This is a genomic window from Paenarthrobacter sp. 4246 (assembly GCF_040546855.1).
In the GTDB taxonomy this organism is placed as follows: Bacteria; Actinomycetota; Actinomycetes; order Actinomycetales; family Micrococcaceae; genus Arthrobacter.
Genome location: NZ_JBEPOP010000001.1, coordinates 1 through 227,865, shown reverse-complemented (window position 1 = coordinate 227,865; position 227,865 = coordinate 1). Strand labels below are relative to the sequence as shown.

The 227,865-nt window shown below is 62.5% G+C and carries 219 protein-coding genes, 4 tRNA genes and 1 pseudogene (1 of these 224 only partly in view); 158 read left to right on the top strand and 66 right to left on the bottom strand.

Annotated elements, in window-relative coordinates; all coding sequences use genetic code 11:
• Window positions 1–153, top strand: partial view of a glycosyltransferase 87 family protein gene (locus ABIE35_RS01115; protein WP_354512053.1) — the end only. Its footprint begins 1,203 nt before the window's first position; only the last 153 of its 1,356 coding nucleotides appear in the window; its start codon lies beyond the left edge, outside the window; the stop codon is at window positions 151–153.
• A gap of 124 nt (window positions 154–277) precedes the next feature.
• On the opposite strand, the gene ABIE35_RS01110 is transcribed toward ABIE35_RS01115, so the two are convergent.
• The 3 genes from ABIE35_RS01110 to ABIE35_RS01100 are packed head-to-tail and all read right to left on the bottom strand — an operon-like array spanning window position 278 to window position 3,710.
• A complete protein-coding gene (locus ABIE35_RS01110; RefSeq protein WP_354512052.1) occupies window positions 278–1,804 on the bottom strand; it encodes an APC family permease in 1,527 nt (508 codons plus the stop codon).
• The gene (locus tag ABIE35_RS01105; protein WP_354512051.1) at window positions 1,801–3,006 is read right to left on the bottom strand and encodes a glutathionylspermidine synthase family protein; all 1,206 of its coding nucleotides are present in this window, start codon (window positions 3,004–3,006) and stop codon (window positions 1,801–1,803) included. Before ABIE35_RS01105 ends, ABIE35_RS01110 begins: the two co-directional genes overlap by 4 nt.
• 2 nt (window positions 3,007–3,008) lie before the next feature.
• Window positions 3,009–3,710, bottom strand: coding sequence for a Tat pathway signal protein (locus ABIE35_RS01100; RefSeq protein ID WP_354512050.1), 702 nt, complete (start codon window positions 3,708–3,710; stop codon window positions 3,009–3,011).
• A 152-nt stretch (window positions 3,711–3,862) separates the two neighbouring features.
• Here ABIE35_RS01100 and ABIE35_RS01095 point away from each other — a divergent pair, with 152 nt between their 5' ends.
• The 9 genes from ABIE35_RS01095 to ABIE35_RS01055 all read left to right on the top strand — a co-directional run bounded on the left by ABIE35_RS01095 (window position 3,863) and on the right by ABIE35_RS01055 (window position 12,863).
• Window positions 3,863–5,377, top strand: coding sequence for a sensor histidine kinase (locus ABIE35_RS01095; RefSeq protein ID WP_354512049.1), 1,515 nt, complete (start codon window positions 3,863–3,865; stop codon window positions 5,375–5,377).
• Window positions 5,374–6,048, top strand: coding sequence for a response regulator (locus ABIE35_RS01090; RefSeq protein WP_354512048.1), 675 nt, complete (start codon window positions 5,374–5,376; stop codon window positions 6,046–6,048). The genes ABIE35_RS01095 and ABIE35_RS01090 overlap by 4 nt, the downstream gene beginning before the upstream one ends.
• A 39-nt stretch (window positions 6,049–6,087) precedes the next feature.
• Entirely contained in the window at window positions 6,088–6,741 is a 654-nt protein-coding gene (locus ABIE35_RS01085) for an MOSC domain-containing protein (protein ID WP_354512047.1), read from the top strand.
• A gap of 390 nt (window positions 6,742–7,131) precedes the next feature.
• On the top strand, window positions 7,132–9,309 hold the full coding sequence (locus tag ABIE35_RS01080) for a DEAD/DEAH box helicase (RefSeq protein ID WP_354512046.1): 2,178 nt from the start codon (window positions 7,132–7,134) through the stop codon (window positions 9,307–9,309).
• Window positions 9,310–9,527: 218 nt separating this feature from the next.
• Window positions 9,528–10,082 (top strand): LysM peptidoglycan-binding domain-containing protein, encoded by a 555-nt coding sequence (locus tag ABIE35_RS01075; RefSeq protein ID WP_354512045.1) that lies wholly within the window; start codon window positions 9,528–9,530, stop codon window positions 10,080–10,082.
• 152 nt (window positions 10,083–10,234) lie between these two features.
• Window positions 10,235–10,306: transfer RNA gene (locus ABIE35_RS01070), tRNA-Thr, on the top strand.
• Between the two features lie 61 nt (window positions 10,307–10,367).
• A tRNA-Met gene (locus ABIE35_RS01065) sits at window positions 10,368–10,441 on the top strand.
• A 65-nt stretch (window positions 10,442–10,506) separates the two neighbouring features.
• On the top strand, window positions 10,507–11,163 hold the full coding sequence (locus tag ABIE35_RS01060; protein ID WP_354512044.1) for an SDR family oxidoreductase: 657 nt from the start codon (window positions 10,507–10,509) through the stop codon (window positions 11,161–11,163).
• Between the two features lie 128 nt (window positions 11,164–11,291).
• A complete protein-coding gene (locus ABIE35_RS01055; RefSeq protein WP_354512043.1) occupies window positions 11,292–12,863 on the top strand; it encodes a Na+/H+ antiporter in 1,572 nt (523 codons plus the stop codon).
• Between the two features lie 46 nt (window positions 12,864–12,909).
• Here ABIE35_RS01055 and ABIE35_RS01050 read toward each other — a convergent pair whose 3' ends face one another.
• Window positions 12,910–14,133, bottom strand: a complete 1,224-nt coding sequence (locus ABIE35_RS01050) for an ROK family protein (protein ID WP_354512042.1) — start codon at window positions 14,131–14,133, stop codon at window positions 12,910–12,912.
• A gap of 243 nt (window positions 14,134–14,376) precedes the next feature.
• On the opposite strand from ABIE35_RS01050, the gene ABIE35_RS01045 reads away from it, so the two are divergent.
• The 5 genes from ABIE35_RS01045 to ABIE35_RS01025 all read left to right on the top strand — a co-directional run bounded on the left by ABIE35_RS01045 (window position 14,377) and on the right by ABIE35_RS01025 (window position 20,286).
• Window positions 14,377–15,642 (top strand): ABC transporter substrate-binding protein, encoded by a 1,266-nt coding sequence (locus ABIE35_RS01045; protein ID WP_354512041.1) that lies wholly within the window; start codon window positions 14,377–14,379, stop codon window positions 15,640–15,642.
• 24 nt (window positions 15,643–15,666) lie between these two features.
• Window positions 15,667–16,611, top strand: coding sequence for a carbohydrate ABC transporter permease (locus tag ABIE35_RS01040; RefSeq protein WP_354512040.1), 945 nt, complete (start codon window positions 15,667–15,669; stop codon window positions 16,609–16,611).
• A complete protein-coding gene (locus ABIE35_RS01035) occupies window positions 16,611–17,471 on the top strand; it encodes a carbohydrate ABC transporter permease (RefSeq protein WP_354512039.1) in 861 nt (286 codons plus the stop codon). Before ABIE35_RS01040 ends, ABIE35_RS01035 begins: the two co-directional genes overlap by 1 nt.
• Window positions 17,472–17,547: 76 nt before the next feature.
• Window positions 17,548–19,302, top strand: coding sequence for a glycoside hydrolase family 13 protein (locus tag ABIE35_RS01030; RefSeq protein WP_354512038.1), 1,755 nt, complete (start codon window positions 17,548–17,550; stop codon window positions 19,300–19,302).
• A 24-nt stretch (window positions 19,303–19,326) separates the two neighbouring features.
• A complete protein-coding gene (locus ABIE35_RS01025) occupies window positions 19,327–20,286 on the top strand; it encodes an aldo/keto reductase (RefSeq protein WP_354512037.1) in 960 nt (319 codons plus the stop codon).
• A gap of 107 nt (window positions 20,287–20,393) precedes the next feature.
• On the opposite strand, the gene ABIE35_RS01020 is transcribed toward ABIE35_RS01025, so the two are convergent.
• Genes ABIE35_RS01020 through ABIE35_RS01005 form a run of 4 tightly spaced genes read right to left on the bottom strand, consistent with a single transcriptional unit; the run spans window position 20,394 to window position 24,208 of the window.
• The gene (locus ABIE35_RS01020) at window positions 20,394–21,323 is read right to left on the bottom strand and encodes a TauD/TfdA dioxygenase family protein (protein ID WP_354512036.1); all 930 of its coding nucleotides are present in this window, start codon (window positions 21,321–21,323) and stop codon (window positions 20,394–20,396) included.
• Between the two features lie 52 nt (window positions 21,324–21,375).
• Window positions 21,376–22,290: an ABC transporter permease gene (locus ABIE35_RS01015; protein WP_354512035.1), complete on the bottom strand. Its 915-nt coding sequence runs from the start codon at window positions 22,288–22,290 to the stop codon at window positions 21,376–21,378.
• The gene (locus ABIE35_RS01010; RefSeq protein ID WP_354512034.1) at window positions 22,290–23,180 is read right to left on the bottom strand and encodes an ABC transporter ATP-binding protein; all 891 of its coding nucleotides are present in this window, start codon (window positions 23,178–23,180) and stop codon (window positions 22,290–22,292) included. Before ABIE35_RS01010 ends, ABIE35_RS01015 begins: the two co-directional genes overlap by 1 nt.
• A 2-nt stretch (window positions 23,181–23,182) precedes the next feature.
• Window positions 23,183–24,208, bottom strand: coding sequence for an ABC transporter substrate-binding protein (locus tag ABIE35_RS01005; RefSeq protein WP_354512033.1), 1,026 nt, complete (start codon window positions 24,206–24,208; stop codon window positions 23,183–23,185).
• A gap of 378 nt (window positions 24,209–24,586) precedes the next feature.
• On the opposite strand from ABIE35_RS01005, the gene ABIE35_RS01000 reads away from it, so the two are divergent.
• The 7 genes from ABIE35_RS01000 to ABIE35_RS00970 all read left to right on the top strand — a co-directional run bounded on the left by ABIE35_RS01000 (window position 24,587) and on the right by ABIE35_RS00970 (window position 30,082).
• A complete protein-coding gene (locus ABIE35_RS01000; protein ID WP_354512032.1) occupies window positions 24,587–25,450 on the top strand; it encodes an HpcH/HpaI aldolase/citrate lyase family protein in 864 nt (287 codons plus the stop codon).
• A gap of 2 nt (window positions 25,451–25,452) precedes the next feature.
• A complete protein-coding gene (locus ABIE35_RS00995; RefSeq protein ID WP_354512031.1) occupies window positions 25,453–26,370 on the top strand; it encodes a DUF2797 domain-containing protein in 918 nt (305 codons plus the stop codon).
• Between the two features lie 130 nt (window positions 26,371–26,500).
• The gene (locus tag ABIE35_RS00990; RefSeq protein WP_261609365.1) at window positions 26,501–26,725 is read left to right on the top strand and encodes a DUF3188 domain-containing protein; all 225 of its coding nucleotides are present in this window, start codon (window positions 26,501–26,503) and stop codon (window positions 26,723–26,725) included.
• Window positions 26,726–26,781: 56 nt separating this feature from the next.
• Entirely contained in the window at window positions 26,782–27,231 is a 450-nt protein-coding gene (locus tag ABIE35_RS00985) for an FAS1-like dehydratase domain-containing protein (protein WP_354512030.1), read from the top strand.
• Window positions 27,232–27,233: 2 nt separating this feature from the next.
• A complete protein-coding gene (locus tag ABIE35_RS00980) occupies window positions 27,234–27,671 on the top strand; it encodes a MaoC family dehydratase (RefSeq protein ID WP_354512029.1) in 438 nt (145 codons plus the stop codon).
• Window positions 27,672–27,712: 41 nt separating this feature from the next.
• Window positions 27,713–29,005 carry an MFS transporter gene (locus ABIE35_RS00975; RefSeq protein WP_354512343.1) on the top strand — a complete coding sequence of 431 codons (1,293 nt, stop codon included), beginning with the start codon at window positions 27,713–27,715 and terminating at the stop codon, window positions 29,003–29,005.
• Window positions 29,006–29,014: 9 nt separating this feature from the next.
• Window positions 29,015–30,082: a UDP-N-acetylmuramate dehydrogenase gene (locus ABIE35_RS00970; RefSeq protein ID WP_354512028.1), complete on the top strand. Its 1,068-nt coding sequence runs from the start codon at window positions 29,015–29,017 to the stop codon at window positions 30,080–30,082.
• 94 nt (window positions 30,083–30,176) lie between these two features.
• On the opposite strand, the gene ABIE35_RS00965 is transcribed toward ABIE35_RS00970, so the two are convergent.
• A complete protein-coding gene (locus ABIE35_RS00965; RefSeq protein WP_354512027.1) occupies window positions 30,177–30,656 on the bottom strand; it encodes a hypothetical protein in 480 nt (159 codons plus the stop codon).
• Between the two features lie 85 nt (window positions 30,657–30,741).
• Here ABIE35_RS00965 and ABIE35_RS00960 point away from each other — a divergent pair, with 85 nt between their 5' ends.
• Window positions 30,742–31,875: a winged helix DNA-binding domain-containing protein gene (locus ABIE35_RS00960; RefSeq protein ID WP_354512025.1), complete on the top strand. Its 1,134-nt coding sequence runs from the start codon at window positions 30,742–30,744 to the stop codon at window positions 31,873–31,875.
• 125 nt (window positions 31,876–32,000) lie between these two features.
• Here the strand turns inward: ABIE35_RS00960 and asd are convergent, their stop codons facing one another.
• The 10 genes from asd to ABIE35_RS00910 form a co-directional block, all read right to left on the bottom strand.
• The gene (gene asd / locus ABIE35_RS00955) at window positions 32,001–33,143 is read right to left on the bottom strand and encodes an aspartate-semialdehyde dehydrogenase (RefSeq protein WP_354512023.1); all 1,143 of its coding nucleotides are present in this window, start codon (window positions 33,141–33,143) and stop codon (window positions 32,001–32,003) included.
• 94 nt (window positions 33,144–33,237) lie between these two features.
• On the bottom strand, window positions 33,238–33,474 hold the full coding sequence (locus ABIE35_RS00950; RefSeq protein ID WP_354512021.1) for an NF038396 family protein: 237 nt from the start codon (window positions 33,472–33,474) through the stop codon (window positions 33,238–33,240).
• A 2-nt stretch (window positions 33,475–33,476) separates the two neighbouring features.
• Entirely contained in the window at window positions 33,477–34,094 is a 618-nt protein-coding gene (locus tag ABIE35_RS00945) for a dihydrofolate reductase (protein WP_354512019.1), read from the bottom strand.
• Complete coding sequence (locus tag ABIE35_RS00940) at window positions 34,091–34,894, bottom strand: thymidylate synthase (RefSeq protein ID WP_354512017.1); 804 nt, start codon at window positions 34,892–34,894, stop codon at window positions 34,091–34,093. Before ABIE35_RS00940 ends, ABIE35_RS00945 begins: the two co-directional genes overlap by 4 nt.
• Window positions 34,891–35,283, bottom strand: coding sequence for a GntR family transcriptional regulator (locus tag ABIE35_RS00935; protein WP_354512015.1), 393 nt, complete (start codon window positions 35,281–35,283; stop codon window positions 34,891–34,893). The genes ABIE35_RS00940 and ABIE35_RS00935 overlap by 4 nt, the downstream gene beginning before the upstream one ends.
• The gene (locus ABIE35_RS00930; protein WP_354512013.1) at window positions 35,280–36,968 is read right to left on the bottom strand and encodes a hypothetical protein; all 1,689 of its coding nucleotides are present in this window, start codon (window positions 36,966–36,968) and stop codon (window positions 35,280–35,282) included. The genes ABIE35_RS00935 and ABIE35_RS00930 overlap by 4 nt, the downstream gene beginning before the upstream one ends.
• Before the next feature lie 69 nt (window positions 36,969–37,037).
• Window positions 37,038–38,006 carry an NUDIX hydrolase gene (locus tag ABIE35_RS00925; protein WP_354512011.1) on the bottom strand — a complete coding sequence of 323 codons (969 nt, stop codon included), beginning with the start codon at window positions 38,004–38,006 and terminating at the stop codon, window positions 37,038–37,040.
• Window positions 38,007–38,015: 9 nt separating this feature from the next.
• Window positions 38,016–40,265 carry an RNA degradosome polyphosphate kinase gene (locus ABIE35_RS00920; protein ID WP_354512009.1) on the bottom strand — a complete coding sequence of 750 codons (2,250 nt, stop codon included), beginning with the start codon at window positions 40,263–40,265 and terminating at the stop codon, window positions 38,016–38,018.
• Window positions 40,266–40,368: 103 nt separating this feature from the next.
• On the bottom strand, window positions 40,369–41,340 hold the full coding sequence (mshD, locus tag ABIE35_RS00915) for a mycothiol synthase (RefSeq protein ID WP_354512007.1): 972 nt from the start codon (window positions 41,338–41,340) through the stop codon (window positions 40,369–40,371).
• A gap of 257 nt (window positions 41,341–41,597) precedes the next feature.
• Window positions 41,598–42,296 carry a winged helix-turn-helix transcriptional regulator gene (locus tag ABIE35_RS00910; protein ID WP_018776718.1) on the bottom strand — a complete coding sequence of 233 codons (699 nt, stop codon included), beginning with the start codon at window positions 42,294–42,296 and terminating at the stop codon, window positions 41,598–41,600.
• A gap of 260 nt (window positions 42,297–42,556) precedes the next feature.
• Between ABIE35_RS00910 and ABIE35_RS00905 the strand changes: the two genes are divergently transcribed.
• The 7 genes from ABIE35_RS00905 to ABIE35_RS00875 all read left to right on the top strand — a co-directional run bounded on the left by ABIE35_RS00905 (window position 42,557) and on the right by ABIE35_RS00875 (window position 48,636).
• A complete protein-coding gene (locus ABIE35_RS00905) occupies window positions 42,557–43,291 on the top strand; it encodes a permease (RefSeq protein ID WP_354512005.1) in 735 nt (244 codons plus the stop codon).
• A gap of 166 nt (window positions 43,292–43,457) precedes the next feature.
• On the top strand, window positions 43,458–44,057 hold the full coding sequence (locus ABIE35_RS00900; RefSeq protein WP_207594258.1) for a nitrobindin family protein: 600 nt from the start codon (window positions 43,458–43,460) through the stop codon (window positions 44,055–44,057).
• Window positions 44,058–44,109: 52 nt separating this feature from the next.
• Window positions 44,110–44,832, top strand: a complete 723-nt coding sequence (locus tag ABIE35_RS00895) for a flavodoxin family protein (RefSeq protein WP_354512003.1) — start codon at window positions 44,110–44,112, stop codon at window positions 44,830–44,832.
• 55 nt (window positions 44,833–44,887) lie between these two features.
• Window positions 44,888–45,973, top strand: a complete 1,086-nt coding sequence (gene ygfZ / locus ABIE35_RS00890; protein ID WP_354512001.1) for a CAF17-like 4Fe-4S cluster assembly/insertion protein YgfZ — start codon at window positions 44,888–44,890, stop codon at window positions 45,971–45,973.
• The gene (locus ABIE35_RS00885; protein ID WP_354511999.1) at window positions 45,970–46,398 is read left to right on the top strand and encodes an ankyrin repeat domain-containing protein; all 429 of its coding nucleotides are present in this window, start codon (window positions 45,970–45,972) and stop codon (window positions 46,396–46,398) included. The genes ygfZ and ABIE35_RS00885 overlap by 4 nt, the downstream gene beginning before the upstream one ends.
• 110 nt (window positions 46,399–46,508) lie before the next feature.
• Complete coding sequence (locus tag ABIE35_RS00880) at window positions 46,509–47,138, top strand: PadR family transcriptional regulator (RefSeq protein ID WP_354511997.1); 630 nt, start codon at window positions 46,509–46,511, stop codon at window positions 47,136–47,138.
• Window positions 47,122–48,636 (top strand): DHA2 family efflux MFS transporter permease subunit, encoded by a 1,515-nt coding sequence (locus ABIE35_RS00875; RefSeq protein WP_354511996.1) that lies wholly within the window; start codon window positions 47,122–47,124, stop codon window positions 48,634–48,636. The genes ABIE35_RS00880 and ABIE35_RS00875 overlap by 17 nt, the downstream gene beginning before the upstream one ends.
• 70 nt (window positions 48,637–48,706) lie before the next feature.
• On the opposite strand, the gene ABIE35_RS00870 is transcribed toward ABIE35_RS00875, so the two are convergent.
• The 5 genes from ABIE35_RS00870 to ABIE35_RS00850 form a co-directional block, all read right to left on the bottom strand.
• Window positions 48,707–49,456 (bottom strand): GNAT family N-acetyltransferase, encoded by a 750-nt coding sequence (locus ABIE35_RS00870; RefSeq protein WP_354511994.1) that lies wholly within the window; start codon window positions 49,454–49,456, stop codon window positions 48,707–48,709.
• A 17-nt stretch (window positions 49,457–49,473) separates the two neighbouring features.
• Window positions 49,474–50,499, bottom strand: a complete 1,026-nt coding sequence (locus ABIE35_RS00865) for an ATP-dependent 6-phosphofructokinase (protein WP_089595818.1) — start codon at window positions 50,497–50,499, stop codon at window positions 49,474–49,476.
• A gap of 193 nt (window positions 50,500–50,692) precedes the next feature.
• Window positions 50,693–50,941 (bottom strand): PspC domain-containing protein, encoded by a 249-nt coding sequence (locus ABIE35_RS00860; protein WP_089595817.1) that lies wholly within the window; start codon window positions 50,939–50,941, stop codon window positions 50,693–50,695.
• A gap of 31 nt (window positions 50,942–50,972) precedes the next feature.
• Window positions 50,973–51,389, bottom strand: a complete 417-nt coding sequence (locus ABIE35_RS00855; RefSeq protein ID WP_354511991.1) for a hypothetical protein — start codon at window positions 51,387–51,389, stop codon at window positions 50,973–50,975.
• Window position 51,390: 1 nt separating this feature from the next.
• Entirely contained in the window at window positions 51,391–52,914 is a 1,524-nt protein-coding gene (locus tag ABIE35_RS00850) for a PspC domain-containing protein (RefSeq protein ID WP_354511990.1), read from the bottom strand.
• Window positions 52,915–53,038: 124 nt separating this feature from the next.
• On the opposite strand from ABIE35_RS00850, the gene ABIE35_RS00845 reads away from it, so the two are divergent.
• Together ABIE35_RS00845 and ABIE35_RS00840 are read left to right on the top strand one after the other, a co-directional pair.
• Entirely contained in the window at window positions 53,039–54,637 is a 1,599-nt protein-coding gene (locus ABIE35_RS00845) for an ATP-binding protein (protein WP_354511988.1), read from the top strand.
• Window positions 54,634–55,308 carry a LuxR C-terminal-related transcriptional regulator gene (locus ABIE35_RS00840; protein WP_089595814.1) on the top strand — a complete coding sequence of 225 codons (675 nt, stop codon included), beginning with the start codon at window positions 54,634–54,636 and terminating at the stop codon, window positions 55,306–55,308. Before ABIE35_RS00845 ends, ABIE35_RS00840 begins: the two co-directional genes overlap by 4 nt.
• A gap of 111 nt (window positions 55,309–55,419) precedes the next feature.
• On the opposite strand, the gene ABIE35_RS00835 is transcribed toward ABIE35_RS00840, so the two are convergent.
• The gene (locus tag ABIE35_RS00835) at window positions 55,420–56,649 is read right to left on the bottom strand and encodes a pyridoxal phosphate-dependent aminotransferase (RefSeq protein ID WP_311213692.1); all 1,230 of its coding nucleotides are present in this window, start codon (window positions 56,647–56,649) and stop codon (window positions 55,420–55,422) included.
• 252 nt (window positions 56,650–56,901) lie between these two features.
• On the opposite strand from ABIE35_RS00835, the gene ABIE35_RS00830 reads away from it, so the two are divergent.
• The 9 genes from ABIE35_RS00830 to rplL all read left to right on the top strand — a co-directional run bounded on the left by ABIE35_RS00830 (window position 56,902) and on the right by rplL (window position 63,432).
• Window positions 56,902–56,974 (top strand) — tRNA-Trp (locus tag ABIE35_RS00830).
• 80 nt (window positions 56,975–57,054) lie between these two features.
• Window positions 57,055–57,336: a preprotein translocase subunit SecE gene (gene secE, locus ABIE35_RS00825; protein WP_024817604.1), complete on the top strand. Its 282-nt coding sequence runs from the start codon at window positions 57,055–57,057 to the stop codon at window positions 57,334–57,336.
• A 114-nt stretch (window positions 57,337–57,450) separates the two neighbouring features.
• On the top strand, window positions 57,451–58,305 hold the full coding sequence (nusG, locus tag ABIE35_RS00820) for a transcription termination/antitermination protein NusG (protein WP_354511985.1): 855 nt from the start codon (window positions 57,451–57,453) through the stop codon (window positions 58,303–58,305).
• A 130-nt stretch (window positions 58,306–58,435) separates the two neighbouring features.
• The gene (gene rplK, locus ABIE35_RS00815; protein ID WP_011775609.1) at window positions 58,436–58,867 is read left to right on the top strand and encodes a 50S ribosomal protein L11; all 432 of its coding nucleotides are present in this window, start codon (window positions 58,436–58,438) and stop codon (window positions 58,865–58,867) included.
• Window positions 58,868–59,014: 147 nt separating this feature from the next.
• Complete coding sequence (gene rplA / locus ABIE35_RS00810; protein ID WP_090817733.1) at window positions 59,015–59,722, top strand: 50S ribosomal protein L1; 708 nt, start codon at window positions 59,015–59,017, stop codon at window positions 59,720–59,722.
• 108 nt (window positions 59,723–59,830) lie between these two features.
• Window positions 59,831–60,937 (top strand): GNAT family N-acetyltransferase, encoded by a 1,107-nt coding sequence (locus ABIE35_RS00805; RefSeq protein ID WP_354511983.1) that lies wholly within the window; start codon window positions 59,831–59,833, stop codon window positions 60,935–60,937.
• The gene (locus tag ABIE35_RS00800) at window positions 60,916–62,085 is read left to right on the top strand and encodes a GNAT family N-acetyltransferase (RefSeq protein ID WP_354511981.1); all 1,170 of its coding nucleotides are present in this window, start codon (window positions 60,916–60,918) and stop codon (window positions 62,083–62,085) included. The genes ABIE35_RS00805 and ABIE35_RS00800 overlap by 22 nt, the downstream gene beginning before the upstream one ends.
• Window positions 62,086–62,387: 302 nt before the next feature.
• Window positions 62,388–62,978, top strand: a complete 591-nt coding sequence (gene rplJ, locus ABIE35_RS00795) for a 50S ribosomal protein L10 (RefSeq protein WP_354511979.1) — start codon at window positions 62,388–62,390, stop codon at window positions 62,976–62,978.
• Window positions 62,979–63,054: 76 nt separating this feature from the next.
• Window positions 63,055–63,432 carry a 50S ribosomal protein L7/L12 gene (gene rplL / locus ABIE35_RS00790; RefSeq protein WP_011775604.1) on the top strand — a complete coding sequence of 126 codons (378 nt, stop codon included), beginning with the start codon at window positions 63,055–63,057 and terminating at the stop codon, window positions 63,430–63,432.
• A 124-nt stretch (window positions 63,433–63,556) separates the two neighbouring features.
• Here the strand turns inward: rplL and ABIE35_RS00785 are convergent, their stop codons facing one another.
• On the bottom strand, window positions 63,557–64,051 hold the full coding sequence (locus tag ABIE35_RS00785; protein ID WP_354511978.1) for an aminoacyl-tRNA deacylase: 495 nt from the start codon (window positions 64,049–64,051) through the stop codon (window positions 63,557–63,559).
• Window positions 64,052–64,086: 35 nt separating this feature from the next.
• Window positions 64,087–65,286 carry an acetyl-CoA C-acetyltransferase gene (locus ABIE35_RS00780; protein WP_354511976.1) on the bottom strand — a complete coding sequence of 400 codons (1,200 nt, stop codon included), beginning with the start codon at window positions 65,284–65,286 and terminating at the stop codon, window positions 64,087–64,089.
• A gap of 461 nt (window positions 65,287–65,747) precedes the next feature.
• Here ABIE35_RS00780 and rpoB point away from each other — a divergent pair, with 461 nt between their 5' ends.
• From rpoB to ABIE35_RS00740, 8 genes are all read left to right on the top strand, one after another.
• A complete protein-coding gene (gene rpoB / locus ABIE35_RS00775) occupies window positions 65,748–69,254 on the top strand; it encodes a DNA-directed RNA polymerase subunit beta (protein ID WP_043471397.1) in 3,507 nt (1,168 codons plus the stop codon).
• 103 nt (window positions 69,255–69,357) lie between these two features.
• Window positions 69,358–73,257: a DNA-directed RNA polymerase subunit beta' gene (locus tag ABIE35_RS00770; protein ID WP_207594242.1), complete on the top strand. Its 3,900-nt coding sequence runs from the start codon at window positions 69,358–69,360 to the stop codon at window positions 73,255–73,257.
• Window positions 73,258–73,669: 412 nt separating this feature from the next.
• On the top strand, window positions 73,670–74,044 hold the full coding sequence (gene rpsL / locus ABIE35_RS00765) for a 30S ribosomal protein S12 (RefSeq protein ID WP_009358312.1): 375 nt from the start codon (window positions 73,670–73,672) through the stop codon (window positions 74,042–74,044).
• A gap of 1 nt (window position 74,045) precedes the next feature.
• A complete protein-coding gene (gene rpsG / locus ABIE35_RS00760; RefSeq protein WP_003803829.1) occupies window positions 74,046–74,516 on the top strand; it encodes a 30S ribosomal protein S7 in 471 nt (156 codons plus the stop codon).
• A 69-nt stretch (window positions 74,517–74,585) separates the two neighbouring features.
• Complete coding sequence (gene fusA, locus ABIE35_RS00755) at window positions 74,586–76,700, top strand: elongation factor G (RefSeq protein ID WP_026539805.1); 2,115 nt, start codon at window positions 74,586–74,588, stop codon at window positions 76,698–76,700.
• A 231-nt stretch (window positions 76,701–76,931) separates the two neighbouring features.
• On the top strand, window positions 76,932–78,122 hold the full coding sequence (gene tuf / locus ABIE35_RS00750) for an elongation factor Tu (protein ID WP_011775598.1): 1,191 nt from the start codon (window positions 76,932–76,934) through the stop codon (window positions 78,120–78,122).
• Between the two features lie 155 nt (window positions 78,123–78,277).
• Window positions 78,278–82,675 carry a hypothetical protein gene (locus ABIE35_RS00745; RefSeq protein ID WP_354511973.1) on the top strand — a complete coding sequence of 1,466 codons (4,398 nt, stop codon included), beginning with the start codon at window positions 78,278–78,280 and terminating at the stop codon, window positions 82,673–82,675.
• A gap of 28 nt (window positions 82,676–82,703) precedes the next feature.
• Window positions 82,704–82,829, top strand: coding sequence for a hypothetical protein (locus tag ABIE35_RS00740; protein WP_268825391.1), 126 nt, complete (start codon window positions 82,704–82,706; stop codon window positions 82,827–82,829).
• Between the two features lie 36 nt (window positions 82,830–82,865).
• On the opposite strand, the gene ABIE35_RS00735 is transcribed toward ABIE35_RS00740, so the two are convergent.
• Entirely contained in the window at window positions 82,866–84,299 is a 1,434-nt protein-coding gene (locus ABIE35_RS00735; RefSeq protein ID WP_354511971.1) for a GH1 family beta-glucosidase, read from the bottom strand.
• A 394-nt stretch (window positions 84,300–84,693) separates the two neighbouring features.
• Between ABIE35_RS00735 and rpsJ the strand changes: the two genes are divergently transcribed.
• From rpsJ to map, 28 genes are all read left to right on the top strand, one after another.
• Window positions 84,694–85,002 carry a 30S ribosomal protein S10 gene (gene rpsJ, locus ABIE35_RS00730; RefSeq protein WP_003803825.1) on the top strand — a complete coding sequence of 103 codons (309 nt, stop codon included), beginning with the start codon at window positions 84,694–84,696 and terminating at the stop codon, window positions 85,000–85,002.
• A gap of 17 nt (window positions 85,003–85,019) precedes the next feature.
• On the top strand, window positions 85,020–85,670 hold the full coding sequence (gene rplC / locus ABIE35_RS00725; RefSeq protein WP_026539807.1) for a 50S ribosomal protein L3: 651 nt from the start codon (window positions 85,020–85,022) through the stop codon (window positions 85,668–85,670).
• 4 nt (window positions 85,671–85,674) lie between these two features.
• Window positions 85,675–86,292, top strand: a complete 618-nt coding sequence (rplD, locus tag ABIE35_RS00720; protein WP_089595800.1) for a 50S ribosomal protein L4 — start codon at window positions 85,675–85,677, stop codon at window positions 86,290–86,292.
• A complete protein-coding gene (gene rplW, locus ABIE35_RS00715) occupies window positions 86,289–86,594 on the top strand; it encodes a 50S ribosomal protein L23 (RefSeq protein ID WP_011775593.1) in 306 nt (101 codons plus the stop codon). The genes rplD and rplW overlap by 4 nt, the downstream gene beginning before the upstream one ends.
• A 29-nt stretch (window positions 86,595–86,623) precedes the next feature.
• A complete protein-coding gene (gene rplB / locus ABIE35_RS00710; protein WP_011775592.1) occupies window positions 86,624–87,463 on the top strand; it encodes a 50S ribosomal protein L2 in 840 nt (279 codons plus the stop codon).
• 12 nt (window positions 87,464–87,475) lie between these two features.
• Window positions 87,476–87,757 (top strand): 30S ribosomal protein S19, encoded by a 282-nt coding sequence (gene rpsS / locus ABIE35_RS00705; RefSeq protein WP_011775591.1) that lies wholly within the window; start codon window positions 87,476–87,478, stop codon window positions 87,755–87,757.
• 38 nt (window positions 87,758–87,795) lie between these two features.
• Entirely contained in the window at window positions 87,796–88,161 is a 366-nt protein-coding gene (rplV, locus tag ABIE35_RS00700; protein ID WP_011775590.1) for a 50S ribosomal protein L22, read from the top strand.
• A complete protein-coding gene (gene rpsC / locus ABIE35_RS00695; protein ID WP_011775589.1) occupies window positions 88,162–88,983 on the top strand; it encodes a 30S ribosomal protein S3 in 822 nt (273 codons plus the stop codon).
• Window positions 88,984–89,400, top strand: a complete 417-nt coding sequence (gene rplP / locus ABIE35_RS00690; protein ID WP_003803795.1) for a 50S ribosomal protein L16 — start codon at window positions 88,984–88,986, stop codon at window positions 89,398–89,400.
• 2 nt (window positions 89,401–89,402) lie between these two features.
• A complete protein-coding gene (gene rpmC / locus ABIE35_RS00685; RefSeq protein ID WP_014922387.1) occupies window positions 89,403–89,723 on the top strand; it encodes a 50S ribosomal protein L29 in 321 nt (106 codons plus the stop codon).
• Window positions 89,720–90,016: a 30S ribosomal protein S17 gene (gene rpsQ / locus ABIE35_RS00680; RefSeq protein ID WP_354511968.1), complete on the top strand. Its 297-nt coding sequence runs from the start codon at window positions 89,720–89,722 to the stop codon at window positions 90,014–90,016. The genes rpmC and rpsQ overlap by 4 nt, the downstream gene beginning before the upstream one ends.
• A gap of 353 nt (window positions 90,017–90,369) precedes the next feature.
• On the top strand, window positions 90,370–90,738 hold the full coding sequence (gene rplN, locus ABIE35_RS00675; RefSeq protein WP_003803789.1) for a 50S ribosomal protein L14: 369 nt from the start codon (window positions 90,370–90,372) through the stop codon (window positions 90,736–90,738).
• A gap of 3 nt (window positions 90,739–90,741) precedes the next feature.
• The gene (gene rplX / locus ABIE35_RS00670; protein ID WP_062073171.1) at window positions 90,742–91,101 is read left to right on the top strand and encodes a 50S ribosomal protein L24; all 360 of its coding nucleotides are present in this window, start codon (window positions 90,742–90,744) and stop codon (window positions 91,099–91,101) included.
• Window positions 91,101–91,679 (top strand): 50S ribosomal protein L5, encoded by a 579-nt coding sequence (gene rplE, locus ABIE35_RS00665; RefSeq protein ID WP_026546299.1) that lies wholly within the window; start codon window positions 91,101–91,103, stop codon window positions 91,677–91,679. The genes rplX and rplE overlap by 1 nt, the downstream gene beginning before the upstream one ends.
• A 78-nt stretch (window positions 91,680–91,757) precedes the next feature.
• Window positions 91,758–92,156, top strand: a complete 399-nt coding sequence (gene rpsH / locus ABIE35_RS00660) for a 30S ribosomal protein S8 (RefSeq protein WP_354511966.1) — start codon at window positions 91,758–91,760, stop codon at window positions 92,154–92,156.
• Between the two features lie 18 nt (window positions 92,157–92,174).
• The gene (gene rplF, locus ABIE35_RS00655) at window positions 92,175–92,711 is read left to right on the top strand and encodes a 50S ribosomal protein L6 (RefSeq protein ID WP_089595797.1); all 537 of its coding nucleotides are present in this window, start codon (window positions 92,175–92,177) and stop codon (window positions 92,709–92,711) included.
• A 3-nt stretch (window positions 92,712–92,714) separates the two neighbouring features.
• Window positions 92,715–93,098: a 50S ribosomal protein L18 gene (gene rplR, locus ABIE35_RS00650; protein WP_089595796.1), complete on the top strand. Its 384-nt coding sequence runs from the start codon at window positions 92,715–92,717 to the stop codon at window positions 93,096–93,098.
• Between the two features lie 29 nt (window positions 93,099–93,127).
• Window positions 93,128–93,799 (top strand): 30S ribosomal protein S5, encoded by a 672-nt coding sequence (rpsE, locus tag ABIE35_RS00645; RefSeq protein WP_198318248.1) that lies wholly within the window; start codon window positions 93,128–93,130, stop codon window positions 93,797–93,799.
• A gap of 2 nt (window positions 93,800–93,801) precedes the next feature.
• Complete coding sequence (rpmD, locus tag ABIE35_RS00640) at window positions 93,802–94,008, top strand: 50S ribosomal protein L30 (RefSeq protein ID WP_089595794.1); 207 nt, start codon at window positions 93,802–93,804, stop codon at window positions 94,006–94,008.
• Window positions 94,008–94,490: a 50S ribosomal protein L15 gene (rplO, locus tag ABIE35_RS00635; protein WP_207594235.1), complete on the top strand. Its 483-nt coding sequence runs from the start codon at window positions 94,008–94,010 to the stop codon at window positions 94,488–94,490. The genes rpmD and rplO overlap by 1 nt, the downstream gene beginning before the upstream one ends.
• Window positions 94,491–94,676: 186 nt before the next feature.
• The gene (gene secY / locus ABIE35_RS00630; protein WP_024817581.1) at window positions 94,677–95,987 is read left to right on the top strand and encodes a preprotein translocase subunit SecY; all 1,311 of its coding nucleotides are present in this window, start codon (window positions 94,677–94,679) and stop codon (window positions 95,985–95,987) included.
• Window positions 95,988–95,992: 5 nt separating this feature from the next.
• Entirely contained in the window at window positions 95,993–96,562 is a 570-nt protein-coding gene (locus tag ABIE35_RS00625; RefSeq protein ID WP_172324492.1) for an adenylate kinase, read from the top strand.
• A 113-nt stretch (window positions 96,563–96,675) separates the two neighbouring features.
• Entirely contained in the window at window positions 96,676–97,719 is a 1,044-nt protein-coding gene (locus ABIE35_RS00620; protein ID WP_354511965.1) for a 3-oxoacyl-ACP synthase III family protein, read from the top strand.
• A 5-nt stretch (window positions 97,720–97,724) separates the two neighbouring features.
• Window positions 97,725–98,528, top strand: coding sequence for a glycosyltransferase family 2 protein (locus tag ABIE35_RS00615; RefSeq protein ID WP_354512342.1), 804 nt, complete (start codon window positions 97,725–97,727; stop codon window positions 98,526–98,528).
• Window positions 98,525–99,709, top strand: coding sequence for a cytochrome P450 (locus ABIE35_RS00610; protein WP_354511963.1), 1,185 nt, complete (start codon window positions 98,525–98,527; stop codon window positions 99,707–99,709). The genes ABIE35_RS00615 and ABIE35_RS00610 overlap by 4 nt, the downstream gene beginning before the upstream one ends.
• A complete protein-coding gene (locus tag ABIE35_RS00605) occupies window positions 99,702–101,447 on the top strand; it encodes a class I adenylate-forming enzyme family protein (protein WP_354511961.1) in 1,746 nt (581 codons plus the stop codon). Before ABIE35_RS00610 ends, ABIE35_RS00605 begins: the two co-directional genes overlap by 8 nt.
• Complete coding sequence (locus ABIE35_RS00600; protein ID WP_354511959.1) at window positions 101,444–102,355, top strand: NAD-dependent epimerase/dehydratase family protein; 912 nt, start codon at window positions 101,444–101,446, stop codon at window positions 102,353–102,355. The genes ABIE35_RS00605 and ABIE35_RS00600 overlap by 4 nt, the downstream gene beginning before the upstream one ends.
• 33 nt (window positions 102,356–102,388) lie before the next feature.
• The gene (gene map, locus ABIE35_RS00595) at window positions 102,389–103,216 is read left to right on the top strand and encodes a type I methionyl aminopeptidase (RefSeq protein ID WP_354511957.1); all 828 of its coding nucleotides are present in this window, start codon (window positions 102,389–102,391) and stop codon (window positions 103,214–103,216) included.
• 100 nt (window positions 103,217–103,316) lie between these two features.
• Here the strand turns inward: map and ABIE35_RS00590 are convergent, their stop codons facing one another.
• The 3 genes from ABIE35_RS00590 to ABIE35_RS00580 all read right to left on the bottom strand — a co-directional run bounded on the left by ABIE35_RS00590 (window position 103,317) and on the right by ABIE35_RS00580 (window position 106,506).
• Window positions 103,317–104,663, bottom strand: a complete 1,347-nt coding sequence (locus ABIE35_RS00590; RefSeq protein WP_354511955.1) for an ABC transporter substrate-binding protein — start codon at window positions 104,661–104,663, stop codon at window positions 103,317–103,319.
• A gap of 62 nt (window positions 104,664–104,725) precedes the next feature.
• Window positions 104,726–105,658 (bottom strand): carbohydrate ABC transporter permease, encoded by a 933-nt coding sequence (locus ABIE35_RS00585; RefSeq protein ID WP_354511954.1) that lies wholly within the window; start codon window positions 105,656–105,658, stop codon window positions 104,726–104,728.
• The gene (locus tag ABIE35_RS00580; protein WP_354511952.1) at window positions 105,655–106,506 is read right to left on the bottom strand and encodes a carbohydrate ABC transporter permease; all 852 of its coding nucleotides are present in this window, start codon (window positions 106,504–106,506) and stop codon (window positions 105,655–105,657) included. The genes ABIE35_RS00585 and ABIE35_RS00580 overlap by 4 nt, the downstream gene beginning before the upstream one ends.
• Here ABIE35_RS00580 and ABIE35_RS00575 point away from each other — a divergent pair.
• From ABIE35_RS00575 to ABIE35_RS00535, 9 genes are all read left to right on the top strand, one after another.
• Window positions 106,490–106,624, top strand: coding sequence for a hypothetical protein (locus ABIE35_RS00575; RefSeq protein ID WP_354512359.1), 135 nt, complete (start codon window positions 106,490–106,492; stop codon window positions 106,622–106,624). The genes ABIE35_RS00580 and ABIE35_RS00575 overlap by 17 nt on opposite strands.
• 260 nt (window positions 106,625–106,884) lie before the next feature.
• Entirely contained in the window at window positions 106,885–107,835 is a 951-nt protein-coding gene (locus ABIE35_RS00570; protein ID WP_354511950.1) for a P1 family peptidase, read from the top strand.
• 193 nt (window positions 107,836–108,028) lie between these two features.
• Window positions 108,029–108,250: a translation initiation factor IF-1 gene (infA, locus tag ABIE35_RS00565; RefSeq protein ID WP_011775571.1), complete on the top strand. Its 222-nt coding sequence runs from the start codon at window positions 108,029–108,031 to the stop codon at window positions 108,248–108,250.
• Window positions 108,251–108,322: 72 nt separating this feature from the next.
• Window positions 108,323–108,436 (top strand): 50S ribosomal protein L36, encoded by a 114-nt coding sequence (gene rpmJ / locus ABIE35_RS00560; RefSeq protein ID WP_011775570.1) that lies wholly within the window; start codon window positions 108,323–108,325, stop codon window positions 108,434–108,436.
• 196 nt (window positions 108,437–108,632) lie between these two features.
• On the top strand, window positions 108,633–109,010 hold the full coding sequence (rpsM, locus tag ABIE35_RS00555; RefSeq protein ID WP_011775569.1) for a 30S ribosomal protein S13: 378 nt from the start codon (window positions 108,633–108,635) through the stop codon (window positions 109,008–109,010).
• A gap of 51 nt (window positions 109,011–109,061) precedes the next feature.
• Entirely contained in the window at window positions 109,062–109,463 is a 402-nt protein-coding gene (rpsK, locus tag ABIE35_RS00550; protein WP_014922380.1) for a 30S ribosomal protein S11, read from the top strand.
• A 149-nt stretch (window positions 109,464–109,612) separates the two neighbouring features.
• Entirely contained in the window at window positions 109,613–110,623 is a 1,011-nt protein-coding gene (locus ABIE35_RS00545) for a DNA-directed RNA polymerase subunit alpha (protein ID WP_011775567.1), read from the top strand.
• A 66-nt stretch (window positions 110,624–110,689) separates the two neighbouring features.
• A complete protein-coding gene (gene rplQ / locus ABIE35_RS00540; RefSeq protein WP_354511949.1) occupies window positions 110,690–111,265 on the top strand; it encodes a 50S ribosomal protein L17 in 576 nt (191 codons plus the stop codon).
• 32 nt (window positions 111,266–111,297) lie between these two features.
• A complete protein-coding gene (locus tag ABIE35_RS00535; protein ID WP_354511948.1) occupies window positions 111,298–112,188 on the top strand; it encodes a tRNA pseudouridine synthase A in 891 nt (296 codons plus the stop codon).
• Between the two features lie 135 nt (window positions 112,189–112,323).
• Here ABIE35_RS00535 and ABIE35_RS00530 read toward each other — a convergent pair whose 3' ends face one another.
• From ABIE35_RS00530 to ABIE35_RS00490, 9 genes are all read right to left on the bottom strand, one after another.
• Window positions 112,324–113,202, bottom strand: a complete 879-nt coding sequence (locus tag ABIE35_RS00530; protein WP_310205960.1) for a type II secretion system F family protein — start codon at window positions 113,200–113,202, stop codon at window positions 112,324–112,326.
• A gap of 10 nt (window positions 113,203–113,212) precedes the next feature.
• The gene (locus tag ABIE35_RS00525; protein WP_310205957.1) at window positions 113,213–114,154 is read right to left on the bottom strand and encodes a type II secretion system F family protein; all 942 of its coding nucleotides are present in this window, start codon (window positions 114,152–114,154) and stop codon (window positions 113,213–113,215) included.
• Window positions 114,155–114,156: 2 nt separating this feature from the next.
• Window positions 114,157–115,476 (bottom strand): TadA family conjugal transfer-associated ATPase, encoded by a 1,320-nt coding sequence (locus ABIE35_RS00520; RefSeq protein WP_354512341.1) that lies wholly within the window; start codon window positions 115,474–115,476, stop codon window positions 114,157–114,159.
• A 131-nt stretch (window positions 115,477–115,607) separates the two neighbouring features.
• Window positions 115,608–116,807: a CpaE/TadZ family protein gene (locus ABIE35_RS00515; RefSeq protein ID WP_310205953.1), complete on the bottom strand. Its 1,200-nt coding sequence runs from the start codon at window positions 116,805–116,807 to the stop codon at window positions 115,608–115,610.
• Entirely contained in the window at window positions 116,804–117,571 is a 768-nt protein-coding gene (gene cpaB, locus ABIE35_RS00510; RefSeq protein ID WP_354511945.1) for a Flp pilus assembly protein CpaB, read from the bottom strand. The genes ABIE35_RS00515 and cpaB (ABIE35_RS00510) overlap by 4 nt, the downstream gene beginning before the upstream one ends.
• 53 nt (window positions 117,572–117,624) lie before the next feature.
• Window positions 117,625–118,662: a pilus assembly protein TadG-related protein gene (locus ABIE35_RS00505; RefSeq protein ID WP_354511944.1), complete on the bottom strand. Its 1,038-nt coding sequence runs from the start codon at window positions 118,660–118,662 to the stop codon at window positions 117,625–117,627.
• Window positions 118,650–119,021, bottom strand: a complete 372-nt coding sequence (locus tag ABIE35_RS00500; RefSeq protein ID WP_310207050.1) for a TadE/TadG family type IV pilus assembly protein — start codon at window positions 119,019–119,021, stop codon at window positions 118,650–118,652. Before ABIE35_RS00500 ends, ABIE35_RS00505 begins: the two co-directional genes overlap by 13 nt.
• A gap of 140 nt (window positions 119,022–119,161) precedes the next feature.
• The gene (locus ABIE35_RS00495) at window positions 119,162–119,356 is read right to left on the bottom strand and encodes a Flp family type IVb pilin (protein ID WP_310205943.1); all 195 of its coding nucleotides are present in this window, start codon (window positions 119,354–119,356) and stop codon (window positions 119,162–119,164) included.
• Window positions 119,357–119,682: 326 nt separating this feature from the next.
• Window positions 119,683–120,327: a prepilin peptidase gene (locus ABIE35_RS00490; RefSeq protein WP_354511942.1), complete on the bottom strand. Its 645-nt coding sequence runs from the start codon at window positions 120,325–120,327 to the stop codon at window positions 119,683–119,685.
• A 287-nt stretch (window positions 120,328–120,614) separates the two neighbouring features.
• Here ABIE35_RS00490 and rplM point away from each other — a divergent pair, with 287 nt between their 5' ends.
• From rplM to glmM, 3 genes are all read left to right on the top strand, one after another.
• On the top strand, window positions 120,615–121,058 hold the full coding sequence (gene rplM / locus ABIE35_RS00485; RefSeq protein WP_011775554.1) for a 50S ribosomal protein L13: 444 nt from the start codon (window positions 120,615–120,617) through the stop codon (window positions 121,056–121,058).
• Between the two features lie 39 nt (window positions 121,059–121,097).
• Entirely contained in the window at window positions 121,098–121,604 is a 507-nt protein-coding gene (gene rpsI, locus ABIE35_RS00480; protein ID WP_089595774.1) for a 30S ribosomal protein S9, read from the top strand.
• Between the two features lie 155 nt (window positions 121,605–121,759).
• On the top strand, window positions 121,760–123,124 hold the full coding sequence (glmM, locus tag ABIE35_RS00475) for a phosphoglucosamine mutase (RefSeq protein WP_280623240.1): 1,365 nt from the start codon (window positions 121,760–121,762) through the stop codon (window positions 123,122–123,124).
• Between the two features lie 66 nt (window positions 123,125–123,190).
• Here glmM and ABIE35_RS00470 read toward each other — a convergent pair whose 3' ends face one another.
• Together ABIE35_RS00470 and coaA are read right to left on the bottom strand one after the other, a co-directional pair.
• A complete protein-coding gene (locus ABIE35_RS00470) occupies window positions 123,191–123,994 on the bottom strand; it encodes a M15 family metallopeptidase (RefSeq protein ID WP_354512340.1) in 804 nt (267 codons plus the stop codon).
• 67 nt (window positions 123,995–124,061) lie between these two features.
• Window positions 124,062–125,033, bottom strand: a complete 972-nt coding sequence (gene coaA / locus ABIE35_RS00465; RefSeq protein WP_011775550.1) for a type I pantothenate kinase — start codon at window positions 125,031–125,033, stop codon at window positions 124,062–124,064.
• A gap of 139 nt (window positions 125,034–125,172) precedes the next feature.
• Between coaA and glmS the strand changes: the two genes are divergently transcribed.
• From glmS to ABIE35_RS00425, 8 genes are all read left to right on the top strand, one after another.
• Window positions 125,173–127,056 carry a glutamine--fructose-6-phosphate transaminase (isomerizing) gene (gene glmS / locus ABIE35_RS00460; protein ID WP_354511939.1) on the top strand — a complete coding sequence of 628 codons (1,884 nt, stop codon included), beginning with the start codon at window positions 125,173–125,175 and terminating at the stop codon, window positions 127,054–127,056.
• A 4-nt stretch (window positions 127,057–127,060) separates the two neighbouring features.
• On the top strand, window positions 127,061–127,408 hold the full coding sequence (locus ABIE35_RS00455) for a holo-ACP synthase (protein ID WP_011775548.1): 348 nt from the start codon (window positions 127,061–127,063) through the stop codon (window positions 127,406–127,408).
• Window positions 127,409–127,425: 17 nt separating this feature from the next.
• On the top strand, window positions 127,426–129,003 hold the full coding sequence (locus ABIE35_RS00450; RefSeq protein ID WP_354511937.1) for an NAD(P)H-hydrate epimerase: 1,578 nt from the start codon (window positions 127,426–127,428) through the stop codon (window positions 129,001–129,003).
• 69 nt (window positions 129,004–129,072) lie between these two features.
• Window positions 129,073–131,352, top strand: a complete 2,280-nt coding sequence (gene glgX, locus ABIE35_RS00445; RefSeq protein ID WP_354511935.1) for a glycogen debranching protein GlgX — start codon at window positions 129,073–129,075, stop codon at window positions 131,350–131,352.
• On the top strand, window positions 131,349–133,661 hold the full coding sequence (treY, locus tag ABIE35_RS00440) for a malto-oligosyltrehalose synthase (protein ID WP_354511934.1): 2,313 nt from the start codon (window positions 131,349–131,351) through the stop codon (window positions 133,659–133,661). Before glgX ends, treY begins: the two co-directional genes overlap by 4 nt.
• Window positions 133,662–133,719: 58 nt before the next feature.
• Window positions 133,720–135,489, top strand: coding sequence for a malto-oligosyltrehalose trehalohydrolase (gene treZ, locus ABIE35_RS00435; RefSeq protein ID WP_354512339.1), 1,770 nt, complete (start codon window positions 133,720–133,722; stop codon window positions 135,487–135,489).
• 81 nt (window positions 135,490–135,570) lie between these two features.
• Complete coding sequence (gene mgrA, locus ABIE35_RS00430) at window positions 135,571–136,608, top strand: L-glyceraldehyde 3-phosphate reductase (RefSeq protein ID WP_354511932.1); 1,038 nt, start codon at window positions 135,571–135,573, stop codon at window positions 136,606–136,608.
• A 170-nt stretch (window positions 136,609–136,778) separates the two neighbouring features.
• Complete coding sequence (locus ABIE35_RS00425; RefSeq protein WP_354511931.1) at window positions 136,779–137,864, top strand: inositol-3-phosphate synthase; 1,086 nt, start codon at window positions 136,779–136,781, stop codon at window positions 137,862–137,864.
• Between the two features lie 191 nt (window positions 137,865–138,055).
• On the opposite strand, the gene ABIE35_RS00420 is transcribed toward ABIE35_RS00425, so the two are convergent.
• A complete protein-coding gene (locus ABIE35_RS00420; RefSeq protein ID WP_354511929.1) occupies window positions 138,056–139,744 on the bottom strand; it encodes a formate--tetrahydrofolate ligase in 1,689 nt (562 codons plus the stop codon).
• Window positions 139,745–139,847: 103 nt separating this feature from the next.
• Window positions 139,848–141,092 carry a D-inositol-3-phosphate glycosyltransferase gene (mshA, locus tag ABIE35_RS00415; protein ID WP_354511928.1) on the bottom strand — a complete coding sequence of 415 codons (1,245 nt, stop codon included), beginning with the start codon at window positions 141,090–141,092 and terminating at the stop codon, window positions 139,848–139,850.
• A 125-nt stretch (window positions 141,093–141,217) separates the two neighbouring features.
• Between mshA and ABIE35_RS00410 the strand changes: the two genes are divergently transcribed.
• A complete protein-coding gene (locus tag ABIE35_RS00410) occupies window positions 141,218–141,736 on the top strand; it encodes a GNAT family N-acetyltransferase (protein WP_354511927.1) in 519 nt (172 codons plus the stop codon).
• On the opposite strand, the gene ABIE35_RS00405 is transcribed toward ABIE35_RS00410, so the two are convergent.
• The gene (locus ABIE35_RS00405; RefSeq protein WP_354511925.1) at window positions 141,717–143,114 is read right to left on the bottom strand and encodes a 6-phospho-beta-glucosidase; all 1,398 of its coding nucleotides are present in this window, start codon (window positions 143,112–143,114) and stop codon (window positions 141,717–141,719) included. The genes ABIE35_RS00410 and ABIE35_RS00405 overlap by 20 nt on opposite strands.
• A gap of 65 nt (window positions 143,115–143,179) precedes the next feature.
• Between ABIE35_RS00405 and ABIE35_RS00400 the strand changes: the two genes are divergently transcribed.
• The 6 genes from ABIE35_RS00400 (at window position 143,180) to tsaD (ending at window position 148,528) form a co-directional block, all read left to right on the top strand.
• Complete coding sequence (locus ABIE35_RS00400) at window positions 143,180–144,274, top strand: carbohydrate kinase family protein (RefSeq protein ID WP_354511923.1); 1,095 nt, start codon at window positions 143,180–143,182, stop codon at window positions 144,272–144,274.
• Between the two features lie 95 nt (window positions 144,275–144,369).
• Window positions 144,370–145,623 (top strand): alanine racemase, encoded by a 1,254-nt coding sequence (gene alr, locus ABIE35_RS00395; RefSeq protein ID WP_354511921.1) that lies wholly within the window; start codon window positions 144,370–144,372, stop codon window positions 145,621–145,623.
• Window positions 145,620–146,204: a tRNA (adenosine(37)-N6)-threonylcarbamoyltransferase complex ATPase subunit type 1 TsaE gene (gene tsaE, locus ABIE35_RS00390; protein WP_354511920.1), complete on the top strand. Its 585-nt coding sequence runs from the start codon at window positions 145,620–145,622 to the stop codon at window positions 146,202–146,204. The genes alr and tsaE overlap by 4 nt, the downstream gene beginning before the upstream one ends.
• Window positions 146,204–146,875, top strand: coding sequence for a tRNA (adenosine(37)-N6)-threonylcarbamoyltransferase complex dimerization subunit type 1 TsaB (gene tsaB / locus ABIE35_RS00385; protein WP_354511918.1), 672 nt, complete (start codon window positions 146,204–146,206; stop codon window positions 146,873–146,875). Before tsaE ends, tsaB begins: the two co-directional genes overlap by 1 nt.
• A gap of 13 nt (window positions 146,876–146,888) precedes the next feature.
• Complete coding sequence (rimI, locus tag ABIE35_RS00380) at window positions 146,889–147,386, top strand: ribosomal protein S18-alanine N-acetyltransferase (RefSeq protein WP_354511916.1); 498 nt, start codon at window positions 146,889–146,891, stop codon at window positions 147,384–147,386.
• Complete coding sequence (gene tsaD / locus ABIE35_RS00375; protein ID WP_354511914.1) at window positions 147,383–148,528, top strand: tRNA (adenosine(37)-N6)-threonylcarbamoyltransferase complex transferase subunit TsaD; 1,146 nt, start codon at window positions 147,383–147,385, stop codon at window positions 148,526–148,528. Before rimI ends, tsaD begins: the two co-directional genes overlap by 4 nt.
• A gap of 29 nt (window positions 148,529–148,557) precedes the next feature.
• Here tsaD and ABIE35_RS00370 read toward each other — a convergent pair whose 3' ends face one another.
• Complete coding sequence (locus ABIE35_RS00370) at window positions 148,558–149,712, bottom strand: glutamate--cysteine ligase (protein WP_354511913.1); 1,155 nt, start codon at window positions 149,710–149,712, stop codon at window positions 148,558–148,560.
• Window positions 149,713–149,878: 166 nt separating this feature from the next.
• Between ABIE35_RS00370 and ABIE35_RS00365 the strand changes: the two genes are divergently transcribed.
• The 3 genes from ABIE35_RS00365 (at window position 149,879) to ABIE35_RS00355 (ending at window position 152,067) form a co-directional block, all read left to right on the top strand.
• The gene (locus tag ABIE35_RS00365) at window positions 149,879–151,030 is read left to right on the top strand and encodes a GTP-binding protein (RefSeq protein ID WP_354511912.1); all 1,152 of its coding nucleotides are present in this window, start codon (window positions 149,879–149,881) and stop codon (window positions 151,028–151,030) included.
• Window positions 151,031–151,067: 37 nt separating this feature from the next.
• A complete protein-coding gene (ykgO, locus tag ABIE35_RS00360) occupies window positions 151,068–151,190 on the top strand; it encodes a type B 50S ribosomal protein L36 (protein ID WP_011775528.1) in 123 nt (40 codons plus the stop codon).
• Window positions 151,191–151,254: 64 nt separating this feature from the next.
• On the top strand, window positions 151,255–152,067 hold the full coding sequence (locus tag ABIE35_RS00355) for a shikimate 5-dehydrogenase (protein WP_354511910.1): 813 nt from the start codon (window positions 151,255–151,257) through the stop codon (window positions 152,065–152,067).
• Window positions 152,068–152,071: 4 nt separating this feature from the next.
• On the opposite strand, the gene ABIE35_RS00350 is transcribed toward ABIE35_RS00355, so the two are convergent.
• Window positions 152,072–153,301: a THUMP-like domain-containing protein gene (locus ABIE35_RS00350; RefSeq protein WP_354511908.1), complete on the bottom strand. Its 1,230-nt coding sequence runs from the start codon at window positions 153,299–153,301 to the stop codon at window positions 152,072–152,074.
• Window positions 153,302–153,368: 67 nt separating this feature from the next.
• Between ABIE35_RS00350 and ABIE35_RS00345 the strand changes: the two genes are divergently transcribed.
• The 4 genes from ABIE35_RS00345 to ABIE35_RS00330 all read left to right on the top strand — a co-directional run bounded on the left by ABIE35_RS00345 (window position 153,369) and on the right by ABIE35_RS00330 (window position 156,513).
• The gene (locus ABIE35_RS00345; RefSeq protein WP_354511906.1) at window positions 153,369–153,731 is read left to right on the top strand and encodes a hypothetical protein; all 363 of its coding nucleotides are present in this window, start codon (window positions 153,369–153,371) and stop codon (window positions 153,729–153,731) included.
• Window positions 153,732–153,924: 193 nt separating this feature from the next.
• Window positions 153,925–154,221, top strand: coding sequence for a co-chaperone GroES (groES, locus tag ABIE35_RS00340; protein WP_011775524.1), 297 nt, complete (start codon window positions 153,925–153,927; stop codon window positions 154,219–154,221).
• Window positions 154,222–154,307: 86 nt separating this feature from the next.
• Window positions 154,308–155,921 carry a chaperonin GroEL gene (gene groL, locus ABIE35_RS00335; RefSeq protein ID WP_089595752.1) on the top strand — a complete coding sequence of 538 codons (1,614 nt, stop codon included), beginning with the start codon at window positions 154,308–154,310 and terminating at the stop codon, window positions 155,919–155,921.
• Window positions 155,922–156,105: 184 nt separating this feature from the next.
• A complete protein-coding gene (locus ABIE35_RS00330; protein WP_354511905.1) occupies window positions 156,106–156,513 on the top strand; it encodes a hypothetical protein in 408 nt (135 codons plus the stop codon).
• Window positions 156,514–156,627: 114 nt separating this feature from the next.
• On the opposite strand, the pseudogene ABIE35_RS00325 reads toward ABIE35_RS00330, so the two are convergent.
• A pseudogene (locus tag ABIE35_RS00325) lies at window positions 156,628–157,170 on the bottom strand (DUF389 domain-containing protein).
• 248 nt (window positions 157,171–157,418) lie between these two features.
• On the opposite strand from ABIE35_RS00325, the gene ABIE35_RS00320 reads away from it, so the two are divergent.
• The 5 genes from ABIE35_RS00320 (at window position 157,419) to ABIE35_RS00300 (ending at window position 165,647) form a co-directional block, all read left to right on the top strand.
• Window positions 157,419–157,637 (top strand): hypothetical protein, encoded by a 219-nt coding sequence (locus tag ABIE35_RS00320; protein ID WP_354511903.1) that lies wholly within the window; start codon window positions 157,419–157,421, stop codon window positions 157,635–157,637.
• Between the two features lie 194 nt (window positions 157,638–157,831).
• Window positions 157,832–159,889: an acyltransferase family protein gene (locus tag ABIE35_RS00315; RefSeq protein ID WP_354512338.1), complete on the top strand. Its 2,058-nt coding sequence runs from the start codon at window positions 157,832–157,834 to the stop codon at window positions 159,887–159,889.
• Window positions 159,889–161,967 (top strand): acyltransferase family protein, encoded by a 2,079-nt coding sequence (locus ABIE35_RS00310; RefSeq protein WP_502921347.1) that lies wholly within the window; start codon window positions 159,889–159,891, stop codon window positions 161,965–161,967. The genes ABIE35_RS00315 and ABIE35_RS00310 overlap by 1 nt, the downstream gene beginning before the upstream one ends.
• A gap of 170 nt (window positions 161,968–162,137) precedes the next feature.
• Complete coding sequence (gene guaB / locus ABIE35_RS00305; RefSeq protein WP_354511900.1) at window positions 162,138–163,649, top strand: IMP dehydrogenase; 1,512 nt, start codon at window positions 162,138–162,140, stop codon at window positions 163,647–163,649.
• A gap of 105 nt (window positions 163,650–163,754) precedes the next feature.
• Window positions 163,755–165,647 (top strand): ABC transporter ATP-binding protein, encoded by a 1,893-nt coding sequence (locus tag ABIE35_RS00300; RefSeq protein ID WP_354511899.1) that lies wholly within the window; start codon window positions 163,755–163,757, stop codon window positions 165,645–165,647.
• Window positions 165,648–165,650: 3 nt separating this feature from the next.
• On the opposite strand, the gene ABIE35_RS00295 is transcribed toward ABIE35_RS00300, so the two are convergent.
• Window positions 165,651–166,301 (bottom strand): hypothetical protein, encoded by a 651-nt coding sequence (locus tag ABIE35_RS00295; protein ID WP_354511897.1) that lies wholly within the window; start codon window positions 166,299–166,301, stop codon window positions 165,651–165,653.
• Between the two features lie 238 nt (window positions 166,302–166,539).
• Between ABIE35_RS00295 and ABIE35_RS00290 the strand changes: the two genes are divergently transcribed.
• From ABIE35_RS00290 to ABIE35_RS00260, 7 genes are all read left to right on the top strand, one after another.
• Complete coding sequence (locus ABIE35_RS00290) at window positions 166,540–167,676, top strand: GuaB3 family IMP dehydrogenase-related protein (protein ID WP_354511896.1); 1,137 nt, start codon at window positions 166,540–166,542, stop codon at window positions 167,674–167,676.
• A 172-nt stretch (window positions 167,677–167,848) separates the two neighbouring features.
• On the top strand, window positions 167,849–169,603 hold the full coding sequence (locus ABIE35_RS00285; protein ID WP_354511894.1) for a glycerol-3-phosphate dehydrogenase/oxidase: 1,755 nt from the start codon (window positions 167,849–167,851) through the stop codon (window positions 169,601–169,603).
• 48 nt (window positions 169,604–169,651) lie between these two features.
• Window positions 169,652–170,140, top strand: a complete 489-nt coding sequence (locus tag ABIE35_RS00280) for a PTS sugar transporter subunit IIA (RefSeq protein WP_089595745.1) — start codon at window positions 169,652–169,654, stop codon at window positions 170,138–170,140.
• A gap of 60 nt (window positions 170,141–170,200) precedes the next feature.
• Window positions 170,201–171,067 carry an SURF1 family protein gene (locus ABIE35_RS00275; protein ID WP_354511892.1) on the top strand — a complete coding sequence of 289 codons (867 nt, stop codon included), beginning with the start codon at window positions 170,201–170,203 and terminating at the stop codon, window positions 171,065–171,067.
• The gene (locus tag ABIE35_RS00270) at window positions 171,064–171,564 is read left to right on the top strand and encodes a DUF3817 domain-containing protein (protein WP_261609457.1); all 501 of its coding nucleotides are present in this window, start codon (window positions 171,064–171,066) and stop codon (window positions 171,562–171,564) included. Before ABIE35_RS00275 ends, ABIE35_RS00270 begins: the two co-directional genes overlap by 4 nt.
• A 132-nt stretch (window positions 171,565–171,696) precedes the next feature.
• Complete coding sequence (guaA, locus tag ABIE35_RS00265) at window positions 171,697–173,286, top strand: glutamine-hydrolyzing GMP synthase (protein WP_354511890.1); 1,590 nt, start codon at window positions 171,697–171,699, stop codon at window positions 173,284–173,286.
• A 164-nt stretch (window positions 173,287–173,450) separates the two neighbouring features.
• Window positions 173,451–177,614, top strand: a complete 4,164-nt coding sequence (locus ABIE35_RS00260) for an AAA family ATPase (RefSeq protein WP_354512337.1) — start codon at window positions 173,451–173,453, stop codon at window positions 177,612–177,614.
• A gap of 26 nt (window positions 177,615–177,640) precedes the next feature.
• Here ABIE35_RS00260 and cpaB (ABIE35_RS00255) read toward each other — a convergent pair whose 3' ends face one another.
• The 3 genes from cpaB (ABIE35_RS00255) to ABIE35_RS00245 all read right to left on the bottom strand — a co-directional run bounded on the left by cpaB (ABIE35_RS00255) (window position 177,641) and on the right by ABIE35_RS00245 (window position 179,586).
• On the bottom strand, window positions 177,641–178,444 hold the full coding sequence (gene cpaB, locus ABIE35_RS00255; protein WP_354511889.1) for a Flp pilus assembly protein CpaB: 804 nt from the start codon (window positions 178,442–178,444) through the stop codon (window positions 177,641–177,643).
• Between the two features lie 70 nt (window positions 178,445–178,514).
• Window positions 178,515–178,778 carry an FmdB family zinc ribbon protein gene (locus ABIE35_RS00250; protein WP_354511887.1) on the bottom strand — a complete coding sequence of 88 codons (264 nt, stop codon included), beginning with the start codon at window positions 178,776–178,778 and terminating at the stop codon, window positions 178,515–178,517.
• Window positions 178,779–178,935: 157 nt separating this feature from the next.
• Window positions 178,936–179,586: a 5-formyltetrahydrofolate cyclo-ligase gene (locus ABIE35_RS00245; protein WP_354511885.1), complete on the bottom strand. Its 651-nt coding sequence runs from the start codon at window positions 179,584–179,586 to the stop codon at window positions 178,936–178,938.
• A 98-nt stretch (window positions 179,587–179,684) separates the two neighbouring features.
• Between ABIE35_RS00245 and galU the strand changes: the two genes are divergently transcribed.
• The 11 genes from galU to ABIE35_RS00190 all read left to right on the top strand — a co-directional run bounded on the left by galU (window position 179,685) and on the right by ABIE35_RS00190 (window position 187,846).
• Window positions 179,685–180,620, top strand: coding sequence for a UTP--glucose-1-phosphate uridylyltransferase GalU (gene galU / locus ABIE35_RS00240; RefSeq protein ID WP_502921341.1), 936 nt, complete (start codon window positions 179,685–179,687; stop codon window positions 180,618–180,620).
• Between the two features lie 7 nt (window positions 180,621–180,627).
• Complete coding sequence (locus ABIE35_RS00235; RefSeq protein WP_354511882.1) at window positions 180,628–181,239, top strand: GNAT family N-acetyltransferase; 612 nt, start codon at window positions 180,628–180,630, stop codon at window positions 181,237–181,239.
• A 145-nt stretch (window positions 181,240–181,384) separates the two neighbouring features.
• Window positions 181,385–182,266, top strand: a complete 882-nt coding sequence (locus ABIE35_RS00230) for a hypothetical protein (RefSeq protein WP_354512336.1) — start codon at window positions 181,385–181,387, stop codon at window positions 182,264–182,266.
• A 6-nt stretch (window positions 182,267–182,272) separates the two neighbouring features.
• Window positions 182,273–183,073: an SDR family oxidoreductase gene (locus ABIE35_RS00225; protein WP_354511880.1), complete on the top strand. Its 801-nt coding sequence runs from the start codon at window positions 182,273–182,275 to the stop codon at window positions 183,071–183,073.
• A 37-nt stretch (window positions 183,074–183,110) separates the two neighbouring features.
• Window positions 183,111–183,183, top strand: a tRNA-Ala gene (locus ABIE35_RS00220).
• 454 nt (window positions 183,184–183,637) lie between these two features.
• The gene (locus ABIE35_RS00215) at window positions 183,638–184,180 is read left to right on the top strand and encodes a PadR family transcriptional regulator (RefSeq protein ID WP_089595737.1); all 543 of its coding nucleotides are present in this window, start codon (window positions 183,638–183,640) and stop codon (window positions 184,178–184,180) included.
• A 4-nt stretch (window positions 184,181–184,184) separates the two neighbouring features.
• Window positions 184,185–185,897, top strand: a complete 1,713-nt coding sequence (locus tag ABIE35_RS00210) for an ABC1 kinase family protein (RefSeq protein WP_354511878.1) — start codon at window positions 184,185–184,187, stop codon at window positions 185,895–185,897.
• A 41-nt stretch (window positions 185,898–185,938) separates the two neighbouring features.
• The gene (locus ABIE35_RS00205) at window positions 185,939–186,463 is read left to right on the top strand and encodes a universal stress protein (RefSeq protein ID WP_337339382.1); all 525 of its coding nucleotides are present in this window, start codon (window positions 185,939–185,941) and stop codon (window positions 186,461–186,463) included.
• On the top strand, window positions 186,450–186,893 hold the full coding sequence (locus ABIE35_RS00200) for a fluoride efflux transporter FluC (protein WP_354511876.1): 444 nt from the start codon (window positions 186,450–186,452) through the stop codon (window positions 186,891–186,893). The genes ABIE35_RS00205 and ABIE35_RS00200 overlap by 14 nt, the downstream gene beginning before the upstream one ends.
• Complete coding sequence (gene crcB / locus ABIE35_RS00195; protein ID WP_207594173.1) at window positions 186,890–187,261, top strand: fluoride efflux transporter CrcB; 372 nt, start codon at window positions 186,890–186,892, stop codon at window positions 187,259–187,261. The genes ABIE35_RS00200 and crcB overlap by 4 nt, the downstream gene beginning before the upstream one ends.
• Window positions 187,262–187,315: 54 nt before the next feature.
• Window positions 187,316–187,846: a ferritin gene (locus tag ABIE35_RS00190; RefSeq protein ID WP_207594172.1), complete on the top strand. Its 531-nt coding sequence runs from the start codon at window positions 187,316–187,318 to the stop codon at window positions 187,844–187,846.
• A 35-nt stretch (window positions 187,847–187,881) separates the two neighbouring features.
• On the opposite strand, the gene zapE is transcribed toward ABIE35_RS00190, so the two are convergent.
• The 4 genes from zapE to ABIE35_RS00170 form a co-directional block, all read right to left on the bottom strand.
• The gene (zapE, locus tag ABIE35_RS00185) at window positions 187,882–188,988 is read right to left on the bottom strand and encodes a cell division protein ZapE (protein ID WP_354511874.1); all 1,107 of its coding nucleotides are present in this window, start codon (window positions 188,986–188,988) and stop codon (window positions 187,882–187,884) included.
• A 62-nt stretch (window positions 188,989–189,050) separates the two neighbouring features.
• Window positions 189,051–190,046, bottom strand: coding sequence for a magnesium/cobalt transporter CorA (corA, locus tag ABIE35_RS00180; RefSeq protein WP_354511872.1), 996 nt, complete (start codon window positions 190,044–190,046; stop codon window positions 189,051–189,053).
• Between the two features lie 10 nt (window positions 190,047–190,056).
• Complete coding sequence (locus ABIE35_RS00175) at window positions 190,057–190,482, bottom strand: DUF1761 domain-containing protein (RefSeq protein WP_354511870.1); 426 nt, start codon at window positions 190,480–190,482, stop codon at window positions 190,057–190,059.
• A gap of 10 nt (window positions 190,483–190,492) precedes the next feature.
• Complete coding sequence (locus ABIE35_RS00170; protein ID WP_354512335.1) at window positions 190,493–191,017, bottom strand: Lrp/AsnC family transcriptional regulator; 525 nt, start codon at window positions 191,015–191,017, stop codon at window positions 190,493–190,495.
• Window positions 191,018–191,190: 173 nt separating this feature from the next.
• On the opposite strand from ABIE35_RS00170, the gene ABIE35_RS00165 reads away from it, so the two are divergent.
• Entirely contained in the window at window positions 191,191–192,426 is a 1,236-nt protein-coding gene (locus ABIE35_RS00165) for an MFS transporter (protein WP_354511869.1), read from the top strand.
• A gap of 19 nt (window positions 192,427–192,445) precedes the next feature.
• On the opposite strand, the gene ABIE35_RS00160 is transcribed toward ABIE35_RS00165, so the two are convergent.
• From ABIE35_RS00160 to ABIE35_RS00150, 3 genes are all read right to left on the bottom strand, one after another.
• Window positions 192,446–192,952 (bottom strand): Lrp/AsnC family transcriptional regulator, encoded by a 507-nt coding sequence (locus ABIE35_RS00160; protein WP_354511867.1) that lies wholly within the window; start codon window positions 192,950–192,952, stop codon window positions 192,446–192,448.
• A 62-nt stretch (window positions 192,953–193,014) separates the two neighbouring features.
• Complete coding sequence (locus ABIE35_RS00155; protein ID WP_354511865.1) at window positions 193,015–193,653, bottom strand: TMEM175 family protein; 639 nt, start codon at window positions 193,651–193,653, stop codon at window positions 193,015–193,017.
• Window positions 193,654–193,684: 31 nt separating this feature from the next.
• Window positions 193,685–194,881 carry an MFS transporter gene (locus tag ABIE35_RS00150; RefSeq protein WP_354512334.1) on the bottom strand — a complete coding sequence of 399 codons (1,197 nt, stop codon included), beginning with the start codon at window positions 194,879–194,881 and terminating at the stop codon, window positions 193,685–193,687.
• Between the two features lie 157 nt (window positions 194,882–195,038).
• On the opposite strand from ABIE35_RS00150, the gene ABIE35_RS00145 reads away from it, so the two are divergent.
• Window positions 195,039–196,013 carry a LysR family transcriptional regulator gene (locus ABIE35_RS00145; protein ID WP_354512333.1) on the top strand — a complete coding sequence of 325 codons (975 nt, stop codon included), beginning with the start codon at window positions 195,039–195,041 and terminating at the stop codon, window positions 196,011–196,013.
• Here the strand turns inward: ABIE35_RS00145 and ABIE35_RS00140 are convergent.
• Window positions 195,988–197,031 (bottom strand): nitronate monooxygenase, encoded by a 1,044-nt coding sequence (locus ABIE35_RS00140; protein ID WP_354511863.1) that lies wholly within the window; start codon window positions 197,029–197,031, stop codon window positions 195,988–195,990. The genes ABIE35_RS00145 and ABIE35_RS00140 overlap by 26 nt on opposite strands.
• Before the next feature lie 41 nt (window positions 197,032–197,072).
• On the opposite strand from ABIE35_RS00140, the gene ABIE35_RS00135 reads away from it, so the two are divergent.
• A complete protein-coding gene (locus ABIE35_RS00135) occupies window positions 197,073–198,011 on the top strand; it encodes an N-acetylglucosamine kinase (RefSeq protein ID WP_354511862.1) in 939 nt (312 codons plus the stop codon).
• A 61-nt stretch (window positions 198,012–198,072) separates the two neighbouring features.
• Here ABIE35_RS00135 and ABIE35_RS00130 read toward each other — a convergent pair whose 3' ends face one another.
• The gene (locus ABIE35_RS00130; RefSeq protein WP_354511860.1) at window positions 198,073–199,104 is read right to left on the bottom strand and encodes a pirin family protein; all 1,032 of its coding nucleotides are present in this window, start codon (window positions 199,102–199,104) and stop codon (window positions 198,073–198,075) included.
• A 50-nt stretch (window positions 199,105–199,154) separates the two neighbouring features.
• Between ABIE35_RS00130 and ABIE35_RS00125 the strand changes: the two genes are divergently transcribed.
• From ABIE35_RS00125 to ABIE35_RS00085, 9 genes are all read left to right on the top strand, one after another.
• Window positions 199,155–200,951 (top strand): glycoside hydrolase family 35 protein, encoded by a 1,797-nt coding sequence (locus tag ABIE35_RS00125; protein ID WP_354511858.1) that lies wholly within the window; start codon window positions 199,155–199,157, stop codon window positions 200,949–200,951.
• Between the two features lie 31 nt (window positions 200,952–200,982).
• Entirely contained in the window at window positions 200,983–201,435 is a 453-nt protein-coding gene (locus ABIE35_RS00120; RefSeq protein WP_354511856.1) for an NUDIX hydrolase, read from the top strand.
• Between the two features lie 217 nt (window positions 201,436–201,652).
• The gene (gene rsgA, locus ABIE35_RS00115; protein ID WP_354511854.1) at window positions 201,653–202,831 is read left to right on the top strand and encodes a ribosome small subunit-dependent GTPase A; all 1,179 of its coding nucleotides are present in this window, start codon (window positions 201,653–201,655) and stop codon (window positions 202,829–202,831) included.
• Between the two features lie 154 nt (window positions 202,832–202,985).
• Window positions 202,986–204,080 carry an ABC transporter ATP-binding protein gene (locus tag ABIE35_RS00110; RefSeq protein ID WP_354511852.1) on the top strand — a complete coding sequence of 365 codons (1,095 nt, stop codon included), beginning with the start codon at window positions 202,986–202,988 and terminating at the stop codon, window positions 204,078–204,080.
• The gene (locus tag ABIE35_RS00105; RefSeq protein ID WP_354511851.1) at window positions 204,080–204,820 is read left to right on the top strand and encodes an ABC transporter permease; all 741 of its coding nucleotides are present in this window, start codon (window positions 204,080–204,082) and stop codon (window positions 204,818–204,820) included. The genes ABIE35_RS00110 and ABIE35_RS00105 overlap by 1 nt, the downstream gene beginning before the upstream one ends.
• Window positions 204,817–205,560 carry an ABC transporter permease gene (locus ABIE35_RS00100; protein WP_354511849.1) on the top strand — a complete coding sequence of 248 codons (744 nt, stop codon included), beginning with the start codon at window positions 204,817–204,819 and terminating at the stop codon, window positions 205,558–205,560. The genes ABIE35_RS00105 and ABIE35_RS00100 overlap by 4 nt, the downstream gene beginning before the upstream one ends.
• Window positions 205,557–206,513 (top strand): ABC transporter substrate-binding protein, encoded by a 957-nt coding sequence (locus ABIE35_RS00095; RefSeq protein ID WP_089595713.1) that lies wholly within the window; start codon window positions 205,557–205,559, stop codon window positions 206,511–206,513. Before ABIE35_RS00100 ends, ABIE35_RS00095 begins: the two co-directional genes overlap by 4 nt.
• Before the next feature lie 121 nt (window positions 206,514–206,634).
• A complete protein-coding gene (locus ABIE35_RS00090; protein ID WP_354511846.1) occupies window positions 206,635–207,855 on the top strand; it encodes a pyridoxal phosphate-dependent aminotransferase in 1,221 nt (406 codons plus the stop codon).
• 54 nt (window positions 207,856–207,909) lie between these two features.
• Window positions 207,910–208,764 carry a polyphosphate kinase 2 family protein gene (locus ABIE35_RS00085; protein WP_354511845.1) on the top strand — a complete coding sequence of 285 codons (855 nt, stop codon included), beginning with the start codon at window positions 207,910–207,912 and terminating at the stop codon, window positions 208,762–208,764.
• Between the two features lie 42 nt (window positions 208,765–208,806).
• On the opposite strand, the gene ABIE35_RS00080 is transcribed toward ABIE35_RS00085, so the two are convergent.
• Both ABIE35_RS00080 and xseA read right to left on the bottom strand, forming a co-directional pair.
• A complete protein-coding gene (locus ABIE35_RS00080) occupies window positions 208,807–209,058 on the bottom strand; it encodes an exodeoxyribonuclease VII small subunit (protein ID WP_354511843.1) in 252 nt (83 codons plus the stop codon).
• 41 nt (window positions 209,059–209,099) lie between these two features.
• Window positions 209,100–210,377 (bottom strand): exodeoxyribonuclease VII large subunit, encoded by a 1,278-nt coding sequence (gene xseA, locus ABIE35_RS00075; protein WP_354511842.1) that lies wholly within the window; start codon window positions 210,375–210,377, stop codon window positions 209,100–209,102.
• 179 nt (window positions 210,378–210,556) lie between these two features.
• On the opposite strand from xseA, the gene ABIE35_RS00070 reads away from it, so the two are divergent.
• Both ABIE35_RS00070 and ABIE35_RS00065 read left to right on the top strand, forming a co-directional pair.
• Complete coding sequence (locus ABIE35_RS00070; protein WP_354511841.1) at window positions 210,557–211,420, top strand: hypothetical protein; 864 nt, start codon at window positions 210,557–210,559, stop codon at window positions 211,418–211,420.
• A 24-nt stretch (window positions 211,421–211,444) separates the two neighbouring features.
• Complete coding sequence (locus tag ABIE35_RS00065) at window positions 211,445–212,530, top strand: 4-hydroxy-3-methylbut-2-enyl diphosphate reductase (protein WP_089595708.1); 1,086 nt, start codon at window positions 211,445–211,447, stop codon at window positions 212,528–212,530.
• 85 nt (window positions 212,531–212,615) lie between these two features.
• Here the strand turns inward: ABIE35_RS00065 and ABIE35_RS00060 are convergent, their stop codons facing one another.
• Complete coding sequence (locus tag ABIE35_RS00060) at window positions 212,616–213,845, bottom strand: DNA recombination protein RmuC (RefSeq protein WP_354511839.1); 1,230 nt, start codon at window positions 213,843–213,845, stop codon at window positions 212,616–212,618.
• Window positions 213,846–213,955: 110 nt separating this feature from the next.
• Between ABIE35_RS00060 and ychF the strand changes: the two genes are divergently transcribed.
• The 5 genes from ychF (at window position 213,956) to ABIE35_RS00035 (ending at window position 220,749) form a co-directional block, all read left to right on the top strand.
• The gene (gene ychF, locus ABIE35_RS00055) at window positions 213,956–215,041 is read left to right on the top strand and encodes a redox-regulated ATPase YchF (RefSeq protein ID WP_354511837.1); all 1,086 of its coding nucleotides are present in this window, start codon (window positions 213,956–213,958) and stop codon (window positions 215,039–215,041) included.
• A gap of 317 nt (window positions 215,042–215,358) precedes the next feature.
• Window positions 215,359–217,041, top strand: a complete 1,683-nt coding sequence (locus ABIE35_RS00050; protein WP_354511835.1) for a peptide ABC transporter substrate-binding protein — start codon at window positions 215,359–215,361, stop codon at window positions 217,039–217,041.
• Between the two features lie 124 nt (window positions 217,042–217,165).
• Complete coding sequence (locus ABIE35_RS00045; protein ID WP_026539948.1) at window positions 217,166–218,095, top strand: ABC transporter permease; 930 nt, start codon at window positions 217,166–217,168, stop codon at window positions 218,093–218,095.
• Entirely contained in the window at window positions 218,085–219,029 is a 945-nt protein-coding gene (locus ABIE35_RS00040) for an ABC transporter permease (RefSeq protein ID WP_089595704.1), read from the top strand. The genes ABIE35_RS00045 and ABIE35_RS00040 overlap by 11 nt, the downstream gene beginning before the upstream one ends.
• Window positions 219,030–219,039: 10 nt before the next feature.
• Complete coding sequence (locus ABIE35_RS00035) at window positions 219,040–220,749, top strand: dipeptide ABC transporter ATP-binding protein (RefSeq protein ID WP_280623183.1); 1,710 nt, start codon at window positions 219,040–219,042, stop codon at window positions 220,747–220,749.
• 166 nt (window positions 220,750–220,915) lie between these two features.
• Here the strand turns inward: ABIE35_RS00035 and ABIE35_RS00030 are convergent, their stop codons facing one another.
• On the bottom strand, window positions 220,916–221,758 hold the full coding sequence (locus ABIE35_RS00030; RefSeq protein WP_354511833.1) for an SGNH/GDSL hydrolase family protein: 843 nt from the start codon (window positions 221,756–221,758) through the stop codon (window positions 220,916–220,918).
• Window positions 221,759–222,041: 283 nt separating this feature from the next.
• On the opposite strand from ABIE35_RS00030, the gene typA reads away from it, so the two are divergent.
• Together typA and ABIE35_RS00020 are read left to right on the top strand one after the other, a co-directional pair.
• The gene (gene typA, locus ABIE35_RS00025; RefSeq protein WP_141285905.1) at window positions 222,042–223,958 is read left to right on the top strand and encodes a translational GTPase TypA; all 1,917 of its coding nucleotides are present in this window, start codon (window positions 222,042–222,044) and stop codon (window positions 223,956–223,958) included.
• A 33-nt stretch (window positions 223,959–223,991) separates the two neighbouring features.
• Window positions 223,992–224,399, top strand: a complete 408-nt coding sequence (locus tag ABIE35_RS00020) for a hypothetical protein (RefSeq protein WP_354511831.1) — start codon at window positions 223,992–223,994, stop codon at window positions 224,397–224,399.
• Here ABIE35_RS00020 and ABIE35_RS21175 read toward each other — a convergent pair.
• Window positions 224,326–224,529 (bottom strand): putative acetyltransferase, encoded by a 204-nt coding sequence (locus ABIE35_RS21175; RefSeq protein ID WP_502921346.1) that lies wholly within the window; start codon window positions 224,527–224,529, stop codon window positions 224,326–224,328. The two genes, ABIE35_RS00020 and ABIE35_RS21175, sit on opposite strands and share 74 nt — an antisense overlap.
• Before the next feature lie 198 nt (window positions 224,530–224,727).
• Here ABIE35_RS21175 and fdxA point away from each other — a divergent pair, with 198 nt between their 5' ends.
• From fdxA to ABIE35_RS00005, 3 genes are all read left to right on the top strand, one after another.
• Window positions 224,728–225,054, top strand: coding sequence for a ferredoxin (gene fdxA, locus ABIE35_RS00015; RefSeq protein WP_024817464.1), 327 nt, complete (start codon window positions 224,728–224,730; stop codon window positions 225,052–225,054).
• 14 nt (window positions 225,055–225,068) lie between these two features.
• Window positions 225,069–226,217, top strand: coding sequence for a succinyldiaminopimelate transaminase (gene dapC, locus ABIE35_RS00010; RefSeq protein WP_354511829.1), 1,149 nt, complete (start codon window positions 225,069–225,071; stop codon window positions 226,215–226,217).
• Window positions 226,218–226,449: 232 nt separating this feature from the next.
• Entirely contained in the window at window positions 226,450–227,733 is a 1,284-nt protein-coding gene (locus tag ABIE35_RS00005) for a citrate synthase (protein ID WP_090818059.1), read from the top strand.
• Window positions 227,734–227,865: the final 132 nt, after the last annotated feature.

Genomic DNA, 227,865 nt, shown 5'->3' with positions numbered 1-227,865 from the left:
GGTTTATGGATCATGGCGTCCAGTGCAGGCGTTTTCTGTGCCGTGGCCATCCTCGTCTGCTGGTTCGTTGCCCTCCGGCTCCACTCAGTCCGGATTGAGGACATTCCGGATGTGCCTACCCGTCTGCGTCAGTGGGCCTCAAGGCAACGCTGAGCCTGCGTTCCTTCCCAGTTGGTCCCGGCTTTCCAGCCACAGAACCAGACAAAGGGCCGGAAACACCCGTGTCGCGGGGGTTTCCGGCCCTTTCTGGAGGACTAACCGGGAAGGTGCGCCAAGGCTATTCGCCGCGTATCACCCCGGCCTCGGCTCGCTCACCGGTGAAGTAGCCTCGGGTGGACGGTGCGAAGCGGCACACGATGGCCAGCACAACACCCAGGGCCAGCAACAGTACGCCGCTGACGAACGCCCCGCCGATGCCGAAGATCTGCGTGTCCCCGTACGCCGGGTCCCACATCTGCACTGCTGAGATGAAGAATGCAGCCGTCAGGGACAGCGCTCCGAGGAACGGCAGGATGCCGCGGAACCACAGGTTTCGGGCAGAATCCTTGAGCGTGGAGCGGAAGAACCACACACAGGAGAAACCGGTCAGGGCGTAGTAGAACGCGATAAACAAACTGATGGCGCTGATGGAATCGGACAGCAGGTTCTCGCTGAGGAAACTCATGGCTACGTAGTACACCACGGCCACCGCACCCATGACCTGGGTGGAGAAGCCCGGGGTCATGAAGCGCTCATGGACCTTGCCGAACCGGGCGGGGAGCGCGCCGTGCACGCCCATGGACAGTGTTCCGCGCGCGGTGGGCAGGATGGTGGTTTGTGTGGAGGACAGGACGGACGCCAGCACAGCCACGATGATCAGCCAGCCCCAAGGACCCAGCACTACGTCCTTCATGGCCAGGAAGACGTCATCCTGGTTGGCCTCATTGCCCAGGCCGATGCCGTCGGTACCGATCGTGGCGTACATCATCACAAGCAGTGCAACGGAAACGTAGATCGCCACCAGCACGGAGGCTGAAATGACGGCGCCACGGCCTGGGGTCTTGGCAGGGTTTTCGGTTTCCTCGTTGAGGGCCAGGCACGTGTCCCAGCCCCAGTAGATGAACAACGCCAGCAACACACCATGGACCACAGCGCCGGGGTCGGCAAATGCGCCGGCCGGGTTGAACCATTCAAAGTCGAACGCCTGTCCTTCAGGCGCTCCGCCGGCAATGCGGAAAACAATGGCCACCGCGAAGATACCCAGCGAGATGTATTGGATATAGGTCAGGGTGCGTTGGACGTGCTCGCCCAGCCGGATGCCGCGATGGTTCACATACGTCATGAACACGATGAACAGCACGCCGGTGGCCGTCACCAGCCACGTGTTGTCGGCCAGGGAACCATCGCCGATCAGGAGCCAAAGGTACTTGCCGGCAATCTGCGCCAGGTTGGCCAAAACCACGATTCCGGCGAGGGCCACGCCCCAGCCGCCCAGCCAGCCGGCCCACGGGCCGAAGGCTTTGCGGGCCCAGAAGAACGTGGTGCCGCAGTCCGGCATGGCGCTGTTGAGCTCACGGAAGGCGTAGGCAATGAACAGGACCGGGAGGAAACCGAGGATCAGGATCAGCGGCGTGTAGTTGCCGTTGACGGCAACAATGAGCCCCAGCGTGGCCGCCAGCGAATAGACGGGCGCGGTGGATGCCAGGCCCAGCATGACGGAGTCGCCAAGGTCAAGGATCCCGGCGTGAAGGCCTTTTGAAGGTACGACGGCGGTAGGGTCGCCGCCCGCTGAACCGCCACCCGGCGTCGAGGTTTCAGTGCTCATAGTGCAGCTCCGTAGGAAGTAGCAGGGGGCGCAATGGGCGCCGGGGCGTCGATGGTATTGGGGACAAAGCGGCAGAAGTAGTCCGTGATGGGGCCGTCCGATTCGCGGATGCCGCAACCGACGGATTCGCCATCTACCACCCACAGACCCAGGACCGGATGGTTGCCATCGAAGTCGGGCAGGGAGTGGTACTGCTGGAAGCACCAGCCTTCACGGCCGTAGCCGCCTGGCTGCTGGATTTCAATGCCGGGGGCGTGGATGCGGATGTTGTCGCCCTCCCGTCCGTGCAGCGGTTTGGCCACCCATTCCTTGAGGGGACCGGGATCGCCGAGGTAGGCCGGCAGCAGGTTTTCATGGTTGGGGTACAGATGCCACAAGGCCGCAAGAAGGGCTTTGTTGGACAGCAGCATCTTCCATGCCGGCTCAACCCAGCGCGGATTGTGGGCGCGCTGCAGGAGTCGTTGCCCGAACGGCTCCTTCATCATCAGCTCCCATGGATACAGCTTGAACATGGTGCTGATCATGAAGTTGTCCAGGTCCACGAACCGGTTCAGGTTGGGGTCCCAGCCGATGTCGGACATGTTGATGCCGATGGTGGTCCAGCCACCCTGGCTTGCAACATCCCTCATGTAGGCAGCCGTCATCCAGTCCTCGCCGGATTCCTCCGCTTCGGAATGCGCCACGTGGAGCGTGCTCATGCCGGTGCGGAACTGCAGTTTCTTCCACTGCCGGATCAGGGCCTCATGGATTCCGTTCCACTGGTCTTTTTCCGGGAAGACGTCCTGGAGCCAGAACCACTGGGCCACGGAGGCCTCGATCAGCCCGGTAGGGGTATCGGCGTTGTACTCCAGCATCTTCGCCGGGCCGCCCTTGCCGTCATAGATGAAGTCGAAACGGCCGTAGACGTCCACATCCGCGGCCAGCAGTGACTCTCCGGCCAGCTCCAGAGCTTGTTGCCCAATGCCGAGATCGCCCATGGCTCCGGTTGCCAGGTACTTGGCGGCCTCCAAGCACATGATGTGCATGTCTTCCGCGGTCTTCTCGAGGGTCTCCACTTCGTCCTCGGTGAATTCGTAGTACGCCGATTCGTTCCAGTATTCGATTTTGCGGCCATCGGGCATGGTGGTGGTGGAGAAAACCAGGCCCTGCTCTTCGATCTTTTGCTTCCAGTCCGGCCTGGGCTCGGAGGGCAGTCGACGCACGCCTAGCCTCCCGAGCTTCCGCCGCTTTTGGAGCTGCTGCCAAAGCCGCCGCGGCTGACCGTGCCGCCCTTGGTGCTGTAGCCCGTGGAGGACTTGGCTCCTGTTGGGACGTTTTTGGTGTAGCTCGGGTAAGCGGTGCGGTTTTGCCCCACAGCAGGCACGCTGGCGCCGCGGGAGTAGAAGTACCAGGCGTAGACCCCGGAGCTTCGGCCGGCCGAGCTGCTGTTGTTGCACTCGTTGTCATCAACGCGCTCGCCGGTTTCCTCGTTGAAACAGACCTGGGCGTAGTCAGCTTCCTGCTCGTTGCTGGCCACGATCGCGGTAATGGTTCCAGCCAACAGTGCTGTCACGCCAAGACCGACGACGACGGTGCGGCGCTGCAACCGCTTCTTCTTCTTGGCTGCCTCGGCCTCGCCGCGTTCGCGTTCTTTGGCGAACGGATCCACCACGGGGAGGGGCTGCCCCGGTTGAGGGGTTCCGGGCGCGTTGGGAGCAGCGCCTGCAGGCGCTTTCCTGCGCTTCCCCGTCGGTTTGTCCTGTTGCTGGTTCTCCTGCACAGGAGTGAACAGCTCAGGGTGGAGTTCTGGCTTGGGCACCTGCCAAGGTGGGGGTTTGGGCGGGTTGTTGCCCGCTCCGAAGTCGCTGTTGTTGTCCCTGCTGCTGCCGTTGTTGCCGGCTGCGTCAGGGCTGTCTTTCGGGCCCATGTATATCCCCCTGGATAGACCGTTGAAGTGTCCGGCGGTACACCGGACCGGAATGCTCAGAGCAAGCCTAGTCCTTGCGCGCCGTGCAGGCACGGATGACGGCGGTAAATGGGGAGAACTCCCCACCGCGGGAAGCGTGTAAGGATGTAGCCATGGCGGCACCAGAGACCAACAGCAACGGCGACGACGGCGTGCTGCTCCGGCTCCCGCCGGTTCGAGGCATCGGCCGGGGGCGTGTGGTGACCGGTTTGGTACTGGCACTCATGCTGCCGCCCGCCGTCGAGCTTTTGGTGACGATCCTCAACTTCCGTAACTTCGCCATGATCATGCTGCTGCAGTTGGCCGTGGCGGTTGCCGTCGCCGCGATCGGTGGTTTGTGGCCTGCGGTGGTGGCCGCGGTTTTGGGCAGCTTCCTGCTGAACTACTTCTCGGCCGATCCGGTTGGCTCGCTTTCCATTGCCGATCCCACCACGCTTTTCACCTTGGTGGTGTTCCTGGCAGTGGCCTGCGGTGTGGCGCTCGCGGTGGGCCTGGCAAGCAGGCGGGCCCAGGAGGCAGCGCGATCCGAAGCGGAAGCCACTGCCTTGAGCGAGTTGGCTCTCCGGATCCTTAGTTCGGATGGAAGCCTGGAGACGTTCCTGGAGAAGGTCCGTGGCAACCTTGGCATGGAAGCGGTGACGTTGCTGGGCTCCGCGGCCCCGGGGACGGCAGCCACGCCCGGAGCGGCTCCCGCATCGCAGGTCTTGGCGAGCGCCGGTCCGAATCCGCCGGTGACCCATGCCGCCGCCGACCATGCCGCCGTCGTCGATCCCCAGTACACGCTGCTGCTGCGCGGCGGACCCTTAACACCACAGCGCCAGCGGCTGCTTGCCGCCTTCGGAGCCTTTGTGGTGGCCGTGCGCGAGCGGCAACAGTTGGTGAAGAGCCGGCGGGACAACGTCCGGCTGTCCGAGGGCAACAAGATGCGGACATCCATTCTCCGCGCCGTGTCCCATGACCTGAGGACGCCACTGGCCGGTATCAAGCTTGCTGTCAGCAGCCTGCGCCAGGAGGACGTGAGCTTTCCTCCAGAGGTGGAGCGGGAACTGCTGGAGACCATCGAGGACTATGCGGATCGCCTGGACCACCTGGTGGACAATCTCCTGGACATGTCCCGCATCACCGCAGACGCGGTAAATCCGCTGTTGACCGGTATTGGCTGGGCTGAGGTACTGCCGCAGGCACTGCGCGGTCTTCCGCCTGAGCGCCTCCGCAACGAACTGCCACCCAACCTTCCCCCGGTGCAGGCCGATGCCGGCATGCTGGAGCGCGTGGTGGCGAACATCGTCGAGAACGCCGTGAAGTATGCCCCGGAATCGGATGTGGTCCTGACGGCACGGGCTGGTGCCGGCATCACATTAGGGGACCGGCCAGCCGGCGAACTGCGGATTGTGGATCATGGCAGGGGAGTGGGCAGGGAGGAAGTCCTCACTATGTTCCAGCCGTTCCAGCGCTTCGGTGATTCGCCGGCGCCCGGACACGCTTCCGGCGGCGGGATCGGGTTGGGACTCGCAGTGGCCAAGGGGTTCTGCGAGGCCATGGGCGGGAGGCTGGCCGCGGAGCCGACGCCGGGTGGTGGCCTGACCATGGTGGTCACCTTGCCGCTGTGGACTGGCGGCGCGCAATGACGCTGGTACTCATCGTCGAGGACGAGGCCCGGATTGCCCGCGCCATGCAGATCACGCTTCAGGCCCATGGCTACCAGGCGTTGTCGGTAGCCACCGGTGCCGACGCCCTGCAGGCAGTTGCCAAACAGCCTGTGGAGATCGTGGTGCTGGACCTCGGGCTGCCGGATATGGACGGCGTGGAGATCATCCGCCGGATCCGCGGCTGGAGCAGCATGCCCATCATTGTGCTCTCTGCCCGGCACGCGTCGGAGGACAAGGTGGAGGCGCTCGACGCCGGTGCGGACGACTACGTGACCAAGCCCTTCGGTTTGGATGAACTGCTTGCGCGACTTCGGGTCGCCTCGCGTCGTGTAGTCACCGGTCATGAGGAACCGACCCTGGCCACCACCGACTTCATGGTGGACCTGGCAGGCAAGAAAATCGTGAAGGACGGCGCTGAGGTCAGGCTGACACCTACGGAGTGGAACATCCTGGAGCTGTTGGTTCGTAATAGGGGGAAGCTGGTGAGCCAGCAGCAGATCCTCACCCAGGTCTGGGGACAGGCCTACGCCAAGGAAACCCAATACCTGCGCGTGTACATAGCCCAGCTGCGCCGGAAGTTGGAGCGGGATCCGGCAGAGCCTCGTCATCTGCACACGGAAGCGGGCATGGGCTACCGTTTTGATCCTTAGATCTGTAAATCTGCGCCGGACCGTCCGTAGACTGATCCCATGAACACCGCCTCCCTCCTTGCCGTCTGCCGGGTCCACCAGCTGCTGCCTGATCCCGGCAACGTGGGGGTCACCGCCATGGACAAACGTGCGGTGGAAGGTCCGGTGAAAGTCCATAAGCTCGGGGTTCACGGGGACGTTCAGGCAAACCGGCTCGATCATGGCGGAGAAGACCAAGCCCTGTACGCCTACTCGCAGGAGGATGCCGATTACTGGGCGGCCGAGCTGCAGCGGGAAGTGCCGGCTGGTCTGTTCGGTGAGAACCTGCGGGTGTCCGGAATCGAAACCACGGGCGCCGTGATTGGTGAACGGTGGAAGGTTGGCCTTGACGTGGAGCTTGAGGTGACGTCTCCACGCGTTCCTTGCGCTACGTTCCAACGGGTGCTGGAAGAGCCGCAGTGGGTGAAGCGGTTCACGCAGGCCGGACGGGTTGGCACGTACCTCCGCGTCATCAGGACAGGGACCATTTCTCCCGGGGACCACATTCACCGCACATTCGTACCGAAGCATGGCATCACGGTGGGCCAGTGGTTCAGCGAACCAACGCCGGACATCGTTCAGGTATTGCTGGACGCAGAGGCCGACGGAGAAATCAGGCTCCAGGACGAGTACCACTCAAAGTTCCAGAACGTCCTCCGGCGCCACGGCCTCTGAGGGCTACGGGGCAGCGGTGGAGCGAAGTGTGAACAAGCTCACCGCCCTTCATCAAGACTTAAGTCGCGGTGAGGCCACCACGTGCCCTACACTTGAAATATCCCCCACTCCGGAAATCCCTTTATCCTGCCCAATTCTTGAGGCAGGACTGGTAAGTGTTGGGGCCCGCAATTGTGTGCGGGCATTTTCATAGGGAGAGCCGGCTAAAGAAAACGCTGTACAGACTGCTGGGATAGCAGCCAAGAGATGCAGCGGGAAGTCCTGCCATGGGATTGCGATAGCGCCGGACTTCTTGCGAAAGCAGGGCACTTTGCCTGTTTTCGCGACGAGTAATGCGGCCAAGCCCAACCGGGCCGCGCCGACTGCCCTATGGATGAGGAATTTCCCCCTATGACCGAAAATCTCAACGAAAACTTCGACGCCCAGACCACTGAGTCCGCTGAGTCCGCTGTTGCAGCAGAGACCACCGCGCCCGCCGAAGCTGAAGCACCGGCTGCTGCCGCTGCCCCCGTCGAGAACGCTGCAGCTGAGTCTGCAGCCCCCACCTTCACCGAAGCTCCTGCCCCCAAGGCAGAAGAAGAGGAAGAAGAAGGCGTACGCTTCGTCGATCTTGGCATCGACGGCCGCGTTCTGGCCGCCCTTCAGGATGTCGGCTACGAGAAGCCGTCACCCATCCAGGCCGCCACCATCCCGCTGCTCCTCGAAGGCCGCGACGTCGTTGGCCTCGCCCAGACCGGTACCGGCAAGACCGCAGCTTTCGCTGTTCCTGCCCTGTCCCGCCTGGCTGAACTCCACGACCTCCACGGCCCCTCACGCAAGACCCAGGCACTGGTCCTTGCCCCGACGCGTGAACTGGCCCTCCAGGTTGCCGAGGCTTTCACCTCCTACGCCAAGCACATTGACGACTTCACTGTCCTCCCGGTCTACGGTGGCTCGGCTTACGGCCCGCAGCTGGCCGGCTTGCGCCGCGGTGCCCAGGTTGTTGTCGGTACCCCCGGCCGCGTGATCGACCACATCGCCAAGGGTTCCCTGGACCTGTCCGAACTGCAGTACCTGGTACTGGACGAAGCTGACGAAATGCTGCGCATGGGCTTTGCCGATGACGTTGAGCAGATCTTCCAGCAGACTCCGGAAACCCGCCAAGTTGCGCTGTTCTCTGCCACCATGCCGGGCCAGATCCGCCGCATGTCCAAGCAGTACCTGAACAACCCTGCTGAAATCTCGGTGAAGTCCAAGACCACCACGGGCGCCAACACCAAGCAGCGTTACCTCCAGGTCATGGGCCCGCACAAGCTGGACGCCCTGACCCGCATCCTCGAGGTTGAAGAGTTCGACGGCGTGATCGCCTTCGTGCGCACCAAGATGGCTACCGAGGACCTCGCCGACAAGCTGAAGTCCCGCGGTTTCCAGGCTGCCGCCATCAACGGCGACATCCCGCAGCAGCAGCGCGAACGCACTGTCGACGCACTGAAGGAAGGCCGCATCGACATCCTCGTGGCCACCGACGTCGCTGCCCGTGGCCTTGACGTGGAGCGCATCAGCCACGTCATCAACTACGACATCCCGCACGACACCGAGTCCTACGTGCACCGCATTGGCCGCACCGGCCGTGCAGGCCGTTCGGGTGACGCCATCCTCTTTATGACGCCGCGCGAGAAGTACCTGCTGCGTTCCATCGAGAAGGCAACCCGCCAGCCGGTGGAGCAGATGCACCTGCCCACCGCCGAGACCGTGAACACGCTGCGTTTGGGCAAGTTCGCTGAGCGCATCACCGAGACCCTCGCGTCCGAGGATGTTGCAGCGTTCCGCGACCTCATCTCCTCCTACGAGGAAGAGCACAACGTTCCCGCAGCCGAGATCGCAGCTGCCCTGGCCGTCATGGCACAGGGTGGACAGCCGTTGCTGGTCAAGGAACTGCCTGCAGCTCCCGAGTACCAGAAGCGTGAGCGCTCCAAGGACGGCTTCGGTTCCCGTGGCCCCACCCGCGCCCTCACCGAGGGCAACGCCACCTACCGGATCGCCGTCGGACGCCGTCAGCGCGTCATGCCGGGTTCCATCGTTGGCGCCATTGCCAACGAAGGCGGCATCTCCTCCGCACAGATCGGTGGCATCGACATCCGCTCGGACCACTCCCTGGTGGAGCTCCCGGCAGACCTCAGCCCCGAGCAGTTGCGCGCACTGTCCCGCACCCGCATCGGTGGCGAGCTGATCCACCTCGAACTGGACAACGGACGCAAGCCCAGCGGCGACCGCGGCAGTTACTCCGGTGGTGGCGCCGGTGGACGCGGTGGCTATGGCGACCGCGAAAACCGTGGCGGCGGAAACTTCAAGGGCGCCGGCGGATTCAAGAAGGACTTCCGCAAGTCCGAAGGCGGCGAGCGTACCTCCGCTGACCGTGGTGGCCGCTCCTACAGCGACCGCTCCGAGCGCACCGCAGGCAGCTTCGGCGACCGCGACCGCGGCCAGGCCAGCGGATCACGCTTCGGCGGCCACGGTGACGGCGCCCGCAAGCCCCGCAGTGGCGGCGAAGGCGGACACCGCGATTTCAACCGCAAGGGCAAGTGGTAAACACTTCCTGGTGGTAAACACCACCACATGCTGGACACTCAGTAGTTCCCGTCAGGGGGCCGGCTTTCGAGCCGGCCCCCTGCGGCATTTAACGTCGGTACTCGATCCCGTTGCATGGTGTTCCGTGGGGGACCGGGTTCCCTGCGGCCCCGACCGGCCGTACGATCGAGGCACGGCAGAAGCAAGCAGAACGCAAGCAGAACGCAAGAGGGTGCTCCATGGGATTGCTGGACAACTTGAAGAAAAACCTTGGCCTTGGTGACAAGGGACGCGGCGATCAATTACTGCACGGCGGCAAGGATCACAGGGACGATGATGGGTCCGCTGCCCGCGAGGCAGCTCCCGCCGAGGCCGCAGCTCCAACAGCACCGGCAGCCCCATCTGCCGGAAGCCAGGCCGCGGAGGATGCGGCCGCCGTCGAGGTTTCAGCAGCTGACCGGGAGGCCGCCGAGGCTGCGGCAGCCCAAGCGGCCCAACAACAGGCTGCCGCGGACGCCGCAGCAGCCCGGGAGGCCCGTCAGGAGGGCTTGGAACCCGACGCCCCGGAAGTCCGGCCGCAGGCGCAGGAGGCGGCCGCTGAAGCTGCTGCGGTGGCCGGGCAGCCAGGACCCGTGGCCCCAAGGGTCACGGAGGTCGTGGTGGAGCAGGGAGACACCTTGAGCGGGATCGCTGCCCAGTTCGGGGTGGATCTGGGGGCGTTGATTGCTGCCAATGCTGATACCGTCCCCAATCCGGATCGGATCTACCCGGGACAAGTGCTTCGACTACCCTGATGCGAACCGCCAAGAGGGGCAACGGCGAACGCTGGCGACGCAAAATATGGATCAGGAAAACTGCGTCTTCGCAAATTGTGTCGACGCCGTTTTTCCGCGTTTTTTCGCCGATTTGTAGCTTCTGAAAACGTCCGGTAGAGTATTTACTCGTTGCCCCCCTAGCTCAGTGGTAGAGCGCGTTCTTGGTAAGAACGAGGTCACCGGATCGATTCCGGTGGGGGGCTCTGGATGAGGGCCTGTGTCAAGGCGGTTTTGACCGGCTTGACACAGGTTTTTCTCATTCGTGGCGGTGTAGCTCAGTTGGTTAGAGCGCACGACTCATAATCGTGAGGTCGGGAGATCGAGCCTCCCCACCGCTACAGAGCAAGACCCCGCAGCATTGGCCTGCGGGGTCTTTTTTCGTTTGGTGAGACAGAATGGGTCCATGAGCCGAATCGCAATCATTGGCGGCCACGGGAAAGTGGCCTTGCATCTGTCCCGCATTCTTAGTGGCGAAGGTCACGACGTCACGTCTTTCATTCGAAATGCCGACCATGTGGCAGATGTCACGGAGACTGGCGCCTCGGCTGAGGTGCTGGACGTGGAACATTCGACGACGGCCGAACTCGCCCGGGCGCTCAAGGGCCATGACGCGGTTGTCTGGTCTGCCGGTGCCGGCGGAGGGAACCCGGCCAGGACCTATGCTGTGGATCGTGATGCAGCCATCCGTTCAATGGACGCTGCAGCCGAGGCCGGCGTCAAGCGCTACGTGATGGTCTCCTACATCGGGGCTGCCAAGGATCACGGCGTGCCCCAGGACCACCCGTTCTTTGCCTACGCGGAGGCCAAGGCGGCAGCGGACGACTACCTGCGCGCTACAGACCTGGACTGGACAGTCCTGGGCCCGGGAACTCTGACGGACGAGCCAGCCACAGGTTTGATCGAAACGGATCCTGCCAACCCCGGCAATGGCACGGAGACCTCCAGGGCCAACGTCGCCTTGGTGGCAGCGGCCGTCCTGGAACTGCCGGGGACCATCCGTCGGACCATCATGTTCAAGGATGGAACCGACGACGTCGTGGATGCCCTCACGGAGGACTGACCCTCTAAAGGAGGCGCCGCCCGACGCGTCACTCCGCGTGGACCGTCTGCACTCCCGGGATATGTTGGTAGGGAACTTTTTCGGCCTTGTCCGGGGGAGGGCCTTACAACGTCTGGGGAAGCAGGAGCATGGATCAGTTGGCGCTCATTGTCGGGTTGCTGCTAGCGACGGTGGTGGCAGTGGGCCTGGGGGACCGGCTCCGGCTTCCGTACCCGGTCCTGATGCTTCTGCTGGCTGTGGCGTTGACCTTTATTCCGGGCTTCCCTGAGTTTGAGATCTCGCCTGAGCTGATCCTGCCGATCTTCCTTCCACCGCTCTTGTTTGCAACGGCCCAGAAGAGTTCGTGGGCCGTCTTCAGGGTACGGTGGCGGACGCTCCTGCTCCTGGCCGTAGCTCTGGTGGTGGTGTCAACGGCAGTAGTGGCCGGTGCTGCCTGGCTGATGATCCCGGGCATCGGAATCCCGGCGGCCATTGCTTTGGGTGCCATGGTGGCCCCGCCGGACCCCGTTGCCGTCGAGTCGGTAGCCGGCCGAGTCCACATGCCGCGCCGCCTCATTACGGTCTTGCAAAGCGAAGGGCTTTTCAACGACGCCGCTGCCATCGTCATCTTCCAGGCTGCCGTGGCCGCCACCATGTCCGGGAAGGAAGTGGGCCCGGAGGTCATCCCGCAGTTCGTCATCGGAGCCGCGCTGGCTGTGGTGATCGGCATCGCCATGGGTTGGCTGACCAAGTTCATCACCACGTTGGTCACGTCCATGGTGGCCCGCAGTGCCGTCACCCTGGTGGTTCCGTTCGCCGCCTACATTCTCGCGGAAGAGTTGCACGCATCAGGTGTGGTGGCCGTCGTCGTCACCGCCTTGGAGTTGCAGCGCCATACGCGGCCGCAGGACGCCGCTGAACGCATCACACGGACGGCGTTCTGGGATGTGGTGGAGTTGCTTGCCACAGGCCTGGCGTTCGGCCTGGTGGGGCTGGAAATCCGCCACGTTATCCGGGACGAGGGGACTGCGATCTTCGGGATGATCGGCATGGCTGTGGTTATCTGCATCCTGGTGTTCGTCGTCCGGTTCTTGTGGCTGGGCCTGCTTGCCCTGACGGCCCGGAGGCGCAGGAACCTCCTGCAGCCCACTTCACCCAAGGAAGTGCTGATCCTGACGTGGTGTGGCATGCGCGGCCTGGCTACGTTGGCGTTGGCGTTGGCGCTTCCCTTGACCCTGCCGGATGGCAGTGACTTCCCGGCCCGGCACGAGATCCTGGTGATTGCCTGCGCCGTTCTCCTGGCAACCCTGGTGCTTCCCGGCCTCACCTTGCCATGGCTCATGCGGGTGCTGAAGGCCACCGAGGATGGTTCTCACGAGCAGGATGCCGCCAAGGTCCTCGCCAAGCGCGCCCAGTCGGCTGCGGTCGCCGCCTTGAAGGACCACGACCTGATGAAGGAACTCCCGGCGGAGAAGGTGGCGCTGGTCAAGGAAAAGATGCGCAGGCTGCATGCGGAGTTGCTCGATGGCACCCTGCAGAACGAGTCGGTCGCTGAAAAGCGCAAGCGCGGACGGGAGTTGTCCATCGCAGTGCAGACCATCGCGTTGGATGCTGCACGGCAGGAAGTGGTGGCGGCCCGGAACGAGCTCGGTACTGACCCGGAAGTGGCAGATCGCGTGCTGAGGCAACTGGACCTGCGCACCATGTCGATGCCGGACTAGCCGAATTCCGGACTGGCCGCCTGCCGGGCCGAGCGGCAAGAAGCGGTCAGCTGGCAGCCTCGTGTTTCGGCAGCGACGCGGGGTAGAGGTCCAGGGCATGTTCCTCGACATAATCCAGTGCATGCCGGATCGCGCCGAGGGACACGATCCCATCGCCCAGGGGTGAGGTTGCCAGGCGCGGGGGAGTGAAGGTGAACTCCGTCATCTTCTCTTCAATGCCCGGAATCAGTGCGTGGGCCGAGGCCGCCACGGCCCCGGCTATGACCACCAGGTCCGGGTTGACCAACGTACTGACTGAACCGATGACCCGGGCCATGCGTTGGGCCAGGCGATCCAGGGCCGTGCGGGCGGGGCCGTCTCCGTCCGCGGCTGCAGTGAAAACCATCTCAGCAGTCAAGGCCTCAGGATTCCCGCCGCACAGCGTCCGCAGCGTCGTTGCCGGATTGCTGTCCATGGCTTCCCGTCCCCACAGCGCGGCGTAGTGGGCAATGCCGTAGGTGTCACCCACCCCGTCTACGTGATCGAGATATCCCAATTCACCAAAGCCACCCAGCTGCCCGTGGAGCAGGCGGCCGGACTCCATGATGCCTGAGCCCAGCCGGTCACCCGCCAGCATGACCACAAGGTTGTCCACTCCCTGCGCGGTCCCTAGCCACCGCTCAGCGAGGGCCGCGAGGTTGGCATCGTTTTCCAGAAGAACGTGCCAGCCGTGCCGCTCGGACACGATCCGGCGGACATCGAAGGATTTCCAGAATTCCTGGGCCCGGAGTACCTCGCCATCGCGGCTGACCGGGGCGGCCACTCCGACCGACACTGCGAGAACGGAATCCGCAGCCACGCCGGCTTTTTTCAAGGCCTCTGCGGCGATCCTGTCCAGTACGTCGGCCCGTTCGTCAGCCGGGACGTTGTACGTACGGAATGGCATGGTGACCTGCGACAACGCCGTCCCGGCCATATTGGCCACGATCGTGGTGATCTTGGTAGCGCCGATGTCGATGCCCAGCACGCTGGCCGCTCCGTCGTCGAAAACAAAGCGGCGTGCGGGCCTGCCTTTGACGTATTCGCCCGTACCCCGCTGGTTTTCAAGTTCCTGCAGCCAGCCGAGGCGGACCAGTTCGTCGCAGATCGATATGACCGTGGCACGTGAGAGGCCGGTGGAATCCATGAGTTCCGTCCCGGTGAGGACGCCGGCGCCACGCATTGCCTTGAGCATTGCGCTGGCGTTGACCCGACGCACCAGCTGGGTTGATGGTGCAGTCCCAGTCAGCATGGGGTACTCCGAACTCTTGGGGCGGTCAGCCGGGAACGATAGAACGATCTCTCTAAATTTAGTACATAAATTTATATGACGGCGGATTTCGTTCAAAAGCTTGACCCTGTGGCGCCGGTCACTCAAACTTGCGATAGGTCATAAATTTATCTCCTATCTAAACTTCGGAACCGGTGGTCAGTGACCGCCTCACGATGGCACGGCGGCCGCTGAGGTCCGCACGACGAAAGGACCACGGGGTCTGTGAAACCTACGCGCAAGAAACGCCTGGCGGCGGTGACCCTGGGGCTGGCCCTGCTGGCTGGCCTCCTCACGGGGTGCACTGGAGACCAGGGCAAGGAGACCATCCGGTTTACGTTCAGCAAACGTGAAGCCATTGGTTTCATGACCAAGCTCGTTGCCGACTACAACGCTTCGCAAAACGACACCGAGGTTGTCCTGGACACGTCGGGCGTGGATGTTGTGTCGGCCAGTTTCGTTCGGGGAAATCCGCCGGACATTGCCCTCGCAAACTACAACATGGAGACGTCACGCTTTGTTCAGCGCGGCGCGTTGAGCGACCTGTCCGGAACGGATGCCGCGTCCAGGATCCGGGAGGATCTCCAACCGCTCATGGACCAGTACGGCTCCTACCAGGACCGGACCAGCGCCCTTCCCTATTCCGTGATGGCATCGTCCGTGATCTACAACAAGGAGATCTTCGCGGCCAACAACATCAAGGTGCCCACCACCTGGAGCGAACTGATCGCCGCATGCGACCAGCTGAAGGCGGCTGGAGTTACACCCTTCTATGCCACTTGGAAGGATGACTGGACCATAGCCCAAGGGTGGTTCGACTATGCTGTGGGCGGTCAGGTGGACACCCTGGACTTCTTCGGCAAACTCGCTGCTGAAGGCACCGAAGTGGGTCCGGAATCGTCGGTTTCCTTCCAAAAGGACTTCGAGCAACCAGTAGCCAAGATGCTGAAGCTCGCCACGAGCTATGTCAACAAGGACGCCGCGAGCCGGGCCTACGGTGACGGCAACCTCGCGTTCTCCCAAGGCAAAGCAGCCATGTACCTGCAGGGGCCGTGGGCGTTCAGCGAGATCGCCAAGACCGCCCCCGATCTGAAGCTCGGCACATTTCCGTTGCCGATGACGGACGATCCCCAGGACCTGCGTGTTCGCGTCAATGTGGACCTCGCGGCCTGGATACCGGAAGCGTCCAAGCACAAGGACGCTGCGCGTGATTTCCTCGAATATCTGTACCGCCCTGAGGTGATCGATACCTACAACCAGTCGCAGCTGGGATTCACGCCTACCAAGGAGACGGCGAATGTCCCCGACCCTCGGATTGAGGGGATGGTGCAGTACTACAACGACGCCAAGGTCTACCAGGGTCCGTCGGTGCTCGTTCCCCGCACCATCCCCATCATGAACTACACGCAGGCTATGGTGTTCGGCGCACCCCCTGCATCCACCCTCCGCACCCTCGACGCAGATTGGGCGCGCCTGGCCTTCCGCCAGTAGTGCAGACCATAGGGAGTCAGATTCATGTCCACCATCACCACCCCAACCACGTCCAAGCAGGGCCGCCATGGACAGAGCCGCCAAGCGCAGAGTCCCCAAAAACGGGAAAACCGGCGGCGCGTTGAGCCGATCTTCTACCTTTTCCTGGTGCCCAGCCTTGTTCTGTTCACCTTGGCCATCACCATTCCGGGCATCATCGGCATCTTCTTCAGCTTCACTGACTCCATTGGAATCGGGGACTGGGAGTTCGTCGGCCTGACCAATTACATAGCCATCTTCAGTGATCCCGCGATCCTGCAGAGCTACCTGTTTACCTTCGGGTTCTCCATCGTGACGGTGATCGCGGTCAACGTGGTGGCTTTCCTCCTCGCCGTCGGGCTGACGTCGCGCATCCGGATGAAGTCGGCGCTGCGGACCATCTTCGTGATTCCGATGGTGGTTTCGGGCATCATCATTGCCTACGTCTTCAACTTCCTTTTTTCGAACTCGCTGCCGTCGCTGGGTACTGCGGCCGGGATCCCTTGGTTGGAAAGCAGCCTGCTGGCCAATCCGGATCTCGCCTGGGTGGCCATTGTGCTGGTGACGGCCTGGCAGGCCGTACCGGGGGCGTTGCTCATCTATATCGCCGGTCTCGTGGCGGTGCCGGGGGATGTGTATGAGGCCGCGGAAATCGACGGCGCCAGCAAGTTCCAGCAACTGGTGAAGATCACGCTTCCCCTGGTGTCCGGCTACGTGGTCATCAACATCATTCTTGGTTTCAAGGGTTTCCTTAATGCGTACGACATCATCGTCGGCCTGACCAACGGTGGTCCGGGAACCTCAACCCGAAGCATCGCGATGACTGTTATCTCGGGCTTCAACGGCGGCGACTACGCCTACCAGATGGCCAATGCGACGATCTTCTTCGTGGTGGCCATCGTGATCTCTCTCGTACAGCTTTCGCTGACCCGCGGACGGAATGCACTGTGATGACCAATGAATCGATGACCAAGAAATCCAGCTCCACAGTCGAACGGGTGAATTGGCCCGCCACCACCATTCTGGTCTTGTGCGCGGTGACCGTTCTCCTTCCCCTGTATGTCACCGTCTCCATGGCGTTCAAAACCCAGGGACAGGCGGTGGACGGCAACGCTTTCTCCTTCCCTGCCCCCTTCAGCTTTGACGGCTTCGTCCAGGCCTGGACGTTGACGAACTTCCCTGTGGGCGCCGCGATGTCCTTGCTGGTGACTGCCGGAACCGTGGTGGCCACCATCATCCTGGCGGCCTTTGCTTCTTATGCGATCGTTCGAAACTGGGAGCGCCGACTGTTCCGGTACTCGTTCTTCTACCTGCTGGGAGCAATGTTCATTCCCTTCCCAGTGGTGGCGCTGCCGCAGATCCAGCTCACGGGCCGCTTGGGCCTGGACAATCCGTTCGGTGTGATCCTGCTGGCCACCATGTTCCAGCTAAGCTTCAGCGTCCTTCTGTTCACCGCATTTCTCCGGTCCATCCCGATGGAGTTGGAGGAGAGTGCAAGGATCGACGGCGCTACCACCTGGCAGACCTTTTGGAAGCTGATCTTCCCGCTTCTGGCGCCAATGAGCGCAACCGTGGGAATTTTTGCCTTCCTGTATGCGTGGAATGACTTCATGATGCCGTCGCTGATCATCTCCGATCCGTCCCTGCAGACTCTTCCCGTGCGGCAAAACCTGTTCCAGACCCAGTTCAGCAACAACTACCACGTGTCCTTCGCGTCCTACCTGATGGCGATGGCCCCGGCGATTATCGCCTACCTGTTCACCCAGCGGTGGGTCATGGCAGGGGTTACCCAGGGGGCCGTAAAGGGCTAGGCCTGTTGACCTGCGACGTCCGGCCGTTTCATACTGGTCCGGGATATAAATTTAGATACTAAATCAAAGGAGTTTCGTGAGCACCTCCGCCACTCAGGCACACCGTTCCGACGTAGATCGCATGGCCGACCCCAACTGGTGGCGCCAAGCGGCTGTCTACCAGATCTATCCCCGCAGCTTCCACGACGCCAACGGCGACGGACTGGGCGACATCAAGGGCATCACAGCCAAGGTTCCCTACCTCAAGGAACTGGGTATCGACGCCGTCTGGCTGAGCCCGTTCTACCCTTCAGCGCTCGCTGACGGCGGCTACGACGTAGATGACTACCGCAATGTGGATCCAAAGCTGGGCACGCTTGAGGACTTCGACGAGATGGTTGAAGCCCTGCACGCCGCCGGCATCAAGATCGTGGCGGACATCGTCCCCAACCATTCCTCCGACCGCCATGAGTGGTTCAAGGAAGCGTTGGCTTCGCCGAAGGGCTCCGCTGCCCGCGAGCGCTACATCTTCCGTGACGGCCGGGGCGAGAACGGCGAGCTGCCGCCGTCGGACTGGGACTCCGTCTTTGGCGGCCCCATCTGGGATCGCATCACCGAGCCGGATGGCACTCCTGGCCAGTGGTACCTGCACATTTTCGCCAAGGAGCAGCCGGACTTTAACTGGGAGAACCCGGAGATCCGTGAGGACTTCCTGAAGACCCTCCGTTTCTGGTCTGACCGCGGTGTTGATGGTTTCCGGATCGATGTAGCCCACGGCATGGCCAAGGATCTATCCGAGCCGCTGCCCATGAAGGCCGACCTCGAAGCCAAGGCCCACGGAACCGATGGCTTCACCGATGGTTCCCACCCGTTCTGGGACCGCGATGAAGTTCACGAGGTCTACGCGGAGTGGCGCAAGCTTTTCAACGAGTACAACCCGCCCCGTACGGCTGTCGCCGAGGCCTGGGTCCACGAGTCCCGCCGTGCCCGCTATGCAAGCCCCGAAGGACTGGGCCAGGCGTTCAATTTCGATCTCCTGCAGTCCGACTTCGATGCTGCATCCTTCCGGAAAATCATCACGGACAACCTGGTGGCAGCCAAGGAATCAGGTGCATCGTCCACGTGGGTTTTCTCCAACCACGATGTCGTCCGCCACGCCACGCGGTACGGCCTGCCCAAGGGCGGCTCCGTTGCACAGGGAACCAATGCGGCACAGGACATTACCGGCAACAAGCCCAAGGGCCAGGATGGCAAGGGCTGGCTGCTGGCCGGCGCGCCGCCTGAAGAGCTCGACGTCGAACTTGGCTTGCGTCGGGCCCGCGCCGCGACGCTGTTGCTGCTTGCGCTCCCTGGCTCGGCCTACCTTTACCAGGGTGAAGAGCTCGGCTTGCGGGAAGTCTCGGAAATCCCTGACTCTGCACGCCAGGACCCGTCGTTCTTCCGCAACCCGGGCGTGGAGATCGGGCGCGACGGATGCCGCGTGCCGCTGCCATGGACCGCGGAAGGTCCGTCGTTCGGCTTCGGCGCGGGCAAGGCGCACCTTCCGCAACCGGAGTGGTTCAAGGATTACGCCGTATCCACCCAGGAAGGCGTGGACGGTTCCACGCTGGAGCTCTACCGCAAGGCTTTGGGCCTGCGCAGGGAACTCCAGACGGCTGAGGAACTTGAGTGGGTGGAAACCGGCAACCAGGACCTGCTGCACTTCAGCCGCCCCGGTGGCTGGCACACCGTCACCAACTTCGGCGGCGAACCTGTTGAGCTGCCTGAAGGTGACGTGGTGGTCGCCAGCGGTCCGCTGGAGAACGGCAAGCTGCCGTCCGACACCACTGCATGGGTTGTCAGCAACGCGTAAGCGCTGCGGCAGAATACTGAAGTTATGACGAATGCGAACGGGCGGGGACGCCTCATCTATGGCTGTATGGGACTCGGCGGTCCGTGGGACGGCACGTCTTATGGCGCAGCTGAGGTCGATCAGGCCGCCGCGGTGGTCGACGCCGCACTGGGTGTCGGGATTGAGCTTTTCGATCATGCGGATATCTACCGCAGTGGAAAGTCCGAGGCTGTTTTTGGTGAAGTCCTGGCCCGCTCGCCGGGCCTGCGTGAAAAGATCCAGCTGCAAACCAAGTGCGGCATCAGGCTGGGGGAGCGCGGGCTGGAGACGCACTACGACCTCAGCCGGGAAGCCATCCTCGACCGGGTCAACGGGAGCCTGAAACGGCTCCAAACGGACTACGTGGACGTGCTGCTCCTGCACCGCCCCGATCCGCTGATGGACCCGCGCGAGGTGGCGGACGCCGTCGGACAGTTGATGGCGGAAGGCAAAGTGCGGCAACTGGGTGTGTCCAACATGTCCAGTGCGCAGATCGCGTTCCTGCAGGACCAGTTGGAGGCGCCCCTTGTAGCAAACCAGTTGGAAATGAGTTTGCTGCGCCGGGACTGGTTGGAGAGCGGTGTGCTGGTCAACCATGCGGAGGGGCTGGGGTACAGCTTTCCGTATGGAACCTTGGAGCACTGTATGGCCAAAGGAATTGAAATGCAGGCATACGGCTCGCTGGCGCAAGGGCGATACACGGGGGCGAAGTCCGAGGAGCTCTCGCCGGCTGAGTCGGCTGTAGCGGAGATGCTGGAACTGTTGGCGGGGGAGAAGAACACCACGCCGGAATCAGTACTGCTGGGTTGGCTGATGAAGCACCCGGCCAGGATATCTCCGGTAGTGGGAACCACCCATCCCGCCCGGATTGCGGCATGCGCCGACGCCGCCTCCGTGGCTGCCACCATGACCCGTGCCCAGTGGTACGGCCTGTGGGTGGCTGCCCGGGGAAACAACATCCCCTAACCCCGATTTAACCCAACCGAGTCGCACTGGTGCGCGTTACAAAAGTCTCAAAACGCGCACCAGTGCGACTCAGTGGGGTGTGAACAGCAACACATGGAGTACGCCTACTATGCGAGGCTGATCGGGGCCACCACCGAGTAGGTGCTCGAGTCACCCTGGATGGCCTGGCTGGGCTTTCCATCGATGCTGACGGGAATGTCGCCGGCAATGGTCACACGGTTGAGCTTGCGCGGCTGGCCATCATAGTTGTCCGGTGCATAGTGCTGGGTGATCCGGTTGTCGAACAGGACTACCTGGTTGGGTTCCCAGTTCACCCGGACCACGTTCTCCGGACGCGTCACGTACGCCTGCAGCAGACGAATGATGTCCTTGGATTCGGTGTTGGACAGCCCCACAATCCGGAGCCGCTGCGCGAAGCCCCCAATGAACAATCCGCGCTCGCCGGTTAAAGGGTGGACCCGTACCACGGGGTGGGCGGTTTCGAACTTCAATCGCGTGAACTCCTTGCGTCGCTCCTCAGCGTTGGAGTGCTCGAGATTCTTGGGCACGGAGTAGTCGTAGTCATTGGTGTGGATGGCCCACAGGTTGTCCGCGAAGCTGCGCAGTTCCTCCGGCAGGTCCCGGTAGGCGCCGGCCGAGGATGCGATCAGCGTCTCGCCGCCGTAGGCCGGAAGGTCGATGCTGCGCAGCGTGGACGCCTGTGGCGGGTTGACTACAAACGTGACGTCCGTGTGCCAGTTGTTGGCCGAGCCGTTCTCGCTGTCCACGGGAAGGACATTCTCCTCGCCGTCTACGGAGGCAACCGTAGGGTGCGCTTTGGTCAGTGGTCCAAAGTGCGAGGCGAACTTCACCTGGGCTTCGTCGGTGAGGATATTTGCCTCGCGGAAAACCAACGCCTTGTGCTCGTTGAGCGCTGCCCTGATCTGGGCCACGGTGTCCTCGCTGAGGTCTCCGCTGATGTCCAGCCCGCGGATTTCGGCGCCGATGCGGGAGCCCAGCTTGGCGAATTCGAGTTTGGTTTCGGTAATGACGGTCATTGTTATTTCCTTACTTGTTGTGATGGTTGCGGCGGGTGCCACGGGGTTGGTTCTAGGAAGCGTCGGCACCAACAGCGGTGCGCCAGCGGGAGAAGTGCCGTTCAAGGGCGACGAGCAGGAAGTTCACGCCAAGCCCCAACAAGGACACCGTAAGAATGCCGGCGTACATGTCCGGGATCAGGAAGCTGCTCTGCGCGTTCACGATCAGATAACCCAGGCCTGCTTTGGCCCCCACCATTTCCGCGGCGATCAGCACCAGGATTGATGCGGTGCCAGCCATTCGGATACCCGTGAAAATGGTGGGCACGGCGGACGGGAGAATGACTTTCTGGAACAGCCGGAAGCTGTTGAGCCCCAGCGAGCGCGCCGCCCTGATCAGGAGCGGGTCCACGGTCTTCACCCCGGCAATGGTGTTCAGGAGGACCGGGAAGAACGCGGCGTAAGCAACAATGCTGATCTTTGACTCCTCGCCGATGCCCAGCAGCAGCGTAAACACGGGCAGCAGAGCCAGCGCAGCGGTGTTGCGGAACAACTCCAGCAGAGGGTTCAGGACCGAGTTCAACCGCCCGTACCAGGCAATGAGCAATCCCAGCGAGACGCCTGCCACCAGTGCGGCGCCGAAGCCTGCCACGGAACGGGTGAGGCTGGCAGCGATGTGGCCCTGGATGGTGCCGGCTTCGAAGAGCTTGCCCCACGCCAGGAGTACTTCGTGCAGCGGGGGCAGGAAAACCCTTGTGGAGGGGCTGGCCAAGTACGTCGGCCCAAGTTCCCAGAGCGCCAGGAACGCCAGGATGGCCGTGGACTTCCAGAGAATTGAACCGGCCGCCGCGGTGACCCGTCGCACTTTGCCGGGTGCCGGCGTCGTTCCTTCAGCAGGATCCTGCGGGGAACGCACGACGGCGGCAGCTGGGTTGGCCGCGGTGCCCGCCGTGGACGCGGCTTTCGTATGAATGAGCGTGGTGGTCATCAGGCCGCGCTCCTTTCCTTGGTGATGGTTGCGGGTTCGTCAGGTGCGCTGCCGTCCGGCAGGATCTTGCGGTGTCCGGCGTCCTGGGCACGGCGGACTTCATCGTGCAGGAGCGTCCAGACCTGGTGCCGGTGTTCAACGAAGGCAGGGTTGGAACGGATGTCCTCGCCGCCGTCACGGTCCGGAATGGTGATGTCCACGATTTCCTTGAGGCGGCCCGGGCGCGCGCTCAGGACAGCGACGCGCTCGCCGAGGTACACGGCCTCGTCAATGCCGTGGGTGATGAAGACGATGGTCTTGCCCGTCGCTTTCCAGATCCTGAGGAGTTCATCCTGCAGCTGCTCACGGGTCTGGGCGTCCAAAGCGGCGAACGGTTCGTCCATCAGCAACACGTCCGGCTCGTAGGCCAGGCTGCGGGCAATGGCCACGCGCTGCTTCATTCCGCCGGAGAGCTCATGCGGATAGCGGTCCTCGAAACCCGCCAAGCCTACGAGTGCCAGGTATTCGCTGGCCTTCGCTGCCCGCTCGCGGCGGTTCAGCTTCCTGCCGTCCGGGCCCACTCCTTCAAGTCCAATGGAGACGTTGGCCGACGCTGTCCGCCAAGGGAACAACGCGTACTGCTGGAACACCACGGCGCGGTCCTTGCCGGGACCGGTGACGGCCTTGCCATCCACCAGGACTTCACCGGACGTCGGCGTCGAGAGTCCGGCCAGCAAGTCCAGCAGCGTGGTCTTGCCCGAACCACTGGGGCCTACCAAGGTGAGGAACTCGCCGTCGCGGACGTCCAGGCTGAGGGAATCGATGGCGGTGAGCCGGGTAGCGCTGGTTGTCTTGGTGGCCCGGACCGTGAATTCCTTGGTGACGTTCCGCAGGCTGATTTTCGCGGTCATGGCTATCCCTTCTTCGCGGCGAGCTCGTTGAACTCGTTCGTGTAGTACTTGGACGGCGTGAGCTTGTCCTTGACGATTCCCGATGCGTTGAGCCAGTCCTCCCAGCGGGTGAAGTCCTCGTCCTTGATCACCCCTGCGTCCGGGACCCCGGGGCTCTTCCAAAACTTCAGGTTTGCCGTGCTTTCGTTGCGCCCACGGCCATCGATGATCTTGGTGAAGCGGGCAATGACTTCGTCACGAGGGGTCTCCGCTGCCCACTTGATCGCTTTCGCAACACCTGTGGTGAAGGTGCGCGTGGTGTTCGGGTTCTTCTCGATGAAGTCGTTGCGGAGCACGATCTGCCCGCCGGCGAAGGTGCCGAACAGCTCCACGTCACTAAAGAGCGATCGCAGTCCGCCGGCTTCAATGGCCCGGTCCTGCAGGACGCCGCCGAGCGTTCCGGCGTCCACCTGTCCACGACGAATCGCTTCCTCGGTGTCGTTCGGCGCCAGCGGGACCAACTGGACCTGTTTGATCTCGTCCTGGCTGAGTCCGTTCTTGGTCAGCCAGGTGTTGATGACGGCTTCGTGGTGGGCGCCCAGCGTGTTGACAGCGACCTTCTTGCCGATCAGGTCACGCGGTTCCTTGATGGTGCTGTCGGCCTTCACGTAATAGCCGCTGAAGGTTTTCTCGTCGGAGCCGTAGTAGTTGGTCACGCCTTTGACTGGCGCGCCAGCTTCAATGAGCTTGACTACCGCTCCGGAGAACGCGCCGCCGAAGTCAGTCTGGTTGGTCGCCGCCGACTGGATGTCCTGCGGACCGCTGGTGGTGTTCCCTACCCAGTTGAGCTTCAGGTCACCCAGATAACCGAGGTCTGCGGCCAGTTCCGGAAAGGTCACGTTGTTGGCCGAGCCCTGGTACCGGAGTTCCTTGACCTCGTTACCGGGTTGGCCTGTTTGTCCAGCTTCGGCAGCGCCGCCGCAGCCGCTCACCGTCAGCGCTAGTACGACGGCGGCCGCGACGCTCAGCAGGGGCAGATGCAGTTTCATGGGAGCTACTTTCGATGGGTTGGAAGGTGTTGGGTAGCCGGCTGACGGAAGAGCTTGGGAACCCGTGCAACGGCTTGGGAACGATGTAAGCCCATTTCGGCGGCGGGTGGGAAGCGATGGGGTAACGCCTGGAAACGCTGCGAAACAGCCCGAAACAGGGCGAAATGCTGGGCCATTCCCGGCAACCGGAGGACACAAAGACGCCGCGTTGAGCCGCATGAACAACAGCGACTGGTGGGCCTGGCATGACTGGCGCGTACCGTCGTCGGACGTTCATACTGTTGGACCCCACAGTCATATGGGGTTTAGTTCGTATTGATCCTCACAACCGGCCGTATTTCTTCGCCCTCTGACCCGCCGGGCGGATACGGTAGATACATGACGTCTAGCATCGCCGCCGAGTCCATTCGGCCTACCCGCAACATTCCCGCTGATATCGCCCGTTCCTGGCTTCTTGTGAACGCCATGAAAACGGAGCTCTTTGACGAATCTGCGGGTTCACGGGCAGACGCCATCATCCTGGACATCGAAGACGCCGTGGATCCTTCCCAGAAGGACCTGGCACGCGAGAACGTCGTTAACTGGCTGACCGCCGGTGGCCAGGCATGGGTCCGCATCAATGACGCCACCAGCCCGTTCTGGGCCGACGACCTCGCCGGTCTCCGCGGCACCCCTGGTCTGCTCGGCGTGATGCTGGCCAAGACCGAATCCGCTGACCAGGTCACCGAGTCCTACCACCGCATGGACGGCAAGACACCCGTGATCGCGCTGGTTGAGTCCGCCCTCGGCATCGAAGAAGCCAACCACATTGCCCGCGCCCAGGGTGCTTTCCGCCTTGCTTTCGGCTCCGGCGATTTCCGCCGCGACACCGGTATGGCGGCTACCCCGGAAGCCATGGCCTACCCGCGCGCCAAACTGGTTGTCGCCAGCCGCGTGGGCAACCTGCCGGGCCCCATCGACGGCCCTACCGTCGGCACCAACCACCCCATCCTCCGCGAGCAGACCGGCATCACCGTGACCATGGGCATGACCGGCAAGCTGTGCCTGGCCATCGATCAGACCACGGTGATCAATGAGGTCATCAGCCCCACGCCGTCCGACGTCGCCTGGGCCACCGACTTCATGAACGACTTCGAAGCCAACGGCCGCGTCATCCGCGACGGTTCGGACCTCCCGCGTTTGGGCCGCGCCGAGAAGATCATGAAGCTTGCCGTGGCTTTCGGAGTCCAGCCTTCCCTGTAAGCATGCTGGTTCACGGCGTCGTTTGGGACTCCACATCGCCGGCGTTGAGGTTGTTCGCGCCGGAGGGGGAGTTCAGCGAGATTGCGTTGGCCCGGGGCTCAGCCCTGGGCCTGCGCGTTGTCCCCGGTCTGTGGTGCCTGGGCCATACCAAGGTCCACGGTCCGGGGGACCGCACGCATGTTCCTTGCCGTGGCAGTTCTCCGGCGGAGCGTGGCAAGCAATGCGGGGCCTGCTTTGCCCGCGACGATTCCCGGCTCATGCACGACTTTCATCGCGGCACCTCCGTTCCCACTGGCCTGCGGGCCTATCTGATGCAGCCGCACTGGCTCTACGTGGCCACCTTTGCGAACGGTGCCACCAAAGTGGGTACGGCCTCTGCGCAGCGCAAATGGAACAGGCTTGCCGAGCAGGGGGCCGTGCACGCTTCCTATGTGGCCCATGCCGAGGACGGCCGTGTAGTCCGCATTCTCGAGGACATGGTCACGCGTGAGCTCGGCCTTGTCCAACAAGTTCGTTCGGCCTCCAAGGTGGCCGGCCTCGTGGAGCCGCGTGCCGGCGTCGAAATTTTGGCGTTGAACCGTCAGCACGCCGGGCGGGTGCGCGATTTGCTGGGCGGGCTCGCGATGACCGGCTATTCCGTTGTGGAGGAAGAGTGGGACCGGCCCGCGCTGGCGGACCGGCTTTGTGATGCTGCCGACGAAGGGCGTCGCCACCCTTACCCGGCAACGTTCGACGCCGGCGGGCACGGTTTACGGGTCCACTCACTTTCCGGGGCCATCGCTTTGGCAGGTCTTCCGGACGCATCGGGTGCAGAGGTGGAGGGCAGCTTCGTGGCAGACCTGGGCACGCTGAAGGGCCGCAAGATCGAGTTCGGACCGCACCTCACGGCAATCCCGGCGCTGCAGGACTCCCTTTTCTGACGCCCTTTCCTGGTCGCCCTTCGGCAAAACCTTCCCGTTGTGAGGTCCGCTCTGCGGGGTATTTCGTGTTCTGAGGGCGCAGAGCGGGCCTCGCACCACCCCGGCCGCAACGCCCCGGTAGACTTGGACGGTGCTGAACGAATTCTGGGCCACCGCCTCCACCTCCTACAAAGCGCTGGTTTTCGGCGCCATGGGGTTGATCGCCGTCGGGCTCATCCTGTCCATCGTGGGGAACACGTCCGGCAACCAAGGGCTGGCCATGGCGTCGCTGCCCGTCATTGGCGTCGGGCTGCTGCTGCACGTCACTGGGCTGGTCATCCGCGGCCAGAAGATCCGTAAGAGCTACAAGAAGTAACGGCCACCCAAAGAAGCCGCTGCCTCCAAGCCCTCCCAGCCCGATAGGGTTGGAACATGAGTATCAATCCGGACCTGCAGGGCCGAAGCTACCCTGCCGCAGAGGTTTATGACGTCGGCCGCGAAAAGATCCGCGAGTTTGCCAAGGCTGTGAAAGCCAACAATCCCGCACATTTCGATGTGGAGGCCGCCAAGGCCCTGGGACACAGCGACCTCGTAGCACCGCCAACGTTTGCCATCATCGTTGCCCAGCGCGCTGATGCCCAGCTGGTGGAGGACCCGGAATCGGGAATCGACTTCTCCCGCGTGGTCCACGCTGACCAGCGGTTCACACACCACCGCCCCATCGTTGCCGGCGACCAGTTGGTAGCCGAACTTCATGTGGACGGCGTCCGTGCCATGGGCGGGGGAGCCATGATCACCACCCGCTCCGAGATTTCCACCGTTGCAGGCGAAAAAGTCGCCACCACCACCTCATCCATCCTGGTCCGCGGAGAGGGACAGTAACCATGAGCCCCACATTCGAAGAACTGACGGTCGGCCAGGAAATCGGCACCCGCAGCATCGAGGTCACCCGGCAAGACCTGGTCAAGTACGCAGGTGCCTCCGGCGACTTCAACCCCATCCACTGGAACGAAGCCTTCGCAACCTCGGTAGAGTTGCCGGGCGTTATCGCGCATGGGATGTTCACCATGGGTGCCGCCGTGCAGTTGGTAAGCGACTGGGCAGGCGACCCGGCCGCCGTCGTCGATTACCAGACCCGCTTCACCAAGCCGGTGCTGGTCGCCGATACGACCGGAACCGATGAGGCCGGCGCCGTCATCGACGTCACCGGTGTTGTGGGAGCGCTCGACGCCGATGCCCGCACCGCCCGCATTGACCTCACCGTTGTGGCAGCAGGGCTAAAGGTCCTCATGAAATCGCAGGCGGTTGTGAAGGTCTCTTGAACCAACTGAAGGCTTCTCCGCGACGCGCCACCCCGACTGAAATGTCGCGGTGGCGCGCCGCTGTTCTTGCTTCCTACGCGGCCAGTGGCATCGCCTTTGCCACTTGGGTGTCCCGCTTGCCCGCCATCCGCGACGGACTGAATCTCACGCCCGGCGGCATTGGCCTTCTGCTGATGTGCATGACCGTCGCCTCCTTCATCTCCATCTCGGCTTCGGGACTGATCGTGCTCAGGCTGGGCCCGAAACTCACCACGAGGATCGGCAGTTGCATGGTGGGCGCCGGCTTGGTCACCGTGGGCTTTGGCGCGTCCATCGCGGCAAGTCCGCTGGTGGTGGCAGCAGGCCTGGTGGTGCTCGGTCTTGGCACGGCAAGTTGGAATACCGCCTCCAATGTTGAGGGAGCCGCGCTGGAGCGCGCGTTGGACCGGCACATCATGCCGCACCTCCATGGAGCATTCAGTCTCGGCACTGTAGCCGCCGCCGGTTTTGGTGCCTGGGCTGCCGCGGTGCACATGCCGGTCTTCTGGCATTTCCTGATCTCGGGCGTTGTGGTCACCACCTCCGTGGTGACTGCCGGCTTCTGGTTCCGCGCGGAAAAGACAGCTGCTGCTACGCACACTTACCGGCCGGATGAAACGGACACTTTCCAGGACCCCTCCACCGGTCCGCTGCCCATCATCACCGGGTCACCGGAGACGCAGCCCGAACCAGGCAAGGCCGCTGCCCCACTCGACAACAAGCGGCTCGTGGCCCTTGCCTGGCGTGACCGCCGAACCCTCCTGATCGGCGTCCTGGTCCTCGGCCTGGCACTGGCCGAGGGAGCTGCGGGGGACTGGGTGGCGTTGGCGCTTGCCGACGGCCACGGGCAGTCCGATGCCGCAGGCGCAGTGGGTTACGGACTGTTCGTCACCTTCATGACCATCGGCCGATTCGCCGGCACGTCCATCCTCGACCGGTTTGGACGTGTGGTGGTGATGCGCTGGTGCTCGGCGACCGCCGTCGTGGGTCTTGCGCTCTTTGTCTTTTCACCGGTTCCGTGGCTGGCGTTTGTTGCCCTGGCTATCTGGGGCCTTGGCGCATCGCTCGGTTTCCCGGTGGGGATGTCAGCCGCCGCAGATGACCCCGTCCACGCCGCTGCACGGGTTTCGGTTGTCTCCACCATCGGCTACGGGGCTTTCCTCTGTGGGCCTCCACTGTTGGGCCTGTTGGCCGAACACTTCGGCATCCTGCACTCTTTGTTGGCGCCCTTGGTGCTCCTGGTGGTCAGTTTCTTCCTGGCCCCGCTCTCCGGGCAGCAGAAGGCCAAGTCCGTCCAGCCCAAGGAAGCCCGTTAGGCTTAATAGGTGACCCAAACACTGCTTTCCGAACTGACCACTGCTGCCGTTGGCGGCCCCGCGGGCAACTACGTTGAGGCCCGCACCGAGGCGGAGATCATCGACGCCGTCCGTTCGGCTGACGCTGCGGGCCAGAAACTCCTGATCATCGGAGGCGGGTCCAACCTTCTGGTCTCGGACGAAGGCTACCCAGGGACCGTGCTGAAGATTGCCTCCCACGGCTTCACCGTGAACTCCGAGGACAGCTGTGGCGGTGTTTCGGTGGTGGTACAGGCCGGACACAATTGGGATGCGCTGGTGGAACACTCCGTACTGCACGCCTGGTCCGGGTTGGAGGCTCTCTCCGGTATTCCCGGTGCCACAGGAGCTACTCCTGTGCAAAATGTCGGCGCCTATGGTTCCGACGTTTCACAAACAATCGCCGCTGTGCGGACCTGGGATCGTGAACGCAACGCAGTTCAGACCTTTACCAATTCCGAGCTCAAATTCGGATACCGCGACTCCATCCTGAAACAGACCACGGTTGAGGGGTCGCCCCGCTATGTGGTGCTGACAGTGGAGTTTCAGTTGCCGCTGGGACGGATGAGCGCCCCTATCCGTTACGCGGAGTTGGCCCGCGTGCTGGGCGTGGAGGCAGGCAAGCGCGCCTACTCCAACGATGTCCGGAGGGAAGTCCTCCGGCTCCGCGCATCCAAGGGCATGGTCCTGGATGCAGCAGACCGTGACACCTATTCCACGGGTTCGTTCTTCACCAACCCGATCGTGGAGGCAGAACGCGCTGCAGGGTTGCCGGATAACGCGCCCAAGTACCCCGCCGGCACGGACGGACTCATCAAGCTTTCCGCTGCCTGGTTAATCGACCACGCCGGGTTCGGTAAGGGCTTCGGGCTGGAGGAATCGAGTGTCTCAGGCGGCAGGGCATCCCTGTCCACCAAGCACACCCTCGCCATCACCAACCGGGGGACAGCATCGGCTGCGGATATGGTGGCCATCGCGCGCGAGGTGAGGGCCGGCGTCGTCGAACGTTTTGGCATTGAACTGCACCCGGAACCGCTGCTGATCGGCCTTTCGTTCTAAGGCAAACGCAGCTCTCGAGGGGTGAGCTCTCGGGGGAATGAGGGGGGTCTTTCGGTCGAGATCCAGCCCCTCGGCGAAGCGCCGGGATGGAATCCTAGCGTGTACGCCGCTCTGCAAGCGGCAGGATCTTGTTGAGCAACAGGAACGTCAGCCCGCAGCTAACCGAGCCCAGCAGGAAGATCTGGCTGAACGCGATACTCTGCGGCGATGGTCCGCTGGGCATGTACAGACTGGCAGCGGCGAAGCCCACCAAGCCCAGGAGCATGACGATGGCTCCGAGGAGGAAGCTGCGGACCTGTGCGGCGGCCGCCGGGTAGAACCAAGGTTCAGGGGCGTCGTCGTCGCGGTCGGAAACGGGCTGGCTGGCTGCGGCGGTTCCAATGAGGAGCGCGGCTGCGGCAGTCGCTACGAGGCTGGCTGTCTGGATGGCCCTCATCGACGGGGAGAGGCTGACGCCCGTTCCCACGGCAACGATCAGCCCGGCGCCAAGTCCCACCAGAGTGCAGAACCAGCCGGCGGTAGCCAACCACCGGCTCATCGGCCGCACAAACGGGGCAAGATCTCCAAAAAGCATGAATCCATCCTAGGATCCGCTGCTGGGTGAGGGCTGGGAGGCGCGGCAAGGTTCCCTGTGCATGCCAGTGCTTTTAGGATGAAGCATGCCCGCAGCCCACAAGAATCCCAGTCCGCGCGTCATGGGCCGTTTGCGGCTCGCCAGCCAAGGCCTGTTGGCCGGGGGCTTTCCCTCGGTAGCGGATGCGGTTCGTTGGATGACGGCCATGCAGGCCCAGGACCTTGGCCATGCGCTGTGGGCCGTGGGGCAGCGGGTACCCGGCACTCGTGCCTCGGACGTCAGGGCTGCCCTCGATGCCGGGACCGTGGTCCGTTCCTGGCCGATGCGCGGCACCTTGCACCTCCTGGCCCCCGAGGATCTCCGGTGGATTCTGGGCATCACCAGCGACCGCCTCATGTCCATGGTGGCCGGCCGGCATCGTGAACTCGGCATTACCCAGGACGACATCAGCCATTGCAGGGACATCGCGGTCAAAACCACGGAGGTGCTGAAGGCAACGGAGGGCGCACACGGCGCAACCCGGGAGCAACTGTTCCAAGCGTTTGAGGAAGCCGGCCAGATCACCACAGCACAGCGCGGGATCCACTTGCTGGGGAGCTTGTGCCAGCGCGCCTGGCTGGTACAGGGGCCGATGGCGGCATCCAGCGGGAAGGCGGGCGTGCAGCAACTGTTTGTGCCATTTGAGGAGTGGATACCTAAGTCCAGGGACCTTGGCCGTGAGGAGGGCATCGCGGAGTTGCTGTTCCGCTACCTCAGGAGCCACGGCCCGGCCACCATCAAGGATTTTTCGTGGTGGAGCCAAGTGCCGCTCACTGAAGCGCGTGCGGCTCTCACCACCCTGCAAGACCGGCTGGTCGAGATGCCGCTGGACGGCACCAGTTATTGGTTGTCACCTGAGGCGGCGGCAATGCTCGACGACGGCGTCCCCGGCTCACGCTCGTTGCTGGCTCTTCCCGGGTTCGATGAGTACCTGCTCGGTTACCAGGACCGGAGCCTGGTACTGGCACCCGAGTACGCCGAACGGGTAGTGCCGGGCAAGAACGGTGTTTTCAAGCGCATCATCGTCTCCGGCGGGGAAGTGGTGGGAACGTGGGCAAGAACCGTGAGCGGGAATTCTGTGGGCGTGGTGCCGGAGCCCTTCGCGGGGCAGTTGGGGACAGCCGCCGGGCGTTCCTTTGAGGCCCAGGGCAGGACCTACCTGAAATTCATGGCCGGCTGAAGAATGTTGGCCGATACTGCCGGCTGAACACACCCTACGACGTCGAAAACCCGCTTTTCCGTTGCTGCCCGGCAACTGCTGCCCAGCACGGAAAAGCGGGTTGAAGACGTTCGGGACGGCCAGGACTAGAGCTTGCCCGTCACGATGTTGAGCATGCGGCGCAGCGGCTCGGCTGCACCCCATAGGAGCTGGTCGCCAACGGTGAAGGCGCTGATGTATTCCGGACCCATTTCAAGCTTCCGGATACGGCCCACCGGAATGTCCAGGGTCCCGGACGCTGCTACGGGAGTCAGGTCCGCCATGGACGCTTCCTTGGTGTTGGGAACAACCTTGGCCCATTCGTTGTCCTTGGCCAGGAGGTTCTCGATTTCGGTCACGGACAGGTCTTCGCGCAGCTTGAGCGTGAGGGCCTGGGAGTGCGAACGCATGGCGCCGATGCGGATGCACAGGCCGTCCATGGCGATATGGTCTTTGCCCGCAGTGCCGTTTCCGGTGCCGAGGATCTTGTTGGTCTCTACTCCGGCTTTCCATTCTTCCTTGGACTGGCCGTTGCCGAGGTCGGCATCGATCCAGGGAATGAGTGAGCCTGCCAGCGGCACGCCGAACTGTGTGGCGTCAACGCCGGTGCGCTGTGCAGCGAGGACCTTGTGGTCGATTTCGAGAATGGCCGACGCCGGATCTTCCAGTTCGCTGCTGACCTCGTTATTGAGGGTGCCGAACTGGTTGAGGAGTTCACGCATGTGCCGGGCGCCGCCACCGGAGGCAGCCTGGTAGGTCATGGAGGTGCCCCACTCCACCAGGTTGTTCTTGAACAGTCCGCCGAGGCCCATAAGCATGCAGGAAACCGTACAGTTGCCGCCGATGAAGTCCTTCACACCACCGGACAGTCCGGCGTCGATGACGTCACGGTTGATGGGGTCCAGCACGATGATTGAGTCGTCATTCATGCGCAAGGTGGAAGCGGCGTCGATCCAGAGGCCATCCCAGCCACGGCTGCGGAGTTCGCCGTGGACCTGCTTGGTGTAGTCGCCGCCTTGGGCGGTGACAATAATCGGCAGCTTGGCAAGCGTCTCAATATCGAACGCATCCTCGAGCTTGCCGGCCCCATCAGCGAAGGACGGGGCGGCACCTCCTGCGTTCGAGGTGGAGAAAAATACCGGGTTGATGTTGGCGAAGTCGTTTTCGTCCTGCATGCGCTGCATCAGGACGGAACCGACCATGCCACGCCAACCGACCAGTCCAACGGACGGATTAGCTGCTGTAGTCATTCCCCCAGTCTAAACTTTCGGGGCGTAGAGCCGCTGTTGGTTACGTCACGCACGCACTGCACGACGACGCCACCCGCCCAGCTGCCCGGAGGGCCTAGCGCGGTGGCTGAAGGGTGCCGGCGTCGTGCTCTTGGAGCAACAGGGCCTTCCGCTTGCGCAGGGAGAAGAAGGCGCCGAAGGCGAACACCTGTGTGACGACGATCAGCACAATGATCCCGGCTATCTTGTTGCCGCCCAGGATCATGGTCAGTCCCACGATGGCTGAGATCAGGGCGAAGAGCGGCAGCAGCATATAGCCCAGCACGAACAGGGTTTCAGGTTTCTTCAGCATGCTCAGCTCTCTTGGCTTTCCTGGGTTGCGTTCCGGCGCCACGTGGTGAACCGGTAGTTGGTGCCGTTTTTGGCGGTGAGCCAGCCTTCGGCGGGGGCTACGGCGTCGAAGGTCCAGTCATCACCGAGTTCGGGGGCGTATGTGTCGCCCTCCAGATCAGCATCGATGATGGTGATCACGGCCAGATTGGCGATGCCCATGGATTGTTCAAAGATCTCCCCACCGCCGATGATCCACACTTTTTGACCGCCGGGCGCGAATTGCGATTCCAACAGGGCCGCGTCCAGGGAGGAAACCACGACGGCGCCCTCGGCCTCGGGCGTGGACGCCCACTCGGCGTTGCGGGTCACCACAATGTTGGTGCGGCCCGGGAGCGGACGGTACTTTTCCGGGAACGATAACCAGGTCTTGCGGCCCATGATGACGGGATGGCCGGTAGTGAGTTGGCTGAAGTGTTTCAGGTCCTCGGGCAAGTGCCACGGCATGGAACCGTCTTTGCCGATCACGCCGGATTTTGTCTGGGCCCACACCATGCCGATGCCGGTCATGCGGGCTGCGGTTTCCTGCGTGAAGATGACGCCGGGGAGCTGGGCCGGAACGTCGGAAGACGAAGTGCTCATACTGCGATCGGCGCCTTGATGGTGGGGTGGTGGCGGTAGTCCACAACCTCAAAGTCGTCCAGCGTGTAGTCGAAGATCGAGTCCGGCTTCCGGAGGATCTTGAGCTGCGGGTATTCGAATGGCTCACGGCTGAGCTGCTCGGCAACCTGGTCCACGTGGTTGTCGTAGATGTGGACGTCACCTCCGGTCCAGACGAATTCTCCGGGCTCCAGATCCAGTTGCTGCGCCACCATGCGGGTCAGCAGTGCATAGGAGGCAATGTTGAACGGGACTCCCAGGAACGTATCCGCGGAGCGCTGGTACAGCTGGCAGGACAGTTTGCCGTCCGCCACGTAGAACTGGAAGAACGCGTGGCATGGGGGCAAGGCCATGTCCTTGAGCTCGGAAACATTCCATGCCGACACGATGTGCCGCCGTGAATCCGGATTGGCGGCGAGGTTGGTCATGAGCTGGGACACCTGGTCAATGTGCCCGCCATCGGGGGTTGGCCAGCTGCGCCACTGCACGCCATAGACAGGGCCGAGTTCGCCATCGGCGTCAGCCCATTCATCCCAGATGGAGACGCCCTGATCCTGCATCCACTTCACATTCGAGTCGCCGCGCAGGAACCAGAGGAGTTCCACGGCAACGGACTTGAAGTGGACCCGCTTGGTGGTGATGAGCGGGAAGCTCCCGGCGAGATCGAACCTCAGCTGACGGCCAAAAACGCTGCGCGTTCCGGTTCCGGTGCGGTCCGACTTGTGCGTGCCGTTCGCCATGACGTCGCGCAGAAGGTCTTCATAAGGGGTGGGGATGCTCACGAGTCCAGCTTACTGGTCAGCCTGCCTCGAACCAGATCTATGAGAGTGTCGTCACGAATGCCCGCGTCGCGGGCCGTCCGGATCAAACCGTCGACGGCGGCAATCACCGCAGCGTCCGCCCGGACAGTGCCGTGGGGCGCCGGGGGCGGGCCGACGACGACAGTCCCGTTCCGTCGTCGTGATTCGATCAGTCCGGCCTGCTCAAGTTCCTTATAGGCGCGCGCCACGGTTCCCGCTGCGATGCCGAGGTCGGATGCCAGGCTGCGGACCGTGGGCAGGCGGCTCCCGGGTTCCAGGATCCCTACAGTGATCAGTGAGCTGAGCTGCCGTCGGATCTGCTCATACGGCGGGACGGGATCTGACAGGTCCACCGTGATCCCGGCAGTCATTGTGCGTGCTCTCCTCGCTTGGCAGGCGCGCCACGTGGGATGGTCCGGAACAAGCTCCGCACGGGCGTCACGGCCACGAGGAGCGCGATGATGGCCAAGGCAATGCCGATGGGGATCGCAGGGCTGGGGCCGATCGGATCGGGGCCGGGGCCGAGGGCAGGCGGGAAGACGTCATACCAGGCGTTGCCAGTGCTGATCAGCAGCGTGGCCGCCTGCCCCAGGCAATACGCTGCCAAGGTCCGGACGACCCTGTACAGGCTGATGGCCCTTAACGCGGCGTCCAGGCCGGCCTCTCCCTCACTTTCCGGGATACCACGACGGCGGCGTACGGCAAGGATGGCCGCGGCGCCGGCCAGCGCCACCACCACCGAGACGAGAACTGCTCCCGGCCAGACCTTGGGCCCAAATGGCTGCACCTCGCCGGCCACGGCGAAGGCGATCGCCACACCCAGTACCAGGACGCTGCCAATGGCAAACGAGAGCAGACCCCGGGAGACGGGTTGCCGCGGCCAGTGGTTTGGAGCGTCGGATGTTCCGTAGTTCCGGGCGATCAGGAGATCGCCTGCTGCGATGGCTGCCAGGAGGAGTACGGCCACTGTTCCCGTCAGCAAAGGAAATGCCCACGGTGCAGGTGTTTGCGCAGGCAACAGGACCACTGCGTAGCCGGCCACCAGAGCAAGCCCGCCCACGACCCCCAGTAACGCACCGATGGAGATGCTGAGCCGGGCTGCCCGGTGGGTACGGGGATCAGCGCGAAGCGTAGCGGCACTGGTGGTCTTGGCCGCCTTGAGCAGCGACGGCAGTTCAGGAACCCGCCACCACCACATCATCAGGAGCACCACCATGTTGAACAGGCCAAGGGCGTTGAACCAGGACGACTGCCATAAGGCGCCGGGGGCCGGTTGGGCCGCAAAGTTTCCAGCGATGGCTGCCAGCCCTGCGGCGATGGTCGCGACCGTCCGGAGCAAGCGGTTGGTGGCGATGATGCGGAGGACCCGGTTATTGTCGCTGTCGAGTGTTTCCAGCTGACGGCGGCGGGCGATGAGGAGGAGTATCAACCACGTTCCGACGGCAAGAAGCAACAGCGCGCCACCCAGCCAGGCGGCCAGTTCCACACCGGGGATCCTGCCTTCTTGTCCCTGCCCTATGTAGCCGTTGTTCACGGGCGGTGCCTGGTCCGGGGGAGTGGAAAGCTCCGGGGGAGTCGGGAGCACCGGGATATGCTCAGGCAGCGCAGCCACCCAGGCGATGACCACGGCTGCGTAGGCGAAGATCGAGGCGGTGGTCCACGCGAGTTTTCGGGGGAGGAAATCCCTGATCCTGCGGACTGTCAGTTCGGCGTATCTGCGTGGAGCCTTGGGCGCAGGGTAGCTCAGTTGACCCAACGCATGGACGGCGAGGCAGGCGAGAATGGGCCAGCCGAGTGCGCCGGCGATCTGCTCGGGAGTGGAAGGTGCGCTTGCCCCGACGGGATTGACGCGAAGGATCCCCGCGTTCATGGCTCCTTGCAGGGAACTGGCCATCCACCCGATGATTCCCACCCATAGCCCATGCGAGGCAACGGATTGGGCATCGGGCTTGGACCACACCTGCAGGCGAAGGAAAAGATAAACGATCACGGCGCCGACTGCAGGCCCAAGGAAAAGCAAAGGCGGCAGGTTTACATACACGGACAAGACCCCCATGTCTTTTGTATCAATGTACTAAGTATTTGATACAAAAGACATGGGGTCAAGCTCCGGAATCGTGTGGTCCTAGTCGTCGAAAGGCTTGACCTGTTCCACGGAAACAATCTTCCGCTCAGATCCACGCGCCACCTGGCAGACAATCACTTCGCCGGGAGTCAGGTAAGGGTCCGAGGCAGGAAGGAGTGCCTTCAGGCTCTGGGGCATGTGTTGTCCCAGCTGTTTCAACGCAGTAGGCAGCGCAGGGCGGTGCGTGCAGACGGCGATCGGAACCTGTTTGTCGAACAATGCCTCCACCGCTGCGGCTGTCTTCTTCGGGGAGCGGTGGTGGCTGTGCTCCGTGAGTGCCTCCACCAGTTTCACCTTGGCCCCGCTGGCCTTGGCATAAGGGGCGATCGTGGCAACGCACCGTGCCCAGGGGCTGGTGACCACCCGCTGCGGCTTCCACACCTCCAAGAGGCGCTGAACGGCAACTGCCTGCCGTTGGCCCGTCGCTGCCAGCGGACGGTCGCCCTCAGCCTTGGTCCATGAGGACCGTGGCTTGGCCTTGGCGTGGCGGATCAGCACCAGTGGCCAGGTGTCCAGCTCGCCGCGGATGTGCGCCTTCTCAAGGTATTCGAGCGGCTCCGTGTCGGTGGGGTTGCTCAGGAATGCGGCGGCCCTGTCAGGGCTGCACCACATGACGCTGTCCACTTCCTTGCCGTCGGGCCTGAGCTGGGTTCCGTTGACCCGGACAGCCCAGTACCGGACCACCTTCAAACCCGCAGACACATGGTAGTGAATTGCGGGAAGTGGTATGCCCAAGGGAGCCTGGAGGCCAATCTCTTCCCATACTTCACGGGCCGCACACTCAGGAACTGTTTCGCCGGCGTCGAGCTTTCCTTTGGGCCAGGACCAATCGTCGTATCGCGGCCGGTGGATGAGGAGAACCTCAAGGGCACCCTTGTTGATCCGCCACGGAATGGCGCCGGCTGCTACAACCGCCACCGACTCGCCGGGGTGGTCAGTCTGATCCGCCACGGGGGTATCGCTGTTCAAGTGGTTCCTCTACCGCCGTGCCGATGCCCGCTGGCGCGAACGGGAGGCCAGGAGCCAGGACTGCATGTCCAGCAAGGGCTTGCCGTCCTGGTCCAAGTGGTGCCTGGTCCAGTGTCCGTGATCGTCCAGGTGCCAGCTGGCGGTCCCGTCGTCAACATAGCGGCGCAGCAGGTCCATGACAGTAGCTGTGTCTTCCTTGCTGGCCAGCTGCACCAGCGCCTCTACGCGGCGGTCCAGGTTGCGGTGCATCATGTCGGCGGAGCCGATGTACACCACGGGTTCGCCACCGTTGCCAAAAGCAAAGACGCGTGAGTGTTCAAGGAAGCGACCCAGGACGGAACGGACCCTGATGTTCTCGCTGAGTCCAGGGACGCCAGGGCGCAGGGAGCAGATGCCGCGCACCACGACGTCAACCTTCACACCGGCCTGCGAGGCCCGGTAGAGGGCATCGATGATGGCTTCGTCCACCATCGAGTTGACCTTGATCTGTACCAATCCGGCTACGCCGGCCTGGGCGTTGCGGATTTCAGTTTCAATCCTGTCCATCAAGCCGGCCCGCACCGATCGCGGCGCAACGAGCAATCTCTTGAACGTGGACTTCGGCGCGTAACCGGAGAGCTGGTTGAACAGTTTGGACAAGTCCTCGCCCACTTGCTCGTTCGCGGTCAGAAGGCCAAGGTCCTCGTAGTAGCGGGCCGTGCGGGGGTGGTAGTTGCCGGTACCGATATGGCAGTAGCGGCGGAGGCCGTCCACTTCCTGTCGAACCACCAGGGACAATTTGCAGTGGGTTTTCAGGCCCACGATGCCGTACACCACGTGAACGCCTGCCTGTTCCAGCTTGCGCGCCCAGGAGATGTTGGCCTGCTCATCAAAGCGGGCTTTGATTTCAACGAGGGCCAGGACTTGTTTGCCGGCCTCGGCGGCATCGATGAGGGCGTCAACGATGGGGGAGTCACCTGACGTCCGGTAAAGGGTCTGTTTGATGGCCTGCACCTTGGGATCCGCGGCCGCTTGTTCCAGGAAAGCCTGAACCGAGGTGGAGAACGAGTCGTAGGGGTGGTGGAGCAGGATGTCCCTGCGACGCATCGCGGCAAAGACGTTGGCGGCCTTGGAGGTCTCGGACTCGTTGAGGTAGCGGGAGGTGTGCGGGACATGCTTGGGGTAGTGCAGATCAGCGCGGTCAATGGCGCTGATGGCGGACAGCCCACGGAGATCCAACGGTGCGGGAACGGAGTAGACCTCGGACTCTTCAACCCCGAGTTCCCGGATCAGCAGGGCCTTGATGTTCGGGTTGATGTCCGTGGTGACTTCCAGCCGTACCGGCGGGCCGAAGCGGCGGCGCAGCAGTTCCTTCTCCAAAGCCTGCAGGAGGTTCTCGGCGTCGTCCTCTTCAACTTCCAGGTCCTCATTGCGGGTGACGCGGAAGGTGTGGTGCTCCAGGACTTCCATGCCGGGGAAAAGCTTATCCAGGTGGACGGCAATGACCTCTTCCAGCGCGATAAACCGGGCTACGCGGCCCGGGATGGCGCCTGCACGCGGTCCGTCCACGGAAATGAGGCGGGGGAGCTGGTCCGGAACCTTGACGCGTGCGAAGAGCTCTTTGTCGCTGATCGGGTTGCTGACGATCACGGCAAGGTTGAGGGAGAGGCCGGAGATGTAGGGGAAGGGGTGCGCGGGGTCCACGGCAAGCGGCGTCAGGATGGGGAAGACCTTCTCCTGGAACATGATGCTGATCCGGTGGCGGGCATCCTCATCCAGTTCATGCCAGTGCATGATGTGGATGTGCTCGTAAGCCAGCGCAGGTCGGATCTGCTCAGCGAAGACCCTTGCGTGACGCTCCTGAAGCCTGTGGGCCTCTTCGCTGATCTGTTCCAGCACCTCAATGGGGCTCAGCCCGGCCGGGGAGGGCACAGCCAGGCCCGTGGCGATGCGCCTCTTGAGGCCTGCAACGCGGACCATGAAGAACTCGTCCAGGTTCGAGGCAAAAATCGACAGGAAACTGACACGTTCCAGGAGGAAAAGTTCAGGATCTTCGGCGAGTTCCAGCACACGGGAGTTGAAGGCCAGCCAACTCAGCTCGCGGTCCAGGAAACGGTCCGGAGAGATGTCGCCTTCCGGCTCCAGGCTCGGTGCGAATTCCGGAATATCGATGCGGTCCTGGGTGGCACGCGAGGCCGGCACTTCCGAGGATCCGAAGCGTGGGGGCAAGGTTGCACCCTTCGAGGTGGATCCGGCGGTGCCGACGGGGTCCGGCTGCATGGGGTTCTCCTAAGCTCAGGACGGGGTTTCCTCCCACATTACAAGCAATTGGGCTGCCCGAATCATAGATGTCATCGGCATTCCGTCCGGCAATCACGCCGGGTTAATTTTTGGTTAAAGGTCCATACATCACATCGGTGTCCCAGCGAACGAAACCGAGTTTCTGATATAGGGCTACCGCAGCCTGGTTGTCGGCGTCCACGTACAGCATTACTGCATGGAGTCCTTTTTCCTGAAGGTGCTGGATTCCAGCGACCGTCAGGGCCTTGCCCAGGCCCAGCCCTTGCGCCGCCGGAGTAACGCCCACCACATACACCTCGCCAATCGCCGGGTGTGGACCCTGGCGGGGATGGACTTTGGTCCAGTGGAAGCCCAGAAGCTCCCCGTCGGTGTTGACGGCCAAGAGGAACCCCTCGGGGTCAAACCAGTCCTCAGCCTTCCGGGCTTCGAGGTCCGCCAGGGTCATCGATCCCTGCTCAGGGTGGTGGGAGAACGCGGCGCGGTTGGCTGCCAGCCATGCTTGCTCATCCTGGCCTGGAACGAAGGCGCGGAGGGAGACTCCGTCCGGGAGGCCGGCGTCGGGCAGTGCTGAAGCAGAGGACATGAGCCGCATCTTCCACAGCTCACGGACCGGCCCGTATCCGAAGCGGGTAGCGAGCTCGGCGGCGGCCTCGTGGTTCCCGTGTGACCACGCGCTGAGTCCGTCGAGGCTCCTCTTGCCCTGCAAGGCGCCCAGCAGCCTTCCGGCCACACCCTGGTTGCGGTAGCTCGGGTGGACGGCCAGCTCCAGCACGCCGCTTGAGTCGGGCGCCTCGACGACGACGGCGATTCCCGCCAGGTCTTCAGCCGTGGCCGGATCGGAATCTTCGTCGGGTGCGTAAAGGGCCAAGGACAGGACCGAGTGGTCTCCGGAATCGACGCCCCGCAGCATCACCAGCGTCTGCTCCGAAAAAGGCGGGTTTCCGTCTGACTCCTCAGCTGCGGCGGCGAGGGTCTTGACGTCCTTGAGGAGATCGGGGTCCAAGGCGCCGGCGATGATCAGGACGGGCCAGTTTTCCGGGTGCGCGTGACTCATGATGCAAGGCTATACGTCCGGGGCAAGCTCCGTGATTTGAAGTCCCGCTGGAACGGAGGTAGTCTCGATATCTCGTTCGGCTTTGCGGCACTGTTAGTCAGCTTCCTAAAGCCAGCGCAGGGGGGATCCACCAGTGGGGTGGCCTCGATACGTTCGACCCGTATGTCCTCCACCAAGATTATGAAAGAGGCCGGAATCCGCAGGGATTCCGGCCTCTTTCATGTGTTGTCAGGTTTTGCGGATGGCGCCGGGGCCGCTCAGGCCTCGGAGAGTTCGTCATCCGGGAGTCGCACCAGCGTGAGCCGGTAGCCCACGTTGCGGACCGTGCTGATCAGGTTCTCGTGATCCACTCCGAGCTTGGCGCGAAGCCGACGGATGTGGACGTCCACGGTGCGGGTGCCTCCGTAATAGTCATAGCCCCAGACCTCCGTCAGCAGTTGTTGGCGCGTGAATACTCGTCCCGGGTGCTGCGCCAGGTACTTCAGGAGTTCAAATTCCTTGAACGTGAGGTTCAGCGGCTGGCCGCTGACACGGGCGGTATAGCTCGCTTCGTCAATCACGACGCCGGCGGCGCGGATCTCCGTCTGGGTTTCCTCTTCACCGGGAACCGCCCTTGCCATGGCGAGGCGAATACGGGCTTCCACCTCGGCCGGTCCGGCGGAGTCCAGCACGATGTCATCCACTGCCCAGGCCGAGGAGACGGCAGCCATGCCGCCCTCCGTAAGGATGAGCATGAGCGGAGCGCTGAGCCCGGTGGCTTTCAGCAGTTGGGTCAATGAGCGGGCACCCACCAAGTCCTTGCGGGCATCAAGGAAAACGATGTCCGTGGGATCGGTTTCAAGCAGGGCCGTGGGTTCTGCCGGGAGAATGTGTACGCGGTGGTTCAGCAACTCCAAGGCAGGCAAAATGTCCACCGATGAGCCGGTGCTGTTCGTCAGGAGCAGGATGTGCGACATAGTTCCTCCAATGGGCTGTACGCGCATCATCGGGCGTCGAAACCGGAGATTCCCGGCCGGTCACAGCGCATTGGCAGCCTCTGCCCGTTGTAACGGGATCAAGGCCAATACAGTGCGCCGTTGAAGTCTGAGTATACCCATCAGTGCCCTGCGACACATGGATTCGTGACGGGCGGACACCGGAATTACGACATATTGGGCCGGGTTAAGGCAGGATTGTCGAGAGGTCGTAAGGCGCATCGGATTGAGGTCGGCACACAGTGAAGTCTTGGAGCATCGGGGTAATTGGACTCGTGGCGCTGACCGCCATCGTGGCCAGCACCTTCGTTTCCCGGGAAGCCATGGTGGGCGTCGGCATTGCTGCCTCCGCGGCCGTGGGGATTGGCTGGCCGCATTTTCTTGGCGTCCCTGCCAAGAAAACCTTGGCGGCGGTGATCGGGGTGGCCGGTGCGGGATCTGCCGTGACCGCAGCCTACCTTCCGGCCCCTGGATTCCTGGAAGGAACGCCGGCGTTCATTGCCATCGGCGTGATGGCGGTCTTCGTGGTCCAGCTTGTCCGTGGAACGGGGCAGGCGCAGCGACTGGAATCAACTCTCGGATGCTGCGCCGGCGTCCTTTTGAATTGCCTTGGCGCAGGGTGGATTGCCGGCGCGCGGTTCAACGGAGTGAAGGAAATGGTCCTGGTGGCCGGCCTGAGCGCGGCAGTGGCCCTGATGGTGGGAATCATCCGATGGCCTGACCGCATCGTGGCTCCGCTGGGTGTGGTCATGGCCGGACTCATGGGTCCTCTCGCTGGTCTTGTATTCTCTGATATTGCAGTACTTCCCGCGGCGTTGGTTGGCGTGGTGGTTGGCTCCGTCCTGGTGTCCTTCCGGCGGATGACCACCCTTCGGCGCGGCCGCCTGAACATTCCGGCAGCCGTGGGGATGGGCGTTGCCCCCGTCTGGGCGGTGGGGGCCTTGGTGTACTTCATAGACAAACTACTCATCTACTAACGGTTAGGATGGCATCATGTCTGTACTCGCATTTGAAATCTTCTTCCTCGTTCTCCTTGGCCTGGCCAGCGTCGCCATGGCATGGTTTGCAGGTTTTGTCGTATACCGCCTTTTCAAGGGCCAGAAGTAAACTCTCCGGTCCTGCTCTCCAACAGAGGTATTCGTTGTGCCTATTGAGATCCCTACCGATCTGACGCCTGAACTCGTCCCCCTTTCCTGGCTCATTGGTGAGTGGGAAGGCCGCGGCCGGCTCGGCAGCGGTGACGAGGATTCCGAGCATTTCGTCCAGCACGTTTCCTTTACCCATAACGGCTTGCCGTACCTGCAGTACAGAGCCGAGACCTGGCTCAGTGACGACGACGGCGCAAAGTTGCGTCCGCTGACTGTCGAGACCGGTTTCTGGGCCCTGGAGCGGAAGCTCCAGGAAGGCGACGGCGGACCCGGCCTGATTCCGGCGGACATCGTCCCGGTACTCAAGACCGCCGATGACGTGGAAGAGCGCCGCAACAAAGACGGCGGCTTCGACATCTCGGTGTCGATTGCGCACCCCGGTGGCATCACTGAGCTTTACTACGGTCAGATCAAGGGACCCCAGATCCAGCTGAGCACCGACATGGTGATGCGCGGGAGCCACTCCAAGGAATACACCGCAGCCACCCGTATCTTCGGTCTGGTGGACGGGAACCTCCTGTGGCGCTGGGACGTTGCTGCCAGCGGCAAAGCACTCGAAGCCCACGCCTCGGCATTCCTGCACAAGGTGTCCTGACCCGGGGGCTTCACCGGACGTTCCAGCAAGCAGCCAGCGGAAGGAGCAGAAAGTGAACACCCACCTCAGGCCGAAAGGCTACGAGGGCCTCAAAGCCGTCTTCTTCAATGGCACCCTGAAACCTTCGCCGCAACCCAGCAACACGGACGGACTGATCAAGATCAGCCGGGACATCATGGAGAAGCAGGGTGTCACTACCAAACTTGTCCGGACCGTTGATCATGACATTGCCAGCGGTGTCTATCCCGATATGCGCCAGCATGGCTGGAAGACGGACGAGTGGCCCGGGATCTACCCCGATGTCCGCGACGCCGACATCGTGGTAGTAGCCGGCCCCATCTGGTTGGGTGACAACTCCTCCCAAACCAAGAAACTCATCGAGCGGCTGTATGCGCACTCGGGCGAGCTGAACAGCAACGGCCAATGGGCGTTCTATCCCAAGGTGAGCGGTTGCCTCATCACGGGCAACGAGGACGGCATCAAACACTGTTCCATGAATGTGCTGTACAGCCTCCAGCACATCGGTTTCACCATCCCACCCCAGGCGGACGCCGGGTGGATCGGTCCCGTGGGTCCCGGCCCCAGCTATCTGGACGAAGGGTCGGGTGGTCCTGAGAGTGATTTTACTAACAGGAATACCACCTTCATGACCTGGAACCTGCTCCATATGGCCAAAATCCTCAAGGATGCCGGGGGCATCCCGGCTTACGGCAACCTGCCGGAGGAATGGAAAGCGGGTACCCGGTTCGACTTCGAAAACCCGGAATACCGCTGACCTTAATTATTTCCACCCACGGAATACTGCTGAGCTGCAAGGACTTCTACTACATATGACTTACACGAGCCCTCTGTTGTCGCGCCCCGGCGCCGTCGAGGACACCGGCCTGGACGCCGGCGTCGCTGCCCACTATGGCGAGCCGCTGCGTGAGCAGCGTGCCTTGGCAGCCGGCACCGCCGTCGTCGATCTCTCGCACCGCGGGGTGGTGACGGTGTCCGGACCGGACCGGCTGAGCTGGCTCAACACGTTGTCCTCGCAGCAACTCACCAACCTGCAGCCCGGAGTCGCCAGCGAGCTCTTGATGCTGAGTGTCCAGGGCCGCATCGAATTCGATGCCAGGGTGATTGACGACGGTGATACCACGTGGCTGATTGTGGAGTCCGCAGAAGCCGCGCCTTTGGCAGAGTGGCTGAACAAGATGAAATTCATGCTCCGCGTCGAGATCACGGACGTCTCGGAACAGTGGGCCGTGCTGGGCTCCACCAAACCAGTGGAGCAGCTGGCCTCCCGCTTGGTGTGGGAGGATCCGTGGCCGCATGTCAGCCCGGGCGGCTACGCGTACAGCATCGTTGCGGAGGAATCCCATCCCGGGCTTGAGCGTCCTTGGTTCGAGTACCTCGTCCCAGCGGCCGGGCTGGAAAGCGCCGTTGAAGGCCTTCCGTTGGCGGGGGCTTTGGCTGCCGATGCCCTGCGGATCGCTGCTTGGCGTCCCCGCCTTGGAGCCGAGACGGACGAGAAGACGATTCCCCACGAGCTGGACCTCCTGCGGACATCAGTCCACCTGAACAAGGGGTGCTACAAGGGCCAGGAGACCATCGCCCGTGTCCACAACCTCGGCCACCCACCCCGTCGCCTCGTCTTCCTGCAGTTGGATGGCTCCCAGCACACTCTCCCCGCTGTTGGCAGTGTTGTATTTGCCGGAGAACGCAAGGTGGGTACCCTGACATCTGTGGCGCAGCACTTCGAAATGGGACCCGTGGCTTTGGCCGTGGTGAAGCGGTCCGTTTCAGCGGAGGAAACCCTGACAGTGATGGATGGCGAGGAGCCGTACGTCGCTGCCCAGGAAGTGATCGTCGCCCCCGACGCCGGCCAGGTTGTTGGGCGCCAGACCGGATTCCTGAAGGGACCCCACCGATGAGCCACCTGAACCAACCCGCAGGTTCCGAGCCCGCCAGCCCTGGGACAAACGCCGACGACGAGACGTTGGCGCTTGCCCACGCCCTGTTCGATGCCGCCCGCGAGGGCAACACCGAACTGTTGCGTGGCTACTTGTCCGCCGGTGCCCCGTCCACGCTGACCAACGCGGCGGGGGATTCCTTGCTGATGTTGGCCGCCTACCACGGGCACGAGGAAGCAGTGCAGTTGATCCTCCACCACGGCGCTGATGTCAATGCGGCCAACGATCGAGGCCAGACGCCGCTCGCAGGCGCGGTTTTCAAGGGGTACACGGGCGTGGCGCGGATTCTGTTGGACGCAGGCGCAGACCCCGACGCCGGAACCCCCACCGCGCGCGAGGCTGCGGCCATGTTCGCCCGGGCTGAGATCCTGGTCCTCCTGGGCTGAGAAAACCCGCCCCCAGGCAGCCCGGTCGCCCAGCGGCCGGGCTTACTTGCGGCCCATATATTCCACGTGGAATAGTTGTAGTGGAATATACGTACGGAAAGGGGTCGACCATGCCCAGAATTTCCGATCCGACGCCATTGGGCGTCGCAGCCCTGGCCCTGTTGGCAGAGGAACCCATGCATCCGTACGAGATGTATCAACTACTGATGGCCCGCCACGAAGACAGACTGGTCAAGGTACGTCCGGGAACGCTCTACCACGCCGTGGGCAGGCTTGAGGAAAGCGGACTCGTGGAGGCCACAGGAACAGGCCGGGAAGGCAACCGGCCCGAGCGGACCACCTACCGGATCACGGATGCCGGACACCAAGCCCTCGACGCCCGGCTCCAGGCCATGCTCTCCACGCCCGTCAATGAGTACCCCCTGTTTCCGCACGCCATCGCCGAGGCGCATCACCTCCCTGCGGACGTGGTGAAGGAACTCCTGGAGGAGCGGGTCGAGGCGCTCAACGCCGATCTCGACTTCCTGGTCCGGGCGGAGGCCACCGTGACGGCCAAGGGACTTGCCCGCAAGTACTGGATTGACATCACGTATCAACAAGCAATGCGCCGAACGGAGATCGCGTGGATCCGCGGCCTCCTCGAGGAGTTGGGCAACGGGCACCTGCCCTGGGACGAACCCCTGCCGGCTCCATCAAACATTTCACCCGAGCCAAAGGAATCCCTTGGAAAACGTAGCTAAGCCGTGGCCGGCGCTCTGGTCACTCGTGGTGGGCTTCTTCATGATCCTCATCGACACCACCATCGTGTCGGTCGCGAATCCGCGGATCATGGAGGGCCTCAGCACGGACATCAATGCCGTCATCTGGGTCACCAGCGCCTATTTGCTGGCGTACGCAGTGCCCCTGCTCATCACCGGGAGGTTGGGGGACCGGTTCGGACCAAAGAACCTTTACCTGATAGGCCTGGTGGTCTTCACCCTGGCGTCCTTGTGGTGCGGCCTGTCCGGTGACGTCACCATGTTGATCGCCGCCCGTGTCCTCCAAGGCCTGGGTGCAGCCATGATGACACCCCAGACCATGGCCGTCATCACCCGCATCTTCCCGCCGGACCGCCGGGGTGCAGCCATGGGGCTGTGGGGCGCTACCGCCGGCATGGCCGTGTTGGTTGGCCCTATTCTTGGCGGCGTGCTGGTGGACAGCCTGGGCTGGCAATGGATCTTCTTCGTCAACGTCCCCATTGGGATCGTGGCCTTCATCCTGGTGATGCGTTTCGTACCGAAACTGACTACCCACACGCATTCGTTCGACGTCCTCGGCGTGGTGTTGTCCGCCGTCGGTATGTTCCTGTTGGTTTTTGGCATCCAGGAAGGCCAGACGTACAAGTGGGGAACGGTCACCGGATTCGTCACCGTTTGGGGCCTGATCATCACCGGGCTGGTGGTCCTGGTTCTCTTCGTGCTCTGGCAATGGCTCCTTGAACGCCGCGGCGGGGAACCCCTGCTGCCGCTTGGCCTGTTCAAGGACCGGAACTTCTCCCTGGGCAACACCACCATCATGGCCGTCGGTTTCACGGTGACGGCGTTCCCGCTGCCCACCATCTTCTACTACCAGACGGTCCGCGGATTGACGCCAACCCAGTCGGCGCTGCTCATGATCCCCATGGCCATTATTTCCGGTGCCCTGGCGCCGTTCGTGGGCAAGCTCATTGACCGCGCGAATCCTCGATACTTTGCCTCGTTCGGCCTGCTCTGCATGGCAGGAGCCCTCTTCTGGACCGCTGCCCTGCTGGGACCGGATACTCCCATCTGGATGTTCCTGCTGCCCAGCGCGCTGCAGGGTGTTGCCAACGCTTTCATCTGGGGACCGGTGTCCAATGCCACCACCCGCAACCTGGAACCGCGCCAGGCCGGAGCAGGGTCCGGTGTCTTCAACACCACCCGCCAAATCGGTGCTGTCCTGGGATCGGCGGCCATCGCTGCCCTGATCCAGTCGCGGCTCTCGGCGGAACTGCCCGCAGCCCCCGCCGGTGCTCCGGTGGGCGAAGCTTCCATGAGCGGTGTACTGCCGGAAGCCCTTCATGCAGGATTCTCGACGGCGATGAGCCAGTCAATCCTGTTGCCTGCCTGCGCGATTCTGCTGGGTGCCGTGGTGGCACTGTTCTTTGGTAAGGCGAAACCTGTACAGGGCTGGAACAGCAGGTCCGCACCGGAAACCGCCAAGGCTGATCTCAACACCTAGGGTTTTCGTACAGATGATGCCCTTGAGAAGGCTCGTAAGGGCACCATCTGTACGAAAAAATCCGGGGGAGTCAGCCGAGCAGGACGCTGGCGTGGAGCCCGCCCGTGGCAAAGCCAAGGCTGCGGGCCATCGCGAGTGCCCCGGTATTGCTGACGTCGGCCCTCCATTGCAGGGTCAGGCCCGCGGCCAGGGCTTCATGGGCAGCGATGGACGCGGCCAGGGTTCCCAAGCCTCGGCGACGCCACGGAGGTGCCACCAGAACGCCCATGTTGGCCAGGATGCCTTCCCATTCGGAGTAGGCGCCGCAGGCCACGGGGGTGGGCGATGCTTCGTCAGGGTGCATGATGGTGAACCGGTGTTCCAGGCCCTGCAGCCCCACCTCATTGACATCGTCCGGAGGGCACTGCGCTTCAAGGCTGATGGCTTCCGGGTTGCCCTGGGAGACTGTGAGGTCGTCGGAGGGTTGCTGCAACGGCAAATCGTCAGCGAAGAACAGGGCCGTTGATCCCAGCCCGTGCCCTCCGTGGGAACGGGTCAAGGTCAGCAGGGTCACGTGTTGGGCGAGCTCTGTATCAGGAAGTCCGACGGCGGCGTCCAGGGCCCACTGCGGCCCCACCAGTGCCGAAACTCCGAAGAGCCTCAGGAAGACCACCGCCCGGGCTGATTCGTCCACGCGGGTGATGCGGAGTGCGGGGTCGCCGGGGTCCGTGGTCGAGTTGGTGAGCCGGGCCGCTGCGGTGGCGAAAGCGTCGTCGTCGAGCCCCAAATGGCGAGCCCACGCCAGCTGGATAATGGCAGCGGACGTGGGCTCAAGAGTCATGGATTCAGCCTAGCCGACTAGCCGAAAAGCACAGATGCTTCGTCGTAGCGGTGCTGCGGCACGGTCTTGAGCTTGCCCAGGGCTTCCTCGAAGCCCACGTGGGAGATATCCGTTCCCTTGAGGGCCACCATGGTGCCCCAACGTCCGTCCACTACGGAGTCGATGGCCGCCATGCCCAGACGGGTTGCCAAAACGCGGTCGTAAGCGGTGGGGACGCCGCCGCGCTGGATGTGGCCGAGAATCGTGGCGCGGGTTTCAATGCCCGTGCGGGCCTCGATCTCAGGGGCCAGCTGGTCGGCGATGCCGCCCAGGCGGGGACGGCCAAAGGTGTCCAGCCCGCGCTCGGAGTGCGGGGACTCCATGTGGTCCGGAACGAAGCCCTCGGCAACCACTACCAGGGGCGCACGGCCACGATCGTGGGCTTCCTGGACCCATTCAGTGATCTCCTCGATGCTGACCTTCTGCTCGGGGATCAGGATGGCGTGCGCACCGGCGGCCATGCCCGCGTGCAGGGCGATCCAACCGACATGGCGGCCCATGACTTCGGCGATCATGCACCGGTGGTGGGACTCCCCGGTGGTCCGGAGGCGATCGATGGCCTCCGTGGCGATCTGGACTGCGGTATCGAATCCGAAGGTGTAGTCGGTGGCATCGAGGTCGTTGTCCACGGTCTTGGGGACGCCGACGATTTTCAGTCCGGCGTCGGTGAGGCGCTTGGCCGCTGCCAGAGTACCCTCGCCGCCGATGGCGATGATCGCGTCAATGCCCAGGCGTTCCATATGGGCTTTGATGACGTCCGGGCCACCGCCATTTTCGAACGGATTGGTGCGGGACGTGCCCAGAATGGTGCCACCCTGCTTGGCGATACCGCGGACCATGGTGCGGGGAATGTCAATGACATCACCTTCCACAACACCACGCCAGCCGTCACGGAAGCCCACAAATTCCTGGCCGTGGATGGCGATGCCCTTGAGGACAGCTCCCCGGATCACTGCGTTGAGGCCGGGGCAGTCGCCACCGCTGGTAAGAATGCCAATTTTCATGTTTGCTCACTCATGGCTTGGAGGAATACGTGCAGAGCGCCACGCTGAGCTCCCCATGATTGTAGACGCGCATGTGGGGTGGGACACAAACGGTTACTTTTGAACCCGGCCGTGCGGTATTGGAAACGTGGCTGAAAACAAAGGAAGCGCCCCGCCTGGTGGCGGGACGCTTCGCGTGCTTTGTGACCGGGACTTACCGGGAACGCTGGCTGATGAACGATTCGAGGGCGATCTTGTTGTTCTGGTCCGGCAAGAGCAGCCAGCCCAGGATGTAGATCACGAACGCGGGCCCTGGCAGCAGGCAGAAGAGCAGGAATGCTACCCGGACGTATGCCACGTCCACCCTGAGCTTTGCCGCGATTCCTCCGCAGATGCCGCCCAGCCAGCGTTGCGGTCCACGCTTCAGGCCGAAGCCCCTGACGATGCTGAAGAACTTGTCCATGGCTACAGACTTCCCTGTTGTGGTTGCTTTGTCACTTCGTGGTGGTCACTTTTTTGGAACCCTTGCGGGCGGAGAGGAGTCCTCCCACTACCAAGGCCGCTCCGGCGCCGATCATCAGGCCTATCAGCACGTAGGTGCCGTTCAGTGTCACCCACCCGAGCGTTGAGATGACGATCAAGGCCGCCAGGGCTATCACGATCAACCCCCACACCACGGTGCCGATCCGGGCTTGCCGGGGTTCGTCGTCGTCCGCGTGCTCCACCTGGAAGCTGCGCTCCAACGGCGGCGTCAGCGGGATTTCCTGGAGCCGTGGCTTGGGCAGGGCTTCGGTGGGGCGCGTTTCCTGGGGCAGAGGTGCTGTGGGCTGGGTTTCGGTGGGGCGTGCGTCCTTGGGCAGCGGCGCTGTTGGCTGGGCGTCGTTCGCCTTGCCTGGCTCGTTGGTGCTCATGTCAGTTTCCTTCCTGGATGGTCACGTTGCTGAACGTGCCGTCGATTTCCACCACGAGGTTGGCTCCGGGCTTCCCGGTGTTGTACAGGGTCCGTTCGTCCTGGAGCCGGCCGCCGCGGTCCGAGCCGCGTTCGTTGAGGTTGCCGAAGGTCATGTCCGCCCTGACTTCCACAGGCACGTCGTCGGGAATGATGACCGTGACGTTGCTGGCGGTCGCATCTACAGGGATGGTGACTTCGGAAATCAGCGGCGGGGTCAGGGAGATTTCGCTCAAGTCCAACCGTCCTTGGGCGCCGGTGACATTGATGCCCAGCCGTGCTTGGTCAAGGCTGGTGGGCGTCCAGTTGACGTCGTGGAAAGTGAAGCGGTCTCCGTCCCGGGGGACCACGTTGAAGATTCCGCCGATGATCAGCGCGACCACTGCGAGGAAGCCCAGGAATCCTGAGGTCCGGCCGCGGAGTCCGGCAACCAGGATGCCCAGGCCCAGGACTGCGGCGCCGGTGGCCCACACTACGGCGTTGGCCGAGTTGCCCAATTCAATGACATTCCCGGCGTCGAGGGCTTTCAACGTGCCGCCGGCCAACAACGCAGCACCGGCAGAAACCGCCACGATCGCAGCCCCGGGCCCCTTGCGCTTGGGGGCGGCGGGCTTGGGCTGCCAGTCCTGCGGGCCAGTGGGGCCCTGCGGGGGACGGGGGCCGGCCGGATTGGACGGGCTGTAAGGACCCGACGGCGCGTACGGGCCCGACGGCGGTACGGCGCTGGCGCTGTGGCCATGGGGTTTTGTGCCGTGCTGGCCGGCCCCATAGACAGGGACGCCTGTGTTGCTCGCGGCCGGAGCGCCGTAGGCGGTAGACGGCCCGTAGGCCACTGGCGTTCCGGCTGCGGTGGTTCCGTACGCGGCGGTCTTGCCGGGTGCCGCGGAATAGTTCTGCTGGCTCATGGGTGGAGCTCCCTTCGGAGCCTTGTTGCGTTGGACCAGGAAGTAGATGAGGTAGAAGATGCCACCCATCCAGAACAGCGTCCAGAACAGGCCGGGCAATCCGTCCCAGCCCCAACCCCAGAATCCACGGCCCAGGCTCGGGAGCCCGATGATCGTGGTGATCAACGCGCCGGTCATGCCTCCGGACCAGCGGCCGGCAGCTGCTTCCTGGACGTGGATGCGGCCATCGGGCTCAGGCAGGAGGGCCCAGGCAATGCCGTAAAGCAGCACCCCTACGCCGGCGAAGACTGCCAGGACGATGAAGATGCCCCTCACAATCAGCGGGTCGATGCCGAAGCGGTGGGCCACACCGCTTGCCACGCCGCCAATCCAGCGGTCCGGTCCGCGACGGATGCCTTGGTTGCGGATCCAGTCGAAGAAGTTCTCCTGGGAAGCGGCCGGAGCGGCGCCGGCCGGCGGGTAGTTTCCGTTTTCCGGACCAGTTCCCGCGGAAGCGCCGGCGGTGGGCTCTTGCTGTGAGCCGGAGGTGCCGGCAGTGCCTGGCGTTCCGGGTTCCTCTGGATTCATGCTGTTCGCGTTCATACTTCGATCCTGCCGCCCGCCCGTCCTTCCCTCTACTGGGGGATACCCTGAATGATCCCTGAGGGACCCCCGAACAACGCTTGTTTCCAGTCCGGGTCACCCTTATCCGTGTTTGGATTGGTACATGACAACCGCTGTACAACGCCCCGTGCTGGTTCGCAGCAGCGACCGCATGATTGCCGGCGTCTGCAGTGGGCTGGCCGATCACTTGGGATGGCCGGTCAAGTTCGTCCGGCTTGGCATGATCCTGGCGTGTTTCGCCGGCGGCGCAGGCGTGGCTTTTTACGCGTGGCTGTGGACCATGGTTCCCACTGCGGATGAGAGCGCCAAGCGCAATGCCCGCCGTCCGGCGTCGCCCATTGCTCCTGCCGTGAGCCTGCCGCCGGTACCTGGGCCCAGCGGTGGAACCACGCCTGCCGGATTCACGCCAGTCGGTGGAAGCCACCAGGCATCGAAAACATACGACGCCGGATGTCCACCATCGGCGGCAGGCGCAACTCCTGTTCTTGGTTCCGGCCCGGTGGGCGGGCCGTCTTCCGGGGTAGCTGCTGAGCATCCGGTCTCGAGCGTCAGCGACGTCCTGGGCCGTGGTCCTATTCCCGCTGCTGAACCTCCGGGATTCGGCAGTCCGTCCGCCGCATGGGACTGGGCGGACAGCGCCGGTGGGGGAGGCCTGGCATCGTGGTTCTCCTCACGGCGCATTCAGTATGGCAAGGAAATCCTTCTCGGCGCGGCCCTGCTCCTGGTGGCCGCAATCCTGGTGGCCCGGCAGTTCGGCGTCGACGTTCCCCTGGGGACCCTCATACCGGCCGCGGCAATCCTGGGCGGTGCGGCCATCGCCTGGATGCAGCTCGACGAAACGCGCAGGGCCGGCCTGGTGGACAAGACGAAAGCCGATCAAGCCGGGGGCTGGGTCCGGCTGGCAGCCGGCCTGGCGCTGGTGGTGGCGGGCGTTCTGGTCATGGTGTCCGGCTCGGGATCGTGGGAGCAGACGTGGCTGGCGCTGCTGGCGTCCGTGGCCGTCCTGGGCGGCGTTGCCCTGGTCCTGTTGCCCTGGGGCCTCAAGTTTTGGAAGGACCTGGAAACCGAACGGGCAGGCCGCATCCGCGAGACGGAGCGCGCCGAGATCGCCGCGCATCTGCACGATTCCGTGCTGCAGACCTTGGCGCTGATCCAGCGCAGGGCGGGGTCGGAACAAGACGTCGTGCGGCTTGCCAGGGCACAGGAACGCGAACTCCGGGCCTGGCTTTTCAGTGATGCAGCCAAGGAATCGGGGCTCCTGGCCGAGCGCATCAAAGCCGTCGCAGCGGAGGTGGAAGACTCCCAGGGCCACGCGGTAGAAGTGGTGGCGGTGGGCGATACGGACATGACGGAACGGCACGAGGCCATGGTGCAGGCAGCCCGGGAGGCGATGCTCAACGCCGCACGGCATGGCGGCGGAACGGTGTCCGTGTATGTGGAGAGTACTGCGGGCACCACGGAAATCTTCGTCAAGGACCGCGGTCCCGGTTTCGATCCGGATGCTGTTCCGGTCGACAGGCTGGGCGTCAAGGAATCGATCATTGGCCGGATGAAGCGGCACGGTGGCACAGCGACCATCAACAGCAGCAGCGACGGAACGGAAGTCCGGCTGACCCTGCCGTCCGCCAACGGCGACGCGGGCGAACAGCGCAACAACGAAGCCCGGAACAACGAAGCCCGGAATGGAGAAGCGAAGCAATGAGCACCAACCCCCAGAATGGTCCAGGACGCACGGTGCGGGTGGTGATCGTGGATGACCACACCATCTTCCGGTCGGGGCTGAAAGCCGATCTCGATGCCCGCATGGACGTCGTAGGAGAAGCCGGAACGGTGGAGCAGGCCATCGCCGTCATTGCCGAAGCCCGCCCGGAGGTGGTGCTCCTGGACGTTCATCTTCCCGGCGGACTGGGCGGTGGTGGTCGAGAGGTCATTGCTGGATCGGCCGCGTTGCTGGGAACCACCAGTTTCCTGGCGCTCAGTGTTTCGGACGCAGCCGAGGACGTGGTCTCCGTCATCCGTGCCGGTGCCCGGGGCTATGTCACCAAGACCATCTCAGGCAAAGAGATTTCCGATGCCGTGATCAGGGTGGCCGATGGAGACGCCGTCTTTTCACCCCGGCTTGCGGGCTTTGTGCTGGATGCGTTCGGTACCGCTCCGGCAGATATTGCGGATGACGAACTGGACAAGCTCTCTGCCCGCGAACTCGAAGTCATGAGGCTCATCGCGCGGGGATACAGCTACAAGGAAGTCGCCAAGGAACTCTTCATTTCCATCAAGACCGTGGAGACCCACGTTTCTGCCGTCCTCAGGAAGCTCCAGCTCTCCAGCCGCCACGAGCTCACCAAGTGGGCGGCCGAGCGCCGCCTCCTCTAGCGCCCTCCCGCTTCCCGTCGGGCTTTCCCGATCGCGCTCCCACGTCCCGAGCCTTAAACGAAAACGCTCTTCCACCGGCCTCGGTGGAAGAGCGTTTGCGTTGGCTGGCTGCTACTTGGCCTTGCCCAGGAATTCCTGAATGCGGCGCACACCCTCGGCGAGGTCTTCGTCGCCCAAAGCGTAGGACAGGCGGACGTAGCCGGAGGGGCCGAACGCTTCGCCCGGAACCACGGCTACCTCAACCTCGTCGAGGATGAGGGTGGCGAGTTCAGCAGAGGTGGAAGGACGGACGGGACCGTTCGAGGTCTCAAATTCCTTACCCAGCAGTCCGCGGACGTCCGCGTACACGTAGAAGGCGCCGGTCGGCGTCGGGCATTCAACGCCCTCAATCGCGTTGAGTCCGGCGACGATCGCTTTGCGGCGGCGGTCGAAGGCAACCTTCATTTCGTCGACGGCGGTCAGCGGACCCGTGAGGGCAGCGGCGGCGGCGACCTGCATGATGTTCGAGACGTTGGACGTCGCGTGCGACTGCAGGTTGGTGGCTGCCTTGATGACGTCAGCCGGCCCAATCATCCAGCCCACGCGCCATCCGGTCATGGCATAGGTCTTGGCAACGCCATTGAGGATGACAACTTTGTCGCCCAGTTCCGGAGCGGCGGTGGCGATGGAGGTGAACTCCACACCGTCGTAAGTCAGGTGCTCGTAGATTTCGTCCGTAACAACCCAGAGGCCCTTGGATGCAGCCCACTTGCCGATCTCCGCAACCTGCTCCGGGCTGTACACGGCACCTGTGGGGTTGGACGGGGAAACGAACAGCAGGATCTTGGTCCGGTCCGTCACGGCTGCTTCGAGCTGCTCGACGGTCACCAGGTATCCCTGTTCCGGACCGGCGAAGACCTCAACGGGCACGCCGCCGGCGAGGCGGATGGCTTCCGGGTAGGTGGTCCAGAACGGGGTGGGGATGATGACCTCATCGCCCGGATCCACCAACGTAGCGAAGGTGTTGTAAACCGCCTGCTTGCCGCCGTTGGTCACCAGCACCTGGGAAGGGTCAACCTGGTAGCCGGAATCGCGCAGGGTCTTTTCTGCGATGGCCTTCTTCAGCTCAGGGAGGCCACCGGCTGGGGAGTACCGGTGGTACTTCGGCTGGCTCGCAGCTTCAATGGCGGCCTGGACGATGTAATCCGGGGTGGGGAAATCGGGTTCACCGGCACCGAAACCGATCACGGGACGGCCCGCGGCCTTCAGTGCCTTCGCCTTGGCATCAACGGCAAGGGTGGCGGACTCGGCAATGGCGGAGATTCGCTGTGAAATGCGGGCGGTAGTTGTTCCGGCAGACATCTATGTACCGTTCTTCGCAGGCAGCTCGTGGGCTGGATGATGGGATTCGACGTAAACTACCTTATGCTGTTCTGCGGACCTCCCGGGTGCCCGCCGGACTTTGTGACTGATAATGCTGGTCACAGGTTTTTGGGGCTGGGTGGACCGGAAATGGGCCGGTTCGACTATCGCGAAATTCTTGCGTAGACTGGTTCACCGGTGTTGAAAAGCACCACAGGCTGAAGTGCGGCCTGAAACATGGATTCGATCCATAGGGTAGTGGCGCAATTGGTAGCGCAGCGGTCTCCAAAACCGCAGGTTGCAGGTTCGAGTCCTGTCTGCCCTGCGCAAGCTGTCCCGGCGGAAACGCCGGGGCATGCGCAGCAACCATGGCTCTGATCAGAGTCGGGTCAACGACTTTGCAAGGTGAGTGAGGATCAGGTGACCGAAACAGCTGCCAGCAGCTCGAAGGGCCGACCCGCCAAGAAAGCCGATCGCGGCTTCTTCGCCCGTATTGCTCTCTTCGTCCGCCAGGTCATTGGTGAACTGAAGAAGGTCGTTGCTCCCACCCGCAAGGAACTGATCAATTACACGCTCGTGGTGCTGGTGTTCGTGGCCATCATGATGCTCATCGTCACCCTTCTGGACCTGGCCTTCGGCACGGGAGTCAGCTGGGTCTTCGGTGGGTCAGGCGCTACGGACCGCTAAGCGGATCTGTCCGCAAACTGTGTGAAATTCCTTGGTACTTCAGGAATTTTGCGGGGTTTGCGGAATTGAGCCATTTAAATAGGCATGTTAGGCAATGAGGAAGCAGGAGACCAAGTGTCTGAGCAGGAGCTCGAGGTAAACGAGACTGAGCTGGAAGAAACTGAGGGCGCTGCAGTTGAGGCTGCGGAAGAGTCCGAGGTTGATTCTGCTGCGCCCGAATCTGCCGACGCCGATGAATCCGAAGAGGACTTCGAAGCTGACGTCGACGCCGAATCTGATGACGCGTCCGGCGATGTTGCAGACGAGGACGACGCCTCGGAAGAGTCCGACGGCGACGACCTGGCAGCCGCTGCTGCTGCAGCTCCGGCCGATCCGGCGGAAGAATTCAAGGGCAAGCTGCGCCGCCAGGAAGGTGACTGGTACGTCATCCACTCCTACGCAGGTTACGAGAACCGCGTGAAGGCAAACCTTGAGACCCGCATCCAGACCCTGGACATGGAAGATTACATCTTCGAAATCCAGGTGCCCATGGAAGAGGTCGTCGAGATCAAGAACGCGCAGCGCAAGGTCATCAACCGCGTGCGCATTCCCGGCTACGTCCTGGTCCGCATGGACCTGACCGACGCCTCCTGGGGCGCCGTTCGCCACACCCCTGGCGTCACCGGCTTCGTGGGCAACGCCCACAACCCCGTGCCGCTGCGCCTTGACGAGGTCTTCTCCATGCTCGCCCCGGTCTTCGAGGAAGAGCAGGCAGAGCAGGGTAAGCCGGTCAACAAGCAGAACCAGGCTCCCGTGGCCGTCGACTTTGAGGTCGGCGAGTCGGTCATCGTCAAGGAGGGCCCGTTCGAGACCCTTCCGGCAACGATCTCCGAGATCAAGCCCGAGTCCCAGACCCTGGTGGTCCTGGTCTCGATCTTCGAGCGCGAAACCCCGGTGACGCTCGCATTCAACCAGGTCACCAAGATCTAGCTGATTCCAAAATTTCGCTCCAGTCCTGCCTGCTTAGCAGTTCGGGAGCGGCCGGCCGCCTCGCCATGGCGGCCAAAAACCTGGGACGCGCTCCTGTGTCCCAGGAAGCTATTGAGAGAAGGACCCTACATTGGCTCCCAAGAAGAAGGTCACCGGCCTCATCAAGCTGCAGATCCAGGCAGGTGCCGCTAACCCGGCCCCGCCGATCGGTCCTGCGCTTGGCCAGCACGGTGTCAACATCATGGAATTCTGCAAGGCGTACAACGCTGCAACGGAATCCCAGCGCGGAAACGTTATCCCGGTGGAAATCACGGTCTACGAAGACCGTTCCTTCACCTTCATCACCAAGACCCCGCCGGCTGCAGAGCTCATCAAGAAGGCTGCAGGCGTCGCCAAGGGTTCAGCTACCCCGCACACCGTCAAGGTTGCCAAGCTGACCCAGGCACAGGTCGAGGAAATTGCTTCCACCAAGATGGAAGACCTCAACGCCAACGACATCAAGGCTGCTGCCCTGATCATCGCCGGCACCGCCCGCTCCATGGGTATCACCGTAGAAGGCTAGTAGTCTTCGAAGGCCCTTGTGGCCTTCACCCGCCGGGCAACCGGCATCTGAAACATTTGAAATGTCGCAGGATCCTTGCCGGATCCACGACTGTGGCAGGGCCCAGCGCGGTCCGCAGACCACAACTGCACAAGGAGAAACAGCAGCATGGCAAAGCGCAGCAAAGCATATGAGGCAGCCGTAGCCAAGATCGAGGCAGACAAGGTCTACGCCCCGATCGAAGCAATCACCCTCGCGAAGGACACCAACCCTTCCAAGTTCGACGCAACCGTTGAGGTAGCTTTCCGTTTGGGCGTTGACCCGCGTAAGGCCGACCAGATGGTTCGTGGCACCGTCAACCTGCCGCACGGCACCGGTAAGACCGCCCGCGTCCTCGTTTTCGCAACCGGCGACAAGGCTGAAGCAGCAATCGCTGCCGGCGCCGACTTCGTTGGTTCCGATGACCTGATCGAAAAGATCGCAGCCGGCTGGACCGACTTCGACGCCGCAGTGGCAACCCCTGACCTCATGGGCAAGGTTGGCCGCCTCGGTAAGGTCCTCGGCCCGCGTAACCTGATGCCGAACCCGAAGACCGGTACGGTTACCCCGGATGTCACCAAGGCTGTCAACGACATCAAGGGTGGCAAGATCGACTTCCGCGTCGACAAGCACTCGAACCTGCACTTCATCATCGGCAAGGTTTCCTTCGACGCCAACAAGCTGGCCGAGAACTACGCAGCTGCACTGGAAGAGGTGCTTCGCTTGAAGCCGTCCGCTTCCAAGGGCCGCTACATCCAGAAGGCTACCGTTGCCACCACGTTCGGTCCGGGCATCACCGTTGACCCGAACGTCACCAAGGTTCTCACCGACGCATAAGCTTCGCGAGCACTGGCTCTGATAAAGGACCGTCCGGCTATGCCGGGCGGTCCTTTTTCTTGCCTTGTTCCCTGTTCACCGGCAGTGGTGGGCCGTAGGCTGTGGTGCGTGTCGTCGTCGAACTCTTCCGTCCCGGGCGGGCTAACCGTAGAACGGATCCGCGTGCCAGGACAGCCCGGTGCGGATGACTCGGAATTCCAGGCGTTCCATGGGCTCGACATTGCCCACCAGCTGGAGCTCTGGGGCAACCGGGACCGTTGCCCCACGTTGGCTGAAGCAGCTGTCTTCTGGCGGGGGAGTGAGTACGAGGAGCGGCAGGTGTTCCTGGCGTATCTTGATGGCGCCGTGGTGGGACGCGGGACGCTGACACTACCACTGAGTGAAAACACGACGACGGCGGGCGTGGACGTCCTGGTCGCCGCGCCTTTCCGGCGGCGCGGGTTTGGGTCCGCCATCCTGGGCGTTTTGGAGGAACTGGCACGCGGAAGAGACCGCATCTCCTTTGACGGGTACTGCGAGGAGCCACTCGGGCCGGCCACGGATCGCACCCGGTTTCTGGAGGCCAAGTCCGGCACCGGCGGTGTCCCGCTGGATTCCGCATCAACTCAGTTCGCCCTCCATCATGGGTACACGTTGGAACAGGTGGAAACCAACAGCACGCTGCCTTTCCCTGTTGAGGAGGAGATTCTGCGGGACCTCGAGGCTGAGGCTACGCAGCGGGCCGCCGGGTACAGCGTCATAGCCTGGCGGGACCGGTGCCCGGACCATCTGGTGGACGCCTTCGCACGCCTCAAGAGCCTCATGAGCACAGAAGTGCCCATCGCCGGGTTGGGCTGGGAGGGCGAAGACTGGGATGCCGCCCGGGTACGCCAGGAGGAATCCACATGGAGGTCTGGCGGTGTTGACCCGGTGGTGGCGGTTGCCCACCACGACTCCACTGGTGAGCTGGCTGCCTACACGGTCCTGACGCATCGCGCCGCGCTGCCCGCCGTGATCTACCAGGAGGACACGTTGGTGGCCCCTGGACACCGCGGTCACCGCTTGGGAATGCTGGTCAAGATCGGCAATCTTCGTCGCGCAGGAGAGCTCTGGCCTGACGCCACGTCGGTGATGACATGGAACGCCAATGAAAACCGGCATATGCTGGCCATTAATATCGCCCTGGGATTCAAGCCCTCCGGCTTTGAAGGCGAATGGCAGAAACGGCTGGGATGACTGTAGACGAGGCAAAGACCGTTCACGTCGAGCAGCTGTGGGTGCCTGACACCCTGGACAGCCCCGACGCCGCTGATTTCCTGGACGCTGTGGAAGTAGGCCGACGGGTACGCATGGAGACCTGGGGGAGCGACGACCTCGCTTATACCCCCCTGGAGAAGCTGCTGGAGTTCTCCGATCCCTATGAGCGCCAGATCATCCTGGTGGCCAAGGTGGATGGCGCCATTGTGGGCACCGTGGATATTGCCTTGCCCCTGGCAGACAACATGGACCTGGCCGAATTCACATTGGATATCCTGCCTGAGTATCAAAGCCAGGGCGTCGGACGGCAATTGCTTGAAGCCGCCGAGCAACTGGCCCGGGCAGAGGGCAGGACCATGATTCTGGTGGACACCAACCATCCTGCAACATCACTGACTGAGGTCCCCGAGGACCAGCTGATCCCTGGAAGCGGTGCGGGCTTTATTCCAGTGAGCAGCAGGGAAGTGGATTTTGCCAAACGTGCCGGCTACACCCTGCAACACATTGAGCAGTTCAGCTCCTGCGTCCTGCCCCTCGACTCAAAACTCGTGGGCGATCTGCAGGTGGAGGCCGAGGAAGCCAACGGTGGCCGCTATGTCCTGCACCACTGGACGGACCGTTGCCCTGAACCGTGGCTGGAAGCTGTGGCGGCGTTGGAAAATGCTGCCGGCGAGGTGGTCCGCGATGAGGGTGACGAAGATGCACCCGAGGTCGAGGCAAGCGGCATGGTGTTCGATCCCGTCGTCCTCCGTGACACTGAAGACGCCGCCTTGGCGCAGGGCCGGCGCACGGTGGTCACCGCCGTCGAGCATTGTGAGAGCGGGCGCTTGGTGGGCCTGACCACCATCAGCGTCCTGGCGCACCGCCAGGACGTGGTTTTCCAAGACGACACCTTGGTCCTCCAGGAACACCGGGGCAACAAGCTGGGCCTGCTGATCAAGGTGGCCAACATGGAACGGCTCAGCGAGCAGTTCCCCGATGCCCGGGTGATCTACACGTGGAACGCGCCCGAGAACCGCTACCTCCTCACAGTGAACAAGCAGTTGGGGTTTACGACGGCGGGCGTCACCGGACTCTGGCAGAAGGAACTTCCCGGACGGGGCAAGGACACGACGTCGTCGGACTAGTCGGCCGCCGATTTGGTTTGGGGAACACTCTCCCGTAACCTTGAATTACCAAAGACCGTCGGTTGATGGGAATCCACTCTTTCGAGCGAAGCTCAATTCTGCAGCTACGCCCTTGAGGCTAAAGTGAGTTCCTTGACGAAGGACCCTGAACATAGGGCGGCCGGCGCAGGTGAACGAAGCAAGTCTCCATGGATTCAGTCTGTGTTGAGCCAAGCCCCGTGCATCTGCGCGGGGCGTTTTTTAGTTTTAGCTCTCGTGAGCGGGGACCCGGAAGACCGGCTTTATTCCCCGGAAGGAGGGTTATGACAACGCCTAGCAAGATCTCCGCAGTTGCAGAGATCACCAACGATTTCAAGGAATCGAACGCGGCTGTCCTGACCGAATACCGCGGGCTCACTGTTGCACAGCTCAAGGAACTGCGTGTTGCGCTCGGCCAGGACACCAAGTTCTCGGTCGTCAAGAACACCCTGAGTGCCATTGCAGCCAAGGAAGCTGGAGTTGAAGCATTCAACGATCAGCTCGCCGGCCCTACTGCAATCGCCTTCATCAAGGGTGACGCTGTTGCTGCTGCCAAGAGCCTGACGGACTTTGCCAAGGCCAACAAGCAGCTGGTTATCAAGACCGGCGTCTTCGAAGGCAAGGCATTGGACGCAGCAGGAGTTGCCGCACTGGCAGCCCTCGAGTCCCGCGAACTGCAGCTTGCACGCGTTGCTGGTGTCCTCAAGGCTCCCGCATCCGCTGCTGCCCGCATCATCGACGCCCTGCGCCTCAAGCTTGAAGAAGAGGGCGGCGCATCTGCACCGGCCGCTGAAGAAGCTCCGGCTGAAGAGGCTGCTGCTGAAGAGGTTGCGGCTCCGGCCGAAGCCGCTGAAGCTGCAACCGAAGAGAACTAAGTTCTCCCCCCAATCAAACTCCGGTGCATGGAGCGGCCTGGTCCGCATCTGCGCCAACTAATGGAAGGACGCCACCATGGCGAAGCTCAGCAACGAAGAGCTCATTGAAGCTTTCAAGGAACTGACCATCATCGAGCTCTCCGAGTTCGTCAAGCTCTTCGAAGAGACCTTCGAAGTTACGGCTGCTGCTGTTGCAGTTGCCGGCCCCGCTGCCGGCGGTGCTGCTGAAGCTGCTGAAGAGAAGACCGAATTCGACGTCGTTCTCGAAGCTGCTGGCGACAAGAAGATCGCAGTGATCAAGGAAGTTCGCGCCATCACCTCCCTCGGCCTCAAGGAAGCCAAGGACCTGGTTGACAGCGCACCGAAGGCTGTTCTCGAAGGCGCCACCAAGGAAGCTGCCGAGAAGGCAAAGGCTCAGCTCGAAGAAGCTGGCGCAACGGTTACCCTCAAGTAACTCGTTTTGCTTGTGGAAGCCCCGCCCCGTTCCGACAAAGGAACCGGGCGGGGCTTCCTGCGTTTAACCGCACCCAAGTAAGCAGTTGAGCGCGTTCTGACGGCTCAAAACGCGCTCAATTGCGCTAGGTGGGTTCGCTGATGTCCGCTACTACTGCGCCCAGTGCGGCGGTGAGGGCGTCCGCGTCCACGAACGCGCTCCGGCCGTGGGCACCTGCGCCCATGGAGATGCGACGCCCACTGATGGTGGCGTCGGCGTACACGGGCCAGGGCGTGGTGCTGCCCAACGGCGTGATGGTTCCCCGCTCGTATCCAGTGGCGGCCAAGGCGACGTCGGCGTGGGGGAGCGAGAGCTTGTTGACACCCACCAGTGCCCGCAGCTTCGGCCACGAGATCTGGCGGTCCCCGGGAATCAGTGCGAACAGGAAGCTGCCATCCCGGTGTTTGACCACCAACGACTTCACAATGTCAGCCGGGCTGATGCCCAGGATCCCGGCAGCTTCTTCGAGGCTGCGCGCTGCAGGACGCTCGACGACGTCAACGTCCAGTCCGCGGGCGGCAGCATCGGACAGGAACCTCTCAGCACCGTCCGTCACAGGTTCATACACGACGTTTCCCATCAGTCCTCGATCCAAAATCAGCCCAGCTTCTACCATCAGTCGCGGTACAAAAGAAGGGCTTCACCCTGGCCGCCACCGCCACACAGCGACACTGCGGCTTTGCCCGTCCCCCGGCGTTTGAGCTCGTGGGCTGCGTGCAGCGCGAGCCGTGCGCCGGATGCCCCGATGGGGTGGCCCAGGGCAATGGCGCCGCCATGGATATTGCACTTCTCCAGCGGATAACGCAGGTCCTTGAGGGATTGGACGGCCACGGAGCCGAACGCTTCATTGATTTCAATGAAGTCCAGGTCCTCTGCCGTCCAGCCGGCCCGTTTTAGCGCTTGGGCTATGGCGTTGGAGGGCTGGGAATGCAGTGAGTTGTCCGGGCCGGCTACCTGGCCGGGCTTTCCTACTACGGCCAGGTAATCCAGGCCGTTGTCTTCGGCGAAGCGGCGGCTGGTCAGCACCAGCGCGGAGGCGCCATCGGACAGCGGAGAGGAGTTTCCTGCCGTAATGGTCCCGTCCGTAGCGAACGCGGCCTTGAGCGGCGCCAGGGTTTCCACTGTCGTGTTGGGGCGGACGCCTTCATCCGTGCTGAGGACCAGCGGATCGCCCTTGCGCTGCTTGACCCTCACTGGAGCTATTTCGACGTCGAACGTTCCATCCGCGATGGCGGCAGCGGCACGCTGGTGGGAAGCGGCAGCAACCTCGTCCTGTGCCTTGCGGTCGATGCCAAGGGTCAGGTTCTTGCTTTCTGTGGACAAGCCCATGGACTGTCCGTCGAAGGCGTCAGTGAGTCCGTCGTGGGACGCTGCGTCCAAGGCCTGGATGGCACCGTAGGTCCAGCCCTGCCGGGAACCGGGCAGGAGGTGCGGTGCGCGGGTCATGGATTCCTGGCCGCCAGCCACCACTACGGTGGCGTCGCCGCTGCGGATCATCCGTGCGGCATCAATGACGGCAGTGAGCCCGGAGAGGCACACCTTGTTGATGGTCAGGGCAGGGATGTTCCAGCCAACGCCCGCGGCAATAGCGCTTTGGCGGGCCGGGTTCTGGCCCGCTCCGGCCTGGAGCACCTGCCCCATGATCACGGCGTCCACCTGTTCGGCTTTCACGCCGCTGGCGGCCAGGGCCGCGGTGATGGCATGTGCACCAAGGTCGACGGCGGTAAAGCCCGCCAGTTGCCCGTTGAGCCGACCCTGTGGGGTGCGGGAAGCGGCAAGGATGACAACGTCATTGTCGTCAGCGGAGTTGGTCATGGTCTCTCTTCCGATCCGGGAGTGGTGCTGCAAGGCTATCGCGGGGCGTGCGCCAGCCTATCTCTTCAACGGTTGTGCCTTCCTCTCCATTCCATCTCTTCGCAGGGGCTCGTTGGCGGGCGGGAATTCCGCTGAGGCGCTGGTTGGATGGCTGTGGCGCCTGCGGCTTAGGTGCCTGCAGCAACGGTGCTTGCAATCACGGACGATCTGGGGTAGACAGGAAGGCTGCTTTGCCGTATTGTAGATATTTGCGTCTTCCCTGTTAACCTTCAGCCTTCATATAGCGGTGGGCTTTACCTCTCAGCTGCGCCATTGACGTGCCGTTCCTTAACGTGCATAGCCAATGAGTGGACTGGGTCCGGGTCATATAGCGGAACCGGAATAAGTATCCTGCGGAGCACTCTGCGGGATGCAAACGGGGGAGATCTGAAAACGCCTGAAGGTCTGTGGAAGGATCCCTCTTGGTCGCCTCGAGCACCTCTAATAACGAAACCGCTAACACGGCAAGCACCGATGGTGCCACCCGCCGCCTCTCATTCGCAAAGATTCATGAACCGCTTGATGTTCCGAATCTTCTCGCCCTGCAGACGGACAGCTTTGACTGGCTCGTCGGAAACGAACGCTGGCAGGCGCGGGTAGCGAAGGCTGTCGAGGAGGGCGACCTCAGCGTCGCCACCACCTCCGGACTTGCCGACATCTTCGAAGAGATCTCCCCCATCGAGGACTTCCAGGGCACCATGTCCCTGAGCTTCTCCGAGCCGGAGTTCGCTGACCCGAAGTACACCATGGCCGAATGCAAAGACCGTGACGCCACTTACTCGGCACCGTTGTACGTCAAGGCCGAGTTCATGAACAACAACACGGGCGAAATCAAGCAGCAGACCGTGTTCATGGGCGACTTCCCCCTCATGACTGAAAAGGGAACGTTCGTCGTCAACGGCACCGAGCGTGTTGTTGTCTCCCAGTTGGTCCGTTCGCCGGGCGCCTACTTCGAGCGCACCGCTGACAAGACCAGTGACAAGGACATCTTCACTGCGAAGATCATCCCGTCCCGTGGTGCATGGTTCGAACTCGAAATCGACAAGCGCGACCAGGTCGGCGTTCGCCTCGACCGCAAGCGCAAGCAGTCGGTCACCGTTCTCCTGAAGGCCCTCGGCTGGACCGAAGGCCAGATCCTGGAAGAGTTCGGCCAGTACGACTCCATGCGTGCAACGCTGGAGAAGGACGCCACCGAGACCCGCGAAGACGCGCTTCTGGACATCTACCGCAAGCTGCGTCCGGGCGAGCCGCCCACAGTCGAGGCTGCCCAGTCCCTGCTGGACAACCTGTACTTCAACGCCAAGCGCTACGATCTTGCCAAGGTTGGCCGTTACAAGATCAACCGCAAGCTCGGCATCGACCGCTCCCTTGGTGACAAGGAAGCCTCGGTCCTGCACGTTGAAGACATCGTTGCCATGATCAAGTTCCTCGTTGCGCTCCACGCCGGCGAGAAGACCCTCATGGGCAAGCGCGACGGCGAAGACCACGAGCTCCGCGTCGACGTTGACGACATCGACCACTTCGGCAACCGTCGCATCCGCGCCGTGGGCGAACTGATCGAGAACCAGGTCCGCACCGGTCTTTCCCGCATGGAACGCGTCGTCCGCGAACGCATGACCACGCAGGACGTCGAGGCCATCACGCCGCAGACGCTGATCAACATCCGTCCCGTTGTGGCAGCCATCAAGGAGTTCTTCGGAACGTCCCAGCTCTCGCAGTTCATGGACCAGAACAACCCGCTCTCGGGTTTGACCCACAAGCGCCGCCTGTCGGCACTTGGCCCGGGTGGTCTGTCCCGTGACCGTGCAGGCATGGAAGTTCGAGACGTTCACCCGTCCCACTATGGACGTATGTGCCCCATCGAAACCCCTGAAGGCCCCAACATTGGTCTGATCGGCTCGCTGGCATCCTACGGCCGCATCAACCCGTTCGGCTTCATCGAGACGCCGTACCGCCTGGTTTCCGAGGGCGTCGTTTCCGACGAAGTCCAGTACCTGACGGCCGATGACGAAGCAGAGGTCCTGATCGCACAGGCCAACGCTCCGCTGGATGCTGACAAGAAGTTCTCCGAAGAGACCGTCCTTGTCCGTGCCCGTGGTGGTGGAGGCGAGCCTGTTCTGGTTCCCGCTGCAGACGTTCAGTTCATGGATGTCTCCCCGCGCCAGATGGTGTCCGTGGCAACCGCACTGATCCCGTTCCTTGAGCATGACGATGCCAACCGTGCACTCATGGGTGCCAACATGCAGCGCCAGGCCGTGCCGCTGGTCCGTTCCGAGGCTCCTTTCGTGGGCACCGGCATGGAGCGCGCAGCAGCTGTCGACGCCGGTGACGTTGTCATCGCGAAGAAGGCAGGCGTGGTCACGGAGGTTTCCGCCGAGCTCGTTGTCATGATCAACGACGACGGCACGGAGACCAACTACCGCATCAACAAGTTCGCCCGTTCCAACCAGGGCAACTGCTACAACCACCGTGTCCTGGTCAACGAAGGCCAGCGCCTGGAAGTTGGCGGCATCATTGCTGACGGTCCCGCAACGGACCAGGGTGAGCTCGCCCTCGGTAAGAACCTGCTCGTGGCATTCATGTCATGGGAAGGCCACAACTTCGAGGACGCCATCATCCTGTCCCAGCGCATTGTTGCTGAGGATGTCCTTTCCTCCATCCACATCGAGGAGCACGAAATTGATGCCCGCGACACCAAGCTTGGTGCCGAGGAAATCACGCGTGACATCCCCAACGTGTCCGAGGAAGTCCTTGCAGGCCTTGACGAGCGTGGCATCATCCACATCGGTGCCGAGGTTGAAGCAGGCGACATCCTGGTCGGAAAGGTCACCCCTAAGGGTGAAACCGAACTGACCCCGGAAGAGCGCCTGCTGCGCGCCATCTTCGGTGAGAAGTCCCGCGAAGTGCGTGACACCTCCCTGAAGGTGCCCCACGGCGAGTCCGGTACGGTCATCGGCGTGCGCGTCTTCGACCGCGACAACGACGACGAACTGCCCCCGGGCGTGAACCAGCTGGTCCGCGTCTACGTTGCAGCCAAGCGTAAGATCACCGACGGCGACAAGCTCGCCGGCCGTCACGGCAACAAGGGTGTTATCTCCAAGATCCTCCCGATCGAGGACATGCCCTTCCTTGCAGACGGTACCCCGGTTGACATCGTCCTGAACCCGCTTGGTGTTCCGGGTCGAATGAACGTTGGACAGGTCCTGGAAACCCACCTCGGTTGGGTTGCCAAGACCGGTTGGAAGATCGAAGGCGAGCCGGAGTGGGTCAAGAACCTGCCCAACCTGCCCCGTGAAACCGGCCAGACCACCGTTGCCACCCCGGTGTTCGATGGCGCCCGTGAAGAAGAAATCACTGGTCTGCTTGACTCCACCAACGTGACCCGCGACGGCGACCGCCTGATCGATTCCTCCGGCAAGACCCGTCTGTTCGACGGCCGCTCCGGCGAGCCGTTCCCGGACCCGATCTCCGTCGGTTACATGTACATCCTGAAGCTCCACCACCTGGTGGACGACAAGATCCACGCGCGCTCCACCGGCCCGTACTCCATGATCACGCAGCAGCCGCTGGGTGGTAAGGCTCAGTTCGGTGGCCAGCGCTTCGGTGAAATGGAAGTCTGGGCGCTCGAAGCTTACGGTGCTGCCTACACGCTTCAGGAACTCCTCACGATCAAGTCGGATGACATCCATGGTCGTGTGAAGGTCTACGAAGCCATCGTCAAGGGCGAGAACATCCCTGAGCCTGGCGTTCCCGAGTCCTTCAAGGTCTTGATCAAGGAAATGCAGTCGTTGTGCCTGAACGTGGAGGTTCTTTCCACCGACGGAACCACGATCGAAATGCGTGACTCTGATGACGCAGTCTTCACGGCTGCGGAAGAACTGGGCATCGATCTGTCTCGTGCAGAGCCCAGTTCCGTAGAAGAGGTCTAGCAGTTGTTCCGGCGGGCAGCTTCACCAGCTGTCCGTCGGAACAACTCCCTCTTCCCGTAACCAAGACTTCAGAATTTAGAGAACAAGAGAGAACAGGGACCATATGTCCAGCGAATCCTCCTTCGGCCTCATGCAGATCGGCCTCGCCACCGCGGAAGACATCCGCGGATGGTCTTACGGTGAGGTCAAGAAGCCGGAAACCATCAACTACCGCACGCTCAAGCCCGAAAAGGACGGCCTCTTCTGCGAGAAGATCTTCGGCCCGTCCCGCGACTGGGAATGCTACTGCGGCAAGTACAAGCGCGTCCGCTTCAAGGGCATCATTTGCGAGCGTTGTGGCGTTGAAGTCACCCGCGCCAAGGTGCGTCGTGAGCGCATGGGCCACATCGAATTGGCCGCGCCTGTAACCCACATCTGGTACTTCAAGGGCGTTCCCTCGCGCTTGGGCTACCTTTTGGACCTGGCACCGAAGGACCTTGAGAAGGTCATCTACTTCGCGGCCTACATGATCACGAGCGTTGACACCGAAAGCCGTCACGCCGAACTGCCGAACCTCCAGGTCGAGCACGACCTCGAGAAGAAGCAGATGGTGGACAACCGCGACAGCGACATCGCCACGATCGCCCGCGACCTTGAAGACGAGCTTGCCCGTCTTGAAGGTGAAGGCGCCAAGGCTGCCGACAAGAAGAAGGCCCGCGACTCGGCTGACCGCCAGATGGCGAACGTCCGCAAGCGTGCCGACGCCGACATCGAGCGCCTCGAGCAGGTTTGGGACCGCTTCAAGAACCTCAAGGTCGCTGACCTTGAGGGCGACGAAGGCCTTTACCGCGAACTGCGCGACCGTTACGGTCTGTACTTCGAGGGCTCCATGGGTGCCGAGGCTATCAAGAAGCGCCTTGAGACCTTTGACATGCAGGCTGAAGCTGAGTCACTGCGCGACACCATCCAGAACGGCAAGGGCCAGCGTAAAACGCGTGCCCTGAAGCGCCTGAAGGTTGTCAACGCGTTCCTGACTACCAACAACAGCCCGCTCGGCATGGTTCTCGACGCCGTCCCGGTGATCCCGCCGGAACTGCGCCCGATGGTCCAGTTGGACGGTGGCCGCTTCGCGACCTCCGACCTCAACGACCTCTACCGTCGTGTGATCAACCGCAACAACCGACTCAAGCGACTGCTTGACCTCGGTGCTCCGGAGATCATCGTCAACAACGAGAAGCGCATGCTTCAGGAAGCCGTTGACAGCCTCTTCGACAACGGTCGTCGTGGCCGTCCCGTCACGGGTCCGGGCAACCGTCCGCTGAAGTCCCTGAGCGACATGCTCAAGGGCAAGCAGGGTCGTTTCCGCCAGAACCTCCTCGGCAAGCGCGTTGACTACTCCGGCCGTTCGGTCATCGTTGTTGGCCCGCAGCTGAAGCTGCACCAGTGTGGTCTGCCCAAGCAGATGGCCCTGGAGCTCTTCAAGCCGTTCGTGATGAAGCGCCTGGTTGACCTCAACCACGCCCAGAACATCAAGTCGGCAAAGCGCATGGTCGAGCGTTACCGTCCGCAGGTTTGGGACGTGCTGGAAGAGATCATCACCGAACACCCGGTGCTGCTCAACCGTGCACCTACCCTGCACCGCCTCGGCATCCAGGCCTTCGAACCGCAGCTTGTGGAAGGCAAGGCAATCCAGCTTCACCCGCTGGTTTGTGGCGCCTTCAACGCTGACTTCGACGGCGACCAGATGGCAGTCCACCTGCCGCTGAGCCCGGAAGCCCAAGCCGAAGCCCGCATCCTGATGCTGTCCTCGAACAACATCCTGAAGCCGTCCGATGGCCGCCCGGTGACCCTGCCTTCGCAGGATATGATCATCGGCCTGTACCACCTGACCACCAAGCGCGTCGGTTCCGCCGGCGAAGGCCGTATCTTCTCCTCGGTTTCGGAAGCCATCATGGCGTACGACGCCCGTGATCTGCACCTGAACTCCCAGGTAAAGATCCGTCTGGATGACTTTGTGCCTTACGCAGGGTGGGAAGCTCCGGAAGGTTGGGAGCCCGGTCAGCCGGCTCTCGTTGAGACCTCCCTTGGGCAGGTCATCTTCAACCAGACGCTGCCTGAGGACTACCCCTGGGTTGAGGCTGTTGCCGACAAGGGCGAACTGTCCCGGATCGTCAACGACCTCGCAGAGCGCTACCCGAAGGTTGTCACGGCGGCAACGCTGGACAACCTGAAGGACGCCGGCTTCTACTGGGCCACCCGTTCGGGTGTCACAGTTGCCATCTCCGACATCGAGGTGCCCACCTCCAAGCCTGCCATCCTGGCCGGTTACGAGGCCATGGCTGCCAAGATCCAGGGCCAGTACGACAAGGGCCTGATCGACGACGACGAGCGTCGCCAGGAACTGATCGAAATCTGGAACAAGGCCACCAACGAAATCGCCCAGGCGATGCGTGACAGCCTTTCCCCGATGAACACCATCAACCGCATGGTGTCCTCCGGTGCACGTGGTAACTGGATGCAGGTCCGCCAGATCGCGGGTATCCGTGGTCTTGTGGCCAACCCGAAGGGTGAGATCATTCCTCGCCCGATCAAGTCCTCCTACCGCGAGGGCCTGTCGGTGCTGGAATACTTCATCGCTACGCACGGTGCCCGTAAGGGTCTGGCCGATACCGCTCTCCGTACCGCCAACTCGGGTTACCTGACCCGTCGTCTGGTGGACGTTTCGCAGGACGTCATTGTCCGCGAAGAGGACTGTGGTACCGAACGCGGTCTGGTCACCCCGATCGCCGTACCGGATTCCAACGGTGAGCTCGTCCTGGACGAGAACGTCGAGAACAGCGCCTACGCACGTACGCTGGCTGTCGACGTCGTCGATGCCCAGGGCAACGTCCTGGCTGCTGGCGGCACCGACTGCGGCGACGTCGTCATCGACCAGCTGCTGGCTGCAGGCATCACTGAGGTCAAGGTCCGCTCCGTACTCACCTGTGAGTCCAAGGTCGGCACCTGTGCTCTTTGCTACGGCCGTTCGTTGGCCACTGGCAAGACCGTTGACATCGGCGAGGCCGTGGGCATTATTGCCGCACAGTCCATCGGTGAGCCCGGTACCCAGCTGACCATGCGTACGTTCCACACCGGTGGTGCTGTTTCCGCCGGCGGTGGCGACGACATCACCCAGGGTCTGCCCCGTATCCAGGAGCTCTTCGAAGCCCGTACTCCGAAGGGTGTCGCACCGATTGCTGAAGCAGCCGGCCGCATCACCATCGAAGAGTCCGAGCGCCAGATGCGCTTGGTTATCACTCCGGACGATGGTTCCGAAGAGATCGCCTACCCGGTACTGCGTCGTTCACGTCTCCTCATCGAAGACGGCGAGCACGTCAGCGTTGGCCAGAAGCTGATCAACGGTCCGGTGGACCCGAAGCAGGTTCTGCGCATCATGGGTCCGCGTGCTGCTCAGAAGTTCCTCGTGGACGAAGTACAGGGTGTTTACCGCAGCCAGGGCATTGGTATCCACGACAAGCACGTCGAGGTTATCGTCCGCCAGATGCTGCGCCGCGTGACTGTCATCGAATCCGGCGACTCCGACCTGCTCCCCGGTGAGCTGGCAGAGCGTGCCCGCTTCGAGGACGAGAACCGCCGCGTCGTGTCCGAGGGCAAGTCCCCGGCTTCGGGTCGTCCGGAACTCATGGGTATCACCAAGGCCTCCTTGGCTACCGAGTCCTGGCTGTCGGCAGCTTCCTTCCAGGAGACCACCCGCGTCCTGACGCAGGCGGCCATGGAAGGTAAGAGCGATCCTCTGCTCGGCCTCAAGGAAAACGTCATCATCGGTAAGCTCATCCCGGCTGGTACGGGTCTGCCCCGCTACACAGAGGTCACTGTGGAGCCGACGGAAGAAGCAAAGGCTAGCCTGTTCACAGGCCCCAGCGCTTTCACCGACTTCTCCTATGACGCACTGGGCGGCGACGGAGCTCCCGAGTTCCACGCCATCCCGCTGGATGACTACGACCTCGGTAACGACTTCCGCTGATCCGTGAGTTGACGCCAAAAGGCCAGGCCCCGCACTTTCGAGTGCGGGGCCTGGCCTGTTAATGGTCCTTTTCGAGGCGTCCCGGGGGAGTGGAGGACGACGGCGGCAGCTGGCCTCCGTCGTCGTCCTCCTCCATACACCCGATTAAGGCCCTAGATCAAGCCGTGCTAGACTTTTGGTAATTGTTCTGTGTGGCAGTGGATGAAGGCCGCCGCAGCATCATTTTGGTTTTGTTCTCATGGTGCTGGGTGGAGCCTGTTTCCGGGTTGCGGGCAACATGCGCAACGAATGCCGCACTTTTGCACGCCTACCGGAGTTTCGGCCGGCTGCACGAGCAACGCCAAAGTTCCCACGTTTACACAGGCTGGCGCCTGTGTGTGGGGGCAGAGATCAAACAACGGAGAACACGAAAGTGCCTACGATTAACCAGCTGGTCCGCAAGGGCCGCACGCCGAAGGTCTCCAAGACCAAGGCTCCCGCGCTGAAGGGCAGCCCGATGCGCCGCGGTGTTTGCACCCGCGTTTACACCACCACCCCCAAGAAGCCGAACTCGGCTCTCCGTAAGGTGGCACGTGTGCGTCTCAACGGTGGCGTAGAAGTAACCGCCTACATCCCCGGTGTTGGCCACAACCTCCAGGAGCACTCCATCGTGCTCGTCCGTGGTGGTCGTGTGAAGGACCTTCCGGGTGTCCGCTACAAGATCGTCCGCGGCGCACTCGACACCCAGGGTGTCAAGAACCGCAAGCAGGCTCGCAGCCGTTACGGCGCAAAGATGGAGAAGAAGTAATATGCCTCGCAAGGGTCCGGCCCCGAAGCGGCCGCTAGTTTCCGATCCCGTTTACGGCTCCCCGTTGGTCACTCAGCTGATCAACAAGGTTCTTGTCGACGGCAAGAAGTCCACCGCAGAGCGCATCGTTTACGGTGCACTTGAAGGTGCACGTGCCAAGTCCGGCGGCGACCCCGTTGCCGCTCTCAAGAAGGCCATGGACAACGTCAAGCCTTCCCTCGAGGTACGTTCACGCCGTGTTGGTGGCGCTACCTACCAGGTTCCGGTTGAGGTCAAGCCGGGTCGCTCCACCGCCCTCGCTCTGCGTTGGCTCGTGGGCTACTCCAAGGCCCGCCGCGAGAAGACCATGACCGAGCGCCTCCAGAACGAAATCCTGGATGCCTCCAATGGTCTTGGTGCCGCTGTGAAGCGTCGCGAAGACACCCACAAGATGGCCGAGTCCAACAAGGCCTTCGCACACTACCGCTGGTAAAAACTTTCCGGACGCCGCCGGCTCACTGAGCCGGCGGCGAACGTGTAGTCCATCCGAAAGGGAGACCCCGTGGCACAGGACGTGCTTACCGACCTTAACAAGGTCCGCAATATCGGCATCATGGCCCACATCGATGCCGGCAAGACCACCACTACCGAGCGCATCCTGTTCTACACGGGTGTGAACCACAAGATCGGCGAGACGCACGACGGCGCTTCGACGACTGACTGGATGGAACAGGAAAAGGAACGCGGCATCACCATCACGTCTGCCGCCGTGACTTGCTTCTGGGACAAGAACCAGATCAACATCATCGACACCCCGGGCCACGTTGACTTCACGGTTGAGGTTGAGCGCTCCTTGCGCGTCCTCGACGGTGCAGTGGCAGTGTTCGACGGCAAGGAAGGCGTGGAGCCGCAGTCCGAGACTGTCTGGCGCCAGGCTGACAAGTACAACGTTCCGCGTATCTGCTTCGTCAACAAGATGGACAAGCTGGGCGCTGACTTCTACTTCACCGTAGACACCATCATCTCCCGCCTTGGTGCCAAGCCGCTGGTTATGCAGCTGCCCATCGGCGCTGAGAACGACTTCATCGGTGTTGTTGACCTCCTCGAAATGCGCGCCCTGGTTTGGCCTGGCGACGCAAAGGGTGACGTCACCATGGGCGCTTCCTACGAAGTGCAGGAAATCCCGGCGGACCTCCAGGCCAAGGCTGAAGAGTACCGTGCACAGCTCGTAGAGACTGTGGCCGAGGCTTCCGAAGAGCTCATGGAGAAGTACCTCGAAGGTGAAGAACTCACCCTTGAGGAACTGAAGGCCGGCATCCGCAAGATGACCATCAACTCCGAGCTCTACCCGGTGTTCTGTGGTTCTGCCTTCAAGAACCGCGGTGTCCAGCCGATGCTTGACGCTGTTGTTGACTTCCTGCCGAACCCGCTCGACGTCCCGCCGATGATCGGTCACGATCCTCGCGACGAAGAGAAGGAACTCACCCGTAAGCCCTCTGCTGACGAGCCGTTCTCGGCCCTCGCCTTCAAGATTGCTGCGCACCCGTTCTTCGGTCAGCTGACCTTCGTCCGCGTGTACTCCGGTCACGTTGAGGCAGGCGCCCAGGTGGTTAACTCCACCAAGGGCAAGAAGGAACGCATCGGCAAGCTGTTCCAGATGCACGCCAACAAGGAAATGCCCGTTGAGGGCGCTACCGCCGGCCACATCTACGCAGCCATCGGTCTGAAGGACACCACCACGGGTGACACCCTGTGTGATGCCAACAACCAGATCGTCCTCGAGTCCATGAGCTTCCCGGAGCCCGTGATCTCGGTTGCCATCGAGCCCAACACCAAGGGTGACCAGGAGAAGCTCTCCACGGCCATCCAGAAGCTCTCCGCTGAGGACCCGACCTTCCAGGTCTCCCTCAACGAAGACACGGGCCAGACCATCATCGCCGGCATGGGCGAGCTCCACCTGGACATCCTGGTGGACCGCATGCGCCGCGAATTCAAGGTCGAGGCAAACGTTGGCAAGCCGCAGGTTGCTTACCGCGAAACCATCAAGCGCGCAGTCGAGCGTCATGACTACACGCACAAGAAGCAGACCGGTGGTTCGGGTCAGTTCGCAAAGATCCAGATCGCGATCGAGCCCATGGATACCGCTTCCGGCGAACTGTACGCATTCGAGAACAAGGTCACTGGTGGCCGCGTTCCGCGTGAATACATCCCGTCCGTTGACGCTGGTATCCAGGATGCACTGAACGACGGCGTCCTGGCTGGTTACCCGGTTGTCGGCATCAAGGCCACGCTGATTGATGGCGCGTCCCACGATGTTGACTCCTCGGAAATGGCGTTCAAGATCGCCGGCCGTATGGCTTTCAAGGAAGCTGCACGCAAGGCGAACCCTGTTCTGCTTGAACCGTTGATGGATGTTGAGGTCCGCACACCTGAGGAATACATGGGTGATGTTATTGGTGACCTGAACGCCCGCCGTGGCCAGATGCAGTCCATGGAAGACGCAGCAGGTGTGAAGGTTATCCGTGCACACGTTCCGCTGTCCGGCATGTTCGGCTACATCGGTGACCTCCGGTCCAAGACCCAGGGTCGCGCTGTGTACTCCATGACGTTCAACAGCTACGCGGAGGTCCCGAAGGCAGTTGCCGACGAGATCATCCAGAAAACCCGCGGCGAGTAATCTCCCGGTAACGGATGCAATTCCGGTATCGGGAAGGCATCTAAGCGCGTGAGGCGGGGCTGCGGCGACAGTCGCAGCCCGGCCCCTGCGCAAACAGGCTCGAGGAACTACTATTGGTTCCTGAATCTGCAATTTCACCAAAACCAAGCCCCCAAGTAGACTTGCTAAAGTTTCTGCCGCGAAAAGCGCGGCCGAGGAGCACTTCACTTGAAATCGTTCTAGGAGGAACCTGTGGCAAAGGCAAAGTTCGAGCGGACTAAGCCGCACGTCAACATCGGCACCATTGGTCACGTTGACCACGGTAAGACGACGCTGACTGCCGCCATTTCCAAGGTGCTGTACGACCAGTACCCGGATCTCAACGAGCAGCGCGACTTCGCGTCGATCGACTCTGCTCCGGAAGAGCGCCAGCGTGGTATTACCATCAACATCTCCCACGTGGAGTACCAGACCGAGAAGCGCCACTACGCACACGTAGACGCCCCGGGTCACGCTGACTACATCAAGAACATGATCACCGGTGCTGCCCAGATGGACGGCGCAATCCTCGTGGTTGCTGCAACCGATGGTCCGATGGCTCAGACCCGTGAGCACGTTCTGCTCGCCCGCCAGGTTGGTGTTCCCTACCTGCTGGTCGCACTGAACAAGTCCGACATGGTTGATGACGAAGAACTCCTCGACCTCGTCGAAATGGAAGTTCGTGAGCTCCTGAGCTCGCAGGGCTTCGATGGCGATGAGGCTCCGGTTGTTCGCGTTTCCGGCCTCAAGGCTCTGGAAGGCGACCCGGTTTGGGTCAAGTCCGTCCAGGACCTGATGGCAGCAGTCGACGAGTCCGTTCCGGACCCCGTACGTGACCGCGACAAGCCGTTCCTGATGCCGATCGAAGACGTCTTCACGATCACCGGTCGTGGCACCGTTGTTACGGGCCGCGCCGAGCGTGGAACCCTCGCCATCAACTCCGAGGTTGAGATCGTTGGCATCCGCCCGATCCAGAAGACCACGGTTACCGGTATCGAGATGTTCCACAAGCAGCTCGACGAAGCATGGGCCGGCGAGAACTGTGGCCTCCTGCTCCGCGGTCTGAAGCGCGACGATGTCGAGCGTGGCCAGGTTGTCGTCAAGCCGGGTTCAATCACCCCGCACACCGACTTCGAGGCAAACGTCTACATCCTGTCCAAGGACGAAGGCGGACGTCACAACCCGTTCTACTCCAACTACCGCCCGCAGTTCTACTTCCGTACCACGGACGTAACCGGCGTCATCACCCTGCCGGAAGGCACGGAAATGGTTATGCCTGGCGACAACACTGAGATGACCGTTGCGCTCATCCAGCCGATCGCTATGGAAGAGGGCCTCGGCTTCGCTATCCGCGAAGGCGGCCGCACCGTTGGTTCGGGACGTGTCACCAGCATCATCAAGTAGTCACTACTTGTAAATCGGTGACCTTCCGGCCCAGCCGGCAGTCATTCAAGAAGGACCCCACCGTTTCGGCGGTGGGGTTCTTTTTGGTACTGTTACTCTATCGATTGGATAAACGCGGGCGAAATGCCAGATTCCCGTGACATCAAGGAGAAGCCATGGAAGTCCTGCTAGTACTGATACTCCTTGTTGTGACAGCGGCAGTGAGCAGTGCCATCGCTCGTGGCCGGGGCCGTAAGGATGCCGCGGGTGCCGCCGCTACCACAGCCATGGCTGAGCAGCGCGCCTACCAGGCAGGCTTTCTCGCAGGTCACATGGCCGGCTGGCGCGACGCCGAGACCAAGATGCAGGCTGCAGGGGTGTCGGCACCCCAGCCACCTGCCGCTCCGGTTCCCGTAACCTACGGTGCAGGGCCCGCCGGGACGCCTGCATCAGCACCACTGCATCCACCGACGCACGTGGCCGCGCCGTTCCCAGCGCAGGCCCCCGTGCCGCCGTCCGTGCATCCACCGTCGCACGTGGCCGCGCCGTTCCCAGCGCAGGCCCCGGTGCCGCCGTCGAGCGTTCAACCTCCCGCAGTCGCGCAACGTCCCGCCATGGCCGCACAGCCACAGTGGGCAGCAGGCCAGCAGGTGCCGGTTCGGCGGGAAACTCCCGAGGCGGCCGCGGCGCGCAAGGCCAAGCGCGACCAACAGAACATCAACATCACGCTCTACGTAGCCAGTCTTCTTTTGGTCGCCGCGGGTGCCCTCTTCGTGGGGACAAGCCTCCCTGCACTCTTCCGCTTTGCGGGTATCTGCTTCATCACCACCCTCTTCTACGTTGCCGGCTTGGTCATCCATGCCAAAATGCCGCGGTTGCGTCCAGCCGCAGTTGCCTTCGTCGGCACGGGTTTGGCGCTCATTCCCGTGACGGGCCTTGCCATGTACAACTTTGTGCTGCCCAACGGTCCTGCCGCGTGGTTGGTCACCTCACTGCTGGGAACAGCTGTTTATGCCTACACCGCGGTTCGCTTGGACAACAAGGTCCTGGCTTTCCTTTCCCTCAGCTTCGTTGTCTCTACCGCGTGGTCCGGAGTTTCCGTGCTGGGTGGCGCTTTGGTCTGGTACTTCACGGCGCTGATCGGAGTCGCCATTGTCCTGACCCTGGGTGCGCTGATTCGTCCGCGGTGGTTGCCGCCGCTTTATGTCCGTCCGCTGATGGTGCTCCATCCCTATGTGGTCCCGTTGGTGGCGCTTGCGGTCACGGTCACGCCACACCTCCTGTCCAAGGGTGATTACCCGCTGGTCATGCTGATGTGCGGCATGTACTTCGCCGTCATGGCCTTCATTCCACAGGCCCGGTACAGGCTGCAACACGCCTATGGTGCGCGCGCAGCGCTGACGCTGGCCCTGCTGGGAGTGGTGTGGGACGGCACCGCGGATATCAGTGCAGTGATGTTTGCCGCGGTCATTTGCTGTGGAGTCCAGTCCCTGGGGGTTGCGCTCGGGGGAGAACGAATGAAGCTGCGTCACGGCTGGCAAGACGCCCTGTCCTGCCTGGGCCTGCAATTGGCGACGGCAGCCATCCTGACGGTGGTATTGGCCCTCGGGGCTTACGAGTTACCCGTCTACGTTCCGCTCGCTGTCACCATGGTGACCGCCATGGTGGTGGGCTGGACGCTGGGCAACGGCACAGAGTTTGCGCCCGGCGTCGTTCTCGCGGTGTCCCTGCCGTTCATGGGCCTGCTGGACGCGTGGCCGATGTCGGCGCTCCTGGCGTCCACCGCCCTGTACTGGTCAGTGCGGGCGGCTGCTCATCCGGCTGCCTTCCGCCAGCCATTGGTCCTTGCAGCACGAATCGCAGTGACGGCGGCCGTGCCTACCGCAGCTGCTGGCGTCTTTGCGGAAAGCCCGGACAGGATTGCCATAGCCTTGGTGGCTCTCGTGGCTGCAGCTGCAGTTCAGGAAGTGGCCAGCGCCGGGTTTGAACGTTCGGGAGTCCACCTGTTTGTTCCACGGGCGAGCCTTGCTGGATTCGGCGGGCTGGCAGTGGCGGGCTTGCTCGTCCTGCCGTTCATGGACCGCGCTGCAGGACATCCCCACGTGGCGACCGCCGTGTTGTTGGTGTTGTTCGCCGGAGTAGCCTCGGGTGTTTTGATGTTCCCGCCCACCCGGCAGGTCAAGGCTGGCGTCGAGTCCTGGCACCCTACCCTGGGCGAGGTCCTTGCCCCGGCTACGGCCCTCGTTGCAGGCGTGGTGGCTTCGGCCACGGTGTCGATGGCACTGGGCAACGTGGTCCTCCTGGTAGGGGTCGCCTACTTAGCGGCAACCGCCTTGCGAATTACTGCCTCTTTCCACCGCCAGTCCTATTGGTGGCTTGCACGGGCTGCGGGTACCGTCTTGGCCGGTTCAGCCTACTTTGACGCGATACGGCATGGATGGAGCTTCAGCGTGGCTGGCGAGCTACCGACGGTGGCCTTGGTCGTAGCTGCAGCGGGGGCCCTGCAGCTGGTCCTTCCCCTGCGGCAAAGCAGCCGAAGGCGCTTCCCCCACGCTTCCGTGGTCGACGCCGGCGCGGTGGTAGCCGTGATGGCCGCAGCAGCCACAGTCCTGACGGTTTCCACTGCCTCGGGGGAGCAATTCCTGCGTGGAGGCTGGCAGCCTGGGGTTGCAGCAATTGCGACGGCACTTGCGGCAATTGTCTGCAGTGTAGTCCTGAGCCGGCATCCGGCTGCATGGCTTTTCGCACCGGCGGCCTTGGTGCTGCTTCTGGCTCTACGGCTCGGAAGTGTGCGGGATGTGGAAATCCTGCTTGGACTCTTCGCGGCATATAGCGGCTTCATGGTGGCAGTGGCAAAGGGACGTTTAGTACGGGGCGCCTACATGCTGGGACTCCGTGTCTTGTCTTTGGCCTTCATTGGTGTTCTGGTGGGGGACCTTTCAGAGTCGACCACCACCGTCTCCATGACCATGGCTGTGGTCCTCGTGCTGCAGCATGCTGTGACCTGGATCCAGAAGAGTCGCCGGGTGGACATCGCCTTCCAGCAGGCCGTGGTGTGGGCTACTCTGGCTGCCCAGCTCGTGCTGCCCGCGGCTTACCTGCTGGCAGGGACCTACGACGGCGGCGGCCGTTGGGTGCTCCTTATCGAGTTGGGACTCTCTGCGGCCTCGGCTGTCATCGCATGGCGTCTTCTGGGCATCCAGGGAATCCAATACTTCAGTATCCCTGCCGTGCTCGGCGGCGTGATTGCTTCCGGTCCGCTCTTGACGTTCCCGTCGGGCACCTGGTTGTACCAGGCACTGCTGGATAGGGCCCAGGTACCGGTGGTGCTCCTGGGGCTCGCCGCCGTGCTCGTGGTTGTCCGGGTTGTGCGTGCCACGGTCCGTCCCGGACATGGTGCCGCCGGCAACGTTGCGGCGCGCTGGTTCTGGTTCGTTGCGGCAATGACGTTCGTTGTTACCGGTGGTCTGTTGACCCTTGCCGTGTCCTACTCCCTGACTGGGCTCGCGGTGCTGGTCCTTGCGTCAGTGCTGTTCGCTGCCTCGCACGTTGAGCACTTGCCCGCCCTCTACATCGGTGCCGCGCCGTCCATGCTGGTTGGCGCCGTTCCCGCCGTCGAAGGTTTGCTGAGGGACATGGCGCCAGGAGTGTGGAGCGACTACTTACCTTGGCTGGCGGGCGGTGTTGGAACAGCTGTGCTTCTTTACGCGGCGAAACGGCTCGGGGGAGCAGCCATCGGCGGGGAACCCCTGAGGCGAAACGCCCTGACGGGAACAGCAGCCGTGGCGCTGGCGTCGTCGGCCGCCGTTGGACTGATCCGCGATGAAACATCATGGGTCGGTTTTGTCCTGGTGGTCGCGACCGGTGCGCTGGTAGTCGTTGAATTACCAGACAGCAAGTGGCTTGCTGGAGAAATTGCGGCGCTGGCTTCTTTAGCCGCCCTCCAGCGCGCGGTCCTGTTCGTGGGCGACACCGGAGCGGACTGGTTCTGGACTGTTCAGTGGTACGTCTTTGCCGGGGCTGTTTTAGCAGGCCTGCGCTACATGCGAAGGCAGCGGAGCGAAGGCCTGCTTCGGCTGGCCATTGCCGCGGGCGCCCTGTCTTTGACATCCTTGGGGACCATCTCTGGAGGAACTGCCCCGCAGCAGTTGTATGTGCTGGTGGGCCACGCGGTACTTCTGGTCGCCGGCTTGCTGCTGGCTGAAAGGGCCATGGTGTGGTGGGGTGCCTTGGGCGTTGCGCTCAGTGTCATGTGGGCGCTGCGCTCGTACGCTTTCGCCATGCTTGCGCTGGTTGCCCTGGCGTTGATTGTCCTGGCAGTGTGGCGCCTGAACCGGAAGCCGCAGGCGCCGGGTGGGGTTCCGCCGCAGAATTTTGCGCCGGGTGGGGTTCCGCCGCAAAACTATGCGCCGGGTGGGGTTCCGCCGCAAAACTATGCGCCGGGCAGCGCCAGCCCCGACGGCGTCAACCGGGGCAATGCTTCACCGGACAGTGTTCACCCCGACGACGCCTACCCGGGCGGTGCTTCGTCCGGCCATGCCCCGTGGGGGCAGGACAGGGACGGAATCCGATAATCTTGCAGTCTACGAAGAGGAGCGCAGTATGGAATTCCTGATTTTCCTGGCAGTCATTGCCGCCATCGGTGGCGGGGTGCTGTGGGGCCGCAAGAACTTCCGGAGCGAGATTGAACGCGCAAAGCGCATCAGGCGTGCCAACAAGAACAAGTAACCCGCCGTTTTAGCAGGACTGGGCCAGCCAGGGGTCCTACGGTTCGTGGGAGCGGGCCCGCTCCAGTGCACGCAACCAGTAGTAGGACTCCTTGGGAGTCCGTTCCTGGGTGTGAAAGTCCACATGGACCAACCCGAAACGCTGTGAGTAGCCGGCTGCCCATTCGAAATTGTCCAGCAGCGTCCAGACGTAGTAGCCGCGCAGATCCACATCCTCGGCAATACCGCCGGGGCCTGTCGCTGTAAGGGCGTGGCCGAGGTGCTCAGCCAGGTAGGAAATGCGGTTGGTGTCCTGGAGGGGGCCGTCAACGTGCGGTGGTTCGGGAAAACTTGCTCCGCCTTCCGTGATGTACACCGGGGGAAGAGCGTCCCCGTACCGGTCCTTCATTTGGCGCAGCAGCAACGCCAGGTACTCCGGTGCAACGGGCCAGCCGAACCCGGTAGTTTCATACTCCTGGTAGGCGGCCAGGTGGAAGGGAACCTCGCTCATCTCCGGTGACTTTCCGGTGGGGATCTCCGCAGGCCCCGGGCCTGCTGCCACCTTCACGGGGTAGTAGTAGTTGAGGCCGTAGAAGTCCAAAGGTTGGCTGATCAGTTCAAGATCGCCGTCGTGGATGGTGCCGAGTGAGCGGAACCACGGCTTCATGGGCCAGGGGGGCTTGGGGTATTGACCGAGCAGTATCGCATCGGCATAGATCCGGTTGAGGATCAGGTCCAGCGCCTGCGTCATCAGCCGGTCGCCGAGACTGTTACTGGCGGACTCGACGGGGCAGTGCATGTTGGACACCCCGATCTGCCCCTTAACTCCAGCGTTCCGTAAGGCTTGGACCGCCATTCCGTGTCCCAGTAATTGATGATGTGCGGCAGGCAGGGAATCGAAGAGCAGTTGCCGGCCGGGGGCGTGCACTCCCAGTGAGTACCCCTGCACGGTGACTGACACGGGTTCGTTCATGGTGACCCAGTGATCAACACGGTCACCGAACCGGTCTGCAGCGGCGGCGCAATAGACAGCAAAGCGCTCGGCAGTGTCGCGGTTCATCCACCCGCCTGCATGCTCCAGTTCCAAGGGGGTGTCCCAGTGGAACAGGGTAGCCATGGGGGAGATGCCGGCGGCCAGGAGTTTGTCAATGAGGCGATCGTAGAAGTCCAGGCCGCGTTGATTGATAGAGCCCTTGCCGCCGGGTTGGATCCGTGGCCAGGACAGCGAGAAGCGGTAGGAATCCACGCCAAGCTCCTGCATCAAGGCAATGTCTTCATCGGAGCGGTTGTAATGGTCGCACGCCACGGTGGGGGAGTCGCCGTCGACAATTGCTCCTGGCTTTTCCGCGAAGGCATCCCAGCCTGAAGGGCCGCGGCCATCAGCGGTCAGTGATCCTTCAATCTGGAAAGCCGCCGACGCCACCCCCAGAGTGAAACCCGGACGCAGGCGCGCGGCAAGATCTTCCACTGAGCCTGAATCCTGGACGGTCATGCACCCATCTTCCTCAGGCGCAGGCGCCCGGGCAATGGTCCTGCAGGGGCGCTTATACCGTCGATTGGCCTTTGCCTCATATTTCCGCCATACTGGATGAGTTGTTCAAGCGCTTCTTCGTGTCCCGATCCGGATAATGCCGGGTGTCAGGGTCCAGGTGGAAGCCCAAACATAACCCTGAACCCCATGGAATGCGGTCGAGTCTGCGTGGAAATCGCGACACGCCCGACCGCGGGGGTCGGTGCGCCGGCAGGTTGAGGAACCCGGAATATCCGGATTCAGCTTGTGCGGCGTGTGGTGGTAAATCCTCAAACGCTTCGGCGGCCACATCAACAGGTAAGTAAACAGAGCAGCCCTAACTAGAGCAGCACTAGCTGAAAGAGAGTCAGGCGACATGGCGGGACAAAAAATCCGCATCCGGCTGAAGTCATATGACCACGAGGTCATTGATGTTTCAGCGCGGAAGATCGTTGAGACGGTCACGCGCGCAGGCGCAACGGTAGTCGGCCCGGTGCCGCTGCCCACGGAGAAGAACGTTTACTGCGTAATTCGCTCTCCTCACAAGTACAAGGACAGCCGTGAGCACTTCGAAATGCGTACTCACAAGCGTCTGATCGACATCATCGACCCCACGCCGAAGGCCGTCGACTCGCTTATGCGTCTCGATCTGCCTGCAGACGTGAACATCGAAATCAAGCTCTAGGGAGGTGCTGAGAGACTATGACCGCAACCCGTAACGTAAAGGGCCTGCTGGGCACGAAGCTCGGCATGACCCAGGTCTGGGACGAGAACAACAAGCTCATCCCGGTAACTGTTGTCCAGGCTGACTCCAACGTCATCACCCAGCTGCGCAACGCAGAGGTAGATGGCTACGTCGCCGTACAGATCGGCTACGGCCAGATCGACCCCCGCAAGGTCACCAAGCCGCTGGCTGGTCACTTTGAAAAGGCTGGCGTCACCCCTCGCCGCCACGTCGTCGAACTGCGTACCGCAGACGCCGCATCCTACGAGCTGGGCCAGGAGCTCTCTGTTGAGATCTTCGAAGCCGGCCAGAAGATCGACGTCGTCGGCACCTCAAAGGGTAAGGGCTTCGCCGGTGTTATGAAGCGTCACGGCTTCCACGGCGTTGGCGCTTCCCACGGTGCCCACAAGAACCACCGTAAGCCTGGCTCCATCGGTGGCGCATCCACCCCGAGCCGCGTCTTCAAGGGCCTGAAAATGGCCGGCCGCATGGGCGCCGAACGTCACACCACGCTGAACCTCACGGTTCACGCTGTTGACGTTGAGAAGTCGCTGCTCCTTATCAAGGGTGCCGTCCCCGGCGCCCGCGGCCAGGTCGTACTCGTACGCACCGCCGTGAAGGGAGCCTAGTTCAATGACTAGCACTGTCAAGGTAGACCTGCCTGCAGAGATCTTCGACGTCCAGACCAACGTGCCGCTGCTGCACCAGGTCGTCGTCGCACAGCTCGCTGCTGCACGCCAGGGTACCCACAAGACGAAGACCCGCGCCGAGGTTTCCGGTGCAGGTCGCAAGCCGTTCAAGCAGAAGGGCACCGGCCGCGCCCGTCAGGGTTCAATCCGTGCTCCTCACATGACCGGCGGTGGCGTTGTCCACGGTCCGACCCCTCGTGACTACAGCCAGCGCACCCCCAAGAAGATGAAGGCTGCTGCACTCCGTGGCGCCCTGTCTGACCGCGCCCGCAACGGCCGCATCCACGTCATCGCTGAACTGGTAGCCGGCACCAAGCCGTCCGCCAAGGACGCACTGGCTTCGCTGCGCTCCGTCACTGAGCGCAAGAACCTGCTCGTCGTAATCGAGCGCGCCAACGATGTTGCTGCACTTTCCGTGCGCAACCTCCAGGATGTTCACGTTCTGTACGCAGACCAGCTGAACACCTACGACGTGCTTGTCTCCGACGACGTGGTCTTCACCAAGGCTGCTTTCGAGGCGTTCGTCGCTGACAAGGCAAAGAACGAGGAGGCCTCCAAGTGAGCGTAACCACCATCAAGGACCCGCGCGACGTCGTGCTTGCACCCGTCGTTTCGGAAAAGAGCTACGGTCTGATCGACGAAGGCAAGTACACCTTCCTGGTGGACCCTCGCTCGAACAAGACCGAGATCAAATTGGCCGTCGAGAAGATCTTCTCGGTCAAGGTTGACTCGATCAACACCATCAACCGTGCCGGTAAGCGCAAGCGCACCAAATTCGGCTGGGGTCAGCGCAAGAGCACCAAGCGTGCAATTGTCACCCTCAAAGAAGGCACAATCGACATCTTCGGCGGTCCGCTCGCGTAGCGGAGACCACTTTAACGAGGAAATAAATTATGGGAATCCGTAAATACAAGCCGACTACCCCGGGCCGTCGTGGCTCGAGCGTAGCCGACTTTGCTGAAATCACGCGATCGACTCCGGAAAAGTCGTTGCTGCGTCCGCTGCACAAGACTGGCGGCCGCAACAACTCCGGTAAGATCACCACCCGTCACAAGGGTGGTGGGCACAAGCGCCAGTACCGTCTGATCGACTTCCGTCGTCACGACAAGGACGGCATCAACGCCCGCGTTGCCGAAATCGAGTACGACCCGAACCGCACGGCTCGCATCGCACTCCTGCACTACGTTGATGGCACCAAGCGTTACATCATCGCTCCGAACAAGCTGTCCCAGGGTGACTTCGTCGAGGCTGGTCCCGACGCTGACATCAAGCCGGGCAACAACCTGCCGCTGCGCAACATCCCGGTTGGTACCGTAATCCACGCAGTTGAACTGCGTCCGGGTGGCGGCGCCAAGATGGCTCGTTCCGCAGGTGCTTCGGTACAGCTCGTTGCCAAGGAAGGCCGTTTCGCCCAGCTGCGTCTGCCCTCCGGTGAAATCCGCAACGTTGACGTGCGCTGCCGCGCAACCGTCGGCGAGGTGGGCAACGCCGAGCAGTCGAACATCAACTGGGGCAAGGCCGGCCGCATGCGCTGGAAGGGCGTTCGCCCGACAGTCCGTGGTGTAGCCATGAACCCGGTTGACCACCCGCACGGTGGTGGTGAAGGTAAGACTTCCGGTGGACGTCACCCGGTTAACCCGAACGGCAAGCCTGAGGGCCGTACCCGCCGTCCGAACAAAGAGAGCGACAAGCTTATTGTTCGTCGCCGCCGTACTGGCAAGAACAAGCGATAGGAGCCTGGACACATGCCACGCAGCCTGAAAAAAGGTCCTTTCGTTGACCAGCACCTCTTTGTGAAGGTCGCACGGGAAAACGATAAGGGCACCAAGAACGTCATCAAGACCTGGTCCCGCCGTTCGATGATCATCCCCGACATGCTCGGGCACACGATCGCCGTACACGACGGACGCAAGCACATCCCGGTGTTTGTCACAGAGTCGATGGTCGGGCACAAGCTCGGCGAATTCGCTCCCACGCGGACATTCCGCGGCCATGTTAAGGACGACCGTAAGGGCAAGCGCCGCTAGGCGCCTGACTTTACGTCTTAGACGAGAGAAGGAAAGCAATGGAAGCCAAGGCTATTGCGCGTCACATCCGCGTAACGCCTATGAAGGCCCGGCGCGTCGTCAACCTTGTTCGTGGTAAGCAAGCGAATGAGGCTCTGGCAATTCTGAAGTTTGCCCCCCAGGCAGCTTCGGAGCCGGTATTCAAGGTACTTCAGTCGGCAATGGCCAACGCACGTGTCCTCGCGGACCGTGACGGCGTTGCATTCGACGACAGCGACCTCTTCATCACCGAAGCATTTGTTGATGAAGGCCCGACCATGAAGCGGTTCCAGCCGCGTGCCCAGGGCCGCGCCTACCGCATTAGGAAGCGGACCAGCCACATCACGCTGGTTGTCGCAACCCCGGAGAAAGAGGAGGCTCGCTAAGTGGGACAGAAAGTAAACCCGCACGGGTTCCGACTCGGCATCACCACCGACCACGTTTCGCACTGGTTCGCTGACAGCACCAAGCCCGGACAGCGTTACAAGGACTTCGTCCGCGAGGACATCAAGATCCGTCAGCTCATGTCCACCGGCATGGAGCGCGCCGGCATCGCCAAGGTCGAGATCGAGCGCACCCGTGACCGTGTCCGCGTGGATATCCACACGGCACGCCCGGGTATCGTTATCGGCCGCCGCGGCGCTGAAGCAGACCGCATCCGCGGCGAGCTCGAAAAGCTCACCGGCAAGCAGGTTCAGCTGAACATCCTCGAGGTCAAGAACCCCGAGATGGAAGCACAGCTTGTTGCCCAGGGCATCGCTGAGCAGCTGACTTCCCGCGTGGCTTTCCGCCGTGCGATGAAGAAGGCAATGCAGTCCGCACAGCGTGCGGGTGCCAAGGGCATCCGTGTTGCTTGCTCGGGCCGTCTGGGTGGCGCAGAAATGTCCCGCTCGGAGTTCTACCGCGAAGGCCGTGTGCCCCTGCACACCCTCCGCGCGAACATCGACTACGGCTTCTACGAAGCCAAGACCACCTTCGGCCGTATCGGTGTGAAGGTTTGGATCTACAAGGGTGACGTAACTGCCAAGGAACTGGCTCAGCAGGCAGCTGCTGCTCCGTCCCGTGGCCGTGCAGGAGACCGTCCGGGCCGCCCGGGTGGCGACCGCCGTCGTCGTAACGACCGTCCGGCAGCTGAGGCAGCACCCGCTGCCGTTGAAGCACCGGCCGCTGAAGCTGCTGCTCCTGCAGCAGAAGGAGGACAGGCTTAAATGCTTATCCCACGTCGAGTCAAGCACCGTAAGCAGCACCACCCGGGTCGTTCCGGCGCTGCTACGGGCGGCACCAAGGTCAGCTTCGGTGAGTACGGTATCCAGGCTCTGAGCCCGGCATACGTTACCAACCGCCAGATCGAGTCCGCCCGTATCGCGATGACCCGCCACATCAAGCGTGGCGGTAAGGTCTGGATCAACATCTACCCGGACCGTCCGCTGACGAAGAAGCCTGCTGAAACCCGTATGGGTTCCGGTAAGGGTTCTCCGGAATGGTGGGTCGCAAACGTCAAGCCGGGCCGGGTTCTCTTCGAACTCTCCGGTGTCAATGAAGAGGTAGCTCGCGAGGCCCTGCGCCTGGCAATCCACAAGCTCCCGTTGAAGGCACGCATTGTGCGTCGCGAAGGTGGTGAATAGAAATGGCAGTAGGGTCGAAGGATCTCGCACCCGCACAGCTGGACGGTTTCGACAACGAGCGTCTCGTTGAAGAACTCCGCAAGTCCAAGGAAGAGCTGTTCAACCTGCGTTTCCAGTCCGCCACCGGACAGCTGGAGAACCACGGTCGCCTGCGTGCGGTAAAGAAGGACATCGCACGCATCTACACCGTTCTCCGTGAGCGCGAGCTGGGCATTCGTGCCGAGGTTGCCGCACCGGTTGTGGAAGCCAAGGAAGAAAAGAAGTCCAAAAAGGCTGCCAAGGCTGAAAAGGCCGAGGTTGAAGCTGGAGAGGACGCCAAGTGAGCGAGAAGGAAACTGTGACGGAAACAGCAGCCAGCGCTGAACAGCGCGGTTACCGTAAGACGCGTCGCGGCTACGTTGTCTCTGACAAGATGGAAAAGACCATCGTTGTTCAGGTTGAAGACCGCGTGAAGCACGCTCTGTACGGCAAGGTTATTCGCCGCACCTCGAAGATCAAGGCTCACGACGAAGAGAACACCGCCGGCATCGGCGACCTCGTTCTCATCTCTGAGACCCGCCCGCTGTCCGCTACCAAGCGGTGGCGTCTGGTGGAGGTCCTCGAGAAGGCCAAGTAAATCCAACGCCAGGCATGCCTGGCAGTGATTCACTGGAAAGGTCCGTGTTCCCTAGGGAATGCGGACCTTTCCGCATCTCCGGCCGTTTCGGCTTCAGGCCGTAAACGTGCTAGGATATTGAGTTTGTATGGCGCCACTTGTGCGCCGTCAACTACCTCGTAAACAATCGTGCCGCTGCATACTGCCCCGCGCAGAGTTTTCTGCAAGGGAAGCTGATGCTTGTGGCACGGGCGTTTAGGCCTGTACTGGCAAAATCCAGGCAGGTCAAGAGACACCCCGATCAACCGTTCCGCAAGGCTCATTCCGTATGCATGATTTCGGTCTGAGAACCGGCGCGACGCAAGGAGTAGAAATTGATTCAGCAGGAGTCGCGACTCAAGGTCGCCGACAACACGGGTGCTAAGGAAATCCTTACCATTCGCGTTCTCGGTGGATCTGGTCGTCGCTACGCAGGCATTGGCGACGTGATCGTCGCTACCGTCAAGGACGCTATCCCTGGCGGCAACGTAAAGAAGGGTGACGTCGTCAAGGCTGTCATCGTTCGTACCAAGAAGGAACGCCGCCGTGCGGATGGTTCCTACATTAAGTTTGACGAAAACGCAGCTGTGATCCTGAAGAACGACGGTGACCCCCGCGGTACCCGTATCTTCGGCCCGGTTGGTCGTGAACTTCGCGACAAGAAGTTCATGAAGATCGTTTCGCTGGCCCCGGAGGTGCTTTAGTCCATGGCTAAGATCAAGAAGGGTGACCTCGTTCAGGTCATCACCGGCGCCAAGCAGGAACGCGGCGGAGACCGCGGCAAGCAGGGCAAGGTTCTGCGCGTATTCCCGGACACCAACCGCGTGCTGGTAGAGGGAATCAACCGCGTCACCAAGCACACCAAGGTCGGTCAGTCGCAGCGCGGCACCAAGACCGGTGGCATTGAGGTCGTTGAGGCCCCGATCCACGTTTCCAACGTTGCTCTGGTTGACCCGTCGACCAAGAAGCCGACCCGTGTTGGTTTCCGTCTCGACACCGTTGAGAAGGATGGCGCTACCAAGACCGTCCGTATCCGCGTGTCCAAGGCCACCGGGAAGGACATCTAATGACTGAGACTCTCGAGACTCCAGTGAAGATCGTTCCGCGTCTGAAGACCAAGTATGCAGAGACCATCAAGAAGTCCCTGCAGGAGGAATTCAGCTACGCGAACGTCAACCAGGTTCCCCGCCTGGTCAAGGTTGTAGTGAACATGGGTGTTGGAGATGCCGCCAAGGACTCCAAGCTGATCGACGGCGCTGTCCGCGACCTCACCCTGATCACCGGCCAGAAGCCGCAGGTAACCAAGGCCCGCAAGTCAATCGCACAGTTCAAGCTGCGCGAAGGCATGCCGATCGGTGCACACGCAACTCTGCGTGGGGACCGCATGTGGGAATTCGTGGATCGTCTGGTTTCGCTGGCTCTGCCGCGTATCCGTGACTTCCGCGGCCTCAACGGCAAGCAGTTCGATGGCAACGGCAACTACACCTTCGGTCTGACCGAGCAGGTTATGTTCCACGAGATCGACCAGGACTCCATCGACCGCGTTCGCGGTATGGACATCACGGTCGTCACCACCGCCAAGACCGATGACGAAGGCCGCGCGCTGCTCAAGGCGCTTGGTTTCCCGTTCAAGACCGAAAACTAACTACGTGACAGGTCCGTCTTCGCAGGCTCTTGAGAGCCGGCGCAGCGGAAACCGGTACGAGGAAGGGCTATAGCCCAAATGACTATGACAGATCCTGTCGCAGACATGCTCACGCGTCTGCGCAATGCAAACTCGGCATACCACGACTCCGTGTCCATGCCGTACAGCAAACTGAAGGCACGCGTTGCTGACATCCTGAAGGCAGAAGGCTACATTGCCGGCTGGAAGGAAGAAGACGCCGAGGTTGGCAAGAAGCTGACCATCGACCTGAAGTTCGGTCCGAACCGCGAGCGTTCCATCGCTGGCGTCCGCCGCATCTCCAAGCCGGGTCTCCGCGTTTACGCGAAGTCCACCAACCTGCCGCACGTGCTGGGTGGCCTGGGTGTCGCAATCCTGTCCACCTCTTCCGGCCTCCTGACTGACAAGCAGGCCGGCAAGAAGGGCGTGGGCGGCGAAGTCCTCGCGTACGTCTGGTAACGGGAAAGGAAGAGAATAATGTCACGTATTGGACGTCTCCCCATCACCGTTCCTGCCGGAGTTGAGGTCAAGCTTGATGGCTCCGTCATCAACGTCAAAGGTGCCAAAGGCGAGCTGAGCCACACTGTGGCCAGCCCGATCGAGGTTACCCAGGAAGAGAACACCCTGACGGTCACCCGCCCGAACGACGAGCGCAACTCGCGTTCGCTGCACGGCCTGACCCGCACCCTGATCGCCAACATGATTCAGGGCGTTACCGAGGGCTACGAGAAGAAGCTTGAAATCGTTGGTACTGGTTACCGCGTTCAGGCCAAGGGTTCTGACCTGGAGTTCGCTCTGGGCTACAGCCACCCGGTTAACGTCTCTGCACCCGAAGGCATCACCTTCGTAGTAGAGGGTCCGACCAAGCTCTCTGTTTCGGGTATCAACAAGCAGCAGGTCGGCGAGGTTGCTGCCAACATTCGCAAGCTGCGCAAGCCTGACCCCTACAAGGGCAAGGGTGTCCGTTACGCCGGCGAAGTCATCCGCCGCAAGGTCGGAAAGGCTGGTAAGTAAACCATGGCCATCGCAATTAACAAGAAGCGTACGAACAAGAGCAAGTCTGCTGCACGCAGCCGTCGCCAGCTTCGTATCCGCAAGCGCATCACCGGTACGGCTGTACGTCCTCGTCTGGTCGTCAACCGTTCGGCACGTCACGTATTCGTCCAGGTTGTCGATGACAGCAAGGGTGTAACCGTGGCTTACGCTTCCACCCTGGAAGCTGACCTTCGCGCATTCGACGGAGACAAGACTGCCAAGGCCAAGCGCGTCGGCGAGCTCGTTGCAGAGCGTGCCAAGGCTGCAGGCGTCGAGGCTGTTGTCTTCGACCGTGGCGGTAACAAGTACCACGGCCGCATCGCCGCCGTCGCTGACGGTGCTCGCGAAGGTGGGCTGGCACTGTGACCGTTGAAAATAACGAAAAGGACATTCAGGTGACTGAAGCTGTAGCTGCTGAAGCAACTGAGACCGCACCCGCTGCCGATGACCGCCGCGGCGGACGTCGTGGCGAGCGCGGCGACCGTGGCCAGGGCCGCGGCGACCGTGGTGGCCGTGGTGGCCGCGACGGCGGTCGTGAGGCTGAGAAGAGCCAGTTCGTAGAGCGCGTTGTCACCATCAACCGCGTTGCCAAGGTCGTCAAGGGTGGTCGTCGCTTCAGCTTCACCGCTCTCGTCGTCGTCGGTGACGGCAACGGTATGGTCGGCGTAGGCTACGGCAAGGCCAAGGAAGTTCCCGCTGCTATCGCCAAGGGCGTTGAAGAAGCCAAGAAGTCCTTCTTCCGCGTACCCCGCGTTGGCAGCACCATCCCGCACCGTGTGCAGGGTGAGGCTGCTGCAGGCGTAGTCCTGCTGCGTCCGGCTTCCGCCGGTACCGGTGTTATCGCCGGTGGCCCGGTCCGTGCGGTATTGGAGTGCGTGGGCATCCACGACATCCTCTCCAAGTCGCTCGGTTCTTCCAACGCGATCAACATCGTTCACGCGACCGTTGCCGCTCTGAAGCAGCTCGAAGAGCCCGCTTCCGTGGCTGCCCGCCGTGGCCTGCCGCTGGACGAGGTTGCTCCTGCTGCTCTGGTGCGCGCGCTCCAGAACCAGAAGGCAGGTGTTTAGTCATGGCTAAGAACCTGACTCCCTCCGACGCCAAGTTGGAAATCACCCAGATCAAGGGCGTCATTGGCGCCAAGCAGAACCAGATCGCCACCCTTCGGTCCCTCGGACTCAAGCGCATCGGACACACTGTTGTCCGCTCCGCTGATGCCGTGACCGTTGGAATGCTGAACACGGTTCCGCACCTCGTGAATGTAGAGGAGGCGAAGTAATGGCAGAGAACAAGACCGCCGCAGAGACTGCTGAGAAGCAGAACGCTCTGAAGGTCCACCACCTGCGTCCCGCCCCGGGTGCCAAGACCGCCAAGACCCGTGTTGGTCGTGGTGAAGGCTCCAAGGGTAAGACCGCTGGTCGCGGTACCAAGGGTACGAAGGCCCGCTACCAGGTAAAGGCTGGCTTTGCCGGCGGCCAGCTGCCGCTGCACATGCGCCTGCCGAAGCTGCGCGGCTTCAAGAACCCGTTCCGGGTTGAGTTCCAGGTTGTCAACCTGGAGAAGCTCAACGAGCTGTTCCCGGAAGGTGGCGCTGTCACCGTTGAGTCCCTGGTTGAGAAGGGTGCCGTTCGCAAGAACCAGCCCGTGAAGGTGCTTGGCACCGGCGACATCACCGTCAAGGTTGATGTTACGGCCCACGCATTCTCCGCCAGTGCTACGGAAAAGATTGCTGCAGCAGGCGGAAGCACCACCGCTCTCTAAGAGCCAGTGGGGCAGATGCCCGTTGTAAAAAGGATCCCGGTACGCGGGGCTTCGGCCCTGTGTACCGGGATTTTTTTCGTGGTTGTGGACTCTCGATTATTACGACGGCGTCACAAGCAGTTAGACTCGGTTGTTGGGTTTCATTGAGCCCGATCACATCCTTGTACTTTCTACTCAGGAGGACGCTTGCTAAGCGCATTCGGCCGGGCGTTTCGGACGCCTGATTTGCGACGCAAGTTGTTGTTCACGCTGGGAATCATCACAATCTTCCGCTTGGGAGCTTTTATCCCCTCGCCTGGTGTGAACTACCAGAATGTCCAGCAATGCTTGAACACCGGTGACACCTCGCAGGGCATCTACCAGCTGGTTAACTTGTTCAGCGGCGGCGCGTTGCTGCAGGTCTCAGTCTTTGCCTTGGGCATCATGCCCTACATCACGGCGAGCATCATCGTGCAGCTGCTCCGGGTGGTCATTCCCCGGTTCCAGCAGCTCTACGAAGAGGGTTCCTCGGGACAGTCAAAGTTGACCCAGTACACCCGGTACCTCACTATCGCCCTCGGCCTGCTGAACGCCACCACCTTGGTGTCCCTGGCCCGGTCCGGTCAACTGCTTCCGGGCTGCAACCTGCCCATCATCCCTGATGAGAGCATCATGACCACCATCCTCATCATCATCACGTTGACGGCCGGTACCGGCCTCATCATGTGGATGGGCGAGCTGGTGACGGAGAAGGGTGTGGGCAACGGTATGTCGCTGCTCATCTTTACCTCCATCGCTGCAAGCTTCCCGGGTTCACTGGGTTCCATCTGGGAGAGCAAGGGTCCCGGCACCTTCTTCACCGTGCTGGCTGTTGGCCTGCTGACTGTGGCGTTGGTTGTTTTCGTTGAGCAGTCCCAGCGCCGTGTTCCGGTCCAGTACGCGAAGCGTATGATTGGCCGCCGCACAGTAGGCGGTACCAGCACCTACATTCCCATCAAGGTGAACATGGCCGGCGTCGTGCCTGTCATCTTCGCGTCCTCCATGCTCTACCTGCCCGGGCTGATTTCACAGTTCAACCAGCCAGCGCCAGGCGAGCAGATGGCCCCGTGGGTTGAGTGGATCAACAACAACCTCACCCGTGGCGACCACCCCATCTACATGGCGCTCTATTTCGCCATGATCGTGTTCTTTACGTACTTCTACGTAGCCATCACCTTCAACCCTGAAGAAGTGTCGGACAACATGAAGAAGTACGGCGGGTTCATTCCGGGCATCCGGGCGGGTAAACCGACCGCGGACTACCTGCAGTACGTGCTTTCCAGGATCACCCTGCCTGGAGCCCTCTACCTGGGCTTCGTAGCGTTGATTCCGCTGGTTGCACTCGTCCTGATCAATGCCAACCAGAACTTCCCGTTCGGTGGCACCTCAATCCTGATCATGGTGGGTGTCGGCCTGGAAACCGTCAAGCAGATTGATGCGCAGCTACAACAACGTCACTACGAAGGGCTTTTGCGATGACGAGAATGCTGATCATTGGACCTCCCGGTTCGGGCAAGGGTACGCAGGCTGAGCGGATTTCCGAGCGCCTCGGCGTAGTCGCCATTTCCACCGGCGATATCTTCCGTGCCAACGTCAAGGGTGAAACGCCCTTGGGCATTGAAGCCAAGAAGTACATGGACGCAGGCGACTTCGTTCCGGACAGCGTCACGAACGACATGGTTCGGGACCGCTTGAGCCAGAGCGACGTGGAGAACGGCTTCCTCCTGGACGGCTACCCGCGTACCACGGCCCAGGTTGATTACCTGGACCAGATCCTCGCCGAAGGCCAGCAGGAGCTCGACGTCGTGCTCCAGCTGACTGCCGACGACGAAGAACTGGTGACCCGTCTCCTTGGCCGTGCCAAGGAAACCGGACGTTCCGATGACAACGAGACCGTGATCCGTCACCGTCTTGATCTGTACCACGAGCAAACCGAAGCCGTTGTGGCCAAGTATGCCGAGCGTGGAATCCTCACGCAGGTTGATGGCATTGGCGGTATCGATGAAGTTACCGATCGTGTCCTGACCGCGATTGAGTCGGCCAAGGCCGTCTAGCTTGTTTTCCACATAGCCGTTTCGCGCGGCTCTGGAGGCAAGGGTGTGTCCCGTACCATTGGTGCGGGACACACCCATTTTTTCGTTTAGCGGCTGACTGTTGGGGGAACCGCATGCACACTGCTTTATCTGGGCACAGCCGGATTTCGGGGCTCGAGGTCTACCTTCCGCCCGCCCGGCTGGACACGCCTGCCGTCGAGCAGCGTATTGCTGAGAGCAGTCCGGGGTTCCGGGTCCCGAAGGGCCTGATCGGTCGCGTCACGGGAATCCGTTCCCGCAGTGTCATGGCTGAAACCGAACAAGCGTCGGACCTGGCGGCCAACGCTGCGGCCAAGGTTATGGCTGAGTGTGGACTGCAGGCTCCGGAAGTAGACCTCTTGATCTTCGCTTCGGCCAGCCAGGACATGGTGGAGCCGGCCACCGGACATATGGTTGCGGCAAAGTTGGGGCTCGCATGTCCGGTCATGGACGTCAAGAACGCCTGCAACAGTTTCCTCAACGGCGTCGAAGTGGCGGACTCCCTGATCGCTACGGGACGCTATGCCCGCGTGCTGGTGGCCACCGGTGAATCGCCATCGAGGGCCGTTCGGTGGAAGGTTCCGGATTTTGAGACTTTTGCGTCCAGTTTTCCCGGATACACCATGAGCGACGGCGGTGCCGCAGTTTTGCTTGAGGCAGCAGACCGGGAGCGGCCAAATCCCGATGGGGCGGCCGGAATCCTGTCCATGGCTTTCACCGCGCGGAGCTGCCACTGGTCTGTGGGTACGCTCTCAGCGGGAGGTTCCGCGTTTCCCCGCGATCCGGAGGCCAGCTATTTCAGCATGGATGGTGAAAAGCTGAAGGACGCGTTCCTGGATCTTGGGTGTGAGGTGCTTGACCAGACGCTGGAGCGGCTTGACCTGGCATGGACGGACTTCGCAGTGGTGTGTGTTCATCAAGTCAGTGCTCCGTACCGGGCGATCTTTGCTGAGCGTGCGGGCGTTCCTACTGATTTGCTTGTCCCTTCCGTGGAGGATTTCGGTAACCTGGCGTCGGTCAGCCTGCCGCTGCAACTGAAACTTGCCATGGACAGCGGACGGTGTGGACCAGGTGACCTCGTCGCGTTGGTGGGATTGGCCGGCGGCGTCAGCCTGGGCATGGCTGTGGTGCGGCTGTGACGGCCATGAACTCACGGCCGGAACCCGCAAGCGCCAGGCTGGCGAGCAGCGCTCCCACCAGGCCGCTGTGTATCGCCGTTCCGATGCTGAACGAGGAGAAACTGGTACGTCAGACGCTGGTGTCCCTCGCGGCCCAAGAGCACAAAGACTTCACGGTGGTGGTGGTGGACAACGGTTCCACAGATGACAGCTGCAGCATCGTGACTGAGTTCGCCGCGGAACATCCCGGAATGGACATCCGGCTGCTGATCGAAGGGCAGAAGGGTACGGGGGCGGCGGCGGATACGGGCATGCGCTTCGGCGTGGAGCACGGCTCAGTATGGTTGGCCCGCACTGATTCCGATTGCCTCGCAGCTCCGGATTGGACTGCCAGGATCATGGCTGCATTCGATGACGGGCTGGAACTGATCGCTGGTCAGCTTAATCCGAGGCTTGATGAGGGGATCAGCGCCGGTGAACGGCGGATGATGTTGCTCGCGGTGGAGGTGGCCTCATTCTTTGGCCGTATTCGTCCCGGCAACAAGGGCGAGGGATATCTGGGTCCGTACCAAATGCTCCCGGGCTGCAACATGGCCATCACCGCAGATATGTATCACCGTTCCGGCGGATTCCCCCGTTCCAGGATCGAAGACCTCCATGAGGACAGGGCACTGTCCAACCAGGTCAGAAAGCTGACAAGGAACTACGCCCTTCGGCGCGATGTTGTGGTGTTCGGTTCCTCACGCCGCGTCAAGGCCTGGGGCTTGAAGAACACTTTGGCGTGGTACGCAGACCACCGGTACCGTCCCGAACATGTGGATATCCGGTGACGGTGGACGGAGCCACTGCTGAGCGATGGGAGCGACGCATCCACTTGGGCGCCCACCCGCTGCTCTATCCCATTATTCGAGGCCTGGGGAGCCTCCGTCCGGTGGTCAAGTTGCCGGGACTGGGGGTATTGGTCAGCGAAGCCGGACTGGTTCGCGAGGTGCTGATGGACCAGCAGAAGTTTGTCAAGAATGGCCCCTCTGGATCGGGCGCGCTCTGGACTCCCGTGGTGGGTCCCAAAGCCTTGGTGAACATGGATGGCCAAGACCACAAGGAATTGCGGCAACGCCTGGGTGATCTGTTCACGCCGCGATCGGTAGCCGGGATAGTGGAGCCAGCGGCATCGGCCTTCGAGTCGCGAATCACCAGGGAACTGGACGAGGGGCGTTCGGTGGACGTGGTGGAATGCGTCAAGGACCTGGCCGGGGGAGTGATCTCCCGGCTGCTGGGAGTGCCCGACGATGCGCCGGGCAGACTTCCCAACAAGGAACTCTTCAACCTGGGCTCCTCCATTTCCTCGCTTGTGCGCTTGGGGCGTCCCTCCTTGACGGCGCGCCAAATCGCGAAGGGACGTTCCGCCGTCGGAATCCTGGCAGGACCGGCCAGGGTGGCCTACCGGGAGAGTGACCCAGGGACATTTCCCGGGAGGCTCCGGGAACTCGGGATGAGCGAAGAAGAAGCGATGGGCATCATCAGTGCTTTCGTCATGGTGGGCACCGAAACCTTGGTCTCTTTCCTTCCGCGGTTGGTGGCGCTCCTGACGGACAGCGGACGGGTTGAGGAACTGGCCAACCAGCGCTCAACCGTTCCTGCCGTGATCAACGAGGCCCTTCGCTTCACGGTGCCATCGCCCATGATGATCCGGGATGCAGTGGCACCCGGGGTCATTGGGGACACGGAAGTCCGGGCCGGCGACAGGATACTGCTATCCACCGTCCATGCTGCGAAGAGCCTCCGCGGCTTTGATCCGGCAGAGGCCATGCCCCCGCAAGCACGCCAGCTCTGGTTCGGTGCGGGAGCACACTTCTGTATCGGCATGCCGTTGGCCATGGCCGAGATCAACGCAGCCTTGGACGTACTGCTGGACCGGTATCTTCAGCAACCCTGGACCATCAGGAGCCGCCGTGTCAGCAGAGGTGTTCTCATTCCGGGATACAAGAGTTTGGAGGTGGCGAATGTCTGAGGAGGCAGTTGGGCAGTCAGTGGGCACTGCCGACCTGATCGCCGCCGTATATGCAGCAGCGGAACGGTTCCCGGAACACCCCGCCATCACAGCCCCAGGAAAAGCACGCCGCATCAGGGGCGGGCGTGGCACGGAAGCAGTGAAACCCGGACAGACCATCACCTACCGTGAGCTTGTGGACGGGATTGAGGCGACGGCGCTGAACCTCCAGAAGGATGGTTTCGGCCTCGGGGAGCGCATGTTGTTCTCCGTACGTCCCAGCCCAGCGGCGTTTGTCCTGGCCCTGGGCGCTGTGCGGGCGGGTGGCTCGGTGGTGTTTATTGACCCGGGGATCGGTCCTTCCCTCTTTCGGGATCGTGCGGGGCTCGCGTCGCCGCGGTGGGCAGCCTCGGAGTCGCTCCTGTATGCGTTGAGCGCCAAGAGCCCTTTCCGTCCCCTTGCACGGCGGCGGGGGCTGCTTCTCCCCGACTATGGCGCCATGGAGGTCCGCCACTACTACGCAGGACCGTGGATGCCTGGTGTGCCACGGGGAGCGTCGCCGGTGAAAGCCTTGGCGACGACGCGGATGGCAACGCGGGATGGCAAAAATGCCGGCGATGCGATGAACGCTTCAACGCAGGAAGCCGTCATCATCTTCACTTCGGGGACTACAGGGGCTCCCAAAGGCGTGATCCACACCCGGGGATCGCTTGCCGCGGGCTTTGAACAACTCACCACGCGCTGCACCTTCAGGGAGGGCGACAGGGTCCACTCGGAGCAACTCATGATGGGCCTGCCCGCGCTCATTGCCGGGGCGCACTGGACCATGCCGGCGTACGGATTCTCCGCCCACATCGATCCTCTCCGGCTTGCGGGCGAGCTTGGGCCTGTGGCCGGCAAAAAGACAGCGTACGACGGCGCCACTCACCTTTTCCTGGTGCCCTCACAGTTGGCGCCCATCCTGGACTCGATCGAAGAAGGAACGGTCAGGCTGCCACCTTCGCTGAGGACAGTCATGCTTGGGGCGGCGCCGATCCTGGCTCCATTTCTGAAACGGGCCACGCAACTCCTCCCGGGCATAGAGTTCAAACTGATCTACGGCATGACGGAAGCGCTTCCAATCGCCGTTGCTGACGGACACGAGAAATTGGCCTTCGCGTCAGGTGCAGAGGCTGAAGTAACGGCACCCGACGGAACAGGCGAAGGTGACTTCCTGGGGGAGCCGCTGCCCGCCGTCGGAATCCGGGTGGCTGAAGACCACGAACTGTTGGTCCGGGGTCCCAACGTCTGCCACGGCTACCTGGGCGAAGACCCGATGGTGGAGCACGCGACGGGGGACCTGGTGCGGCTGGACCACGGCACCGGCGGGGCGCCCAGGCTGGTGATGATCGGGCGTAAGAAGGACATGATCATCCGCGGCAAGACCAACATCTACCCGGCACTCTACGAGCCCGTCATTGCCGGGATCCCCGGGGTCCGGCAGGCAGTGATGGTAGGCGTTCCGGATGAGCTCGGAGACGAGGCAGTGTGGCTGGCCGTCGTCGCAGCGGCTGGCGAAAGTGCAGCGCTGATGAAGTCCCGGCTTTTACGTAAGCTCCCCAGGCTCATCGATGAATCCGCGCTCCCGGATCACATTGAAGTCCTGGAGTCCATCCCGTCCAGTGGCCGGCACCGGAAACCTGACCGTGCAGCACTGCGGCAGGAGTTCGCGGCACGTGCCCAACCAGAGGCAGACGCAGAAGCAGCTGGAGCACAGTGAGGATCGCAGTCACCGGCGCCACGGGATTCATCGGGGGAGCCGTTGCCAGAGCTGCGGAGGCCCAGGGATGGGAAGTGGTCCGTTTCGCGAGGCAGCACGGGCCTGGCCTGCATTACTGGGATCTGACCGGGTTGCCCCCAGCGCGGCTTCCCGGCGTTGACGCGGTGGTGCACGCGGCAGCACATGTTGCCGATTGGGGTGCCTCTTCCCTCTTCCACCGGGCCAACGTCCTGGGCACCCGGGCCGTAGCCGAGGCCTTCGCCGGAACCCGTCTGGTCCACATCTCCAGTTCCAGCGTCTACCCGTGGTGGGAATCATGCATCAACCGGGCTGAGGACGAGGTAGCCACGCGCCACCTGAGTGCCTACGGACGCAGCAAGGCGCTCGCCGACATCGAAGCCCGTCGCCATGGCAATGCCGTGGCACTGCGCCCGCACGGTGTCTACGGGCCGGGGGACCGGACGCTGCTGCCACGTCTGATCAGCAACATCAGGGGAGGCCATTTGCTGAGTGTTGGACATGCCCAGGTGAAACATCAATTGACGCACGTGGACAATCTGGTGCAAGCCGTCCTTGCCTCCTGCCGCTCGGAAGTCCGGGGCGCCGTCAACGTGGGGGACGCGGAGCCTGTTGAATTGGGTGGAGTGCTGCGCCAGGTTCTTGATGCTTCTGGACTCCACGGCGTGGACATCAGGTACCTTCCCGAGCCCGCGGCCATGGCTTTGGCGGGCATTTCGGAGGCGGTTTCCCGTGCGAGCGGCCGGAATCCACGGCTCACACGCTACGCGGTCAGCCAACTCGGGCGGGAGCGGACCTACCGCTTGGAACGCCTCCGACGCGAGCTGGGAATCGAGCCAATTTCGACCACAGTCTCGGATGCGGGAAAATGGTTCAAGCACGGAGCCTGATCGGCTCCGTGAGCAAACTTTCCAGAGGAGAACATGGCGTTCGGTCAGCCCCGCATTGAATACAAGACCAACGAGCAGATGCGCAAGATGCAGGAGGCCGGGCTTGTCCTGAGCCGTGCACTTGACGCTGCAGTTGCGGCGGCCAAGCCGGGCGTCACCACCAAAGACCTGGACGATGTTTTTGCCGCAGTCCTCAACGATGCAGGAGCCAAGTCCAACTTCCTCGGCTATCACGGCTTCCCGGCCACGATTTGCACCTCCGTCAACGAGGAAGTGGTCCACGGCATCCCCGGGACGAAGGTCCTCAACGATGGTGACATCATTTCCATTGACGGCGGCTGCATCGTGGACGGCTGGCATTCAGACTCTGCGCGGACGGTCATCGTGGGTACCGCCGATCCCGAGGACCAGCGGCTCTCCGACGTCACTGAGGCTGCCATGTGGCGTGGCATCGCCGCCCTTGCCAACGGAAAGTTCGTCGGTGACATCGGCAACGCGATCGATGACTACGTGTCCTCCGTCCATGGCAAGCCCTTGGGCATCCTGGAAGACTATGTGGGGCACGGCATTGGTTCCGAGATGCACATGGCCCCGGATGTGCTGAACTACCGGACCGGGCATCGCGGACCAAAGATCCGGCCCGGCCTGTGCCTGGCCATCGAACCCATGCTGGTGCGTGGTGGCATAGAAACCGCCACCCTCGACGACGACTGGACCGTTGTCACCACCGACGGTAAGCGTTCCTGCCAGTGGGAGCATTCTGTCGCCGTCCACGAAAAGGGCATCTGGGTCCTGTCCGCCCCGGATGGAGGCGCCGAGCAGTTGGCGCCGCTCGGCGTCGTGCCTGTACCGATCCCGTGACGTCTGTACCGATCCCGTAAGACCCGGAGCCGTACACACCCCGAAGCACAAGAGCCGGGCTGCTGAAGCAGCCCGGCTCTCTTCATGCCTGAAGGAAGAGTCAGGCCTTCAGCTTCGGCTTCACATCCTTGGTGTAAATGCCCTCGAGCGTCTTCTTAAGCTCGGTCATGGTTGCCTGGACGTCGCCCTGCTGTGTGAGGATCTTTGCAGCGGCCTTGGCCATCTCCTGGTCCGCGCCCGGCAGGAACACGCGTGCGTTGTCCTGGACCTTGGTGACAGCGAGCTGGTCCATGGCGGTCTTGATCTGCGGTGTCGCGGCGAGAACAGCGGACATGTCGGCCGAGAGACGCGTCGGCATGTACCCGGTGGCAGCGGAGAAAGCGGCGGTGTTTTCCGGTTCGGTCATGAACTTCAGGAACGTGGCCGCAGCAAGCTGTTCCTCCTTGGTGATGCCGCTCGGGATGCCAAGACCGGCACCGCCGGTGGGGCAGACTCCGCTGGGCACTTCGGGACCGCCCGGAAGGAAACCGACGCCAACGTTGAACTTGGCTGCCTTCAGGACGCCCAGCAAGGAACCGGTGGAGGAAATGGTGGACGAGGTGATGCCGGCGGCGAAGTCATCTGCGGCTTCCTTGGACGAGACGCCCGCCCAGCCGTCCTTGTAGATGGAATCCTGCGCCCACTGCAACGCAGCGACTGACTCGGCGGAATCGCACGTGATGTCCCACTCCTTGGACCAGCTGCCACCCCAACCCCACAGATTGTTCTGCAAGGTCCAGCCTGCGTAGCCGGCAAGGGCTGGGTAGATGTAGGCGTACTGTGCGCCGGACGTGGCCTTGAGCTTCGGAGCCCACTCCGCGAATTCCTGCCACGTGGCCGGTGCGCGATCAGGGAGGCCGGCAGCCTTGAAATGGTCCTTGTTGTAGTAGAACAGCGGAGTGGACCGGCCGTATGGGAGCGCCCATTGCTTGTCGTCGTACTTGTAGTCGTCCACCAGCGACTTCTGGAAGTCGTCGATCTTGATATCCAGCTGCTTCACCAGTCCATCGATGGGGATGATGCTGCCATTGGAGAAGTAGCGGAACCACCACACATCAGAGAGGACTACCAGCGCCGGGAGGCCTGTCTTGGCTGCCTGCGAGGTCTGGAACTTCTGCGCGATCTCCTCATAGTTGGCCCCGGCCGTGACGAGGTTGACTTTGATGTCCGGGAACTTGGCGTGGAACTTCTCAATGATCGCTTTCTCCACGTCCTGCGACTTGCCTGGGTGGTTGGTCCAGAAGTCGATGGAGGCAGCCGGCTTCACGCCGCTGAAATCGATCGCTGCGGTCTCGACGGCGTCTGCCGTGCCCGCCGTCGATGGTCCGCCACAGGCGGCGAGTGCCGCTGCTCCGGCGCCAAGTCCGGCCAGGCCCAGGAAATGTCGGCGGTCAAGGTTGGTACGCATGGTGCTTCCTCTCAATAACTTCACTAGGGGTATTTCGATGCGAATGGTGCGGAGGGAGAAAATCAGCCGGTGACGCTTCCTTGGGTCAGGCCGGCCACGATGTAGCGCTGGAGTGCTGCGAACACCAGCAGGATGGGGACGATCACCAGAACGGCGCCGGCCATGAGGATTCCCCAGCCTGCCCCATTGCCTTCCGAGTTCTGCAGCAACGTCAGGCCCACGGGCAGGGTCATGGTTTCGGGGCGGTCGGTAATGATGAGCGGCCAGATGTAGTCGTTCCATTCACTGACCACGGTCACCAACGCCACAGTGGCGATTGACGGTACCGAGACCGGCACAATGATTTGCCAGAGCCTCCGCCAGTGCCCGGCTCCGTCAATTTCCGCGGCCTCCAGGATGGACGGCGGCAGCGTCAGGAAGTGTTGGCGCAGCAGGAACGTGCCAAATGCCGTGCCAAGGCCGGGGAGGATGATGCCCCACAAAGTGTTCTTTCCGCCCATTCCCGCAATGAGGATGTAGTTGGGCAGGATGGACACCTGGGCCGGGACCATGAGGGCTACCAGGATCAGCACGAAGATCACGTTCTTGAACGGGAATCGCACGAACACCAGGGCGTAGGCGGTCAGGATGGCCAGGATGACCTTGATGGATGAGCCGATCACTGTCACGATCAGGCTGTTTGCGAAGAACTGCGCAAACGGGACGGTGGTCATCGCCGTGGCGTAATTTTCCAGGTTCAGGGACTCCGGCAGGATCTTCAAATCCATGGTGACGATCTCGCCCGGCTGCTTGAAAGAGCTCAACAGCATCCACAGCAGGGGCAGGAACACCACCAGTGTGGCAATGATCAACGGGACGTACCCGGTTGCGACAGTCTGGAGCAGGTTGGCGCTGGAGAAGGGACGCGGCCGTTGCGGTTGCTGCGACTCTTGCCGGTTGCCCTGCTGTGCGTCCTGTGGGGAAGGCACGACTGCGGCTGGTAACGGTGCGCTCATGAGTAGTGGACCTTTCGCTCAACGAACCGCAGTTGGAGGACCGTGATGATCAGCAGGATGGCGAAGAGAATCACCGAGATCGCGGCGGAATACCCGGCCCGGTTATAGGCGCCGAATGCCTGCAGATACGCCTCATAAATCAACGTGCTGGTGCCGTTGCCCAGCGGAGTCATGATGCGGATGAGGTCGAAGGCCTGTAAAGAGCTGAGCATGGTGGTGATCAGCAGGAAGAACGTGGTGGGGGAAAGAAGCGGCATGGAGATGTTGAAGAACCTCCGCACGCTGTTCGCCCCATCAAGCGCCGCAGCTTCCATGACGTCGCGGGGAAGGGACTGCAACCCGGCGAGGTACACCACGGCGCAATAGCCCAGGTTCTTCCAGATGTAGACGATGATGACCATCACCAACGACAACTGGGGATCGTTGATCCACTGTGGGCTCTGCTGCCCCATTCCCCGAAGAATCCACGCCAGCACGCCGTAGCCGGGATCGAAGATGAACAGCCACACCAGGCCGACGCCCACCCCGGACAGCACGTAAGGGGCAAACACCGCGGACCTCGCAAAGGTGGTTCCACGGACCTTCGAGTTCAACGCCAGGGCAACCAGCAACCCGAGAACCATCGAGCCGCCCACCGTCACCAACGTAAAGACGGCCGTGGTCCCCAGAACCTTGGCCGCATCCTCGCTGGTGAAGAAGGTGACATAGTTCTGCAGCCCCACCACCGTGGCCGACGCCGAACCCAGCGTCCAATCCAACGTGGAGTAATAGATGTTGTTGATCAGGGGCCAGTACGTGAAGGTGCCGATCAGCACCAGGTTCGGTAAAGCCATGGCAAGAAAAACCATGAAGTCCTTGCGGCTGCGGCCGGACCAGCCCCTTCTCACCGGAGGGTCCTCTGCTGCCTCTTCGGTTGGGGATGGTGTCCTGGAGGCCGGCCTGCCTGCAGGCGCGGTGCTGCTGTGAATCTGTCGGGTGGTCATGGGTCACTAACGTTTTCGGGCGAACGTGGGGCGCCAACTCCCGGACCGGGGCGGCGAAGACAGGCCTAGCTCACCACACGCGCAGCGGCTGAATGGGCCGAATACGCGGTCCGTAGCGATAGTTGTCTGACACTTCCCAACCCGTTTACTCGGCGTTACTCGCTTGTTCGTATTCGAGGCCGGGCTCCCACTTCGACCCTGCGCCCCGCCCTGCGGTCGGGTGCCAAGGTGGAGAATGAAGCCATGAGTTCGATCACCGATGTTGCCGGCATACGGGTTGGGCATGTGCAGAGGGTGGGGGAGGGGTGGCTGTCCGGGGTGACTGTTGTTCTTCCTCCTGTGGGGACGGTGGGGTCCGTGGATGTGCGCGGTGGGGGTCCCGGGACTCATGAGACCGATGCCCTGGATCCCACCACATTGGTATCCACTGTTGATGCCGTGGTGCTGACGGGGGGCAGCGCCTTTGGCTTGGCCTCAGCCGGCGGGGCCCAGCTGTGGTGCGAGGAACAGGGGAGGGGCTTTGCTGTTCCCGGGACCGTGGTGCCGATTGTCCCTGCGGCCGCCATCTTCGACCTCGGGCGGGGTGGTGACGTGAAAGCGCGACCGGACGCCGGCATGGGCTACCAGGCAGCCGCCGCAGCGTTCGCCTCAGGTGACCATGCCGTCGTCGAACGTGGAAATGTGGGTGCGGGGACTGGTGCCGTTGTCGCGAGGGGACAGTACAAAGGTGGAATCGGAACGTCGTCCATCACTCTCGACGGCGGGGTGGTTGTGGGGGCCATTGCGGTAGTTAATGCGCTTGGTTCGCCGGTGTTCAGCTCGACAGGGCCGCAACTCTCTGCGGACCCGATGGCGTCATCGCAGGGGCTCAACACGACGTTGGTGGTGGTCGCTACGAATGCTGCCCTTGATGTGGCCGAATGCAAGCGGACCGCCAGCGCCGGGCATGCCGGGTTGGCCCGGGCTTTGGATCCGTCCCACACCCTTGCGGACGGCGATACCGTGTTCGCCTTGGCGACTGGCGCCGTCGTGCTTGACCGCAGTACTGAACAGGCGCGGCAGGTGTCGCTGATAACGCTCCAAAGTGCCGCAGCGGAAGCCGTTCGACTCGCGATACTCGACGGCGTCCGGGCTGCGGAAAGTGTCTCGACGGCGGCAGGTGAATTCCCGGCTTTCAGGCCCGCAGGGGAGTGACGGCGGAGGGCCCTTGCGCTACCATGGACGGATTTAACTTTCCGGCCTGATTGGCGTAGAGTTATTTGTTGGTTGTCTGTGCAGCCACGCCCTTTTAGTGTCGTGGTTCAAGAGGGCCAAGCAAACAAAAAACGTCCGCTGGATCTTCGGTGCCTAACTGAAGGACGGCGGCAAACAACAGTTAGCGGAGGATATGGCCAAGAAGGACGGGGTCATTGAGATCGAGGGCGTTGTGACTGAGGCGCTGCCCAATGCGATGTTTCGCGTTGAGCTCACCAACAAGCACGTCGTTCTCGCACACATCTCTGGGAAGATGCGACAGCACTACATTCGAATCCTCCCCGAGGACCGGGTAGTGGTTGAGCTGAGCCCATACGACCTCACACGTGGTCGTATCGTCTACCGCTACAAGTAAATTGCTGGGCGGCCAGGCAATAGTGCCTAAGCCGCTCCAGCAGATCAACTGCAAAACACGCAAAGGAACGCCATGAAGGTCAAGCCGAGCGTCAAGCAGATCTGCGACAAGTGCAAAGTGATCCGCCGTAACGGCCGGGTCATGGTGATCTGCGAGAACCCGCGCCACAAGCAGCGCCAGGGCTAATTCCCCTTCCGGGAATCAGCGCCCGCAAGGGCAAACCTGGGTTGCTAGCCCACGCAAGTAAATAAAGGCAGCACAAGCTGTGCCAGGACTGCATTACAGAGCCTGGTCAGCGAACCCCCGGTCGGAGGCTGGGGCCACACGGAACGTGTGGGTGTACTGCCTACGACCTCCGGTTTATTCAAGGAGTACTGCCACTATGGCTCGTCTCGCTGGCGTAGACATTCCCCGCGAAAAGCGGTTGGAAATTGCGCTTACTTACATCTACGGCGTGGGCAAGACCCGTGCACACGAAACCCTGGCTGCCACTGGCATCAGCGCCGACGTTCGCGTCAAGGACCTGACTGACGCCGAACTGGTTCAGCTGCGTGACTACATTGAAGGCAACTACAAGGTTGAGGGTGACCTTCGCCGCGAGGTAGCCGCTGACATCCGCCGCAAGGTAGAGATCGGCAGCTACGAAGGCCTGCGCCACCGCAAGGGCCTGCCCGTACGCGGACAGCGTACGAAGACCAACGCTCGTACCCGTAAGGGCCCGAAGCGCACCGTCGCCGGCAAGAAGAAGGCCGGACGTTAATCCCTCGGGATTGATCCGGTTTTCCCCCGATAACTTTCTGTAGGAGAAACAATGCCCCCGAAGACTCGTGGAGCGGTTCGTAAGCCGCGTCGCAAGGATAAGAAGAATATTGCGCTTGGCCAGGCGCACATCAAGAGCACCTTTAACAACACCATCGTGTCCATCACGGACCCGAATGGTGCTGTCATCTCATGGGCTTCCGCCGGTGAGGTTGGCTTCAAGGGCTCCCGTAAGTCCACTCCCTTCGCTGCCCAGATGGCTGCTGAAGCCGCTGCAAAGCGCGCTCAGGAGCACGGTCTGCGCAAGGTTGACGTATTCGTCAAGGGCCCGGGATCCGGACGCGAAACCGCAATCCGTTCGCTTCAGGCCGCTGGCCTCGAGGTTGGCTCCATCCAGGACGTCACCCCCAGCGCCCACAACGGTTGCCGCCCGCCGAAGCGCCGCCGCGTCTAATTAGGTCTTCCCTGCCTGACTGGCCGGGCCTGCTGTGGAGAGTTTCGGCCCTCCATAAGCATGGCCCGGCTGGTCAGGCTGGAAACCGAAGCCGATTTCCACCACCTGTGTTGCGTCATATAGCGGATGCTCGCCGAAAGGAAACCTAAGTGCTCATTGCACAGCGCCCCACCCTGTCTGAAGAAGTTGTATCCGAGAACCGCTCCCGTTTCATCATTGAACCGCTGGAGCCGGGCTTCGGCTACACCCTCGGAAACTCCCTCCGCCGTACCCTGCTCTCCTCCATCCCCGGTGCTGCTGTAACCAGCATCCGGATCGATGGCGTGCTGCACGAGTTCACCACGGTTCCGGGTGTCAAGGAAGATGTCACCGAGATCATCCTGAACATCAAGAACCTTTCGGTTTCCTCCGAGCACGATGAGCCGGTTGTTGCGTACCTGCGCAAGCAGGGCCCCGGAGTCGTCACCGCCGCGGACATCGCTCCGCCGGCCGGCGTCGAATTCCACAACCCGGATCTGCACATTGCCACTCTGAACTCGAAGGGCAAGTTCGAACTCGAACTGACCATCGAGCGCGGCCGTGGCTACGTTTCGGCAGCTCAGAACAAGTCCGGCGACTCCGAGATTGGCCGTATTCCGGTTGACTCGATCTACTCGCCGGTCATGAAGGTAACTTTCCGCGTGGAAGCTACCCGTGTTGAGCAGCGCACCGACTTCGACAAGCTCATTGTTGACGTCGAGACCAAGCAGGCAATCGCTCCGCGCGATGCTGTTGCTTCCGCAGGCACCACCTTGGTGGAACTGTTCGGTCTGGCTCGTGAGCTGAACACCGCAGCTGAAGGTATCGAGATTGGCCCGTCGCCGACGGACGCTGCCCTGGCAGCTGACATGGCTCTGCCGATCGAGGATCTGGACCTCACCGTCCGTTCCTACAACTGCCTCAAGCGTGAGGGCATCCACACCGTGGGTGAACTCGTTGCCCGCTCCGAGGCTGACCTGATGGACATTCGTAACTTCGGTGCGAAGTCCATTGACGAGGTCAAGGCAAAGCTCGTGGAACTGGGTCTGTCCCTCAAGGACTCCCCTCCCGGTTTCGATCTCGCAGCCCGCGCCGCAGCCATCGAAGAGGACGACGCCGCGTTCAGCGACGACGAGCTCTAAACAGCAGATCTTGGCCGCTGGGTCCAGCAATGGACCTGAACGGCTTACATAACAGGAGAAATAACTATGCCTACCCCCACTAAGGGTCCGCGCCTCGGAGGCGGCCCGGCTCACGAGCGCCTGATGCTCGCGAACCTGGCAGCTGCTCTCTTTGAGCACAAGCGCATCACCACCACGGTCACCAAGGCCAAGCGCCTTAAGCCGTACGCAGAGCGTCTGGTCACCTTCGCCAAGCGTGGCGACCTCGCTTCCCGCCGCCGCGTTCTCGGCCTGATCAGCGACAAGGGCGTTGTCCACGAGCTGTTCACCGACATCGCCGGCGCCGTTGCCAACCGCGATGGTGGCTACACCCGCATCACCAAGATCGGCAACCGCAAGGGCGACAACGCTCCCATGGCTGTCATCGAGCTCGTTCTCGAGCCGGTTTCCCCGAAGCAGGCCGTTGTTGCTGAAGCAACTGCTGCCGCTGCCAAGGCTGCTCCGGCTGCCGACGCTCCGGCTGCTGAGGAAGAGGTCGTTGAGACCGAAGCCGTAGACGCAGAAGCTGCTGAGACGGAAGAGGCTCCGGCCGCTGAAGCCGACGCTGCTGAAGCTGAAGCTGCTGAGACCGAAGAGGCTCCGGCCGCTGAGGACAAGAAGTAATTCACTGAATTCTTCGCAGTAGAATTAAGTCTATGAACGAACGAAAACCCGCTGCCCCCGTTTTGGGGGGCGGCGGGTTTTTGCGTGTACGGCTTGATCTCTCTTACGACGGCGGACCCTTCAACGGGTGGGCCCTGCAGCCCAGCCTTCGAACTGTTCAGGGCTCCTTGGAGGAAGCCCTGGCGCTCCTGTTGCAACGACCAGTCCGCGTGACGGTGGCTGGCAGGACTGACGCGGGAGTCCACGCCCGCGGCCAGGTGGTTCACCTGGACCTGACCGAAGCCGAGTGGCTGTCACTCCCGCGTGGGCACGAACTCGATCCCGCCGTCGCGCTGTTGCGTCGTCTCCGCGGCGCCTTGAGCCGGATACTTGGGGATCTCACCGGTGCCGTGGAAGTGCACGACGCCGGTCTGGCGCCTGAAGGCTTCGACGCCCGCTTTTCAGCGTTGTGGCGCAGGTACAGTTACCGCATTGCCGACGGTCCCGAACGGTGGGATCCCCTTCTGCGGGGAATCACGCTGTGGCACAAAGCGCCGTTGGATGTTTCGCTCATGAACTCCGGGGCTCTGGCGTTGCTGGGGCTCCAGGATTTCCGCTCTTACTGCAAGCCGCGCGAAGGTGCCACCACCATACGGGAGCTCCAGAAGTTCTCCTTCACCCGTGGCAGCGACGGTGTCATTGTAGCCACCGTCCAGGCTGACGCTTTCTGCCACAACATGGTGCGGTCCTTGGTGGGGTCTGCGCTACGGGTGGGGGAGGAATTGGAGTCTCCGGGCTGGCTGCACTCGCGCCTGCTGGAAAAGAGGCGCGATGCCAAATCCGTGCTCGCTGCGCCACATCCCTTGGTCCTGGAGGAAGTTTCTTATCCTTCGGATGCCGAGATGCTGGCCCGGGCTGAGCTGACGCGGGCGCGGCGGGAGTAAGCCTCTTCCGTGTCGGGACTTTCCGCGGACGTGGGAGGACCCCCTCCCGGCTCTGGGTACCGGAAGGGGGCCGTTGTGGCACTCCGTGGTCTGGGTCCGCGGAGTGCCGGTCTATTCCCCGCACGAGATGATCAGTCAGCTGAAGGTTTCGGCAATTTTGATCACGGCGGGACCCAGAAGGACTATGAAGAGCACTGGGAAGATTGAAAACAGCAGCGGGAAAAGTACCTTGACCGGCAATTTCATCGCCTTTTCCTCAGCATTTTGACGCCGCTTGACTCGAGCCTGTTTGGCCTGGGCCCGAAGTACATTGGCGATCCCAATGCCGTACTTGTCGGCTTGGATGACAGCGAGGACGAAGCTGCGAACGTCGGGGACTGTGGAACGTTCTGCAAGTGCTTCGTACGCCTCCTGACGTGGACGCCCGACTTGAATGTCCTGAAGAGTTCGCATGAGCTCATGTGCCAGTGGACCGTCCCCGTACGCTGAAGCACGCTCCATGGCGGATTCGAACCCAAGCCCTGCCTCCACCGAGATCAACATCTGGTCCAAGGTATTCGGAAACTCCACTTGTATGGCTTCCTGACGTTTGAGTCCTGTGTTGTACACAAGGAGGTCGCAAATGAAGTAGAGGAAGATGATGAGGAAGATACATAAACCGATACTCAGCGGGCCCGGACTTGCCAGAACTACCAGCAGACCTCCAACGGCTCCTGAAACCGCAAGGACCGGCTTCAATGCGATGAGCCTCGTCAGCGGCATGGATTTCGGACGTCCTGCCAGGGCGAGCCAGTGATCGAGTTTGGCTTCATAAGTTCCAGGAGTTAGCTTTCGGGCCACTCCCAGAAGCACGGGTGGATGTTGGACGTTACCACCTGCCCCTTGTGCAAAACCGGAACCCAGGTTGCTGTGGATCGCGACGATGCCCTTTCGGTCGATTGTTGCCAACGACCAGGTGAAGTAGGCGAGCGGAAGGATAATGGCTGCAATGATCAACCATAAGGTGAGCGTCATGACAGTCCTCCTAGAACGTGATCTTTACAGTGCGGCTCATCCAGAAGCCACCAACGGCGAAGAGGATGGCGCTGGCGATCAGCAGGGCGATCCCGACAGGGTGGGTGACGAAGACTGACATGTATTTAGGATTCATCAGTGTCAGGAGAAGGCCTACGCCTATTGGTAGAGCCATGAGGATGTAGGCCGACATCTTTCCCTCGGCGCTAAGGGCTTTGACGTGGGCCTTGATTTCTCCGCGTTCGCGAATAGTTCCCGCAACTTGCTCCAGGACCTCGGCCAGATCGCCACCAACCTCCCGATTAATCTGGATCGCCTGCCCTATCCAGCGGAAGTCTTCGCTGTCCATCCGGCCGGCACATTCTTCAATGGCTTGGCGGGGATCCCTGCCGATTCTTACCTCGTTGACAATGCGGGAGAGTTCCTCGGCGGTGGGTGCCTGCACTTCTTGTGCGGCTGCCTCAAAGGATCGCATGATGCTGTGTCCCACTTTGAGGCCGCCGATCAGCATCTGGATGGTGTCCGTCAGTTGTGCATCAAACTTGGCACGGCGCTTTTCCGTCTTAACAACCAGAACCAGCTTGGCTACGCATGGAGTTATTAGAGCCATCAGGATTCCGATCACCATGGAAAGAAGCAGCGATCCGAGGACACCCACGGCGACAGTCACGATCGCGACCATGACAGTGAAATCAGCCGGTGCTTGTTTCACGCCCGCGTTGTAAAGGATCTCCCGGTTAAATGGTCCTCCGGACCGGCCAATCGCAGTATCGACCATGTGGACGGCGGACTGGGAGACTCTCCCCACCGCTGAGTCACCTATTGGAGCGCCGAGTCGACGGCGATCAACGGGAAGCCGGCCATTTCGCGGTTTCAGGACAAATACGACCACGATGACGAGGGCGGCCAGGCAAAGGCCGATGGCCGTCACGAAGAATATTGGAGATTCCATAACTATCGCCTTCCCACAACAACAGGAGCTACGCCGAAAACTGAAGGCGCAACGGTGATACCGAGTTCGGTGAAGCGGTCCAGGAACCGGGGGCGGATGCCTGTCGGAAGGGCACGCCCCAGAAAACGGCCCTGAGCATCGATTCCAGCAGAATAATCAAAGAGAAAAGCATCCTGCAGTGTCACGATGTCACCCTCCATCCCTTGCACCTCGGTGATGTGGGTTACCCGCCGGCTCCCATCGCGGAGGCGGGTGACCTGCACAATGAGGTCGACTGCTGACGACACCTGCTCGCGGATGGCCCGGAGCGGAAGATCCATTCCGGCCATGAGGACCAGCGTCTCCAGACGGGCGATTGCGTCCCGGGGAGAATTGGCGTGGACAGTTGATAGTGAGCCGTCGTGTCCAGTGTTCATCGCCTGGAGCATGTCCAAAGACTCACCTCCACGGACCTCGCCCACAATGATGCGGTCGGGACGCATACGAAGTGAGTTCCGCACGAGGTCCCGGATGGTGATGGCACCCTTGCCTTCGATATTGGGTGGCCTGCTCTCCAACCGGACCACGTGGCGCTGCTGCAGCTGCAGTTCCACCGCGTCCTCGATGGTGACGATGCGGTCGGACTCAGGAATGAAGGACGACAGTACATTGAGCAGCGTCGTTTTTCCTGTACCAGTGCCGCCGGAGACGATCACATTCAGCCGTGCCCGGACACACGCGCTCAGGAGCTCCGCCATCTCCTGAGTCACAGATCCCCATTCAATGAGGTTTCGAACCGTGAGCGGTATGTGGCTGAACTTCCTGATAGTGAGCGATGGGCCGTTGACAGCCAACGGAGGGATGATCGCGTTGACACGGGAACCGTCTTCCAAGCGGGCGTCAACCAGGGGAGAAGATTCGTCAATGCGGCGGCCAACCTTGGAAACGATCCGCTCAATGACCTTCCGAAGGTGGTCATCCGAGCTGAACTGCAGCTCTGTCATGACCAGCTGGCCGTGTCGCTCCACGTAAATCTGATCAAAGCGATTCACCATGACTTCCGTGATGGAAGGGTCCTCCAGCAAGCGCTGCAGGGGACCGAAGCCCATCACTTCGTCGGAAATCTCGCGGATAAGCCTCCGACGTTCGTCCGGGGATAACGGGACCTGCTCCTCATCAATAACTGCTGATAATTCGTCCACTGCGAAGGATCGAAGGTCCTCTTCGGAGGATGATGTATCCCCGATCCTCGTGCCCATCCGATCAAAGAGGGCCGAAGCAGCCCGTTGCTTGAGCCCTGAAAGAGCGTCCGCGACCGGGGCAGAGGGGGCTCCGCCCAACATAGGAGCGGTTGGCGCTGACAAAGCGGTTCCGAACGAAGTAGCAGAATCACCTGGTGCCGCTGGTTCTGACGATGTCTCGATTATCCCGTTGCTGGCAAAGGGACTGTTCTTTGAAAGCCTTTCTGAAAGTTTCATGACACCACCACCCGCCGGTGCAGTTTGTTCTGAGGCGAGGATTCCAGACGCGGGTCGAACCGTTGAACAAGCTTCCTCAGTCCCTTGATGGCCGAATCCCGTGCAGTTCCCTGAAGCACAGGGATGCCCCGGTTCGTTGAGTAGGGGAGAGTTCGGGACCGGGGAATGACTGTATCGACGGGCACCCCGATGGTAGCTTCAACATCCTGGACCGAGAGACCGCTTTTCCGGTCCGCAAAGTTCAAGACCGTATGCCGGCCATGAGGCAAAAGCTGCAGCTCCTTTAGAACGCTGAAGGATTTTCGGAGACCTCTGATGCTGGGTACATCCATGCCGCAGACCCAGACTCCGTCGGTTGCCAGCTCAAGGGTGGCCAGGCAGTGCTCGCCCAGTCCCGGCGCCGTGTCCACCACGACATACTTGAACTCCGTTGCAAGCTGGTTAAGGAGTCGTGTTACGTGATCAGCCGTGATGTAGTCCGACTCCGAGGGCTTCTGTGGTGCGCAGAGCGCGTAGATGCCAGCCGGATGGACCGTCAAGAAGGCTTTGAGAACCATGGAATCCTGGGCGGCAGCCCCGTGGACTGCCTCGGTGATGGAGTGTTCAGGTTCCAACAACAGGCCGGAAGCGACATCTCCGAACTGCAGGTCCAAGTCCACGATGACCACACTCATCGGTGCAAGAGCGCCCAACCCAATTGCCAGATTGGTGGCAACCGTTGTTTTTCCTACGCCACCCTTAGGCGACATGACGGCTATGACGCGGCCTCTTTCCTGGCCCGACTCGGCGGCTGGCTGCATGCCGCGTCGCCGGCTCGCCGCGGCCAAGCATGCGCGCTCAAGGAGAATCCTTAGCTCGTTGACCTCAGCCTCCGGGGCGACCACGTCTCTTACGCCTGCATGCATGGCCTTGAGCACAACATCCGCGGTGGGCTCTGCCACCATCAAAAGACTGATCTCCGGATATTGAAGATCGATCACCGTAGCCAGCTTGAACGCTTCTTCAGGGTTGACGCCCGGACCGAGAATAATGACCTCGGGCGGAGCACCCGTCAGTTGTTTGAACATGTCCTCTGTCCCGCTGCGCAGGACATCCGGCGACAGAGTCTGCAGGTCTCCATGCAAGGCTCCTGCGATGGCCTGGCGTACGCGGGCTTCGAAATCACGGACGGCAGTGATGGCTACAAAGCGGCTCATTGGACCAGCCCTCCGAAAGTAGTGGTAGGAGGATCACTCTTGGCTGTTTTGTCGGTCTGCTTGGACAACCACAGGGTGCCAAACTCTGCGCCGAAGACCATCTTGGCTGCGTTGGCGTCGCTGAGGGCAACAGTGACATACGCTGAGCCATTGGGAAGCGCTACGGCCTTTTCAGTTCCCGCCGACTTCTCAGCATCGGGGGCGGCCTGCTGGACGGCAGTGACCAAAACGTCATGGTAGAGAAGTTCGGTGAAGTCCTTCCATCCTGCAATTCCTGCCGGCAGGTTGGCGCTGGCGGCCACAGCATCGTCCAGCTTGAACGATGCGAAGACTGTGACGGTATCTCCGGCCTCGACCCGACCTCCGAGCATTCGCTCCGGAGCGAGAACAAACGTCGCTTCTTGCAAACCATCGGGTACAGGAACAGTTCCCGGGACCAGTTCCTTGGGACTGACCAGTTTGACTCCCAACAGTTGCTCCCCGGGCTGGAGTTCCGCTGACGTGACTTTGCCCTTCTGATCCGTAAGAGCGCTGATGGTGCCTGGTGCAACGGCGGATTGCGGTAGCGTCTCCGCCTTGATCTTCGATTGAATTTCTTCGACTTTGGTGCCGGCCGGAATACGTTCCTTCACCACTAGTACGCTGACGGGATCGAGCCCTTGCTGCGCCCGCTTGTCGGCCCCCTGAACGTAGGTGACCAGCAAGACGGTGCCAATCACTGCTAGAAGCAGTGCTGCAATGCCTCCCAGTAGGCGTGTTTTCATTTTGTAACTCCCTTCGAGTCATCGTGAGTTAGGGGCAGATGCTTACCGGCTGCCTAGTCGGTGAGCGTTACTACTGACGCTCCGTAGTTGGGGATGCCGCCCGAAACTTGCGAACTTTCTTCGAGAGACACGAAACGGGAAAAGAAGCCTTGGATAGCCCTGCAATTGTTGGTGCAGCTTGGTGCAGCGGGATCCAGTATCTGGCCGCCATCGAACTTGTACCCAGTCACCTGGAAGGCTGCGAAACCCGCCAGTGTGTACTTTGTCTTATTGCCGTTTTGTGCCGCCGTCTTGAACAGCGGGATCAGGGCAGGTTCGTCCATGATGTGGGCGAGGGCCGAAGCGCAGGTTCCGCCGTTCGGAAAGTGATTGCCTGGTTGCCCCTGGACAACCGCGCCGATGGAGATGTCGGTTGTACATCCAGAGTTGGTTGCCAGCCAGCCGAAACCCCCGGGTTGGTAGCCATTTTGTGCAACGCACCCGCCAATTGCGGGTGCATTCGTGTCATACCGCAAGGTCACGTGGGTTGGGATGGGGTCACCCGAGAAATTTCCGGTGGAGTTCAGTGATGCCAGTTGCGCCGGCGATAGGTACTTCTTGAAAACGCATTCGCTCGCGGTCCATGGCAGGGTTGTGGCCGAAGACGGAGCTCCCCACGACGCTTCCGCTGAGGCGTCGACTGTGGCTGTGTCGATGCCAATGGCCCGTGCGAAGAACAGTGAGAAGCTGTTCTGGCCCGAGGTGTCCCTGGCATTGGTTACTACCCGCACGGTGGTCGCAGCCGGAAACGTGACGACAGCGCCGCTGGTGTTGTCGTTGGCATTGTTATTGGCAAACTGATTACCCGTCGACGCACTGCTCCCGCAGCTACCACCGGCACAGTCGGTGGCGATAGCCAGAGCGGCTGCATCCGCACCGTTTTGAAGCTGGGCCTTCTCCGCATAGAGCGCCCCGACGTCGACAGCGAGTGCGGCAAACCCCAAGAGAGCGACCATGAGCACGGCAACGAGGACGGTAACGGTGCCCCTTTCGGAATCGCCGGAATCCAGATCAGCCCGGAACTCAGGACGAGGTGCACCTAGCCCCCGCATCTCATTACTCCTACTCCGGTCATGTTGAGAGGAAACAGCCCTGGGGCGCCGAACAGGCCAGAGTCAAGAAATCCCGACATCGATGGGAGTGAGACGCTGGTGGTCACTGTCACCGTGCCGCCAGGGGCGCAACTCGTCGCGTTGTCACTCACGGAAACCCCTAAACCATCAAGCGATGGCGCTGAGGAAAGTGCCGTTCCGGTCACGTCCAGAGCACCTTCTTGATAGTGGACTGCTGCGTATCGTGCACCCTCGCGGGCGGCTTGTGTGAGTGAAACTTGGACGTTAAGGGCTCGTCCAAATTCCATGACCCCAACCAGGATCAGCAATAGGAGCGGCAAGATGAGCGCCATTTCCACGGCCACCGCGCCGCGTTCCTTCGTATTCGATTTCACGAGCGTCTCCCAGATCCAGAATCGCGGAAGCAAAATGGGACTTAAAGAAGAGGGTTGGCTGCGTCAGCGATTATTGTCGCCATCGCAGCCAACCGCAGGGTCTCTTAGAGCTCGCCGGCGATGCTGATGAAGAGGTCGCGGACTGCCGGACCCAGGATCAACAGGCCGGCGATGGCGACGATTGCGATCAACGAGACCATCAGGCCGTATTCAACCATCGTCGCTCCCTTCTCCTCTTGGGTGAAGCGGTCCTTGACGCCGGCGATGTACGAGGTGATGGTGTAAATGAAAGCAGACATTGGAAAATCCTTCCCAGAAAAATGATTTACGGAATTGGGTATAGGTCCAGCAAATTATCGGAATTTGCATTTATACGTTTCCCGAACTACCCCCATGTATCCTTTAGCGGTTCGGAATTCGATGAGATAAGAATTCACCCTCGGGGGCCACCTGAACAATGCGTAGTTGTACTCGAATTGCTCAAAGGCCGCATAAGCGACACCCGTGACGGGGGAGGGGAGTACTCAGTTTTGGGGCCGGGGGAGGCCAAGGACTACTTGGTTTTGGCAGCAGCCTTATGAAAATCGCACTCAAGGGAAGCCGTAAAAGTCCCGATCGAAGACGGCTACTGGAGTACCAGGATGACGCCCAGGGCCGCGGCGAACATGGCTGGCCCATGAGCCGTCTCTACCGGCTTTTCCGCCGATCGCAGACGCAACATCAGCACCGTCAGCACCCCACCCACCACGAAACCCAAGAGTCCGCCGTAGAGTACTTGTCCCCAACCCAAGTACCCCAAGTACATTCCGAGAGGTGCAGCAAGCTTCACATCGCCCATTCCAAGGCCTCCGGGGGAAATAAGTCCCAAAATGAGGTAGCCAAGGAACAGGATGAGGCCGCCGGCGAGGGCGCGGAGCAGCTCCGGCCAGGCGGGCAGCAGCGCGGCGGAGCTGGCAAGGAGTGCGAAACCGGCCCCCAGCAGGAGCAAAACCAGGGGATTGGGCAGCAGGTGATGAGTGAAATCAATGCGGGAAAGGTGAACTCCTAGGATCCCCAGCAAAAGAAAGGCCGGCAATTCCCATGACGGGCCGAATCGCCACGCAAGCAGCCCGAACAGCAGCGAGGTGACAGCCGCCGTCGTGATCCGGACCCTCAGGGGAGGTGGTCCGCCGAGCCGCGGCAGCCGCACTGAGATGAGCCACTCTGCAGCAGGGCTCAGGAGGAGGCCCGCGAGGGCGATAATGAGTGGAAAGGCGGGCCCGTCGGTCATGTGCTCTCCCTCAATCAGTGCCCAACCCCCAAGGGCGATTACCCCATTTTGACCCGGGCGGCCCGTTGAAGGTATTGTTTAGAGTCGTTGTGCGTGTCCTATCTCGATGACACATGCCTTACGGGGGATCCAGTTGCAGGATCGCCAACTCCTGAGGCATTTCGAGATTCTGGGATGACTGGTACATAGAGCCCTCACCTCTGCTCCGGTAGCGCATACATAGTAGGTACACGCCTTATTGCGTGTCGCCTAAAACATGAACGCCAGAACAAGAACGAGGCAAAACCGTGCGTACGTACACCCCGAAGCCCGGCGATATCAACCGCCAGTGGCACGTCATTGACGCCACCGACGTTGTCCTTGGTCGTCTTGCCAGCCAGACCGCAACACTGCTGCGCGGAAAGCACAAGCCGACCTTTGCGTCCCACATGGACATGGGCGACTTCGTCATCATCATCAACGCTGAAAAGGTTGCCCTCACCGGCGCCAAGCTGGAGCAGAAGCGCGCATACCGCCACTCCGGTTACCCGGGCGGCCTGACCTCCGTCAACTACGCCGAACTGTTGGAATCCAACCCGGTTCGCGCTGTTGAGAAGGCCATCAAGGGCATGCTCCCCAAGAACTCCCTCGCCGCTCAGCAGCTGGGCAAGCTCAAGGTCTACGCAGGCCCCGAGCACCCCCACGCCGCTCAGCAGCCGAAGACTTTCGAAATCACCCAGGTCGCCCAGTAGTCCTGGCCACCAACTAAACTTTTTATTACAAGGAGAACCGTGGCTCAGAACGAAGAACTGACCGCCGAAGCCGTCGAGGCTGAGGAAACCCTCACCAGCTACACCTCTGAAAGCACATCTGGTGAAGATGCGCCCAAGAAGGAGCGCCCGGCACTGACCGTTGCCGGCGCAGCTGTTGGCCGCCGCAAGGAAGCCGTTGCACGCGTTCGCGTTGTACCGGGTTCCGGCAAGTGGACCATCAACGGCCGCACGCTGGACAACTACTTCCCGAACAAGCTGCACCAGCAGGATGTCAACGAGCCCTTCAAGATCCTTGATCTCGAAGGTGCTTACGACGTCATCGCCCGTATCCACGGCGGTGGCATCTCCGGCCAGGCCGGTGCACTGCGTCTCGGTGTTGCTCGCTCGCTGAACGAGATCGACGTCGACAACAACCGCGCCACCCTCAAGAAGGCCGGTTACCTGCGCCGTGACGCCCGCGTCATCGAGCGTAAGAAGGCTGGTCTCAAGAAGGCACGCAAGGCTCAGCAGTACTCCAAGCGTTAATTCGCTTGGCCCCTTCGTTGGGGCAGCGAAAGCCCGTTCCGCCACTTCGGCGGGGCGGGCTTTCGCCGTTAAACACGGGCGTTGCACGGCCCGCATGTGACGCTCCGACACGCTCCTGAACTGATGGTGTCCCGGCGTCGTCTAAACTTGAGCCGATGTCTAGATTATTTGGAACAGATGGCGTGCGCGGTCTCGCGAACGGATTGCTCACCGCCGAGCTGGCTATGCAGCTTGCCCAGGCCGCCGCCGTCGTACTCGGCCATGACCGCACAACCAACGGCAAGCGGCCACGCGCCGTCGTCGCCAGGGACCCCAGAGCGAGTGGCGAGTTCCTCGCCGCCGCCGTGGAAGCCGGGCTTTCCAGCTCCGGAATCGACGTCTACGACGCCGGTGTCCTTCCCACCCCTGCGGCCGCTTACCTGGTAGCAGATCTCGACGCCGATTTCGGCGTCATGCTGTCGGCCTCCCACAACCCCGCGCCGGACAACGGCATCAAGTTCTTTGCCCGCGGCGGCCAGAAGCTCCCGGACCACGTCGAAGACGCCATTGAGGCACAGCTCGGCAAAGAGCCGCAGCGCCCCGTGGGAGCCGACGTCGGACGCATCCAGCGCTTCTCCGACGCTGAGGACCGTTATATCGTGCACCTGCTGGGCACGCTTCCCAAGCGCCTTGACGGCCTGAAGGTGGTCCTGGACTGTGCCCACGGTGCGGCGAGCGGTTGTTCACCCCAAGTGTTCAAGGATGCCGGTGCGGACGTCGTAGTGATCGGCGCTGAGCCGGACGGTCTGAACATCAACGAGGGCGTAGGCTCCACCCACCTGGGCCCGTTGAAGGAAGCAGTTCTCCAGCATGGCGCCGACCTTGGCGTAGCCCACGACGGCGACGCCGACCGTTGCCTCGCCGTGGACCACGAGGGCAATGAAGTGGATGGCGACCAGATCATGGCCATCCTTGCACTGGCCCTCAACGAGGCCGGAAAGCTCAAGGACAGCATCCTTGTGGCTACTGTGATGAGCAACCTCGGCCTCAAGATCGCCCTCAAGAGTGCCGGTATCACCATCCGCGAAACCGGAGTCGGCGACCGCTACGTCCTCGAAGAAATGCGCAACGGCGGTTACAACCTGGGCGGCGAACAGTCCGGCCATGTGATCTTCTCCGATTACGCCACCACAGGTGACGGTGTCCTGACCGGCCTGCAGCTCGCAGCACAGGTTGCACTGACGGGCCGCAGCCTCAAGGAACTCTCCACCGCGATGACCAAGCTCCCGCAGCTGATGATCAACGTCAAGGGCGTGGACAAGGCCCGCGCCGGTACTGACGAAGGCGTGGCGGCTGCTGTTGCTGCAGCCGAACTCGAACTGGGTGAAACCGGCCGCGTGCTCCTCCGCCCGTCGGGTACTGAGGCACTGGTCCGTGTCATGGTGGAAGCCGCTGACATGGAAACGGCTGAGCGCATCTGCAACAGCCTTGCCGCTGTGGTCAAGGAACGTCTGGGCGCTTCGAGCGAAATGGCCGTCTAAGAAGCCAAAACGAGCGTCGGCCCGCACCCCTGTCTGGCAAGGGAGCGGGCCGAGGCCATTTAAGGGCTAAAGGTAATCCGGGGCCGCTTCCAGGCCGAAATACTCCTCGAGGGTCACGATGCCGCGCAGGGCCATGTCAGTTGCTGCCTCCACGCCGATATAACGCAGGTGCCATGACTCGTAGAAGTATCCGGTGATGTCGTGGAACATCCATGGATAGCGGACCACGAAACCGAACTTATGGGCGTTGGCCTTCGCCCATACCGCTGCAGGTTGTTCAGCAAAGCACGGCTGGAAGCTGCAAGCCCCAGCGCCGTCGGCAATGTCGAAGGACCAGCCCGTCTGGTGTTCTGAGTGCCCTGGGCGTGCTGAGGCGCGGTCCGCGGCAGCCTGGCCTGTGCTTGCTACATAGCCGCCGTACGTGGCTACCTGGGTTGAGTAGGAGCGGTACCCCGAAGCCAGCGCCACAATGACGCCCTCCTTTGCAGCCGCGCCGAACATCCTTTCTGCGGCAGCCGCCGTCGTGCTGTTAAGCAAGGAGGCTTCGCCGCTGACGGCGAGGCGGATGTTTGGCTGTACCAGATCGGCCGGGACGAAGTCCTGGGGGTTGAGGGGGCGGTGCTTGTTGACGATCACCCAAGGGCTGGCGGGGTCCGTCAGCGAATGCTGCGGGGCAACCGCACTGGAGGGCGCAGCACTGGACGGCATGGCACTGGGCGACGGCGCAGCAGTCTCAGGCGCGACCGTTGCCGGATCCGTGGCGGGGGCGCTGGACGGGGCAGCAGAAGGCGTAGAGGACCCACTCGCGGCGTTGGCGGCCGCGGGGGAGGGGGCGGCAGTCTCCGGCGTGCATGCGGACAAGGCGGCCATTCCGGCACCAGCAGCAATCAGGCCCGCAAACACGCGACGACTGGGCAGCGGTTGGGGATTGGCCACCCTAGACCTTCCTCAAGAGCATGCGGCGGATGGAGTGGTCGGCGTCCTTGGTGAGAACCAGTTGGGCGCGTCCACGGGTGGGCAGCACGTTTTCTTCAAGGTTGGGTTCGTTGATGCGCTTCCAAATGCCGCGCGCGGTGGATTCGGCGTCATCATCGGACAGTGTGGCGTAGCGGTGGAAGTAGGACTCCGGCTGTGCGAAGGCAGTGGTGCGCAGTTTGCGGAAACGGTCCACGTACCATTCTTCGATATAGGACGTTTTGGCGTCCACGTAGATGGAGAAATCGAAGAAGTCACTGACGGCCAGCCCTTGTTTTCCGTCCATACGGGGGCGCGCGGGGGCGAGGACGTTGAGCCCTTCCACGATCAGAACGTCGGGACGCCGGACCACCACTTCCTTGCCCGGCACGATGTCGTACGTTACGTGGGAATACCACGGTGCGCGGACTTCTTCGGCGCCGCCTTTGACTTCCGACACAAAGCGGAGAAGCCCCCGCCGGTCGTAAGACTCGGGAAAGCCCTTGCGTTCGAGAAGGTGCCGGCGCTTCAGTTCGGCCAAGGGATAGAGGAAGCCGTCCGTGGTGATGAGTTCCACGTTGGGGGTTCCGGGCCATCGCCGGAGCATTTCCCGGAGCACGCGGGCGATGGTGGATTTGCCGACAGCCACCGAACCGGCGACGCCGATCACGAACGGAGTGCGCTGGGTCTGTTCGCCCAGGAACGTGGTTGTTGCCGCATGAAGCTGGTGGGAAGCCTCTACATAGAGGTGCAGAAGCCGCGAAAGTGGGAGGTAAACCTCCCTGACTTCCTTCATGTCCAAGGGGTCGCCGAGGCCACGGAGACGGAAGATGTCCTCTTCGTTGAGGGGCTGCTCCATCTGCGCTGCAAGCCTGGACCACGTTTGACGGTCCAGCTCTACAAACGGGGAAGCGCCGTCGCCATTAGCTTCGGTGCGTTGCAAAGTCACGCTCATGATTCTGCCCTCCACGCGGCGGATCAGGAAATGCGCGACGACGGGAGGGTGAATTGTGGGGGCCGGACATCATAGTCGCAAGGGGAGGAGCTGGGATGTCCCACGTCAGTTGTTTGCGCTAGCCGTTAGGCTTGTACCCATGTGTGGAATCGTAGGCTATGTTGGCAATTCGTCTCGCAAGGCAGCTGGTCACAGCGCCCTTGACGTCGTCGTGGAAGGGCTGCGTCGTCTTGAGTACCGCGGCTATGACTCTGCAGGCGTCGCAGTGGTGGCTGACGGGGCAATCTCGTCCCGTAAAAAGTCCGGCAAACTGAGCAACCTGATCAGTGAACTGGAAGCAAATCCAGTACCTGAATCCCTGACCGGCATCGGCCATACCCGTTGGGCCACCCACGGCGGACCGACCGACCGCAACGCGCACCCGCACCTCTCTGACGGCGGCCGCCTTGCACTTATTCACAACGGCATCATCGAGAACTTCGCAGAGCTCAAGCAGGAACTGCTGGCCAAGGGCGTTACCTTCGAGTCCGAAACCGACACCGAAGTTGCCGCCGCGCTGGTTGGCGACATCTTCCGCACCCAGCTCAATGGCGACGGCGGAAGCCTCACCGAGGCGATGCGCCTGGCCTGCCAGCGACTCGAAGGCGCTTTCACTCTTCTTGCAGTCCACGCAGATCAGCCCGACGTCGTCGTAGCTGCCCGACGCAACTCCCCGCTGGTGGTTGGCCTGGGCGACGGCGAGAACTTCCTCGGATCCGACGTCTCCGGCTTCATCGACTACACCCGTCGTGCCGTGGAACTGGGCCAGGACCAAATCGTCACCATCACCGCGGACTCCGTGGAAATCACCGACTTCTTCGGCGCTCCCGCCGAAGGCAAGGAATACCACGTTGACTGGGACCCGGCATCTGCCGAAAAGGGTGGCTTCAACTCCTTCATGGAGAAGGAAATCCACGACCAGCCTGACGCCGTTGCGCAGACCCTCCTGGGCCGCTCGGATCTCGATGGCAAGCTGACCCTGGACGAGGTCCGCATCGATCCCGAGCTCCTCAAGCAGGTTGATAAGATCATCGTGCTCGCTTGCGGTACCGCGGCCTACGCCGGCCTGGTTGCCAAGTACGCAATCGAGAACTGGTGCCGCATCCCCACGGAGGTGGAGCTCGCCCACGAGTTCCGCTACCGCGATCCGATCGTCGACTCCAACACGCTGGTGGTTTCCATCAGCCAGTCCGGTGAGACCATGGATACGCTGATGGCCGTCCGCTACGCCCGTGAGCAGGGCGCCAAGACGATCTCCATCTGCAACACCAACGGTTCCACCATCCCGCGCGAATCCGACGCCGTGCTCTACACGCACGCCGGCCCGGAAATCGCGGTGGCCTCCACCAAGGCATTCCTGGCGCAGATTACTGCCGCCTACCTGCTGGGCCTTTACCTGGCACAGCTGCGCGGCAACATCTTCTCCGGCCAGATCAAGGACGTCCTCGCAGACCTCAACAAGATCCCGGCCAAGATCCAGAAAATCCTGGACAACGCCGGCCCCCTGCGCGAGCTCGCCCGCAGCATGAAGGACGAAAAGTCCGTGCTGTTCCTGGGCCGCCACGTTGGCTACCCGGTTGCCCTCGAAGGCGCTTTGAAGCTCAAGGAAATTGCGTACATCCACGCTGAAGGCTTCGCCGCCGGTGAGCTCAAGCACGGTCCGATCGCCCTCATCGACGACGGCCAGCCGGTCTTTGTCGTGGTGCCGTCTCCGCGCGGCCGCGACTCCCTGCACTCCAAGGTGGTCAGCAACATCCAGGAAGTCCGTGCACGTGGTGCCCGTACCCTGGTGATCGCTGAAGAAGGCGACGAGTCGGTCAAGGACTACGCAGAGCACGTGTTCTACGTACCTGAAACGCCCACGCTGCTGATGCCACTGCTCACCACCGTTCCGTTGCAGATCTTTGCTGCTGAACTGGCCGGAGCCAAGGGGTATGACGTGGATCAGCCGCGTAACCTCGCCAAGAGCGTGACCGTAGAATAACGCCATGATTGTTGGCATTGGCGTAGACGTCGTAGACATCGAACGGTTCGGCCGGCAGCTGGAACGGACGCCCGGACTCCGGGACCGCCTGTTTGTTCCGGCCGAACGGGAACTGAACACCCGCTCCTTGGCTGCACGTTTTGCGGCCAAGGAAGCCGTGGCCAAGGTCTTAGGCGCTCCCGCGGGCATGAACTGGCAGGACTGCTGGATCGGTCTCGATGAGAACGGCCCTACAGTCCAGGTCAAGGGAACCGTGCTGGCAGTGGCCGAGGCCAAGGGCGTCAAGCGCTGGCACCTGTCCATGAGCCACGACGGCGGCATCGCTACGGCGACTGTCCTCGCCGAGGGCTAGTCGGACTCTCAACAACAATGATCAGCGCCTTCACCGGACAACAGATCAGGGATGCGGAACAACCGCTCCTTGACGCTGGTGAGGGCGCTGTTCTTATGCAACGGGCAGCCTACGGGCTGGCCCAAGCCGTGGTGCGCGAGGTCAAATCCCGGCGCAAGCTGGCGGGCGCAAGTGTGACTGTCCTGGCAGGCAAGGGCAACAATGGCGGCGACGGTCTATTCGCTGCGGCCCTGCTGGCCCGCCGGGGGATGCGAACGACGGCGGTACTCGCCGCGGCTGAAGTCCACCCGGAGGCTTTGGCTGCTTTTGCCTCAGCCGGTGGGAGGACCTTGTACCTCGAACCCGGGAACGCTGAAGAACTCGCGGTCCTATGCGCCGGCGACGACGTGATCATCGATGCCCTGCTCGGCACGGGGGCCCGTGGGGGCCTGCGTGGTTCCTCGGCTGAACTGGTTGCATCCCTCCAGGAACTCCGTCCACGGTTGGTAGTGGCCTGCGATCTCCCCAGCGGCATGGACGCCAACACCGGTGAAGTTCACTGGCCGGTGCTGGAAGCAGACGTCACAGTCAGCTTTGGCGGCGTGAAAGCGGGGCTGATGACCGATCCCGGCGAGGGCTGTGCCGGGCGGGTGCACGTGGTGAAGATCGGCATCGAAGGATCACTTGAGTCCCAGCAGCCGGAGCTCCGCCGCCTCACCTCCCAGGATGTAGGAGCGGTACTGCCCCATCCTGGCCGCCGGGCACATAAATATTCCCGGGGTGTCCTGGGCGTTGTAGCGGGTTCGGTGCGGTTTGCCGGTGCTGCTGTTCTTAGTGTGCATGCCGCAGCCCTGGCTGGGGCGGGGATGGTGCGGTATGCCGGTCCTCAAACGGTGGGACAGTTGGTGCTCGCCCAAACCCCGGAAGCCCTCTGGGAGCCCGATGAGCCCGGCCGCGTCCAGGCGTGGTTACTGGGCTCGGGCGTTGATGGGGAAGAGCAGCTGGAGCGCGCCAGGAAAGCTGCCGAGGCTGCCCTTGCCAACGATCTGCCCGTGGTAGCCGACGCCGGTGCGCTGAGTCTCCTGCCGGAACGCTGCCCGCCCCATTGGATTCTGACGCCACACGCTGGAGAATTGGCTATCCTGTTCGATTCCCTCCCGTCCACGGGTGAGGTAGCTGTGACCCGCGATGACGTAGAGTCGCGTCCGCTGCATTTCGTACGGCAGGCCGCCGAACAAACGGGCGCCACCGTGCTACTGAAGGGAGCCACCACGCTGGTGGCGTCGCCGTCGGGCATTGTTTTCAGCCAATCCGAGGGCACCGCATGGATGGCGACTGCGGGAAGCGGGGATGTCCTGGGGGGAGTGCTGGGCGCGTTGCTGGCGCAGTGCGCCGAAACGATCAAGGACGACGACGGCCCCTATGCCGCCTTGGGACTGGACGTTGCCGACCGCTGGGCTGCGTTGGCGGCTGTTGCGGCGAGCGTCCACGGACGGGCAGGATCGGCAGCGTCCGCGGAATTGGCGGGCGGCCCCATTACAGCGTCGGCGGTCATGGCTGCGGTGCCGCGCGTGTTGGGTTCGCTGAACGCGGAATGCGACCGTCCAAGACCCTAAGGTTACTGTCCGTGTCATGGGTCATGAGTAGGCTTGCAGCAGTTGTTCGCATCATCAAGAGGAGAACGCATGGAAGTCTGGCCTGGATCGGCTTATCCGCTGGGTGCCACCTTTGACGGCACCGGCACCAACTTCGCGCTGTTCAGCGAGAAGGCCGAAAGAGTAGAGTTGTGCCTCTTTGACGACGACGGCGGGGAAGTCCGCGTGGAAGTCACCGAGGTGGATGGTTACGTATGGCACTGCTACCTTCCGCAGGTTCAGCCGGGGCAAAAGTACGGTTACCGTGTGCACGGCCCCTACGACCCCGACGCCGGTCAGCGCTTCAACCCCAACAAGTTGCTGCTGGATCCTTACGCCAAGGCCATCCACCGGCAGATCGACTGGGACCCGGCGCTGTTCTCGTACAACCTGGGGGACCCGGATTCCCGCAATGATGAGGACTCCGCACCGCACATGATGCTGGGCGTCGTCATCAACCCGTTCTTTGACTGGGACGGAGACAAGCTTCTGCGGATTCCGTACCACAAGTCGGTCATTTACGAGGCCCACGTCAAGGGCTTGACGCAGATGCACCCGGAGGTACCCGAAGAACAGCGGGGCACGTATGCCGGTGTGGCCCACCCTGCGGTCATCTCGCACCTGCAGAAACTGGGAATCACCGCCATTGAACTGATGCCGGTGCACCAGTTTGTCAACGACGGCATTCTGCAGGACAAGGGCCTGAACAACTACTGGGGCTACAACACCATTGGTTTCTTTGCGCCCCACAACAGCTACAGCTCCAAGGGCGATACCGGCCAGCAGGTCCAGGACTTTAAGGCCATGGTGCGTGCCCTGCACACGGCGGGCATCGAAGTCATCCTGGACGTGGTGTACAACCACACGGCAGAGGGCAACCACCTGGGCCCCACGCTGTCTTTCAAGGGGATCGACAACTCCGCGTACTACCGCCTGGTGGAAGACGACCAGAAGTACTACATGGACTACACCGGCACGGGAAACTCGCTGAACGTCCGGAGCCCGCACTCCCTCCAACTGCTCATGGACTCCCTGCGGTACTGGGTGACCGAGATGCACGTGGACGGATTCCGCTTTGACCTCGCTTCCACGCTGGCCCGCGAGTTCTACGACGTCGACAAGCTTTCAACCTTCTTCGAACTGATCCAGCAGGATCCGGTGGTTTCCCAAGTGAAGCTCATAGCCGAGCCGTGGGACGTTGGTCCCGGCGGCTACCAGGTGGGCAACTTCCCGCCGCAGTGGACCGAATGGAACGGCCAGTACCGCGATACTGTCCGCGACTTCTGGCGCGGTGAACCGTCCACCTTGGGTGAATTCGCGTCCCGGTTGACCGGCTCCGCCGATCTGTATGAGCACTCGGGCCGCCGTCCCGTGGCATCGATCAACTTCGTCACTGCCCACGATGGCTTCACCCTGGCCGACCTCGTTTCCTACAACGAGAAACATAATGAGGCCAACGGCGAAGACAACAACGACGGCGAATCCCACAACCGCTCGTGGAACTGCGGCACCGAAGGACCCACCGAGGACCCCACAGTCCTGGGCCTGAGGGCGCGCCAACAGCGCAACTTCATCGCCACGCTTTTCCTCTCGCAAGGTGTACCCATGCTGCTCCACGGCGACGAGCTCGGCAGGACACAGCGCGGCAATAACAACGGCTACTGCCAGGACTCTGAACTGACGTGGATCAACTGGGAGAACGTGGACCAGCCGCTCATCGAGTTCACCGCTGCCGTGTGCGCCCTGCGTGCCAAGCACCCCAGCCTTCGGCGAAGCCGGTTCTTTGACGGACGCCCTGTGCTCCGGGGCGAAGGCGAACGACTGCCGGACATCGTATGGTTGGACGCTGACGCGAGCACCATGAGTCCCTCGGATTGGGATGAAGCGCTGGGACGCTCCGTTGGTGTGTTCCTGAACGGCGATGGCATTCACGGCCGTGATAACCAAGGCCGGCGTATTACCGACGTCAACTTCCTGCTCTACTTCAACGCGGATCAGGACGAGGTAGGCTTCCGGATTCCTTCGGATGAATACGCACCCGCATGGGATGTCATGATCGACACCGCGGGAGAAGGTGCCGAGGCGGGTGTCGTCAAACCGGACCAGATCCTCATGGTCGGCGCCAAGTCCTTGGTCGTGCTGCGTGCGCACAGCACTCCAGAGGTAGAGCCCGACCACTCTGTGGCAGCATCACTGGCTGCGCTGACCCAGACGAGCACTCCGGAAACGGCGTCCATCACGGCTCCTGCTGTGACGTCGCTGCCCTTCGACTACAAGGGAGACGCCCCGGCCGGCGAGGAGTCCGGAGCAACGAAGAAGGCGGACTCATGAGGACTCCCGTCTCAACGTACCGGCTCCAGATCAGGCCAGGACTGACACTCCAGGACGCGGCGGAGCTCACGGGCTACCTGCGGACCCTCGGGGTGGACTGGGTCTATGTCTCGCCCATCCTCACCGCGGAGGAGGGATCGGACCACGGTTATGACGTCACCGATCCTTCCACTGTGGATCCCTCGCGCGGTGGTACCGAGGGGCTCGCCGCACTCTCCAAGGCGGCCCGGGAACAGGGTTTGGGCATTCTGGCCGACATTGTGCCCAACCACATGGGCGTTGCTTCGGCCGGGCAGAACGCTTGGTGGTGGCAGCTCCTGAAGGAAGGCCGCGGGTCCAAGTACGCCGAGGCCTTCGACGTCGATTGGGATTTCGGTGGCGGGAAGATCCGTATTCCGGTCCTGGGCAGCGATGACGACCTGGAACAACTCACTGTGGTGGACGGTGAACTGCACTATTACGATCACCGTTTTCCCTTGGCCGAGGGCACTTTTGCCCCCGGTGACAGTCCCCAGGACGTCCATGCCCGGCAGCACTACCAGCTCATGGGCTGGCGCAGGGCCGACGCCGAACTGAACTACCGCCGGTTCTTCGCGGTCAATACCCTGGCTGGCGTCCGGGTGGAGGTCCCGTGGGTCTTCGAAGAGTCCCATGAAGAGATCGTCCGGTGGTTCCGTGAGCAACTGGTGGATGGGCTTAGGATCGACCATCCGGACGGCCTGGCGGATCCCGAGGGCTATCTGGCCAGGCTGCGGGAAGCAACGGGCGGTGCGTACCTGCTTGTCGAGAAAATCCTGGAGCCGGGGGAGCAGCTGCCGGACAGCTTCGACTGCGAAGGTACCACCGGTTACGACGCCCTCGCTGACGTGGACCGGCTCTTCGTGGACCCCGCAGCGGAGGAATACCTCGACTCACTCGATGCCAGGCTGCGGGATGCGGATGCCCCGGCGGACTACGAGGAGATGATCCACGGGACCAAACGCCGTATTGCGGATGGCATTCTGCGGTCAGAGATTCTGAGGCTCGCACGCCTGGTGCCTCCTTCCATGGACTTGCCGGCGGACAAGGTGGCTGATGCCATCGCGGAAGTCATTTGCTGCTTCCCGATCTACCGCACCTACCTCCCGTACGGTCAGGACGTCTTGGTTGAGTCCATCCGCCATGCTGCGGAAAACCGTGCAGACCTCAAAGCGGTCTTGGAAGACCTGACGCCGCTGCTGCTCGATTCCGCCGGCGCCTTGGCCCGGCGTTTCCAGCAGACCTCCGGCATGGTGATGGCCAAGGGCGTGGAGGACACAGCGTTCTTCCGCTACACCCGCTTGGGTACCCTCACCGAGGTGGGGGCCGATCCCACCGAGTTCGCCGTGTCCACCGGCGTCTTCCATGAGCGCATGGCCCGCCGCCAGCAGGTCCTTCCGTTGTCCATGACTACGCTGAGCACCCATGACACCAAGCGGAGCGAGGACGCCCGGGCGCGTATATCCGTGATTTCCGAGGCCGTCCCGGAGTGGGAACTCTTCCTGGGGACAGTCCAGGAGTTGGCCCCGATTCCGGACGGCCCGTTGGCCGCACTGGTGTGGCAGTCAGTTGTTGGTGCGTGGCCGGCAGACCGCGGACGTCTTCAGTCATATGCCCTGAAGGCGGCGCGTGAGGCCGGTAACTCAACAAATTGGACCGACCCCAACCAGGACTTCGAGCGCCACTTGGCTGCCGCCGTCGACTCTGTATTTGATGTCCCGGAGGTTGCAGCGGCGCTGGCCAACTTTGTCGCTGAGCTCGAACCGTACGGGACGTCCAACTCGTTGTCGGCCAAGTTGGTCCAGCTGACAATGCCCGGGGTTCCTGACGTCTACCAGGGCACAGAATTCCGGGACGGCTCCCTGACCGATCCTGACAACAGGCGACCCGTTGACTTCCAGGCCCGGATGACGGCCTTGGGAGAGCTGGACAACGGTGCTGCCCCACCGTTCACGGATGATGCAGCCAAGCTGCTGGTGGTGTCCCGGGCACTGCGGTTGCGGCGCGATCGGCCTGAGCTTTTCGGTGGATACTCGCCGGTGGTCGCACATGGTGCGGCCGCAGATCACGTGGTGGCCTTTGATCGCGGAGCTGATCGGCGCGGTGCCCTCACGGTTGCCACCCGGCTGCCCAAGCGACTTGCACGCCAAGGTGGCTGGCGTGAAACAGCCATCGAATTGTCCGTCAACGCCCGGGACGAACTCACCGGACACACGTACAGTGCAGGCACTGTCCCGTTGGCCACGTTGTTGGAGCAGTACCCGGTGGCACTGCTGGTGCCGACGGACTGACACTCAATACCGCAAACCATCACTGCAACGCACGCTTGAACACGCATAAGGGAGCATGATGCTGGAGCACGCTGCTGGAAAAAACCGCTACGACGTCTGGGCGCCGAACGCTGACTCGGTCCGGCTTGTTGCCGATGGACGTGAGTACGCCATGGAACACCACGACGCCGCCGCCCCGGGCTGGTGGCGGGCGCCGGCTGAGGTGGCTGGCCAGGAAAGTGACGGGGTGCCGTACGGGTACATCGTGGACGGAGAGGGTCCGTTCCCTGATCCGCGCTCGCGGAGGCAGCCGGACGGCGTGCACTCGTTGTCAGCCACGTTCGATCCCTCCGTCCATGAGTGGCAGGACTCGGCCTGGAAGGGCCGGCCGCTCAAGGGAGCCGTCATCTATGAGCTTCACCTGGGTACCTTCACCCCGGAAGGAACGCTGGATGCCGCCGCCGCCAAGCTGGACTACTTGGTGGACCTCGGAGTGGACTTCATCGAGTTGCTTCCGGTCAACGGTTTCAATGGTGTCCATAACTGGGGTTACGACGGAGTGCTTTGGTACGCCGTCCATGAGCCCTACGGCGGCCCGGCGGCGTACCAGCGGTTTGTGGACGCCGCGCATGCTGCCGGCTTGGGCGTCATCCAGGACGTCGTCTACAACCACCTTGGACCCAGCGGAAACTACCTGCCCAAGTTCGGTCCCTACCTGAAAACAGGGGAGGGAAATACGTGGGGTGACTCCGTCAACCTGGATGGCCCGGGCTCGGACGACGTCCGGCGCTACATCCTGGAGAACGCGGCGATGTGGCTCCGTGACTACCACGTGGACGGACTCCGCCTTGATGCCGTCCACGCGCTGCGTGACGAACGGGCCGTCCACATCCTGGAGGAGTTCGGGGCTTTGGGTGATCAGATCGAGGCCGAAACGGGAATTCCCCGGACTTTGATCGCGGAGTCGGACTTGAACAACCCGCGCCTCATTTATTCACGCAAGGACAATGGATACGGACTTGACGGCCAGTGGAGCGACGATTTCCACCACGCCGTTCACGTCAACCTGAGCGGGGAAACCACCGGCTACTACGCGGACTTCGATTCACTGGCGGTCCTGGCGAAGGTGCTGGAGCATGGATTCCTTCACGATGGCAGTTACTCCAGCTTCCGCGGACGGCACCACGGCCGGCCCATCCGCAGGGATCTGGCGCATCCGTCAGCTTTGGTTGTCTGCCTCCAGAACCACGACCAAATCGGCAACCGCGCCATCGGTGACCGCCTCACTGCGTCGCTGTCCTATGGGAAGCTGGCCATTGGTGCGGTGCTGACCATGACATCTCCGTTTACGCCCATGCTCTTCATGGGCGAGGAATTCGGTGCGTCCACGCCATGGCAGTTCTTCACCTCCCACCCGGAGCCCGAGCTCGGGAAGGCTACCGCAGAGGGCCGCATCAAGGAATTTGAACGCATGGGGTGGGACCCCGCGGTGGTGCCGGACCCACAGGACCCGGAAACCTTCCACCGGTCCAAACTCAAATGGGACGAAGTTGGCGAGGGAAACCATGCACGCCTGCTTCAGCTGTACAAGGATTTAGCACAGGTGCGCCGAAACACCCCCGAGCTGGTGGACGGTGGCTTCGGCAGCACCGTGGTGGAATACGACGACGACGAACACTGGCTGCAGTTCTCCCGCGGCACCGTTCGGGTGGTGTGCAACTTCGGTGACGAGGCACTCGGGACACCCCTCAGCGGCTCCATGTTGCTGGCCACTGACCCTGAAGCAGTCCTCGATGAGGGGACACTGACGCTTCCCGGCGGGAGCGCCGTCGTCGTACGCGTCAACTAAGCCATACTCAATCCGGGGTGACGGCGCCCACATGGCGGACAGCGCCGTCACCCTGGATTGTGCAGTGGCAGGATGGTACGTATGACTTATTCGGCCGCGGAAAACCGCTACGAAACCATGCCCTACCGCCGCGTCGGACGCAGTGGACTCAAGCTCCCCGCCATCTCGCTGGGCCTCTGGCACAACTTCGGCGACGACAAACGGTTTGACGAACAGCGCGCCATCCTGCGCCGCGCGTTCGATCTCGGTGTCAACCACTTCGACCTCGCCAACAATTACGGACCCCCGGACGGCTCAGCCGAGACCAACTTCGGGCGCCACCTGAAGGATGATTTCAAGCCGTACCGTGACGAACTGGTCATCTCCACCAAGGCCGGTTACTACATGTGGCCCGGTCCGTACGGCGAGTGGGGATCCCGCAAGTACCTGATTTCCAGCCTGGACCAGTCGCTGGAGCGCATGGGCCTGGACTATGTGGACATTTTCTACAGCCACCGTCCCGACCCTGAGACTCCGCTGGAAGAAACCATGGGCGCCTTGGACTACGCTGTCCGATCCGGCAAAGCGCTTTACGCCGGCATCTCCTCCTACACCCCGGAGCAGACCCTTGAAGCTGCCCGGATCCTTAAGGAGCTGGGAACGCCGTTGCTCATCCACCAGCCCAGCTACTCCATGCTGAACCGCTGGACGGAGGACGGCTCACCCAATCTCTACGAGGCACTGGATCAAGTAGGCGCCGGATCCATCGCGTTCTCGCCCCTGGCCCAAGGCATGCTCACCAACCGCTACCTCAACGGCGTACCGGCCGATTCCCGGGCCGCCAAGGAGCGGTTCCTGTCCGAATCACAGCTGACCGAGGAGAAGCTGGACCGGGTGCGTGGGCTGAACGCCATCGCCGAAGGGCGCGGGCAGACGCTGGCCCAGATGGCTATCGCTTGGATCCTGCGCGACCAACCGAAGGGCTCACCCGTGACCTCGGCGCTGGTTGGTGCCTCAAGCGTGGCCCAGCTCGAGGACACGCTCAGTGCCATCAACAACCTGAAGTTCACCACCGACGAGCTCACCGCCATCGACGAGTTTGCCGTGGAATCGGACATCAACCGGTGGGCCCAAAAGTAGCCTGCTGACCTTCGCCATAAAACAGCAGGGACCGGCCGGGAACAAAGCCGGCCCCTGCTGTGTTGGTTACAATGCAATAGTGCGCCGAATGGCGCCGTGCCAATCAGTCGTGCCCTGGACTCAGTCAGGGCTGCGCCTGGCACATGAGGTTTAGTTCTCAAAGGAGTTCCGTGTCTTCACATCCGATTCGTGTTGCCATTGTCGGCGTAGGTAACTGCGCCGCATCGCTGGTCCAAGGTGTTCAGTACTACCGCGACGCTGACCCCAAGGCCACGATCCCGGGTCTGATGCACGTCGAGTTCGGCCAGTACCACGTCAACGACGTCCAGTTCGTTGCTGCCTTTGATGTAGACAGCAAGAAGGTTGGACTGGACCTCGCCGACGCCATCGGAGCGAGCGAAAACAACACCATCAAGATCGCCGACGTGCCGGCTACCGGAGTCACCGTCCAGCGCGGGCACACGCTCGACGGCTTGGGCAAGTACTACCGCGAGACCATCGTTGAAGCCCCCGAAGAGACCGTGGACATCGTCGCAGCGCTGCGCGAGGCCAAGGCTGACGTCATGGTCTGCTACCTGCCCGTCGGTTCGGACCAGGCTGCAAAGTTCTACGCCCAGTGCGCCATCGACGCCGGTGTAGCGTTCGTCAACGCCCTGCCCGTCTTCATCGCCGGAACCAAGGAGTGGGCTGACAAGTTCACCGAGGCCGGTGTCCCGATCGTGGGCGATGACATCAAGAGCCAGATCGGTGCCACCATCACGCACCGCGTCATGGCCAAGCTCTTCGAAGACCGCGGCGTCACCCTGGACCGCACGTACCAGCTGAATGTCGGTGGCAACATGGACTTCAAGAACATGCTGGAGCGCGACCGTCTCGAGTCCAAGAAGATCTCCAAGACCCAGGCTGTGACCTCCAACGTTGAGGCCGAGCTGCACGCCGATGACGTCCACATCGGGCCGTCCGACTACGTTGCCTGGCTTGATGACCGCAAGTGGGCCTTCGTCCGCCTCGAAGGCCGCAACTTCGGTGACGCCCCGGTGTCCCTCGAATACAAGCTCGAGGTTTGGGATTCCCCGAACTCCGCAGGTGTCATCATCGATGCCATCCGTGCCGCCAAGATCGGCCTGGACCGCGGCATCGGCGGCCCGCTGCTTTCCGCTTCCAGCTACTTCATGAAGTCCCCGCCGGAGCAGTTCAACGACGACCTCGCCCGCGACAAGGTTGAGGCTTTCATCCGCGGCGACATCGAGCGCTAAACACTCCTCGTAAACCAAACGCCCCCGTATCCGATACGGGGGCGTTTGTCGTTTCCCGAACCTTCTCTCACATCCCTCGGGTTTGGGGCGGATGCTCTCTCACTTTCTTTAAAAGAGTGAGAGAGGGTGGGGCTGAAGGGCGCGGGTTGTGAGAGAGGGTGGGGCTGAAGGGCGCGGGTTGTGAGACAGGGCTAGAAGAGGCCCGTGGGTTGTCCTTCAGCGTCCACGTCCATGCGCATCGCGGCTGGCTCCTTGGGCAGTCCGGGCATGGTCATGACAGCGCCGGTCAACGCGACAATGAACCCGGCGCCGGTCTTGGGGATCAGCTCGCGGACGTGCACCGTGAATCCCTTGGGCGCCCCCAGCCGGGAGGCGTCGTCTGTGAAGGAATACTGTGTCTTGGCCATGCAGACGGGGAAGTCGGACCAGCCGTTCTTTTCGATCTCCGCGAGGCGCTTCAGGGCAGGAACCGAGAATTCGACGCCGTCTGCCCCGTAGATCTCCTGCACGATGGTCCTGATCTTGTCCTCCACAGGGATTTCCAGCGGGTAGAGGTGGTGGAAATCGGATGGCGCGTCCAGGGCAGCTGCCACCTTGGCAGCGAGGTCGTCACCACCGTCGCCTCCGCCGCCCCGGCCCCAGACATCGGCGACGGCGGCTTCAACACCTTCCGCGGCGCACCAGGCGAGCAGCCACTCCAGTTCCTCGGGGGTGTCCGTGGCGAACTTGTTGATGGACACGATGGGGGAGATGCCGAACTTGGCAACGTTGCGGACGTGCCTCCGGAGGTTCTCCACCCCGGCGGCCACGGCCTCGACGTTCGGTTGGCTGAGCTGGTCCTTGGGGACCCCGCCCTGCATCTTGAGGGCCCTGATGGTCGCAACCACCACGACGGCGGATGGCGCCACCGCGGCGATTCTCGCCTTGATGTCCATGTACTTTTCGGCGCCGAGGTCTGCCCCGAATCCGGCTTCGGTGACTACGATGTCGGCGAGTTGCATGGCCGTGCTGGTGGCGATCAACGAGTTGCAGCCGTGGGCGATGTTCGCGAACGGGCCACCATGAACCAAAGCAGGTGTCCCGGCGATGGTTTGGACGAGGTTGGGTTTGATGGCGTCCTTCAACAGCATGGTCAGGGCACCCTCAACGCCGAGGTCAGCAACGGTGACCGGCGCACGATCGTAGGTGTAGCCAAAGGTGATCCGGCCCAGCCGCGAGCGGAGGTCGTCCAAGTCCGTCACCAGGCAGAAGACCGCCATGATTTCGGACGCGACGGTGATGTCGAAGCCGTCCTGCCGGGGCACGCCTTGCACGGGGCCGCCGAGGCCGATGACCACTTCCCGCAGGGACCGGTCGTTCATGTCCAGCACGCGTTTGAAGGTCATGCGGCGGGGATCGATACCGAGTTCGTTGCCTTGGAAAATATGGTTGTCCACCAGTGCCATGAGGGCGTTGTTGGCGGATGTGATCGCATGGAAGTCGCCGGTGAAGTGAAGGTTGATGTCATCCATTGGCAACACCTGCGAGTAACCACCGCCGGTGGCTCCGCCCTTCATGCCCAGGATGGGACCCAAAGAGGGCTCGCGCAGGGCGATCATCACTTTGTGTCCGGCGCGTGCCAGTGAGTCTGCGAGCCCCACGGTGGTGGTGGACTTCCCTTCACCGGCGGGGGTGGGGGACATGGCAGACACCAGGACCACCTTGCCAGGTGCAGTGCGTGCCGGGAGTACCAACTTGGCTGGATTGATCTTGGCCTTGTAGGGCCCGTACAGCTCAAGGGCATCTGCTGTGATGCCCGCGCGTTGGGCGATGTCCACAATGGGCAGGATGGTGGCGTTGCGGGCAATTTCAAGATCAGACATGACCTTGTTCTCAGACATCGTTGTCCTTCGGCTGGGTGTCCCCGCAGCGGGCTTGGTGCTGCAGGCGTTGGTTCGCTGTGCGCGACAATCTATCAGTCCCGGCGGGGGATTCAGCGAAGACTCAGCGCCGGGGAACCAGCAGTCCACCTACGGCTTCGCGGTAGCTTTCCAAGGTAATGGCTGCCGTCCGCTGCCATCCGAAGGATTCGGCGTGGGTGGCCGCCAGCCGGCCCATGTCTTCCCGGGTCTGGACGTCGTCGTAGAGGTCTTCCAAGGCGTTTGCCCAGTCAGAGGGGTCGTGCCCGTCCACCAGGATGCCCGTGCGCCCGTCGGAAATGGCGCGGGACAGGCCACCGACGTTGGTAGCCACCACAGGTGTACCGCACGCCTGTGCTTCCAAGGCCACCAAACCGAAGGATTCGCTGAACGACGGCATGACCACGACGTCTGCTGAACGGAACCAACTGGCCAGCTCCGGCGCCACTACAGGCGGCCGGTGAGTGACGACGTCGGCCAGCCCGGCGTCTTCAATGATGTGCTGAAGGTTGAAATCCTTGGCCCCGCTAAGAGATCCCAGGATAGTCATCTCAAGGTCTATGTCCGGCCGGCGCATGCGAAGGATTCCCGCGGCTTTGACGAACACCTGGGGGCCCTTGAGCCGCTGGATGCGGCCGGCGAAGAGGATATGGAAACTGTCGGGCCTAACATCCCGCAAGGATCGTGACTTCCGCCGGAAGGACGGTGTGAACACTTTGAGGTCCACGCCCGGAGGGGCGACGTCGATCCGGTCAAGATCGGCCCCGTAGTGGGAAACCAGTTCTTCGGCCTCCGCTGGAGTGTTGGCCACCAGCCGGTCTGCGCCATCCACGATCCGCTGCTCACCCTCCTCGCGGCGCCGGGGCTCGGGGCGTTCACCGGATTCGAGGACCAGGTTTTTGACCTTGGCCATGGTGTGCATGGTGTGGACCAGCGGAACACCCCAGAGCTGGGACAACTCAAGACCTGCCACCCCGGAAACCCAGTAGTGCGAATGGATGGCATCGTAGCGGCCGTGAAGTTGGCTTCCCCGGATCCTGTCGATTTCTTCCACCATCTGATGCAGGAGGGCAGGCAATTCTTCTTTGGGCAGTTTCCGGCGCGGCCCGGCCATGACGTTGTGGACGCAGACGCCGGGACCTGGATGTTCGACGGCGGGTTGGCCCGCTTTGGTGGAACGGGTAAAGATCTCCACCTCCACCCCGGACTCCGCGAGTGCCATGGCCAACGCCCGTACGTAGACGTTCATCCCACCGGCATCTCCGGCCCCCGGCTGCTCCATGGGGGAGGTGTGCAAGGACAGGAACGCCACACGACGGATCAACGGCACCGCATTCCTCCTGACACTCACAGCAAACAGCAAACAGCCAACACGCCTTTGCCCTGCAGAAAACACTACTCCTGCTGATCAAAGCCACCCCACGGCAACCCGGTGATGTGGACAAGGCTGCTAGCGTGGCCGCTGTGAGCCAAGAACAGACTTTCGACATCCGCAAAGCCACTCCTGAAGACTGGCCCGGTATCTGGGCCATCCTGGAGCCGGTTATCCGGGCCGGCGAGACCTTCACCTGGGATCGCGACACCTCCGAGGAAGCGGCCAGGAACAAGTGGACCAAGGACGCTCCCGGCCAGACGTTCGTGGCCGTGGGCAAGGACTCGGGCCAGATCCTGGGAACAGGAGAGTTCCACGCCAACCAAGCCGGTGGCGGCAACCACATTGCCAACGCCGGGTACATGGTGGGGGCCAACAACTCAGGCCAGGGCATCGCCCGCGCCCTCTGCGCTTATTCGCTGAGTGAGGCCAAGGCGGCGGGCTTCTACGCCATGCAGTACAACGCCGTGGTGGAGAGCAACGTCCGGGCAGTGTGGCTGTGGCAGTCCATGGGCTTCCGGATCCTCGCTACGGTCCCGGAGGCCTTTGACCACCCGGAGATCGGGTACGTCGGCCTGCACGTTATGTACCGGAAGCTGTAGGGCCCCACAACTGCGCCAGTTCGGGAAAGGCTGCCTCGTACCCGGTGAGGAGTAGTTCGCCCAGCTCCGCCGATCCGATCAAGGGATGCGCCGCGAAGGCACCCACGGCAGCGCTGCGCTCTCCATGCACCACGGCGCGGATAGTGAGTCGTTCCACCTCCTTGACGTGCTGCATCAGCGTGAGGAACTGCCCGCCCGGCCGTTCCTGCGCAAGCGGCAACGCGCCGTCGGGCGTTACCTCGCAGGGAACCTCGACGACGGCGTCCGCCGGCAGCCCGGGCACGGCCACGTCCGCTGTGCCCGGGCCGCCTGCTGGCGACACCGGCGAGTTGGGCACGTTCAGAATCAGCTGGGCAGAACCCCGGCCTGACAGTGCCCGCATCACGGACAACGCCACGCGCTCATAGCCACCGCCTGCGAGATCAGACTCGTCCCGTTGCTCTCCTTGCGTGCGGGCCTCGGCCAGGTAACCTTCCTCGCGGGACCGGCGGGCGCTGTCCCAGAGCTCAAAGGCGTGCGGGGCCCTGGCCAAGGCCGGATACAGGGCACTCTGCTGGTGATGTATGGACACTCCCCGCGTTTCCTGCTGCCGGCGGATGGCGTCGGTAGCCTGTGCCGTTTGGTAGTAGTAGTAAAGGTATTCGTTGGGCAGGCAGCCAAGCTGCAGCAGGGTGTGCTGCCCAAACAGCCTGCCCTCTTCCATGGACTCAAGGGCGGTATGGTCCGAAAGCAGGACCGGCAACAGATCCTGCCCGCCGGGTGCCAGCCGATACAGCCAGCCGAGGTGGTTCAGCCCGAAGTAGCCCACGCCGTCGAGCGTTCCTTCTGCCAGCGGCGCGCCAACAGCCCTGGCCGCCCGTTGGACCAGACCACCGGCGGAATCGCAGATACCGATCACTTTGCGCCCCAGCACTGGCTCCAGTGCTTCGGTGACCATGCCGGCGGGGTTGGTGAAATTGATGAGCCACGCCTCGGGGCAGTGGCGTCGCATCGCCTCGGCGAGTTCCAGCATGCGGGGGATGGAACGGAGAGCATAGGAGATGCCGCCGGCGCCTGTGGTTTCCTGCCCAAGCAGGCCCAGGTCCAGGGCCACGCGTTCGTCGGAGATCCTTCCAACAGTGCCACCGTGCCGGATGGCAGCAAAGACCATGTCCGCCCCTGTGAGGGCCTCCCGAAGGTCCGTGGAAACTACGACGACGGGCGTGGAACCGCCCGCCGGGGGCATGTCTCCAATCACGGCCTCAATGGCTGCGAGCCGTGCGGCGTCGACGTCGTACAGCACCAGCTCTTCCACCAGCCCGGCGAACGGACCCGCACATAAAGCCCGGTAGACAAGGGGTACCCGGAAGCCGCCGCCGCCGGCAATCATGAGCCGCATGACCCGAGTCTATGCAGGCCTCCACATCTATGCAGCCCAGTACGGTGCAGCGTAGTCTGCGGTGCATGGACGCTATGCCCCAGCGACGTTTTGATCCCCTTGCTTCCCTACGGTCCACTGCGGACCAGCAGTGCGACCTCCTCCTGACCGGAACGGTCTTCCAGGACATCATCTTCACGGGTCTTCCGCACTCGCCCGAACCGGGCACGGAGATCTGGAGCGAGGGCATGGGAAGCTGCCCGGGCGGGGTAGCCAACCAAGCCATCGCCGCTGCGCGCCTGGGCCTGCGCACCAATCTCGCCGCGACCTTCGGGGACGACGGCTACGGCGACTACAACTGGCAGATCCTTGAAGGCCAGGAACACGTGGACCTCTCGCTGTCCAGAAAGGTACCGGGCTGGCACTCACCCGTCACAGTTTCCCTCTGCGTCAACCAGGACCGGTCCATGGTCACCCACGGGCACCCCGCCCCTGTTAGTTCGTCCGAGCTGATAGGACAACCGCCCAAGGCGCTCGCCGCCGTCGCTGACCTCGGTGAGGAAATGGAGCCGTGGATGCTGGCGGCCAAGGAAGCGGGCACCAAGCTTTTTGGCGTGGTGGGCTGGGATCCCACGGGGGAGTGGTCCGAACGGCGCCTGGATCTTTTGGAGAACTTCCATGCCTTCCTGCCAAACGCGCCCGAAGCCATGGCCTTTACCGGCAAGGCGGACCCATGGGCGGCGCTGTACTCCTTGGCAGACCGGGTGCCCGTTGCCGTGGTGACGCTCGGCCCGCAGGGAGCCGTGGCGGTGGACTCCGAGACCGGCGAGGAGGAATGGGTGCCTTCCCTGCCGGTGTCCGCCTACGATCCCACCGGTGCGGGCGACTGTTTTGGGGCTGCCTTCATTGTGGGGTGCTTGGCAGGGTGGAGGTTGGGGGACCGGCTCCGGTTCGCCAACCTCTGTGCCTCCCTGGCCGTCCAGGAAGTGGGTGGTTCGCTGGCGGCCCCCGGGTGGGGCGACATCGCCGACTGGTGGCAGCGGGCCAACGCGCGGAAGGAACGCCAATCCAGCCAGTGGCTTCGGCGCTTTGCGTTCTTGGAACCCATAGTCAAAGACATCCCGGCGGAAGCGCAGCGACGCGCAGGGGCAACGATCGCGCATTTGTCGGACGCGCAGTAGTGATGCGCAATGACGATGCGCAATCTCAAGGCGGAGCGGGGCGCCGGCTGGCCGGCAGTTAACCCGAATTCACCGGCACCACTAGAATCTCTAGGGTGACTTACGAAGCAGCTGCAGATATCGGTATCGGGTCGAAAGCCTCCATAGCAAAGTCGGCGGTGCTGGAACGCTCCGCCGTGATTGACCTCGAAGCCGTGCGGCACAACGTGCGTCAGTTCGTCGCCATCGCGTCCCCTGCTACGGTCATGGCCGTAGTGAAGGCGGACGCTTACGGTCACGGAGCCGTCCAGGTGGCACGTGCAGCGCTCGACGCCGGGGCCGCCTGGCTCGGTGTCGCGCACATCTCCGAGGCGCTCGCCTTGCGCGCCGCCGGAGTGGATGCCCCGTTGCTCGCCTGGCTGCACACCCGTGAAAGCAACTTCCAAGCGGCAGTCGCCGCCGGCGTCGACGTCGGAATTTCCGGCTGGGAGTTGGACGCCGTGGTCGCGGCAGCCCGCGAACAGGAACGGCCCGCACGCGTCCACCTCAAGGTGGACACCGGCCTGGGACGTAACGGCTGCCCCATTGCCGATTGGGACCAATTGGTTGGCCAGGCCATGGAGTACCAGGATCAAGGCCTGTTGCGAGTGGTGGGTATCTTCTCCCACCTCGCCGTAGCTGACGAGCCGCACCGCCCGGAAACCGATGAGCAACTGGCCGTCTTCCGTGAGGCAATCGCCATGGCCGAGGACGCCGGAGTGGACATGGAAGTCCGGCATATCGCCAACACCCCTGCCGCGCTGTCCCGCCCTGACTCACACTTCGATCTTGTGCGTGTGGGCCTCGGCATCTACGGACTCTCGCCCTTCGAAGGGGCTACGTCCGCTGAGCTTGGCCTACACCCGGCCATGACGGTCCGCACGCTCCTGTCCAACTGCAAGAAGGTGCCTACCGGCCAGGGCGTCTCCTACGGCCTCAACTACCGGACCAGCGGGGAAAGCACGCTGGGCCTGGTGCCCTTGGGCTATGCCGATGGTGTCCCGCGCATTGGCACCGGCGGCCCGGTCCGCGTCAACGGCACCAACTACCCGGTAGTGGGCAGGATCGCGATGGACCAGATGGTCATCGACCTTGGAGCACTGACGGCCGAAGAGGCAGCCGCTTTCAAAGGCGCGGAGGCCGTCATGCTCGGCGACGGTGCCGACGGCGGTCCCACGGCTGACGATTGGGCGGCGGCCGCGGGGACCAACAACTATGAAATTGTTACCCGCATCAGCCAACGCGTGCCACGCACTTACATTAACGAGGTGCCTGCGCAGGCAGGGGCCCACGAGGCTGCCGGCCACGCGACAGAGACGGCAGTGCTGTGAGCGAACCCCAATGGGAGCGCACGTTGACGGTCACGACGGCGGAGCAGACGCATGCGCTCGCAGCAGCTTTGGGTGGGGTGCTTGAGGCCGGGGATCTCTTGGTCCTGACCGGCGAACTGGGAGCGGGTAAGACGACGTTCACCCAAGGGCTGGGCGAAGGCCTTGGCGTCCGCGCCGGTATCATTTCCCCCACGTTTGTGTTGGTCAGGATCCACCCCAATCTGGCCGATGGCCCCAGACCCGGCGGCCCAGACCTGGTCCATGTGGATGCCTACCGGCTGGAATCGGCCGCGGAGATCGACGACATCGATCTGGAGAACACCATGGACACCGCGGTGACCGTGGTGGAATGGGGCCGGGACCGGGTGGAGCACCTCTCGGACAGCCGCCTGGAGGTCGAACTGCACCGCTCTGTTGGTGGGGAAAGCCCGGGAACCACCACCGGAGCAGCCGGGGACGTCATGGACTTCGATACCGATGACGACGACGAACCCCGCAGCCTTGTTTTCCGTGGATACGGTCCCCGCTGGACCGAAGCTCCGCGAGTGCTCGAAACCACGTCACCAGAGAAGGGCAACTGATGCTGATCCTGGCCATAGACACCTCCGCGGTGGCCAGTGCCGCACTGATTTCCGACGACGCCATGGAAGGCGTGGTGGATTCCTTCGCTACTGAGGACACCCGCAGCCATGCCGAAGTCCTGGCTCCCGGGATCGAAAAGCTCCTGGCAGGAGCGGGAGTCACGGGCGCCGATATCGATGCAATCGTCACCGGAGTGGGACCGGGCCCCTTCACGGGCCTGCGCTCCGGCATTGCGACCGCCCGAACCTTGGCTTTCGTCTGGAACAAGCCCCTGTATGGCCTGATGAGCCTGGATGCGATCGCCCTTGAAGTGGCCGGGTCCACGTCCGCTGCTCCTGAATTCCTGGTGGCCACCGATGCCAGGCGCAAGGAGGTTTACTGGGCGCGCTACACCTTGGCAGACGGCCAACTGCCAGAGCTTGTTGACGGGCCGCATGTGGGTTTCGCTTCCGGGCTTCCGGATTTGCCGGTGTTCGGTGCCGGCGCAGGTTTGTACGCCGAGGTCCTGAAGGCCAACGAGGACTTTGCCAGGACCCAGCCGGACGCAGCATCGCTGGGTCAGTTTGCCTTGGCCAAGCTCACCGCCGGGCAGGCGCTGCTGGACTCCACTCCGCTGTATCTGCGGGAATCCGACGCGCAGGTTCCCGGGCCCCGGAAGCGTGCGCTGTGATGGGACGCGAACTGTGAAATTGTCACCCAAGCTTGAGCTCGCAGGGGTTTCCCTGCGCGACATGACAGAGGCCGATATCCCGGCAGTGGAGACCCTGGAGCGCCGGTTGTTCCCCGTGGACGCCTGGCCGTTGCAGATGTTCTTCGATGAATTGGCGCAGCCCGAAACCCGCCGTTATGTGGTGGCTGAGGTCGCCGGGGAGATCGTGGCTTATGCAGGTTTGATGTGCATCGAGCCGATCGCGGACGTCCAAACGATCGCCGTCGTGCCTGAGTTTGAAGGCAAGGGCATCGGCTCCGCCGTCTTGACCGAACTTATCGACGAAGCGCGACGGCGCCGGGCGGCGGACGTCCTGCTGGAGGTCCGGGCAGACAACCCCCGGGCCCAGCGACTGTACGTGCGGTTCGGCTTCGAGCAGATCCACGTCCGGCCCCGCTACTACCGGGACGGCGCGGATGCACTGATCATGCGGCTTGAACTGAACGAACCCCACGAAGGAGACACAGCGTGAGCGGCGCTCATCCGGAACAGCCCAAGCAACCATTGGTGCTCGGCATTGAGTCCTCCTGCGACGAGACCGGCGTAGGGATCGTGCGTGGCACCATGCTGCTCACCAACACGGTGTCCTCGTCCATGGAAGAGCATGTACGTTTTGGTGGCGTCATCCCGGAGATCGCATCGCGCGCGCACCTGGACGCGTTTGTGCCCACCTTGCAGGAATCCCTGCATGAGGCTGGTGTCACGTTGGACGACATTGATGCAATTGCCGTCACGTCGGGACCCGGCCTCGCCGGCGCGCTGATGGTGGGGGTCTGTGCCGCGAAGGCGTTGGCTGTTGCCACTGGCAAACCGCTGTACGCCATTAACCACTTGGTGGCGCACGTTGGCGTGGGGCTGCTGGATGCGCGGACATCACCGGATGGCAAGCACGACGCCGGGGCTGCCGCCGGCCTGGGTGCCGGAAAGTTGCCCGAGAACCTCGGCGCGCTGCTGGTATCTGGTGGGCACACGGAAATACTGCGGATCCGGAGCATCACCGATGATGTTGAGTTGCTGGGCTCAACCATCGACGACGCCGCGGGTGAAGCCTACGACAAGGTGGCCCGCATCCTTGGCCTCGGCTACCCGGGTGGACCTGTCATCGACAAACTGGCACGCCACGGCAATCCCAAATCCATCCGCTTCCCGCGCGGCCTCTCGCAGCCCAAATACATGGGTACGGCGGAGGAGAAGGGCCCGCACCGCTATGACTGGTCTTTCAGCGGCCTGAAAACGGCGGTGGCCCGGTGCGTTGAACAGTTCGAGGCCCGTGGCGAGGAAGTGCCCGTGGCAGACATCGCCGCGGCGTTCCAGGAAGCCGTGGTGGACGTGATCAGTTCCAAAGCCGTTCTGGCCTGCAAGGAGCACGGCATCACCGATGTGTTGCTGGGTGGGGGAGTCGCAGCCAACTCACGGCTTCGGGAACTGACCGGGCAACGCTGTGCGTCGGCCGGGATCACGCTTCACGTTCCGCCGCTGGACCTTTGCACGGACAACGGTGCCATGGTGGCGGCCCTCGGTGCCCAACTGATCATGGCCGGTATTGGACCGAGCGGAATAGCGTTTGCGCCGGATTCCTCCATGCCGGTAACTACGGTTTCTGTGCCTGCCTAGGTTCGCGCCCAAGCAGGCACAGTCTCCACCTACGAGGCGTCCGGCCCCTTGCGCATTTGCTGCACGAGGTCCATGACCACTGCCTGCAGGTCCCCGTTGTGCTCAGCAGCAACACGCCGTTGACGCTGGTAGCTGGCTCCACGTTCGATGATTTTCAGGACGTCTGCCAGTTCCTCGGAGCAACCCAGCTTTTCCGCCACAGGTTCAAGCCGCGCAACGGTTTCCGCGAGGTGTTCGGTGACCAGCTGCTCGTTGCCCTCGGCGTCGAGGATGATGATGGCTTCCATGCCGTACCGCGCGGCACGCCACTTGTTCTCCTGAACATGCCATGGCGGCATGGTGGGGATGCTGCCGCCGGCGTCCAGGATGGAAGAGAACTCGTCCACCAGACACTGGGTCAGGGCAGCAATGGCGCCTACTTCTTCAAGCGTGGCCAGGCCATCGCAGATGCGCATTTCGATGGTGCCCAGGTTTGAGACGGGGCGGATGTCCCAGCGGATCTCCGATGTTGAGTCGATGACTCCGGTGGTGAACATGTCCTGGACGTAAGACTCGTATGCCTCCCAGGTTTCGAACTGGAAGGGCAACCCCGCGGTAGGGAGCTGCTGGAACATGAGAGCACGCTGGGAGGCGTACCCGGTTTCCTCCCCTGCCCAGTACGGGCTGGAGGCGGACAGTGCCTGGAAGTGCGGGAAGTAGTTGACCAGGCCGTCGAGGATGGGGAGGACTTTGTCCCGGTGGTCGATGCCCACGTGGACGTGGACGCCGTAGATGACCATTTGGCGTCCCCACCATTGGGTCCGCTCAATCAGTTTGGCGTAGCGCTCTTTGTCCGTGACGGGCTGGAGCAGGGGAGGGCTGAAGGGGTGGCTGCCGGCGCAGAACACTTCAACGCCCATGGGATCGGTGACTTCGCGGACTGCGGCGAGGGAACGGCCAAGGTCCTCTTTGGCGTCCTTGACGGTCTCGCAGATGCCGGTGACAAGTTCAACGGTGTTGAGGAGCAGCTCGCGCTTGATATGGGGGTGTTCGTCGTCCTCATTGAGGTCCGGGTGGTTGGCGGCGACGCCCTTCAGGACATCGTTCGCGACCGATACCAGTTCCCCGGTACGTGCATTGACGAGCGCCAACTCCCATTCCACACCCAGTGTCGATTGCCTGGATGGCGCAAAATCAATCTGCACGTAGTCCCCTCATTGTTTGGTGTCAGCCGGGTACAGGTCCCCGCTGTGGGGCCGCCAGCGGTCGGATCAAGTCTAATGCAGCCGGAACGCCGGTGATATCGACGGGAAACACCGTCGAAGCCTGCCGCTACTTGCTAATGAGAACTGTTCGCATTAGACTCAAGCCATGCACCTCACAGTAGTCAGCTCCCTGGACAGCCAATGCCGCGAGGCAGCCACCTCAAGGCTCGGCCGAACCCATGAGAACTCTGTGGTGGTCCTTCACGATCTCCTTGACGGGTCCCTGGTCCTCCGGCGCGTTTACAGGGGCGGTCAGCTGTTTGAACGCGAGACCACGGTCCTGGAGCATGGTTGCCTCAGCTGCACCGTCCGGCTTGACGTAGTCCCGACGGCGGAGCGCCTCGCCGCCTGCGGCTTTGACCACGTGGTTCTCGGCCTCCCGCCGGGAGTCGCCGCCGGAATGGCCGTCGCAGAACTTCGCCGTGGACTCAGCCGGCCGGCTGTCATGGACAATGCAGTGCTGGCCATTGACCCGGCGGATTTGGATGACCACATCTGGGACCGCCACACCCTGTTCGAATCCGGCTTCACGTCCATGCCCCAGGATGAGCGCACCAGTGGCGAATTCCTGATCGGTGAGTTCGGGCAAGTGGACACTGTGATGGTTTCCCCGGGTCTGGGGGCGGTCCTGGCCGGGGATCCGCGTGAAGGATCGGAGGCATGGCTGGTTGGCTTGGAACTGCTGGGTCAGTTGGCGCCCCATGCCAACGTTGTCGGATCGGCTGGGGTATTCCGGCCGGGGTGCTTCGACGATGCTGAAGCAGCGGCACGTAACCGGCCCGGCGTCGTGCGTGTGCCCTTGAGCGAAACGCCGGGGCCCTTCCGGACCGTGCTCCACAAAACGGGCCGTCCCCTTCACCCCGGACGCTTCCGGGAGGCGCTGCCACAGCTGGCCATCGGTACCCACTGGCTGCGCGGCCGCCTATGGATAGCCTCCGCGCCCACGCGGCGGATCGCCGTCCAGGGCATAGGCCCCAGGGTCTGGCTCGAAAGTACCGGAAACTGGCTGGCCGACTCTGCAGGGTCCGGCCCAGGCGAGGGAGCCGCTGGAAAGGCTGGCTCCGACGTCGACGCGTTCCTGGACTGGCACCCACACCACGGCGACCGCGGCACCGTCCTTGCCATCACTGGACGTTCCGAGGACATCGACCCGACGGAAATCCGCGAGCTCCTGGATGGCTGCCAACTGACGGAGGCCGAAATGACACTGGACTCCGGCGTTTGGGACGACCCCCTGGAACTCAGCGACGCCCTCTAATCCCGAATACCCACACCCACATCAAAGGAGAAACACCATGAAGGTCAGGAATTCGCTGCGTGCCCTCAAGAAGATCCCCGGCGCCCAGATCGTGCGCAGGCGGGGGCGTACTTTCGTCATCAACAAGAACAACCCGCGGATGAAGGCGCGCCAGGGCTAACCTCACGGGCCTGTCAGAGGTGCCGTGAATACACGGCCCTGGCAAGAGGGCGTTTAATGGGGGAATGCCAATCCTGAACAAAGACATGTCCCTGTGCATTTCGCTTGCGGCCCGGCCCAGCAATATAGGGACCAGGTTCCACAACTATCTGTACGATCTGCTCGGCCTGAACTTTGTTTACAAGGCATTCGCCCCCACTGACATCAACCTCGCGGTAGCGGGCATTCGCGGCCTCCCCATCCGGGGAGCCGCGGTGTCCATGCCATACAAGGAAGCGGTCATTCCGCTGGTTGATGTGATGGACCCGTCGGCACAAGCCATTGATTCGGTGAACACCATCGTCAACGACGACGGCGTCCTGACCGCCTACAACACGGACTACATCGCCATTGCCCGGCTCCTGAAGGACCATCAGGTTCCCAGCAGCCACACTGTCCTTCTCAGGGGTGCCGGAGGCATGGCAAAAGCAGTTGCCGCAGCGCTCCGGGACGCAGGGTTCACCGCTGTCACTATCGTGGCCCGCAACGAAACCACCGGACGAGCACTTGCGGATCTCTACGGATTCGGGTGGCAGGACGACGTCAACGGCGCAACAGCGGACCTGATCATCAACGTCACCCCGCTGGGGATGGCGGGTGCGGACGAAGCTGCCCAATCTTTCGATGACCCCACCATTGCTGGTGCGCAGGTGGTGTTCGACGTCGTGGCGCTCCCTTCGGAGACGCCGCTCATCACCGCCGCCAGGAACTCCGGCAAGAAGGTCATTACCGGTGCCGAGGTCATCGCCATCCAGGCCGAAGAACAATTTGTGCTCTACACAGGTGTGCGCCCCACTGCTGGACAGGTCCGCGAAGCCTCGGAGTTCTCCCGCCGCTGAGGTGCTAGGCCGTGACCGGCTCCACTACAACAGCCACTCTTTCCTCGCCGATCCTGGTAAGGACCAGGGTGGCTGTTTTTGCATCCTTGCCCTTTGATGGTTTGGCGGGAAGCAATTGCTTGCGCAGCTCTTCAGGAGTCACGGCCGTGCCACGCTTCTTAATGTCCAGCACGGTGATGCCATTGCTTTTCACCCAGGCTTTGAGGGCCTTGACGTTGTAGGGCATCACCTCAAGCACTTTGTAGGCTCGGGCAAAAGGAGTGTCGTGCAGTTCCGGCGCGCAGATGTAGGCGATGTGCTCGTCCACCAGATGCCCGCCCAGCCTTTCGGCGATGTCTGCTACCAAACCTGCGCGGATGACTGCGCCGTCCGGTTCGTACAAGAAACCTTCAACAGGCCCGACGGCGGCTGCGGGACCGGCGTCAAAGTCCTCGCCGCTGGTGATTTCAGCGGCGCCCTGGCTGCCAATGACCAGGGCCGCCCGGCGCACGCCAGGGCGGGCTACGCCGTTGAACCATAAGGTCACTTCGGTGACGTCCCCGCCCACCGAGACCCATTGGGCCTCGCAGCCGGAGGGCACGGAATCATGGGGGATGCCGGGTCCCATTTTGACGCCAATGGCACGTCCGGTGGCTGCCAGCTTCTCCACGAAGGACAAGGGGGGAGAGAAAGCCTCAGGGTCCCAAATCCGCTTGGTCCCCGATGTGGACGTCGTGCGGCGTGCAGGATCCAACCACACGCCGTCGATCCCGTCCAGCTCCACGGACGTGGCATCCGAGTGCACCACGGTGGCGTGCGGGAACGGGATGAGGTTGATGGTGGCGCAGGCAGCAGTGGTTTCATCCATCTCAACGGCTGTCACTGAGATGTCCATGGACGCCATCGCCATGGAATCGGCGCCGAGGCCACATCCGAGGTCGGCCACATGGGAGATTCCGGCCTTGGCGAAGCGCTCGGCGTGCCGGGCAGCGACGTTCAACCGCGTGGCCTGCTCCAAGCCTGCCTGGGTGAACAGCATCTGCCGGGCGAACTCGCCGAACTTCGCCTCGGCGCGGGTGCGCAGCCGGGATTGCGTCAGGACTGCGGCCACCAATTCGGCGGAGTGGCCGGCTTTGCGGAGATCCGCGTTGGTGCTGAAAGCGTCGGCCTCGCGGTAGGGCCCCAAGGAGGCCAGGAGTTCCCATCCTTCAGTGGTCAGCAAGGGTGCGATCTGTTCCTGCGGTGCGTGAGGCATGGAATCAAGCCTAACGGCGCGGCACTTGACAACGTGACGGGCGAATCAGCCGGATAGGGTTGTTTTCATGGAAGACACCGCAGCCCCGCAACCCTCCACCATGATGAAGTTCGCGCGACCCGCCCTCATAGCGGGGGCCGTGATCGCTGTGGTCTGCATCGGCTTGCTCATCATCATCTTCGCCTTGGATTCCTTCAACGCGGCCACCTATTCCGTCGCAGGCAAGAGCGTCAACGACGCCACCGACGAAGCGCGGGACATCCGCGAGCTCTACAGCGGCGCCCGCACTGGTGGGATTATCACCCTGGTGATTTCCGGCGTCGTTGCTGTTGCGGCCGCTGTGCTCCTGTACCGGAACCGCGGCAATGCCCCACTGGACGAGGATGACGACGGCCAGGACTACGACCTGGATGACCTGACGGGACGGTGACCTACGTTCACCGATGACGAAATGCTGGCACTCACCTTGACCGAGTGCTAACGATTTACATAGAGTCTAGTTAGCACTCTCCCCCGGAGGGTGCTAATAAATGCCAAGCGTCTTCCGGCACCGCGACGGCGGATGTACGCTCCGGCACCCTAGTTCTTAGTCCATGAATCAGCTCATGAAAAGGAGAGTCCGAGTGTCGGTCTCGATTAAGCCTCTTGAGGATCGTATTGTTGTTCGCCCGCTCGAAGCAGAGCAGACCACGGCTTCCGGCCTGGTCATTCCGGACTCCGCACAGGAAAAGCCGCAGGAAGGCGAAGTTGTTGCAATCGGCCCCGGCCGTTTCGATGACAACGGCAACCGCGTACCGGTTGACGTAGCTGTTGGCGACGTCGTCATCTACTCCAAGTACGGTGGAACCGAAGTCAAGACCGGCGGCAACGAGTACCTCGTTCTGTCCGCCCGCGACGTCCTTGCGATCGTCGTAAAGTAACTTCCCGGAGCCCCGCACCGCCGTCGAGTTGGAAATCATTTCCGACCGTCAGCGGTGCGGGTTTTCTGTCTTGAAAGGACACAACCATGGCAAAGCAGCTTGCTTTTAACGATGCTGCCCGCCGGTCTCTTGAGGCCGGTATCGACAAGCTCGCCAACACTGTCAAGGTGACGCTTGGCCCGCGCGGCCGCAACGTCGTGCTGGACAAGAAGTGGGGCGCTCCCACGATCACCAACGATGGCGTCACCATCGCGCGTGAAGTTGAGCTTGACGACCCCTACGAGAACCTTGGCGCTCAGCTGGCCAAGGAAGTAGCCACCAAGACCAACGACGTCGCAGGCGACGGCACCACTACCGCCACGGTGCTGGCACAGGCCCTGGTCAAGGAAGGCCTGCGCAACGTTGCCGCCGGCGCCGCTCCGGGTGAGATCAAGCGCGGCATCGAGGTTTCCGTTGAAGCCGTCGCAGCCCGCCTCCTGGAGAATGCCCGCGAGGTTGAAGGCACCCAGGTTGCCAGCGTCGCAGCCATCTCCGCGCAGAGCGACGAGGTCGGCGAGCTCCTCGCCGAAGCGTTCGGCAAGGTTGGCAAGGACGGTGTCATCACCATTGAAGAGTCCTCCACCACGCAGACCGAGCTGGTCCTCACCGAAGGCATGCAGTTCGACAAGGGCTACCTGTCCCCGTACTTCGTCACCGACGCAGAGCGCCAGGAAGCCGTCCTCGAGGACGCCCTCATCCTGATCAACCAGGGCAAGATCTCCTCGCTGCAGGACTTCCTGCCGCTGTTGGAGAAGGCCCTGCAGGCCAACAAGCCGCTCTTCATCATTGCCGAAGACATCGAAGGCGAAGCCCTCTCGACGCTCATCGTCAACCGCATTCGCGGCACCCTCAACGTTGTTGCCGTCAAGGCTCCGGGCTTCGGCGACCGCCGCAAGGCCATGCTCCAGGACATCGCCACGCTCACGGGCGCCCAGGTTGTTTCCCCGGACCTTGGCCTGAGCCTGGACACCGTTGGCCTTGAGGTACTCGGTACCGCACGCCGCATCACGGTCACCAAGGACAACACCACCATCGTTGACGGCGCCGGCACGGCTGAGGACGTGGCCGACCGCGTTGCACAGCTGCGCGCTGAGCTCACCCGGACGGACTCCGACTGGGATAAGGAAAAGCTGCAGGAACGCCTTGCCAAGCTGGCCGGCGGCATCGGCGTGATCAAGGTTGGCGCAGCCACCGAGGTTGAGCTGAAGGAAAAGAAGCACCGCATCGAGGACGCTGTTTCCTCTACGCGTGCAGCCCTCGAAGAAGGCATCGTTTCCGGTGGCGGTTCCGCTCTCATCCACGCCCTCAAGGCACTGGACGAGTCCCCGGCCGTCAAGGCGCTGGAAGGTGACGCAGCTGCTGCTGTTGGCATCGTCCGCCGCGCACTGGTTCAGCCGCTGCGCTGGATCGCCCAGAACGCCGGCTTCGACGGTTTCGTTGTTGTTGCCAAGGTGTCCGAGCTGGAAGCCAACCACGGCTTCAACGCCAAGTCCGGCGAGTACGAGGACCTGATCGCCGCTGGCGTGATCGACCCCGTCAAGGTCACCCGTTCGGCTCTCCGCAACGCCGCTTCCATCGCTGCCCTGGTTCTCACCACCGAGACCCTGGTTGCCGAGAAGCCGGCTGAGGAAGAAGACGCACACGCAGGCCACAGCCACTAGCAGCCTGTTGTACTGGAGCCCCGGCCACGTTCGCGTGGCCGGGGTTTCGTGCGTCTTGGAGGCGGCTGGCTGGCGCGCCTGCCCAAGCTATTGTGAGCGTTCGACGACGGCAGTAACCTGACGCTTATACGGCGGCTTGGGTGCGCCAACCGGGCTGTTCCCGGTCGCGGGATGAGTAACGACTATGCCGGCCACAACCTTGGATCTCGGACGCTCGGCGTTCTTCGAGCATCGCTGGAACGATGCTTTGGCCTGCCTCGCCCGGGCGGATACCGAGGGCGGCCTGCCTCCCCAGGACATTGAGCTTGTTGCCTCGGTTGCCATGCTCCTGGGTAGGGAATCGGAAGGTGTGGCCTATCTGACGCGGGCACATGACGAGTACGTGACCGTGGGGGACATCGCCGGAGCGGCCCGCTGCGCTGCATGGCTGGTCCTGTACCTCATGAACCTCGGGGAAACCGCACGTGGCCGCCGGCGAAGTGTCGCCCATTCCGTCCGGCATTATCTACTCGCAGTCATCGGAAGCTGTCGCCACGGGGTATCAGGGGGAGTACTCATGGGTGAAACTTCCGGTCTTCGACGAACAGGGTGAGCCGAGGCAGACCAGGGGAGTAGCAGACGACGTTCCCGGCGTGTTCTTCATCGGTCAGGAATTCCTCTTCGAGGCAGCCTCGGCAACGCTTCCCGGAGTCTGTCGGGACGCCCGCTACCTGGCCCGCCGGTTGGCAACGGAGCGACGTCCGGAGCCTGACGGTCGCCGGGCCAAGGAGACCCGCACACCGATGAGCCGGTAGAACAATAAAACCGCAGCCGCAGCTGTCACGATGCCCACCAGGTTGAGTGCCAGCTGCATCGCTGATCCGGCTGCTTTGCTGTATTCACCCAGAACCCACGCAACGGCAACGTAGCCTGCAGCCGGAACAGTCGTGACGGAAATAAACACACCCACCAGAGCCGAGGACCGGTGGCTGATCATGGACAGCATTCCTGCCGCTCCAGCGAGTGCGGCCACGATCAGCGAGTACGGACCCGGATGGTAGATGAACTCCACGGCTTATCCCCGCTCCAGCGTGTCCTCGGGGAACAACCCCAGAAGCACTGAGAGCCACGCTGCAACGGCCGTAACCAGCATCGCGAGGGGAAAACCGACAGCCAGGGCAAGCAATGAGGCACGTACCAATCGCCACTTCTGTTCCACCAACCCCACGGCCAACGCAGCGAGCGGTCCGAACTCGGGTCCCACCACCATTGCGCCCACAATCGCGATCGTTGAATCGGTCACAATGCCGATCGCCGCCCACTGTGCCGCTATCACCAAAAATGCCAGGAAGCTCCACGTCAGTTTCGAGTCCTCGCCGGTTTGCCTGGAAACCTCGTCCCAAATGACGGCGTCGGCCGATTCTCCAGGGGCGGCTGCCTCAGCGTCGTCAGCCCGTTTGGACAGACCAGGTCCGGTGACGATATGGAGATGGAGCCCAGGTCCGGAACTTTGAGCTCATGAAGCCGCTCGATCAGTTCTTCCGCGGATTCCCGGGCGATCTGAACGGCGATCACGTCGCCAGGTGGCACCACGGAAGCATTTTTGTGGACGGCCACCTCGGCGGCTCCGGTGTTATCGGTGCAACATTTCACGACGGCCTCGGACAACTCCGTTGGCACGCAAAGGCGCAGCTGCACGATCATGGATTTCCTTCCTTCGGCCCGGCTCCAGCGTAGTTCCATCACGTGCGCTTGGCTGTGATTCGGGCACAGGCCACGCACAGGCGGGGCTGGGAAAATGCATAGCTGTACCTGAGCTAATGGACCTTCGGAAGGCGGTCCAAGAGATGGTCCCGACTGGGGTGGGGCCACTGAACCGCGTATGATTGATGCTTTGTGCCACAGCTTTTGAGGAACTGCCTAACGTGACTATGCCAACGATCCCAGCCCCTGCCCGCGCCGGCAGGCGGTCTTCCGGACCCGTTGCAAAGTCGAAATTCCGCCCCGAGATTCAAGGTCTTAGGTCACTGGCCGTCCTGATGGTGGTCAGCTACCACATCTGGATCGGACGGGTTTCCGGCGGCGTGGATGTGTTCCTCCTGATCTCTGCCTTCCTGATGACGTTGCAGTTCACCGGCCGTTATAAGCAGGGGCGGCCAATGGACCTTGTGCGGCACTGGCTGCACCTGTTCCGGCGGCTGCTGCCCGCCGTCGTGGTGGTTCTCTTGGCCACGCTCGCGGCGACGTTTACCTTCCTTCCGCCCACACGGTGGGTGGAGGTAGTCCACCAGGCGTGGGCTTCACTGTTCTACTTCGAAAACTGGCTCCTGCAGGGCCTGGCCGTGAATTACTACGCAACCGACCACAGCCTCGCCAGTCCGCTCCAGCACTTCTGGTCCCTCTCCATCCAGGGCCAGGTGTTCATCCTATGGCCGGTCATATTCGCCTCCGTCGCAGTTCTTTGCCGCCGGTTCAGCCTGAGGTACCGGGCCACACTCGCGTACGTTTTTGCGATTATTTTTGTCCTGTCCCTCACCTACTCCGTCATTTTCACGGCCGCCAACCAGGCCGTGGCCTATTTCGATACGTTTGCGCGCCTTTGGGAATTCGCCTTGGGCACGTTGCTGGCGCTGATTCTTCCCGGGTTGAACTTCGCCAAGCCTGTCCGGGTCATGATGGGATGGATCGGCGTGGCCGCCATGCTCAGCTGCGGCGTCCTGCTGCAGGTGCAGACGGCATTCCCCGGTTTTGTTGCCCTGTGGCCCACGATGGCTGCTGTTGCCGTGATTGCCGCCGGCCAAACCGGGAGCCGTTTGGGCGTGGACAGGATCCTGAGTTCAAAGTTCCTGGTCCGGCTGGGCGACAACTCCTATGCCCTTTACTTGTGGCACTGGCCCATCCTCGTGATCGCCCTGGCATGGAGCGGGAAGGATCATGCCGGCTGGCTGTCTGGAACGGTCATCATCGCTTTGTCGCTGGTGCTGGCATTCCTGACCACCAAATACGTGGAGAAGCCGTTCCGGGAATGGAAATGGCCCGAGGTCAACCGCCGCCGATCGGCCATCGCCATCGCAGCCTGCCTCGCCGTGGCGTGCACGCCGCTCTTGGGGTTCCAGTACAAGCAGGACCTGGACCTCAAAGCAGCTCAGGCCCAGGCGTTCAACGACAACCCCGGTGCGCACGCGCTGGTCCCCGGTTACGTGGATCTGGTCAGCGACGGCGCCAAGACGCTGCCCACCGCTGAGCAACTTCCGGAAGACTGGGCAACGCTGTCGGGTCCATGCGAGGGCGATGCCAAGCCGGAGGACAAGCAACTGCAGGACAAGTGCCAGCAGAATGGCGTGGGGGAGGACGCCGACAGGGAAATCCTGGTGTTGGGCGACTCCCACTCCCAGCAATGGCTGGCCGCGCTGGGCCCCCTGGCCGAGGCAGAACACTGGAAGGTGACTGCCCTCTTGCTGGGCGGATGCCATTTCATGCCGGAGAACCCGGATGCCGATTCCGGCTGCAACGATTTCAACGCCGCCGCTTTCCGCTACGCAGCGGAGAAGGCGCCGGATACTGTTTTCATGGTTGGAACAATGGCGTCCCCGTCGTCACCGGATGAGCAGTTGGTGTACGGCTTTGAGCAGACGGTGACCAACTTCAATGACCTCGGAATCGAGGTGGTGGCCATCCGCGACAACCCACGTTTTGACTACAACGTCACCGAATGTGCGTTGTCCAAAGGGGTGGACAGCGCCGACTGCAGGTCCGACCAGCCCGAGGTCCTGGCCGCGGAGAGCCCTTTCGCAGCTGTGCAGGGAACGTTCGGCAACGCAGCCTTCCTGGACATGACCGACCTCCTCTGCGACGGCATCACCTGCCCCAGCGTGGTGGGAAACGTGTTCGTGTATTTGGACGACAACCACCTGTCCAGGACGTATGTGACCAGCATGGCCGAAATGTTTGAGGAAAGGTGGTTTGCCGCGACCGGGTGGCAGCGATGATGGACGCTCCTACTGCCGTGACGGCACCCGTTCAGGCGAAACGCACGACGGCGAAGCCCGGCTTCCGCCCGGAGGTCCAAGGTCTGCGCGCCCTGGCAGTGCTGATGGTGGCCGCCTACCATATTTGGCTCGGCCGGGTCTCCGGCGGTGTTGACGTCTTCCTGCTCATTTCGGCTTTCCTGCTGACTTTGTCCTTCACCCGCAAACTCGAAAACGGGAAGCCGCTGAGGCTCCTGCGGCACTGGCTGCACGTCTTCAAGCGGCTGCTGCCCGCCGTCGTCGTGGTCCTGCTGGGGGTCCTGACCGCCACCTGGGCCTTCATCCCACAGAGCCGTTGGCCGGATGTCCTTGCCGAGGCGTGGGCATCGCTGCTCTACCGGCAGAACTGGCAACTGGCGGACACTGCTGTGGATTACTACGCGCAGGACCACTCGGGAGCGAGCCCGCTCCAGCATTTCTGGTCCCTCTCCGTCCAAGGCCAGGTGTTCATCCTGTGGCCCTTGGTCTTCGCCGCTGTTGCCTTGCTGCAGCCGCAGTTGGCCAAGCTCTTCCCGGACCGGAAGGCAGTAGCCCACCGGCCGCTCCTCGTCGTAGCCTTCGGGGCCGTCTTCGTGGCGTCCCTGGTGTACTCCATCGAGCAGACCACCAACAACCAGGCCGTGGCTTACTTTGACACCCGTGCCCGCCTCTGGGAGTTTGCGTTGGGCTCCTTGCTCGCCCTCGCTCTTCCGTACCTGAAGCCCCGACGCTGGCTCCGCGTCTTCCTTGGGTGGGCCGGTATCACCGCCATGCTCGCTTGCGGTCTGGTCCTCACCGTGGACCGATCCTTCCCCGGGTTCATCGCGCTCTGGCCGACGCTCGCCGCCGCGGCGGTCATCATCGCCGGGCAGAGCACCAGCCGTTTCGGCGTGGACCGCATCCTCAGCTCGCGGCCGCTGGTCCTGGTGGGGGATAACTCCTACGCCCTTTACCTGTGGCACTGGCCGGTCCTGGTGTTCTTCCTGTTGGTCTCCGGGACCACCACGCCCAACCTCCTTCAAGGGCTGGGGATCATGGCCTTCTCCATGGTGCTGGCCGTTGCCACCACCAAATACGTAGAGGTTCCCATGCGCCGCTGGAAGTGGCCCGACGTGCGGTCCTGGCGTGCCGCCGTCGTGATTGCCGCCTGCGGTGGGCTGCTGGCGATCCCCGTTAATGTTTGGCAGGGTGCCATCGCATCCGAAAGCGCGGCGATCGCCGGCCAGCCCAAGGAGTTAACCCCGGGGGCAGCAGCTTTGTCCCCGGAGTTCGTGGGGGAACCTACCCAGGAAGCAATGATCATCCCGGCACCGGCCGCGATGAAGGACGAATGGGCGGACATCGACGGCCTGTGCACTGGAGACAACGTGCCTACGGACCCTTTGCTGGCGGGCTGCCTCCAGAACGATGAACCTGCGGAAGTCACCAAGGAGATCGTGGTGCTCGGTGATTCGCACGCCCAGCAGTACATGGCTGCGCTGGGTCCGATCGCCAAGCAGCACGGGTGGGAAGTGGTGACACTCCTGAAGGGCAGTTGCCGGTTCGGCGCCGAGTCCCCTGAACGGACGGACGAATGCAACGAATTCAACAAGGCGAGCGCCGCCTACGTCATGGAACACCAGCCGGACGCTGTGTTCACGGTAGCGTCGTTGACCCATGCCACAGCGCCCTTTGAGACCGAAGTGCCCGGCTACCTTGAAGGAATCCAGCCGTTCACCGATGCAGGAATGGACGTTGTGGGCGTGCGCGACAACCCCCGCTTCAGCATCAACATGCCGGAGTGCGTGCAGAAAAAGGGCCCTGATTCGCCGGACTGCAACGCCCCGCTGGAGGAGTCCCTGGCCGCGTCGTCGCCGTTGGACGACTACGTGGGCAAAGTGGACCGGCTCTACCTGATGGATATGAGCGACTTCATCTGCGAACAGGGCACCTGTCCGGCAGTGGTGGGTAACGTCTATGTCTACAAGGACGACAACCACCTCACCAAAACCTACGTGCAGTCCATGATCCCCATGTTCGAGGAGCGGCTCCTTGCTGCCACGGGTTGGTCCGGCGGCTAAGTCCAGTGCTCTTGCTCACACTGGGGCGTCGCGGAATATGGCGATCGGCGCGAAGGTTCTAGTATTTATCCAATACCTTCTGCACAGGCCAGTCCCGTAATGACGGGCTGGTCATCAGTTGCAACCCCTACCAGTTAAGCCCCCAGAACCCAGGTAAGAGGCGCACACTCATGACCCAGCCCGAACACAACCCCTTTGGCTTTATTGGCCTGACGTACGACGACGTCCTGTTGCTCCCGGGCCACACGGACGTCATCCCCTCCGACGCCGACACGTCCTCCCGCATCTCCAAGCGGATCTCCGTCCAGACTCCGCTGCTGTCTGCAGCGATGGACACTGTGACTGAGTCCCGCATGGCCATCGCCATGGCACGCCAGGGCGGTTTGGGCGTTGTCCACCGCAATCTGTCCGTCGACGACCAAGCCGAGCACGTGGACCGCGTCAAGCGCAGCGAATCGGGCATGATCACCAACCCACTGACCATCGGTCCCCAGGCCACGCTGCAGGAACTCGACGAGCTGTGTTCCCGCTACCGCGTTTCCGGTCTTCCCGTGGTGGACACCGACGGACGCCTGCTGGGCATCGTGACCAACCGCGACACGCGCTTCATTCCGGAATCGGAATTCCCGCTGCGCAGCGTCAGCGATACCATGACCAAAATGCCGCTCATCACCGGGCACGTAGGCATCAGCCGCGAAGAAGCCTCGCACAAGTTGGCTACCAACAAGATTGAGAAGCTTCCCCTCGTAGACGAGCAGGGACGCCTCAAGGGCCTCATCACTACCAAGGACTTCACCAAGGCAGAGCAGTATCCGCTGGCCACCAAGGACGACGAAGGCCGCCTGCGCGTGGGTGCCGCCATCGGCTTCTTCGGCGATGGCTGGGAGCGCGCCATGAAGCTGATCGACGCCGGCGTGGATGCGCTGTTCGTGGACACCGCCAACGGCCACTCCCAAGGTGTGCTGGACATGATCCGCCGCCTCAAGTCGGATCCGATTGCCGCCCACGTGGACATCATCGGTGGCCAGGCCGCAACCCGTGAAGGTGCCCAGGCATTGATCGACGCCGGTGCCGACGGCATCAAGGTTGGTGTCGGCCCGGGATCCATCTGCACCACCCGCGTTGTTGCCGGTGTAGGTGTTCCGCAGATCACCGCCATCTACGAATCCGCCAAGGCCGCCATCCCGGCAGGCGTTCCGCTGATTGCCGACGGCGGCCTGCAGTATTCGGGCGATATCGGCAAGGCACTGGTTGCCGGTGCCGACACTGTGATGCTCGGCTCCCTGCTGGCTGGCTGCGAGGAATCCCCAGGCGATCTCATCTTCGTCAACGGCAAGCAGTTCAAGAGCTACCGCGGCATGGGTTCCCTGGGCGCCATGCAGTCCCGTGGCAAGAACACGTCCTACTCCAAGGACCGCTACTTCCAGGCCGACGTCTCCGGCGATGACAAGCTCATCCCTGAAGGCATCGAAGGCCGGGTGGCCTTCCGCGGACCGTTGGCTTCAGTGGCTTACCAGTTGGTGGGCGGCCTCCGCCAGACCATGTTCTACACGGGCGCTCCCACCATCCCCGAGTTGAAGGCGCGTGGCAAGTTTGTCCGGATCACGCCGGCAGGCTTGAAGGAGTCGCACCCCCACGACATCCAGATGACTGTGGAAGCACCCAACTACGGTTCACGCTGATCCATCACCTGTATCAACAGTTGTTCCCCGCGGAGGCATCTCTGCGGGGAACAGTTGTTTAACCGCCCCGGCAGTAATGTCGGCCCATGAGAATAGGCTGGGATCATGTCTGAAAAGCCCGCGCAACCGCGGCATCCGGAGTCCATCCGGCTGAATCCAGCCCAGCCGGGCAAGACGCCGCCCCGAAAGTTGGCGCTGCGGCCGTACGCACGCGCCGTCGGGCAGGTCCTGAAGGTGAGCTTCAAAGCTTCCCCCGTCGCGGTGATAATGAAGGTGCTTGGCTCGCTGATCTCAGCCACGCTTCCGCTGGTCACCACCTACTTTGCGGCCCTGACCACCACCGCCTTGGCGGCCGGGTATGCAGGAGATCCGAACGCTGGTCCGCAAGCAATCCTGTACGTCATCATCACCGCGGCGCTGGGGTTGTTCTGGGGGGCTTTCAGCAGCGTGGACCGCTACATCCAACAGCTCATGAGCTTCAAGGTGGGAGCGATCGTGGGCGACATGATGTATGAGCGCTTCCTGGCGCTGGAGTTTTGGCGCTATGACGACAAAGAAACAGTTGACCTCTACGATCGCGCCAAGCGCTTCTCCGATTCGTACGCCCGTGTCCTGGACCGGATTGCCGCGATCTTTACGCAGCTTGTCTCGGTGATCCTGGCCATCGGCGCTTTGTTGCTGGTCAGTTGGTGGATCGCGGTCATTGTCCTGGTGGCGATTGTCCCCAGTGTCTACCTGCAGTTCAAGCTGTCCCGTGAGCAGATCGCGCACTGGAACACCCAGGTGGATTCGCGGCGGCAGCGCCGAATGATCGAACAGAACCTGCTCCGGCCGCAGCATATTGCCGAGATGCGGCTCTACGGAATCGTTGGGTACCTCATGGACCTGCGGTCAAGGCTCCGGGATGCTGATGAGCGCAGGCGGCTGGACTTCCAAAAGCGGTACATTCCCAAACAGCTGGCCGCTGATGCCCTGCAATACGGAGCCGAGGTTGTGTCGCTCATTTGGGTGGTGGGGCAGATCATCGCCAGGGCGCAGCCGGTGGGGCAGTTTCTCTACGTGCAGCAGATCGTGAGCCGCGCACTGTCCACTGCCAACAGCTTGGTGTCGTCCTTGAGTTCCATCGATGAGGATCTGGCCAACCTCAAGGACTATGAACTGTTCATGGCGCTGCCCGTTCCCAGCGGCAGGGAGAAGCCCCTCACGGTATCGCCTGCCACCGTGGAACTGAAGGACATCCGCTTCAGTTACACCGGGAGCGACATCGAGGTCATCAAGGGTATTTCCATGACCATCCGGGCCGGCCAGCACATTGCGATCGTTGGCGAGAACGGGGCAGGAAAGTCCACGCTGATCCGTATCCTTGCGGGGTTGTATCGTCCCGATTCCGGCCAAGTGCTGCTGGACGGCGTGGACCTTGCCGGGATTGATGTCACCAGCTGGCACCGGCACCTGGCCGTGCTCAGCCAGGAGTTCCTGAAGTACGAGTTCGCGACCGCCGCGGAGAACATCTACCTCGGGGACGTCGACCAGCCACGGAACGATGACCGCATCCGGCGTGCTGCCTCCGATGCCGAGGCCATGGAGTTCATCAACAAACTGCCCAATGGCTTGGAAAACCACGTGAGCAACTGGATGGAGGACCCTCGGGGCCGCAAGGGGAGCGGCCTCTCGGGCGGACAGTGGCAGCGGCTAGCCATGGCGCGCAATTTCTATCGCGATGCTTCTTACATGGTGATGGATGAGCCCACCTCCGCGATTGACGCTCTGGCTGAGCACAGAATCTTCACCAGGCTCTTCGCCGACCGGAGCAGCACCATCATCGCCATCAGCCACCGCCTTGCCACCATCGAGAAGGCAGACATCGTGTACATGCTCGAAGACGGCCGAATCGCAGAGCAGGGGACCCACAAGGAATTGGTGGCATTGCGGGGTCGCTACTTCCGGATGTTCGAATCCCAGCTCTCCGCGGACGAAACCAGCCAGAACACGCCCTGAGTCTTAGAGCGGCCCGTATCCGGCATCGCCAAAAGGGTCACGCCAGGTGGCGAGGTCCTTTTCCAGGAGTGCCCTGAAGCGAGGATCATTTGCAGCCTTGCTTCGTAGGGATTCACGCGAACGGCCCATAATGGTTGCCGGGACGATGATCGCGGCCACCAGAAGGCAGACGAGGAATGCCAGAACGCTGACCAGTGTCTGCACGAGGGTTGGATCCTCCCATGCCGTTGGTTTCGCCGTGAGGGCGAACAGCCCAATGAAGACGATCAGGATGAACCCTGCGAATGAAAGCGCCCCCCGCAAGCTCCCGGGTCCACGATTCACGATCGTCCGGCTTGTTCGCGGCAACCGGTCCCGCACCCGTACGTAGAAGACGCAACAGAGCAGGGCGATTGCCGCGCCGGGAAGGCTGAGGGAAGGAACAGGGGCGAACGTGCCGAGCTGAATGGCAAGGAGGGCGCCGAGCAGGACCAGGACTGCGCCGATCCCGATTCCGGCGGCCCAGGCGCCCATATAGGAGCCTCGCGCGTGGGCGATCTCACGCAGGCGGGAGCGTGCACTCGTCGGAGTAATGGCGGAGAGTTCCGTGGAAAGCCAGTAGTCCAAGGGGTGGGCAGAGTGGGAAAGCGGACTGGGCCCTGTCTGGTAGCTCACCCGGGGTACTGCTCCAAGCCTGCGCGGAGGGCAATGAGCTCCTGTTTGGTGACGGCTAAGTCGTGGATGTCTTCGGTCCGGCCGGTCATTTCTGCCTTCTCTTTAAGGTTCTGCGTCCAGTTTACGAAGTGGCGGGGGCATGTGAGCCATCCCCGGATTACATTCGCACACTGTGTGAAGTGTTCACTTTATTTGTGTCGAATCGGGGTTCCGGGAGGGGTCCAGTAAAGTAAGAGCCGTGACTTATGAGATTGAGATTGGCCGTGGCAAGCGTGGGCGTCGTGCCTACTCCCTGGATGACATCGCGATCGTCCCGAACCGCCGGACGCGCGACCCGAAGGACGTCTCTGTCTCTTGGCAGATCGACGCCTATAAGTTCGACACCCCGGTGATCGCTGCCCCCATGGACTCCGTGATGTCCCCTGACACGGCCATTGCTTTTGGTCGGCTCGGTGGTCTCGGTGTCCTGGACCTCGAAGGTCTCTGGACCCGTTATGAGGACCCGCAGAAGGTGCTCGACGAAATTGCCGCCTTGGCCAATGAGACCAGCAGCACCGCCGTTACCCGCCGCATGCAGGACCTGTACCAGGCACCCATCCAGCCGGAACTCATCAGTTCCCGCCTCGCGGAAATCCGTGCCGCGGGCGTCACTGTGGCCGGCTCCTTGACCCCGCAGCGCACCCAGGAACACTACAAGACTGTGGTGGCTGCCGGCGTCGACATCTTTGTTATCCGTGGAACCACGGTCTCAGCTGAGCACGTGTCCAAAAACCACGAGCCCCTGAACCTCAAGCAGTTCATCTACGAACTCGATGTCCCCGTGATTGTGGGTGGAGCAGCCGGCTACACGCCTGCCCTGCACCTTATGCGTACCGGTGCGGCTGGCGTCCTGGTGGGCTTCGGCGGCGGCGCTACAACCACCACCCGCCGCGCCCTGGGCATCCACTCGCCCATGGCCTCGGCGATTTCCGACGTCGCTGCGGCGCGCCGCGACTACATGGACGAGTCGGGCGGCCGGTACGTCCACGTCATTGCCGACGGCGGCATGGGCACCTCGGGCGACATCGTCAAGGCCATCGCCATGGGCGCCGACGCCGTAATGCTCGGCAGTGCCCTGGCCCGCGCGGAAGAGGCACCCGGCCGCGGCTGGCACTGGGGTCCGGAAGCACACCACTTGGAATCACCCCGTGGCGACCGCGTTAACGTTGGCACTGTCGGTCCACTGGAAGAAGTCCTCTTCGGGCCCGGTCACCACACCGATGGCACCTCCAACCTCATCGGTGCGCTGCGCCGTTCCATGGCAACCACCGGCTACTCGGACCTCAAGGAGTTCCAGCGGGTCGACGTCGTTGTGTCGCCTTACGCAGGCAACTGACAACTTCGCTCTGAAAGCCCCTGGTGGCTGCCGATTCCCGTCGGCGCCAGCAGGGGCTTTCTTCGTTCGGGGGTGATTCCCTTCTCATGGCTCCCCTCCAATGCCCTGCCCAATGCGGCGGGCAGCAAGTAGGGTAGGGGACTACCAGCTGTTGCGTTTGAGGAGGGGTCCGATGAGCAATGTCGCAGGCGGTCACCAGGCGATTTCTCCGGGAGCCTTGAGCCCGGAATCCCGTGCCGCATCGATCGAAGTCCTGAAAGCCACCGCCGAACCCGGCAAGGAGCTCGACATCCTGATCGTGGGTGGCGGCGTGGTGGGGGCCGGAGCCGCGCTGGACGCCGTGACCCGCGGCCTCACCGTGGCAATTGTCGAGGCCCGGGACTGGGCCTCAGGTACTTCATCCAGGTCCTCCAAGCTCATCCACGGAGGTCTTCGATACCTGGAAATGCTTGATTTCGGCCTCGTCCAGGAGGCTCTGCAAGAACGGGGACTGCTGATCCAACAGATCGCCCCCCACCTGGTTCGCCCCGTGCCCTTCCTGTATCCACTGACGCGCAGGTTCTGGGAACGCCCCTACGTTGGTGCCGGAATCATGCTTTATGACACGTTGGGCCTGACCTCCGGGCACAGCCGCGGCGTTCCCATGCACAAGCACCTCTTCAAGCGCGGAACCCTGCGCGCAGCTCCCAGCCTGAAGGATGACGCTTTCGTGGGGTCCATCCGCTACTACGACGCACAAGTGGACGATGCCCGCCTGGTGGTCAACGTGGTCAGAACTGCGGCCCATTACGGCGCCCATGCCGCCAACCGGCTTCGGGTGGTGGACTTCCTTCGCGAGGGCGAGCGCGTGGTGGGGGCAAAGCTTGAGAATCAGGAAGACGGCAGCGTTTTCGAAGTCCGGGCCAAGCAAGTGGTCAATGCAACGGGAGTCTGGACGGACGAAACGCAGGCCATGGTTACGGATCGCGGCCAACTCAAAGTCCGCGCCTCCAAAGGCATTCACTTGGTGGTGCCGCGCGACCGCTTCCAGTCAACAGTGGGCCTGATCCTCCGTACGGAAAAATCGGTGCTTTTTGTGATCCCTTGGGGCCGCCACTGGATCATCGGCACCACAGACACCGACTGGACGCTGGACAAGGCGCATCCGGCGGCGTCCAGCAAGGACATCGATTACGTCCTGGAACACGTCAACAGGGTCCTCAAGCGTCCCCTGACCCGTGAGGATGTGGAAGGCGTCTACGCCGGCCTCCGGCCTCTGCTGGCCGGCGAGAACGACTCCACGGCCAAGCTGTCGCGCGAGCACGTGGTGGCACATCCCGTTCCCGGGCTTGTGGTGGTGGCCGGCGGCAAATACACCACATACCGGGTCATGGCCAAGGACGCCGTGGATGAGGCCACCAGGGCCATGGACGAGCGTGTTCCCTCCAGCTGCACCGAGACCATTCCGCTGCTGGGAGCTGAAGGTTTCAAGGCTGCCTGGAACCGGCGCGGGCGTTCTGCGGAAGAAGCCGGCGTCCATGTCGCCCGGGTTGAGCACCTGCTGAACCGCTACGGTTCCATGACTCCCGAGGTGCTGGAACTGATCTCCAAGCGGCCGGAACTGGGAGAACCGCTCCCCGGAGCCGATGACTACCTCGCCGCGGAAGTCGTCTACGCCACAACCCATGAGGGAGCCCGGCATGTCCACGACGTTTTGACGCGTCGAACCCGGATCTCGATCGAATCGTGGGACCGGGGTGTGGCAGCCCTCCCGGTAGTAGCTAAGCTGATGGGAGAAATCCTTGGCTGGAGCGAGAATCAGCGCGAAAGCGAGATCAAGCACTACCTGGCACGCGTGGAAGCTGAACGGCTGAGTCAGCAGCAGCCTGACGACGAATCGGCAGATGCCGCGCGCATGGGAGTGGATGACATCGTTCCCCTTCGCTGACCGGCTCAGGAAAATGCGGCCGGAAGGCCACACTGGAGGGAACACGACTTGGCTGAACCACTTGACCGGTATGACGCGGAACTGACCACCCCGGACACCGTCATCCTTGAACTCGTCGCCGAGGACAAGATCGACGCCGCTGCCCAACTGGCCCATAAGCTCCACGCTGCCGGCAGGATCAGCAACCTTGAAGGTTTCCTGGAACAGGTGCACTCCCGTGAGCACCAGTTGGCCACAGGACTTCCCGGCGGCATCGGCCTGCCGCATGCGCGCAGTGAATACGTGGACAGGATTTCCATCGCGGTGGGTGTGACCAAATTCGGCCACGCACTGGACTTTGGGGCAACTGACGGCCCGGCGACGTTGATCCTGCTCATCGCCACTCCTGCCAGTTCCTTCTCCGACCACCTTGAGGTTTTGGCTACCCTGGCCCGTTCATTGTCCAAGGAGTCTTTCCGTGAGTCCCTCCGGCGGGCCCACGATCCCGAGGTCATCTCTGAGCTCATCAACTCCAGCCTGGTGTTCTTCGATCACTAGAGAGCGGGGCAGGCCCTGGCCGTTTCGTTGTTCTACAGCCGGACGAAGTACGGTTAAGGGGTGTTGAAAACCGCGTTGAAACCCCGCTGGATCGCAGGACTGGTCTTTGCGCTTCTGTTATCCGGGGTGTTTGTGCTGCTCAGCCAATGGCAGCTCAGCCGGTCCGCCCAGCACGAGCCTCCGGCGCCGTCCAGCATCGAAGAAGTCAAACCGCTGGTGGACGTCCTCAAACCCGGCCAGTTTTTCCCCGGTTCGGTCTCCGACCAGATGGTCACCGCCACCGGGACCTATGATCCCGGCAAGCAGGTTCTGGTAGAGGGCCGCCTGTACAACAACCAAAAGGGCTTCTGGATCGTCTCTGCCTTCGCGGTCGACAACGCTCCGGCGCTGAGCGGTGTTGCCGCCTCGCCCCAAACGTGGATCCCCGTGGCGCGGGGCTGGGTTGCCGATGCCGCCCAAGCCGGGCCGCCGCCGTCGGGAACCATTACCTTGACCGGTCGCCTCATCCCTTCTGAAGCGCCCGTTCCAAACGTCGACGCCGGTCCAGGACGCGCGTCCGCCGTGTCCAGTGCCGAGCTCGTCAACACGTGGGAAGTTTCCAGCTACCCGGGGTTTGTTGCTGCGACGTCGGAAGTCTCCGGCGGCGTGACCATTCCCCTTGGCGATAACGTCCAGGCCCTCAACATCCCGCCCCAGCCGCCTGCAGAGCAGGTCAACTGGCTGAATCTCTTCTACGCCGTGGAATGGGTTGTCTTTGCCGGGTTCTCGATCTTCATCTGGTGGCGTCTGGTAAAGGATGACTACCGTCGCGACCTCGAAGAGGACGACGACGAGGATGGATACGGGGAGGACGAGGTGGAGCCTGCCAAACCCGTGGATGCTACAGAAACTACAAACCCAGAGCCAGAACAAAAGGTGCAGCAATGATTGAGCCAAAACCGGCCATCCAGCCAGAGCAATCCGGATCCAAGCCCAAGAAGCGCCGGTTCGGCGGAACGGAAGCGCAGATCCGTTCGGCGTTGAAGTTCTACAAAGTCATGGCTTACCTGACCGGCGCCATGCTGCTCCTGCTGTGTGCGGAACTGATCGCCCGCTACGGGTTTGGAGTCTCGCTCTTCGCCGGCGGCACGAACGCGGTAACCGGCCAGCCCTTTGGCTTCGGTTTCGCTGAGTCCGAGCCCAAAGGCGTGATCGGCGGGTTCAACATCTCCACGTCGGTGCTGATTGTGCACGGTTGGATGTACGTGGTGTACCTGGTCTCCAACTTCCGCCTGTGGTCGCTCATGCGCTGGCCGTTCTCCAAGATGGTCCTCCTGGCGCTGGGTGGTGTCATTCCGTTGCTGTCCTTCATCGTGGAGAAGAAATTCCACGCGCAAGTTGAAGCGGAACTGGCAGCAAACCCGCAGGCATCCAAGCGTTACTAGGACCGCCCACAGCGTCCCGCTGCCGGCTACGCGGCAGGACGCACTGTGAGATGCCTAACGACGCGGCCGTTTTGGCCTCTGGCCGCCCCCGTCAACGTGCACCGGGGCGGCCCGGCCAAGTAGTCTTGTCTGGTGACTACTCCCACCGCACCCCAAACTTCCCAGAAGCCGGTGCTGGTTGTTGACTACGGTGCCCAGTACGCGCAGCTGATTGCACGCCGCGTCCGCGAAGCGAATGTGTATTCGGAAATTGTTCCGCATACCTTCACCACCGAGCAGCTTCTGGCCAAGAACCCGGCAGCCATCATTCTTTCCGGCGGACCCTCCAGCGTCTACGCTGAGGGCGCGCCGTTCGTGGGCGCTGACCTCTTTGAGGCCGGCGTTCCCGTTTTCGGCATCTGCTACGGATTCCAGGCCATGGCGAATGCCTTGGGTGGGAAAGTGGCCCAGACCGGTTTGCGGGAGTACGGCGCCACCGAAGCTCTCCTGGTGGGCGACGCACGCTCCATCCTCGACGGCGTCCCGGCGTCGCAGAACACTTGGATGAGCCATGGCGATTCCGTTCACGAGGCGCCCGAGGGCTTCGAGGTGCTCGCGACCACGGCCGGAGCCCCAGTGGCTGCCTTCGCCAACGATGAGAAGCGCCTCTACGGTGTGCAGTGGCACCCGGAAGTTAAGCACTCCGTTCTTGGCCAGCACGTCCTGGAGAACTTCCTGTTCAAGGGAGCGGGCCTGAGCCCCAACTGGACCACGGGCAACATCCTGGAAGAGCAGGTGGACCGCATCCGCCAGCAGATCGGTGACTCCAAGGTCATTTGTGGTCTCTCCGGCGGTGTGGACTCCGCAGTAGCGGCTGCTCTGGTGCAGCGCGCGGTCGGCGATCAGCTGACCTGTGTCTTCGTGGACCACGGCCTCCTTCGGGAAGGCGAAGCCGAGCAGGTTGAACGCGACTTCGTGGCCGCAACAGGTGTCAATCTGTACGTTGCGAACGAACAGGAACGCTTCCTGTCGGCGCTTTCCGGCGTCAGCGATCCCGAAACCAAGCGCAAGATCATTGGCCGCGAATTCATTCGTGCCTTCGAGGAAGCGGAGCGGGCCATCATCGCCCAGGCTGCTGCCGAAGGCGAGAAGATCAAGTTCCTGGTTCAGGGAACCCTTTACCCGGACGTCGTCGAATCAGGCGGCGGCGAGGGTGCTGCCAACATCAAGAGCCACCACAACGTGGGCGGGCTTCCCGAGGACCTGCAGTTCGAGCTCGTTGAGCCGCTGCGGGCACTTTTCAAGGACGAAGTACGCGCCGTCGGTGCCCAGCTTGGGCTGCCGCAGGAAATCGTCGGCCGCCAGCCGTTCCCTGGCCCCGGCCTGGGAATCCGGATCGTGGGCGAAGTGACCAAGGATCGCCTGGACCTGCTGCGCAAGGCCGATGCCATTGCCCGTGCGGAGCTCACGGCTGCCGGGTTGGACAACGACGTCTGGCAGATGCCGGTGGTCCTCCTGGCCGATGTCCGCAGCGTGGGTGTCCAGGGTGATGGCCGTACCTACGGCCACCCGATCGTGCTGCGTCCGGTGTCCTCCGAAGACGCCATGACGGCGGACTGGTCGCGGCTGCCTTACGACCTCCTTGCGCGGATCTCCAACCGCATTACCAACGAGGTCGACGGCGTGAACCGCGTGGTGCTGGACGTCACCAGCAAGCCACCGGGAACCATCGAGTGGGAATAGCATTCTGAGTGGCCGGCTTCCTCTGGGAGGCCGGCCACTGTGCTTGAACCATCGGGGTGGCGCGGCCTGTGAATTCGGCAGGCACCTGTGAAATGACGGCGAATTTCGCGTCGGAACAGCGTTGCGGAGCGGACTGCCAAGGTATTCCCGCTACCCTCGAAGGTATGCCGGTATGGTCCAAGGCGTCTAAAGCTAGTACAGAAAAGAAGGCAGAAGTTGTGTCATTAGGTCAAGGCCAGGAAGAGGGCTCCGAAGAGCTCCGCAAATGGCTGTCTGGTCTTAAACCCGTCACCGGGGCGGACACGATGCTGCGTTTCGTCAAGACGCCCGAAGGCGCCATCGATCTGAGCAACGCGCACCCCTCGGGGCTGGCGCAATTGCTGGCAGGTCGCAGAACACGCCTGTCCACGTTGATCCGGGACCGGCAGCAATACTTGGTGGCGGCCCGTGCCGCCCGCAACATCAGGTCCAAGATCTTCGAGCTGAGCAATGATCGCGGCATAGAGGCCGGATATCTGTCTGCGGGCACCGTGGTGTGGACCTCTGCCGTGGGCGGAAAACCCCAGCGTGTCTCGGCGCCAGTGATGCTCGCCTCCATCATCCTGACCATCAGGCCGGGCGAAGACGACTTTGAACTCCAGCTCACGGAGCAGGCACGCATGAACCCTGCCCTGGTGCGCCACCTCAAGTCAGTCCACGGCATAGTCTTTGACGTCAACGCCGTAGCGCGCATGGCCTACAACACGGCCCGGTTCGATCCCCAGCCGGTGCTTGACCGCCTGGCCACACTCGTCCAGCCGATTCACGGCGCCGAGGTGGACTTCAACTTGCTGGTCACCACCCTGGCTGACCTTTCGGGAAACCTGGATGATCCTTGGATCAACATGAACAACCCCACCGTGGCCGCGCTTGCTGTCGCGGCAAACGGTGGTGACATTGAGCCTGAGCCCATCAAGGCGGGCCGGTTCCCGAGCCTTGACCTTCGTGATCCAGCAGATGAGCTCCTCCTGCTGGACGCCGACACGGACCAGCAGTACGTGGTGGATGCCGTCCGGGCCGGAGATTCCCTTGTTGTGAGCACCCCGCCGGGAAGCGGGCAGACGCAAACGGCCATCAACGCGATCGGTGCGCTGGTCAGCGAAGGCAAATCCGTGCTGGTGGTTGGTGACAGGCAGTCCAGCCTGGCAGGACTTTCCGCCCACCTGGAATCGCTCGGCCTCGACTCCATGCTGTTCCGCCCGGGTAACGGGACCACGCCGCAGCAGCTCAAAGGCCAGCTGGTCCGCGCCATCATGCGCAACGAAAAAGCGCTTGAGCCTCAACTGGGCAACTTGCACCAAACGCTCACCGGACACCGCCACGCCCTGATGGACCATGTAGCCTCGCTGCACAATGTCCGTGAACGGTGGGGTTGCTCTCCGTACCAGGCCATGCAGTCGCTGGCGGAGCTGACGTCCATCCACCCCGCGCCTTCCACCACGGTCCGTCTGAAGCGCAGCGTCCTGGACAACATCAAGGACCGGGAGGAACTGGCCGGCCGCCTGCGCCGGGCTGCGGAGCTTGGCAGCTTCAGCAAGGCGTCCACCTCCAGCCCTTGGTATGGAGCGCGACTGGTGACGCGCAAGGAGACCGAGGAAGCCCAACACCTCGCCCGTCTGGCCGAGGAGAAGCTTCCCGTCCTGCGGGACCGGATGAAGCAGGTGTCCGATCACGCTGAAATCCGGCTGGGCGATACCTTCACCGAGTGGGGCGCACAGCTCGAACTGCTCATTGCCGTCCGGGAGAGCCTGGATAAGTTCACCCCGGACATTTTTGACCGGCCGGTGCACGACCTCATTTCCGCCACCGCCAGCTCCGCCTGGCGCCGTGAGCGCAACTTGGAAATGCCTTCCATGCAGCGTTCCCGCCTGCGCCGGGTAGCCAAGGAATATGTACGGCCCGGAGTGCACATCGCCGACCTCCACAGCTCCCTTGTCCTGGTCCAGGAGCAGCGGGCGCTGTGGGCCGGATACGCCACCACCCAGCGGCACCCGGCGGTGCCTTCCGGGCTCGCCGATCTTGGTGCGCTGTACCGGGAGTTGGATGGCGAACTGCACCGCCTTGGTGCTGCCCTCAAGCACACCAGTGTTGGTGGCTCCCTGCATGGGACACCGTACTTGGAACTGATGGAGCGCCTGGAACGGCTTGTTGCTGACACGGCAACACTGGAGACACTTCCCGAGCGGACTCTCCTGATAGAGGAAATGCGCGAGCACGGCCTCGGTGAATTGCTGTCGGATCTCGCTGCCCGCGAAGTTCCTGCCGGCTCCGTGGCCGCCGAATTGGATCTGGCCTGGTGGCAATCCGCTTTGGAAGCCATGATCAGCGGCGACGACTACTTGGCGATGTCCGATGGCGATTCGCTGCGCCGCCTGGAAGCCGAGTACCGGCTTGCAGACCAGGCCCACATCGCCAGCGGTGCCGCACGTCTCCGGTGGCAGTTGGCACAGAAATGGCGCCAGGGCCTGCTTGAGCACCCCAGGCAGGCGGAACTGCTGCGGGCCTTGCTGAAGGACGGCCGGGTTACTTTGCCGGCGCTGAGCGCCCAGGCGCCGGAGCTCGTGCCATTGCTGGTGCCCGTTTGGTCGGTCAGCCCCTACCTCTTGACCGGTGTTCTTCCAGCCGAGCAAAAGTTTGACGCCGTGGTGGTCATAGACGCCGAATCCACTTCGCTGCAGGCCGTACTTCCTGCCATCGCCCGGGCGAAGCAGGTGGTGGCCTTCGGTGATGCGAAGATTGCCCATGCTCGGACCTTCAGCGTTGCTGTGGAACCGCCAGTAGCCGGTGTTGCCAGCCACGAGAATGTGGACAGCGCCTTCAAAGCGCTGGCGAGGGTCCTTCCGACCTGGCAACTGAATTGGGTCTACCGCGCCGTTGACGAGGATTTGATCCTTCAGCTAAGCAAGAATTACTACGACGGCGGCCTGCGCCGCCTGCCTGACGGCAACTCTGTCACGGGACTGGACCGGTCCATCCTGGTGGAGTACATCCCCGATGGCACCGGGCTTCCGGGTGCTGACCATGAGGGCGTGGAGTCCGTCACTGCCGAGGTCAATCGCGTGGTGGACCTTGTGTTCGAACACGCAAGGCTGCGTCCCCGCACGTCCCTGGCGGTGGTAACGGCCAGCTTGCGCCATGCTGCCCGCATCGGCGAGGCCATCAGGCTTCAACTGCCCAACCACCCCCTGCTGTCCACGTTCTTTGGCGCCGGTCCCGAGTCCTTCCGTGTGGTGGATCTGGAGCGGGCCCAAGGCCTGGTACGTGATCACGTGATCTTCTCGCTGGGCTACGGCCGCACACCACATGGCCGGGCACTCCATTCGTTCGGTCCGCTGTCCGCTGAGGGTGGCCGGAACCGTTTCGCTTTGGCCATGACCCGCGCGCGGCGTTCCATGCACGTCCTGAGCTGCTTCCGTCCCGAGGACCTTGACCTCGATCGGCTGGCTCATGGTGCAGTGGACTTCTACGAGCTGCTGGACCGGGAACTCTCGGGAAACAGCAACCTCGGTACACCCGCGTCCCGTGCTGTTGCCAGTGAGCAGGCGCTCGGTGAGGATCCCTTGGTTGCTGACCTTGGAGAACGCCTGCGGGCCCGGGGAGCCCGGGTCTGGCATCTCTACGATGGCGTTCTGGACATCGCAGCTGCGGCGGATCCCGTCCACACGATCGGCCGGGAGGGAGCAGAAATCCCCACACCTGTCGCGATCGAATCCGATGGCACTGAACGCTACCGGCGGATGAGCGTCCGGGAACGCAGCCGGCTGCGTCCGCAGCTGCTGGAGCGCATGGGATGGCGCTACATGTCCCTGTGGACCATTGAGGTCTTCACTGATCCTTCGTCCTGCGCGGATCGCATCGGCTCCTACCTTGGGCTGGAGAATCACATTCCGCGGTCGACGTCGCCTGAGCATGGCTTCCTGGACATGGACGTTGAACAATTGAGTGTGGACAAGGGGCAGCAAACATTCGCTCCAAGTCCGGCACAGCAGGCACCAGACCAGATTGACGACGCTGCCGATGATGCAGACAGCGAAGCAGAGAACGGGAAAGAAGTACCACTGATGGAAGAAGCAACCGGTCCTGAAGGCGGGTCCGACACCGAATCCTCCGCGCCCGGCGCCGACACCACTGAAGAAACTGCGGACGCCACGGCCGCCGCAGCCAAACCAGGCGTGAGTGGCATTCTGCCCACCAAAGCAGCGGAAGACGATCCCCGGCGCTGGGGCGATGAGTCCGGTTACGACCATGAGCAGTGGCTTAAGGAACAAAAGCCGCCGCACTGGGGCTGACCGTCCACCGCCATCTGAACCACCCATCACGGGTTGACCAAAACAAAGAAAAGCTTGCCGTGCGTTGATGCGCCGGCAAGCTTTTCTGCTTGCTGTGGATCCGCAGCAACCACCACCAAGCCTTCGGTGTCGCTGGTGCCCAGCCATTCGCCTGCCTTGCCCCCGTGGGCTGAGGTCCAGAGCACGGGGACGGGACCGGCGAGTACTTGTGTTTCCCTGGATTCGTCATAGGATCCGGCTGCCGTGAGGACCACCGTGACCAACTGGCCGGGGGAGAGGAGCTGGATGGACGACGGGTCGGCCATCCGCAGGGGAACGGCTGCGGTGCCCACGGGTGATCCAGTGAGAAGCCCGGGACCCAGGAGGCTGGACTCAGTGGGGATCTGCCCCCGGCTCAAGGGAGCGGCCAACTGTCTGCCTGTGAGGTCCCCGCCATCTGAGAGGGCTCCGGTGACGGCGAGGTCCTGGGGCACTCCCACCCGGGTGAAATCGGCTTCTGTGAGAGTGGTTCCCGTGGGGAGGTCACGGGCGGCCACCATGACGCTGATCCGCAGCTCCGAAGCCGGAGTCAGCTGGTGGACGGCAATGCCGGCGGCCAGGCACAGCAGGAGGGCTACAGTGAGACGGCGGTTCCGGGCGATCCAGGAGCCGATCCTTCGCCTTCTGGCTTGGGAGGCAGAATGATCCAACGGCCGGTGAAAGCTTGCGGCATTGCTGCGCCGTCGGGGCGACCGCCCTCCCGCACCAGACGGAACCGGGGGCCAGGGGCCGGCAGGCGACGCTGAACGCCGGGCGCGGGCAAGGAGGGCGCTTCGAGACTGTTGTGGCATGCCGCCACGTTAACCAGCCGTGCGGGCCTCAATACAGGGGCCTGATGCGCTATGTGGAAAAGGGGTGAAGTTAGCTGGCTGCAGCTGCCGGTGCCGGGGCGGGTGCTGGAGCAGACGACGCGGCGGCAGGTGCAGCTGAAACAGTGCTGCCCTTGGCATCACGGGAATCAGTCCGGTAGAAACCAGAGCCCTTGAAGACGACGCCGACGCTGTTGAACTTCTTGCGAAGGGCGCCCTTGCACTCGGGGCACTCCGTCAGGGAGCTGTCAGAGAAGGACTGGACGATGTCAAAGGCATGGTCACAGTCTTTGCAGGCGTATGCGTATGTGGGCACTGAGTTCCTCCTTCAGGACAAAGGTCAGGTCCTGTGCAGCAACGGCGGAGATTTCGCTTCGCATTAGCAGTCGCAGGGCCTGAGTGCCAATTCTATCATCGGTCTGCAGTACATGCGCCAGTGGATGTGCCGGACCTCACCAGGCATTCCGAGGCCATCAGGCGGTATGCGTAAGGCCGCCCGTGCCCGGAGTGCCGTTGGGACCTTCCGTGCTGCCAAGGCGGACCACGCCGGAGGGAGTCAGCACCTCCCGCACGGGGCGGTCGAATGCTTCGGCGGGAATTGAACCTGAAGGCAACAGGTCGGCGTCGTACACCACCGCAATGGTGGGCGGCCGCTGGCCGGAATCGTCGAGCGCATGGAGGAGCCGGTCGTAATAGCCGCCGCCCTGGCCGATCCGGTTGCCATCCCTGTCCACTGCTGTGGCGGGCATGAAGATCCCCGCAGCGCCGGCCACCACCTGGCTTTCCAGGCGTTTGCCCTCGGGTTCGTCGATAGGGGCGTAGGAGGAGCGGACGAAAACTGTGGCCGGGGTCCAATAGACCCAGCTCAGCTGCCGGCCGGGTTCGCACACGGGAAGGAGGATCCTGTGTCCGGCCTCGTGCAAGGAATGGATGAGCGGCATGGTGGGTGGCTCAAACGCGACACCTACATAGACGGCAAAAGTGGCCGCCGTGCCGGAGGATGCTGCGGCCGCCCATCCCGTTCCATGCTGCGCGATCGACGCGCCGGAAGCAGCGATTTGCTCGGGGGAGAGGGCGCGCCTTTGGAGGCGGCGGCTGCTGCGGATGTCTTCCTTCGATGCCATGGGTGTCCGATCGTGAGGTTCGTCTGATGCCGGTGCGGCGACAAAAGCTGCCGTCCAGTCCACAGAAATGTTGGCCCGGCGCGGCGAGGGTTTAGCCGATGATGTATTCCTTCCGTTACATTAGTCCGGTGACTCTCGATAACAATGCTGTCCGTAAGGCCGTCATCCCCGCAGCGGGTCTTGGTACCCGTTTCCTGCCTGCAACAAAGGCGATGCCGAAGGAAATGCTGCCCGTGGTTGACAAGCCAGCCATCCAGTACGTCGTCGAAGAAGCGGTCAAGGTTGGCCTGCACGACGTCCTGATGATCACGGGGCGCAGCAAGCGCGCCTTGGAGGATCATTTCGACCGTGTGCCGGCGCTGGAAGCGACGCTGGCCGAAAAGGGCGATACCGCCAAGCTTGAGGCCATCCAATCCGCCACCAACCTCGGTGACATCCACTACGTCCGCCAAGGCGACCCCAACGGCCTGGGCCACGCTGTCCTTCGTGCAAAGCAGCACGTCGGACACGAGCCTTTTGCCGTCCTCCTCGGCGATGACCTGATCGACGCCCGTGATGACCTCCTGAGCGACATGATCGCCGTCCAGCAAAAGACCGGCGGTTCCGTGGTTGCCCTGATCGAGGTGGAGCCCTCCAAGATCAGCGCCTACGGTTGCGCCGACGTCGAGGAGATCGGTGAAGACGGCTACGTCCGCATCAAGCAGCTCGTGGAAAAGCCTTCTCCGGAAGAAGCGCCGTCCAACCTTGCCGTGATCGGCCGCTACGTGCTGCATCCGGCAGTGTTCGATGTCCTTGAAAAGACTGAGCCGGGCCGTGGTGGCGAGATCCAGCTGACTGACGCCCTCGAGGTACTGGCAGCCGGCGAAGGTGAAGGCTACGGGGTGTACGGCGTTGTTTTCCGGGGCCGTCGCTACGACACCGGTGACAAACTCAGCTACCTCAAGGCCTGCATCGAGTTGGCCTGCGAACGCGAGGACCTTGGTCCGGAACTGCGTGAGTGGCTGCCGACCTTCACTGCCTCGCTTCCCAAGTAACCTCAGGATGTACGGCTCTGCGATCTGGCCGGTGACGCTGGAAAGCGGAGACCTGCTTCTTCGCCCTATCCGATACCGCGACAAGCGGGAGTGGTCTGAAGTCCGTTCGCGGAACAGCGAATGGCTTGCTCCCTGGGAGGCGTCCAACCCGGCACCGGGTGGGCGCCTGCCCAGTTATCGGCAGATGGTGGCCTCGCTGAACAACCAAGCACGCCAGTCCACGGCATTGCCTTTCCTCATTGTCGAGCGGACTCCCGGTTTCCGGGAGCCGCTCATCGTAGGGCAATTGACGGTGTCTTCCATCATTTGGGGATCGGCCATGATGGCCACGCTGGGGTACTGGGTCGATAAGGAACGGGCCGGTCACGGTATTGCTCCGACGGCGGTGGCCATGGCAACGGACCATTGTTTCCAGGTGTTGGGCCTTCACCGCATGGAAATCAACATCAGGCCCGAAAACACGCCCAGCCTGAGGGTGGTGGAGAAGCTTGGATTCCGTGATGAGGGGTATCGGGAACGGTACCTGCACATCAACGGCGAATGGGCTGACCACCGATCCTTTGCCCTGACCTCGGACGAGGTTCCTGAGGGTCTGTTGCGTCGCTGGCTCAGAGGATAAACGGGCAGGTCATAGGCCATTTTGTCCGTATATCCAGTCATTTGAGGACTCGACGACGACACACCGGCCGCAATGCCGCCGCGCCCGGTGATTTGCTTCTACGGTTTTGAATGTGGACTTCCCTCTCAGCAGCTCAGTGATACTCGTGGTCACTGTTGCGCTGTGGATGGTCTGGGTGGCGCCCTATGTTCTCCGGAACCGGCGACAACAAGTCCAATCGGCCGCTGTTCCAGCAGGGGCAATCGACGACGAACCAGACGAACCGCAGGCAGGGGTGGTACTGACTTTGGCACCTCAGCAGGAGAAACCGATGGAGACCATGCACAGCAAAGCACCGGCGTCGCCCCAGGAATCCCGCACGGCTGAGGCGTCCCTGCGGAAAGCGCCCACTACTCCATTCACCATCCGCTATGCCCGGCTCACTTTGGCCTTGGCCGGCCTTGCCTTGCTGGTGACCGCGGCCGTTTCGGGCTTCCTTCTCATCTTTGGCGCCGGATCGTTCTGGCTGCCGCTGGTGTCCTTCATTGGTGCGGTGCTCGCCGTCGTAACGTTGCGGAAGCTCGCTCTCAGGGATCTTCGCGAACGCCGGGCACGCCGTGCGGCACAGGCAGCCCCCATCCCGACGCCCGCACGCTACTTGCCGAAGGAACCGGCAGTGGAAGCGAAGGAAACCACTGTTTTCGACGCCGAAGCCACCGCTCGTGAAGCTGCGCGCTTGTCCGCGGTCGAGCTTCGCCAGGCTGCCTTGGCGGTTGCCGTTGCCGCAGGGGACACATCAGCGCAGGCAACCGATTCCAAAGGTTCCAGCTGGGAGCCTGTCGCAGTTCCCAAGCCCACGTATGTTGAAGCCGCCAAGGCCTCAAGGCCGGCCCCTGAACCGCTGGACCTCCCTGAGGCACCCAAACCTGTGGGCAAGCCCGTCCTGAAGCAAGGTGCTGAGCAGGCCGAGGCATCTGCTGCCGTCTCCGCCAAGGGGCAGAGCGCGCTCAGTAACCTGGACGACGTTCTGCAGCGCCGCCGCGCCTAGCCACGCATGGCCAGTATCTGCGTCGCGGGTGGTACCGGCCAGGTAGGTCGCGAGGTTGTCCGTCTTGCTCTGGATGCGGGTCATGCGGTGACCTCCTTGTCACGCCACATGCCGCCTACCGGCTCGGAGAAGCATCACGACGGCGCCACCTACGTTGCGGGCGACGTCACCTCAGGAGAAGGGCTGGCGGCCGCACTGGAGGGCGCCGACGTCGTGATTGACTGCCTTGAAGGTCAGTTCGGCAAAGCCCAACAAAAATTCGCCGACGGCGGTGCCCGGCTTCTTGCCTCGGCTCACCGTGCGGGGGTCGGCAAGGCAGTGGCGTTGTCCATCATTAACTGCGATCTCAGTACATACTCGTATTACGTCTCGAAGGTTGGGAAAGAGCGGAAGTACTCTGCTTCTCCGCTGGAGACCGTGGTGGTTCGCGCAACACAGTTTCACGGCCTGGTGGCAATGATCTTCGCTGCCGGGGCCAAAGTGCGCCTTATTCCTGTCTTCAAGCGCACAAGGTTCCAGACCATCTCGCCGGTTGACGTTGCAGGGGCTCTGCTGGACGCTGCCGTGGAGAGCCCCGCTCCTGAACGTCACCGCCAGCGTACGGTGGTTGGTCCGGAACTGCTCACCATGCGGCAGATGGCGGAGTCGTGGAAGGCAATTACCGGCGCGCGGGGAAGGATTGTGGAGGTGCCGTTGCCCGGGGCGATGGGTGCATTCCTGCGATCCGGCAACAACCTGATCCCCGGGCAAAAGGATGGTGTGGAGACGTTCGTGTCGTGGTTGGAAAAGCGCCGGGAAAGTTTGTAGCCTAAGGACACTGGCCGGACGGTAACGGACTGGTCCAGGGGCTATAGCTCAGTTGGTAGAGCGCTTCGTTCGCATCGAAGAGGTCAGGAGTTCGAATCTCCTTAGCTCCACAATTCAGCCCTCCGGCTGTCGTCCTCGGCAAGTAGAGAATCCTTCAAGCACAAGCAAAAGACGAGTACCAACTACTCGTGTGCCCGCAGCGGGGATCGTCTTTACTGAACCCAGCGGATCCCACGCAACGGCCAATGATCCCCCTCGTTCGCCGGGGCTGCCCCAAGGTTCCGCGGCTGGGGCCGGACGGCATCACCCAGAAGTGCTGTCCGGCCCTGCGCTTAAGGGTCTTTCTTCGGAGTCGTGTCACCGACGAGGATGGTGATCATCGCCCATCCTGCGACGACGGAACTGTCTCGACGACCCAACACCTCATCTCCTTACCGCCGTTTTCCGGAGCAGCCGGGACTGCCAGCATGATCCAGCCGCCAGCACTTCGTTGATCCGGAGCCGCTTGGGGGTATATCGTTAACTATCGTTTAGTATCGTTCGCGACTGATTGAGGTGAGCTTGATGCACAATTCATTCCCTGCAAACGGATTCATGGGCAACAACCTGGACGGCATGTGGCAAGCCGTAGAGGAGTTCCGTTCCCGGTTCGAAAAGCGTTCCGGAACCCGTGCGGGCCGCGGTGAGCTGCGATCGGCGATCCTTGCCCTGCTTGCTGAGCGTCCCATGCACGGTTACCAGATCATTCATGAAATCGAAGAGCGCAGCGGCGGTAGTTGGAAGCCGAGTGCCGGCTCTGTCTATCCCACCCTGCAGCTGTTGGCGGACGAAGGTTTCGTCAGTGCAGAGGAGTCCAACGGGCGCAAAATCTACTCCCTGACCGAAGCGGGCCGGGAGGACGTGGCTGGCTCCGAAACGTCAGCGCCATGGGATTCCCTGGGAACGTCATCGAGCCCGGGTTTCGCTGCACTGCCCAAGGCCGGTGTGGACCTGGCGCAGGCTGCGGCGCAGGTCGGCCGTACCGGGACACCCAAGCAAGTGCAGGAGGCTGTAACGGTGCTTGAGGAGGCACGCCGCCGCCTGTACTCGATCCTCGCCCAGGACTGAAGGGGTGACGTCGATTCGGCGCGAACGGGCTGATTCCCTGAGGGGAGCTGGGAACCCTCGTGCCCGTTATCGCCGAATCCTGCGATTCGCCGCATGGCATTTGGCGGTGACCTGGTGGTTCGAGCTGTTCCTGCCCAGAGTGGGCCTGCGCAGGCTGACAGAACGGAACCGCGCCAACAGAATGCGGCGCTTCGCCCGGCGTTTTCATGGCCTCGCGGTGGAGCTCGGCGGGCTGATGATCAAGGTGGGCCAGTTCATGTCGTCCCGGCTCGATGTGCTCCCGCCGGAAATTACCTCGGAGCTGGAGGGGCTGCAGGACGAAGTTCCGCCTGTCCCTTTCCACGCCATCCGGGCCTTGGCTGAGGCCGAACTTGGGGCTTCCCTGGAGGCAGTGTTTGCTTCGGTCGAGGAGACTCCCATCGCGGCAGCTTCACTGGGACAAGCACACCGGGCGAAACTGCTCTCCGGTAACGCCGAGGACACCGGTCTCAGCAGTGTCGTGTTCAAGGTGCAGCGGCCTGGCATCGCCGAAATAGTAGACGTCGACCTCGCTGCCTTGCGGCAAGTGGGAGGCTGGCTCAGCCGCATCCGCCTCGTTTCGAACCGTGCGGACGTTCCTGCGCTGATCAAGGAATTCGCGCAGACCAGCCTCGAGGAAATCGACTACTTGAATGAAGCCGCCAATTCAGAGCGGTTTGCTGCTGACTTCGCCGATGACGCCCGGGTGACCGTTCCGGCGGTGGTGTGGGAGCGGACCACCCGCCGCGTGCTCACTCTCGAAGATGTCACGGCCATCAAGATTACGGACGCGGACTCGCTTCGCTTGGCCGGCATAGACCCCACCGAAGTGGCACCGGTCTTCGCCTCGGTGATGTTTGACCAGTTGTTCACCAAGGGTTTCTTCCACGCCGATCCCCATCCCGGCAATATCTTCGTTACTCCGGCCAATGATCCTTCCAGTGAACATCCGTGGAAACTGACCTTCATAGACTTCGGAATGATGGGCGAGGTTCCCATGGAGACGCGAAGCGGCCTGCGGAAGCTCCTGATCGCCGCTGCCTCTCGTGACGGCAAGGGACTGGTCACCGCCATCAGCGATGTAGGGGTGCTGATGCAGTCAGCCGATACCGCAGAGCTTGAGCGGGCGATGACGCAGCTCTTTGCGCGTTTCGGTGGCATGGGCTTCGCCGAGCTTCGCGATGTTGACCCACGGGAGTTCCGTGAATTCGGCACTGAATTCGGCAGCGTGATCCGGTCACTGCCCTTCCAATTGCCCGAGAATTTCCTGCTCATTATCAGGGCCATGTCCCTGACGTCGGGCGTGTGCAGCTCTCTGGATGCCCGCTTCAACCTGTGGGACTCGGTGGAACCATATGCGGCCCAACTTCTGCGGGACGAGCGCGGCAACCTGATCAACGATGTCGCGTCCCAAACTCTCGAAGCCGCCGCCATCGCCCTTCGCCTGCCCAAGAGGCTGGACGGGCTGGTCTCGAGACTGGAAGAAGGATCCCTCCAAGTGGGCAACCGGCGCCTGGAGCGGCAGATGGCGAGTCTCATCCTGACGGCGCGCCGGGCAGTGGCGGCGCTGATCTTCGGCGCTCTCCTGATCGCCGGAGCCGTTCTGCGGACGGACGATCCCGGACTGGGCAATGTGCTGATGATCAGCTCAGCGGTCCCGTTGCTCTACGGCCTGTGGTCGGGCCGGCGACAGTCCTGAGAACAACCGCGGGCTCCAGTACCGCGCCGTAGACTTTCCTTGTGACAGAGACTCCCGCCCCGCGTTCCGAGGCCTCCACCAGTGCGGCCGGCCCCATCCTGGTAGGCGTCATGCCGGGGCAGCATCCAGTGGTCCTCCAACAAGCAGCGACTGTGGCGGCCAGTGCCCGGCTGCCGCTGGTGTGCGCCTATGCAGACGTCACGGTGTACCCGGTGGACGGCAGCACCGGAGGGCCGGCAGCGCCGATCGATCCGGACGGCATTGATGCGGATCTTCACAGGATCCCCGAATCGCTGGTGCAAACCCTTCATGACCACTTGGACGGCAACGGCGTTGAATGGTCGCTGGTCCATCTGGCGGGGGAACCCGCCCGCGCTTTGGCCCGTGAGGCTGAGGACATTGGAGCGTCCATGATCGTGGTGGGTACCCGGGAGCACAAACTGGCTGCTGCATTGAAAGAACTGACGGCAGGCTCGGTGGCACGGCACCTGTTCCACCGCCAGGCCCGGCCGGTGCTCGTTGTTCCCGTCAATCCCAGGGTCCCCACTGACGATGACGACGACTGAGGCCAATAACCCCGTCCACCTCCATTGGGGATTCATAGCGATCGTGGCAGCCGGGGGGATGTTCGGAGCACTCGCGCGGTACGGTCTGGGGCTGCTCATCCCCGCGCCCGGCGCGTGGCCGCTTCCCACCTTGGTCATCAACCTTTCGGGTGCTCTGGTGTTGGGCGCGCTGTTGGAGGGACTTTCACGCCGGGGGCCCGACGTCGGCAATCGCCGGGTCCTGCGGCTCGCCTTGGGCACGGGTTTCCTGGGCGCCTACACCACCTACAGCACGCTGGCCCTGGACGCGGTGCACCTGTTCACCGCTGGAGCTGCTCCAGCAGCTGCGGGGTACCTCGCTGCGAGCCTAATGGGCGGGGCTGCCGCTGCCACCGCTGGAATTTGGCTGGGCGCCTGGCATCACCGGCGGGCAACCGGACGACGCTCGTGACAGTCATCCTTCTTGCACTGGCCGGTGGGCTGGGTGCGGCAGTGCGGTTTGTGGTGGACGGGTTCGTCCGTGCACGCCTGAAGACTGCCTTCCCATGGGGGACCGTCATCATCAATATCTCGGGCTCCCTGTTGCTGGGTTTCCTGGCGGGCCTGGTCATGCGTGGCCAGGCACCGGAGTCCTTGTTGCTCATCCTCGGTACGGGCTTCCTAGGGGGTTACACCACCTTCAGCACCGCCAGCCTTGAGACCATCCGGCTCGTTCAAAGCGGGCGTACAGCATTGGCGGTCATCAACGGCTTGGGGACCATGGCAGTCAGCGTCGTGGCGGCCGCTGCGGGTGTGTGGATCAGTCTGCTGCTGCCCTGAGCAGTGGCGAATCTCACCACCGGAACCGGTATTGTCCGCCTGTAGGATCGAGCCATGGCTAAGAAGACTTTCAATGAGCTGTTGTCCGCCCAGGTTGCGAATGAGTTTGCAGCCTCCCAGCAATACATCGCAGTGGCTGTGTACTTTGATGGCGAAGACTTGCCGCAGCTCGCCCGGCACTTCTACCGTCAGTCGCTCGAGGAGCGAAACCACGCCATGATGATGGTCCAGTACATGCTGGACCGCAATGTGCACGTTGAGATCCCGGGCATCGCCCCTGTCCGCAACAACTTTTCCAACGCCAAGGAGCCCATCGCGTTGGCGTTGGAGCAAGAAAAGGAAGTCACACGCAACATCGAAGAGATGTTCCGCGTTGCCCGTGCGGAGGGAGATGCCTTGGGCGAGCAGTTCATGCTGTGGTTCCTGAAGGAGCAGGTTGAGGAAGTTGCTTCCATGACCACGCTGCTCAACATCACGGAACGGGCCGAGAACCTCTTCGACATCGAGAACTACGTCGCCCGCGAAACGGTCGGCGATGGCGGCGACGATGCCAGTGCACCGTCCGCCGCCGGCGGTGTCATCTAAGGCCGGACCCTTACCATGCTGTGGCCGTCGGAAGCTTAGCTTCCGGCGGCCTCTTCACTGTGGACAGCACTGTCCACGCCATCGTGCTGCTCTGACCGTCCCAAGAGGGACAACCGACTCGCTATCCGCGCCAGATCCACCGGCAAAACCGAAAGATCACCGCCGGATGCGTCGATGTCCCATTCCAACGGTCCCTCGCCGACCAGGAACAGCGTGATGTCCTGGTCGTGCAGCACGTCCACCACATTGCTGAACCGCTGCCAGGAGGGCGCCGATGCCGAATCGTTTCCTGCAGGGGAGGGAACGTCGTCGATCACCCACGTTTTATAGGTCTCCGCCAACACCAGGAAATCCGCTGTTGAGGTGAGCCCACCGCAGAGCTCCTCGAAACCGACCCAGAGCACATCGGGGTCGGAGTTCCTGACCACAATCGGCTGGGTTGTCGGTTGCAAAACGCGGCCTTGGGATGGTGCCGGCCGGAAGAGGCCGAGGCGCCCCAGTTGTCCGGGCGTGCCGGGGGAGACGATTCGACCTGAGCGGAACGCAGCGGACCCTTCGGCAGGAGCAGTTCCAGCGGCCGGAAAGCGGCGGAAATCCGTGGGCCCCCCGATCTCCACGATGTCCATCATCTCTTTGATGGCCTCGATGGTGGGCAGGAAATGGTCGTGCCATAGGGGATTGGGCAGGAGGTTGTCCGGGGCGTAGTTCGAGGTCACCACCAGGGGGATGCGGCGCTGTGCAGCAGACCGCAACAACCGGGCAATGAACATGCCATCACCAACATCATGGACATGGAATTCATCGAAGAACAGCACCTCGATGCCATCCAACAACGCATCTACGGACTGCTGGATGGCAGTTCCGCTGCTGGCCTCGACGCCGTGGGTTCCCGCATGGAGCCTGCGGAAAAAGTCGTGGAAGTGGACACGGCGTTTCCGTGCGTCAAGCCGTCCGTAGAAGCTGTCCATCAGCCACGTCTTGCCGCGGCCCACCGGTCCGTGGAAGTACAGGCTCCGCGGCACCTTCCGGGAAAGTGCACGACGACGGCCCGTCAGTTGGGCGCCGAAGGCGGCCAACCGTTCGGCTGCTTGCCGCTGACCGGGCTCAAGCGCGAAACCCGCCCGTCCGGCGTCGTGCTCCATCCCCGCGAGTAAAGCGCGCAGTGTGTCCCGCGAAGAGCGGGGCACAGGCCTCGGGAGAGGCGTCACAGCCAGCCTTTGCGTTTGAAAATGACGTACATGAGCAGGGCTGCACCAAACATGAGCCCCACCGCCAGGGGATAGCCAAAGTCCCAATGCAGCTCAGGCATATGGTCGAAGTTCATCCCGTACACGCCCGCCACGAAGGAGGGGGCAAAGAGAATGGCAGCCCAGGAGGAGATCTTTTTGACTTGCTCGTTCTGCGCGGCGCTGGCTTCGTTCTGGCGGTTTGCAGTCAGTGTGCCATCCAGGGTCAGGGCGTTCTGCAACAGATCCCGGAAGGAGTTCACGCGGGAGATGACGCGCTGGACGTGGTCTTCGACGTCGCGGAGGGAGCGCTGCAACTCAATGTCCACGCCATACTTTTCGAATCCCTTTTCCAAAAGCGCCATCATGTCCGGGAGGGGCTGGATGGCCCGTTGGAACTGGATCACTTCACGGGCAAGCTCGTAGATGCGGCGCGACACAGTGCTGTCGCCGCCGAAGAGCTGGTCTTCGATCTCATCGATGTCGTTCTCAAGACCTGCCACTACCGGCGCGTAGTCATCCACCACTTGGTCCAGGAGCGCGTAGAGCACGGCTTCGGGCCCATGGCAGAGAAGGTCCGGACGTTTCTCCAGCCGGTGGCGGACCCGGGCCACTCCACCGGTTTCGGCGTGCCGGATGGTCACCACAAAGTTTGGTCCGGTGAAGATGTGCAGCTCGCCGAACTCCACCGTCTCGGTTTCATCGAGGTACCTGGCTGGGCGGAGGACGGTAAACAGGTTGTGGTCGTATCGCTCAAGCTTGGGCCGCTGATGCGCGGAGACGGCGTCCTCCACGGCGAGCTCGTGGAGGCCGAATTCCTGGGCGACGGCGGCCATCTCGTCCTTCGTGGGCCGATACAAGCCGATCCAGGCCATGCCGCCGTGTTCCGCCAGGGTCTCAAACGTCTGCTCGAGGCTGTGCGGGGTGGCTGTGCGGACGCCGTCTACGTAGACGGCGTTATCAATGATGGTCACTGGTTGAACGCTACTGCATGGCTCCGATGATGGCGCCCGCAATGGTCATGGCCGCGATGTCGTGGCCGGAATCGATGACAGTCACCGCGAAGGGGCGCCCGGCGAAGCCGTTGTGGATGACGTGGCCGCCGACGCGGACTACCAAGGCCAGGATCAACGCGAAGAATCCGCCGGCCCAAAAAGTGTTGAGTTCCAGCGCGCTGATGAGGACCGCCAGGAGAATGCTTGTCAGCGCTGCGGCCACCATCATGGGAACCCAGATGCCGGCGCCGCCCTCAATATTCTTGAGGTCGTCTTCGGTTTTGTTGATCGCTTGCATCCACCTGCGTCCGAAGGCGGCCGGCATGTACCAGACGAAGCCGATGACCATGCTTGAAACGAAGGCCAGAAGTACAGCGAACCAGTTGATCTGGGAGATGTGTGAGAGCCAATCCATTCCTGAAATCCTAGTCGGTTCGGACCTGTGACCCGGGGCTCTGGCTCTCCTGCCTTGGCCGTGTTGGCGCCGCAGACATCCTTTCGATCAGTGGTTCGGTCCGGTAGGGGATGTGCGTATGCAGGGCCAACACCGTTTCCGTCCGGATCACGCCTTTGGTGCGGAGGACCGATCGCAGTGCCGACTGCAGGTTGTGGGTGTCGGTTGCCACTACCCGGCACCACAGATCGCCCCGGCCAGAGATTTCGTGGACCTCCAGGACCTGGGGAATCAGGCGCAGCGCGCCAATGACGCCGTCGAGTTCGCGGTGGGTGACTTCAATCGTCACGAAAGCGACGACGTCGTACCCCACCTTTTCGAGGTCTACCTCCCGGCCAGCGGCGTGCAGCACTCCGGACCGTAGAAGGCGCTTGACCCGGCTCTGGGCAGTGTTGCGCGCAATGCCCAAGGTGTCGCTCAGCTCGGCGATCTGGACGCGGGGATCCTTGATGAGTTCCAGGAGGATCTTCAGGTCCATGGGGTCGAGGGTGTTCAAATGGTCACTCCAGCTCACTTAGCTTGTTTGAGTTTGAGTCTTTTGCTCAATTCTCAAACTATTGCAGCATGTTCAGATCAACTCTGCTGCATTCTGTTGCCACCAATACTTAGTCGGACTGCGCTTCCCACAAGGAACCAACCAGGCCGGCCACCGAGCCCGAAGGCATGGAAATGACTGTCTTGAGCGAACTCCGCATGCGTCCGGTTACCGCCGACCGCTGGGGATGGGATGCCTCCACCACCGCCAGGCTGGTCTTGACCGGCGTCGTCATCTTTACCCTGCTGGTGGGCGCCAACCTGGCCACTCCGTTGTATCCGTTGCTGCAGGCCAGGCTCGGTATGACATCGGTGGACGTGACAGTGGCTTTCTCCAGCTACGTCCTTGCACTGGTGGGTGTCCTCATGGTGGCGGGCCACTGGTCGGACCACATCGGGCGTCGGGCGGCGCTGGTGTTGGCTGTCCTGGTCGGTTTGGCGGGTGGTGTGATCTTCGCGAACGCGGACACGCTGGTTGCCTTGTCCGTGGGGAGGGCCCTCCAGGGGGTGGCGGTGGGGCTGGCGACCGGAGCCAGCTCAGCAGCTTTGCGTGAACTGTTGCCCCAGAGGCCTGAGTGGGCCTCCCGATTCACTTTGCTTTCCTCGGCAGGTGGTGTGGCGGCAGGTCCCGCAATCGGCGGCCTCCTGTCGCTCTTGCCGGACCCCACGCGCACCCCTTACTACGTCCATTCGGCGGTATTGATAGCTGCCCTTATTCCCCTGTGGCTCCTCAAGGCCAGGCCGGCCATCGCCCCGGCGGAAGGCCCGAAGCCCCTCAGGGTACTGGCCCCGCGCAAGCCTTCCATCTCCCGTGATGCCCGCGGAGCCTTCTGGATGGCTGCTGCCACCGGGTTCCTCAGTTTCGCGGTGTTCGGCTTCTGCCTATCACTGGCACCGGGGTACTTCGCCAGTGTGGTCCATGCAGACTCGCGGCCGCTGATCGGCTTGCTGGCAGGAGTCACCTTGGGCGCCTCGGCGCTGAGCCAGCTTTTGGGTACCCGTGGCCGATTTGTTGTCCCCGTGGCCTTGGCGGTCCTGGGTGTCTCGGTTGTCCTGGTGGGAGGTGCGGCCTCCTGGTCAAGCCCGTGGTTGCTGGTGGCCGCGAGCATCACGGCAGGCATGGGTCAAGGCATTGCGTTCCGGCAGGTCTTCAATGAAGTTGCCGGACAGGTTGAGGCTTCCCGCCACGCTCAGGTCATCAGTACCGTCTACGTCATCACGTACCTGGGAAGTGCCGTTCCGGTGATCGGGCTGGGACTGGCTGTCTCGGCACTTGGGCTGCAGGCCGCCGTCGTGGGTTTCACGGTCCTGTGCGGCGTTGCGGCGTTGACACTCGCGGCCATCTCGCTGCGGAGCGCAGCGCGTTCCTGATCTGCGCCGCTTATCCGTTCTACTCCGGCAGCGGTCCGCGGTTGCCCGGGATGTGCTGGAAGACCATGGTGGTTTCCGTGTGGCCTACCACGGGATCCGTGGCGAGGTTGTCCAGGAGCCAGTTGCGGAGGTCGTCGGTATTGGCGACGGCGATGTGCAGTAAGTAGTCAACGGAACCGGTGGTGTGGAATGTGGAGATCACCGCCGGAAGCTTCGGAACGCGGGCCGTGAAACGGTCGATCTGATCGCGGTCATGGGCGCGGAGACGGACGGCGATGAGGGCCTGGACGGAGCGGCCGATGGCCGGCAGGCTCAACACGGCCTCAAAGCCTTCGATGATTCCACGTTCGGAAAGAGCCCTGGTCCGCATGAGGGCCGTGGAGGGGGCGATCCCCACAAGCTCTGCCAATTGCTTGTTGGAGATCCGGGCGTCATCCACCAACGCTGCGAGGATTCGTTCGTCGATCGCGTCCAGCGGCTCGGCGCCGCCCGTGCCTGACCGAACATTCTTCGTGGGGTTGCTCACGGATCCTCCTGAAATTGCCTGTCATCCATCCTAATTGGTGAATTCTTCAGGTGACTATCGTTTCACTGGTGCGTTGCGCGGCGGACCCGTAGCCGGTCCAGTCGTTGGAGTGGCTCACTGAGCAGCATCAGGAGCAGGGGCCAGTTGCCTGCGCCAGGAATGGCAACGGCCAGAACCAGGGCCGACAGGAAGAGCCCGGAAACGATGCCGCTGGCTCGAAGTCCCGACACCGATTCCGCATCACCCATGGTGTGGAGGTCGGGATGGGACCGCAGGTACGCGCGGGCCAGGAGGAGCATGAGGCTGGTGGCAAACAGGGTGCCGATGTAGATCAGGGGTTGGGCCCAGTCGTAGGGCATCTGGGTGGAGAGCGATGTAGCGACCGGCATTGCCACGATGGTGAACATCCAGGCCACTGTCAGCCACAGCAGGCCCGGGTCAACGTGCTTGACGCTGCGGAAGAGCTTGTGGTGGTGCACCCAGAACACGGCAATGAGGACAAAGCTCAGCACGAAACCAAGCAAAGCGTACTGTTCTTTCGCCAACCATTCGGCCGTGGTGCCGTTGTGGTCTGCAAGCTCACCCACGCTCTCCATCAGCGGAAGGATCAACAACGTCAAAGCAATCGCCACCACGGCATCCGTAAACGCCTGCAAACGCTCCGGTGACGACAGTTCCCGGTTTTTCGTGACCTGTGTCATGCCTCCGATTCTAGGGGCAGGCGGCTGGAAATCAGCGGGGTTGGCGTGGCGTGCGGTGCACCATCAAGGTCACTGCCGCCGTCGTGCACGAAAGGACGATGACGCTCAACGCCAAAGCCGGCCAGCCAAACGCCTGGAAGGCCAGGCCGCCGGCCCAGCCGATCACGCTGGAGCCCAGGTAGTAGGACAGGTTGTACAGGGATGCCGCCTGCGCCCTGCCCGTAGTTGCGATGGCACCCGTCCAGCCAGAACCAACGCTGTGCGCGGCGAAGAAGCCGCCTGTGAAAACCACGAGCCCGGCGAGGGTTGCTGCCAGGTTCTCCACCAGGGTCAGCGCCAGCCCCGCGGACATGATGGCAATTCCGGCCACCAGGACGTTGCGCCTGCCAAACCTCGTGGTCAGTCCTGCGGCCCACCGTGAGCTGACAGTGCCGGACAAATACGCCAGGAAGATCAGGCTCACTACAGTGGCAGGAAGCCCGAACGGCTCTGCGTGCAGTCGAAACCCCAGGTAGTTGTACACCGCTACGAAGCCGCCCATGAGCAGGAAGGCCTGCAGGTACAACGACACCAGTTTGGGGTTGCTCGAGTGCCCTTTCAGGGTCTTGAGTGCGCCCCGAAATCCCAGCGCCGGGGCTGGACTGAAGCGTCGCTGCCTGGGTACAAGTATGAGGAACAAGACGGCGGACACGGTTGCCAGCAAGGAGACAGCAAGGGCCGCGGCACGCCAGCCCCAGAGCTCGCCCACTGGGCCGGCCACCAGACGCCCGGCCAAGCCGCCCAACGTTGTTCCGGCTACATAGGTCCCGGCGGCTAAAGCTGTGTGGACCTTGGTCACTTCCTCGTTCAGGTACGCGATGGCTATGGCGGGGATGCCGCCCAAAGCCATTCCTTCCAACGTGCGCAGCATCATCAACAACGGCACGGTGGGCGCCAAGGGAACCAGCAGTCCCAGCAGTGTTGCCACGGCGATGCCAATGGCCATGGCGCGCACGCGGCCGATCCTGTCCGCCACGAACGACCACGGCAGGACGGTGATGGCAAGGCCAACGGTGGCAAGGGAGATGCTGAGCGCGGCCTCGGCTGCAGTGATCTTGAGGTCGTTGGCCATGAGGGGCAGGACAGCCTGCGTCGAGTACAGCTGGGCAAAGGTGGCTACCCCTGCCAGAGCCAATGCCGCGAGGATCCGGCTGTACCCGCGGGAACCCTTGGCGTGGCCGTCCCACATTTCTGCGCTGCCGGTGGCGATGGTGTTGGTCACCCGGCAAGAGTAGGGCGGCAACAACTCAGCATTCCAATGCATGGGTTGCCTACAATTGATGCATCAGAGCATGAATCAATGTGAAGCCCCCCCGATACCGGGCTTCCGACGAAGGGGGAACTCCATCGAGCCGGACCATCATCAGCTCATTCAGCTTCTTCCGCTCCTGCCTGTCCTTGCTGAACTGGGCCGCACGGAACACATGACCGAAACCGCCGAGATCCTTGGCGTCCCACAGTCGACAGTGAGCCGTGCCGTGGCCAGGGCCAGTGCGATCGTAGGGGCGGACCTGCTGATCCGCGACGGCCGAGGCATCCGGCTCACCGCCGAGGCCAGAACACTGCTGCCCTACATCGAAGCAGCACTGGAGAATTTCCAGGCCGGGCTGGACAGGGTCAGGCATGAGTCGGACGTGGTGAGGGGCCGCATCGGCGTGTCCTTCCAACACACGTTCGGAGAGGCGACGCTTCCGCTGCTCATCAGCGCGTTTCGAGGGCGCCACCCCCATGCGGTCTTCGAACTCTGGCAAGGTCCCCGCGACGATTGCCTGCAGCAGTTATCCAGCGGCGGGATGGACTTTGCGCTGACCGCACCGATTGCGCCGGAAGGCAAAGGCATCCGGTCCCTTCCGCTCTACCGGGAGCCACTCAGGGTGGTCCTGCACTACCTGCACCCCCTTGCCGGGCGGGCCAGCGTGCACCTTTCAGAATTGCGCCACGACCCTTACATCACGCTTCCAGCCGGGGTTGGCCTGCGGGCTCTGGGCGAAGCACTCCTGCGTGAGGCCGGCTTCCGCCCGCGGATTGCCTTTGAAGTCCAGGAATCCACCTCAGCCCGCGGGCTGGTTTCTGCGGGCCTGGGGTTCAGCATCCTTCCCCCCGCGGGTCCCGGGTCAGGAACGGGCCAGTTCCTTCCCAAAGCCGAACTTGGACTGGTTGAAGTGGCCATCGAATCAGACCTGGCGTTCCGACAGATCGGCCTCGCCTGGAGGGAGAGAAGCTTCGAACCGGACGCTGTGCGGCTCTTCCGTGAACTGGTGGTCGCCGAGGGCGGGGAACTGCTGGCGGAACTCGTCAGAGCCCGTTCAGGTACTCCCTGACCACGTCCGTCGCGGAACCTTTCCGTGCACGCTGCCAGCCGGTCCCCGCCCAGAGATTCAGGCGCTGCGGATCGCCGGCCGCGGAGGAGGCCGCCCGGACCGGTGCCGTGAGGTGATGGATGGCAGGGTAGCCCTCGGGTGCGTCCTGATGGTCACGGACGAATTCGTTGACCAGCGAGCGTGCCGAACGCCCGGTAAAGGCCCGGGTCATGGCGGTTTGTGTGAACACGGGGTCGCCCAAGGCGTCCTTGTGTGGTTGCCGGGCACCGCTCTCGTCGGTCCGAACCAGGGCGGTCCCGATTTGGGCCGCTGACGCCCCGGCCGCCAGCACCTCACGTAGTCCGCGGCTGTCCATGACGGCCCCCGCCGCGATCAGGGGAAGTCCGACGGCGGCACGCACCTGGGCGACCAGTTCCGCCGTCGTCCGGGCTGCCGGGGTTCCCGCTGTTTCCGGGGAGCCAGACAGGAAGGCAGCCGTGTGCCCGCCCGCAGAAGTGTGCTGGACGGCGAGGGCGTCCGGACCCTCTTCAACGGCAGCCAAGGCCTCGGAGACGGTGGTCACGCTGGAAATAATGGTCGTTCCGGCCTTCCGCAGCGCGGTCACCACCTGTTTGCCTGGAAGGCCGAAAGCGAAGCTGACGAACTCCACCGGGTCTGCGAGGAGGGCGTCGATCTTGTTTTGCCAGGCGTCGTCGTCATCGAGCCGCAAGGGAGGCAGGGTCACGCCGTACCGGGCGGCCTCTGGCTCCAGTTCTGCCCGGTAGGCCTCAAGCCTTGCCACTGCCTCCGAACCGGGTGGGAGCTGGCGTGGATCGGGTACGAAGACGTTCATGCCGAAAGGGATGCCGAGGGACCTTGCCGCAGCGATCTCGGCGCTCATGGCCTCTGGGCTCTTGTAGCCGGCCGCGAGGAAACCCAGGCCACCACCCTCATGAACGGCCCGAACCAACGCCGGCGTTGAGGTTCCGCCCGCCATGGGAGCGGCAATAAACGGTGTGTTGAACAGGGGATGTGGCATGGACAGTTTCTCCTCCGGACGCTCCAAGCTAGTCTTTCACGGTGAACAACCTTGACTCTGCCCAGCATTCCCCTGCCTCTTCGGAGGCCTTGAGTGGAACGGTCATCGGGCTCGATATCGGCGGCACCAAGACCCGTGGCGTACGGTTCCAGAATGGCGCGCCCGTCAGTGATGAGAGCGCCGGAAGTTCCAATGTGCAGAACGTCAGCAGGGAACAGGCAGCAGCCAACCTCGCCGAACTGTTCGGCAAAATCGGTGGCGGCGAAATTGACGAAGTGTACGCTGGCGCCGGCGGGATCGATACCGAGGAAGACGCCCAGGCGCTCGCAGACCTGATCGCGCCTCATGCGCCAGGGGCCCACATCACCGTGGTTCATGATTCCCGACTCCTGTTGGCGGCCGGCGGCGCGAGTGCGGGCGTTGCCGTCATTGCCGGTACCGGCTCAGCCGCGTGGGGAAAGAACGACGCCGGGGAAGAGGCCCGGGCGGGTGGCTGGGGCTACCTCCTGGGCGACGAAGGAAGTGGCTATTGGCTGGGGCGTGAAGCCGTTCGACACAGTCTGAGGCGAATGAACCAAGGCCTGGAGCCGGATGCGCTCAGTCGTGCGCTGCTGGATTCGTGCGGAGTGGAGGAACCCGGCAAGCTGATTGCCATGTTCCACTCACCGGACACCGGCCGCCGCTTCTGGGCACAGCAGGCGAGGCTGGTTGTTGAAGCCGCCGACGCCGGAGACGGCATCAGCAAGGCCATGGTGGAACAGGCTGGCAGGGACCTCGCTGACCTGGCCCGGCAAGCCATTCGCCAGCTGGGAATGGATGGTCCGGTAATCCTTGGAAGCGGTCTTGGCATGAACGTCCCGTTGCTGCAGGAAGCGTTCAAGGCCAAGCTGGCTGAGGACGGGATTGTGGACGTCCGGATTCTTCAGCAGGACCCTGTGTTCGGCGTGCCGCGGTTGGTGGCCGAGCAACGCCGCTCGTAGGAGGTTTTGTACAGCCGACGTCCCTAAAACGTCTCAATGAGGGCATCAGCTGTACAAAAACTCAGCTGCGGGTTCTCGGGCGCAGCTTGACTCCGGGGAGCGGTGGCGCGGGTATGCGGCCTGCTTCAGGCCCGGCGTCGGGACCGTGGCCTTTGACGAAGCCGAAGCGTGAGGCGGCGGCAGCAGCGTCGTCGAGCAATCCCTCCGCCTCCCATTCCTCGCGGGCCAGTTCCACTTCTTCGTGGGTCCGGCCCACGAAGTTCCACCACATGAGCAGGTCCTCGCCGAACGGCTCGCCGCCCAGGAGCATGAAACGGGTGTCCGGCTCTGCTTCCACGGCAAGGCTGGTCCTGCCGGCGCCGAGATAGGCCAGCGGCCCGGCCACAATGTCCTGACCGTCAATCACCACGTGACCGTCCAGGACCAACACGGCGTGTTCGAAGTCCGGTCGCAAAGGGAGATCCAAGGATCCCGTGCCCGTGATGTCCACTCCGACAATCGGGCTGAACATGGTGGCAGGGGAGCGTTGACCGGCAAATTCGCCCACCATGACGGTGGCGGTGAAACCTTGGCCCGCAGCTACCGGCAGGTCCCGGACCTGTTCGAACGACGGCGCGCGGTGGCGATGCTCTTCGGGCAACGCAACCCACAGCTGCAAACCGCGGGAGATGGGGATTTCCTCCACCAGCGGGCTCGAACCCGCTGCTGTGGTGGCGGGCAGGACGGAGAACTCGGAGTGCGAGATTCCGTGGCCCGCAGTCATGATGTTCAGCTCGCCGGGCCGGACCACCACATCGCTGCCAACGCTGTCACGGTGACGGACGGCGCCTTCGAGGGGCCACGTGACCGTTTGCAGTCCACTGTGCGGGTGGGGGAGGACGCTCATGGCCACCCTGTCAGGGCCGAAACTATCCAGGAAGCACCAGGCCCCTACGGTGGGCAGCCCACGTTGTGGCAGCGTCCGGAAGACGTTCATCGCGCGGACTCCGCCCAGGGGCACCTCACGTTCGGGCCATAGTTGAACGCAAGGCCCTTGACCTTCGTGGGCTGCCGGGCAGACCTCTTGCGCCGGGGAAGTATCAAGATTGGTCATGTGTTCATCACCTGTGCATAAATGTTGGAAATTGAGCTAATCTGTTCCGTGTGAACAACGCCCTCTTGAGCTACCACGACGCCGTCCTTTACCGTTCGGGTGAACCGTATCGTATCCTCGCCGGAGCCATCCACTACTTCCGGGTACACCCGGATCTGTGGCAGGACCGCCTGCGTCGACTCAAGGCGATGGGCGCCAACACTGTTGACACTTATGTCGCCTGGAACTTCCACCAGCCTAAGCGCGGTCAAGAACCGGACTTCAGCGGCTGGCGGGACCTGGGACGGTTCATCGACCTCGCAGCGGAAGAAGGGCTGGACGTCATTGTCCGGCCTGGGCCCTACATCTGTGCCGAGTGGGATAACGGCGGCTTTCCCGCGTGGCTGACCGGTATTCCCGGCATCGGCCTGCGATGCATGGATCCGGTCTTCACTGCGGCGATCGAGGAATGGTTCGACCACCTCCTGCCTATCGTCGCGTCGCGCCAGGCCTCGGTTGGTGGGCCGGTGGTGGCCGTGCAGATCGAGAATGAATACGGCAGCTACGGCGACGACCACGAGTACATCCGGTGGAACAAGCGGGTTCTGGAGGAGCGAGGCATCACCGAACTGCTTTTCACGGCCGACGGCGGCAACGACTACTTCCTCGACGGAGGGTCGATCGAAGGGACATGGGCCACCGCAACGCTGGGAAGCCGGGGCGATGAAGCCATAGCCACCTGGCAGCGACGCCGTCCCGGAGAGCCATTCTTCAACGTTGAGTTCTGGGGCGGCTGGTTCGATCACTGGGGCGAACTCCACCACCGCCGCGACGCCGAAGATGCCGCAGCGGAAGCACGCAAAATGCTTGACCTTGGCGGTTCACTCTGCGCCTACATGGCTCACGGCGGGACCAACTTCGGCCTCACTTCCGGCAGTAACCACGATGGCACCATGCTCCAGCCCACGGTCACCAGTTACGACTCCGACGCCCCCATCGCGGAAAACGGTACACTGACGCCCAAGTTCCACGCCTTCCGCAGGGAGTTCTTCCGTGCCCAGGGTATTGACGACCTGCCCGAACTCCCCGTCGGGTTACTGGCTGACGCACCCGTTCTTCCGGCCCAAACACTGCCGCTATCCGGTGCCCCGGAACTGTTGGGGCTCCTTCGAAACCCAGGAGCGGCCGTCAGCAGTGTCAAGCCCCTAAGTTTCGAACAACTGGGACTCGACGCCGGCTTGGTCCTGTACAGCGCGGAGGCCATCCTGCCGGGACAATCAGGGAGGCCCACCGAAAGCCGGCTGAAGATCACCGGCCTGAACGACCGCGCCTATGTATGGGTGGATGGCGACTTCGCCGGTGTACTGGATGATGTCACCGCAGCGGAAGGACTGGTTGTTACGGGGACAGGGGTCTCCGCCCGGCTTGAGATTCTGGTGGAGAACCTGGGACGCATCAACTATGGCCCAATGACAGGTCAGGGGAAGGGCATTCTGGGTGGCGTCCTGATCAACCAGCGCTATACGTTCCACTGGACGCAGACTCCGGTGGCATTGACGGACTGGAAGCAGGAACACCTGGAAGCACTGGCCGGAGCTGACTTCGAGATTGGTGAGCCGGCCGACACGTACATCGCCTTGCCGGATTCCGGGAAGGGCTTCGTCTGGCTCAACGGCTTCCTGCTCGGCAGGTACTGGGAGAAGGGGCCACAAGTGACCCTCTACGCACCCGCTCCGTTGCTTAAGCACGGCAAAAACAGCATCAAGGTGCTGGAACTTGGGATGCCGGGGACCGTCGTCGAACTTCGTGAAGCGCCTGATCTGGGACCCGTCGAAGCCGGGCCCATCGCGGCGGCCGAACTTCCCTAAGGGATCTGGTCCAAGGAATTATGCTGGCTCCATGACCCTGCAGTTCGATACCCGCCCCGCCGCGTACGCCGTTATTGTCCGGGACGGGAAGATCCTGCTGGCCTATTGGAAGCAGGACGGCAAGGAAGGATGGACGCTGCCAGGGGGAGGCCTGGATCTTGCCGAACACCCCGTGGACGGCTGCAAGCGGGAAGTTTTCGAGGAAACCGGCTACGAAGCGCGCATTGATCGCATGCTGGGGATCGACGTCGGCCACTGGCCAGGCGATATCCGCCCGGACGGTTCGGTGAAAGACTTCCAAGCACTGCGCCTGGTCTATGAGGCCACGGTGGTGGGCGGCGAACTGACCCACGAGGTGGACGGGAGCACCACGCATGCTGCATGGATTCCCGTGGGAGACGTCCAAAAACTCAACCGGGTGTCCTTGGTGGATACAGCGCTGCGCCTCCACCGGGAGCGCCCGGCAGACGGAAAACTCCGCTAAAACTGCGAAGGGCTAGCCAATGCTCCGCTCCTTGGTTAGTCTAATCAACGTTGCTGGCTTTTCAGTTGCCGGCCTTGATGCCAAGGAGGTGGATTTGATGATTGCAGAGATCTTGCGCGCCCCGCTCTCAGTTGCGGCGCGCCGTCATCAGCCCACCATTCCTGTCCCGGCATCAGCCTGCCAGAGCTAGGCGGCCGGGCCTCACCAGAGGCTTCCCTTGACTTCCTTCGCTTCTTCAAGCAACCCTTCCAACAGTTCTACCGTGCAACTCCGTGGCCCCGTGGAGTACGGATTCACCGAGGCAACCGCTGAACTCTTCCACGCCAACTCCTTGCCCCACGCCCAAGAAGATGCCCGCCCGGGCCGGGTGGTCCGCCTGGACCGGAACCGTGTCCTGGTGGCTTCGGCCGACGGTCTCCTGCATCTGCCCTACCCCTCCCATTCTTCACACAGGGTGGTCCCGGCTACCGGGGACTGGGTATGGCTTGGCCATAACAACGCGGGCGAGCCCGCCGTCGTCGAGATTCTGCCGCGTCGTTCGGCGCTCAGCCGCAAGCGTGCCTTCGAGGCGTCCTCCGAGGAGCAAATCCTGGGCAGCAACATCGATATCGTCGCGGTGGTGGTGCCGGTGGACCGTCCACTGACCCACAACCGTCTGGAACGGACCTTGGTTGCTGCCTGGGACTCGGGTGCCACGCCGTTGGTGGTCATCACCAAAGCGGATCTGGCCGACCTGGCCGACGACGTCGTGGGTGAGGTCATCCTTCAGGCAGCGGGCGTGGAGGTCGTTACCACCTCGGCTGAACAAGGCGACGGACTCGATGAACTCATGCAGCACATCCCGTCCGGCTCCACGCTTGTCCTCTTGGGACCTTCCGGCGCGGGGAAATCAACGCTCATTAATGCGCTCGCGGGGCGTCCGGTGCAGCAGACGGGCGAGGTCCGGGCCGGGGACGGCAAAGGCAAGCACACCACTACATCGCGGGAACTGGTGCCCCTGGCCGACGGTGCTGTACTGATGGACACACCGGGAGTCCGCGGGTTCGGCCTGTTTGACGCCGATGACGGCATGGAGGAAATGTTCGGTGATCTGGAAGAGCTTTTCACCCGATGCCGCTTCGCCGACTGCGCCCACCAGGCCGAGCCGGGATGTGCGGTCCAAGAGGCGCTGGCGGAAGAAACGCTCGATCCCCGGCGGTGGGCAAGCTACCTGAAACTTCAACGTGAGCTTGCCGCCCTGGCCAGGAAACATGATGCCGCAGCCCGCCGCGCCTACCAGCGTGAGTGGCACCAAAAGGTGGTGTCGGCGGAAAGGGGCCAACGCGCGGCGGAACGGTACAGGCACGACCAAGCCGAGGAGCGGGCCGGGAAAGGCAACAAACGACGGAAACGCTGAACATTGCCGATTCATTACGGAAAACGTGGCGGCGCTGACATCGCCCGCGGTGCTGGCTAGGCTGGGTGAAGATTGCTTTGCAGCCAAGTAATAAGAGTGCATATGATCGTGTGGCTCTACCGATGTTCTCGACCACAGATAGGTAAGCCCGGGTATGGCCGAAGCCATGATTGAGTTCCAGAGCGTCACCAAGCAATACCAAGGCGGGCAGCCGGCGGTGGACGCCCTCAGCATGTCCATCGACAAAGGCTCCATCACGGTGTTCGTTGGGCCTTCGGGCTGCGGCAAGACCACATCCCTACGCATGATCAACCGGATGGTGGAGCCCACCAGCGGGACCATCACCGTGGCGGGCAAGGACGTTTCACAGGTTCCCGCGCCTGAGCTCCGCCGATCCATGGGCTACGTCATGCAGTCATCCGGCCTCCTGCCACATCGCTCCGTCCTGGACAACATCGCCACCGTTCCGCGCCTCAACGGTGTTTCCAAGGCGGATGCGCGGAAGCGCGCAGTGGAACTCCTCGACGTCGTCGGATTGGCTTCGGTCCTCGGCAAGCGGTATCCGTCGCAACTCTCAGGTGGTCAGCAGCAGCGCGTCGGGGTGGCCCGGGCGCTTGCTGCTGATCCGCCGGTTCTGCTGATGGACGAACCCTTCAGTGCGGTGGACCCGGTGGTCCGTGACGAACTGCAGCAGGAACTCCTGCGCCTCCAGCGGGAACTGGCCAAGACCATTGTTTTCGTCACGCACGACATTGACGAAGCAACAGTTCTTGGCGACAAGGTTGCGGTCTTCGCCGTTGGAGGAAAACTTGCGCAGTACGCTGCGCCGGAAGAAATCCTCAGGGCACCGGCCAACGATTTCGTTGCCTCCTTCGTGGGACGCGACCGCGGATTCAGGCACTTGGCTTTCAACGCAGCGGACGCCGTGACCCTGCACCCAGTCACCATGGTCAGTCCTTCCGATGGTCAGCACGCGGGCCGGGCATCGGGGGAGTGGGCCTTGGTGGTCGACGCCGACTCCCGCCCGTTGGGATGGTCCTCGCCGCGCGATGGTGCAGGTTTGATCCCGGGCGGATCGCTGTTCCGTAAGGGAGACACGCTGCGCCGCGCCCTGGACGCGGCGTTGTCGTCGCCGTCGGGTCTTGGCGTGGCAGTGGACGACGACGGCCGTGTGGCCGGAGTCTTGAAGGCGCCGGAAGTCCTGGCGCTCATCGAAGAAGTCCGCCACCACAGGGAGGACGCCACCTGATGGAGTGGTTCCTCAACAACAGTGGCATGGTCTTGGGATTGGCGGGCCAGCACATGGTGCTCGCCATCATTCCCATGATCCTGGGACTGCTGATTTCCATCCCCCTGGCCCAGCTGGCCAGGCGTAACAGCACGCTCAGGTCGATAGTGACCACCGCTACCTCGTTGCTGTACACCATTCCCTCGCTGGCACTTTTCATCATTCTCCCCACCATCCTTGGCACCAGGATCCTGGATCCGCTGAACGTCGTTGTGGCGTTGACCATTTATGCGGTGGCGCTGCTGGTCCGCGCAGCCATTGATGCGTTCGATTCGGTGGACGATGACCTCCGCAATGCGGCCGTGGCCATGGGTTTCAAGCCCCTGGCCCGTTTCTTCCAGGTGGACCTGCCCTTGTCCTTGCCGGTGTTGTTCGCAGGCTTGCGCGTGGTGTCGGTCAGCAACATCTCGTTGGTCAGCGTCGCCGCACTTCTTGGGGTGGGAAACCTCGGAGTTCTGTTCACTGACGGCCTGCAGCGTACCTTCATCACCGTTGTGGTGGTGGGCATTATCGCCATTCTTATTCTGGCTTTGCTGATGGATGCTGTCCTGGTGGTTCTTGAGCGGCTTCTGACTCCGTGGACGCGCGCTGCAGGTGGAAAGACTCCACGGCAGGACGGAACTGCGCTTCTTACCGAACCCAAGTCCGGGCCAGCCACTCCACACGCTGCTCTTCGCCCGGATCCGGGGGCCTCCGCATGAACATCTTTGCCGAGACCGTTGCCTGGCTTACGAGCTCCAAGAACTGGACCGGAAGCGGTGGCATCCCCACCCGCTTGCTGGAACACCTGCAATACAGCGCACTCGTTCTCCTGATCGCCGCGGCCATCGCCGTACCCATTGGTCTTTACATCGGGCACACTGGCCGTGGCCGGGTGGTTGCGGTTGCCGTAGCCGGCGCGCTGCGGGCCCTCCCCACCCTCGGTTTGCTGGTCCTGTTCGCCTTGCTCGCAGGCAGCGGCTTGATGCCGCCCGTCTGGGCTCTGGTCATTCTTACGGTGCCGCCATTGCTGGCCGGCACGTACGCCGGGATCTCCAGCGTCGATCCCACCGTGGTGGATGCTGCCCGGGCCATGGGTATGACCGAACTTCAGATCCTCTTCCGAGTGGAAATCCCCAACGGACTGCAGGTGATGTTTGGTGGCATCCGCACCGCGGTCCTGCAGGTCATCGCCACCGTGTCGGTGGTGGCCTACCTGCCTTTGGGCGGGCTGGGACGCTACCTGTTTGACGGCCTCGTCCTGCAGGATTTCCCCCGAATGCTGGGTGGTTCCCTGCTCATTGCCGGGCTCGCCATCGCCGTAGACCTGATCCTGGCCGGAGTGCAGCGGCTCGTCATCTCACCAGGCCTGACCCTCGATTCAAGCGGCCGCCAGAAGGCGTCCGACGATCTCACAGCCACAGCTCCCGCCGGGGCTGCCGTTCAAGGAGGTACACCATGAAGAACCCCGTCCCCATGACCCTTACACGCCGTGGTCTCGGCGGCCTCGCAGCCGGACTGGGTGTGGCCCTCGCGTTGAGCGCGTGTGGCGGAAGCCCTTTGGCCACGCCGTCCACCTCGGCACCCAGCGGATCCGCTGCCGGCGGTTCGCTGGTCGTCGGCTCGGCCGACTTCCCCGAGAGCCAGGTCATTGCCGAGATCTACGTGGGCGCCCTCAACGCCGCGGGCCTGACGGCAACCTCCAAGCCGAACATCGGTTCGCGTGAAATCTACTTCAAGGCAGTCCAGGACGGCTCCATCGACCTCGTCCCGGACTACTCCGGCAACCTCCTGTCCTACGTGGACACCGAGGCCAAAGAAGTTTCCGCGGAGGACGTCTACAAAGCGCTCCCGGGCAAGCTTCCGGATGGCCTCGCGGTCTTGGAGCCGGCAAAGGCCGAGTCCAAGGACGCCATGGTGGTCACCAAGGCCACGGCGGAAAAGTACCAGCTGAAATCCATCGAGGACCTGGCCAAAGTCTGCAAGGACTTCACCATGGCAGCTCCGGCCACGTTTGAGACGCGTGCCTACGGCTTCCCGGGCCTGAAAGCCAACTACAACTGCGAGCTCAAGGGCCTCCAGCCCTTCAGCGACGGCGGCGGCAACCTGACGCTCCAGGCCCTGCTTGAGGACAAGGTGCAGGTAGCGGACATTTACACCACCACGCCTTCCATTGCCGATAACGACCTCGTGGTGCTGGAAGACCCGAAGAACAACTTCAAGGCCCAGCAGGTACTTCCGCTGGTGAAGGAGGCCAAGATGACGGACAAGGCCAAGGAAGCGCTTAACAACGTCTCCAAGATCCTGACCACGGATGACCTCATCAACCTGAACCGCGCGGTCAGCGGCGACCAGAAGCAGGCACCCAAGGACGCAGCAGCCGCCTGGCTGAAGGACAAGGGCATCGTCAAGTAACGCCTGATCAAAGCCGCATACGACGGCGGTGACGGACCCGCGCGGGACCGTCACCGCCGTCGTCGTTTTCTGTGAGTTAAGTCTCAGCTGAAGTCCATCACCCGTGTGGCATATTTGAGGGATGGCGAAATTCAAGCAGTCCACCAAGCTTCATAATGTCCTTTACGACATCCGTGGACCGATTCTTCAGGCCGCCCAGCAGATGGAGGCAGAGGGTCACAGGATCCTCAAACTGAATATCGGAAACCCGGCTCCCTTCGGTTTTGAAGCGCCCGACGCCATTTTGGTGGACATGATCCGCCATCTGCCCAACGCCCAGGGTTACAGTGATTCGCGCGGGATCTTCTCTGCCCGGACCGCTGTATCCCAGTACTACCAGACCCGTGGCATTCAGAACATCCACGTTGATGACATCTACCTTGGCAACGGCGTCAGCGAACTCATCACCATGTCCCTCATGGCCCTCCTGGAAGACGGTGATGAGGTCCTGATTCCCACACCGGACTATCCGCTGTGGACTGCTTCCGTTGCTTTGGCCGGCGGGCGACCCGTGCATTACCTCTGTGATGAGGACTCCGGCTGGCAGCCTGACCTTGACGACATGGAAGCGAAGATCACGTCCCGGACCAAGGGCATTGTGGTGATCAACCCCAACAATCCCACCGGCGCGGTGTACCCGGAAGAGACGCTCAAGAAAATTGTCGCTCTCGCCGAGAAACACGGACTGGTGCTCTTTGCCGATGAAATCTACGAGAAAATCCTTTACGAGGACGCTGTCCACGTCAACCTCGCCGGGCTCACCGGTGACGACGTCCTGTGCCTGACGTTCAGCGGCCTGTCCAAGGCATACCGGGTCTGTGGTTACCGCGCTGGTTGGATGGCTATCTCGGGGCCCAAGAAGGACGCCGCTGACTACCTTGAGGGCATCAACCTCCTGGCCAACATGCGTCTGTGCGCCAACGTTCCCGCGCAGCATGCCATCCAAACGGCGCTCGGCGGCTACCAGAGCATCAACGACCTCATTCTGCCCGGCGGCAGGCTTCTGGAGCAGCGCAACAAAGCCTACGACCTCTTGAATGCCATTCCCGGAGTCAGCACCCAACAGGCCAGGGGAGCGTTGTATCTGTTCCCCAAGCTGGACCCTGAGGTTTATCACATCCGGGACGACGAAAAGTTTGTCCTCGACCTGCTGAAAAAACAGAAAATCCTGGTTTCCCATGGCCGGGCCTTCAACTGGGTGCGCCCGGACCACTTCCGCATGGTCACCCTGCCCAACGTCAAAGACATTGAAGAGGCCATTGGCCGCATGGCGGACTTCCTGTCGAGGTACCCGGGCAACTAGCCTGAGGTCCATGGCCGTTCCACGAGGGCGCGGCCCTGCGGAAAGGCACACCCGATGGCTGTTGCAGTTGAATTCGCCAAGAGTCCGGCTGAGGTACTGAGGGTCGGGTCCGGGTTCACGCTGGCCAGCGTGGACCCGGATTCAACCCCCGGATACTTCGGCGCGAAAGCTGACGGCAAGGCGTTGCTGGAAGCCCAGGACGCACGACTGGCAGAACTGCAGGAGAAGCTCTTCGCCCAAGGCCGGTTCGGCAGCTCCAAGAGGCTCCTGCTGATCCTGCAAGCGATGGATACTGCCGGCAAGGGCGGCATCGTCAGCCACGTGGTGGGCGCCATGGACCCGCAGGGTGTTCAACTGCATGCTTTCAAGGCCCCTACGGATGAGGAAAAGTCGCACGATTTCCTCTGGCGGATCGAGAAAGAAGTTCCCGGTGCCGGAATGGTGGGCGTTTTTGACCGCTCACACTACGAGGACGTCCTGATCCATCGCGTGCATGGTTGGGCGGACGCTTCGGAGTTGGAACGCCGTTACGAGGCCATCAACGACTTTGAAGCCCGCCTTGCAGACCAAGGCACCACCATCGTCAAAGTCATGCTCAATATCAGCAAGGACGAACAGAAGGAACGGCTGATCGCCCGCTTGGACGATCCCCGTAAGCACTGGAAGTACAGCAGCGGGGACCTTGCCGAACGTGCGTTTTGGGACGACTACATGGACGCTTACGGTGTTGCGTTCGAGAAAACGTCAACAGATACAGCACCCTGGCACGTGGTCCCGGCCAATAAGAAGTGGTACGCGCGCATCGCCGTGCAGCAGCTGCTGTTGGATGCCCTTGAACGCCTCCAGTTGGACTGGCCCAAGGCTGAATTCGACGTCGCTGCCGAACGCGCCCTGGTGGTGGCTTCCTAAAAATCCGCACCGATGGCTGCTCGGTGCGTTGCTGCTTGGGCGTTACTGGGCGGCAGCACCGGCGTCGTTGCTTGCGTCCCGGGCTGTGGCCAAGCGTTTGCGGGCGCCCTCCAGCCAGTCCTCGCAGCGCTTGGCCAGTGCTTCGCCCCGTTCCCAGAGTGCCAAGGATTCTTCGAGGCTGGCGCCCCCTGCCTCCAAGCGGCTAACGACGCCCATGAGCTGCTCGCGGGCTTCCTCGTAACTCAAGGAGTCCAGGGATTCCGGTGACGATGCGGATGGGTTGTTCTCGGTCATGATGTCCTTTGTATTCGGTAGTGGCGATGGTGACTGCCGCATCAACGTTCGACGATGTGTCCTTGGCCGGTGGATATTGCCCTGAAGCGACCTTCGGCCACTCGAATCGCCAGTGCCGTTCCGTCGGGGGCTTCCTCTGGACTACTCACCACTGTGTGTCCGGCTTGGTCCCCGCCAATAATCTGGACAACGGCGTAGCCACGGTCCAGTGTTTTTTGCGGAGACAGGGCCCTGACCTGTGCGCGCAAGTGGTGGACCTGGTCCATGGCCCGGACAACGGCTGTATTGACTGCCGAATGGGAGCGTCGTTGCAGGCGGTGGATGTCATCCGCCCGGGCGTCCACCATGGAAGCCGGCGTCGCCAGGACCGGCCGTGACTTCAAGGCATGGAGGCGGTCCGTCTCCCGGTCCACCATCCTGCCGATGCTTCGGCGGAGGTGGTCCCTGGCCTGCCGGACCATGGCCAGTTCCTCGACCACGTCAGGAACTATCCGCTTGGCGGCATCGGTGGGCGTTGACGCGCGAAGATCCGCAACGTCGTCAAGGATGGGTCGGTCGGCTTCGTGCCCGATCGCACTGACAACAGGAGTGGTGGCGGCAGACACTGCGCGGATGAGGTCCTCGTTGCTGAACGGGAGGAGGTCTTCCAACGCGCCACCGCCGCGTGCCATGACAATGACATCTACCTGAGGGTCGGCGTCGAGCTTTTTCAACGCTGCGATGATCTGCGAGACAGCGGTGTTGCCTTGGACAGCGACTTCGTGGACGTCGAACTCAACCGCCGGCCAGCGCAGCGCAGCGTTACGCAGGACGTCCTTTTTAGCGTCCGAGTCCCGGCCGGTGATGAGGCCGATGCGGTGGGGGAGCAGCGGCAGTTTGCGCTTCCGGGAGTCGGCAAACAGGCCTTCGGCCGCCAACGCCTGCCTAAGCCTCTCGATCCTGGCCAGCAAGTCGCCCAACCCCACGGGACGGATGTCTTTGACGGACATGTTCAGACGCCCTGTTTTGACCCAGAAATCTGCTTTGACTAAGGCAACAACGCGGGATCCGCGTTCGAGCGGGATCTTCTGGCGGTCCAGCACTGTGGACCACACCGATGCGGGCAAGGAAATTTCGGCGTCAACATCACGCAGGGTCAGAAATGCATTGCCACCCCGGCGGTTCAGCTCAATGACCTGTCCCTCAATCCACGCAGCGGGTGCCCGCTCGATGTGCGCTTTGAGCTTGCGGGACAAAAGTTGCAGCGGCCAGGGGTTATCCGGACTTGTTTCGGCCGCTGTCCCGGGCAAAGTGGATTCCGGCGTCGCTTCAGCGGACATGGGCGGTCCGTACCTGTTCCGGTCTCCGTGTCTCTTGCTGCATGATGTGTCCTCGCTCCGGGATGCGGCTTTGGTTGCCGGCCGCTTTCCAACTCTATCCATAGCTTCCCAGCCCGCCCGGACATTTTTCCTATCATGTGGACAGACCTAGGATGGTGGCACAGCCGACGACCCTGAGGATGACCTTGCGTACTTTCGTTTCAGCACTGGGAGTGATCCTCGCCGTTCTGTTGGCAGGCGTCGCTGTCCCCGCGGCCTGGGTGGACCAGAACATCGTCAAGGAAGAGGGCTTCGTGCGGATCGCGGGATCGTTGGGAAGCGATCCCGAATTCCAGAACCGCTTGGCTACGGCCGCAGTGGGAACCTTTGAGTCCTCTGTGGATCTGCCCGGCCCCATCCAGTCCTTGGCGGCCGACGCGCTCCGGAACGCGGCCATGGGAATGCAGTCGTGGAGTGACTATCCGCAAGCCTGGGAGGAAACCGTCCGGAACAGCCACAGGCTGAACTTCGGGACGGTCACCCGGGCGGAAGAATCGGCGGCATCCACAGCACTGGTCTTGGACATAGGGCCTCTTGTGCGGCTGATCCGGGATCATTTTGCCGAGGCTACGCGGATCAGGCTCGAGGTCCCCGCGGAGAGCCTTGTCTCCCTGGGGGAGCCTTCCCACCGGCAACTCGTAGAACGCGTGGCAGCCTTTGCGCCGTTGTGGTGGATCGCCGCTGCAGGTGCACTCGTGTCTGCCCTTTTGGCAGTGGCGGCTGCACGACGGCGGTCACTGGCTTTGGTTTTCCTCGGGCTTGGGGGATTGGCGCTGGCAGCCCTCTGGACGGCGGGAGCAGACATCGCTGGTGGAATGGTCGGAAGTCTTGCCAGCGCCAACGGCGTGGCAGAACTGTTCAAGAACCAGTTCCTCACCGCAGCCCGCAACGGATTTGGCCAGTGGGTGTGGATCGCAGCGGTGGTGTCCGGGGCTCTCCTGGTGGTCGGCGTCATAGCGGCAGTGGTCTCAGGGCGACAAGGGTCACGTTCGGCCCGAAGCTAAAGGCCGGGCCGGTAGCATGGAGGCATGACCAGCACAGCAGTTTCCATTCCTATGCCCACGGTGCCGCGCAGACGGCGATCTCCGGAAGAGGTACAGGCAGCGGCACCCGTCACGGGTCCCAAGAAGGTCCTGCTGGCGGCGCCGCGCGGCTACTGCGCCGGAGTGGACAGGGCAGTCATCGCTGTAGAGAAAGCCCTTGAGCACTATGGGCCTCCGGTCTACGTCCGCAAACAGATCGTCCACAATGTCCATGTGGTCAGCTCCTTGGAGGAGCAAGGAGCCATCTTCGTCGAGGAAACAGATGAGGTCCCTGAGGGTGCCTTGGTCATTTTCTCCGCCCACGGTGTATCTCCGGCTGTGGTCCAGTCTGCTGAAGACCGCGGTCTCCGTACCATTGACGCCACCTGCCCGCTGGTCACCAAGGTCCACAAGGAAGCTGTGCGCTTCGCCAAGGATGACTACGACATCCTCCTGATCGGCCACGAAGGCCACGAGGAAGTCGAGGGAACCGCCGGTGAAGCACCGGATCACATCCAGATCATCAACGGCCCGCACGAGGTAGACAAGGTCACCGTGCGCGACCCCGAGAAGACCATCTGGCTCTCCCAAACGACGCTGAGCGTGGACGAAACCATGGAGACGGTCCGTCTGCTCAAGGACCGGTTCCCGACCCTGCAAGACCCGCCCAGCGACGATATTTGCTACGCCACCACCAACCGCCAGGTGGCCATCAAGAAGATTGCTCCCCAAGCCGACCTCGTGATCGTGGTGGGCTCAGCCAACTCGTCCAACTCCGTGCGCCTTGTTGAGGTTGCCTTGGAGTACGGCGCCAAGAGCTCATACCGCGTGGACTTCGCCAATGAAGTGGATGAAGCCTGGTTCGAGGGGGTTGCCACGGTAGGTGTGACCTCGGGTGCCTCTGTCCCGGAAGTACTCGTCAAGGATGTCCTGCGGCTGCTGGCTGACTACGGCTACGGCGAGGTGCAGGAAATCGTGACGGCAGAGGAAGACTTGCTCTTCTCGCTGCCTAAGGAGCTGCGGGCCACGTTGAAGAAAGCCGGCGACGTAACGCGTGCGCTCGGCGGCCGCGGAAACCGGACCACGTCCTAGCGCTTCGCTCAACAGCAGGAACTCAGAGAAACAGGCCCGCAGCCATCGCCTCCCACAGGGGAGGCAATGGGTGCGGGCCTGTTCGTTATGCCGCAGACTCTTCGGACTCTTCAGCCAGAAGCTCAGGAGCTGCCAACGCACGGGGGACTGCCTCAACGGACATCGGTGCGGCAAGGCCGGCATCGTCCATGGTGTTCAGCTTGCGTGCGGTGGGCAGGACCCGGGCTTCCAAAGTGCCCACCATGGCGTTGTAGCGGTCCACGGACGTCTTCAGGGAACTGCCCAACTTGCTGACATTTTCACCCAAGGTACCCATGCGCTCGTAGAGCTGCTTGGCGAGCTCGAACAGTTCGTGGGCGCTGTCCGTGAGCACATCCTGACGCCACGTGAATGCCACCGACTTGAGGACCGCCAGCAGGGTCCCGGGCGACGCCAGCACGACGTTCCTTGACAGGGCGTATTCAAGAAGTCCCGGGTCAGCTTCCAGGGCAGATGCCAGGATGGATTCAGCAGGGAGGAAGCAGATCACCAGCTCGGGGGAGTTCCCCGGAATGTCCCAGTACTTCTTGCCCGCCAAAGCATCGATGTGGGACTTCAGCGCTTTGGCGTGCTGGGACAGCAAGGTCTTTGAATCATGGTTGCTGGCGGATGCCACCGATTCCCCAAAGGATCCTTCTCCGTGCAGTTGTTCCTGGGCGGAGAGGTACGAGGCCAGTGGGACCTTGGCGTCGACCACCAGTTGCTTGCCGCCCGGCAACTGGACGACGAGGTCCGGACGAAGGGTATTCTCAGTCCGGCCTGAATGAACCTGCTCATGGAAGTCCACGTGCCGCAGCATTCCCGAAGCCTCCACCACCCTGCGAAGTTGTACCTCGCCCCATTGGCCGCGGGCGCTGTTGGAGCGCAGGGCCGAGGCAAGGGCGTGTGTGGACCGCAGCAGCTGCTCGTCGGACAACCTGGCATCCTGCAGTTGCTGGGCAAGTTGGCCGTATTGCTCTACCCGGTCACGCTCCAGCAACGAGACTTGTTGCTGCACCGCTGTCAGTTTCTCCGCAACCGGGGCAAGCGCCCTGAGAACACTGCCGTCCGAGTTCCTGGACGCCGTCAACTCGCGGTTCTGCGTGAACAAAAGGCGCCGTTCGGCGTCTGCTGCTGCCAGCTGCGCGGTCACGTCCGAGAGGCGCGCCGACACGGCGTCGAAGTCTTCTTCCAAGCCGGCGCCCCGGCGTCGAAAGACTACATAGCCCGCCGCCAGGCCGACGGCGGCGCCGATCAACAGCATGAGCAGGGCCAAAACCAATCCAAATCCATCCATGAGGCAACCCTGTCACAGGGGTACGACAGTTTTAGTGAAGCGGCGTCACCGACGGCCGCCAGCGCCACCGACACGCAAAGTCAAGGCCCCAGCGGGTAGAATCAATGCTCGTGGCTCTTACTATTGGCATCGTCGGACTGCCCAACGTCGGCAAATCAACTCTTTTCAACGCACTGACCCGCAACCAGGTGCTCGCGGCGAACTATCCCTTCGCAACGATCGAACCCAACGTCGGCGTCGTGAACCTGCCGGATCCCCGGCTGGCGAAGCTGGCTGAGATCTTCGGTTCCCAGAAGTTGCTGCCCGCTCCGGTGTCCTTTGTGGACATCGCCGGCATCGTGAAGGGTGCCTCCGAGGGCGAAGGCCTGGGCAACAAGTTCCTTGCCAACATCCGCGAGGCAGAGGCCATAGCGCAGGTTGTTCGTGTGTTCGATGATCCCGACGTTATCCACGTCGACGGCAAAGTTGATCCGCGCTCGGACATGGAGACCATCAACACCGAGCTCATCCTGGCCGACCTTCAGACCATCGAAAACGCCATCCCGCGCATCGAAAAAGAAGTCAAGATCAAGAAGCGCGAAGCTGCCGAGCTGGCGGCCATCAAAGCAGCCCAGACAGTGCTGGAACGCGGCGACACCATCTTCTCCTCGATCAAGAGCGACAAGCTGGAGATGGGGCACCTCAAGGAGCTCGGACTTCTCACTGCCAAGCCCTTCATCTACGTGTTCAACGCCGATGAAGGCATTCTGGGGGATCAGGAGAAGCAGGACGAGTTGCGTGCCCTCGTTGCGCCTGCAGACGCTGTTTTCCTTGACGCTAAGCTCGAAGCCGACCTTGTTGAATTGGACGAGGAGGAAGCCCGCGAGATGCTGGAAATGAACGGCCAGAGCGAGTCCGGACTGGACCAGTTGGCCCGCGTTGGTTTCCACACCCTTGGCCTGCAGACATACCTGACGGCAGGCCCCAAGGAAACCCGGGCCTGGACCATCCGCCAGGGTGACACCGCTCCCCAGGCAGCCGGCGTGATCCACTCCGACTTCCAGCGTGGCTTCATCAAGGCCGAGGTTGTCTCCTTCGATGACCTGATCGATGCCGGTTCCATGGCCGAGGCCAAGTCCCGCGGCAAGGTCCGGATCGAAGGCAAAGAGTACGTGATGGCCGACGGCGACGTGGTGGAGTTCCGCTTCAACGTTTAGAACGTTGCGCACGCCGCAGCATTTCGGAAGGGCCCTGGTTCGACGGAACCAGGGTCCTTTTTTGCCCAAAAATCGTCCTGTCCTGCTGTCAGACAGCGAATGCTACCACCGAGTAACGTTTGACTTGAAATCCGCGCCAATTTAGGCATGTGTAGGTTGCGGAACGGTTACAGTTTGGCCAGCATGTCCCAACATCCGGACGCAATGTGGGTAGGCTTACACTCACATGTAGGCAACGTCACAGTAGGAAACTGTGCCTGTGCCTGGGGGATATCACGAATTTCCCCTGCTCAACTCCACGACTCATAGGAGGCGGAATGCGTTTCTCGCGCACTTCCAAAGCTCTAGGCGTAGCGGCGATCATCGCCCTCGCAGTGACCGGTTGCGGCGGCGGTGGCGGCACCAGCACAAACAGCTCTGCCGCAGCTGACCCAAACAAGGTCATTTCCGCATACAGCAACGAACCGCAGAACCCGCTGCTTCCGGCCAACACCAACGAGGTGTACGGTGGCCGCGTCGTCGAGCTGCTGTTCGAAGGCCTTCGCGCCTACGACTCGGACGGCAAGCCCGTCAACGCTCTGGCGGAGTCGATTGAGACAACCGACTCGCAGAACTGGACCATCAAGGTCAAGTCCGGCGCCAAGTTCACCAACGGTGAAGCCATCACGGCTAAGACGTTCGTTGATTCCTGGAACTTCGCCGCGCTGAGCACCAACCTCCAGAACAACGGCTTCTTCTTCGAGTCCATCGAGGGCTATGCCGACGTCAGTGCAGTCACCGAGACCACCGGCGCCGACGGCAAGAAGACCTCCACACCGGCACCTACGGCCCAGACCATGTCCGGCCTGGCTGCCACTGACGACCAGACCATCACGGTCAAGCTCGGCCAGCCCGAAGCTGACTGGTCGCTCCGCCTCGGTTACTCCGCCTTCTACCCGCTGCCTTCCGAGGCTCTGAAGGACCCGAAGAAGTTCGGCGAGAACCCCATCGGCAACGGCCCGTACAAGTTCGAGAAGGAAGGTGCCTGGGTACACGACCAGTCCATCTCCCTGGTCAAGAACGCCGACTACACCGGCCCGCGTGCTGCCAAGAACGGTGGCGTGACGTTTAAGTTCTACACCGATCCGGGCCCCGCATACACGGATCTCCAGGCCGACAACCTCGACATCACGGACGTAGTTCCGTCGAACGCGTTGAAGACTTACACCACGGACTTCCCGGACCGTAACTCCACGCGCCCGAACGCCAACAACGCCACCTTGAACATCCCGGGCTACAACCCGAACTTCCAGGGTGAAGCCGGTCTCCTGCGTCGCCAGGCACTGTCCCACGCCATCAACCGTGAAGAGATCACCAAGGTCATCTTCAACGGCACGCGTACCCCGGCCACCGAGTTCACGGCTCCCGTGCTCGACGGCTACAACGACGCTATTCCCGGCAGCGACGTTCTGAAGTTCGACGCCCAGAAGGCCAAGGATCTCTGGGCCCAGGCCGAGAAGATCAAGCCGTACGACGGTTCCAAGCCGCTCCTGATCGCCTCCAACACTGACGGTGGCAACAAGGAATGGATCGACGCCGTTGCCAACGGTTTCAAGAACAACCTCGGCATCGAGGCTGAAATCCAGCCGTTCGCGAAGTTCGCTGAAGTTCTGGACCTCCGCAAGTCGCAGTCCCTCCCGGGCCTGACCCGCGCCGGCTGGCAGGGTGACTACCCGTCGCTCTACAACTTCCTCGGACCTGTGTGGGCAACCAACGCATCGTCCAACTACGAGAAGTACTCGAACCCCGAGTTCGACAAGCTCCTCAAGGAAGGTCTTGCAGCCAAGACTCCGGAAGATGCCAACAAGAAGTTCAACCAGGCACAGGAGATCCTGTTCAAGGATCTCCCCGGCTTGCCGTTGTGGTACCGCGCAACCCCGATCGTTTGGAGCAACAACGTTGTCTCAGCCGAAACCGGCTGGAACGGCGGCATCCGCTACTTCGACATCGAGGCCAAGTAGTCTCCAGGATCTGAACTTGCCTTAGGGCAAAGGGGGTCCGGCCAACGTGCCGGGCCCCCCTTGCTTGCTTGGCAGGAAGGCACACATGACACACCAATGCCCCACCACCGGAGAGGGGTGACCCGTGGTTCGCTTCATTTTCCGTAGACTCCTCCAGGTCATCCCGGTATTCCTGGGGACCACACTCCTCGTCTACTACATGGTCTTCGCACTACCCGGCGACCCGATTGCTGCCCTCTTCGGGGATCGCCAGCCGCCGCAGAGCGTCATCGACGCCCTGCGGGCCCAGTACAACCTGGACCAGCCGTTCTGGGTTCAATACGGGCTCTTCATCAAAAACTTGTTCACTTTCAACCTCGGTGTTGACTTCACCCAGCAGCCTATTGCTGACTCCTTGGCCAGAGCTTTCCCTGTCACGGCAATGCTCGCTATTGAGGCCCTCATCATCCAGGCGGTGTTCGGCATCGCTTTCGGTGTCTTCGCTGGGCTGAAGAAGGGCAAGCTCTTCGACTCCACCGTTCTGGTCGTTTCGCTTCTGGTGATCGCCGTTCCCACCTTCGTTTTGGGCTTCGTATTCCAGCTGGTGTTCGGTGTCCAGCTGGGCTGGGCCAAACCTACGGTGGGCGCCAACGCCGACTGGGGCAACCTGATCCTTCCTGCCGTCGTCCTGGGCCTGGTGTCCTTCGCCTATGTCCTCCGGCTGACCCGCGCTTCTGTCAGCGAGAACATGAACGCGGACTACGTCCGCACCGCGACAGCAAAGGGCCTGTCCCGGCCCCGCGTCGTGATGGCCCACATCCTCAGGAACTCGTTGATCCCGGTGGTGACCTACCTGGGCGCCAACCTTGGCGGGCTCATGGGCGGCGCCATCGTTACCGAAGGTATCTTCAACGTCCCCGGAGTGGGTAACAAACTCTTCCAGGCCATCCAGCGCAGCGAGGGCCCCACCATCGTTGCCATTGTGAGTGTCCTGGTCCTGGTTTTTGTTATCACCAACCTCTTGGTTGACCTCCTGTACGCCTGGCTTGACCCGAGGATCCGCTATGACCAGTAATAATGAACACTTTGTGGCCCCCGTCGAGGAGACACCGCTTCTGGCCACTGACGCTGTCAAGACAGATCAGGCGCCCCTGAGCCTTTGGGCAGATGCGTGGCGCAAGCTTCGCCGTCGCCCCATGTTCATCGTCTCCTCGCTGTTGATCCTGCTCCTTGTGATCGTTGCCGTGTTCCCGGGGCTGTTCACCAGCGTCGAACCCAACAATGACTGCCAGTTGGCCAACTCCGAGGGCGCACCCACTGCCGGCCACCCTTTGGGCTTCACCCTGCAGGGTTGTGACGTCTATTCCCGCGTGATCCACGGTACGCAGGCTTCCCTGTCTGTGGGTGTCCTGTCCGTACTTGCAGTTGTCATCATCGGCGTCACCCTCGGGGCGCTGGCCGGTTACTACGGTGGCTGGCTGGACTCCGTCCTTGCACGGCTTGGCGATATCTTCTTCGCGTTGCCGATCATCCTGGGCGCCCTGGTCATCACGCAGCTGCCGTTGTTCCGTGAGAACAGGAGCGTCTGGACAGTGGTCCTGACGATATCCCTGCTTGCCTGGCCACAAATGGCGCGTATCACCAGAGGTGCCGTTATTGAAGTCCGTAACGCGGACTTCGTTACGGCGGCCCGGTCACTTGGTGTTTCAAAGTTCGGTGCCCTGGTCAAACATGCGCTCCCGAACGCCTTGGCCCCCGTGATTGTGCTGGCAACCTTGGAATTGGGCGTTTTCATCGTCCTGGAAGCCACGTTGTCCTTCCTTGGTGTCGGGTTGCCTGGCAGCGTGATGTCGTGGGGTAACGACATTTCCGCGGCCAACGCCTCCATCCGCACCAACCCGGGAATCCTGCTCTACCCGGCAGCCGCCCTGTCCATCACCGTCCTGAGCTTCATCATGCTTGGCGACGCCGTCCGCGATGCTCTTGATCCCAAGAGCCGTCAGCGCTAAGGAGGCGAACATGACTTCTGCGAACATCAGAATTGATGAAGCCACGGCACCAGTACGGCCCATCCTGGAGATCAAGGACCTGGCCATCACCTTCAAGACCGGTTCCGGCGAGGTCAAGGCGGTCAAGAACGCCCATTTGACCATCATGCCGGGCGAAACGGTCGCCATTGTGGGGGAGTCGGGCTCCGGAAAGTCGACGACGGCGCTGGCCGCCATCGGCCTTTTGCCCAACAACGGCCGAGTCTCCGCTGGTCAGATCCTGCTTGACGGCGAAGACATCGCCCACGCTTCGGAAAAGCGCATGATCGAGCTCCGCGGCAGCCACATCGGCATGGTTCCCCAGGACCCCATGTCCAACCTCAACCCGGTCTGGAAGATCGGTTACCAGGTGCGGGAAACCCTGAAGGCCAACGGTCGCCCGGACGGTCCGGAGGACGTTGCCCGCGTCCTCGCGGAGGCCGGACTCCCTGACGCCGCACGGCGTGCCAAGCAATATCCGCATGAGTTCTCGGGCGGCATGCGCCAGCGCGCGCTGATCGCCATCGGCCTGAGTTGCCAACCCAAGCTCCTCATTGCCGACGAACCGACGTCGGCATTGGATGTCACGGTGCAGCGCAGGATCCTGGACCACTTGGACACCATGACCACTGAGCTCGGCACCTCTGTGTTGCTCATCACGCACGACCTCGGCCTTGCCGCCGAACGCGCTGACAAAGTGATCGTCATGTACCAGGGCAACGTGGTGGAGGCCGGTCCCTCGCTGGAACTTCTCCGCAACCCCCAGCACCCCTACACCCGTCGTCTGGTTGAATCGGCGCCTTCCCTGGCATCGCGTCGTATCCAGGTGGCCAAGGAACAGGGTGTGGAGGCCGGCGATCTTTTGGCGCCAGTGGCTGCAGCACAAAGCCGGGTCCAGGACGAGGTCCTCCAGATCAAGAACCTGCGCAAGATCTATAAACTGCGCCAGGGACTGGGGCAGACGTCCGATTTCGCTGCTGTTGACGATGTCAGCTTCAGCGTCAAGCGCGGGACCACGACGGCGATCGTGGGTGAGTCCGGTTCGGGTAAGTCCACTGTTGCCAAAATGGTTCTCCAGCTTGAGAAGCCCACTGAGGGCCAGATCATCTTCGACGGCGTGGATACTGCGGGGTTGAAGGGCAAGGAGCTCTTCAAGTTCCGTCGCCGCGTGCAGCCCATCTTCCAGGATCCCTACGGTTCCCTGGACCCGATGTACAACATCTTCAGGACCATTGAAGAGCCGCTGCGCGTGCACAAGATCGGGAATGCGGCCAGCCGTGAGAAAAAGGTCCGCGAGTTGCTGGACCAGGTGGCTTTGCCCCAGTCCATGATGCAGAGGTACCCCAACGAGCTCTCGGGCGGCCAACGGCAGCGCATCGCCATTGCGCGTGCCCTGGCGTTGGATCCCGAAGTCATCATTTGCGACGAAGCGGTCTCGGCCCTTGACGTGCTGGTGCAGGCCCAGGTGTTGAACCTGTTGGCGGATCTTCAGGACAACCTTGGCTTGACCTACCTGTTCATCACCCACGACCTCGCGGTGGTCCGCCAGATCGCGGATCATGTCTGCGTGATGGAAAAGGGCAAGCTCGTGGAGACTGGCAGCACGGATGATGTCTTCGACAACCCCCGTGAGGCCTACACCCAGGCACTCCTGGATGCTATTCCGGGCGGTTCGCTGCTCTTGCCGCCCGCGGTGGCCTGACCGGCGTCGAACGTTTGATCGCTGGATAGCAGAAGAGCCGGTGGTTCCCGAAAGGAAACCACCGGCTCTTGCCGTTTAAAGTGCGGTTGTGGGGCCTGCTCTGCGCGTCATAGCACTCACCAAGTACGCAGAACGGGCCTCACAACGCCCGGTAGGGCGGCGGCGGCTACTTCGCCGGGGCGCTGCTGTCCGGGCGGGCTGTGAGGCCAAGGGCTGCGAGTTCGCGGGCCAGGACGGCGCCCAGCTTGACGTGCCCGGACGGCTTTAGATGCACTCCGTCCTGGAGGTCGCCCACTGCGTTGAACCGTGTGAGCCAGTCGCCAGTGCTGACGAAGGGAATGCCGTGCTTCGCAGCGATGCGTCCCAGCAGGGCGTCCACTTCGGTACGGCGGCCGCCTCCGTTGTCAGCGCCGCGTGCCAAGGTTCCGATCATGGCCAACGCGGCCCCGGGGTAGCGTTTCTTCAGGGCCGCCAGCAGACGCTCGGCATTACTGGCAATCTGCGCATCCGTGGCCTTTTGCGAGGCATCGTTGCCGCCGCCCTGCACCACGATCAGGGGAGGATCTCCGTAGGGGAGTATCCAGTCTCCCCGTTGCAGGGCGTCGATGTAATTTCCTGTCTTGCCATTGGCGGCAACGAAGCCAGTGCCACCCATGCCCACCACGTGCAACTTGTACCCCAGGGCAGCGATGCCCTGCTGAGGCCAGGAGTCTTTGGGCATTGCCTGGGAATCACCGATGAGAACGGCCGTGTGGCGTACGTCGGCCAGCACCACTTCATTGCGGTTGTTGGCCGGGTTCTTGAAGAGCGAGCCAACCGGCAAGTCCAAGGCGCTGGGAGCCGGGGCCGTCCTCAGGGGCGGGGCGGCGGCCGTCTGGGCGGGCCCGGGCGCGGCGGAGCGCGTGGGGGTGGAAACGGGGGTAGCTGGGCTGGGTCCGCAGCCTACTGCCAGAACGCCGACGGCGATCAATGGTGCGAGCAGGCGGAACGCGGCCGAAGATCGTCGCATCGATTGTTCTCCGTGTTGCACTGGTTCTGCAGCAATCATGGGGCACGACGCCAATAAAATCCAGCATCTGGAGTAGCGGTTGTTAAAGCGCGAGGTCATGTGAGCAGCACCACATTCGGATGTCGAATGGCTTGCTTTTTAGGCTGGGAAATGCAACTGCGTTTAGACTGGATGCAGGTGCCCTGTGTCCCGGGGTCTTTTCGCTGTGTGTTCCGATCAAGTCGATCAGGTATGCGCGCGGATACAAACAGCTGACTTCACCACTGAAACGAGTCATTAACGCATGTCTGAAACCATCACCAACACTGCGTCGCGGAGCGATCTGCGCAACGTCGCGATCGTCGCACACGTTGACCACGGTAAGACCACCCTGGTCGACGCCATGCTCAAGCAGACCAACTCCTTCGCTTCCCATGGTGAGGTTGAGGACCGTGTCATGGACTCCGGTGACCTTGAGCGCGAAAAGGGCATCACCATCCTCGCCAAGAACACCACGGTTGCCTACAACGGCCCGTCGTCCAATGGCGAGACCATCACCATTAACGTCATCGACACCCCTGGCCACGCCGACTTCGGTGGCGAGGTAGAGCGCGGTCTGTCCATGGTTGACGGTGTCGTCCTGCTGGTCGACTCCTCCGAGGGCCCGCTGCCCCAGACCCGTTTCGTGCTCCGCAAGGCCCTTGCTGCGCACCTCCCGGTCATCCTCCTGGTCAACAAGACCGACCGTCCCGACGCCCGCATCGACGAAGTTGTCCACGAGTCCATGGACCTGCTCCTTGGCCTCGCTTCGGACCTCGCCGACGAAGTTCCGGACCTGGACCTGGACAAGGTCCTCGAAGTTCCCGTGGTCTACGCCGCCGCCAAGGTTGGCCGCGCGTCCCTGGACCAGCCGGCCAACGGCTCGGCTCCGGAGAACGAGGACCTCGAGCCCCTCTTCAAGACCATCATTGAGCACATCCCTGCTCCCACCTACAACCCGGATGGCGTGCTGCAGGCACACGTGACCAACCTGGACGCTTCGCCGTTCCTTGGCCGCCTCGCCCTGCTCCGCATCTACAACGGAACCCTCCGCAAGGGCCAGACCGTGGCCTGGGCCCGCGCCAATGGTGAGCTCAAGAACGTCAAGATCACCGAACTGCTGGCCACCAAGGCTCTCACGCGTGTTCCTGCCGAATCCGCGGGCCCGGGCGAAATCGTCGCTGTGGCCGGCATCGAGGAGATCACCATTGGTGAAACCCTCACCGACGCCGAGAACCCGCAGCCGCTGCCTCTGATCACCGTGGATGATCCCGCGATCTCCATGACGATCGGTATCAACACCTCACCGCTGGCCGGCAAGGTCAAGGGTGCCAAGGTCACGGCCCGCCAGGTGAAGGATCGCCTGGACAAGGAACTGATCGGTAACGTCTCCATCAAGGTCCTCCCCACCGAGCGTCCCGACGCCTGGGAAGTCCAGGGCCGTGGCGAGCTCGCGCTGGCCATCCTGGTGGAGCAGATGCGTCGCGAAGGCTTCGAACTGACTGTGGGCAAGCCGCAGGTAGTGACCAAGACCATCGACGGCAAATTGCACGAACCGATGGAACACATGACCATTGACGTGCCCGAGGAATACCTTGGCGCCGTCACGCAGCTCATGGCTGCCCGCAAGGGCCGCATGACCAACATGGCCAACCACGGCACTGGCTGGTGCCGCATGGAATTCATCGTTCCCGCCCGTGGCCTCATCGGCTTCCGTACCCGGTTCCTGACGGACACCCGTGGCGCCGGTATTGCTGCCTCCATCTCCGAGGGCTACGAGCCGTGGGCCGGACCGATCGAATACCGCACCAACGGTTCGATGATCGCTGACCGTGCCGGTGTTGTGACGCCGTTCGCCATGATCAACCTGCAGGAGCGCGGTTCCTTCTTCGTGAAGCCCACCTCCGAGGTTTACGAAGGCATGATTGTTGGCGAGAACTCCCGCGCTGACGACATGGACGTCAACATCACCAAGGAAAAGAAGCTCACCAACATGCGTGCCGCTTCCTCGGACACCTTCGAGAACCTGACGCCGCCGCGCGATCTGACCCTCGAAGAGTCGCTCGAATTCGCCCGCGAAGACGAGTGCGTCGAGGTAACCCCGGAGGCCATCCGTATCCGTAAGGTCATCCTGGACTCCAACGAGCGCGCCAAGGCCAACCGCGCCCGCGCCAAGTCCTAGCCTGCGCTGACTGAAACAGTCAGGAACAGCTGAATGAAGAGAGGGGCCGCCGGTACGGTTCGTGGCATTGCTGCGGCCGTACTGGCGGCTCTTTTCGTTGCCGTCGCAGGGACGGGCTTGCACCGCCAAACCCTGCCAGTGTCCGGCATGGATGTTCCATGGGGTGTTATCGCGTCACTGGTGCTGCTGGCGTCCGTGCAACTATGGCTTGCCGCGTGGTCGCGCTCGATTATCCCGACGGCGGTCGCCGGCGTGGTGAGCTATGCCGCCGTCGGCGTCTTGTCTTCGGCTCGACCGGCCAAGCAGTTGGTCCTGGGCGATGTCACTGGCACTGCATGGGTCTTCGGCATCGCTGCTGTCACGCTTGTCATGCTTGTGGCTGCGGGTCGCCTGCGTGCCGCACGGCCTGCCGTCGTGGCGGTGGAGGCGGAACCTCTTTAGCGGCGATCACCATGGCCAAAGGAATTTCGACGTCGGATGTGCGGGTTCGCACTGTGCAAGTGTTATCGCTGGTCTCCAGGAGGTAGCCCAGCGCGTCCGTCAGGCCGTCGTCGATCCTGTATCTGACCACCACCCGGATGCCCGGTTCTGCAGTGAGTAGGAATTGTCTGGGCGGCAAATGCGGGGGAGTCACCGTTTCATACTAAGACGCGGGCTAGGTTGGCGTCATTGCACTGTTGGATAATAGGCTCGGAAGTTGAGTGCCCGGCATGATGCCGGCCGTATTACCCCGGCCATCGCCGGGACAAACCGTGGAGAGGTCTGGGACGTGACGTACGTAATCGCGCAGCCGTGTGTGGATGTCAAGGACAAGGCATGTATTGAAGAGTGCCCTGTCGACTGCATTTACGAAGGTGAGCGTTCCCTCTATATCCACCCCGATGAATGTGTCGACTGTGGTGCCTGCGAACCCGTGTGCCCGGTTGAGGCCATTTACTACGAGGATGACACCCCGGAGGAATGGGCCGACTACTACAAGGCCAACGTAGAGTTCTTCGACGACCTCGGTTCTCCGGGCGGAGCGGCCAAGATTGGCAACACGGGTAAGGATCACCCGTTCATCTCCGCACTGCCCCCGCAGAACCAAGACCACTAAGGGCGGTAGTTTCCTTGATCTCCGCGGCGCCGGCTTTCGGCCTGAACCTGCCCGACTACCCCTGGGAGGCCATGGCGCCTTATGTTGCCACGGCTTCAAAGCACCCAGGTGGCGCAGTGAATCTTTCCATCGGGACACCGGTGGACCCGACGCCCGGACTGATCCGTGACGCCCTGGCGGACGCAGCGGACGCCCATGGCTATCCCACGGTTCATGGCACCGTGGCCTTGCGTCAGGCTGTGGTGGACTGGTTCGCCAGCCGCCGCGGCGTGCCCGGTCTGGACCCCCAGGACGTCATGCCGACCGTGGGGTCCAAAGAACTCGTAGCGTGGCTGCCGTTCCTGCTTGGGCTCAGCGCCGGAGACGTCGTTGTGAGGCCTACCGTTGCCTACCCGACGTATGACATTGGCGCCTCATTGGCAGGCGCCACAGCTGTTGCGGCCGACGACCTGGATGAACTTGATCCGGCCACCCGCGCCAAAGTGCGGTTGATCTGGATCAACTCGCCGGGTAATCCCACAGGCAGCGTTCGCGATGTGGAGTCGCTCCGCAGGATCGTGGGTCAGGCCCGCGAGCTCGGCGCCGTGGTGGCCTCGGACGAATGCTATGCCGAACTGGGCTGGGGCGAATGGGATGCCCAGCGCGGGGGAGAAGCTGTCCCCAGCATCCTGGATCCCCGCGTTACCAGCGGTTCCACCGACGGACTGCTGTGCGTTTACTCGTTGAGCAAACAGTCCAACCTGGCCGGCTACCGCGCCGCATTCGTCGCCGGAGACTCCGCCATCATGGCCAACCTGGTGAACAGCCGGAAGCATGCGGGCATGATCGTGCCCTACCCCGTGCAGGAAGCGATGCGCGTTGCTTTGGGCGATGCCAGCCACGTGTTGTCCCAGAAGGACCTCTATCGCGGCCGGCGCGAGAGGATGGTTCCTGCGCTGGAGAAGTTCGGACTGCAGATCCACCAATCCAAGGCAGGGCTATACCTTTGGTCCACGGCGGGCGAACCCACCTGGGACACGGTGGCACGGTTCGCCAACCTCGGCATTGTGGTGGGTCCGGGGGTCTTCTATGGGGACGCCGGCAATGGTTTCATCCGCGTGGCCCTCACCGGCAGCGACGAACGCATCGACGCCGCGGTTGAGCGGCTTGCCACAGCCTCATAACAATGCTGTGACTTGCGCCACTAACAGCGCCATTCCGCCAGTAACCCGACGGTACGGATTAGTTCCGGAGGGTTACTGGCGGTAGCTTTTTAACTGACTATCAATGGTGGCCTTCTCTAAGAAAGCACTTCGGCCGTTGGAGCCCTGCAACAGTAGGGCCGAAGGCGGCGGCACCAGAAGTTGGTTGGACAAGCGTTCGATAGAGGCCCAAAGGCCTCATGAAGGGGACTCCATGACTGAGACCACCAGCGCAACACTGCGCCATGCCGGCGGCGAACTCGAACTGCCGCGCATCCAGGTTGTAGAAGGAAACGAAGGCTACGACGTTTCCAAGCTGCTGAAGCAGACGGGCGCCGTTGCCTATGACCCCGGCTTTATGAACACAGCGGCCACCACCTCGGCCATTACGTACATCGACGGCGACGCAGGCATCCTGCGCTACCGCGGTTACCCGATTGAGCAGCTCGCGCAGCACTCGAGCTTCCTCGAAGTTTCCTACCTGCTGATCTACGGCAACCTTCCCACCCCCACGGAGTTGGAAGAGTTTGATCAGAAGATCCGGCGTCACACGCTCCTGCACGAAGAGCTCAAGGGCTTCTTCGGCGGGTTCCCGCGCGACGCCCACCCCATGCCGGTGCTCTCCTCTGCTGTTTCAGCGCTGTCCACGTTTTACCAGGACTCGCTGGATCCGTTCAACGCGGAGCACGTGGAAGTTTCCACCATCCGCCTCATGGCCAAGCTGCCTGTCATCGCCGCTTACGCCCACAAGAAGTCCATCGGTCAGCCGATGCTCTACCCGGACAACTCCATGAACCTGGTGGAGAACTTCCTTCGACTGAGCTTCGGCCTCCCCGCCGAGCAGTACGAAATGGATCCGGTAGTGGTCAAGGCCCTGGACCTCCTGCTCATCCTGCACGCGGATCATGAGCAGAACTGTTCCACGTCCACCGTGCGCCTGGTGGGTTCGTCCAACGCGAACCTCTTCGCTTCGGTGTCCGCAGGCATCAACGCGCTCTTCGGCCCTGCCCATGGTGGCGCCAACGAGGCCGTGCTGAAGATGCTCCGCCAGATCCAGGCCGACGGCATCAAGCCGGAGGACTACATGGAGAAGGTCAAGAACAAGGAAGACGGCGTCCGCCTCATGGGCTTCGGACACCGTGTCTACAAGAACTACGATCCCCGCGCCAAGATCATCAAGGCAACGGCCCATGAAGTTCTCGGCAAGCTCGGCGGCAACGACGAACTGCTGGACATCGCCATGCGCCTCGAAGAGAAGGCCTTGGCTGACGACTACTTCATCCAGCGCAAGCTCTACCCGAACGTCGACTTCTACACCGGCCTCATCTACAAGGCCATGGGTTTCCCGGAGAAGATGTTCACCGTGCTGTTCGCCATCGGACGCCTCCCGGGCTGGATTGCCCAGTGGCGCGAAATGATCAACGACCCCCAGACCAAGATCGGCCGCCCGCGGCAGCTCTACACAGGGGAACCGGAGCGCAACTACCCGGCCAACTGATACGGCAATATCGTCAATAACGACGGCGGGCGCCCCCCCCGGGGGGGGTGGGGGGGGGGGGGGGGGGGGTGGGGGGGGGGGGGGGGGGGGGCGGCGGGGGGGGGGGGGGGGGGGGGGGCGGCGGGGGGCGGC

Excerpts from the sequence above, each read along its gene's own strand:
- ABIE35_RS01110 (WP_354512052.1), bottom strand. The coding sequence starts at position 1,804 with ATGAGCACTGAAACCTCGACGCCGGGTGGCGGTTCAGCGGGCGGCGAC.
- ABIE35_RS01100 (WP_354512050.1), bottom strand. The coding sequence starts at position 3,710 with ATGGGCCCGAAAGACAGCCCTGACGCAGCCGGCAACAACGGCAGCAGC.
- ABIE35_RS01095 (WP_354512049.1), top strand. The coding sequence starts at position 3,863 with ATGGCGGCACCAGAGACCAACAGCAACGGCGACGACGGCGTGCTGCTC.
- ABIE35_RS01090 (WP_354512048.1), top strand. The coding sequence starts at position 5,374 with ATGACGCTGGTACTCATCGTCGAGGACGAGGCCCGGATTGCCCGCGCC.
- ABIE35_RS01085 (WP_354512047.1), top strand. The coding sequence starts at position 6,088 with ATGAACACCGCCTCCCTCCTTGCCGTCTGCCGGGTCCACCAGCTGCTG.
- ABIE35_RS01080 (WP_354512046.1), top strand. The coding sequence starts at position 7,132 with ATGACCGAAAATCTCAACGAAAACTTCGACGCCCAGACCACTGAGTCC.
- ABIE35_RS01075 (WP_354512045.1), top strand. The coding sequence starts at position 9,528 with ATGGGATTGCTGGACAACTTGAAGAAAAACCTTGGCCTTGGTGACAAG.
- ABIE35_RS01060 (WP_354512044.1), top strand. The coding sequence starts at position 10,507 with ATGAGCCGAATCGCAATCATTGGCGGCCACGGGAAAGTGGCCTTGCAT.
- ABIE35_RS01055 (WP_354512043.1), top strand. The coding sequence starts at position 11,292 with ATGGATCAGTTGGCGCTCATTGTCGGGTTGCTGCTAGCGACGGTGGTG.
- ABIE35_RS01050 (WP_354512042.1), bottom strand. The coding sequence starts at position 14,133 with ATGCTGACTGGGACTGCACCATCAACCCAGCTGGTGCGTCGGGTCAAC.
- ABIE35_RS01040 (WP_354512040.1), top strand. The coding sequence starts at position 15,667 with ATGTCCACCATCACCACCCCAACCACGTCCAAGCAGGGCCGCCATGGA.
- ABIE35_RS01035 (WP_354512039.1), top strand. The coding sequence starts at position 16,611 with ATGACCAATGAATCGATGACCAAGAAATCCAGCTCCACAGTCGAACGG.
- ABIE35_RS01025 (WP_354512037.1), top strand. The coding sequence starts at position 19,327 with ATGACGAATGCGAACGGGCGGGGACGCCTCATCTATGGCTGTATGGGA.
- ABIE35_RS01020 (WP_354512036.1), bottom strand. The coding sequence starts at position 21,323 with ATGACCGTCATTACCGAAACCAAACTCGAATTCGCCAAGCTGGGCTCC.
- ABIE35_RS01015 (WP_354512035.1), bottom strand. The coding sequence starts at position 22,290 with ATGACCACCACGCTCATTCATACGAAAGCCGCGTCCACGGCGGGCACC.
- ABIE35_RS01010 (WP_354512034.1), bottom strand. The coding sequence starts at position 23,180 with ATGACCGCGAAAATCAGCCTGCGGAACGTCACCAAGGAATTCACGGTC.
- ABIE35_RS01005 (WP_354512033.1), bottom strand. The coding sequence starts at position 24,208 with ATGAAACTGCATCTGCCCCTGCTGAGCGTCGCGGCCGCCGTCGTACTA.
- ABIE35_RS01000 (WP_354512032.1), top strand. The coding sequence starts at position 24,587 with ATGACGTCTAGCATCGCCGCCGAGTCCATTCGGCCTACCCGCAACATT.
- ABIE35_RS00995 (WP_354512031.1), top strand. The coding sequence starts at position 25,453 with ATGCTGGTTCACGGCGTCGTTTGGGACTCCACATCGCCGGCGTTGAGG.
- ABIE35_RS00985 (WP_354512030.1), top strand. The coding sequence starts at position 26,782 with ATGAGTATCAATCCGGACCTGCAGGGCCGAAGCTACCCTGCCGCAGAG.
- ABIE35_RS00980 (WP_354512029.1), top strand. The coding sequence starts at position 27,234 with ATGAGCCCCACATTCGAAGAACTGACGGTCGGCCAGGAAATCGGCACC.
- ABIE35_RS00975 (WP_354512343.1), top strand. The coding sequence starts at position 27,713 with ATGTCGCGGTGGCGCGCCGCTGTTCTTGCTTCCTACGCGGCCAGTGGC.
- ABIE35_RS00965 (WP_354512027.1), bottom strand. The coding sequence starts at position 30,656 with ATGCTTTTTGGAGATCTTGCCCCGTTTGTGCGGCCGATGAGCCGGTGG.
- ABIE35_RS00960 (WP_354512025.1), top strand. The coding sequence starts at position 30,742 with ATGCCCGCAGCCCACAAGAATCCCAGTCCGCGCGTCATGGGCCGTTTG.
- asd (WP_354512023.1), bottom strand. The coding sequence starts at position 33,143 with ATGACTACAGCAGCTAATCCGTCCGTTGGACTGGTCGGTTGGCGTGGC.
- ABIE35_RS00950 (WP_354512021.1), bottom strand. The coding sequence starts at position 33,474 with ATGCTGAAGAAACCTGAAACCCTGTTCGTGCTGGGCTATATGCTGCTG.
- ABIE35_RS00945 (WP_354512019.1), bottom strand. The coding sequence starts at position 34,094 with ATGAGCACTTCGTCTTCCGACGTTCCGGCCCAGCTCCCCGGCGTCATC.
- ABIE35_RS00935 (WP_354512015.1), bottom strand. The coding sequence starts at position 35,283 with ATGACTGCCGGGATCACGGTGGACCTGTCAGATCCCGTCCCGCCGTAT.
- ABIE35_RS00930 (WP_354512013.1), bottom strand. The coding sequence starts at position 36,968 with ATGGGGGTCTTGTCCGTGTATGTAAACCTGCCGCCTTTGCTTTTCCTT.
- ABIE35_RS00920 (WP_354512009.1), bottom strand. The coding sequence starts at position 40,265 with ATGCAGCCGGACCCCGTCGGCACCGCCGGATCCACCTCGAAGGGTGCA.
- mshD (WP_354512007.1), bottom strand. The coding sequence starts at position 41,340 with ATGAGTCACGCGCACCCGGAAAACTGGCCCGTCCTGATCATCGCCGGC.
- ABIE35_RS00910 (WP_018776718.1), bottom strand. The coding sequence starts at position 42,296 with ATGTCGCACATCCTGCTCCTGACGAACAGCACCGGCTCATCGGTGGAC.
- ygfZ (WP_354512001.1), top strand. The coding sequence starts at position 44,888 with ATGACTTACACGAGCCCTCTGTTGTCGCGCCCCGGCGCCGTCGAGGAC.
- ABIE35_RS00885 (WP_354511999.1), top strand. The coding sequence starts at position 45,970 with ATGAGCCACCTGAACCAACCCGCAGGTTCCGAGCCCGCCAGCCCTGGG.
- ABIE35_RS00880 (WP_354511997.1), top strand. The coding sequence starts at position 46,509 with ATGCCCAGAATTTCCGATCCGACGCCATTGGGCGTCGCAGCCCTGGCC.
- ABIE35_RS00870 (WP_354511994.1), bottom strand. The coding sequence starts at position 49,456 with ATGACTCTTGAGCCCACGTCCGCTGCCATTATCCAGCTGGCGTGGGCT.
- ABIE35_RS00865 (WP_089595818.1), bottom strand. The coding sequence starts at position 50,499 with ATGAAAATTGGCATTCTTACCAGCGGTGGCGACTGCCCCGGCCTCAAC.
- ABIE35_RS00860 (WP_089595817.1), bottom strand. The coding sequence starts at position 50,941 with ATGGACAAGTTCTTCAGCATCGTCAGGGGCTTCGGCCTGAAGCGTGGA.
- ABIE35_RS00855 (WP_354511991.1), bottom strand. The coding sequence starts at position 51,389 with ATGAGCACCAACGAGCCAGGCAAGGCGAACGACGCCCAGCCAACAGCG.
- ABIE35_RS00850 (WP_354511990.1), bottom strand. The coding sequence starts at position 52,914 with ATGAACGCGAACAGCATGAATCCAGAGGAACCCGGAACGCCAGGCACT.
- ABIE35_RS00845 (WP_354511988.1), top strand. The coding sequence starts at position 53,039 with ATGACAACCGCTGTACAACGCCCCGTGCTGGTTCGCAGCAGCGACCGC.
- ABIE35_RS00840 (WP_089595814.1), top strand. The coding sequence starts at position 54,634 with ATGAGCACCAACCCCCAGAATGGTCCAGGACGCACGGTGCGGGTGGTG.
- ABIE35_RS00835 (WP_311213692.1), bottom strand. The coding sequence starts at position 56,649 with ATGTCTGCCGGAACAACTACCGCCCGCATTTCACAGCGAATCTCCGCC.
- rplA (WP_090817733.1), top strand. The coding sequence starts at position 59,015 with ATGGCAAAGCGCAGCAAAGCATATGAGGCAGCCGTAGCCAAGATCGAG.
- ABIE35_RS00800 (WP_354511981.1), top strand. The coding sequence starts at position 60,916 with ATGGCAGAAACGGCTGGGATGACTGTAGACGAGGCAAAGACCGTTCAC.
- rplJ (WP_354511979.1), top strand. The coding sequence starts at position 62,388 with ATGACAACGCCTAGCAAGATCTCCGCAGTTGCAGAGATCACCAACGAT.
- rplL (WP_011775604.1), top strand. The coding sequence starts at position 63,055 with ATGGCGAAGCTCAGCAACGAAGAGCTCATTGAAGCTTTCAAGGAACTG.
- ABIE35_RS00785 (WP_354511978.1), bottom strand. The coding sequence starts at position 64,051 with ATGGGAAACGTCGTGTATGAACCTGTGACGGACGGTGCTGAGAGGTTC.
- ABIE35_RS00780 (WP_354511976.1), bottom strand. The coding sequence starts at position 65,286 with ATGACCAACTCCGCTGACGACAATGACGTTGTCATCCTTGCCGCTTCC.
- ABIE35_RS00770 (WP_207594242.1), top strand. The coding sequence starts at position 69,358 with ATGTCCAGCGAATCCTCCTTCGGCCTCATGCAGATCGGCCTCGCCACC.
- rpsG (WP_003803829.1), top strand. The coding sequence starts at position 74,046 with ATGCCTCGCAAGGGTCCGGCCCCGAAGCGGCCGCTAGTTTCCGATCCC.
- ABIE35_RS00745 (WP_354511973.1), top strand. The coding sequence starts at position 78,278 with ATGGAAGTCCTGCTAGTACTGATACTCCTTGTTGTGACAGCGGCAGTG.
- ABIE35_RS00740 (WP_268825391.1), top strand. The coding sequence starts at position 82,704 with ATGGAATTCCTGATTTTCCTGGCAGTCATTGCCGCCATCGGTGGCGGG.
- ABIE35_RS00735 (WP_354511971.1), bottom strand. The coding sequence starts at position 84,299 with ATGACCGTCCAGGATTCAGGCTCAGTGGAAGATCTTGCCGCGCGCCTG.
- rpsJ (WP_003803825.1), top strand. The coding sequence starts at position 84,694 with ATGGCGGGACAAAAAATCCGCATCCGGCTGAAGTCATATGACCACGAG.
- rplC (WP_026539807.1), top strand. The coding sequence starts at position 85,020 with ATGACCGCAACCCGTAACGTAAAGGGCCTGCTGGGCACGAAGCTCGGC.
- rplD (WP_089595800.1), top strand. The coding sequence starts at position 85,675 with ATGACTAGCACTGTCAAGGTAGACCTGCCTGCAGAGATCTTCGACGTC.
- rplB (WP_011775592.1), top strand. The coding sequence starts at position 86,624 with ATGGGAATCCGTAAATACAAGCCGACTACCCCGGGCCGTCGTGGCTCG.
- rpsS (WP_011775591.1), top strand. The coding sequence starts at position 87,476 with ATGCCACGCAGCCTGAAAAAAGGTCCTTTCGTTGACCAGCACCTCTTT.
- rplV (WP_011775590.1), top strand. The coding sequence starts at position 87,796 with ATGGAAGCCAAGGCTATTGCGCGTCACATCCGCGTAACGCCTATGAAG.
- rplP (WP_003803795.1), top strand. The coding sequence starts at position 88,984 with ATGCTTATCCCACGTCGAGTCAAGCACCGTAAGCAGCACCACCCGGGT.
- rpmC (WP_014922387.1), top strand. The coding sequence starts at position 89,403 with ATGGCAGTAGGGTCGAAGGATCTCGCACCCGCACAGCTGGACGGTTTC.
- rplX (WP_062073171.1), top strand. The coding sequence starts at position 90,742 with ATGGCTAAGATCAAGAAGGGTGACCTCGTTCAGGTCATCACCGGCGCC.
- rplE (WP_026546299.1), top strand. The coding sequence starts at position 91,101 with ATGACTGAGACTCTCGAGACTCCAGTGAAGATCGTTCCGCGTCTGAAG.
- rpsH (WP_354511966.1), top strand. The coding sequence starts at position 91,758 with ATGACTATGACAGATCCTGTCGCAGACATGCTCACGCGTCTGCGCAAT.
- rplF (WP_089595797.1), top strand. The coding sequence starts at position 92,175 with ATGTCACGTATTGGACGTCTCCCCATCACCGTTCCTGCCGGAGTTGAG.
- rplR (WP_089595796.1), top strand. The coding sequence starts at position 92,715 with ATGGCCATCGCAATTAACAAGAAGCGTACGAACAAGAGCAAGTCTGCT.
- rpmD (WP_089595794.1), top strand. The coding sequence starts at position 93,802 with ATGGCTAAGAACCTGACTCCCTCCGACGCCAAGTTGGAAATCACCCAG.
- rplO (WP_207594235.1), top strand. The coding sequence starts at position 94,008 with ATGGCAGAGAACAAGACCGCCGCAGAGACTGCTGAGAAGCAGAACGCT.
- ABIE35_RS00625 (WP_172324492.1), top strand. The coding sequence starts at position 95,993 with ATGCTGATCATTGGACCTCCCGGTTCGGGCAAGGGTACGCAGGCTGAG.
- ABIE35_RS00620 (WP_354511965.1), top strand. The coding sequence starts at position 96,676 with ATGCACACTGCTTTATCTGGGCACAGCCGGATTTCGGGGCTCGAGGTC.
- ABIE35_RS00615 (WP_354512342.1), top strand. The coding sequence starts at position 97,725 with ATGAACTCACGGCCGGAACCCGCAAGCGCCAGGCTGGCGAGCAGCGCT.
- ABIE35_RS00605 (WP_354511961.1), top strand. The coding sequence starts at position 99,702 with ATGTCTGAGGAGGCAGTTGGGCAGTCAGTGGGCACTGCCGACCTGATC.
- map (WP_354511957.1), top strand. The coding sequence starts at position 102,389 with ATGGCGTTCGGTCAGCCCCGCATTGAATACAAGACCAACGAGCAGATG.
- ABIE35_RS00590 (WP_354511955.1), bottom strand. The coding sequence starts at position 104,663 with ATGCGTACCAACCTTGACCGCCGACATTTCCTGGGCCTGGCCGGACTT.
- ABIE35_RS00585 (WP_354511954.1), bottom strand. The coding sequence starts at position 105,658 with ATGAGCGCACCGTTACCAGCCGCAGTCGTGCCTTCCCCACAGGACGCA.
- ABIE35_RS00575 (WP_354512359.1), top strand. The coding sequence starts at position 106,490 with ATGGCAAGAAAAACCATGAAGTCCTTGCGGCTGCGGCCGGACCAGCCC.
- ABIE35_RS00580 (WP_354511952.1), bottom strand. The coding sequence starts at position 106,506 with ATGGTTTTTCTTGCCATGGCTTTACCGAACCTGGTGCTGATCGGCACC.
- ABIE35_RS00570 (WP_354511950.1), top strand. The coding sequence starts at position 106,885 with ATGAGTTCGATCACCGATGTTGCCGGCATACGGGTTGGGCATGTGCAG.
- infA (WP_011775571.1), top strand. The coding sequence starts at position 108,029 with ATGGCCAAGAAGGACGGGGTCATTGAGATCGAGGGCGTTGTGACTGAG.
- rpmJ (WP_011775570.1), top strand. The coding sequence starts at position 108,323 with ATGAAGGTCAAGCCGAGCGTCAAGCAGATCTGCGACAAGTGCAAAGTG.
- rpsM (WP_011775569.1), top strand. The coding sequence starts at position 108,633 with ATGGCTCGTCTCGCTGGCGTAGACATTCCCCGCGAAAAGCGGTTGGAA.
- rpsK (WP_014922380.1), top strand. The coding sequence starts at position 109,062 with ATGCCCCCGAAGACTCGTGGAGCGGTTCGTAAGCCGCGTCGCAAGGAT.
- rplQ (WP_354511949.1), top strand. The coding sequence starts at position 110,690 with ATGCCTACCCCCACTAAGGGTCCGCGCCTCGGAGGCGGCCCGGCTCAC.
- ABIE35_RS00535 (WP_354511948.1), top strand. The coding sequence starts at position 111,298 with ATGAACGAACGAAAACCCGCTGCCCCCGTTTTGGGGGGCGGCGGGTTT.
- ABIE35_RS00530 (WP_310205960.1), bottom strand. The coding sequence starts at position 113,202 with ATGACGCTCACCTTATGGTTGATCATTGCAGCCATTATCCTTCCGCTC.
- ABIE35_RS00525 (WP_310205957.1), bottom strand. The coding sequence starts at position 114,154 with ATGGAATCTCCAATATTCTTCGTGACGGCCATCGGCCTTTGCCTGGCC.
- ABIE35_RS00520 (WP_354512341.1), bottom strand. The coding sequence starts at position 115,476 with ATGTTGGGCGGAGCCCCCTCTGCCCCGGTCGCGGACGCTCTTTCAGGG.
- ABIE35_RS00515 (WP_310205953.1), bottom strand. The coding sequence starts at position 116,807 with ATGAGCCGCTTTGTAGCCATCACTGCCGTCCGTGATTTCGAAGCCCGC.
- cpaB (WP_354511945.1), bottom strand. The coding sequence starts at position 117,571 with ATGAAAACACGCCTACTGGGAGGCATTGCAGCACTGCTTCTAGCAGTG.
- ABIE35_RS00505 (WP_354511944.1), bottom strand. The coding sequence starts at position 118,662 with ATGCGGGGGCTAGGTGCACCTCGTCCTGAGTTCCGGGCTGATCTGGAT.
- ABIE35_RS00495 (WP_310205943.1), bottom strand. The coding sequence starts at position 119,356 with ATGTCTGCTTTCATTTACACCATCACCTCGTACATCGCCGGCGTCAAG.
- ABIE35_RS00490 (WP_354511942.1), bottom strand. The coding sequence starts at position 120,327 with ATGACCGACGGGCCCGCCTTTCCACTCATTATCGCCCTCGCGGGCCTC.
- glmM (WP_280623240.1), top strand. The coding sequence starts at position 121,760 with ATGTCTAGATTATTTGGAACAGATGGCGTGCGCGGTCTCGCGAACGGA.
- ABIE35_RS00470 (WP_354512340.1), bottom strand. The coding sequence starts at position 123,994 with ATGGCCGCCTTGTCCGCATGCACGCCGGAGACTGCCGCCCCCTCCCCC.
- coaA (WP_011775550.1), bottom strand. The coding sequence starts at position 125,033 with ATGAGCGTGACTTTGCAACGCACCGAAGCTAATGGCGACGGCGCTTCC.
- glmS (WP_354511939.1), top strand. The coding sequence starts at position 125,173 with ATGTGTGGAATCGTAGGCTATGTTGGCAATTCGTCTCGCAAGGCAGCT.
- ABIE35_RS00455 (WP_011775548.1), top strand. The coding sequence starts at position 127,061 with ATGATTGTTGGCATTGGCGTAGACGTCGTAGACATCGAACGGTTCGGC.
- ABIE35_RS00450 (WP_354511937.1), top strand. The coding sequence starts at position 127,426 with ATGATCAGCGCCTTCACCGGACAACAGATCAGGGATGCGGAACAACCG.
- glgX (WP_354511935.1), top strand. The coding sequence starts at position 129,073 with ATGGAAGTCTGGCCTGGATCGGCTTATCCGCTGGGTGCCACCTTTGAC.
- treY (WP_354511934.1), top strand. The coding sequence starts at position 131,349 with ATGAGGACTCCCGTCTCAACGTACCGGCTCCAGATCAGGCCAGGACTG.
- treZ (WP_354512339.1), top strand. The coding sequence starts at position 133,720 with ATGCTGGAGCACGCTGCTGGAAAAAACCGCTACGACGTCTGGGCGCCG.
- mgrA (WP_354511932.1), top strand. The coding sequence starts at position 135,571 with ATGACTTATTCGGCCGCGGAAAACCGCTACGAAACCATGCCCTACCGC.
- ABIE35_RS00420 (WP_354511929.1), bottom strand. The coding sequence starts at position 139,744 with ATGTCTGAGAACAAGGTCATGTCTGATCTTGAAATTGCCCGCAACGCC.
- ABIE35_RS00405 (WP_354511925.1), bottom strand. The coding sequence starts at position 143,114 with ATGCGGCTCATGATTGCCGGCGGCGGCGGCTTCCGGGTACCCCTTGTC.
- ABIE35_RS00400 (WP_354511923.1), top strand. The coding sequence starts at position 143,180 with ATGGACGCTATGCCCCAGCGACGTTTTGATCCCCTTGCTTCCCTACGG.
- tsaB (WP_354511918.1), top strand. The coding sequence starts at position 146,204 with ATGCTGATCCTGGCCATAGACACCTCCGCGGTGGCCAGTGCCGCACTG.
- ABIE35_RS00365 (WP_354511912.1), top strand. The coding sequence starts at position 149,879 with ATGCACCTCACAGTAGTCAGCTCCCTGGACAGCCAATGCCGCGAGGCA.
- ykgO (WP_011775528.1), top strand. The coding sequence starts at position 151,068 with ATGAAGGTCAGGAATTCGCTGCGTGCCCTCAAGAAGATCCCCGGCGCC.
- ABIE35_RS00355 (WP_354511910.1), top strand. The coding sequence starts at position 151,255 with ATGCCAATCCTGAACAAAGACATGTCCCTGTGCATTTCGCTTGCGGCC.
- ABIE35_RS00350 (WP_354511908.1), bottom strand. The coding sequence starts at position 153,301 with ATGCCTCACGCACCGCAGGAACAGATCGCACCCTTGCTGACCACTGAA.
- ABIE35_RS00345 (WP_354511906.1), top strand. The coding sequence starts at position 153,369 with ATGGAAGACACCGCAGCCCCGCAACCCTCCACCATGATGAAGTTCGCG.
- groL (WP_089595752.1), top strand. The coding sequence starts at position 154,308 with ATGGCAAAGCAGCTTGCTTTTAACGATGCTGCCCGCCGGTCTCTTGAG.
- ABIE35_RS00330 (WP_354511905.1), top strand. The coding sequence starts at position 156,106 with ATGCCGGCCACAACCTTGGATCTCGGACGCTCGGCGTTCTTCGAGCAT.
- ABIE35_RS00320 (WP_354511903.1), top strand. The coding sequence starts at position 157,419 with ATGAAGCCGCTCGATCAGTTCTTCCGCGGATTCCCGGGCGATCTGAAC.
- ABIE35_RS00315 (WP_354512338.1), top strand. The coding sequence starts at position 157,832 with ATGCCAACGATCCCAGCCCCTGCCCGCGCCGGCAGGCGGTCTTCCGGA.
- ABIE35_RS00310 (WP_502921347.1), top strand. The coding sequence starts at position 159,889 with ATGGACGCTCCTACTGCCGTGACGGCACCCGTTCAGGCGAAACGCACG.
- guaB (WP_354511900.1), top strand. The coding sequence starts at position 162,138 with ATGACCCAGCCCGAACACAACCCCTTTGGCTTTATTGGCCTGACGTAC.
- ABIE35_RS00300 (WP_354511899.1), top strand. The coding sequence starts at position 163,755 with ATGTCTGAAAAGCCCGCGCAACCGCGGCATCCGGAGTCCATCCGGCTG.
- ABIE35_RS00285 (WP_354511894.1), top strand. The coding sequence starts at position 167,849 with ATGAGCAATGTCGCAGGCGGTCACCAGGCGATTTCTCCGGGAGCCTTG.
- ABIE35_RS00270 (WP_261609457.1), top strand. The coding sequence starts at position 171,064 with ATGATTGAGCCAAAACCGGCCATCCAGCCAGAGCAATCCGGATCCAAG.
- ABIE35_RS00260 (WP_354512337.1), top strand. The coding sequence starts at position 173,451 with ATGCCGGTATGGTCCAAGGCGTCTAAAGCTAGTACAGAAAAGAAGGCA.
- cpaB (WP_354511889.1), bottom strand. The coding sequence starts at position 178,444 with ATGCCACAACAGTCTCGAAGCGCCCTCCTTGCCCGCGCCCGGCGTTCA.
- ABIE35_RS00245 (WP_354511885.1), bottom strand. The coding sequence starts at position 179,586 with ATGGCATCGAAGGAAGACATCCGCAGCAGCCGCCGCCTCCAAAGGCGC.
- galU (WP_502921341.1), top strand. The coding sequence starts at position 179,685 with ATGATGTATTCCTTCCGTTACATTAGTCCGGTGACTCTCGATAACAAT.
- ABIE35_RS00235 (WP_354511882.1), top strand. The coding sequence starts at position 180,628 with ATGTACGGCTCTGCGATCTGGCCGGTGACGCTGGAAAGCGGAGACCTG.
- ABIE35_RS00225 (WP_354511880.1), top strand. The coding sequence starts at position 182,273 with ATGGCCAGTATCTGCGTCGCGGGTGGTACCGGCCAGGTAGGTCGCGAG.
- ABIE35_RS00215 (WP_089595737.1), top strand. The coding sequence starts at position 183,638 with ATGCACAATTCATTCCCTGCAAACGGATTCATGGGCAACAACCTGGAC.
- ABIE35_RS00200 (WP_354511876.1), top strand. The coding sequence starts at position 186,450 with ATGACGACGACTGAGGCCAATAACCCCGTCCACCTCCATTGGGGATTC.
- ABIE35_RS00190 (WP_207594172.1), top strand. The coding sequence starts at position 187,316 with ATGGCTAAGAAGACTTTCAATGAGCTGTTGTCCGCCCAGGTTGCGAAT.
- zapE (WP_354511874.1), bottom strand. The coding sequence starts at position 188,988 with ATGGAGCACGACGCCGGACGGGCGGGTTTCGCGCTTGAGCCCGGTCAG.
- ABIE35_RS00175 (WP_354511870.1), bottom strand. The coding sequence starts at position 190,482 with ATGGATTGGCTCTCACACATCTCCCAGATCAACTGGTTCGCTGTACTT.
- ABIE35_RS00165 (WP_354511869.1), top strand. The coding sequence starts at position 191,191 with ATGACTGTCTTGAGCGAACTCCGCATGCGTCCGGTTACCGCCGACCGC.
- ABIE35_RS00155 (WP_354511865.1), bottom strand. The coding sequence starts at position 193,653 with ATGACACAGGTCACGAAAAACCGGGAACTGTCGTCACCGGAGCGTTTG.
- ABIE35_RS00150 (WP_354512334.1), bottom strand. The coding sequence starts at position 194,881 with ATGTGGGACGGCCACGCCAAGGGTTCCCGCGGGTACAGCCGGATCCTC.
- ABIE35_RS00140 (WP_354511863.1), bottom strand. The coding sequence starts at position 197,031 with ATGCCACATCCCCTGTTCAACACACCGTTTATTGCCGCTCCCATGGCG.
- ABIE35_RS00130 (WP_354511860.1), bottom strand. The coding sequence starts at position 199,104 with ATGACCAATCTTGATACTTCCCCGGCGCAAGAGGTCTGCCCGGCAGCC.
- ABIE35_RS00120 (WP_354511856.1), top strand. The coding sequence starts at position 200,983 with ATGACCCTGCAGTTCGATACCCGCCCCGCCGCGTACGCCGTTATTGTC.
- ABIE35_RS00110 (WP_354511852.1), top strand. The coding sequence starts at position 202,986 with ATGGCCGAAGCCATGATTGAGTTCCAGAGCGTCACCAAGCAATACCAA.
- ABIE35_RS00105 (WP_354511851.1), top strand. The coding sequence starts at position 204,080 with ATGGAGTGGTTCCTCAACAACAGTGGCATGGTCTTGGGATTGGCGGGC.
- ABIE35_RS00100 (WP_354511849.1), top strand. The coding sequence starts at position 204,817 with ATGAACATCTTTGCCGAGACCGTTGCCTGGCTTACGAGCTCCAAGAAC.
- ABIE35_RS00095 (WP_089595713.1), top strand. The coding sequence starts at position 205,557 with ATGAAGAACCCCGTCCCCATGACCCTTACACGCCGTGGTCTCGGCGGC.
- ABIE35_RS00090 (WP_354511846.1), top strand. The coding sequence starts at position 206,635 with ATGGCGAAATTCAAGCAGTCCACCAAGCTTCATAATGTCCTTTACGAC.
- ABIE35_RS00085 (WP_354511845.1), top strand. The coding sequence starts at position 207,910 with ATGGCTGTTGCAGTTGAATTCGCCAAGAGTCCGGCTGAGGTACTGAGG.
- ABIE35_RS00080 (WP_354511843.1), bottom strand. The coding sequence starts at position 209,058 with ATGACCGAGAACAACCCATCCGCATCGTCACCGGAATCCCTGGACTCC.
- xseA (WP_354511842.1), bottom strand. The coding sequence starts at position 210,377 with ATGTCCGCTGAAGCGACGCCGGAATCCACTTTGCCCGGGACAGCGGCC.
- ABIE35_RS00070 (WP_354511841.1), top strand. The coding sequence starts at position 210,557 with ATGACCTTGCGTACTTTCGTTTCAGCACTGGGAGTGATCCTCGCCGTT.
- ABIE35_RS00065 (WP_089595708.1), top strand. The coding sequence starts at position 211,445 with ATGACCAGCACAGCAGTTTCCATTCCTATGCCCACGGTGCCGCGCAGA.
- ABIE35_RS00060 (WP_354511839.1), bottom strand. The coding sequence starts at position 213,845 with ATGGATGGATTTGGATTGGTTTTGGCCCTGCTCATGCTGTTGATCGGC.
- ABIE35_RS00050 (WP_354511835.1), top strand. The coding sequence starts at position 215,359 with ATGCGTTTCTCGCGCACTTCCAAAGCTCTAGGCGTAGCGGCGATCATC.
- ABIE35_RS00040 (WP_089595704.1), top strand. The coding sequence starts at position 218,085 with ATGACCAGTAATAATGAACACTTTGTGGCCCCCGTCGAGGAGACACCG.
- ABIE35_RS00035 (WP_280623183.1), top strand. The coding sequence starts at position 219,040 with ATGACTTCTGCGAACATCAGAATTGATGAAGCCACGGCACCAGTACGG.
- ABIE35_RS00030 (WP_354511833.1), bottom strand. The coding sequence starts at position 221,758 with ATGCGACGATCTTCGGCCGCGTTCCGCCTGCTCGCACCATTGATCGCC.
- typA (WP_141285905.1), top strand. The coding sequence starts at position 222,042 with ATGTCTGAAACCATCACCAACACTGCGTCGCGGAGCGATCTGCGCAAC.
- ABIE35_RS00020 (WP_354511831.1), top strand. The coding sequence starts at position 223,992 with ATGAAGAGAGGGGCCGCCGGTACGGTTCGTGGCATTGCTGCGGCCGTA.
- ABIE35_RS00005 (WP_090818059.1), top strand. The coding sequence starts at position 226,450 with ATGACTGAGACCACCAGCGCAACACTGCGCCATGCCGGCGGCGAACTC.